The following is a 229970-nucleotide window of genomic DNA, read 5'->3' as shown; positions in this document are numbered from 1 at the left end:
CCGATGCGCTCCCAGTCGTACTCCGGGGTGGAGAGCCGCACCTGCGGGCCCTTCAGGGTCCAGGGGTTCGCCATCTCGGAGAGGAAGATGCCGGTGTTGTTGTCCATGCCGGGCTCGTGCTGCGCCCAGGCGAGGTAGCGGGAGCCCCGGTGGGTGAAGGTGGTGGCGTCCAGGGAGAAGGTCTCCCAGGCCGTCTTGACCTGGCCCTTCTCCACCCAGGTGCCCTTGAAGGGGTTGGGGTGGGCGTTCTCCAGCACCCAGATGCGGATGGCCCAGACGTCCTCGGCGGGCGCGGAGGCGAAGTAGATGTACCACTTGCCGCCGATGCGGTGCAGTTCGGGCGCCCAGATGTGTGCGCCCATGGGACCCGTGGCGTGGGCGCGCCAGATGACGGACTCGTCCGCTGTGCCCAGGCCGTTCAGGGTGCGGGAGCGGCGCAGGATGATGCGGTCGTACTCGGGGGCGGTGGCGGTGAAGTAGTAGAAGCCGTCCCTGTGCCGGTGGATGTGCGGATCGGCCCGGTTGCGGACGAGCGGGTTCTCGAAGGGGGCCGGCTTCGGGCGCCTCACCGGCGCGGCCGCCTGGGCCACACCGGGGACGGCGGGCACGGCGGCCAGGGCACCGGCGGCTGCGGCGCCCTTCAGCAGAAGTCTGCGGCTGGGGGGTTCGGGCAGAGCGTGGTCGCGGTCGCGGCTCATGCGGGGGCTGCCTCTCACTGGCGTTGCCTGATATTTCGAACACCATCTGTCATTACGAACGCCGAAAAGGTAAGGGTGTGCCACGGGGAGGTCAACGGGTCTGACGGGACGAAGGCCGGGTGACTCGCCGACTTTCTGTTATCGGGCGCTCTCCCCGACGTCTCCGATCACGTGCGCAGCCTCACCACCCACACCACAGCAGCGGCCGTCGGCGTCCTCGCGGCGGTCGCGTCCCTCCTGACCGCTCCCCCGGCCGCGGCCGCCGGTCCCCGGGACGTCACGGCCGCCGTGCTCGACGGGCGGGACGTGACGCTCGCCGGGGACACGGCCGTCACCGTGCCGCCCGGGACGACGACGTACGACGGCGTGTTCCGGGGTGAGGGGACGCTGACGGTGCGCGGGAGCGGGACGCTGGTCCTCACCAGGGACAGTGACTTCACGCTGCCCCGGTCCCGGCAGCGGCAGACGGTGCGGACGCTCGGCGGGAACCACCCGTATGTGACCGTGGCCCGCCCCGACCCGCCCGCGATCACCGTGGAGCGCGGGGCGACCCTCCAGTACGGCGACGGGGGCACGACCGGGCTCATCGGCCACTTCCCGTACGGCACACCGGCGTTCCGGCTCAACCAGGACAACATCCGGGTCGACGGCACCCTGCGGCTCGCCCTGAAGAGCGCCTACAACCTGGGCACCATCAGCGGCTCAGGGCTGATCAGCCAGCCGCGCTTCCTCTGGGGCACCTGGGACCTGTCGGGGGCCCACTCCTTCTCCGGGGTGATCGACAACGGCACGCAGGCGAACGCCGGCCGACCGGAGTACGCGACCTCGCTGCCGCGCGTGCGCAAGATCCTCAACCAGGGCACCTGGACGGTCGACACCCCGCTGGGGCAGACCGTCACCATGGGCATGGACTTCTACCAGCGCGAGTACGGCAGCGACATCAATGTCCAGTCGCGGCCGGGCGGCAAGGTCGTCCTGGCCGGGCAGTACAGCTGGTCGGACCAGGGCGGCGACACCGGCCCCTCGCTCAGCGACCCCGCCCTCAACTGGACGCCCGCCCACAAGAACGTCAACAAGCGCGGCACCAACATCAAGGGCGCGAACGTCCGGTGGGGCGACGGCACCACGAACAGGATCTTCATGCCGGGCACCGCGGAGACCGTGTACATCAACCTCCTCGCGGCCCGGGAGCGTTCGAAGCTCACCTTCGACTACAACGGCCCCGTGACGCTGGGCGCCCCCATCGGTGGCGGCCGGTTCCACGACACGCTCTCCGCCCCCGGCGCCGGCGACGTCGTCATCGCCGGAACCCCCGGCAACGACGTCACCTTCGCGGCCGTCCAGTACTACGACGGCTCCACGACGGTCGAGAAGGGCGCGGTGCTGCGCCTGGGCAGCGGCAAACGGGGCGGCGACGGCGGCCTGTACACGCGAGGCGCCCTCTCCGAGGTCGTCGACAACGGGTCCCTCGTCCTGCGCAACACGGACAAGCCCCTCGCTCTGTCCCGCGTCAGCGGCAGCGGCTCGCTCACGCAGTCGGGCGCGGCCACGACGACGCTCACAGGCGCCGCGGTGACGTACACCGGGACGACCACGGTGTCCAGGGGCACACTGGCCCTGCGCCGAGGCGCCACACTCGCTCGGAGCAGGGCGATCCGGCTCACCTCGGCCGGAGCCCGGCTGGACGCCGGCGCGGCGGGCCTGCACGTCTCGACCACCCTCACCGGCAAGGGCACGGTCGAAGGCTCGGTCACCAACGAAGGCACCGTCACGACCGGCCTGACTGTCAACGGCCCCTACACGCAGGGCGCGAAAGGCTCCCTGCTCCTGCGGGGCGAGCCACTGAAGGTGACGGGCGCGGTACGGCTGTCCGGAGACCTCGACATCCCGGCGGCCGGGAAGCGGCCCGCTCGTGTGATCCCCGTGCTCGACAACAAGGGCCGCTCCAAGCCTTCGGGAACCTTCACCGGCCTGAAGGAAGGCGCCCGCCTCAATCTGGCCGGCACCGCCTACCGCATCAGCTACCGCGCCGGCGACGGCAACGACATCGCCCTGACAGCGGCCACGGCCGCCCCGGGCCCGTCCCCCACCGCGGCCGGCTCCCCCGCTTCCGACCCGGTGACGCCCCGCAGCGCCGGCGCGTCGGAGAACATCGGCTTCGGCTGGTGGCCCTACGCACTCGGGCTGGCCCTCGCCGTCAGCCTCGCCGTGCCGATGGCGACGCGGCGGGGGCGGGGCCGGCGGGGCGGGGGGCGTCACGCGGGCCGCGCGCGGCAGTGGGGCTCAGGAGCTCACACCTCGGACTCGCCCCACGACGTGACGGCCGCTTCGTCGCCGACCGACACCTTGCCGGGCCGGAGTACCGCGTACTTCGTACCGAAGGCGATGCCGCCCTGGGACGCGCGCCGGTAGGCGGCGAGGGTGCGCAGGGGTTCCGGGCCCGCCCTGGTTCCCGAGTGCTGGTCGACCAGGGTGACCGCGCAGCGGATGGCGAGTTTCGCGTAGCCCAGTTCGGTGTCGGCGATGCGGATGTGGTGGGCACGGTCCTCGGTGTGGGGGTCGTCCCAGCCGTCGATGACGAGGTTGGGGCGGAAGCGGTCCATGGGCAGTGGGCGGGTACCGCGCTCGGTCAGTTTCCGGTTGAGCAGGTCGAGGGTGGAGCGGGAGATGACGTGCAGGGCGCAGCTGTCGGCATAGCCTGAGGTGCCCGGTGTCATGCCGTCGGTCACCCGGTCGTGCTCCGGCGGAACGCGCACGAGCCGGCTCCGGACGCCGAGCACGTCCGAGAGCCAGGCGGCAGCCGCGTCGCCCTGGTCGATGCCCTGGTAGGGGGCGCCGAACAGGTCGACCTCCTGCCGGGTGCCGGAGGTGTCCACGCTCATCTGCAGGGCCTCCCGTCCTGGTGCCCTGAGCGTGAGGTGCCCGCCGTCGGCGGTGACGGCGGGCCGGATGAGGGCAAGCCTGGGGTCCCGGCGCTGCGTTCGGTACACGCCCTCCTCGCTGACGACCATGAAGCTGCGGTCGTGCGCCAGTCCTGCGGGGGTCAGCAGCGCCTCCTGGACCGATGTCCCGGCGCACCCCTTGAGGGGGTAGTACGTCAACTCGGCCACGCGGGCCATGGTTCTCCCATCTGTCTGCCGTCAGCGTCCGCTGGGCGCCTCGGGAAAGCCGAGTCGTGGAGCCAGAAGCCGTGCCTCGGCCGCCCAGTCGGCGAGGAAGGCGAGGGTCAGGCCGCGTTCGCGGTAGCGGAGTGCGGCGGGGACGGTGCCCGCGCCGCCGTAGCCGAGCTGCTCGTCGTCCGCCCGGGCCAGCATCAGCGCGGTGAGCCAGTCGTACTTCACCGCGGAGGCGCACACACCGAGCCGTACGAGTCGTTCGTCGCCGTGCCAGCCGCTCTCGCGCAGGCCGTGCACAAAGGCGTCGTAGGCCGCCTTGGCCAGGCCGGGGAGGTCGGCGGCGGGGACGAACAGGTCGAAGACGGAGTCGGGGAGGTAGTTGCCGAGGTCCTCGCCGAGCGCGCCGTCTCCGGCGAACGCCCAGTCGAACAGGACGCTGTCGCGGCCGTCGGAGCGGGCGTTGGCGGGCCACTGGTCGAGGTGGGAGAAGGTGCGGGGCAGGGACTCCATGACCGTGAGGAACCACTCGCGGTCGTGGTGGAGGCGGACCATGTCGGTGCGCAGGCCCGCCGGAAAGTGCTCCCGGACCAGGGGGTGCCGCCAGGCCTCGGCGTCGTCGAGGAGGTCCTGGCCCGTCGTCTTTCCGGTGATGTAGTCGCGCAGGAAATGCCGGGACAGCCACGGCTGGTCCTCCCCCGCTGCCGCCGCCCCCTGCGCGGCGCCGAGCCGGTGGGCGTGCTCGATGTGCCGGGCGAGCGGCCAGGTCGTCGCGGGTGCGCCGGGTACGTCCTCCAGCCACAGCGCCACATCACCGTCGGGGCGTTCGACCGAGGCCAGCAGCCGGGGCGCGCGGATGCCGTGCCGCTGCCAGACCTGGGCAAGCCCGGAGCGGTAGACGTAGGCCTCGCGGCGCCAGAAGTTCCAGTGGCGCGGGTCGTTGGAGGCGGACCACGCGACGCTGGTCTCCTTCGTCCGCGTCAGCAGCTTCAGAACGGCAGAGCGGCCGCCGTGGGTGACCCTCCACACTCCGGCCGTGACGCCGTTGTGCGGGTTGTGCGTGAGCGGTTCGAACACCGCCTTCTCCGCCGGGACTCCCAGGACCTCACGTACTTCGGCATCGGCGACTGCGACCTCGGGCATCCCCCGATGCTATGCCGAGGCCTGTGCCGTGTCCTTGCGTCCGCGCAGCCACACGTACACCGGGATCCCGGCGAACAGGAACAGCACGCCCTGGTAGACGGCGGCGTAGCCGGCGCCCGCGATCAGCCAGAAGGAGAAGCCGAAGGAGAGGGCCGCGACGATCAGGTCGCGGGTGAGGCCCGCGGGGCGGACCCGGTCGCGGGAGCCGCGGGCCAGCCAGTAGAGCTGGGCCGCCGCCGACAGCAGATACGGCACGCAGCCGGTGAACGTGGTGATCAGGACGAGGACGCGGAAGGTGGTGTCCGGGCCTGCCGTGTAGTTGAGGCCGATGAGGAGCGTGCCGAGGACCGCGCAGGCCCACACGCCGAAGCCGGGGACGCCGCCCTTGCCGAGCTTGGCGAACGGGGCGGGGAAGAGGCCGTCGCGGGCGGCGGCGTACGGCATCTGCGCGGCCATGAGGATCCAGCCGTTGAGACAGCCGGTGATCGAGGCGACGGCGACCAGGGCGATGGCGGTGCCGCCCCAGGAGCTGCCGGTGACGGCGTTGACGGCGTCGGCGAACGGGGCGCCGGAGTCGACGAGCCGGTCGTGCGGGACCAGTCCGAAGACGGCGACCGTGCCGAGGATGTAGACCAGGGCCGAGGCCAGGGTGCCGAGGACGCTCGCCCGGCCGACCGTGCGCTCCGGGTCGCGGACCTCGCCCGCGCTGACGGCGGCCGACTCGACCCCCAGGAAGCTGTACAGCAGCAACGCGGCGGAGGCGGCCAGCGCCCCCGAGACGCTCTGACCGGAGGCGTTGAACGGGCCGAAGTTGTCCGTGTCGATGAAGAACAGGCCGATCGTGGCGAGCAGCAGCAGCGGTACGAACTTCAGGATCGTCGAGACGACCTGCACCGTGCCGACCCACCGGGTGCCCGCGAAGTTCGCGGCGGCGGGCAGCCAGAGGGCGGCCAGGGCGACGACGGCCTGGAGGCCGTGGTTGCCGTGCAGGGGTATCAGGACGTCGACGTAGCCGACGACCGCGACGGCCAGGGCGGCGATGCTGACCCAGCACATCGTCCAGTACGACCAGGCCGACAGGAACCCGGCGAAGTCGCCGAACGCGTCGCGCGGGTAGACGTACAGACCGCCGGTGACCGGGCTGCGCCGGGCCAGCTTGCCGAAGAGCAGCGCGAGTGCCACGGCTCCCACCGAGAGCACGACGAACGCGAGCAGGCTGATCGTGCCGTAGGGGGCGACGGTGGCGGGCAGGGCGAAGATGCCGCCGCCGATGATGTTGCCCATGACGAGGGCCGTGGCGGCGGCGAGGCCGAAGGTGCGGCGGGGAGCGGGTGCGGCCGCGGTGGCCGGTTCGGCCGACTCGGAGGGTTCGGCGGCCTCGGTGGGGCTGGGGACGGTCATGAGCGATCCTGTACAAGCCGGAGGGGGAGGGTCCTGATCGTAACCGCCATCCCACATGGTGGTCGACCTGTTCATGCACTGGACACAATCGGCTGGGGTCCGCCGCCGGATCTCGATTACCGTCGTGCCTATGACGAGCACCATCACCCTCGCCGAAGCCCTCGCCGCCGGGACCGTCGTCCTCGACGGCGGCATGTCCAACCAGCTCGAATCGGCCGGGCACGACCTGAGCGACGAGCTGTGGTCTGCGCGACTGCTCGCCGAGCAGCCGGACGCGATCACCGAGGCGCATCTGGCCTACTTCCTGGCGGGCGCGGACGTGGCGATCACCTCCAGCTACCAGGCCACGTTCGAGGGCTTCGCGCACCGCGGGATCGGCCACGACCGGGCGGCCGAACTCATGACGCTCAGCGTGGAGCTGGCGCGGGAGGCGGCCCGCCGGGCGCGCGTCTCCCGGCCCCTGTGGGTGGCGGCCTCGGCGGGGCCCTACGGTGCGATGCTCGCGGACGGCTCGGAGTACCGGGGCCGCTACGGGCTCACGGTCGACGAACTGGAGCGTTTCCACCGCCCGCGCCTCGAGGTGCTGGCGACGGCCCGCCCCGACGTCCTCGCCCTGGAGACGGTCCCCGACGCCGACGAGGCCACCGCGCTGCTGCGGGCGGTGCGCGGGCTCGGGGTGCCGGCCTGGCTGACGTACTCCGTCGCCGGCGGCCACACCCGTGCCGGGCAGCCCCTGGAGGAGGCCTTCGCGGCGGCGGCCGACGTGGACGAGGTCATCGCGGTCGGGGTGAACTGCTGCGCGCCCGAGGACGTGGACGCCGCCGCCTCGACCGCGGCGCGGGTCACCGGCAAGCCGGTCGTCGTCTATCCCAACAGCGGCGAGACCTGGGACGCCGAGGCCCGCGCCTGGACCGGCCGCTCCCGCTTCACCGCCGGCCAGGTGACGGGCTGGCAGCAGGCGGGGGCCCGGCTGATCGGCGGCTGCTGCCGGGTCGGGCCTGAGGCGATCTCGGGGATCGCGGGGACGCTGGGCGCGGCGTAGGCGGGAGCCCGGCACCAGTCCGCGCACCCCCCTCCTCCCCACCCCTGGCCACTGCTAGCCTCCGTCCAGGGAACCGGTTGCCATGGCGTTGCCGCAGCTCCCGAGGGGGCGGGTGCGGACCGGTACCCGGGAGAGACGAGGCAGGCATGACGAGGAAGAGCGGGGACGCGAGCCGCAGCACCATCCGGGACGTGGCGCTGCGCGCGGGCGTCTCGGCGTCGACGGTGTCCCGGGTGCTCGGCGGGGTGTACCCGGTGAGCGCGGCGACACGCGGAAGCGTGCTGCGGGCGGTCCGTGACCTGGACTATGTGGCCGACGCGAGGGCGAAGGCGATCGCGGGTGCCGGCACGCCCACCCTCGCCTTCGTGCTGGAGGACATCACCGGTCCGTCGTTCGCGCACATGGCCCACGGCGTCGAGCGCGAGGCGACCCGTCTCGGCCATCTCTGCCTGGTGTGCAGCACGGAGGGCGATGTCCGCCACGAGCTGGAGTTCGTCGAGATGATGCGCGCCCAGCGGGCCGCCGCGGTGATCCTGGTCGGCGGCAGCGCCGACACCCCCGAGTACCGCGAACGCACCCATCGCATGGCGGACTCCCTCGCCTCGGCCGGTTCCCGCCTGGTCCTGTGCGGCCGGCCTCCGCTGGACCCCGGCGCCCCGGTGACGGTCATCGAGTACGACAACGAGGGCGGTGCCTACACCCTGGTCGCCCATGTGCTCGCCCAAGGGCACCGCCGGGTGCTGTTCCTCGGCGGCCGGGCGGACCACACCACGGCCCTGGGCCGCGAACGCGGCTACCTCGCCGCCCACCGGGCCCGCGGCCTCACCCCCGACGAGTCCCTCGTCCTGCACGGCGACTTCACGCGCGACGCGGGCCACCGACTCATGCGGCAGGCGCTCGACGGCGACCTCGGTTTCACGGCCGTCGTGGCCGCCACCGACATGGTCGCGGCGGGCGCCCTCACCGCCCTGCACGAGGCCGGCCTGTCCGTACCGGGCGATGTCTCCCTCGCCGGCTACGACGACATTCCCTTCGCCCGCGATCTGCACCCCGCCCTGACGACGGTCCACGTCCCCTACGAGGAACTGGGCCGTCTCGCCGTCCGCACGGCCCTCGAACACACCCCGGGCGCCGCGGACGAGCACCTGTTGCTGGGGACGCACGTGGTGGTGCGGGACTCGGTGGGGCCGCCGTCTCCTTCCCGGTAACTCCCCGGGACATACCCTCTGCTGCCGGGGCTCGGCAACAATCTCCCTACCGTTCTGGGCAGGGGGAGGGAGCACCGGACGACGGACTCGGCGGACAACGCAGGGCCAACCGCATGTGCTGGGCCTGCTGTTCGCCGGGGACGGGATCCGGCCGAGCTGAGGTGTGGTGGCGCCGCGCCGACGAACTCGGCGACGTCCGTGCCGCGTTCTGCCCCGGCACCCTCCTCGAGGAGCGGGGCCAGAGAGCCGAGGCCCGCCCCCTGGCTGCGCCGGGCGGCCGAGGGTGGCGATCCCCAAGGCGCGGGGTCTACGGCGTCCTGCTCCGGGACCGGGGGGAACTCGCCGAGGCCGAGACGCGGTTCCGGCGCGCGGCCGACGCCGGAAGCGCCCACGGCGCGGTACTGCTCGGCGTCCTCGTCCGCGACGGGGGCCTCGCCGAGGCCGGGCGGCTGTTCCGCGGGACCGCCGAGGCCGGGGACGCGGACGCGGCCGGGAATCTCGGGCGGCTCCTCGCCGAGCGCTGCGATCTCGACGAGGCGGAGAGCTGGTTCCGGCACTCGGCGGAGTCGGGCGACCCGGTGGGCGCGGAGAACCCCGAGACCCTCCGGGCCGACTGGACGCCGCTGGTGGCGCGGCCGCTGAGCGGCTGGCGGGCGGGGCCGTCGGGCGCGGGTGGGGTCAGCCGTGCACGTCGCTGCAGCGGATGTCGTAGGAGCCGGGTGGGCAGAAGGTGCCCACCACCGAGTCCGCGATGGTGAGGCTGACCACGCCGTAGGGCACGCGGGCGACGGTGACCGCATCGCCCGGGGTGTGGCCTCGCTCGTGTGTGTTCGAGGTGAGCACCTTGCCGCGCAGGGCGCCGCGGGGTCCCTCCGTCAGGGTGCCGGTGACGACCCCGCCCCAGGTGGAGGTGGCCTGGTCGTCGCAGGGCGGGGCCTCGGTGGCGCAGTCGCGCAGGAGGCGGTAGCGGTAGGTGAACTCGCCCTGTGCGGTGATCTTCAGCGAGCCCTGGGCCCAGGTCCAGGTGCCGGTGACGGCCTGGAGTCCCTCGCCCTTCGTGGGGATCGGCTCAGGGGTCCGGCCCTCCGGGGTGCCGATCCATACTCGGGTGCGGGCAGGCGGGTGGCCGTCCGGTTCCGGGTCGGTGCCGAAGGCGAGAAGGGTGCCGTCGTACTCGGCGGCGGCGTCGACGCGGACCGACCGCCGGAAGCCGTCCTTGCCGCCCGTCGACCTGGTCCAGCTCCGGCCGTCCGCCGAGGACCACAGGGCGCCGGTACTGCTGGTGGAGGTCTCGGCCGACCCCATCGCCAGGAATCCGCCGCGCACCGCGACGACGTGGCCGACCGTGCGGCCCTCGCCCCGGGCCCCGCCCGACGGCCCGGCCGTGCCCGCGCGCAGGGAAAGGGAGCGGGGCGGGTCCGACTCTCTGCGCCAGCTCGCGCCGTCGGAGCTGTGCAGGGTGAAGGAGGCCGAAGTGCCCCAGGGGTCCGTGCACTTCGCCCACACCGTGAATCCGTCCTCGTCGGCGAGCGCGGCGACCTCGGGTGCCTGGTCGGGCCACTGGGGGCAGCCCACGTCGTGCGGAGCGGCGAAGGAGCCGGTGTCCGTGGCGCTCCAGACGCGCAGGCTGCGGCCCCGCTTCTGGTCGGTGTTCGGCTCGAACGGCCCGCCGTCGTGTCCGACCACGACGGTGCCGTGCGGCCCCCGGGCGGCTGCCAGCACGACGTCGGAGGAATCCGCCTTGGGCAGTTGCTCTGCCTTTTCCCACCGGCCTTTTCCGCGGTAGCGCATGACCGCGGGGGAAGTCTCCCCGTCCCGAAAGAGGGAACCGGCGGCGATGACCTCGCCCTTGTGCTCGGCCAGGACGGTCGCCGACATCTGCTGGTCCGAGGGCCGGGAGCGGCCCCATGCGATTCCGTCGGTGGAGCGGTATATCTGCGCGTTGCCGCCCTGGGGGCGGGCCGCGAGAAGGAATCCGTCCTTCGCCCCCACGAGTGCGGGGTCCGAGATTCCGAAGAAGGCGGGCGGCAGGTCGACTAGGGGAATCTGGCTCCATCGCGCGCCGGCCATGTCGGGGCCGGGCCCTTCGTCGTCGCGTCCGCCTTGACAGGACGAGAGCAGGAGCACGGCGCCGAGCAGGCACAGAAGCCGCCGGGGGCGCCGGATCGGGGGCGTGATGGCCACTGCTCTCCTTCGGTCGGGGTGCCGTGCCGGGAAAAGGAAGGATGACAGAGCTGCGGAGTTCTTGCGGCATCTCCGCATACACGACAGGGAGTTCGATTTACCTCGCACATGGTGGCGAGTCAACTCGCCCATGAAACTCCTGTTTCTTGTGCTTCCGATGATGCGTTTGTGGTCTCGCTCGTGTGTCCTGGAATCCAACTCCTCTGCGAATTCGGCATTTCTGGCTGCTTTCCGCCCTTGTTTGCTGCCAAGATGACCTCCCACAAATCGTGCAGTCATGAAAGGCAGTCGTGGCCGAAGACCCCATGCTCCCCTCCGCGGTCCGCGCACTGCTGCACCGCCTGCCGCCCGGGACCGAGACCTGGGATCTCATCGACCCCCTCACAGGCAAAGGCCAGCCGCTGTGGGGCTTCCTCACCGACTGTGTCGCGAGGGACGACGAGGCGACACTGCGTCAGGTCCTGGCCGGCCAGACGCCGTTGCACGCCGTTCTCGACGAGGCCCACTCCTACACCCGAATAGAAGGACCCGCGGACTCTCCCCTCGTCGCGGGCGAACCGGCCGCCGCGCGCGCGTTACGCGCCTGTGCCGCTCTCGGGCTCGCCCTCGTCGGGGAAGCCGACGCCGCCGGGCAGCATCTGCGCACCGGGACGTCCTGGCTGGAGCGGAGCGCCGCCGCCGCGCGGGGGAACGGCCCGGAGGCGGCGGAGTGGACCGCGCCGGACGGCTCGCGGCACGGCGAGCGACTGGCCTCGTTGTTCGCCTCCCACAGCGTGGACGACTCGGTCCGGACGCATCTCGCCCTCGTGCTGCTCGCTCTCGACGGGGCGCTGCCCAAGCCGCTGCGCGGGCCTGGCCTGACGGTGCTCGCCGAACGGGGCGATGTCGGCGCGCGCTTCTCCCTCCGGCTGGACCTGGTCCGCGGGCTGCCCTCCGGGCTTCTGCCGGATCCACGCGTCATGTCGGGCTTCCTCGGCGACGAGGGATTCCGCAGTGCGCTGGACGATGCCTGGCGGATCGCGCGCCCCGCGAGACCGAAGGGCGCCGTGCTCTGGTCGCTGCGGAACGGGGACGGCCCCGTGGACCACGTCGGCGACTCCTCCTTCGGCGCGGCCTTCGCCGTCCTGCTGTCGGAACTCGGCAGGACCCGGGGCACCCCGCTCGGGCCGCTGCGGCTGAGCAGGGTCAACCCCCGTACGTCGGTCGTCGGCGCGATGTCCGCCGAGAACACCCGTGTCATCCAGTCCGTGACCGGATACCGGGCCAAGCTCAGCGTGGTGGAGGACGGCGAACGCGTCGTCGTACCGGAACGGGACGTGCGCCAGGCCCGTGACTTCGGCGGCGGCGCGAGTATCGTCGGCGTGGCCACCGTCGAGGAGGCCGCCAAGGCGGCCCGGCGGCTCGACGTGCGCGCGGCCTCGCGGCTGGTGGCCGGTGTGCTGGCGACCGGTCTCGTCGCCTCCCTCGTGGCGTGGGGCTTCGCCAGCGGCGAGAGCGAGCGGAACAACCGCCGGGCGGTGGCGGCCGGACTCGCCGCGCAGGCAGTCCGTATGCGGAGCAGCGAACCGCGCACGGCCGGTCTGCTGGCGCTCGCGGGGTACCGGATCGACCCCGGGAACAAGGACGCCGAGAACGCGATCCAGGAGGTCCTGGAGACCAACCGCAACACCGTGCGCAGCTGGAAGGCCGACCGGACCGTCAACGTCCTCGCCGTCGACGACGCCGGGCAGCGGGCCTACACCTCGGGCATCGCCGACGCGATCCAGGTGTGGGACATCGGGTCGGGGCGGAAGCTGGCCGAGGTGAAGGGGCGGGCGGCCGGTCTCGTCCGGGGTGTGGAATCAGGCATCCTCGCGGCCCATGACGGCAGGGACCTGCGGCTGTTCGACGCCTCCGGCGACAAGCCCGAGGAACTGGGGACGGTGAAGGCGCCGTCCTGTACCGGGCCGTACAGCGAGATCGTGGGGATGGGCTTCACCGACAACGGGTCCGGGCTCACCACCGTCTGGGACGACGGCGCCGTCACCGAGATCGAACCGGCAAGCCGCACGGTGACCGGCTGTACGCGGCTCAGGGACGTCGCGGGAAAGAAGCTGCTCGGACGGCTGCCGTCGTCGAACCGGCTGGCGATGAGCGCGGACGTGGTGCCCGCCTATGCCGGCCCCGGGGGCGGCGCGGACCAGGCGGTCCTGCTGCTCACCTCGAACGAGGTGGTGTCGGTGAACCTCCGTACGAAGAAGGTGGCCTCCCTCCTCCCCGCCGAGGACGTCCCCGGCGGCGCCTCACTGGTCCAGGCGTCGCAGGACGTGGTGACGGTGGCCACCAGCGGCGGGGTCCTGGCCTGGGACCGCGCCCGCAAGCGCAGCACTTATCCGCTGGGCGGGCTGTCCACCCGGCCCACGGCGATGGAGCAGGACGGCAACGACGTCGTGATCGCCGGGCCGGGCGGCACGGCCGTGATTCCCGTGCAGTCCTCCCCCGACGGCGCCTCCGCGCCACTGTCCGTGCCGAGCGGCGGGCGGGCCGTCGCCGCCGTACGGGCCGGTGACGGAACGGTCGTGACGGCGGGAGAGGGCCGCGTCACCGTGCTCGGCAACACCCCGGTGCACCGGGCCCTGCCCCCGGCGCAGCCGTCCACCGGCTCCGCCTTCGGCCCCGGGAACACCCTGCTGCTCACCGACTTCATGACCAACACGTCCTACGGCGCCTACACCATCGACCTCGACTCCGTACCCGAGACGATCAGCGCCGCGGGAGCCTCCTACGAACACGTGACCGAGTACCCCGCCTCGTCCTCGTACATCAACGCCCTCGCGCTGTCGGACAAGTTCGTGGCCGCCGTCGGCCAGAGCCGGGGCATCGGGACGGTGACGGTGTGGAAGCGGGACGGCACCTATCTCCAGCAACTCGACATGTCCCCCGAGGAGGACCGCAAGCGCACGGAACTTCCCGAACGCATCGTCTCCCAGGTCGACTTCGTGCCGAAACACCGCCTGCTGGTGGCGCGGCACGTCAGCGGAGACGTGGGGATCTGGCAGACCGGGACCTGGCGGCGCCTGGGCACGATCGACCTGGCGGCCGGGACCTCGGACATGGCGATCCACGGCAGCACCGGTGTCTTCACCGAGGGCGAGGGCGACAGGACCCGGCTCGTCATGGTGGACCTGGTCACCCGCCGCAAGCTGCGCTCGGCCGCGGCTCCCGGCGTCACACGGGTGTCGTACTCGCGGGACGGCAAGCGGCTCGTCACCCTCGACATGACCGGCGGCACCGTGCGGATGCTGGACGGCAGGAAACTGACCGCGCTGGGCGACCCCCTTCGCATGCCCGAGGGTGAACTCGCCGTCGACAGCGCGATCTCGCCGGACGGCCGGCTGGTGGCGACGGCGATGGGAGACCACGTCCTCGTCCACAACCTCGACTCCGGGCAGCAGTCGATGCCGCCGCTGCGTGACGTCAACGGCACCGACGTGGTGCAGGTGAAGTGGTCACCGGACGGTACGTATCTCGCCGGGGCCTCCCTGCCTCAGCAACGCGAGCACACGCAGCCGGGCGCGGTCAACATCTGGAAGATGACCGAGGGTTCCCTCGAGAAGCGCATGTGCGACTGGACCGACGGCGGTCTGTCGAGTGACGAGTGGGAGAAGCACGTGGACGGGTCCGTGTCGTACATCGAGCTGTGCGAGGACGTGAAGGAGTGAAGCGGCTCGGCGCGGGGGTGAGACGGGTGGCGGCCCTGGTGGTGGCGGCGGCGCTGCTGGGCGCGGGCTGTGACGTACCGGGCGGCGGGGACGACGCGTCGGACGACGGGAACAGGCCGAACGCCGCGCACGGTGCGCCGGTGCTCGCCTTCGTCCGGCCGGTGGCCCGGGAGATCGTCCTGGCGGACGCGGCCGGCCGGACCTGGCGCGGCGCGAAACTGAGCGCCCGGGCGGACGATGTCCGTTGGTCCCCCGACGGGTCGGCCCTGGCGTGGATCGACGACGAGAACGACAGCCCCGACGGGCGGCGTCTGCACCGCCTCGACATCGCCTCGGGGCGCGAGCGGACAACGCCCTGTGCCTGCCGGGGAGTCGGCTTTCTCGGTGACGCCGCGGCCACGGTGACCACCAGCGGCGACGCGCTGCTGCTGTACACCGCCGACGGGCGGGTCCGGCGCGCACAGCTCAGCACCCCGGTGTCGCCCTACGCGCGGGTCGCCGCCGGCGGCCGGGACGCCGTGACGGTCGCCGACCTGCTGCCCGAGGAGAAGGCGGGCCGCGGCCAGTTCCAGATGCTGGCGGTCGACCGGTCCGGAACGGTCCGCCCGTTCCGGCCGGCCGGCGCGCCCACGGCGTTCAGCGAGGGCGTGCAGTCCCCCGACGGGCGGCGCATCGGCTGGTCCTCGCACGACTCCGGAGGGGCCTGCTGGAACGTGGGGAACGTGCGGGTCGCGACGTACGGGGAGGAGGGCCGCGAGGCACCGGAGCGTCCCGCGGACGCCGCGATGGCCCGCGCCCTGCTGGAGGACCGGCTGCACGTGACCGGCCTCGCCTGGGCGGGCGAGGGCCTCACCGCGACGTTCGGGCCGATGGCGGGATGCCAGGCCGTGCCGCCCGAGCGCTTCGTGTCGTACTACCTGCGCGACGGCGCGTGGCGCTACATCGGCTCGGGCATGCTGGCGGTCGGCTACGGCGCGAAGGGCCGTGCCGCGCGGCTGCTGGCGTCCGAGCGGCCCCGGGCCGAGAAGCCCGAGGACGCCACATTTCCGCTCCTCGGCGACCTCGAGTTCACCGACCGGGACGGGGAGCGCCGGGTCATCGGCACCCGGGTGTCGTCGTTCGTCTTCACCCCGGCGGAGAGCGCCCGGGCAGCCGCACCCACGGCGGCGCCCCCGCCCGCCGGGACCGGTGTGGCGAGGACGACCGACCGCGGGGAGCGGATCCCGGCCCATCTGCGGGCGCTCGCTCAGCGCATCAGGGACGCGGCCGAGGAAAACGACGTGGCGGCGCTGCGGGCGCTGTGCGACCCCTGCGACGACGAGACCCGGGCGGCCCTGCGGACCGCCGAGGGCCGTCGCGACCTGGTGCGGCTGCTGAGCAGCCACCCGGGCCTGGAGGAGCACGGCATCGTGTTCCCGGGGCTCGCGGCCCATCGCTGCGTCGACCACCCCGCGCAGGACATCACCTGCACCGCCGCGCAGATCCAGGACATCGCGCTGCTGGACATTCCCGAGGCGGACCAGGACGACTACGAGGGCACCGTGTACGAGCCGGAGTTCGAGCAGCGGCTGCGACTGCGGACGGGTTCGGGCGGCAAGGCGCTGTGGGTGGGGAGGTGGGCGCCGTGACGTGCGCCGACGAGATCGAGGGCCCGGAGCCGGAAGACGCGGACTGCCTCTGCGGCCGCGGCTGCCCGCCGTACGCACCGGGCCCCGAGGCAGTGGAGTCACGCGCCTCGAACGGGCCGGTGATGGCGGGGGACGTGCTGCGCGGGGAACGCGTCGTCGGGTTCGCCTACACCCAGCCGCCCGACGGCCGTCCGCCCGCTGCGCGGGACGACCGGCTCCTGACCGAGGCCGATCACCAGCCGGATGTGCCTCCGCAGCGGCCCGTGCCCACGGTCAGACCCGCGGGGCCGGCCGACGAACGGCTCCCTCATGACCGGCTGCCGGCGCGGGCCGTGGTGCCCGCAGCCCGGCGGTCCCGGTGTCTGCCGGCGGCGGTGGACGACCTGCTGGCCGACGGGTCCGCTCCCTGGGCGCGGGTCCTCGACCCCATCGCCCGGACGGTACGGGAGGCCGGGCACGAACTCTGGCTGAGCGGCGGGGCGCCCCGGGAACTGCTGGCGGGCAACGGCCGTGAGGCGGTCCGGGATCTGGACCTGACGGGCACCGCACCGGCGGGCCGCTTCGCGGAGCTGGCACGCCGGACCCTGGAGGAGGACGGCGAGACGTACGAGCTGAAGGCCAAGGTGAGCCCCGACACGCTCGTCTGCACCGTCCACCGCGACGAGAGGCCCACCCCGCTCATCGAGTACCGGGGCCTGGGGCTCGGCGGCTTCCGCTTCCCGGCCACCGGCACCGACCTCGTCGCCGACAGCCTGCAACGGGACTTCACGGTCAACAGCATCCTCTACGACTTCGAGCGTCACCTCGTCCTCGACCCGAGCGAGCGCGGCCTGCCGCATCTGCCGCTACCGGGGCCCCAGCCGTCGGCACCGAAGCGCGCCCTCGCCCCCGTCAACCCCTCCGGTGACCCGCTGGTGCGGGCCGCTCTCGCGCTGCGGGCGGTGAAGTTCCTCGTGCGCTGGCAGGCGGACGGGCCGGTGGACACGAGCGAACTGCGCGCGTGGACCGACGAGTTCCCCGAGGACTTGGCCGACCATGTCCGGGAGCGAGGAGACCAGGCATGGGACCAGCTGCTGGCCCTGCACCACGAATGCCTGGGCGGCGTCCCCGCGCAGCGGCAGACGGCGGTGGCGAGCACGCTGGGAGCAGGCGTGGAGCGGCTGCTGCGGACGCTGCTGGGGAGCTCCGAATGAACGGCCCCACGATGAACGCTCCCTCGACGGGCGACACCGCTCCCCTCCCCCACCGGCCCCTCTCCGCCTGGGTCGCACGCCTCGATTCCCGCGGCTCCGAGGAGGGGGCGCACCGCATCACCGGACCGGTGAACGACGGAGCCGAACGGACCGACGCGCGCACGCTCCCCCTGTTCCAGGACCCGGCGTGGCGCAGAACGGGTCTGGTGGCGCGGCGGGACGGCGGCCCGGACGTGCGCGCCCTGGCGCTCAGCCACCCCGGACGCGGCATCTCCTACGTGGAGCTGGACGACCTCGGCCGGCCCCTGCCCGCGAGCGCGGAGGGCACGGAACTGGTCGCCCGTATCGAGGAACGCTGGGAGGCCCCGCCCTCGGAGCCGGACGTCCTGCGGGTCCTCGCCGGGGAGAGTCTCGACCTCAGACATGCCCTGCTGTACCGGCTCGCCTCCGAGACCGCCCCGCCCCCGGTGCTCTTCCACGCGCTGCCCTGGAGCGACCTGGACACCGTCACGGGCAATGTGCTGGCCGTGCTCGACGGGGCCACGTCCGTCGAGCCGCCCGGGCTCGAACTCCGCCACTGGTTCACGCCCGCGGCGACCCGGCTGGCGGGGCCCCTGGCCGTCCTGGAACGCGGTATGCGGGAGGGGCGGGAGCCGGCCGCCCTGCGGCATGAGGCCGTCTCCCTGCTGACGGGACTGCTGTCCGCCCCCGCCGAGAGGATCCCCGGCCACACCGCCCAGCGGCTCGCCCTGCTGGCCGACCGGCTCGGCAGACAGGACCCACTGCTGCGGCACACGGCCCGGGTGGTCGCCTCCCGCCTGCGCCCGGGGCCTCGGTCCGGGCGGCCCCCGTCCTTGTCCCTCCGTCTGGAGTCCGTGCTGCCCGCGGCGGCCAGACGGACCGAGCGTTCCTACGGGACGACCGCCGAGGACGGGCTGTTCGAGGCCTCCGCGGCGCACACCCCCGGGGGCCGGGTCCGCGTGACGCTGATGCTGCCGAAACCCCTCCGCACGGCCGAGGAGAGCTGGATCGACGCCTCGGACGGCATCGTGGCGCCGTTCGTGCTCCGCCCGGCCGACGCCGCACCCCTGCGGTACTGGGTCGCCCTGCGCAGCCAGGAGAGCGTCCTGCGGGGTGTCATCGAGCTGTTCGCCCCGCAGGCCCGGTTCGAACTGGTCGCGGACGAGCCCCCCGTGCCGTTCGCCGCGCTGCGCACCGTGCCCGCGATCGAGCTGGTGCCCTCGCTGCACGCGTCCTCGAACGCCACCCTGCGCCTGTGGGAGACGGCGGCGAGCACCCTGCCGCCCGGCCACCCCGTACCCGTGGCCCTCCGGCTCCGCCAGGAGGACATCGCCCGCCGGTGACCGACGACGAGGAGGCACACAGTGGCAGAGATCCCCGGGCCGGACGCGCAGGCCCGGCGGGCCGCGATCGCGGACGAGCTGCGCAGGCTCGAGGAGAGCGCGATGTACAGCGCCCAGACGCAGTTCGAGACGGCGAAGCACTGGCGGGGCCTGCACCTGATGATGGGCATCCCCACCAGTCTGCTGGCCGCGGTGGCCGGCACGACCGCGCTGGTGGAGTCGACGGGGCGGATCGCCGCCGGCATTCTCGCGCTGGTGTCGGCCGGGATCAGCGCCGTCATGACCACGGTGAACGCGCCGCAGCGCATGTCCCACGCCACGGGCTGCGCCAACGCCTATCTGGAGGTGCAGACAGCCGCCCGGCAGGCCCGGACCGTGGATCTGCCCGTGCTGCCGGTCGACGAAGCCCGGCTCGTACTGGCGGAGTTGACGGCCCGCCGGGACGAACAGAACCGGGCCGCCGATCCCCCGGGCCGACGCGCCTACCGGCGCGCCCAGGTCAATATCGGGCGCGGTGGCCAGACGTACGCGGTGGACGCCGACCGTCCGGTGGCGGGACGGTCAGTGCCTGCGGAGCGCCCCGGAGCGGCGGAGTCGTCGTACGGCTGAGCGCAGTTCCGTACCGCGGCTGTGCGGACCGTCGGCGGGGAGCGACGCGAGCGGGGGTTCCTGGGGTGTGACGGCGTCGCTCGCCCAGAGGGCGAGTTCACGGTCCCGGGGGCCGTACGCCGTATAGGCCACGCCGTTCTCGGCGTCCGGTGCGCGGTCTCCGAAGACGCGTACCGGATGGGCCTCGTCCCAGCGCTCCCAGCCCGGGTCTCCGTCCGTGGCGAAGCGCACCCACGCGGTGTGCATCGCGTCGGCCAGGTCCTGCGGGGCGCCCTCACCGGCCAGTTTCCGGGACTCGGGGACCTCCCCGGTGTCGAAGACGAAGCCGAGCTCCAGCGCGTGGCAGGCGCCGAGGTCGGGGAGGTTCGAGGGCCAGGCGAACTCGTAGACGTACGAGGGTTCGGTCCGGGCGTCGGCCAGGTGGTGCAGGGGGATGCGGAGGAGGTGGTCGGTGACCAGTTGGCCGACGATGTCCGCCGTGCTCGCCTCGGGGTGCAGGGCGCGGTAGCCGCGCGGGACCTCGCTGCCGCAGTGGCAGCGGGCCATGGCACCGGCCAGGGCGACGGCTCCGAGGCGGTCGACGCGCTCCAGGAGGCCGCCCGGGACCAGCCACAGCCGGTACTCGTCCCGGGTCCAGCCGGTCAGCAGCTCGACGCCGGGGGCCGCGCCGCCCTCGGTGAGGGCCTCCAGGGGGTCGCGCGGGACGGTGTCGCCGTCGATGACGATGCCGAAGGCGGGGCCGCCGACGACCGGGCTGCTCAGCTTGCCCACCTGGGCCTGGGTGCTCAGCAGCAGGTCCCGGTCGACGGCGGCGAAGGCCTCGGCGGTGGCGGGGATCTTCAGCCGGGTGGCCATCCGGCGCACCATCCGCCGTACCTTGGCCCGCTCGGACGCCTCGGGCGGCCCGCTCTGCAGCACCGCCCGCCGGACCAGCCCCTGTGTCTGCGGGGCGGCGACGAGTGCTCCGATGCTGATCGCCCCGGCGGACTGGCCGGCGAGGGTGATGCGGCCGGGGTCGCCGCCGAAGGCCTCGATGGCCTCGTACACCCAGGTCAGGGCGGCTATCTGGTCGCGCAGGCCGGGGTTCGGGGGCGTCTCCGGGAACAGTCCGTAGCCCTCGACGCCCAGCCGGTAGTTGACCGAGACACAGACGACGCCGTCACGGGCGAAGGCATGGCAGTCGTAGACGGGCACGGCGGAGGAACCCCTGGTCAGGGCGCCGCCGTGCAGCCAGAGGAGGACCGGGAGGCGGGCTCCGGGGGCCGGGTCAGGGGTCCAGACGTTGAGGTTGAGGCAGTCGTCGCCGGGGACGACCGGATCGGACAGATAGTGGGCGAAGGCGCCGGAGTACGGGGGCTTCGGCGGGGTGGGCCCGAAGGCGCCGGCGTCCAGGACGCCGTCCCAGGGTGGGAGGGGGACGGGCGGGCGGAAGCGGCGGGGGCCGAAGGGGGGCGCCGCGTACGGGATGCCGCGGAAGACCGCCACTCCCCGCTCGTACCTGCCGCGTACGGCCCCGTACGGGCTTGTGACCACGGGATCCGTCCGGCCTGCCGTCATGCGCCCACCAGCCCTTCGCCGCACTCGTGCACCGGTATGACCAGAGCACCACATCGCTCACCGGTATTCCGGTGCACGAGCAGGTTTGACGGCTATTTGGCGTACATCAGGGTGCCGAACCCGAGCTGGTCGTAGCCGCCGCTGTCGGTGCCGTAGTCACCCCCTCCGCCTTCGGGGGCGACGGAGAAGCACATCTGGGAGATGTACTTGTCGTCGAGGAGCAGGCGCCGGCCGTAGTGGTAGTGGAGCATCGCCCACACGGGGCGGACCTGGCCGCGCGACCCGGCGCCGGGCACGGTCTGCGACTGCGGGGAGCAGTTCTGGCCGCTGCCCCAGTTGTAGGTGGTGAAGGGCACGTCCATGTTGAGGTTGTACTTGGCGACGTACTGGGCGGCCTTCACGAAGCGGCGGCCGTCGTACGAGTAGAGGTCCTCTCCCTGGTTCCAGGCCATTTCGCAGATGGCGCCCATCTGGCCCATGCCCATCATGGTGTGGCCCTGGTCCCGGCCGGACTCCTGCCACTGGCCGAGGTCGTAGCCCTCGACGTTGCTGTAGAGGAACGGCACGGCGTTCTTGATGGAGCCGTTCCCGGCGCCGTTCTTGAAATAGTTGACGGCCTGGTCGTACTTGGCGCCGTCGTTGTTGAGGATGCCGATGGCCAGTACGGAGGCCATGTTGCACAGGTCCCAGTTGGCCCAGTAGTTGGTGATGCAGGCGTCGTTGTGGCCGGTCAGGAACTGGTTGTTGAGCGGGTAGAAGACCTTGACCATCATCTCCTGGAAGGCGCCGAGGTCGAAGGCGCTGTAGTCCCGCATGAGTTCGGCCGCGTTGGCGAACTGCCAGCCGTAGAGGCCGGCGGCGAGGAACCGGTCGGCGTTCCCGGTGACCGTCGTCAGGGTCGTCGCCCAGGCGTTGAGGATCCGCGCGGCGCACTGGGCGTTGGCCTCGGTGCCGCCCACCCTCCAGCGCAGCGCGTTCTGGTAGGCGGCGGCGATGTCGTTGTAGAGGAGTCCGTAGTTCTGTCCGGTGCCGCCGCGGATGATCGTGGCAGTGGCACGGTTGGTCCAGGTGGACTGGGAGTGGGAGTTGGCGGTCAGTCTGTTCCAGCCGGACAGCCAGGGGTCGGTGCCCGCTGCGACCCTGACCTTGGCACGGTTGATGTCGCCTGCGTTGTGCAGCATGCCGGGGTGGGTGAAGGTGCCGGGGGCGGCGTCCGCGGTGGTGGCTCCGGCGCCGAGGGCGAGGGCCGCGGTGAGGCCGCCGGCGGTCTTGAGCAGACCGCGGCGGCTCACCTGGCCGCCCTCGTGGTGCGGGTGGGGGGAAGTGCGGCTCATGTGGGGGCTTCTCCGATCGGTGGAGGGCTACACGGTGGTGATGCTCACCTCGTCGAACTCGGTGGTGCTGCGGGCCAGGGGGTCGCGGGAGCAGACCACGAGGCCCACGTAGTAGGGGGCGTCACCGAAGCCGGGGAGGTCTCCCTCGGCGAGGGGGGTGAAGGTGGCGCCGTCGTCGGTCGAGGCGGATGCGGTGAAGTGCGTCCCGGTGCGCCTCAGCCGCAGCAGGCAGGGGGCGGTGACCGCCGCGTTGCCCGTGAAGGTTGATTTTCCGGCGACGGTCGGGCGCAGCATCAGCTGGGCGCTGGTGCCGCCGGTGACGATCGCCCCGGCCGCCTGGTCGAACGGCGACAGGGACTTGGCCATCAGCAGGCCGACCCGGTCGCCGCCGGCTCCGGCGCGGGAGACCAGGCGAACGGTGACCTCGCAGTCACCGCTGACGGACCGTCGTACGAACTGGCCCGTCATGCCCTGGTTGTTGACGGTGAGGTCGGTCCCGGCGCCCCGCACCACGAAGGTCCCGTCCTTGTGGGCGGTGGAACCGGGGGTCTGGACGGCGACCACACCCAGGGTGCCGTAGGCGCGGTCGTCGAGGACGACATCGCCCAGGTCGCCGTAGGTCCAGGGCGCGGGCGGCGGGGTGCCGACCGTCAGAGTGAGGGTGCCGGTGGCGGCTCCGGTGGCGTTGCCCGCGGTGGTGGTGACCGTGAACTCGCCGGCCCGGGTGGGGGTTCCGGAGATCAGGCCGGTGTGCCTGTCCAGGTGGAGGCCGTCGGGGAGTCCCTTCGCGGTGAACCGGATCGGTTCGTGCGAGGCGCGCAGGAGGTGCTGGAAGGGAACGCCCTTGTTCGCGAACGCCGCCGTGGGTGAGGCGAGTCGGGGGACGGACGGCGTCGGCATCACGGCCTTCGACGAGTCCGACAGGGGGCCGCGCCCAGAGCTGTTCGTCTTCGCGACGGCGTAGTGGTACGTCGTGCCGGGCTTGCCCGTGGCGTCGGCGTACCGGACGCGGGTGCCGAAGCCGACGGGGCCGATGGCGGTCGCGATCGTCTCGAACGGGCCCTTGGCGGAGGTGGAGCGCAGCACTTTGTAGCGGGCCGCGAGGTCCGGGTCGGTCCAGGCCAGCTCGACCGCGTCGGCGCCCGCGACGGCCCGCAGGTCACCGGCGGCACGCGCCGGGCGCGGCACGGACCAGACGTCACCGCCGGCGCGGGAGGTGACGCTGACGTTGTCGAAGGCGCCGGTCCCGGTGTCGGCGTAGTCGGCGTCGACACCGAGGCAGGAGGTGAGGGTCAGACCGACCTGGACCGTCTTGCCCAACTGGACTTCGCTGGAGCCGACTTCGGTCCAGTGGACGCCGTCCGGGGAGATGGCGCCGGTGCAGCGGTCGCCCCGGCGGGTCACGCGGACCCAGTACGGCATGCGCAGCCGGTAGCCGTCGCCCGCGCCCTCGACATACGGGGCCTGGAGCGGGGTCGCCGACTCGGGCAGCTCGCCGAGGGAGGAGATCGGGAAGGCGGCGCCGGTCGTGATCGTCTGCTGCTGGGACGGCGGCACGGGCGTACTGCCGATGCCCTTGACCCCGGCTCCCGCCTTCGGCCGTACGGTCCACACACCGCTCCACGTGTGCAGCGGCAGGCCCTGGATCAGCATGGCGGCATGGGCCGCGTCCGCGTCCAGGCCGGCCCGTACGGTGACGCCGATCCTGGAGTACTGGGAGCTGAGCGGCCACACGATCCGCGCGGTGATCGTGCCGTCGCCGCGCAGCGGCAGATGGGCCAGGCGGTGAGTGTCTGCGGTGCCGGAGGCCTCCAGCACGAACCGCTCACCGTCGAAGACCGCCGAGCCGGGGATCCTGACGTCGCCGATGTCACGGGTGGACCAGGGGGTGGGCAGTCCTGGCACCGCGGAGGCCGGGGCGGAACTGTCGCTCCGGCCCTGGGGGTTGACGGCGACCACCGTGTAGTACGAGGTGCGCTCCGGGCGGGGGCGGCGGTCGGTGTACGTCGGCTTGTCGACCCCGGTGGCGATCTTCTCGTACGGTCCCTCGGCGCTGCTCGCCCGCAGGACGGTGTACGACTCGGCCCACGCCGAGGGCAGCCAGGCCACGGTGACGGACCGGTCACCGCCGATCGCCGCGACACCGGCCGGGGCGGTGGGCACGGACGGGGCCGGGGCCTTCGTACCGGCGAAGGTGAGGGTGCCCCAGCTGGGCAGGTCGTCGTTGCTGCCCTCGACGACGCGGGCGCCGCCCGTGCCGCGGAAGACGGCCGCCTTGGTGTACGGGGTGTCGAGGCCGCGGACACCGGCGTAGTGCGCGTACGCCATCTCGTAGAGGGGAGGCATGGTGCCGCGTCCGGCGGCGGAAACGGACGTCTTGATGTACTTTCCGGTGCGGTCCAGGTCGGGGACGAACGGGACGTCACCGCCGAGGTTGTAGCGAGCGGCGTACTCGACGTTCTTCAGCAGCCGGTTGTCGTCGAAGGCGTACAGGTCGACGCCCTGGTTCCAGGCGACCTGCGCGGCGTCGGCGAGCAGGCCGACGGCGAGTTGCTCGTGGCCCTGGTCGCGGCCGGACTCCTGGCCCTGCCCCGCGTCGGTGACGATGCGGTGCGGGACGCTGCCGTTGCCCGCGCCGGCTGCGGCGAAGCGCAGGGCGTCCTCGAAGAGGGTGGGCTCCTCGCAGAACACGCCGATGGCCAGGATCGACTGGACGGAGGTGAGGTCCCAGTTGCCGTTGGCGTAGAGCATGTAGCCGGAGATCGCCGGATACCAGACGCGCAGGAAGGATTCCTCGCAGCGGGCGATGTCCTCCTTGACCCAACCGTCGTAGCCGCTGTGCCGCAGCAGTTCGGCGGCGTTGACGAACTTGAAGGCCTGGAGGCCCGCGCCCAGCGGCCCGTCCGCTCCGGTGACGGCGGTGAGGGACGCCGACCAGGCGTTGAGGATGTCGCGGGACTTGTCGGCGTAGGCGCGCTCGCCCGTGAGGCACCACATCAGCGCGGTCTGGTAGGCGGCGGCCGAGTCGGCGACGGCCTGGTTCTGGAAGTTGGTGGGGCCCCGGCCCCAGGAGGTGATCTGGCCGGTGTTCTGGACGGTGTAGGTCGACTTGGAGCGCGCATGGGCGGAAAAAGTGAGGTAACCGTCGTAGACCGGCGTTTCCCTCGCGGCGACCGCCGTCTTCATCCGGGCCAGGTCGTCGGCGCTGTGCAGCAGCCCGGGGTGGGCGAACGCACGGGGGCCGGCCGTGGCGGCCCGGGCGGTGCCGGGGGCGAGCAGTCCGCTCGCGCCCGACACCAGCAGCAGGGCGGCGGCACCGCCGAGGAAGCCTCGGCGGCTCGGTGCGGCGGTTCTCAGGGGGCTGGTGCTCATGATGCGGCGGCCGCCTCGGCGGTGGTGAGGAACTTCAGGTTCAGCACGTGCTCGTTGGCGTGCATCGGGATGGTGTCGGTGGTGAGGTACCAGGTCGGCTTCTTCATCGAGTCGGCGATGACCGTGCCGTTGACGACGAGGTTCTCGAACGTGACGTCCTTGATGGCGTGCTTGGCGTCGTAGCCGAGCAGCAGGCAGGTGGCGAGCGGCTTGCCCGTGTAGGAGAGGTCCTTGACGTACACGTTCTGGATGCCGCGGCCGACCGAGGTGTTGTACTTCGTGTTGTACATGATCCGCATGTGGATGAGCTGGCCCCAGCGGAAGTCCTCGACGCGGACGTTGTCGACCTTCACGTTCTTGATCAGGTTGCTGTCGCCGGGGTTGAGGGCGATGCAGCCCTGGTAGCCCATCTGGGGCTCGCGGTGGTCGCAGATGTCGAGGTTCTTGAAGGTGAGGTTCCTCAGCACCTCGGGGTTGTCGGTGTTGCCGTGCGTACCGACGTTGATGGGGTGCGCGACGTCCGCCCACAGGGTGGAGTTGCGGACGGTGATGTCGCTCGTGTCGCCGTAGTACTCCCAGCGGTGGGTGTAGATGGCGATGCAGTCGTCGGAGTTGCGCATGAAGACGCCGTCGATGACGACGTTGCTGCTGCAGAAGACGTCGATGCCGTCGCCCCAGCCCTTGGAGCTGAAGGAGCCGAGGCCCTTGATGGTGACGCCGGTGGCCTCGCCGAGCTGGACGGCGTAGCCGTTCGGGTTGAGCACGGTGACGGCGCCGATGGAGATGTTCCGCGAGTTCTCCACGAGGGCACCGCCGCCGGCCGTTCCGGCGAGCACGCCCCGGCCGGTGATCCCGGCGTGCTCCACGTTCCGGAAGATCACGGTCGCCTTGAGGACGGCGCCGCCGTCGAGGTACACGGTCTTGCCGGAGGGAACGAGCAGGGTGCCGTCGGCGGTGGTGTGGACGCCGGGGCCGTAGTACAGGACGTTCGGGTCGTCCGGCTTGGGGATCTTCTTCTCGATCGCGCGGGCGAACAGGTGGAGGACGTCGAAGATGTCGTCGTTGATCTGGACGACGACGTTGCGCGGCTTGTCGAGCGTGAAGCGCAGGGTGTCGCCGCCCACTTCGGGCTTGATGCCGTAGGAGTCCGGTCTGACCCGGACCTTGCTGGTGCCGCCCTTGAGGTAGGTGACCTCGACCTCGACGGAGCCCTGGAAGTCGAAGTACGCCAGCGACGAGTTGTAGATCTTGCTGGACCCCGTGGTCGGGTTGATCTCCCCCAGCTGGGGCCGCCAGATGTCCAGCGTCTGCCACTCGCCGTCGGGAGCGGTACGGACCCGCACCTTGAAGCTGGTGTTGGCCGGCATCGCGGACGGGCGGGGATAGGTCACCAGCTTCGGGGCGACGGCGGTGTCGTCGGCCCGGGCGGCCGTGGCCGTGAGGTCGGTGAGCCCTGCGGCGAGGACGGTGGCGCCGGCCGCCTGGAGGGCGCCTCGGCGGGACAGGGACGGGGACATGGTGGGCTCCTTGCGGATACGAAGACGAGAGACGGCCGGGGTCACTTCAGGCCGGTGGTGGACATGCCGGCGACGAAACCGCGCTGGGCGATCAGGAAGATCAGCAGGATCGGCACGACGTACATCACGGAGGCCGCTGCCTGGAGATTGGCGACGGGCGTTCCGGCCGAGGTGACGTAGGTGGACATCACGGCGACGGCCAGCGTGGACTTGTCGGTGGAGAGCAGCAGCTGTGGGGCGATGTAGTCGCCCCAGGACCAGGTGAAGGCGATCACGAAGCTCGCGGACAGCACCGGCCAGGACTGCGGCAGGAAGATCCGCCAGAAGATGGTGCCGTAGCCGCAGCCGTCGACGATCGCGGCCTCCTCCAGCTCGCGGGGCAGGCCGGCGAAGAACTGACGGAAGAGGAAGACCAGGTAGGGGGCGGCGGCCAGTCCCCAGAACACCCACGGCCAGTACGTGTCGACCATGCCGAGCTTCGCGAAGATGAGGTAGGTCGGCAGCAGGGTGATCATCTGGGGCAGCATCATCGAGCCGATGAGGATGCCGAACAGCGTCTTCTTGCCGGGGGCGTCCAGGCGGGCGAAGCCGAAGCCGACCCAGGCGGAGCTGAGCGTGACGAGCGTGGCGTAGATCAGGGCGATGACCAGGGAGTTGCGGGCGTAGCCGAGGAAGTCGATCAGGTTGAAGGCGTCCGCGAAGTTGTGCCACTGGAACTGGGCGGGCAGCCAGTGCACGGGCGAGGCGGCCAGCTCCGCCGGGGTCTTCAGACCGGACAGGATCAGCCAGCCGAAGGGGCCGACGAACAGTCCGGTGAGGGCGACGAGGACCGTGTAGAGGACGAGCCGGTTGACGCGCACCCGCACCCGGGGCGCGGAGGTCGGGGGCAGGCTGGTGGCGGTCACTTCTTCGCCTCCGGGTCGACGTTGTAGAACACGACTCCGGACGTGAACTTGAAGATGAGTCCGGTCACGATGAGGATCAGGACGAAGAGCACCCACAGCAGTGCGGAGGCGTAGCCGTAGCGGCCGAGCGCGAAGTACTGCGAGAACACGTGCATCATGTAGAGGTAGTTGGACTGCGGCAGCGCGGTGACGCCGGCGGTCGTGCCGTCCGGTGTCAGCAGCAGCGGCATGATGGTCTGCACCGAGGCGATCACTCCGGTCACCGTCTGGAAGAGCAGCACCGGAGACAGCAGCGGCACGGTGATGCTGCGGAAGGTCCGCCAGGCGCTCGCCCCGTCGATGCGGGCGGCCTCGTGCAGTTCGCGGGGCACGTCCTGGAGCCCGGCCAGCGAGATGATCATGACGTTTCCGGCGGCCCACAGCACGCTCATCAGCAGCACGTAGCGGGCGTAGGGGTCGGCGAGCCAGCCGAGCGCGTCGAAGCCGAAGAGGGTGATGACGCCGTTGGCGGCACCGGAGTTCTGGTCGAAGAGCGCCTTGAAGGTGAGGCCCACGCCGACCGGGGGCACCACGGCCGGCAGATAGAGCAGGGTGCGGAACAGTCCGCGCGCCTTGATCGGCCGGTTGACCAGGACCGCGAGACCGAGCCCGGCGATGATCGACAGCGGCACCGAGGTGAGGGCGAACAGGCCCGTGCGGCCCAGGGAGTTCCAGGTCTGCGGGTCGGAGAACAGCTCGGTGTAGTTGCCGAGGCCGACATAGCGCCAGTGCGGCGAGATGCCGTCGTAGGTGGTGAAGCTCAGCCACAGCGCGTACGCCATCGGCACGATCGTCAGCAGCAGGAAACCGATGATCCAGGGCGAGGTGAACAGGTAGAAGGCGCGCTGCCTGCGCGCTGTCATGGAGAGCCGGGGCCGCTGGGCCGGTGCCGTGCGGTCGGCGCGCGCGGCCGGGCCGGTGCTCCCCGTGACGGGTATCTGGTCGACCGTCATCCCACCTGCTCCTTACCGCGCTTCAACTGCTCGTTCATGACCGAGTTCAGACGGCCTGCCAGGGCGTCGACGGACATGTGGCCGTTCATCGCGGCCGGGGCCTCCTGGTTGAACAGGGCGTAGAGGGAGTCCGCCGTGGCGTAGGGGGTGTAGGCGATCACCGAGAAGTGCTTCAGCTCGGCTTTCTGCACCTTGAGCACCCGCTTCTGGTAGTCCTCCTGGGCAGGCATCAGCGGGCGCAGGGACTTCAGGGTGGGGATGCCCCAGCCGCCGGCGGCGCGGGCCTTGGCCGGTCCCTCGCCGAAGAACCACTCGAAGACCCGCCAGGCGGCGTCCTTGTTCTTCGCCTTCTTCGGCATCCACAGGCCGGTGCCCGCCTGGCAGGGGCTGATCCGCCGGCCGCCCTCGAACACCGGGGCCGGAGCGAGGCGGGCGTGCGGTGCGAGCTTCTTGTCGGAGTTGATCAGGCCGCCGAGCCAGTAGCCGGAGTTCGACATGGCCATGCGGTTCGCCTGGAAGGTGGGCCCGTCCCAGGTGTTGGGGTCGGGCTGGACGATGCTGGGGCCGACCCTGGCCCTGCCGTACTCGATGTACCAGTTCAGCGCCTTGCGGGCCTCGGGGGTGGTGAAGTCGATGCGGGCGAAGTCGTCGGTGAAGAGACTCCCTCCGGCGGCCACCGCGAGACTCGCCAGCAGGTTGGGCGTGGACACGCCGTTGTAGCTGCCGCCGAAGACGGTCGTCTGCCCGCTCTTGCGCCGCGTGAGACGCTCGGCGTTCTCCAGCCACTCCTCGAAGGTGACCGGCTCGGTCTCCGGCGGGTAGTCGACGCCCGCCTGGTCGTAGAGCGCGGTGTTGTACCAGAACATGGAGTCCTGGGAGAAGTCCTTCGCCATGCCGTAGCGGGGGCCCTTGCCCTGGGTGCGGCCGTCGAAGCGCCACAGGTCGTTGACCGGGTCCAGGTCGTCGAGCTTGAGGACGCTGCTCCTGGTGAAGTAGGGATCCAGGTCCTCCATGACGTCCCGCGCCGCGAAGTAGGGCGCGTCCGTGGCGCCGACACCGCGCACCAGATCGGGCGGGGCCCCGTTGGTCATCATCCCGATGAGCTTGGTGATGTCGTACCGCACCGTGACGATCTTGACGCCGATGTCCTTCTGGGCCTGTCTGACCAGCTCCGGGGAGAGGTCGTCGGGCTTGGCCATCACCGTGACGGTCTCGCCGCCGCCGCTGACGCCGCTGGAGACCTGCATCGCGCAGCCGCTCAGCGTCGCCGCGCCGGTCGCGGCGCCCGCTGCCGAGAGGGCGAGGAATCGGCGGCGGCTCAGGGAAGCACCAGCACGTGGGTGCATGAACGCACACCTCCTTGCGTTTCCGGCGTGCTTAGCAACCGGTTGTTGTGCGTGGGGCAGAGCTTCTTCCGGTCAGCAGAGCACGTCAAGGGCCTTGACGAATTTTCGAAAGGACTGTGTAACCTCGGCGTCATCAGCTTCAGTGCGGGTCATACCTGTTTTCGGTCGGCATGATCAGGCCATCGAAGGGCGCCCCGACCGCCGTGACCAGGGACGTCTGCGCGCACACGTCGACAACAACTGGGGAACCGGTTGTCGAACAGGTTGTCCGGGCATCGAGACATCGACAGCGGGCCACAGAGACTCCGCCCTCCCCCACCGAAACCCTAGTAATCGATTTCTACCGCACGGGTCTCGTGGCGTGGTACGGAGGGATCGCCACCTGGGCCCGATCCACCAGACCGCACCCACCGCACTCCCCCACTCCCACCGACCTCGCCCTCACCTGTCGCGCCACGAACTGCGCTCATCACAGGCGTTGTACCGAACCGGCACCTTCCATCGCCGTCCCGGCCCTGCCGATTGACCGCCGCTTCCTGGCGGATCTACGGTAGAAGGCGCTTTCTGAAACAGTTTCCGTCCTCCGTCCTCTGCTCCAGGAGAGTCATGCCCAGCCCTCAGCTGCCGCGGACCGTGTTCGCGATGGACCCGGTGCACCTTCCGCTGCTCTTCCCTCCGCCGCTGATGGAGCGACTGAGGCGCACGGCCGACATCGACCCCGGGTTGGTGGTGCGGGACTTCGCCGATCCGGCCGCTGCCGGTGCCCTGGCATCCGCCGAGGTGCTGATCACCGGCTGGGGCTGCCCGCACCTGGACGCCGGTGTCCTCGCGGCCGTCCCGAAGCTGGACGCCGTGCTGCACGCGGCCGGCTCCGTCCGCTCCCTGGTCGGCGACGCCCTGTGGGAACGCGGGGTCACCGTCTCCAGCGCGGTGACGGGCAACGCCCTGCCCGTCGCGGAGTACACGCTCGCGATGATCCTGCTGGTGGGCAAGGACGCCTTCGACCACCGGGAGCACTTCCGCCGTACCCATGCTTATCCGGGCCCCGCCGAGACGGCCGCGACCGGCAACCTCGGCCGGAGCGTAGGGGTCATCGGGGCGTCCCGCGTGGGTCGCCGGCTGCTGGAGCTGCTGCGGCCGTTCGACCTCACCGTCTTGCTGCACGACCCGTATGTGAGCCCGGCCGAGGCGGCCGCGCTCGGTGCCGAGTCGCTGTCCCTGGAGGACCTGCTCAGACGCAGCGACATCGTGAGCCTGCACGCCCCCGACATCCCCGAGACCCACCACATGCTCGACCGTGAGCGGCTCGCCCTGGTGCGGGACGGGGGCGTGCTCATCAACACCGCCCGCGGGGCACTGGTCGACCACGAGGCACTCACCGGTGAGCTGCTCTCGGGCCGGCTCAGCGCGGTCCTCGACGTCACCGACCCCGAGCCGCTGCCCGCCGGCTCGCCGCTGTACCAACTGCCCAACGTGTTCCTCACCCCGCACATCGCGGGCTCCCTCGGCAACGAACTGGAACGGCTCGGCCGCATCGTCGTGGAGGAACTGGAGCGCCTGGTGGCAGGGGTGCCGCCGGTGCACGAGGTGCGGCATGCGGATCTGGCGCGGGTGGCGTGACGCCGTGGCGGGCGGGCCGTCCGGGCTCACGGCAGGCCCGGGCCCGCTGCTCGTGGCGTACGCCGTCGACCTGCCGTGCCGGCGTGGCGAGACCGGCCCTGCTCCCGGCGGACCCGCCATGACAGGCGCGCCCTTCGGTGACACGGCAGGGATCCGGCGTGCGGTCCGGCCGGGCGTCGACGGGCGGGCGACCGGGCGACGGGGAAAGATCTCGAGGCCGGCCGGCGAAGCAGCCTCAGTCCGCGGACGGCCTCGTCACTCCCAGGTCCTCACGCATCGCGGTGCGCAGCCCGGAGAGGTCCTGCCAGCCCTTCCTGATCGCGTCCCGCACGCCCTCGATGTCGTCGCCTTCGCGTGTGGTGCCCCGGGTCAGACGAGCCAGGACGCCATAGACGGAATTCAGGTCGCTGTCCACCCGCTTCACCTCCGTCAGCACGACGTCCGGCACGATCATCTGGGCCTCGGCGTGCCGGCGACGGTAGTCGACTCGGGCCGCCTCGACCGCGGCCAGCGACTCCTGCGGGTCGTACCCGATGCGCAGCACGTGGGAATGGTCGTTGAGGGTCGCCAGATAGTGGCGGGCAGCGGCGTTGAACTCCGTGTACGCCGCCGTGCGGGCCCCCCGGCCCGACTCCGCCAGCTGGGCGGCGATCTCGGCACGGCGCGTCCCTTCGAGCCGTTCCCACTCCTCGCGGCGGGACACGTCCCCACGGCGCTGGGTCAGCCACGCCGACCCCAGCGTGCCGCCCACGCCCACAACTGCCGCCAGCAGACCCGCCGCAGCCGAGTCCATCGCGCCTCCCCCGTGCCACCAGCGCTTCCGTACCGCCACTCAGTGTGCCTGCCGGAGAGGCACCGCCACAGACCGCGTCACGCCTCGGTGACCGGCGGCACGCGCACGCGAAGCGGCTCGTCACCGCACGACGGGCGATTCCGGCGCGTGTCATACCGGGCAGCCGCGTCCCACCGCTGTCCACAGGCTCTCCGGCCCTGCAGTAACGATGGGATACGGTTTCCGCACCGCGCGGGCACGACCGCCGCGGTCGGCGCGGCAGGGCCCGCCACCGGCCGGACGGCGACAGGCCGGGCCACTACCGTGAAGGAGCCGCAAGGGTGAGTCAGCGCAAGGCGACGAGTGACGCCGGCCGGGCGACCATCCGCGACGTCGCGGAACGCGCGGGCGTCTCCGTGGCCAGCGTCTCGCGGGTGCTGTCCGGCAACTACCCGGTGTCGGAGGAGCTGCGCCGCCGGGTGATGAAGGTGGTCCGGGACCTGGACTACGTCACCAACGCCCACGCCCGCTCCCTCGCCGGCGGGGGCACACCGACGGTGGCGATCCTCATCAACAACATCACCGGCGCCGCGTTCGCGCACGTCGCGAAGGGCGTCGAGGGTGCCGCCACACTGCGCGGCTGGCTCTCCCTGGTCGGCACGACCGGCGACGACCCGGAGCGCGAGCTGGCCCTGGTGAACATGATGCGGCAGCAGGGCGTGGCGGCCGTGATCCTGCTCGGCGGCGCGTACGACTACGACGAGTACCAGCTGCGCATGGCCCGCTTCGCCCGTTCCCTGGACGCGGCCGGCTCGCACCTGGTCCTCGTGGGCAGGCCCCCGCTTGAGGGCGACGTCCCGGCGACGACCGTCGACTACGACAACGAGGGCGGCGCCTACGCGATGGCCAGCCACCTGCTCTCGGCCGGTCACCGACGCGTCCTCGTCCTGCCGGGTCATGCGGAACTGACCACCGCCCAGGGCAGGTTGAAGGGAGCCCAGCGGGCCTTCGAGGCGTACGGCGTGCCCTTCGACCCGGGCATGGTCCGGCACGGCCCGTACGACTACGAGCACGGCTACGAGGCGGTCGAGGCGGCCCTGCGCGACACACCGGACTTCACCGCCGTGCTCGCCGGCACGGACGTGGTCGCCGCGGGCGCCGCGCAGGCCCTGCGCGCGGCGGGCCTGCGGGTGCCCGAGGACGTGTCGATCGTCGGCTACGACGACATCCCGCTCGCCTCCCAGCTCACGCCGCAACTGACCACTGTGCACGTGCCGTACGAGGAGATGGGCCGGGTCGCGCTGCGCGCGGTGGCCGACCGGCGCGAGGGTGGCGCGGGCCGCCGCAAGAGCGCCGACGGCGACCATCTGGTGCTGGGCACGCATGTCGTGGTCCGCAACTCGGTGCGGCCGCCGGCTACGCGCACCTGAGACAGATGACGCGGGGTCACGTGGCGCGGAGCGTTACGTAACCGTTTTCCGGAGACTTTACGGCCTCTCGCCAACGCCGTCCGCGCGCCCGCCGTGCCGGGGCCAGCAGACTCTGACAGCACCTTGACCTGCACGTATACCCATCAGTAGGCGGAGCACGTCGCACACCCGGTGATAACCCACCGGGCGAATCGCCGTAACAAATTGACGCGCACCTCTTGCTCTGAGCGGATCCGTCCGCCTACCGTCCCAGCAACCGCTTACTACAGCTTCTGCTTGGCCGACCCCCGCAACCGCGAGCCGACGGTTTTCCGGCCGCCGTTCCCGGCCTGCACCACCGAGCCGCCGCCGTCCTCTCGTTCTGAGAACGTCCTATTCCGAAGGATCACGGTCAGATGAACTTCACCAGCCCCCGGAGAAGGTTCGCCTCCGCCGCTGTCGCGGGCATCGCGCTGACAGGTCTGCTCTCCGCCTGCGGCGGCTCGGGCGACGACGCCGCGTCGAAGTCCGGTCCGGTCACCCTTCCCTTCTGGGGCTGGGCCAACGGCCAGGAGGCGGTCGTCAAGGCGTTCAACGCCTCGCACAAGGACATCCGGCTGAAGTACACGAAGGTCACCGACCAGCTGACCATGCAGAAGCAGCTGACCAACGCGGTGAAGGCCGGCAACGCCCCCTGCCTGGTGCAGAACACCGCCGAGTACGTGACCAGCTGGGTGTCGCAGGACGCGCTCGCCGACATCACGCGGTACGTCGAGGGCGAGAAGGACGAGTTCAACACCGGCGCCTGGGCGAGCGCGCAGGTGCAGGGCAAGCTCTACGGCGTTCCCACCAGCTCGGCACCGCAGTTCACGATCTACCGCACCGACCTCTTCGAGAAGTACGGCCTGAAGCCCCCGGCCACCTGGGACGACTTCATCGCCGCGGGCAAGGTGCTGAAGAAGCACAACATCAAGATCACCAATTACGCCGGTGAGGACCCGAGCACCCTGGAGGTGCTCGCGATGCAGGCCGGGGCGCACTGGTACGCCATCGACGGCAACGCCTGGAAGGTGGACTTCCAGGACGAGGGCACCCTCAAGGCCGCCAAGGTGATCCAGGAGATCATCGACAACGACCTCAACGCCAAACTGTCCTTCGCCGACTACGCCGCCGTGCAGCGCAGTTACGACACCGGTGCCACCGCGACCCGGCAGATCTCCACCTGGCAGATGGCCGGCATGGTGCAGAACTTCACCAAGTCCTTCGGCGACTGGGCTCTGGCGCCCTGGCCGACGTACCAGGGCGAGGCGGCCAAGACGCCGGCCGGTACGAATCTGACCGGCAGCGTGACCCTGGTGACCAAGCAGTGCGAGAACCAGGAGCAGGCGGCGAAGGCGGCGCTGTGGATGTCGACGAACCAGGACGCGGTCAAGACGATGGCGAGCCCGGAGACCGGAAACGGCGTGATGCCGGCGCTGAAGGACAGCGGCTCCTACGTCGGTGAGTCGATCTCGCGGAAGCTGCTCGGCGAGAACTACGAGCCGGCGCAGAAGGTCGTGACGGACAGCCTGGGCACCGTCACCACCGACTGGACCTACGGGCCCAACTGGACCGCGATGTTCACGGAGCTGCAGGCGGGCTGGGCCAAGGTCGTCAACAAGCAGGAGAAGGTCACCGACCTGCTCGCGCACATGCAGGAGTGGACGGTCAAGGACCTGAAGTCCCGCGGCATCAGCGTCAAGGGCTGAGGCGTTCGATGATTCGCTCCCTGCGCTGGAAGGGTGCCGCGTTCACGGTGCCCTTCCTGCTCGGCTTCGTCTTCCTGTATCTGCTCCCCATCGGCTACGCCGGCTACGAGTCGCTGTTCACCGAGAAGCAGTCCGGGCTCGGCCTCGGCGGCGCGACGACGGAGTTCGTCGGGCTCGGCAACTACACGCAGGGCCTGACCGACTCGGCGTTCATGAACTCCATCCTGCGGGTGGTGCTCTTCGCCTGTGTCCAGATCCCGTTCATGCTGCTGGTCAGCCTGCTGCTGGCACTGTTCCTGGACGCGCTCACCTCCCGGGCGGCGAGCCGGTTCCGGATCCTGCTGCTGGTGCCGTACATGATCCCCGGCGTGGTCGCGGCGATCGTGTGGGTCAACCTCTACAGCCCGGACGTCGGCCCGCTCACTCCGATCGGCAAGGCTCTCGGCCTCGACTGGAACTTCTTCGCGCCGTCGATGGTGTGGCCGTCCATCGGCAACCTGCTGACCTGGCACGGCATCGGCTACAACATGGTGATCATCTACTCCGCGCTGCAGGGCGTGCCGCGCGAGCTGTTCGAGGCGGCCCGGCTCGACGGCGCCTCCGAGCTGCGGATCGCGCGCAGCATCAAGATCCCGTTCGTGCGCGGGGCGCTGGTCCTCACGGGACTGCTGTCGATCATCCAGATGCTGCAGATCTTCAATGAGCCGGCGCTGTTCCGGAACATCACCCCGCAGACGGTCAGCGACAGCTTCACCCCGATCATGATCATCTACAACCAGGCGTTCAACGCGGGCAACTACAACTACGCGGCCGCCCTGTCGGTGCTGCTCGCCCTCATCCTGGGCGTCGCCTCCTTCCTCTTCTACCGGCTCACCTCGAAGGAGGCCGACTGATGACGCTGACCGAGCGGACCGCCACCGAGCGGACCGAGGTCCGGGGCGTGCGGCGACTGTCCCGTCCGGATCCGGCCGCACGCGGGCGGGGCGGCCAGCGCTTCCTCCTCGTCGGGCTGGTCCTGGCGAGCGTCTACAGCCTGTTCCCGGTGTGGTGGCTGATCGTCGCCGCGACCAAGGACCGCACGGCGCTGTACCAGAGCAACGGCCTGTGGTTCTCCGGCTGGCACCTGTGGGACAACCTGCATCAGGTGTTCACGTACCAGGACGGCATCTTCCTGCGGTGGACGGCCAACTCGTTGCTGTACGCCGGGGCCGGCTCGCTCGGCGGCACGCTGATCGCGCTCGCGACCGGTTACGGACTGGCCCGCTTCGACTTCCCGGGCCGCAACGCGATCTTCGCGTGTGTCGTGGGCTCGTTCCTGATCCCGATCGCGCTGCTCACGCTCCCTCTCTACCTGCTGTTCTCGGCGATCGGCATGGTGGACACCCCGTGGGCGATGCTGGTCCCCTGCCTCATCAACCCGTTCAGCGTGTATCTGGCCAAGGTGTACACCGAGGCCACGATCCCCTACGAGCTGCTGGAGGCGGCCCGGATCGACGGCGCCGGCGAGTTGCGCATCTTCTTCAGCATCGTGCTGCGGATGATGACGACGGGCGGCGCGACGGTGTTCCTGCTGGCCTTCGTGAACACCTGGAACGCCTTCTTCCTCCCGCTGACCGTGCTGCGCGGCAAGGAGAACTGGACGCTCAACCTCGGTCTCTACAACTGGACCGGCACGCGGCTCGAGTCCGGCATCGACCTGACCGGTCTTGTACTGACCGGCGCGCTGCTGTCCATCGTGCCGATGGCGATCATGATGGTCGCGATGCGCCGCTACTGGCGGTCGGGTGTGACGCTCGGCGCCCTCAAGTGATCCCCCTTCGCCATATCCCCTGACTCCTGGGGGCCGCAGGTGACCCTGACTCCCTGCGGCCCCCAGGGCGACCGACGCTCCAGGAGTCCTCGCGTGACCGTCCTGCACAACCCCGTCCTCCGCGGCTTCGCGCCCGACCCCTCCCTGGTCAGGGTCGGCGACTGGTACTACGTGGCCACGAGTTCCTTCGAGTGGTTCCCGACCATCCCCGTCCACCGCTCCCGCGACCTGGCCCACTGGGAGTTCGCGGGGCATGTCGAGGGGGCGGTGCCCGGGGGTTCGCTGGCGGGGTGCCCGACTCGGGCGGCGTCTGGGCTCCGTCGCTGAGCTGGGACGGGGAGCGGTTCTGGGTGACGTACACCGTCGTACGGTCGGTCGGCACGCCGTACTTCGATCTCGACACGTACGTCTCGACGGCCACCGAGGTGGGCGGCGAGTGGAGCGCTCCGCGCCGGGTCGCGAGCCATGGCTTCGATCCGGCGCTGTTCCACGAGGACGGCCGGCTGTGGCTGCTGAACCTGCAGAACGACCACCGGCCGGGAGGGCGGCGGTTCGCCGGGATCGTCGTCACGGAGCTGGACCGGGACACGCTGACACCCGTCGGGGAGACGCGTCTGCTGCTCCAGCACGACCGGCTGATCGAGGGCCGAAGCTGCTGCGGCACGACGGCTGGTACCACCTGGTGCTCGCCGAGGGCGGCACGGGCTGGGAACACGGGGTGCGGGTGGCCCGCAGCCGGGAGCTGACCGGGCCGTACGCACTCGACGACCGGCCGCTGCTGACCACGCGGGACGACGAGAGCGTGCCGTTGCAGAAGGCCGGGCACGGCGAGCTGGTCGAGACGCCGGACGGGCAGTGGCTGCTCGGCCATCTGACGGCCCGTCCGCTTCACACGCCGAAGGGCCGCCGCTGCACGCTCGGCAGGGAGACCGCGATCCAGGCGGTGACCTGGGACGCGGAGGGCTGGCCCCGGCTGCGCCAGGGTGGTTGGCACCCCGCGGTGGACGTCGACGTGCCGACCGGGCCGTACCCGCTGCCGCCCACCGCCCCGCCCGAGGGTCTGTCCTGGCCGTGGAGCACGCTGCGCGAGGCGCCGGACCCGTCCTGGGCCGACACGACGGCCCGCCCGGGCTGGATCCGGCTGCGCGGCCGGCACGGGCCGGAGTCCCGCTGGGCGACCAGTCTGCTGGCCCAGCGCGTCACCGAGCACCGCGCGGAAGCCGAGGTAACCCTCGACGCACGGCCGGTGACCTTCACCCAGGCCGCGGGGCTGGTGCTCCGGTACGACGCGGAGGCGTATCTCAGCCTGGACCTGACCTGGGCGGAGCCGGAGGGCGAGCCGCAGCGCGGGCAGCAGTGGAGCGGGGGTGGGCGCACGGTCCTCAGCCTTGTGGAGCGGGATGAGGACGGTGCGCGACAGGTCGCGGTGGTGGACGTACCGGTGGAGGCACCGGTGACGCTGGGCGTGACGGTCGAGGGTGCCGACGCCCGCTTCTGGTACGTACGGGACGGGGTGCGTACGGAGGTCGGACCGGCACTGGACTTCAGCCGGCTGTCCGACGACCACGGCTCCCGGCTGCGCTTCACCGGGGCGATGGCGGGCATCCACGCCCGCGACCTCGTCGACGCGGCGTTCACGGCGGACTTCACGGGGTTCCGGCTGACCTGCACACCCGGCTGAGGGCGTGGGCGCGTTCGGGGTTTCGAAAGGCGATGCTCGATCCTGCTCGGAACTGCTTTCCATCGAGCACGTATTGACATGCAACTGTCGAAGCCCCCAGAGTCATGCCCCGAAAGTCCCGACAGTGCCACGACAGTGATGCGAGCCACCCCACCGAGGAGTGTTGCCGTCATGTCCGAAACACCCGCTGTCTCACGCCGACTGCTCCTGGGCGGAGCCGTCGCCACCGGTGCGCTCGCGGCCGGCATGACCGCCGCGCCCCCGGCCGCGGCAGCCACGACCGGGCAGGCGCCCCGCCGCCGCCCCGGGCAGAAGTCGATGATCGGTGTGCCGTTCGAGGCCCACAGAACCGTCCGCGTCGGAGTCATCGGCCTGGGCAACCGTGGCGGTGGCATGGTCGAGGGCTGGGCGGCCGTGCCCGGCTGCACCGTGACCGCCGTCTGCGACATCCGCTCCGACCGCGCGCGCCGCGCCGCCGACCGGCTGGCGGGCAAGGGCGAGCCCCGCCCCGCCGAGTACGGCGGATCGGCCGGCTCCTACGCCCGGATGCTGCGGCGCGACGACATCGACCTCGTGTATGTCGCCACGCCCTGGGAGTTCCACTACGAACACGGCAGAGCCGCGCTGCTGAGCGGCAGACACGCCGTGGTGGAACTCCCCGTCGCGACGGAACTGCGCCAGCTGTGGGACCTGGTCGACACCTCCGAGCGCACGCGCGGGCATCTGCTTCTCGCCGAGAACTGCAGCTACGGCCGCAACGAACTGGCCATGCTGAGGATGGCGCACGCCGGCGTGTTCGGCGACATCACCGACGGCCATGGCGGCTACCTCCACGACCTGCGTGAACTCCTCTTCTCCGACACGTACTACACCGACTCCTGGCGACGGCTGTGGCACACCCGCAGCACCGCGTCCCTCTACCCCATGCACGGCCTGGCGCCGATCGCGGCGGCCATGGACGTCAACCGCGGCGACCGGATGGCCACCCTCGCCGCCACCGCGACCGCGCCGAGGGGACTGGCCGACTACCGCGAGCGCTTCGTCCCCCGGGACCACCCGTCCTGGAAGGAGACCTACATCAACGGCGACCTGGTCACCTGCCTCATCGAGACGGAACGGGGCAGGGTCATCCGGGCGGAGCACGACGTGAGTTCACCCCGGCCGTACAGCAGGATCAACACCCTCGCCGGCAGCCGCGGGATCGTCGAGGACTACACCGGGCCCGCCCCGACCGGCGCGCGCGTCTACCTGGAACCGGACCACGGCGGCCACACCTGGCGCGACTTCGCCGACTACCGCAAGGAGTACGACCACTGGCTGTGGCGCAAGGTCGGTGACGACGCCGCGAACAACGGCGGTCACGGCGGCATGGACTACGTCCTGCAGTGGCGGACCGTCCAGCTGATGCGCGCCGGGCTGGTGCCCGACATCGACGTGTACGACTCGGCCGCCTGGTGCGCGGCGGTCCCGCTGAGCGCCGCGTCCCTGGCGAGGCAGGGCCGTCCGGTCGAGATCCCGGACTTCACCCGTGGCGCCTGGGCCGGCAAGCGGCCCGGACTCGACTCCAGCCCCACGGACATGCCGCCCGTCGGCTGACCCGGACGGTCGCTCAGCCCACCCCGCCGTCGAGCAGCCAGTGGTAGCGCAGCCGCAACGCCCGCTCGGTGCTGGCCGCCGCGGTGACGAGACCGACCACGGCGTTCGCCCATGCCGGCAGATCGACGGGCGAGATGAAGGTCCCGACGTACCGGGCGACGCCCTCCGGGTCCCGGGTTACCTGCTCGGCGAGCTGAAGGATCAGGAGAACCAGGCCGATGACGAGCACGGTCGCCGAGAGGAATCCCATGCAGCGGCTCAGCGCGGGGTGCGACCGGTCGAGGCGTGCGCGGCGCCCCTCGGCGGAGGCGGGATCGGGAACGAGCGGGAACTCGGTCCCCTCGGCGGTGACGTAGTGGCAGCGCTTGAGCCCGAAGCCGCTCGCGTTCACCTCGACGGTGCCGCCCCGGACGGGGAAGACGGCGGGGACTCTGGACTCGGCGTGATGCCTGCCGTCGAGGTACAGGTGGGCCTTGACGTGGCCGTCCGACGCGTTCTGGTGCCTGACGTCGACGGCGTAGACCGTCTGCCGGCCGTCCTCGTTCGTCAGCCGGAGACGGAACAGTGCGCGGGTGAGCATCTGCCACCAGCGAAAGCGCCTCAGCGCTCGCCCGTCCCCGGGCTCGACCCGCCGCACGGCCCGACGATGCCGCCACTCCTTGAACATGCTTCCGCTCCCGTCAGCTGCTCGGCTCCGCCGCGCAGGCCAGGTCCCGCGCCGGGCGCTGCCCGGTGGTCAGGAACGCCGTCACCGCGTCGTTCGCGCAGGTGTTGGGGCCGAACGGATAGACACCGTGCCCGCCCTGGTCGGCCGTCACCATCGTGGCCCGCTTCCCGAACGCCTCCCGCAGCTTCCGGGCGCCGGCCAGCGGTGTCGCCGGGTCGCGCTCGTTCTGCACCATGAGCACGTTCGACGGCCCCCGGTCACCGATGCGCACCGGCGGCTCGACCCGCTCGTCCGGCCAGAACGCGCACGGTCCGATGCCGGCCGTGATCCCGCCCAGCATCGGGTAGGTCAGCCGGTCGGCCGCGACGTTCAGCTGATACTCCCGGACCGTCTCCGGCCAGCGCGTATCGCCGCATATCACATAGAAACGCGCGGACATGAGGTTCTCGAGGTTCGGCCAGGCCGGCCCGGGCGGCACAGGCTGGTCCGTGTCGAGTGCCTGCCAGAACTCGGCCAGCCGGGGCATGAGCGCATCGGCGTAGAGACGCTCGAACGTGAACCCGCGGAACGCGGTGCCGTCGATGCCCTGGACCGGCTTCGAGTCCAACCGCTCCGCGAGATCGAAGAACTTGGCGGTCACCTGCTCCGGTGTGGTGCCCAGGCCGTACTCGGGGTGCGCGGCCGCGAACTTCGCGAAGTCCGGGAACCGGTCCTCCAGTCCACGGGCGAACGACCGCATGGCCGTGACGTCGTAACCGCCGGGGCCCAGATTGCTGTCGAGCACGACCCGGTCGCCGCGCTCGGGGAACATCGTCGCGTACACCGCGCCCAGGGAGGTGCCGTAGGAGGCGCCGAGGTACGAGAGCTTCGGCTCGCCCAGCGCGGCCCGGATCCGGTCCATGTCGCGCGCGGTGTTCGCGGTGGTGGTGTGGGGCAGCATCCACGCCGTCCGTGAGGTGGCGCACTGCCTGGCTGTGGCCCGCGCGTTCGGCGCCTCCCGCACGACGTCGGCCGCGGTGTGCGCGTACGGCGGGAAGTTGCCGCGTGCCTGCTGTTCCGGCGTCAGATCGCAGGTCACCGGCGTGCTGCGGCCGACGCCGCGCGGGTCGAAGCCGATCACGTCGTAGGAGTCCAGCACCTTCCGCGGCAGCCCTGAGGCGGCGAGAAGGGCCGGGTAGTCGAGCCCCGCGCCGCCGGGACCGCCGGGATTGGTCAGCAACACACCACGGCGCTGCGACGGTTTCTCGGTCGCCAGCCTCGAGATCGCGATCTCTATCCGCCGGCCGTCCGGATCCCGGTAGTCCAGGGGGACTTCGAGCGTCGAGCACTGGAGACGGGGCGCGGCGACGTCCTTTGGGCAGGGGCCCCACCGCACCGTGTCCGGCGTCGCCGCCACAGACACCCCCGGAAAGGCGGTCGCTGTCACCGCGGCGGCGGCGAGGGCGAGGGATAAGGCTCGGCGCATCTGATGTCCTCCTGCGGGGCGCACGGCGGCGCCGGAACGGGTGAGTACGGGACGCCCCCGTTCCGGGCGCCGGCCGTTCATGCGAAGTCCAGTGTTCTGCCGGCGCCGCCGCGTCGGCAGTGCGACTTGTCATCGCTGAACATGACAGACGTCATCGCCGCGGCTCGCTCTTCTTGCCTGCGACGCCCTGCCGCCGGCGCCGCGCGCCCGGGGCGTCAATGACCGGCTTTCGGTCATGTGTCTACCCGCCGTCCTGCCGCAGACCTAGAGTAGGAAGCGCTTTCTGCCCGGTGGAGAGGTGGGTTCCCGATGGTCCGTACGGCGAGTGCGAGCGTGGCGGCAGGTCCGACGCTGGCGGTCGTGGCCCGTGAGGCGGGGGTGTCGGTGCCGACCGCGTCCAAGGTGGTCAACGGCCGGGAGGACGTGGCGCCCGAGACCCGCCGCCGGGTGACGGAGGCACTCGACCGGCTCGGCTACGTGCGCAGACCCCGGTTCGACGCGGCGAAGGCGCCCCGGCTGGTCGACCTGGTCGTGCACTCGCTGGAGAGCTCCTGGTCCGGCGCGGTGCTGCACGGGGTGGAGGAGGCGGCACACGACGCGGGCCTGGAGGTCGTGGTGTCGGCGGCCCTGACCCGCTCCCGGGTCGGCCGCCCGGAGCGCGGCTGGCTGGACAAACTGGTCGCCCGGGGCTCCTCCGGGGTCCTGTTCAACCTGGCCGAGCTGAGCGACTCGCAGTACGCCTGGCTGGAACAGCACCGCATCCCGTTCGTGATGATCGACCCGGTCCAGGAGCCGCCGGAGGGCGTGGTCTCGGTGGGGGCGGCGAACTGGCAGGGCGGTCTGACGGCCACCGGGCATCTGCTGTCCCTGGGGCACGAGCGCGTCGCCGTCGTCGCCGGCGACCGGCGCACGATGTGCAGCAGCGCCCGGGTCGCCGGTTACCGCTCGGCGCTCGCGTCGGCCGGGATCCGGCACCGTGCCGAGTACGTCCGGCACGCGGGCTTCGACGAGAGCCTGGCCCACCGCCGCATGCTGGAACTGCTCGACCTGCCCGAGCCGCCGACAGCCGTCTTCGTCTGCTCGGACCGGATGGCGCTGGGGGTGTACCAGGCCCTGGCCGAGCGGGGGTTGAAGGTCCCGCACGACGTCAGTGTGGTGGGCTTCGACGACCTGCCCGAGGCCCGCTGGGCCTCCCCGGCACTGACCACGGTCCGCCAGCCGCTGTCGGAGATGGCCGCGACGGCCCTGCGCGCGCTGCTGCGCATGATGGACGGGCACCGCCCGGAGAGCACGCGGACGGAGTTGTCGACACGGTTGGTGGAACGGGCCAGCACTGCGGCGCCGGGGGCGTAGGGCGTTCGTCACGCGCGCGCGCCGGCATCCGCTGACGGTGCTCGGCCGGTCTTCTGACGGTCGCTCGGCCGGTCTGCTCACACCCCCTACGCGCGCCGCGCGCCCGTCGCCACGGGGAACTGGTCCGGACGGGCGGGCGTCGAACGATGCGGTGGGGAGGGGCCGTTGCCCGGGGGCGGGGTGGCGGCGGGCAGTGGGGGGACGACCATGACACGCTGGCAGCCGCTTCCGGACGCACTGCCGAGGGAGGCACGGCATCTGGTCGAGCAACTGCGGTCCCTGAAGGACCGCACGGGTCTGAGCCTGGCCGAGCTGGCGCGGCGGACGGCGTACAGCAAGTCGTCGTGGCAGCGGTATCTCAGCGGGGCCAAGCAGCCGCCGAGGGGAGCGGTGCAGGCGCTGTGCCGGGTGGCCGGGGCGGACCAGGCGCGGCTGCTGGCGGTGTGGGAGCTGGCCGACGCGACGTGGCCGCGCGGTGCGACGGGGCAGGCGGTGGACGTCGCGGCGCCGCCGCCCGGTGCCGAGTACCGGCGGTGGCGGGCGGCGGCGCTGGTCTCCTTCGTGGTCATCGTCGTGCTGGTGACGGGGCTGCTGTGGGCGCTCCCGACGTGGAGCGGGTGACCCCGGATTCACCCGCTCGTCGGGGCACTCAGCCGACCGTGCGGTAGTGCGCGTTCTTCCATGGCCCGACGTTCTTGAGCTTCACCTGGTACTTGCCGCCCACACGCTTGAAGTTGACGTTCCGCGCGTCGCCCTTGTACTGGACGATGTTGCCCGGCAGGCTCTGCAGCCGGGTCTGGGCGAAGTCCCAGCTCTCGCTGACGACGGTGCCGTCCGTCTCGGGGAGGTTGTGCCGGCTCTGCCACCACTGCGTGGCCGACTCGGTCTCCGGTCCGAACGAGCCGTCGATCTGGCTCTTCTTGAAGGGCCGCCACTCGCCCTCGTCGTCCTCCCACAGGGCGCCGTCCGCCCACAGCACCGTCTCCCACAGGGCGATGGCGTTGCCCCTCGCGTAGGCCTCGACGCCGAGGTTCTCCTCGTCCTCCCAGTCGTTGGTGACGGCGCCGCCGCCGTCGATGCCGAAGTAGGGAGCGGCGTTCGCGGCCGGTGCCAGGGCGATGCCGGTGGCCCCGCCCCCCAGCAACACGGCCGTCACCATCGCCATGGCCCGAATGCGCATGCTCATGCGGTGTTCCTTTCCGAACCGCCGTCCCCCGCGGGTCACCCCTGGGGCGGCTCGTCTCGTTTGGCACCGCACAGCCTCACGTCCGGCCCCTGGACCGGGCGAGCCTTCCCGGCGTCCACGGACCGCCCAGGGACGGCTCACGCGCCGGGCAGCGGTGTCCCGGCGGAGCGTGGGACGTGCGGGACCGTCTTGGGCCGGGCTGGGCCGGAAGGCGGCTCCCTGGCATCCGCGCCGGTTCCCAACAACAGCGTTCGTTGGATCGCCCGGCCTCGTGCGCCCTCCTCGCGGCCGGGACAATGCGTACATGGATGATGACTGGCAGCAACAGATCGACGCTCTCCAGGAGGAGTTGGTCCGCCGCGACGACCCCGGCGCCTGGGTACAGGAGGCCGACGCGATGGACGCCTCGCGGCGCTATCCCGCTCTGTCGCTGCGCGGGCCGGTCTTCGGGGTCGCCGCGCAGGATCCCGCCGCGGGACCGCGGTGGCGGCTGCTGAAGCCGGTGACGGACGGCATGCCGCAGATGGCCCGGGACGGGCTGCACTCGCACCTGTGGTTCATGGCCAAGGACGACACCGACGACCCGGCCGTCCGGCGCGAACTGCTGGCCGCCGTCGCGGTTCTGGAGCGCGAGCCGGTGAACGAGGTGGAGGCGTGCGGGGTGCGCTACCGGGTCGTACGCGGCGACGAGTTCGCGCGCTGCGGCGACGACGGTCTCGAGCCGCCACGCCCCACCGACCTGGAGCCGGCGCGGCGGTCGTGGGACAAGCGGGCGAAGGACACCGCGTCCCCGGACGTCGGTTTCGTCCTCGACCCGGTCCGGCCGGACGGCCTGGCGGCGGGCGCGCTGCGGCTGGGGCTGAGCGACTTCGCGTACACGGGCGCCCGCTTCCCCTACGACGTCCGTGCGGACTCCGAGCGTGCGGTGACCACTCACCCCGAGCCCGTGCTGCTGCCCACCGGATTCGGCGTGGTCGAGCGCGACCGCCACGGCTGGCAGCCCTGCGGCACGCTCATGGCCACGCCCCACGACGCCCGGCGCCTGCTCTACAACGGCATGTCCGAGATCTGGGCCTTGCTCTACCGGTACGACGAGGCCAAGAAGGCGAAGTACGCGCGCGCCGCCGAGGAGTACAAGGCACTCGACCGCGCCGACGAGTTCCGCTTCGACGACCGCCTCTTCCGGATCTGCCGCGTCGAACGCTTCCTGCGCATGGGCCCCGACGGGCCGGAAGTCCCGCGTCCGTCGGACATCGACGAGTACGGCCCCATGAAGATGCACCCGACGATGGACGAGGACGGCACCATCCACTACGAGTCGGAGACGGCGGACTAGGGAGGGCTAGGACCGTTCCATCAGCCGCTTGAGGGCGGTGAGGTCGGCGGAGACCGCCTCGCCGTCGCGGCGGAACTCCTCGTCGCTCGTCCCGGGCCGCCGGCGCAGGGTGAACACCACCTCGCAGCCGTCGCCGTCGGCGATCACCCGCATCGGATTGTGCACGGTCTGCCCCGAGGGCAGGGTGACGTCGTGGTCGAGCACGCCGAACTCGTTCCTGGGCGTGAACACGACCACGATCCGCCCCATGGGCGACTCCCCCACCCACTGACCGTCCACCTGCTCGATGGAGCGGGCCAGCCCGGGAGCCCAGCCGGGGACGTCGACCGGGTCGGCGACATAGTCGTAGACCTCGCGGGCGGGGCGGTCGATCGGGATGCCGAGGTGCCTGGATCGCTGTGTCGTGGTCGTCATGGCGGCGACGTTACGGGGGCGGCCGGGAGATGGTCTTGAACGGATCGGACACCGGTACGGAGTGCGGTCAGGGGACCCGGTGTCCGTTTCCTTCAAGACCGGCCGCCCCGGGCCTGCCTACGGTGGGTCCATGACCCCACGATTCGATGCCATCGGCCTGGTCGTCTCCGACATGGCCGCGTCCGTCGCCTTCTACCGCCGGCTCGGGTTCGCCTTCCCGGACGGCGCCGAGGACCAGCCGCACGCCGAGGCGGAACTGCCCGGCGGGCTCCGGCTGATGTTCGACACCGAGGAGACGGTCCGCTCCTTCCTCCCCGAGTGGGAGCCGCCCGCCGGCGGAGGCCGGGCCTCGCTGGCCCTGCGGTGCGACGGGCCGGCGGACGTGGACGCGGTGTACGAGGAGCTGGTGGGCTCCGGGTACCACGGCGAGCTCAAGCCCTGGGACGCCTTCTGGGGGCAGCGGTACGCCGTCGTGCTCGACCCGGACGGCAACGGCGTGGACCTGTTCGCCCCGCTAGCCCCGGCCGGCGAGTAGCTCGCCCAGCGGCAGGCCCGCCAACTCCCTGACGTCGCGGGCCAGATGCGCCTGGTCGGCGTACCCGGCCCGGACGGCCGTGTCCGCGAAGGGCACACCGCCCCGGGCCAGTGCCAGGGCGCGGCGCAGCCGCAGGATACGGGCCAGGGTCTTGGGGCCGTATCCGAACGCGGCGAGTGAACGGCGGTGCAACTGGCGTGCGCCGAGGCCGAGTTCGTCGGCGGTCGCGGCGACCGGGCGGCCCGTGTCGAGGGCCGTGACGACCTGCCGCAGCACCGGGTCCGGGAGTTCGGCACCGGCCGCCTGCCGCAACGCCACCTCCTCCAGGCCGCTCGCCGGGTCGGGGGCCGCGTTCACACGGTCGGCCAGGCGGCGTACCTCCGAGGCCGGCCACAGATCCGCCAGCTCGACGCGGCGGTCACGCAGCTCGTGCGCCGGTACGCCGAGGAGCGCCGGAGCCGTGCCCGGGTAGAAACGGATCCCGGCCCAGGCACCGGGTCCGTCGCCCGGGAGATACGCGTGAGTGTCGGGTCCGGCGACCAGCAGCCGCCCTTCGTGCCACAGCAGGTCCATGCAGCCGTCGGGCAGCACCCGCCCCACCCCGCCCCGGTCCGGGGTGTTGGTCCACACGACCGCTCCCGCCAGCCGCGACGCCCACTCCACGTACACAGGTGCCAGGCTACGCCGTCCCTGCCCGCTCAGGCCGCCCGCGCCCGGTATTCCACCGGGCTCACCCCGTACACCCGCTTGAACGCCGTCGACAGGGCGAAGTCGCTGCCGTAGCCGACGCGGCGGGCCACCGCGTCGAGCGCGTCGCCGGAGTCGCGCAGCCGGTCGACGGCGAGGGCGAGCCGCCGGCCGGTGAGGTATGACATCGGGGGCTCGCCCACCAGGCCGGTCAAGCGGCGGGCGAGCGCGGCGCGGGACACTCCCGCCTTGGCGGCGAGGGAGGAGACGGTCCACGGGTGGGCCGGATCGTCCTGCGGCAGGCGCAGGACGCCGCCGACGACGGAGTCGGCGAGGGCCCGGTACCAGGCGGGGGCCTCCGCCTCCGGGCGGGCGAACCAGGCCCGCAGCGCGGCGATGACCAGCAGATCGAGCAGCCGGCCCAGGACGACCTCCTGGCCCGGCTCGTCCCGGACGATCTCCTCGGCGACGTACGGCGTGAGCGGGCAGGCCCACACGTCGGACGGGAGGGCGAGCAGGGGCGGCAGGGCGTCCAGCAGCCGTCCGCCGACCTCGCCCTTCACCGGGTACGTGCCGATCAGCATCACGGTGGCCCCGTCGAGCCGGTCGCCCCAGGTGCGGACGCCCAGGTCCATGGAGCCGTTGAGGGGCCGTCCGTCGGGGTGGCGGCACTCCTGGTCCGGCAGGATCAGCGCCTGCGGGGCCGTACCGGTGCCGTCCGCGCAGGTGTACGGGTCCGGGCCGCGCGCGATGGCGAGGTCCCCGGCCCGCAGCAGGACTCGCTCGCCCCGGTCGGGCACCACCCAGGCCTCACCGCGCGCGACGAGCATGACGGTGAGCGGGGCCCGGTCCTCCCCCCGGACCGCCCACGGCGGGTCGAAACACGCCCTGATCATGAACGCGCCCCGCGCGCGGGGGCCGTCCAGTAGCCCTGCGACTGCGTCCATGGGGCCGGGTCAGACGCGGGCGTACGGGAGGCCGCGGCCATGACCGGCGTCTTCGGCCCCCTCCTCGACGGCCGCAACGCGCACCTCGACGACGGTGTACGGGAGGTCCTGGGCCGCGCACCACGCGCCTTCACCGACTTCGTCCTGGAGGCGGCGGCCGGAACCTGGAAGGCCTGAGACCGGCGTCCGTCAGTGCTCTGCGGGCGGCCGCCCCTCCCCGTTGTTCTCCGGGCCCTTGGGCTGGGCGCCCTTCACATGCGTGCTCTTCACATGCGTGCTCTTCACATGCGTGCGCAGGCGTGCCGAGACGTCCTCCGGGGGCAGGAAGCGGGACCAGCGTTCCGGGAACTCGGAGGGCATGTCGGGGTCGGCCTCCCCCTGGGCGGCGGCGCGGGCCACGTACTCGGCGACCTGCGCCTGGCGCAGCCGCTCGTTGGCCTCGCGGGCCGCGGCCGTGGCGGCGGCCGGCCAGACCCGGTCGATGGCGGCGTTGACCGCGGCCCCGACCAGCACGGCGAACGCGGACACACCGATCCACAGCAGCACGGCGACGGGCGCGGCCAGAGAACCGTAGATCGTGGGGCCCTCGACCGTGCTGGTCAGGTAGATCCGCAGCAGGAAGCTGCCGAGCACCCACATGCCGAGGGCGACGAGCGCGCCGGGCACGTCCTCGATCCACGGGGAGCGGACGGGGACGGACACGTGGTACAGGGTCGTGAGGAAGGCGATCGACAGCAGTATCACCACGGGCCAGTACAGGACCTGCACGACCGTCGTCGACCACGGCACGATCCGCACCACCGCGTCCGGCCCGGCCACCATCAGGGGCAGCGCGACGGAACCGATCAGCAGGGCCACGATGAACAGCGCGAAGGCCAGCAGGCGGGTCTTGACGATGCCCCGGACGCCGTCCAGGCCGTACATGACGGTGATGGTGTCGATGAAGACGTTCACAGCACGGGAGCCGGACCACAGGGCGAACAGGAAGCCGATGGAGATGACGTCGGGCCGGCCGCCCTTCATCACGTCGTGCAGGATCGGGTCCGCGATCTCGTGGACGCCCCGGTCGGACAGCACCGTGCGCGAGGCCTCCAGGATGTTGGCCTGGAGGCTCTCGATGGTGTCGGCTCCGGTCCAGGCGTCGACGTAGCCGAGCAGTCCGATCATGCTGAGCAGCAGCGGCGGCACCGACAGCAGCGTGAAGAACGCGGCCTCGGCGGCCAGGCCCAGGATCCGGTACTCGACGCAGGAGTTGACGGTGTCCTTGAGCAGCAGCCAGGCGGTCCTGCGCTTGGATACGTTGCGGTAGAGGGCCCGCGCCCGGTGGAGGCGTCCGGAGGGTGTGTCGGGGGTTTCACTTCCTGGCTGCACCCCCTAACGGTATCCGTCGCGCCCGAGCTCACTCACCCGGTAGGTTCGCACCATGGCTGGCAGCACGCACTCCGTGAGCAACCAGGTCCCGCCGCTGGTCGGGTACGACGTCTTCACGGCCGACCGGGCCCTCACGGCCGCGGTCGAACGGCATCTGGATCCGGATCTGCTCGACGAGGTACTCGCCGAGCTGTCGGCGCTCGGACGGGCCTCCGGCTCGGCCCAGGTGCAGGAGTGGGGGACGCACGCCAACGAGAATCCGCCGCGGCTGCGCACGCACGACCGGTACGGCGAGCGGATCGACGAGGTCGAGTTCCATCCGTCCTGGCACCGGCTGCTCGGCAAGGGCGTCTCGGCCGGTCTGACGGCGGCCTGGGGGCGGCCGGGCGGGCATGTCCGGCGGGCCGCCGCCTTCCTCGTGTGGACGCAGGTCGAGGCCGGCAACGGCTGCCCGCTGTCGATGACGCACGCGGCGGTGCCCGCCCTGCGCACGGACCCGGAGCTGGCCGCCGAGTGGGAGCCGCGGCTGACGTCCATGGTCTACGACCGTGAGCTGCGACCCGCCCGTCTGAAGGCCGGCGCGCTGTTCGGGATGGGCATGACGGAGAAGCAGGGCGGCAGCGACGTCCGGGCGAACACGACGTCCGCGCGTCCGCTCGCCGAGGACGGGACTTACGAACTGACCGGGCACAAGTGGTTCTGCTCGGCGCCGATGTCCGACGGCTTCCTGGTGCTGGCCCAGGCTCCGGACGGGCTGACCTGCTTCCTGGTGCCGCGGGTGCTGGAGGACGGGACGCGCAACGTGTTCCTCATCCAGCGGCTGAAGGACAAGCTCGGCAACCGGTCGAACGCCTCTGCGGAGGTCGAGTTCGACGGCACCTGGGCCCGCCGGGTCGGCGAGGAGGGGCGCGGGGTGCGCACCATCATCGAGATGGTGGCGGCGACCCGGCTCGACTGTGTGCTGGGCTCGGCGGGGCTGATGCGGCAGGCCGTGGCGCAGGCCGTGCACCACTGCACGTACCGGGAGGCGTTCGGCGGGAAGCTCGTCGACAAGCCGCTGATGCGCAACGTCCTCGCCGATCTCGCCCTGGAGTCGGAGGCGGCGACGACCCTCGCGCTGCGCCTCGCGGCCGCCTACGACGACGGCGGCGAGCAGGAGCGGGCGCTGCTGCGGATCGCGGTGCCGGCCGCCAAGTACTGGGTGACCAAGCGGTGCCCGCCGGTGGCGGTGGAGGCGGCGGAGTGCCTGGGCGGCAACGGCTACGTCGAGGAGTCCGGAATGCCGCGGCTGGTGCGGGAGTCGCCGCTCAACTCGGTCTGGGAGGGCGCGGGCAATGTCCAGGCCCTCGATGTGCTGCGGGCGTTGCAGCGGGAGCCGGGCGCGCTGGACGCGTATCTGCGGGAGGTCGGCAAGGCGCGCGGCGCCGATCACCGTCTCGACGGGGCCATCAAGAACCTGCTGACCGAACTGGCCGATCTGGAGGGCGTGGAGGGGCGGGCGCGACGGCTGGCGGAGCGGCTCGCGCTGGTGCTCCAGGGGTCGCTGCTCGTCCGGTTCGCGCCGCCGCAGGTGGCCGACGCGTTTTGCGCCGCCCGGCTGGGCGGGGACGGGGGCGCGGCCTTCGGCACACTGCCGCACACGCTGGATCTGGCGGCGGTGGTGGAGCGGGCGCGTCCGGTGTCCTGACCGCTGTTCTGACCTGGTGTTCTGATCTGCTCGCGCGGGAGCGGGGGTGGTGCTGCGCCGACACGGCACCACCCCCGCCGCACTGGCCCGTTCGAGCCATCGAACGCCGCTCGGGACGGCGCTGCTCAATTTTCGGCCACGGCCGGGCCGTCCACCAGGGTTGCGAGGGGTTGCAACTTGATGCCGGCTGCGTGCGGACTGTGCGCGCCCGTCAGGGGCAGACGGCACTATGAGACGGACAGTCAGAAATTGGCTCCGGGGGGACACGCCGATGGACGTCACGCAGCTCGCCGCCGTGAACGCCACGCGGGCGGCCCGGTTACTCGACGAGGTCCGTGCCGCCCGGCTCTCCGGGCAGCCCGTCCCCGTGGCACCGCGGCCGGTGATCGAGCAGTCCTGGGATCGGATGCTGCGCGGCGGCGTCGACCCGGACCACGACTTCCGGGCGGGGCTGCTGCCCCTCGAGGAGGTGCGGCGGCGGCGCGAGACCTCGCCGCTGCGCCATGTGCTGCCGGTGCTGCGGGAGGGACTGCTGGCGGTCGCCGACATCGCCCACCACATCATGGTGGTCGCCGACGAGGACGGCCGGGTGCTGTGGCGCGAGGGCAGCGCCCCGGTGCTGCGCAAGGCCGACGGGCTCGGGTTCGAACTCGGCGCGGACTGGCGCGAGGACGTCGTAGGAACGAACGGTCTGGGCACCCCGGCGGTGGTGCGCCGGCCCGTCCAGGTCTTCGCCTCCGAGCACTTCGTGCGCTCCCAGGCCGGCTGGACCTGTGCCGGCGCTCCCCTGACGGATCCGCGAGACGGCCGGCTGCTGGGCGTGGTGGATGTGAGCGGGCCGCTGGAGACGATGCATCCGGCCACGCTCGCCTGGGTCGACTCGGTGGCCAAGCTCGCCGAGGCCCGGCTGCGGGAGATGCACGGGGAGTCGCTGGAGCGGCTGCGGGCGGTGGCGGCGCCGGTACTGGCCCGGCTCGGCGGGCGTGCCCTGGTGGTCGACGCGGACGGCTGGACCGTCGCGGTGACGGGGATGCCGTACACGCGGCGGGTGGCCCTGCCGAAGTCTCTGTCGGCGGGCCCGCGATGGCTGCCGGTGCTCGGGCCGTGCTCCGTCGAGCCGCTGGCCGGGGGCTGGCTGGTGCGTGCGGCCGCCGACGAACCGGTGCCGCGCGGGACGACCAGGATCGTGCTGGACCTCAGACGGGCGCGCAGCTGGTCGGTGGAGGTCTCCGGGGGTGCCGGGTCCTGGGCCCGCGAACTGAGTCCCCGGCATGCCGAGTTGCTGTACCTCCTCGCCGTCCACCGCACCGGCCGCAGCGCCTCGGACCTGGCCGGGGACCTTTTCGGCGACCCGGCCCGCACGGTGACGGTGCGCGCCGAGATGTCGCGGGTACGGCGGTATCTCGGGGCGTTGCTGGAGCACCGGCCGTACCGGTTCGCCGAGGACGCCGAGGTCGGGATGCTGCTCCCGGACGACCCGCGCGATCTGCTGCCGTACGCGACGGCACCGGCGGTGCGCAGGCTCCGGACGTCCCCACCGGCCCCCTGAGGTTCACCGGACGTACCGTCCGGGACACGCACGCCCCTCCCCCAGAGGTACATCTTTCGCATATTTGCGAAGTCTTCGTCCGCCACCCCGCTCACCTGCCGTAGCATCCCTCTACGGGCCACCCCACCTGCTCCTCCGTCAACGTACGGATCATCAGGCGCAGTTGGTCCGCCCTCGGGAGGACGTTATGAAGCATCGCGGCAGACACCGGCGGCGCAGGCGGGGCAGGGCGGTACGGGCGACGCTGGCCGGGACGGCTCTCGCGCTCACCGCCGCCGCCACCCTGATCAGCGCTTCGCAGGCCGAGGTCACCGATGCCCCGGGGACGCTGAAGCCGCTCAGTGCGTCGGCCGAGGCCGGGCGGCTGCCGCTGGCCGAGCACCGGGTGCCGGAGCAGTGGCTCGACCGGCTCTCCTCCGAGATGGGCCGCCCCGTCGGCGTCGGCGCGGTACTGGAGAGCGCCGACCGCCCGCTGCGGGACGCGGCCGGCTGTTCGACCGGCGAGAAGCACGCCCTGCCCATAGAACCGGCGGCCACCCGCGCGTACTGCTTCGGCGGCGCCGACACCCGGGGCTGGCGGCCGGGCGCGGTCACCACCTCGGGGGACGCGGACGACGACGGCCGCTGGGGCGAGAACCGTGTGATCCTCTCCGGCTGGACCAGCGCCGCCGAGGGCGGCTCCATGGACGGCCCGGCACCCGAGCAGGGCCTGGCCAAGGTCGCCTTCGTCGACGCGAACGACCCGGACCGGCTCCGCTACACCTGGGCCCTGCTGGCCGTCCCGGTCGACGGCGGGCACGACTACCGGGGACTGGTCTCGCCGCTGTCCGGCATGGTCTGGTACCAGGACAAGCTGCTGGTGACGACCCGCGAGGGCGACCGGGACGCGCTGTACGTGTACGACATGGACCGCATCCAGCGCGCCACCGTCGAGTCCGACGCGGTCGGCCGGGTGCGCGGCGGCTGGGCGGCGCACGGCTACCGCTACGTGCTGCCCGCCGTGGGTTCGTACACCCTGTCCCGCGGTGACGACGACACACGCCCGGCCACCGTCTCCCTGGACCGCAGCACCTCTCCCGACAGTCTGGTCGCGAGCGAATGGGTGCCGGCGGACGGCGACCGGCGCACCCGGCTGTGGCGCTACGCGCTGAGCCGGGACCCCGCCCGGCCCGGTCTGCTCAGCACCGACTCCTCCGGGCACGCGGACCCGGTCAAGGCGTACGAGACGAAGACGACCGATGTGCGGGGCGTGCTGGCGTACCGCTCGGGCTGGTACCTCGACCGTGCGGCGGGCTCACCGGGCGGGCACGGGACGCTGTGGCGCCAGGACACCGACAGCGCCCGGGCGACGGAGTGCGGGACGGACGAGACCCGCCACTGCTGGAGCGGCCGCTCGGGCTCCCTGTCCTACTGGGAGGAGACCGGTGAGGTCTGGTCCCAGTCCGGCCGCATGCTGTTCGCACTGCCCCTGTCCTCGGTCGACCGGGCCCTCGACTAGGGCGCGTCCGGCGGGGTGCCGCCCCTGGCCACGGCACCCGGCGTTCGACAGGCCATCACACCTGATGGTTTCCTGACCCTCATGCCGACCATCGCCGTGACCACCTGGTCCCTGGAGCAGACCGCCCCGACCGACCTGCTGCCGGCCGTCATGCCGGAGGGGGACGTCCGGGTCGTGCGCTCCGAGGTGCCCTCGCCCGAGTTCAGCCGGTTCCTGTACGCGTCGGTGGGCGGCGACATCCGCTGGGCCGACCGGCTGAGCTGGTCGTACGCCCGCTGGCAGGAGCACCTGGAGCGGCCCGGCGTGGAGACCTGGGTGGCCTACGACCGGGGCACGCCCGCCGGGTACGTGGAGCTGGAGGCGCAGGACGACGCGGTCGTGGAGATCGTCTACTTCGGACTGCTGCCGGGCTTCCGGGGCCGGCGCATCGGCGGGCACCTGCTGTCGTACGGCACGGCCCGGGCCTGGGACCTCGCGGACCGCTGGGCGGGACTGACGCCGACGAAGCGGGTCTGGCTGCACACGTGCAGCAAGGACGGCGAGCACGCGATGGACAACTACCGGCGCCGCGGGTTCCAGCTGTTCGACACCAAGGTCGAGGAGGAAGCGGACGTTGCCGCTCCGGGTCCGTGGCCTGGGGCGTTCCCTGTCTGACCTGGTCGGACACCTCGGGGCGACCCGATGTGACCAAGGACACGCATGTCTTGGATTTCGAGACACGAGTGTCCGAATCTTGGACGAAGCTGGACTGTGTCCAGATCGCCGTGACACGCTTCCGTCATGTCTGGAACTGGAATTGCCTTGGTGAGTCGGCGGCACGTCGACCTCGGCCGCATGTCCAGCGCCATCTGTCCGGCGCGCTGAGAGCACCTGAGAGCACTCACGCAGCGCCCGACATCCCCTTCTTGTCTCCTTTCCTGCGCAATGACGCGCCCTATGCCCATGCGCCCGCGCGCGCAGGTCAGAGCCGCTTTCCCGCCTGTCCCGAAGGACGTATCAACCATGGCCGCCACCCCGCAGAAGCCTGCCGCCGCGACTCCCCGCCGCAAGGTGAGCCGTCACCGCGGTGAGGGTCAGTGGGCCGTGGGACACCACACCCCGCTCAACGGCAACGAGCAGTTCAAGAAGGACGACGACGGTCTCAATGTGCGGACACGCATTGAGACGATCTACTCCAAGCGGGGCTTCGACTCGATCGACCCGAACGACCTGCGCGGCCGGATGCGCTGGTGGGGCCTGTACACCCAGCGCCGTCCCGGGATCGACGGCGGCAAGACCGCGATCCTGGAGCCGGAGGAGCTGGACGACGAGTACTTCATGCTGCGTGTCCGCATCGACGGCGGGGCGCTGACCACGCGGCAGCTGCGGGTCATCGGTGAGATCTCGCAGGAGTTCGCGCGCGGCACCGCCGACATCACCGACCGGCAGAACGTCCAGTACCACTGGATCCGGATCGAGGACGTGCCCGAGATCTGGAACCGGCTGGAGGGCGTAGGCCTGTCCACGGTCACCGCCTGTGGCGACACTCCGCGTGTGATGATCGGCTCGCCGGTGGCGGGCATCGCCGAGGACGAGATCATCGACGCCACTCCCGCGCTGGAGGAGATGAAGCGCCGCGTCCTGAACAACCCGGCGTACTCGAACCTCCCCCGCAAGTTCAAGACCGCGATCTCGGGTTCGCCGGTGCTGGACGTGGTGCACGAGATCAACGACGTCGCGTTCGTCGGCGTCCAGCACCCCGAGCACGGCCCGGGCTTCGACGTGTGGGTCGGCGGCGGCCTGTCCACCAACCCCAAGCTGGGCGTGCGGCTGGGCACCTGGGTGTCGATCGACGAGGTCCCGGACGTCTACGAGGGCGTCATCTCGATCTTCCGTGACTACGGCTACCGCCGGCTGCGCACCCGCGCCCGGCTGAAGTTCCTCGTCGCCGACTGGGGCCCCGAGAAGTTCCGGCAGGTGCTGGAGGACGAGTACCTGGAGCGCAAGCTGACCGACGGCCCGGCCCCCGAGCAGCCGTCCCAGCTGTGGCGCGACCACATCGGCGTGCACCGGCAGAACGACGGCCGGTTCTACGTCGGCTTCGCGCCGCGCGTGGGACGCGTCGACGGCGCGACCATCACGAAGATCGCCGACCTCGCCGAGGCCCACGGCTCGGGCCGGGTGCGCACCACCGTCGAGCAGAAGATGATCGTCCTCGATGTCGAGGAGGACAAGGTCGAGTCGCTGGTCGAGGGCCTGGAGGCGCTCGACCTGACCGCCAGGCCCTCCACGTTCCGGCGCGGCACCATGGCCTGCACCGGCATCGAGTTCTGCAAGCTCGCCATCGTCGAGACCAAGCAGCGCGGCTCGCAGCTGATCGACGAGCTGGAGCGCCGGCTGCCGGACTTCGACGAGCCGCTCACCATCAACCTCAACGGCTGCCCGAACGCCTGCGCCCGTATCCAGGTCGCGGACATCGGTCTCAAGGGCCAGCTCATGCTCAACGACCAGGGCGAGCAGGTCGAGGGCTACCAGGTGCACCTCGGCGGCGCGCTGGGCCTCGAGGCGGGCTTCGGCCGCAAGGTGCGCGGCTTGAAGGTCACGTCCGACGAGCTGCCCGACTACATCGAGCGTGTCCTGAAGCGGTTCGAGGCAGAGCGCGCGGACGGCGAGCGGTTCGCCGCCTGGGCCGCCCGGGCCGACGAGGGGGCCCTGTCGTGAGCGAGCGCGCCGCCCCCTTCTACTGCCCGTACTGCGGTGACGAGGACCTGCGTCCCAGCGAAGAGGGGCACGGGGCGTGGGAATGCGCGGCGTGCAGCCGGGCCTTTCAGCTGAAGTTCCTCGGGCTGCTCGCCCAGGGACTGAAGCGATCCGACTCCGGAGGGGCAGAGATATGACGACCACTCAGGAAGAGCGCAGCACCGAGGAACTGAAGGCTCTCGCCGAGCGGGCGGGCCGCGATCTGGAGGACGCCTCCGCGCTGGAGATCCTCCAGTGGGCGGCCGAGACGTTCGGCAAGCGCTTCTGCGTGACCTCCTCCATGGAGGACGCGGTGGTCGCCCACCTCGCCTCCCGTGCGATGCCCGGCGTGGACGTGGTCTTCCTCGACACCGGCTACCACTTCGAGGAGACCATCGGTACCCGTGACGCGGTCGACGCCGTGATGGACGTCAACGTCATCACGCTCACACCGCGCCTGACGGTAGCCGAGCAGGACGCCGAGTACGGCCCGAAGCTGCACGACCGCAACCCCGACCTGTGCTGCGCGATGCGCAAGGTGCAGCCGCTGGAGGAGGGCCTGAAGGACTACCGGGCCTGGGCGACCGGGCTGCGCCGCGACGAGTCCCCGACCCGGGCGAACACCCCGGTGGTCGGCTGGGACGAGAAGCGGCAGAAGGTCAAGATCTCCCCGATCGCCCGCTGGACCCAGGACGACGTGGACGCCTACGTCACCGAGCACGGTGTCCTGACGAACCCGCTGCTGATGGACGGCTACCCCTCCGTCGGCTGCGCCCCCTGCACCCGCCGGGTGCTGGAGGGCGAGGACGCACGCGCCGGCCGCTGGGCGGGCCGCAACAAGACCGAGTGCGGGCTGCACGGATGACGACAACGATTCAGGAGAGCGACGTGACGACCGGAGCCACCGTCTGGCTCACGGGTCTGCCGAGTGCCGGCAAGACCACCATCGCCCACGAGCTGGCCGGCCGGCTGCGCGCCGAGGGCCGACGCGTCGAGGTGCTCGACGGCGACGAGATCCGCGAGTTCCTCTCGGCGGGCCTCGGCTTCAGCCGCGAGGACCGGCACACCAACGTGCAGCGGATCGGCTTCGTCGCCGAACTGCTCGCCCGTAACGGCGTGCTCGCCCTCGTCCCGGTCATCGCTCCCTACCAGGACAGCCGCGAGGCGGTGCGCAAGCGGCACCAGGCGAACGGCACCGCGTACGCGGAGATCCACGTGGCAACACCGGTCGAGGTCTGCAGCGAGCGCGATGTGAAGGGCCTGTACGCCAAGCAGGCGGCGGGCGAGCTCACGGGACTCACCGGGGTCGACGACCCCTACGAGGCGCCCGAGTCGCCCGATCTGCGCATCGAGTCGCAGAACCAGACCGTGCAGGAGTCCGCGGCGTCCGTGCACGCCCTGCTCAGCGAAAGGGGACTGGCATGACGTCCGCCGCCACCGTTTCCGAGGAGACCGACAGCCCCTACGCGCTGTCCCACCTCGACGCCCTCGAGTCCGAGGCGGTGCACATCTTCCGCGAGGTGGCGGGCGAGTTCGAGCGGCCGGTGATCCTCTTCTCCGGCGGCAAGGACTCCATCGTCATGCTGCACCTGGCGCTGAAGGCCTTCCGGCCGGCGTCGGTGCCCTTCTCGCTGCTGCACGTCGACACCGGGCACAACTTCCCCGAGGTCCTCGAGTACCGGGACCGCACGGTCGAGCAGCACGGGCTGCGGCTGCACGTCGCCTCCGTGCAGGACTACATCGACCGGGGTGTGCTCAAGGAGCGCCCGGACGGCACCCGCAACCCGCTGCAGACGCTGCCGCTGACCGAGAAGATCCAGGCGGAGAAGTTCGACGCCGTCTTCGGCGGTGGACGCCGTGACGAGGAGAAGGCCCGGGCCAAGGAGCGGGTGTTCTCCCTGCGGGACGAGTTCTCCCAGTGGGACCCGCGCCGGCAGCGCCCGGAGTTGTGGAACCTGTACAACGGCCGGCACGCCCCCGGTGAGCACGTGCGCGTGTTCCCGCTGTCCAACTGGACCGAGCTGGACGTGTGGCAGTACATCGCCCGCGAGGGCATCGAGCTGCCGCAGATCTACTACGCGCACGAGCGCGAGGTGTTCTCCCGCAGCGGCATGTGGCTGACCGCCGGCGAGTGGGGCGGCCCGAAGGACGACGAGTCCGTGGAGAAGCGCCTGGTGCGCTACCGCACGGTCGGTGACATGTCCTGCACCGGAGCCGTCGACTCCGAGGCCGACACCATCGAGAAGGTGATCGTCGAGATCGCCGCCTCCCGGCTCACCGAGCGCGGCGCCACCCGCGCCGACGACAAGATGTCCGAAGCCGCGATGGAAGACCGCAAGCGCGAGGGGTACTTCTAAAGATGAGCACCATCACGACCGAGGAACTCGCGGAGACCACCCTGCTGCGGTTCGCCACCGCGGGTTCCGTCGACGACGGCAAGTCCACCCTGGTGGGGCGGCTGCTGCACGACTCCAAGTCGGTCCTCACCGACCAGCTGGAGGCCGTGGAGCGCGCTTCGGCGAGCCGGGGCCAGGAGGCGCCGGACCTCGCGCTGCTGACGGACGGCCTGCGGGCCGAGCGGGAGCAGGGCATCACCATCGACGTGGCCTACCGCTACTTCGCCACTCCGCTGCGGCGGTTCATCCTCGCCGACACCCCCGGCCATGTGCAGTACACGCGGAACATGGTCACCGGCGCCTCCACCGCCGAGCTGACGGTCATCCTGGTCGACGCGCGCAACGGCGTCGTCGAGCAGACCCGCCGGCACGCCGCCCTCGCCGCACTGCTGCGCGTCCCGCACGTGGTCCTCGCGGTCAACAAGATGGACCTCGTCGCGTACGAGGAGAAGGTGTTCGCCGCCATCGCCGAGGAGTTCACGGCGTACGCGACCGAGCTGGGCGTCCCCGAGGTCACCGCGATCCCGATCTCGGCGCTCGTCGGGGACAACGTGGTGGAGCCCTCCGCGAACATGGACTGGTACGGCGGCCCGACGGTGCTGGAGCACCTGGAGACGGTGCCGGTCAGCCATGACCTGAGCCACTGCCACGCCCGGCTGCCCGTGCAGTACGTGATCCGGCCGCAGAACTCCGACCACCCGGACTACCGGGGGTACGCGGGCCAGATCGCGGCCGGTTCCTTCCACGTCGGCGAGCAGGTCACGGTACTGCCCTCGGGCCGCACCTCGAAGGTCGCCGGCATCGACCTGCTGGGCGAGCCGGTCGACGTCGCGTGGACCACGCAGTCGGTGACCCTCCTGCTGGAGGACGACATCGACATCTCGCGCGGCGACCTGATCGTGCCCACCAAGGACGCGCCCGCGACCACGCAGGACATCGAGGCGACCGTCTGCCATGTCGCGGACGCCGCTCTGACCGTCGGCCACCGGGTGCTGCTCAAGCACGGCACCCGCACGGTCAAGGCGATCGTCAAGGACATCCCGTCCCGTCTCACGCTCGACGACCTGTCCCTGCACCCGCACCCGGGACAGCTCGTCGCCAACGACATCGGCCGGGTGAAGATCCGTACGGCCGAGCCGCTGCCGGTCGACTCCTACTCGGACTCGCGCCGCACCGGCTCGTTCATCCTGATCGACCCGAACGACGGCCAGACCCTCACCGCGGGCATGGTCGGCGAGTCCTTCGCCGCACCCGAGCCGGTGAAGGACGAGGCCGAGGACGACGGGTGGGACTTCTGACATGAACTCCCCCGACTTCTTCTCCATGTTCGCGAAGGAGGGCGGCCGCGTCGGCAGCGGTGCTCTCGGCAGCGGGCAGGGCGGGGTCGCGCGATGTGTGTGCTGACGTACGCGCACTGCCCGCGCGCCCTCACCCCCCACCGCCGTAGACGAAAACCTGCCGACCTCCCGGCCACGACCTGAGAGACCGTGACCGCCGGGCCTCCGAGAGGAACACCTCCCGTGCCTGCATCATCCGCTCTGCGCCGATCCTTCGCGGTGATAGCCGCGCTCCCCCTGCTGACCCTGGCCGCCTGCGGCTACGGCTCCCAGGCCAAGGACGACGGGAGCGTCAAGGTCGCCGCCGGGGCGAAGAAGATCGACGGTCTCGACAGCGTCAAGATCGGCTACTTCGGCAACCTGACCCACGGAACCGCGCTGGTCGGCATGCAGAAGGGCTTCTTCCAGAAGGCCCTCGGTGCCACCAAGGCCGACCCCGCGATCTTCAACGCCGGTCCGTCCGAGATCGAGGCACTGAACTCGGAGTCCATCGACATCGGCTGGATCGGCCCCTCCCCGGCGATCAACGGCTACACCAAGGCCGCCGGCAAGAACCTGCGGATCATCGGCGGTTCGGCATCGGGCGGCGTGAAGCTGGTCGTCAACCCGGACAAGATCAAGTCGCTGAAGGACGTCAAGGGCAAGCGGATCGCGACCCCGCAGCTCGGCAACACACAGGACGTGGCGTTCCTCAACTGGGCCGCCGAGCAGGGCTGGAAGGTCGACCCGCAGAGCGGCAAGGGTGACGTCACCGTCGTCCGCAGCGACAACAAGGTCACCCCGGACGCCTACAAGTCCGGGTCCGTCGACGGCGCCTGGGTGCCGGAGCCGACCGCGTCGAAGCTGGTCGCCGAGGGCGGCAAGGTCCTGCTCGACGAGTCGTCGCTGTGGCCGGACAAGAAATTCGTGATCACGAACATCATCGTGCGGCAGGACTTCCTCAAGAAGCATCCGAAGGTCGTCGAGGCCGTCCTGAAGGGCTCGGTCGACACCAACAAGTGGATCAACGCCAACCCGGACGCGGCGAAGGCGGCGGCGAACAAGCAGCTGGAGACCGACTCCGGCAAGGCACTGCCCGCCGATGTGCTGGACCCGGCGTGGAAGTCCATCCAGTTCACCGACGACCCGCTGGCCTCCACCCTCAGCACCGAGGCCGAGCACGCCGTGAAGGCGGGGCTGCTGCAGAAGCCGGACCTGAACGGCATCTACGACCTCGCGCCGCTGAACAAGGTCCTCAAGGCCGAGGGCGAGCCCACGATCGACGACGCCGGTCTCGGCGCCAAGTAGCCCGCATCCCGAATGAGTTCCCAGGAGGTGACGACCATGGCCACCACCCTCGCCAAGGCCGCCGACGGCACCGAGGCGGTCACGCACGCCGCCCGGATCGAACACGTCTCCAAGTCGTTCGCGGGCCCCGCCGGGCAGCAGCTCGTCCTGGACGACATCACCCTCGATGTCGCGCCCGGCGAGTTCGTCACCCTCCTGGGGGCCTCGGGCTGCGGCAAGTCCACGCTGCTCAACCTGGTGGCGGGCCTCGACCGGCCCAGCGCCGGCGAGATCACCACGGACGGCCGCCCGGCGCTGATGTTCCAGGAGCACGCGCTGTTCCCGTGGCTGACCGCGGGCAAGAACATCGAACTCGCCCTGAAGCTACGGGGCATCGCGAAGGCCGAGCGCCGCGAGCGGGCCGAGGAGCTGCTCGAACTCGTCCGGCTGAAGGGCGCGTACGGCAAGCGGGTGCACGAGCTGTCGGGCGGTATGCGCCAGCGGGTCGCGCTGGCGCGCGCGCTCGCCCAGGAGAGCAAGCTGCTGCTCATGGACGAGCCGTTCGCGGCGCTGGACGCCATCACGCGGGACGTGCTGCACGACGAGCTGACCCGCATCTGGCGCGAGACGCAGCTGTCCGTCCTGTTCGTCACGCACAACGTGCGCGAGGCGGTCCGGCTCGCCGAGCGCGTGGTGCTGCTGTCCTCCCGTCCGGGCAAGATCGCCCGCGAGTGGACGGTGGACATCCCGCACCCGCGCCGCATCGAGGACACCCAGGTGGCGGAGCTGTCCGTCGAGATCACCGAAGAACTGCGTGGGGAGATCCGCCGTCATGGCCAGCACTGATTCGACGACCGTCGCCAAGGACGGCAGCGATCTCGAGGGCCTAGAGGCGGGCCTCGACGCGCTGGAGTCGAGGCAGACGCACCGTACGCCGTTCCGGCAGACCTTCGTCCAGAAGATCCTGCCGCCCGTCATCGCCGTCGCGCTGGTGCTGGCGGTCTGGCAGGCCCTCGTCTCGTTCAAGGTCGTCACCGATCCGACCAAGCTGCCCGCGCCGTCCGCCGTGTGGGACGTCGTGCACACGGCGTGGCTCCAGGGCGAGCTGCTCGGCTACATCTGGACCAGCGTCTCGCGCGGTCTGCTGGGCTTCTGCTTCGCCCTGCTGATCGGCACGCCGCTGGGCCTGCTGGTGGCCCGGGTGAAGTTCGTCCGCGCCGCCCTCGGCCCGATCCTGTCCGGCCTGCAGTCCCTGCCGTCCGTCGCCTGGGTTCCGCCGGCGGTGATCTGGCTGGGCCTGAACAACTCGATGATGTACGCGGTGATCCTGCTCGGCGCGGTCCCCTCGATCGCCAACGGCCTCGTCTCGGGCGTCGACCAGGTGCCGCCGCTGTTCCTGCGCGCGGGCCGCACGCTCGGCGCCACGGGCCTGAAGGGCACCTGGCACATCGTCCTGCCGGCCGCACTGCCCGGCTATGTGGCCGGTCTGAAGCAGGGCTGGGCGTTCTCCTGGCGCTCCCTGATGGCCGCGGAGATCATCGCGTCCTTCCCCGACCTCGGCGTCGGTCTGGGCCAGTTGCTGGAGAACGGCCGCAACGCCAGCGACATGGCCATGGTGTTCGAGGCCATCCTGCTCATCCTGATCGTCGGTATCGCCATCGACCTGCTCATCTTCAGCCCGCTGGAGCGGTGGGTGCTGCGCCAGCGCGGCCTGCTGGTGAAGAGCTGACGTCCCATGAATCACAAGCCTGTTCTCCTCGTCATCGCACACGGCAGCCGCGACCCGCGGCACGCCGCGACCGTGCACGCCCTGGTACGCCGGGTACGCGTCCTGCGTCCCGACGTACGCGTGGAGACAGGCTTCCTGGACTTCAACGTGCCCTCGGTGCGGGGGGTGCTGGAGTCCCTGGCGGTCCAGGGCGTCCGTGACGTCGTGGCTCTCCCCCTCCTCCTGACCCGGGCGTTCCACGCGAAGGCGGACATCCCGGCGATTCTTGCGGACGCTCCGCCGCAGCTCCGTATCCACCAGGCGGAGGTTCTGGGCCCGTCCCCGCTGCTGCTGGCAGCCCTGGAACGGCGCCTGTACGAGGCGGGCCTCACCCCCGCCGACAAGTCCTCGACCGGGGTCGTGCTGGCCTCGGCGGGGTCCACCGACCCGGAGGCGATCGCAGTGATCGCAGAAATCGCGCGGGAGTGGCGGCACACCGGCTGGTGCGCCGTGCGGCCTGCGTTCGCCTCCGCTGGTTCTCCCGCGGGGTTCCCCTCCACCGAGGACGCGGTCCGCGAACTCCGTGCCCTGGGCTGCTCCCGGGTGGCTGTCGCCCCCTACGTCCTCGCCCCCGGCCGCCTCCCGGACCGCATCGCCCGGGGCGCGGCGGAGGCGGACGTCCTGGCCGATGTGCTGGGACCGGCGCTGGAGGTGGCGCGGGTGGTGCTGGAGCGGTACGAGGCGGCTCGGGCGCCGATGCTGACCGCCGTGAGCGCCTGACGGGGTTAAGCCGTCACCGGTGTGGTGGCAGCAGGGTGCCCAGCGGCCCCAGGTCCAGGTTGAGGTCCTCCGGAGTGAGGTCGTAGCGCGCGCAGAGTTCTCGCATGCGGTCGTCGAGGAGCATCAGGGTCAGGCCGACGCGTTCCTCCTGTTCCTCCGTGAGGTCCCCGATGTCGACGCGGTGCAGGGCCTGGCGTTCCATGAGCTGGCGGAGGAGTTCGACGACCGTCAGGACGAGTTTGACCAGGTCGCGTTCGACCGCGTCGGGGTCGGCGGTCAGACGGCGGGTGGCCGGGGTCATGGTGCCTCGCTGATCTGGGAGAGTGCCGACGCGGCCACGGGGGCGATGACCGCCCGCAGGTCGATGCGGACCAGGTCGACGTCCGCGATGGACAGGACGAGGTCGCCGGTGACGACGACACCGCCCTGCAGGAGCCGGTCGAGGAGGTCGATGAGGGCGACGGGGCGTTCGGCGTAGGGGGCGACGGTCACGCGGCGGACTCCGACTGCGGCTCCGGCTGGAGGGCGAAGGAGTAGGGCGCCCAGGGGCCGGTCACCTCCACGCGGAGTCCGGGGACGCCGTCGGCGGCCGCGAGTATGCCGGTGCGGAAGGCGTCGACGCGGTCGGCGCGGACGAGGTAGGCGTCGTTGCCGACGTTGGTGCCCGGGCCGGAGCCCGCGAGGCTGCCGCGTTGCGGGCTGTGTGTTACGCGGTCCACGGCGAGGGCGCGGGCCGTCTCGGTGAGGTGTGCGGCGGCCTGGGCGACCGTGCGCCAGGCCTCCTCGTTGCGGCGTTGTCTGCGGCGGCGGATCGACAGATAGGCGCGGCCGGCTCCGAGGCCGGTGGGCTGTTCCCGCGCGGCGTCGGTGTCCGCCTCGGGCGGGATGATGTCAGGCGTGGCGTAGAGCTTGACGCCGAGTTCCACATGGCCGGTGAGGCGCTCCAGCAGGGACAGGAAGTAGTCGCGGCGGGTGTCGAGGGCCTGCCGGGCGCTGTCCTCGTCGTGGTAGACGGTGGCCAGGCGCAGGGGCAGTACGGCGGCGCCGCAGCCGACCAGTGCGGCCACCACGGCGTGGTGGGAGCGGACCGTGGACTCCAGCCAGTCCAGGTCGTCGAGGTGGGCCGCCAGGGGTGCCTCGGCGTAGTCGGCGGCCGGGACGTGTCCGACGGCGAAGGCGAGCCGGTGCGTGCCGGCCGCCGGGGCGACCAGGTGGACCGGTTCTCCGGCGACCCCGCGCAGATGCGTCACCGCGGCGGTGGCCTCGGGGGTGGGGCGCAGGACGGCGTACGTGTACACGAGGTTCGGGTCGGTCATGGCTCCGGGCTCCTCTCGGCCGCTTTGAGTGCGGCGATCTCGGCACGCAGTCGTTCGTTCTCGTCGGCGAGGGACCGCTCGGGGCGGGCGGCCCGGGAGGAGAGGGAGGGGTCGTGTTCCCACCAGTCGATGCCCATCTCCTTGGCCTTGTCGACTGAGGCGACGAGCAGGCGCAGCTTGATGGTGAGCAGTTCGATGTCGAGCAGGTTGATCCGGATGTCGCCGGCGATGACCACGCCCTTGTCGAGGACCCGTTCGAGGATGTCGGCGAGGTTGGCGGTCTGGGCGCCGGGCGCCTGGCCGTAGGGGGAGGGAAAGCGGGGCGGTCCGGTGAGTCCGCCTGCTGCCGGGTGGCTCATGGTCGGGGGCCTTGTCTTCGGGCGTTGATCTCGTCGAGCCGGTCGAGCAGTTCGTCCTCGCGGCGGTCGTACTCGGCCTCGTCGATCCGTCCCTCCAGCAGGGCGCGTTCCAGGTCGACGAGGGCCTGTCGGACGGGCGCGGGATCGTAGTACTGCGCCTCGGCGGCGGCCTGGAGCTGCTCGGCGGCCCAGAGGGTGGTGCGCAGGGGCGCGAGCGGGAGGGTGAGGATGCCGGTGAGCAGGCCCATGGTCAGGCGGCGAAACTGTAGGGGGGCAGCGGGCCGCGCAACCGGAAGTCGTAGGCGTCGCCGTAGTCGTGGGCCAGTCCCTGGCCGGCCGCGGTGAACTCGTCGGCGCGGGCGCGTTCGACGAGGAAGGACACGTTGAGGAAGTCGTCCTTGGACGGGTCGGCCACGACGCTGGCCCGGGCGAGCCCGGACAGTCGCCCGACGATCTCTTCGGCCTGCCGCCGCTGCCGGGCCTCGACCTGCCGGGCCACGAGTTCGCCGAGGGCGAGGCGGTCCTCGTAGGCGCCGCTGCCCTCGCGGGTGTGCCGGTTGAGCCGGCGGGCCTCCTCGGACTCGTCGAGCACCTCGCGCAGCAGGTCGTCCTGGTCCCGGGCGGCCTTGAGGTTGAACTCGGCGGTGCCGTCCAGTTCGCCGAGCCTTCGGGCGTACTCCTCGCCCTTGTGCTCCAGGGCGGTCTTGACGGCGGTGTCGTCGGGGGCGAGCAGGCCGAACCGCATGGGGAGGACCGACCCGTCGACCATCAGGCGTTCCTGGAGTTCCTGGTGGGCGGCGAGGTCACGGCGTTTGGGGCGCAGGTCCGGTGGCGCGGCGCTGACCACGGCGGCGAGCGGGCCGTGGACGAGCACCCGCGGGGACTCCTCGGTCCCGCCGACGGTACGCAGGCCGTCGAGCCGCAGGGGGTGCTCGGAGCGGGTGACGGCGTAGACGTAGACGCCGCTCACCGCTCCTCCTCGCGGTCCTTGTCGTCGCGGTCGAAGATGTCCCCGATCGCGTCGATGGCCCCGCCGATCGCGCCGCCGGCCTTGCCCCGGGCGCCGCTCTCGACGAGGTTGCCGACGATGTCGGTGAGCTTGTCCGGCGCCTTGCGGCCGGCCTCCAGGTCGAGGCGGTTGCAGGCCTCGGCGAAGCGGAGGTAGGTGTCGACGCTGGCGATGACGATCCGAATGTCGATCTTCAGGATCTCGATGCCGACCAGTGAGACCCGGACGAACACGTCGATGACGAGCCCGCGGTCCAGGATCAGTTCGAGGATGTCGAAGAGTCCGGCGGAACCCGAACCGCTGGAAGTGGCGGCGGGTTGCATCCCGCCGGACTGCGTCATGACGGTCACGTGGGCGATTCCTCTCGCGAGAGTCCGTTCTCGTGCCGCCCGTAGGTACGGGGGTGGTGGCGGGGATGTTCACCTGTTTCTTGCGTGGATGCCCCAGCGTTCACGCCGGGGAGGAATTCGCATCCGGTTGTTGCGACGCGGAGCATCGCCGTGTCCCGTTCGGAGTCGCGGAGCGCCCGGAGCGCTGTCCGATGTTTTTATGGCGATACGAACGCGTGTGCCCGTTGTCGCTGGTCGGGGTGGTGGTTGCGCGATCGGGGTACGTACGTGCGGTGGTCGTACCTATGCTCCCTTGGAGGGGTTCGGGATGCCAGGTCGTCCGGGCCGGGTGACCGTGGGGGGCGAGGTGGCGCACGTGGGGGTGGCTGTGGTGGCGGGGCATGCCCGCTATACCTACCGGTTGCGTGTGTCGTCCGCCGCCCGTGCGGCCCTGGTGGCGGAGTGGGGTCGGTGCCGGTGGGTGTGGAACGAGTGTGTCGCCAAGTCCAGGGCCGTGTTTCTGCACAACAAGGCGAGTGGGAAGAAGCAGACGTGCGGCCCGGCGCAGCTCGACAGGATGCTGACCGCGGCCCGGAAGGCGATTCCGTGGCTGGGTGAAGGTTCGTCGGTTGTCCAGCAGCAGGTCATCCGCGACTTCGGCCGCTCCCGCGCCAAGGCGCACAAGGACATCACAGAGCGCCTGCCCCTGGCGTGCCGGGCCGGGATGCCCACGCACAAGAAGAAGCGTGAGGCACTGCCGACCCTGAACTACACGCGGCGCGGGTTCCGACTGAAGGACGGTCGGCTACACCTAGCGGGCGGAATCGTCGTGAGGGTGGTGTGGTCGCGGGAGCTGCCGGCTGAGCCGTCCTCGGTGCGCGTGTACCAGGACAGCCTCGGACACTGGTACGGCTCCTTCGTCGTCCCCGCCGAGGTACAACCGCTGCCTCCGACCGGCCGTGTCCTCGGTATCGACTGGGGTGTGAAGCAGACCGCGACCACCACCTCCGACGCGCACGACCTGCCCCACGCCGCGCACGGCAGGAAGGCTCAGCAGAAGCTGACCGGGTACGACCGGATGATGGCCCGCCGCAAGCCCAAGAAAGGGCAGCCGGCGTCGAGGGGCTACCGCGAGGCGAAGAAGCTGCGGGCGAAGGCGTACAAGAAAGTCGCCAGGCAGCGTGCGGACACCGGCCGCAAGTGGGCCAAGAAGGTGGTCCGCGACCACGACGCCGTCGCTGTCGAGGACTTCCGACCGAAGTTCCTCGCCAAATCCACCATGGCCCGCAAGGCCGCGGACGCCGCCATCGGCGCCACCAAGGCCGCTCTGCTCGAGATGGGCCGCAAACACGGGCGGGACATCCGCCTGATCCACCCCGCGCACACCACGATGGACTGCGCGCAGTGCATGACGAGAGCCAAGCACGCACTGCCGCTGGGTGAGCGCACCTACACCTGCACCACATGCGGGACCGAGTCCCCACGGGACAAGAACTCCGCACGCGTGATGCTCCACCGGGCTGGTCTCAACCCGGCTGGTGCCGAGGGCGCAAGACCTCCTGGAGCGCAGCTCCAGGAGGCAGCCTGAGCCAGAAATCCCCTCCCTTCGCGGAGGGGAGGATTCAAGTGAACACCAAAAGACTTGCGCGACGAGGGGGAGTCGACAGGACCCGGGTTGGTTCTAGCGCCCACGGTCGAGCTGGCCTCGGGCGTAGCGGCGCACCCGCTCGTAGCCGAGGAGGTGGCCCTGCGGGTCGAGGGTGACCCGGTAGGTCGCCATGATGGTCATGGTGTCGGGGACCCGCTCCAGCTCCACGACCTCCACGTCCGCCGTCCAGCCGTCGGGCGTCGGCCGGAGGGCGGAGACGGAGTCGGGGGTCGTGCCGAGCAGTTCGGCGAGCTGGGCCGCCGCGCCGCGCATGGCCTGGACGGCCGTCGTACGACCGGATGGAGTCGTCGGGTGATCGGTGCTCGTCATGGCCCTACCGTGCCAAGCCCCCGGGCCGCGTGGGGGCGATTCGGCCAAACGTCCGAGGCGGCCGCCAGGTCACGCTGCCCGTCAGCTGAACGGAGTCGCCTGGTGGAAGTAGAGCAGCCACCCGGCCTCCGTCCGCCGCCACAGCGAGCTGCGGTGCGCGTGTCTGCCGTCGCACTCGGTGTCGAAGGTGAGATGGACGAGGTCGGGGGCCAGCTGTACGCCGCGCATCCGGCTGGTGACGACCGGCGGGGAACCGAGGTCGGTGTTCTCAGCCAGGGAGGCGATGACGGCGGCCCGGTCCCAGTGCCGCCCGGAGGCGCCGAACTCGTGGAAGTCGGGGTGCAGCAGCGCCCCGGCCAGTTCGGGTGAGCGGCGGACTTCCGGGGTGAGCAGGGCCAGCTCGCCCTCGATGGCGGCCCGGACGTCCGGGGTGTGTTCAGGCATCGGTCATCTCCACCAGCTTGACGACGGTGTTCCAGTTGCGGCTCGTGGCGATCACGCCCTTGTTGATGCGGGGCCTCGAGAGGTGTTCGGCCAGCTTGGATCGGCCGAGGCCGTTCGGGGCGTACAGGTACAGGGCGCGGTCGCCGAGGCGGAATTCCTCGGGGAGGTAGGCGGGCTGGTCGATCTCCGCGAAGCGGTCGGGGGCCACGGGCGCGGAGAAGTAGGTGACGTGGAGCTGCTTGGCCTCCAGCTCGGCGGCCGGGAAGGGGCACGCGTCGGCGATCGCCTTGAGATAGGCGTGGTCGCGCACGATCACGTCGACGCCGAAGCCGAAGTGCCGCTCGATGGCCTGCGCGATCCCGGCCGCCAGCGACCGCTCGTCGCCGTGACCGGAGGTGAACACCGCCTGGCCGCTCTGCAGATACGTGCGCACGCCCTCATGGCCGAGGTTCTCCAGGAGTGTGCGCAGGTCCGCCATCGGGACCTTCCTGCTGCCGCCCACGTTGATTCCGCGCAGCAGTGCCGCGTACGTCGTCGTCATCCGCACACAATAGGACGGCCGTCGTGCCCCGTGGGGGCGGGCACGAGGGCCGTCGGCGGGCGGCTGCCCGGCCCCGTAAATTACTCATCGGTCACCGCGGGGCACAACCATCTGCTCAGGATCCACACAGTGTGTGTAAGGGGCCACGGTCCCTCGCGGTCATCCCCAGTGGGGAGAAGGCCAGGTCCATGGGGATGAGTTCCGGCCGCGCCACTTCACCGGGCAGCACGAGGTGATGGTTTTATCCGGCCCATACCTTCGAAACGAAAGGGGGCGGCAGGGGGCCGCCACCGCTGCACGAGGGGGCGAGCCCGTCATGGGGAACGGAGATACACGGGTGCGGGGCCTGGCCGCCCGGGCCGGCGGCTGGAGCGCCCGGCACCGATGGGCCGCCGTCGGCATCTGGGTGCTGTTCGTCTTCCTGGCGATGGGGCTCGGTTCGGCGGCGGGCCGGGTCGACGTCAAGGACAGCGACCAGCTGAAGGGGGAGACGCACACCGCCGCGCGGATCATCGAGGACGCCGGGATCGACGAGCCGGCCGGTGAGAGCGTCCTGATCCAGGCCAGGGGTGGTGGTCTCAAGGCCACGGACGCCGGGTTCAGGAGCGCCGTGACCGACGTGGTCGAGGCCGTCGAGGGGACCGGCGAGGTCACCGACGTGACCTCGCCGTACGACACGAAGACGATCTCGAAGGACGGGCGCAGCGCGCTCGTGCAGTTCGACATGCGCGGCGCGGCGGACACCGCCGGCGAGCGGGTCGAGCCGGTGCTGAAGGCCGTCGAGGGCGTCCAGAAGGACCACGCGTCGCTGCGGATCGAGGAGATCGGCGGCGCCAGCATGATGAAGACGTTCGACGACGCGTTCGGGGACGACTTCAAGAAGGCCGAGTACTCCGCGGTACCGGTGGCCCTCGGCATTCTGCTGATCGCCTTCGGCGCATTGGTGGCGGCGCTGCTGCCGGTGGCGCTGGCGGTCACCGCGATCATGGCGACGATGGGGCTGATGGGCCTCGTCAGCCACCTCCAGCCGATGAGCGACACCGCCAACTCCGTGATGCTGCTGGTCGGCATGGCGGTCGGCGTCGACTACTGCCTGTTCTATCTGCGCCGGGAGCGCGAGGAGCGCGAGGCCGGCCATGACGCGCGGACCGCTCTCCGGATCGCCGCCGCGACCAGTGGCCGCGCGATCGTCGTCTCCGGTGTCACGGTCTGCGTGGCCATGGCGGGCATGCTGTTCACCGGGCTCGCCGAGTTCGAGGCGATGGGTCTGGCCTCGCTGATGGTGGTGGCCGTGGCCATGGTGGGGTCCGTGACGGTGCTGCCCGCGCTGCTGTCGCTGCTGGGCGAGCGGGTGGAGAAGGGCCGCATTCCGTTCCTGCGCCGGCGCGAGCGGGGCGGCAGCCAGGACAGCCGGTTCTGGACGGCCGTGCTGCGGCGCGTCCTCGCCCGGCCCGTGATCGCCGCGGCGGTGGCGGCCGGTGCGCTGCTGGCCATCACGGCTCCCGCGCTCGGCATGAAGACACAGCAGTTCACGCTGGACCAGGAGTTCGGCGACTCGCTGCCGATCGTGCAGACGTACAACCGGCTCAACGAGGCCTTCCCGGGCGGCTCGGAGCCGGCCGAGGTGGTCGTCAAGGCCGACGACATCAACGCGCCTGAGGTGAAGTCCGCGCTCGCCGACTTCCGCGACCGGGCGATCAGTTCGGGCGCCTCGCGCGGCCCGGTGGAGATCAAGCCGCACGACGCGCAGGACGTCGCGTTCGTCTACGTCCCGCTGGTCGGCGGCTCCGACCAGGACAAGGCGGGCGAGAGCCTGGACAAGCTGCGTGACGAGGTGCGCCCGGCCACGCTCGGCAGGGTCGACGGCGTCGAGGCGCCGATCACCGGGCAGATCGCGGGGTCGAAGGACTTCAACGACCAGCTGGCCGGAGCCGTCGTCCCGGTCTTCGCGTTCGTCGTGGTCTTCGCCTTCGCGCTGATGCTGCTGTCGTTCCGCTCGCTGACGATCGCACTCACGTCGATCGTGCTGAACCTGCTGTCGGTGGGCGCGGCCTACGGCATCCTCGTCGGGGTCTTCCAGCACGGCTGGGGCGCGTCCCTCGTGGGCGCGGAGGGCGTCGGCGCGATCATCACCTGGCTGCCGCTGTTCCTGTTCGTGATCCTGTTCGGCCTGTCGATGGACTACCACGTGTTCGTGGTCTCCCGGATACGGGAGGCACGGCTGCGGGGTCTGGCGACGAAGGACGCGATCCGGCACGGCGTGGTCACCACGGCCGGGGTCGTCACCAGTGCCGCGGTCATCATGGTCGCCGTGTTCGCGATCTTCGGGACGCTGTCCATGCAGTCCATGAAGCAGATGGGCGTCGGGCTCGCGGCGGCGGTGCTCATCGACGCGACGATCATCCGGGGTGTGCTGCTGCCGGCGGTGATGGCGCTGCTCGGGGAGCGCAACTGGTATCTGCCGAAGTGGCTGCACCGGCTGCCGGACCTCACGCACGACGAGGCGCCGCGGGCGGTCGTCCCCGGACCGGCGGCGCGGGACGACGAGGGCGAGCCCCTCAAGGTCTGATCCCCGCCGCTGTTCGAGAGGGGCTGTTGCCGGAGGGCCTGTCGGTTGCCGATGCGACCGACAGGCCCTCTCAGTTCGTGAGTCGGCGCACGTGCAGCACGCTCTCGTCGCAGCGCACGATCTCCAGCTCCCGGTCCGGGCGGGCGCCGTCGAAGGTGAGCGCTATATGACGGTCCGCCACGAGCCGCCAGCGGCCGGGCACGGCGCCGGGAGCGTCACCGCGTCCCAGCGGGTGGTCGACGAAGGCGCCTTCGGGTGCGAACTCCATGCCGCGGCGCCCGCGCGCCGGCGGGAAGGGGTAGTCGTCGGGCCGGTACACCCGTACGTCCTCGTGGTCCTCCTCGCAGGAATGGATCCAGGAACGGAACAGGTCCGACGAGGGCTCTCGCATGACCCGGCCACCTCACTCGCCCAAAGCTGTAAACATTGCCGGTTTTATACCCAAGTGACTAGGATTGTCATTGTATGGGTTCGGAGGGAACGGGCAACCGGCCGCTCCGCCCGGCGTCGCCCGTCCCTCGCGGCGCGTGTCAGACGCGCACCTCCGCAGCCGCGTGCGCGGCAACACCTTCAGCTCACCCGAGGGGCAGTCATGTCCGATGCCCAGTCCTATCTCCGCGTCACCTCCGCCGACTACAGCCACTGGTGCGGCGCCATGGAGGTACACCGCAGACTCCTCGATCTGAACCCGGAGTACGCCGAGAACCGGTCCCTGATCGAGAACACCGCGTTCACCTACGAGCAGATGGAGCAGAGCTCATCCCGGCAGAGCCTCGTCGACATCCCCGTCGTCGTGCACGTCGTCCACAGCACCCCCGAGCAGAACGTGAGCGACGCCCAGATCCAGAGTCAGATCGAGGTGCTCAACCAGGACTTCCGGGCGGGCAATCCGGACGTCAACAAGGTTCCGGAGGCCTGGAAGGACCTCGTTGCCGATGTGCGACTGCAGTTCCACCTCGCCCGGACCGATCCACTGGGCCGTCCCACCGACGGCATCACACGGACCCGGTCCTCGACTCCGGACTGGGGCACGGACGACCTGGTCAAGTTCAGCCTGAGCGGGGGCCGGGACGCCTGGCCCGCGGACATCTACCTGAATCTCTGGGTCAGCCCGCTGCGCCGCGGGCTGCTGGGCTACGCCCAGTTCCCGGGCGGCGCCGCCTCCACGGACGGGGTGGTCGTCACCACCTCCGCCTTCGGGACCACCGGCACCGCCAAGGCGCCGTTCGACGGCGGCCGCACGGCCGTGCACGAGATCGGGCACTGGCTGAACCTGCGGCACATCTGGGGCGACGACGACGAGGGGTGCAGCGGCGGCGACTTCGTGTCGGACACCCCCAACCAGGCGGGGCCGAACCTCGGTTCGCCCGACTTCCCCCATGTGACGTGCGGCAACGGGCCGGACGGCGACATGTTCATGAACTACATGGACTACACCGACGACGCCGCGATGTTCATGTTCACCGAGGGACAGGCGGCGCGCATGGACGCCACGCTCGACCAGGCCCGCCAGACCCTCACCCGCCAGGCCGTCGCGGTGTGACGGCCCGGCGCGCGAGGAGCACACCCGGCTAGCCCTGCCGAGCGCGCAGTTCGGCCTCGATGAGGTCGGCCGCGCGGTGCGTGCCGCCCTCCTCGGCCATCTCGCCCTGGATCTCCTTCAGCCGACGGGCGACCTCCGGGTCGCCCACGAGGGCGAGGGCCAACTCGCGCAGGACCTCGCCGGTCGCCTCCTCCGTGGGGAGGTGCCGGGCGACACCGCGGTCCTGGAGGACCTCCGCGTTGCCGAACTGGTCCGCTGCCTGCGGTACGGCGATCATCGGCGTGGCGGTGGCCAGGCCCTCCTGGCTGCCGCCGGCGCCGGCGTGCGTCACGAACAGGTCGGCCTGTTTCAGGATCGACAGCTGCGGCACCCAGGAGCGCACCTCGACGTTCGCGGGGACGTCCCCGAGGTCGGCCGGGTCGACGTGCTTGCCGATCGACAGCACCAGATGCCAGCCGGGCAGGTCGCCGAACGCCTTGACGCACTCCCGGTAGAAGCCGGGCTGCTTGGTGAAGGCGGACCCGAGGGAGACGAGCGCGACCTTCTCGGCGTCGGCCGGCCGCTGCCAGTCGCCCTCGGCGGTGCGCGGCCCCTGGCAGGCTCCGACGAAGGAGTACACGCTCTGGTCGACACGGTCCGCGTTCCACTGGAACGCCCTGGGGATCAGGACCAGCGAGCGGTCGGGGCGGCCTCCGAACCGGTCGGGGTCCAGCGCGATCCCGTTCTCCTCCAGCCAGGCCTGGAACCGGGCGTAGTAGGCGCGGCCGCGCTCGGTCTTCTTCGGCTCCTCCCACATGGGCTCGGCGACCTCCTTCTCGTACCCCTCCCAGGCGACCATCGTCGGCGACATGGAGATCGCGGGGACGCCCCAGCGGTGGGCGAGGACGCGACCCGGGTAGGAGGCGATGTCGTGCAGCACGAGGTCCGGCTCGTCGCCCTCGTAGGCCTCGATCAGCTGCGGGAGGGCCTGGATCGCGTCGTCGAGGAACGGCTCCACGTTGTCCAGCAGCGTGCTCCCCCACGCCTCGGGGTCGTCGTCGGGCGAGGGCAGCGTGGAGTTCCAGGGCTTGACCTCGGCACCGGTGGCCGCGATCTTCTCCGCGAAGACCGGCGGGATCGCGTAGGTCACCCGGTGGCCGCGCGCCACGAGCTCGCGGATCACCTCGAGGCTCGGGTTCACGTGGCCATGGGCGGCGATGGAGAACATGGCGATGTGCGCGCGACTGGTCATGGACCGACCCTAAGCGAGACGATACGTCTCGTGCAACCTCTTCAGGTGGCCGCTGTCGATCACGTGGTGGGGCAGCGCGTCGCCGTGCCCTCGACACGGCGGCCGTCCCGGCCCGCGACCGTGACCGTCACCGGGTCGCCCCCGGGGTTCGAGAACCGCGCGGCGGCGCCGGCGGTGCAGATCAGCTGGGGCAGCGCGAGATCGGGCAGTTCACCGGTTGAGGGCAGGGACAGTTCGATGGACACGCGATCGCCCCGTGTGGTGACCTTCGCGAAGTCCGTGGCCCCGGCCGCCCGCGGGACCTCCGTGGCCGGTGCCCGCGACGCCTCCGTGGCCGGAGGCCGCTCAGGCCCGGCCGGGACGGCCGTCGGCAGGCCGGTCCCGCTCAGCGGCAGCGACGACGTCAGCCCGAAGGCCTGTTCCTCCGCCGTGGGCCCTCGCAGCAGCACCTCCACGGCCGAGGCGGCGCCGATCGGGGCGACGACCCTGCGGGGGACGGGCGAGAGCCTGCCGTCCGCCACGAAGTAGACCCGTAGCGTCGGCACGACCCCACCGGCGGGACCGCCCGCCTCCACCACACCGGTGGCCGGGATGCCGCAGGAGGTGAGCCCGCACAGCACCGCCACGACCAGCAGCGCGGCTCGGCGCCGGGCCGCCGTCACAGGTGCTCCCCGTGGGCCGATTCGTCTCGCCGCAGCGGGAGTTCGACGGTGAACACCGCCCCGCCCTCCGGACGGTTGCCCGCCCGGACGCTGCCGCCGTGCACCCGGACGTTCTCCGCGGTGATGGCAAGACCCAGACCGCTGCCCTCGGTCCGGGTACGGGCGGTGTCCGACTTGTAGAAGCGCTCGAAGACGTGCGGAAGGACGTCCTCGGGGATGCCGGGGCCGCTGTCCAGCACCTCGATGACCGCCGACCGCTCACCGTCCGCGCGCAGGCGCAGACGGACCGGCCGGGCGCCGTGCCGGAGCGCGTTGCCGACCAGGTTCGCCACCACGACGTCCAGTCGGCGCGGGTCGACCCGGCCGCGTACGGCGTCCGGCGGTGGCAGGTCGGCGTCCACCAGTTCCGCCCAGGCACGGCCGGCGAGGGTGCGGCGCAGCGACTCGGCGAGGTCGATCTCGTCGAGGTGCGGCACCGCGGCGCCCGCGTCGAACCGGGAGATCTCCATCAGGTCGTCCACGAGACGGGCCAGTTTCACGGTCTCCTCGCTGATCAGCCGGACCGCGGTGGCGGTGTCCGGGTCGAGACGGGCGGCGTCCTCGTCGAGGACGTCGGTGACCGCCGCCATGGCGGCCAGCGGGGTGCGCAGTTCGTGCGAGACGTCCGCGGCGAACCGGCGGGCCCGGGCCTCCATGCCGCGCAGCTCGGCCACCGACTCCTCCAGGGCCGCGGCGGTCTCGTTGAACGTGTGGGACAGATCGGCGAGTTCGTCGGAGCCGTTGACCGCGAGCCGGGTGTCCAGCCGCCCTTCGGCGATGCTGCGGGTGGCGTGCCGCAGTGCGCGCACCGGCCGCAGCACCCCGCGCGCGGCGAGCAGCGCGAGCAGCACGGCGACGCCCAGCGCGGGCACGGTGGCCCGTTCCACGGCGGTGACCAGGGCGTCCACGTACCGCTGTTCGGTGGCCTGCGGCACCGTGAGGAAGACCTGGATCCCCGAGGCGATGCCGCGGTTCCCGTCACCGGCGAAGGTGACCGACATACCGACGACGAGTGAGGTGTGGTCGCCGGTGTTCACCCGCTGGAAGACGGTGGCCGGGCTGGAGTCCACGGCCTCGCGCAGATCCGGCGTCAGCTCTTCGAAAGGGTCGCCGGGGCGGGACGTGGCGCTCAGATCCTCGTAGCCGACCAGTACCCGCCAGCTTCCGGAGGGCTCGGCGCGGGCCACATCAGCGGCGAAGCGCCGCAGTTCGGCCTCGGCCGGGGGGAAGGAGAGCTGCGGGGCGAGCCGGTCGACCTGGGTGCGCAGCAGCTTGATCACGGTGTCCTGGCTCTGCTGGAGCACACCTGTGCGCGCCTCCCGGAAGCTCAGGGTGCCGGTGGTCGCCGCGGTGAGCGCGGCGACGAGCGCGAACGCCACCACCAGGCGCGTGCGCAGCCCGCGCAGACGTGGGAACAGTCCGCGCAGACGGGGGGCCAGGGCGTTCCTCGCGGAGAGGTGCCTCACGGGGACACGAACCGGTAGCCGAAGCCGCGCACCGTCTGGATGTAGCGCGGCTCCCGCGAGGGCTCGCCCATCTTGGACCGCAGCCGTCTGACGCAGGCGTCCACCAGGCGCGCGTCGCCGTGGTAGCTGTGTTCCCAGACCGCTTCCAGGAGTTGCTGCCGGCTGAACACCTGGCCGGGTGCGGCGGACAGCGTCAGCAGCAGCCGCAGTTCGGACGGGGCGAGCGGGACCGGCGCGCCCTGACAGGTGACGGCGTGCCCGGCGCGGTCGATGGCCAGCTCGCCGTAGGTGTCGATCTTCGGTATGCCACCGTCGGCCGCCGCCACGGCCGTCGCCCGGCGCAGGACGGCCCGGATGCGCGCCTCGAGGACCCGGGCCCGCACGGGCTTGACGACGTAGTCGTCCGCTCCGGCCTCCAGCCCTACGACGATGTCCACGTCGTCCCCGCGCGCGGTCGCCATGAGGATCGGCAGCGTCTGGTCCAGGGCACGCATCGCGCGGCACACATCCAGGCCGGGCATACCGGGCAGCATCAGGTCGAGCACCACGACGTCAGGCCGGAAGGACCGCAGCCGCTCCAGCCCCTCCTCCCCCGTCTCGGCGGCGGCGACGTCGTGCCCCTGGCGGCGCAGGGCGAGGGCTACTCCTTCACGGACGGCGCGGTCGTCTTCGATCAGCAGAACTCGTGGCATGGGCTCAGTATCCGCAGGCCCGCGCACGGACGGGCTCCTGTTACCGGATGATCACACAGGCCTCTCGGCATATCTTCGTAATCTTTCCGTTATCATTCGCGCCATGTTCGATCACATGACCCTCGCAATCTGAACGACCATGACCGTGCACTCCACACCTCCGTCCCGCAGGGGCCGTGGCCCTGCGCACTCCGCAAGCCACCGCGGCCGGAAGGGTCCGCTGTTAGCGGGCCTGTCCGCGCTGGCGCTGCTCGGAGTGGCCGGACTCGCCGCGGTGGAATGGACGTCGGCGAAGCGCGGAGGTACGGCGGCCGGCTCCGGCCCGGCGACCGAGCCTGGCTCCCCGTCCACCACCGCCCCGGCCAGGCCCCTCCCCCCGTCGGACCCGTCCTCCCCTGCCGCCTCGCCCTCCCCCTCCCTGTCTCCCTCTCCCTCCGCACGGCCGGAGATCCCCGCCACCGGCCCCGGCACCTTCACGGTCGCCCCCGGCTCAGGCCCCAAGGTGGGGCGGAGCACGGCCCTGCGCTACCGGGTCGATGTCGAGGACGGCATCGACCTGTCCGCCCCGGACGTCGCCGAGCAGGTGGAGAACGTCCTGGCCGACCGGCGCGGCTGGACGGCGGACGGCCGCTCCGCGTTCCGGCGGGTGTCGAGCGGGCCCACCGACTTCGTCGTGAAGGTCGCCACCGCCGGGACCGTGGACAAGATCTGCGGACAGTACGGCCTGGACACCGGCGGCGAGGTCAACTGCAACGTCGCCAAGAACGTCATGGTCAACCTCAAGCGCTGGCTCCTGGCAACTCCCGTCTACGCCAAGGACGTCAAGGCCTACCGGGCCCTCATCATCAACCACGAGGTCGGCCACTTCCTCGGCCACGGCCACGTCGGCTGCCCCGGCCCCGGCAAGCCGGCCCCCACGATGATGCAGCAGATCAAGGGCATGAGCGGCTGCGCGCCCAATGTCTGGCCCTACGACGAGCAGGGCCGGTACCTCACGGGACCCGCCGTGCCTTGAACGGAGCCGGACCGGCGACGCCGTCAGCGCTGATAGCGCGCCAGCACCAGGTTGCCGTCCTTCTCCAGCCGTTCGCGCAGTGCGCCGAGTCCGATGGCTCCGCTGTAGTACTCCTGCAGCGCCGGGGTCGCCACCTTGTCCTTCCACTCGGGGTAGCCCCGCACCGTCTGCGCCGGTGCCGGGCGCAGCTGCCCGGCGAGGGCGGTGCCGGTGGCCCAGCCGTGCTCGGACGTGCGCAGGGCCGGATCGCTCAGGGCCCGGGTGCCGGTGGGCAGCATCCAGTCGCCGAGGGCGAGGCGGACCATGTTCGGCGGTCTGAGGAGGAAGTCGATGAAGGCGGCGGCCTCCTTCTTGTACGGGCAGTCCTCGGCGACGGAGAGGGTCTGCGGGCTGACGCCCTGGGTGAGCCCTCCGGCACCGGCCGGGGCGGGCAGCACCTGCCATTCGAAGCCCTTCGGCGCCTGCTGCACGATCTGCTGACGGTAGGAGAAGCCGAGCGGGACCATCGCGTATCTGCCGCCGAAGAAGCCGGGCAGCGTGTCGGAACCGCCGCTGCCCAGGGTCGTGGGCGAGGCGCTGCGGTCGGTGTCGACCTGCTCGTGGATGGTGCGTGGCACCACCTGGTCGGCCGCCTGGAACCGGACCGTCACCTTGCCGTCCGCCCCGCGGTGGAAGAGCCGTCCGCCGGCTGAGAGGGAGAGGTTGAGCGTGGCGGAGACGGGCTCCTTCAGCGGCCAGGCGATGCCGTACTTCCCCCGGCCGCTGAGGCGTTCGGTGATCCGGCGGAACTCGGCCCAGCTCCAGGGCTTTTCGGGGGTCGGGATCCGCACCCCGGACTGCCGGAGCCACTTCGCGTTGGCGATCAGTACCCGTGGTTCCTGGAGGAACGGCACGCCGTAGATGCCGTCCCCGAAGGTGGTCGTCTCCCAGCTGCGCCGCGGGATGTCCGACTTCAGCCGCGCGGGCAGCAGGCCGGTGAGATCCGCGAGGTAGCCGCCGTAGGCGAAGTCCGCCAGGTCGTCGGAGGCATCGTGGATGATGTCGGGCGCCTCGCCGCCCTCGAAGGCGGTGAGGAGCTGGTCGTGGACGCTGTCCCAGGAGCCCTGGACGTACTCGACCCGGACGTCCGGGTGGGTGGCGTTCCACTCCTTCACCAGGGCCTTGTTGGCCTCGACTGACTCCTCCTGCCAGGCCAGGGACTGGAAGCGCAGGGTGATCCGGCCGTCGTCGCGGGTGCCGCCGGAGGAGCAGCCGGCGAGGAGCAGCAGCAGGGCCAGGACCAGGGCCGGCAGACGGGCGCGCATCAGCTCTTCACCGCCCCGGTGAGCATGCCGCCCGTGATCCGCCGCTGGATGAGGGCGAAGACGACCAGCGAGGGCAGCGTCGCGAGGAACGCGGCGGCCGCGAGCGGGCCGAGGTCGGCTACGCCCTCGGCTCCGATGAAGTGGGTGAGCACCACCGGCAGGGTCTGCTTCTCCGGAGTCTTGAGCAGCACCAGCGCGAAGAAGAACTCGTTCCACGCGGTGATGAACGCGAACAGGCCCGTCGCCACGATGCCCGGCGCGAGCAATGGCGCCGTCACCGACACCAGTGTCCGCACCCGCCCGGCCCCGTCGACCGCGGCGGCCTCCTCCAACTCGGGTGGCACCGCCCGCACATACCCGGCGAGCATCCACAGCGCGAAGGGCAGCGCCCACACCACGTACACCAGCACGAGACCCGGCACGGAGTTGATCATTCGCAGGTTCTTCAGCACGAGGAACAGCGGGATGATCAGCAACACGAACGGGAACGCCTGGCTGACCACCACCCAGCCCGTCACCGCCTTCGCCAGTCGGGTGCGCCGCCGGGCGACGACGTAGGCCATCGGCGTCGCGATCAGCACGGCGATGACCGCCGCCGCCAGCGCGGCGACAAGGGAGTTGAGGGCGGCGTGCAGCAGTGGCTGTTCGTCGAAGGCCTGCCGGAAGTTGTCGAGGGTGGGGTTCTTCGGGATCCACGTCGGATGCAGACTGCCCAGCTCGCGCGGCGGCTTGAACGCCGTGGAGAGCAGCCAGAGGAACGGGAAGGCGAGGAAGACCAGGTACGCGAGCAGCGCGGTGTACTGGCCGGCCCGGGCCGGCGCGGAGGTCCTCACGTGTCGTCACCTCCCCTGAGGCGGCCTACGAGGAACATGGCCAGGGCGATCGAGATCACGGCCACCATCACGCAGCCCATCGCCGCCGCGTAGCCGAACTGCCCGTAGCGGAAGGCCTCCTCGTAGGCGAAGAGCATGGGCAGCCGGGTCCGGCCGCCTGGGCCGCCGTTGCTGAGCACATAGACCAGGGCGAAGGAGTTGAAGTTCCAGATCAGATTGAGCGCCGTGATGGCGAGGGCGATGGGTCTGAGGGCGGGCCAGGTGACCGTGCGGAAGCGGCGCCAGGCACCGGCCCCGTCGACCGCCGCCGCCTCGTGCAGTTCGCGCGGGGTGTTCTGCAGCCCGGCGAGCAGCGCCACCGTCGTCTGCGGCATGCCCGCCCAGACGCCGACGAGGATCACGGCGGGCAGCGCGGTCGCCAGCCCGCTGAGCCAGTCGCGGCCGCCGCCCAGGCCGATGTCGCGCAGGGTCTCGTTGAGGATGCCCGCGTCCGGGTTGTAGACGAGCCGCCACATGATGCCGACGACGACCTCGGGCATGGCCCACGGGATGATCGCCAGGGCGCGGGCCAGCCAGCGCAGCCGCAGGTCCTGGTTGAGCAGCAGGGCGAGGCCCAGCGCGAGCAGGAACTGCGGCACGGTCACGCCGACCGCCCACAGCAGCCCGATCCGGAACGACTCCCAGAACAGCGTGTCGTGCAGGAGGTCCCGGAAGTTGAGGGCGCCGATCCACTGCGTGGGCTCGGTGCGGCCCGACTGGGCGTCGGTGAAGGCCAGCAGGATCCCGTACAGCAGCGGGCCGACGCTGAGGACGAGGATGGGGATCAGTGCGGGCAGCACCAGGAACCAGGCGCCGTGGTCCACGGCCCGGCGCGGCCGGGCCCGGCCCGGTGCCGGATCGGCCGGTCTCCGCACCTCGGTCACCGACGTCACGGCATCAGCCCCTTCGCACCACTCGGACGGGCCACGTCATGGTCGTGAAGGCGGCCTGCCCCGTCAAGGCACCGCGCACACGGTCCCACCTGTGCGAATGGGAGACTGACGGGCGGATGGCCGGAACCCGACGGTGACGCACAAGGACCTGGACCACGGAGGCGGACGATGGACGAGGCACGGGCGCGGGACGTACTGGCCGCGGCTGGCGTGCCGGGCGGCGCGGCGCGCGAGGCGCGGCTGCTGGCACTGGGCGAGAACGCGGTGTTCGCCGCCCGTGACCTGGTCGTCAAGGTCGGCCGTGACGCCGAACTCCTCGACCGGGCGCGCCGCGAACTGGACATCGCGGTATGGCTCGCGGAGGCGGGCGTGCCCGCGGTGCGGGCGGCCGAGCCGAAGGCGCTGCTCGTCGAGGGGCACCCGGTGACGGTGTGGCACCGGCTGCCCGATGCCGTACGGCCCGCCGAGCCGCGGGATCTGGCCGAACTGCTGCGGGTCGTGCACGCCACGCCTCTTCCTCCCTTCGAACTGCCGGCCCGCGATCTGCTGGGCGGCGTGGAACGCTGGCTGCGGCTCGCGGGCGACGCGATCGACCCCGCGGACGCGGGGTATCTGCGCGAGCGGCGCGATGGCTTCGCCGCACAGGCCGCCGCGCTGACGCCGCGGCTGCCGCCCGGGCCGATCCACGGCGACGCGCTGCCCCGCAATGTGCATGTCGGCCCGGACGGGCCGGTCCTGGTCGACCTGGAGACGGTCTCCGCCGACCTGCGCGAGCACGATCTGGTGGTGATGGCGCTGTCCCATGACCGGTATGGCCTCGCGGACGAGGCGTACCAGTCCTTCACCGGGACGTACGGGTGGGATGTCCGGGAGTGGGACGGGTGCTCGGTGCTGCGCGGCGCCCGGGAGACGGCCAGTTGTGCGTGGGTGGCCCAGCACGCACCGAGCAATCCGAAGGCGCTGGCCGAGTTCGAGCGGCGGGTGGCGTCGCTGCGGGAGGGCGACGAGACGGTGCGGTGGTATCCGTTCTGACGGCCTGGGGGCCCGCTCAGACCCGCTCGTCCGCCAACTCCCGCAACGGCCACGCCCCGTCCACCACGGCGGTCGTGTCGCCCTTGCCGCGCAGGAAACTCTGGAAGTCCGCCGCCCACTGCGCGTACCACTCGATCTGGCGGTGGTGCAGGTCCGCGGGTCCCAGGCTCGCGATCTTGGGGTGGCGGTCGGCTATCGCACCGGCCAGCCGGGCCGCCGCCAGGGCGTCGGCCGTGGCGTCGTGGGCGGAGTCGAGGACCACGCCGTACTCCGAGCAGACCGCTTGGAGGTTGCGTTTCCCGCGGCGGTAGCGGTCGACCCAGCGGTCGATGGTGTACGGGTCGATGACCGGGGCGGGGTCCACGCCGCCCAAGCGGTCGCGCAGGGACGGCAGTCCGTACCGCCGCAACTCGGCGGAGAGCAGGGTCAGGTCGAAGGCCGCGTTGTAGGCGACGATGGGCACGCCCGACTTCCAGTAGGAGGTGAGGACGCCGGCGAGGGCGTCCGCCACCTGGTCGGCCGGTCTGCCCTCCGCCGCCGCGCGTTCATTGCTGATGCCGTGCACCGCCACCGCTCCCTCGGGGATCGGCACCCCCGGGTCGGCCAGCCACTCCCGGCGCCCCAGCGGCTCCCCGCCCCTGACCTCGATCACGGCCCCCGTGACGATGCGCGCCTCGCGCGGATCGGTGCCCGTCGTCTCCAGGTCGAAGCCGATCAGCAGCTCCCGGTGCCAGCCCATGGGCGGTCCCCCTTCTTGTGGTGCGTCCCCCGGTGGTGTCCCCCAGTGGTCTCCACCTTCGCACGCACCACTGACAATCCGAGGAGCGCCTTCCGCTTACGCCCGGCGGCGGCCGGGTGAACCGGCACAACCGCCGCACAGCGGGACACCGTTCACGACACCGGCCGCGAATCCGCCCACATCACCTCGAACTCCTCGCGGTAGGTGGGAAAGAGGCCGCTTTCGTCGATCTCGCCCGGCTTGACCACCTTGCTGCCGTTGCGCAGCACGAACACCGGCGCCTCCATGCCGCGTGTCCGGCGCAGATAGTTCTGCACGACCGCGATGCCGTCCGCCCCGTCGCCGTCGACCAGATATGCCGTGAAGCGTGGCGTCTCGTCGAAGACCTGGATCTCGAAGGCACCCGGGTCGCGCAGCCGGGCGCGCACCCGGCGCATGTGCAGGATGTTCATCTCGACGGCCCGGCTGAGCTCGCCGCGCTTGATGCCCAGTTCGCGCTCGCGCCGCTTGACCGCGCTGGAGGCCGGATTGAGGAACAGCAGCCGCACCCGGCAGCCCGACTCGGCCAGCCGCACCAGCCGGCGGCCGGAGAAGTTCTGCACGAGCAGGTTGAGGCCTATGCCGATGGCGTCGAGGCGGCGGGCGCCGCCGAAGATGTCCTCAGCGGGGAACTGGCGCATCAGCCGCACCCGGTCCGGGTGGACGGCGACCACGTCGGCGTACCGGTCGCCGACCAGGTCCTCGACGGCGTCGACGGGCAGCCTGCGTGCCGACGGCACGTCACCGTCCGCGCCGAGTATCTCCAGGAGCCGGGCCGAGGCGCGCTCGGCCTGGTTCAGGACGGCCTCGGACAGGGCCCGGTTGCGGGAGACGACGTTCCGGGTGACCTCCAGCTCGTCCAGGGCGAGCTCGACGTCCCGGCGGTCGTCGAAGTAGGGCTCGAAGCAGGGCCAGTGCTGCACCATCAGCTCGCGCAGCTGCGGCAGGGTGAGGAAGGAGAGGACGTTGTCGTCGGCCGGGTCGAGGAGATAGCCCTTGCGGCGGCTGACCTCGCGTACGGCGACGGCGCGCTGCACCCACTCCTGCCCGGCGGGTCCGGCGGCGGCCACCACCCAGTCGTCGCCGTGGACGGGTTCGTAGATGGGCCGCAGCACGGCGGCGACGACCGCGCGCAGCCGCTGCTCGACGAGGTTCAGCCAGATGTAGGCGCGGCCGGCCCGCTGGGCGCGGGTGCGTACCTCGCGCCAGGCGTCGGTGTCCCAGTCCAGTTCCGGACCGATCGAGCCCGTCGCGTCCATCGGCCGCGCCAGTGACACAGCACCGGTCGGGACGTCTGTGGAGTTCCCCTCGTGACCCTCGTCACCAGGGGGCAGCTCCAGCCCTCCCGAGCCCACCCACGCACCGCCTTCCGCTCCCCCGAGCCTCCCGAGGGGCCTGGCCCCACCCAACGATCAAGGAAGGGTACTCCGGGAGCGGCCGGCGGTGCAGCCGGATGGGCAGGGTCATTCTCAACTGCGCGGCTGCCAGTGCCCGTTCTGCCAGCCGAGCTCGGCCGGAGTGAGCGGATTCATGGCCGTGACGTCGCGCGGGGCGATGGAGAATCCCTGCCAGTGGACGGGCATGGGCTGCTGGTCCTCGTCCCGGGCTATGTGGTGGAAGCCGATGTTCGTCCAGACCACCGGGTGCTTGAGGGCCTGGCCGTTCACCCACTTGTCGACGGAGTCGCCCGCCCCGGCTCCGCAGTCGCCGGGGTTGTGGCTGGCGAACAGCTCGCACTTGTTGTACTCGGTGAAGTACACGTCGTGCTTGGTGTAGCCGCGGCCCGGGTACTTGGTCGTCGGGCCGGGGACGATCTCGTAGGAGCGGGCGTGCCCGTCCTTGTTCTTGCCGGCCGCGCTGACGACGCGCCACCAGCGGTAGTTCTTGCTGTCCCCGGCGAGTTCCTTGGTGACCTCGGTGCGGGTCGTCCTGGTGCTCGGGGCGCGCTGGCCCGTGGCCGGGGCGGTGACGGTCGAGTCGTACTGCTCGATCTTGTTGGCGGTGGAGCCGTCGAGGGCGAAGTCGAGCCGCCAGAAGGCGTTGTGGCTGTGGCTGGTGGCCTTGGCGGCGCTCGCGCCCTTGCCGATCGGCCAGCCGCGGCCGTCCCCGGCGTCGTAGTCGTCCCACGACAGGCTGCCGGTGGCGCCGACGTTCATGGTGATCGTGCCGTCGTCCTGGAAGCGCCACTCTGTCATGTACTCGTACCAGCCGACCTGGTTCACGGTGTAGACGAGCAGGTCCTTGCCCTGGGCCTGGTAGACCTTGTCCGCGGTGTCGCCCTGCATGCGGTAGGCGTGGCCGCGGGAGCGGGTGGTGGTGCACAGGCCCTTGACGTTCGGGTCCTCGTTCCAGGAGTCCGGCACCTTGATCGTCTTGATGGTGCCGCCGGGGCACTCGCCGGGCGCCAGGTTCATCAGGCCCTGGGCGAAGTCGAACCCGGTCAGGTCGTCGTACTCGACGTTCCCGTCGTCGTACGGGACGTGGATCTGGCCGAGCCTGGCGCTGTTGAGGACCTTGACCGGCTTGGATTCGCCCTTGGGCTGGTACGAGATGTTCTCCAGGACGAGGCCGGCCTTGCCGTCGTAGCGCCAGCACATCCGCCAGGTCGTGCCGGTGGAGAGCTTCTGCTCGATGCGGTGGGCGGCGCCGCAGTAGGGCGCCGCCGGCGCCGCGGGGGCGGCCTTCGGCTGGGCGGTGGCGGGTCCGGCACCGGCCGTGACGCCGGCGGCGAGCGTGGCCACGGTCAGGCCCGCGGCCGCCAGGGTGCGGACCTTGCTGTGTCTGTTCACGCGCATGACGAGATGACTCCCTGACAGTGAGAGGAGGAGCGAGAAGAGCGGGTCAGCGGTCGAGCCGGGCGGCCTTGCGGGCGCTCAGGTCGATGACGATCGACCTGGCGTCGACCCACGGACCGTTCTTGATCTTCGGGAACAGCCGGACGCAGCGGTGCTCTCCGCACTGGTCGAGCGCGGCGGGCTGGGCGTCCGGAGCGGCCCGGTAGACGGCGCCGCTGAGCTGCAGCTGGTCCGGGGAGGTGAGCTCCTTGCCGGTGGCGTCCCGGTAGTCGGCCTTCAGGCCCGCGCCCAGCGGGCCGGCGATCAGCAGCCTGGCCGCCTCGGCCTTCTCGTCTCCGCTCAGGGGCGGCTGGACGCCGTGCTGCGTGCCGGTCCGCACCACCTTGCCGGTGGACAGGTCGACGGTCCTGGTGACGAGGGCGTCGTCCCGGTAGTCGTAGAACGTCACGTCGGCGCGCCGCGGCGCGTCCGGGTCGCCGACCTCGTCGGCCTCGGGCTCGGCGAGGTCGACGCCGAGACGCTGCGGGCCGCGCTCCCCGTCGACGCTTTCGCTGCTCTGGAGCAGCTGCCGGTTCAGGGCGATCTTCGCGACCCGCTCCGTCTCGTCGTCGGTCAGCGGGTCGCGGCCCGTGCCCTTCTCCCCTTCGGCGGGCACCTCCTCCACCACCCCGGGCACCACGGCCCGGTCCGCTCCGGCCTCCCGCTGTGCCGACTGCCCCGCCTGCCCCGCCCTGGTTCCCGTGTCGTCCGCCCCTGCTGTGCCCGGCAGCGTGATCCCCACCATCACGGCGGTCCCGGTCACGGCGACGGCCGTACCGGCCACCAGCTTGCCCAAGTGACGGTGCACTGTCTTGCGCACATCATCCCCTTACTCCCCCATCAGCCCCGGGAGTACATTCTTGCCCCATTGGTTTGGCATAGCGCGTATGCACTGGTCTCCCGGTAAGAGGGACATAAGTCATAGGAGGTTCCCTCACTTTCGGGGAGACTCGGGGTCAAGGCGTCCCCACCGGCGCCGCACACCTGAAAGAGTCGTGTCCATGCAGGTCTGGCCTGGAGAGGCGTATCCACTCGGTGCCACGTACGACGGCGCCGGCACCAACTTCGCGGTCTTCTCGGAGGCCGCGGACCGAGTAGAGCTGTGTCTGCTGCACGACGACGGCTCGGAGACGGCGATCGAGCTCCGGGAGAGCGACGCCTTCGTACGGCACGCGTACGTGCCAGGCATCATGCCGGGGCAGCGGTACGGGTTCCGGGTGCACGGCCCGTACGCGCCGGAGCACGGGCTGCGCTGCAACTCGTCGAAGCTGCTGCTCGACCCGTACGCACGTGCGATCAGCGGTTCGATCGGCTGGGGCGAGGAGGTGTACGGCTATCACTTCGACGAGCCCGACCGGCGCAACGACCTGGACTCGGCGCCGCACACGATGACGTCGGTCGTGGTCAACCCGTACTTCGACTGGGGCGACGACCGGCTCCCGCGCACCGAGTACCACCACACGGTGATCTACGAGGCCCATGTCAAGGGCCTCACCATGCGACACCCGGGGCTGCCGGAGGAGCTGCGCGGCACCTACGCGGCCCTCGCCCACCCGGCGGTCATCGAGCACCTCACCGAGCTCGGGGTCACCGCCCTGGAGCTGATGCCCGTACACCAGTTCGTGAACGATCACCGCCTGGTCGACATGGGCCTGAACAACTACTGGGGCTACAACACGATCGGCTTCTTCGCCCCGCACAACGCCTACGCGTCCTGGGGCGACCGGGGCCAGCAGGTCCTGGAGTTCAAGTCGGCGGTGAAGGCGCTGCACGAGGCCGGGATCGAGGTGATCCTCGACGTGGTCTACAACCACACCGCCGAGGGCAACCACCTGGGCCCGACGCTGTCCTTCAAAGGCCTGGACAACGCGCGCTACTACCGGCTCACCGACGACCCCCGCTACTACATGGACACGACAGGGACAGGGAACTCCCTGCTCATGCGTTCCCCGCACGTGCTCCAGCTGATCATGGACTCGCTGCGGTACTGGGTCACGGAGATGCATGTCGACGGGTTCCGCTTCGATCTCGCCGCGACGCTGGCCCGGCAGTTCCACGAGGTGGACCGGCTGTCGTCGTTCTTCGACCTGGTGCAGCAGGACCCGGTGGTCTCGCAGGTGAAGCTGATCGCCGAGCCGTGGGACGTGGGCGAGGGCGGCTACCAGGTGGGGAACTTCCCGCCGCTGTGGACCGAGTGGAACGGCAAGTACCGGGACACCGTGCGCGACCTGTGGCGGGGCGAGCAGCGCACCCTCGCGGAGTTCGCCTCACGGCTGACCGGCTCGTCCGACCTGTACCAGGACGACGGGCGCCGCCCCCTGGCCTCCATCAACTTCGTGACCTGCCACGACGGCTTCACGATGCACGACCTGGTGGCCTACAACGACAAGCACAACCACGCCAACGGCGAGGACAACCGGGACGGCGAGAGCCACAACCGGTCCTGGAACTGCGGGGCCGAGGGCGAGACGGACGATCCGGACGTGCGGCGGCTGCGGGCCCGGCAGATGCGGAACTTCATCGCGACGCTGATGCTGTCCCAGGGCGTGCCCATGATCAGCCACGGCGACGAGTTCGCCCGCACCCAGCGCGGCAACAACAACGCGTACTGCCAGGACAACGAGCTGGCCTGGGTCGAGTGGCCGGAGGGCGACGAGGAGGAAGGGGGACTCAAGCGGGAGCTGCTGGCCTTCACGCGCGCGATGGTGTGGCTGCGCCGGGACCACCCGGTCCTCCGCAGGCGCCGCTTCTTCCACGGCCGGCCGGTGGAGGGCACGCACGACGACCTGTCCGACATCGCCTGGTTCACTCCGGAGGGCCGGGAGATGACCCAGCGGGACTGGGACTCGGCGCGGGCGTCGGCTCTGACCGTGTTCCTCAACGGCAACGCGATCTCGGAGCCGGGCGCACGCGGGGAGCGCATCTCCGACGACTCGTTCCTGCTGATGTTCAACGCCTCGCCGAAGGCGCTGGAGTTCGTGGTGCCGGTCGATCACGGGCGGCAGTGGCAGGTGGTGATCGACACGGCCCGCGCCGACGGGGTGGCGCCGGACAGCGGCGACAAGGTGCAGGCCGGAGACCGGCTGACCCTGACGGACCGGAGCCTCACGGTGCTCCAGCGGCCCGTGTAGCCGCCCCCGCGGCCCCGCGTCGCAACGCCGCCGCGTCGTCCGGAATGCGCCACTCGTCCGGGCGACGCGCGGCGCACCTGGCGCGGGCGATGACACGAACGGCGGCGGGGCGGGTACGTACGGGTCATGACACCTGAGCGACCTGACCCGGTGGTGCCCACGGCCACGTACCGGCTGCAGCTGCAGCCCGACTTCCCCTTCGGGGCCGCGGCGGCCGTGGTGCCGTACCTGGCCTCGCTCGGCGTCTCGCATCTGCACCTGTCCCCCGTCCTGGAGGCCGTGCCGGGCTCGACGCACGGCTATGACGTCGTCGACCACGCGCGCGTGCGTGAGGAGCTGGGCGGCGAGGAGGGGCTGCGGGCGCTGGCCCGCACGGCGCGTGAGCACGGGCTCGGCCTGGTGGTGGACATCGTCCCGAACCACATGGCCATGGCCCCGCGCCACAACCGCGCCCTGTGGGAGGTGCTGCGCGAGGGCCCCAAGTCGCCGTACGCGCGCTGGTTCGACGTCGACTGGGAGACGCAGGACGGCCAGGTGCTGCTGCCGGTGCTCGGCGGGCCGCTGGGCGAGGTGCTCGGGGAGTTGCGCGTCGACGGTGACGTCCTGCGCTACTACGACCACGTGTTCCCGCTGCGCGAGGGCACCGGGGACCTGCCACTGCCACATCTGCTGGACGCGCAGTGGTACCGCCCGGTGTGGTGGCGGCTGGCCCGGACCGAGCTCAACTACCGGCGGTTCTTCAGCATCTCGGAGCTGATCGGAGTGCGGGTGGAGGACCCCGAGGTGTTCGAGGCCACCCACGGCAAGATCCTCGAGCTGCTCCACGAGGGCGTGATCGACGGGCTGCGCGTCGACCATCCCGACGGGCTCGCCGACCCCGACGGCTACCTCGGGCGGCTGCACGAGGCGACGGGGGGCCGCTGGACGGTCGTGGAGAAGATCCTGGCCGACGGCGAGCGGCTGCCGGCCTCCTGGCCCGTCGCGGGGACCACCGGCTACGACGCCCTGCGGCACGTGGACGGGCTCTTCACGGACCCGGCCGGGTTCGGGGACCTCCTCGGGCAGTACCGGCGGTTCGCGGCCCCGCAGACGGACCGGGGCGGGCAGTGGGAGGCGACGGTGCGGCGGGCGGCGTACAAGGTCCTCACGCACGAGCTGGCGACGGAGATGGACCGGCTGACCCGGGTGGCGGCCCGGCTGTGCGCGACCTCGCCAGAGCCGGCCCTGCGCGACCGCGCGCCCTGGGCGCTGCGCACCGCGCTGCAGGAACTGCTGGTCCGTCTGGAGGTCTACCGGCCCTACGAGTCGGCCGACGCCGCGTCCGTGGTCACCGAGGAGGCCGCGGCCGAGGCCCGGCAGGCCTTCGCCGTGCCCGAGGAGGCCGGTGCGGTGGACGTCGTACGGGACCTGGTGCTGGGGCGGTACGGCGACGGGCCCGCGCAGGTGGAGTTCCGGACCCGGTTCGCGCAGACCTCGTCGGCGCTGCGGGCGAAGTCCGTGGAGGACACGGCGTTCTACCGGTACGTGCCGTTGCTGTCGGCGACCGAGGTGGGTGGCAATCCGGGCGCTCCCGCGCTGTCGCCGGAGGAGTTCCACGCGTACTGCGCGCGCGTGCAGCGCGACTGGCCGGTGAGCGGGACGGTCGCCTCGACCCATGACACCAAGCGCAGCGGCGACGTCCGGGCGGCGCTGAACGTGCTCACCGAGTGCCCGGACCGCTGGGCGGACGTCCTCGCCGAGGTGACCCGCACCGGCGAGGGCGTGCCGGACGCGCAACTGGCGTGGGCGGCCTGGCAGACGGTGTTCGGACTGGGCCCGGAGCCGGGGTCACCGGAGCGGGTGCAGGGGGCGTTGCTGAAGCATGTCCGCGAGGCGGGCCTGTACACGAGTTGGACCGAGCAGGAGCCGCCGTACGAGGAGGCGGTGGCGCGCTTCGTGGCGGCCGGGCCGTGCGGGGCACCGGCCGAGCGGATGGCGGCATTCCGGGAGGCCCTGGAGCCGCACGTCCGGGCGAACGTGCTGGGCGCGGCCCTGGTCCAGCTGACGATGCCGGGCGTTCCGGACGTCTACCAGGGCACGGAGGCCGAGTACCGGGCGCTGGTCGACCCCGACAACCGGCGGGCGGTGGGCTTCCCGCCCGAGGAGACGGGCGGGACGTCCCGGGAGAAGTCCGCGGTGACGCGGGCGGCGCTGGGGCTGCGGGGGCGGCGTTCGGACGCCTTCGGCGACACGGCGACGTACATGCCGCTCCAGGCTGAGGGCACCGCGGCGGCGCACTGTGCGGCGTTCGTGCGCTCGGGCGAGGTGCTCACGGCCGTGACGCGGCTGTCGCTGCGGCTTGCCGAGGCGGGCGGCTGGCGGGACACCGGGCTGCCACTGCCGCCGGGGCGCTGGGCGGATGTGCTGGAGCCGGGGCGGGAGTTCACGGGGCACGCACGCGTGGAGGAGCTCTTCGCGGGGCTGCCGGTGGCCTTGCTGGAGCGGGTGGGCGATTGAGACCGGACGAATCGCGGCCGGGGCACGACAAGGGGGCGCGCCGGGCACGGCAAGCCGGTGTGCACCAGCGCGGTACCCATGCGTGGCCGCGTACGGCAAGCGGGGGCGCCGGACGGGAAGCTCTTCGCAGGGCTGCCGGTGACCTTGCTGGAGCGGGTAGGCGATTGAGACCGGACGAATCGCGGCCGGGGCACGACAAGGGGGCGCGCCGGGCACGGCAAGCCCGTGTGCACGCAGCGCGGTACCCATGCGTGGCCGCGTACGGCAAGCGGGGGCGCCGGACGGGAAGCTCTTCGCAGGGCTGCCGGTGACCTTGCTGGAGCGGGTAGGCCGTTGAGGCCGGGCGGATCGCGGCCGAGCGCGGCGGCGCGGTACACACGCGTGGCCGGACACTGGGGCGACGCCGGACGCGCGCTGATCGCGCGGCGGCGCACGCGCGTGCCTGAGTAGCGGAGTACGCGGACGGTGCAGCTCGTGTCTGCCCGCGCATGCCCCGCCCCCAGCGCCCTGCTCAGGCGATCACGGGACTGGCCTCGGGGCAGTCCTCGTACGCTCGCAGCGGTGCGGCGGGAGCCACGCGCGGGTGGGGCCATGCCGAGCGCAGCAGGTCGATGAAGGCCGCTGCCGCGCCGGTCGGTGGTACGCGGGAGAACACCGTCAGCGTGCGCTTCCACGGCGGTTCGTGGGCCAGGACTGCGCAGTCCTCACCGACCGCGTCGCGTACGAGGTGGGAGGGCACGGCGCAGACACCGACCCCGGCGGCGGCCATCCGTACCGCCGTGGAGCTGTGCTCGGTGAACACGGCGGTGCGCGGGGTGAACCCGGCCCGGCCGCAGGCCCAGTCGAGGAAACGCTCGCCCTGGACGACGGGTTCCATGGCGCAGCGCACCCAGGGCCGGTCGGCGAGTTCGGGCAGCGTCACCGTCGTCCGGCCGGCGAAGCGGTCGTCGAAGGGCACGACCAGGACGATGTCCTCCTCGCCGACCGCCACGACGGTGCCGGGCCAGTCGGCGGGTGCCGGCCCGACGGCGAGGTCGGCCGTGCCCCGCTCGACCTGTTCCTCCAGAGCCTCGGAGGAGGCGTACTCGTGCAGGTGCAGCAGCACGCGCGGGTGGGTGGCCCGCCAGCGGGCGAAGACGTCCGGGAGGACGCCGACCGCGACGGAGTGGACGGCGGCGATGTGCAGTTCGCCGCCCTCGGCGCCGGCGGCGGCGCGGGCCGCGCGGCGGGCCTGGGCGGCGCTGCGCACGGCGAGCTCGGCGTGCGGCAGGAAGGCCCGCCCCATCGGCGTCAGGCGGGCGCCGCGCGGCAGGCGCTCCAGGAGCGCGCCGCCGACCGAGTGTTCCAGGGCCTTGATCTGGTGGGAGAGCGCGGGCTGCGACACGTGCAGCAGCTCGGCCGCGCGGGTGAAGGACGCCTCTTCGACGACGGTCAGGAAGTACTCCATCTGCCGCAGGCTCAAGACCCCTCCCATAAACGCCCTGCATCGGTTCCACAAGAACATTGCCTTGGACGCATGGCAAGGGGCGGGCGGAGGCTGAGGACATGAACTCATCGGACGTCAGCTCATCGGATGTCATCGTCATCGGCGGCGGCACCGGCGGTTACAGCACCGCCCTGCGTGCCGCCGCTCTCGGTCTCGACGTCGTGCTCGTCGAGCGGGACAAGGTCGGCGGGACGTGTCTGCACCGCGGCTGCGTCCCGAGCAAGGCGATGCTGCACGCGGCCGAACTCGTCGACGGTATCGCCGAGGCACGCGAGCGCTGGGGGTGAAGGCGACCCTGGACGCCGTCGACTGGCCGGCGCTGGTGGCCACGCGCGACGACATCGTGGCCCGCAACCACCGGGGCGTGGAAGCCCATCTCGCGCATGCGGGCGTACGGGTGGTGAGGGGCAGCGCCCGGCTGACGGGGCCGCGTTCCGTGCGAGTGGAAGGCGCTGCCGCCGGACAGGGCGCGCAGGACTTGGCCGCCCGCCGCGGCATCGTGCTCGCGACCGGCTCACGCCCGCGCGCGCTCCCAGGGCTCGAGCCGGACGGCCGGCGCGTGGTGACCAGCGACGACGCCCTCTTCGCGCCCGGGCTCCCGGCGTCCGTGCTGGTGCTCGGGGGCGGCGCGATCGGCGTGGAGTACGCCTCGTTCCACCGTTCCCTGGGCGCGGAGGTCACCCTGGTCGAGGCCGCCGGCCGGATCGTCCCGCTGGAGGACGCCGACGTCAGCCGTCATCTGACCCGCGGTCTGAAGAAGCGCGGCATCGACGTCCGGGCCGGCGCCCGGCTCCTGGACGCCGAGGTCCTCGACGACGGCGTACGCGCACGCGTGCGCACCGCCCGGGGCGAGACCGTGACGGTCGAGGCGGAGCGGCTGCTGGTCGCGGTCGGGCGGGTTCCGGTCACCGACGGCCTGGACGTGGCCGCAGCGGGCCTCACCCCGGACGAGCGGGGCTTCGTCGTGCCGGCCGACTGGGACCGGCTGGAGACGGCCGTGCCCGGCGTCCACGTCGTGGGCGACCTGCTGCCGCCGCCGTCGCCCGGGCTGGCCCACGCGTCCTTCACGGAAGGGTTGCTGGTGGCCGAGACGCTGGCCGGTGTGCCGTCCCCTCCCGTGGACTACGCGGCCGTGCCCCGGGTCACGTACTCGTCGCCGCAGACCGCGGCCGTGGGACTGAGCGAGGCCGAGGCACACGCGCGTGGACACGACGTGGTGGCGAACAGCATGCCGCTGACCGCCGTCGCGAAGGGCATGGTGCACGGGCAGGGCGGCATCGTGAAAGTCGTCACCGAGGCGGGCGGCGGGCGCGTGCTGGGCGTGCACCTGGTGGGACCGCACGTGTCGGAAATGATCGCCGAGAGCCAGCTGATCGTGGGCTGGGAGGCCGAACCGTCCGACGTGGCCCGGCACCTCCACCCGCACCCCAGCCTGTCGGAGGCCGTCGGCGAGGTGTTCCTGACCCTGGCCGGACGCGGGCTCCACCAGCAATGACACCGCGCCGGTGACGCCACGCCCTCAGCAAGGGCCACACACCGTTCACGGCGCCCGCCGCACACCCGCCGTCCGTGCTTCCGGGCGCCCCCTGGAGGCTCCCCGGCCGTGCTCTTGACACCGCACCATGGCCGTGGGGTACTGCGATGGCGAACTCGGGCGGATGTGACGGGGGTGAGTGTCCTGCCGGAGCTGCGCTACCCGACGGTGACCGAACTGGTCTCTGCTGCCCGGGCGTTGACCGCTCACCGCCCCGGAGCGTGCACCCTGCGGCAGGTGGGTGCCTCGCGGGCCGGCAGACCTCTGCACCTGCTGTCCGTGGGCCGCGCCCGCCGAGCCGTACTGGTGGTCGCCGGCGCCCACGCCAACGAGCCGACCGGCTCCTGCACCCTGCTCGCGCTCGCCCGGCGGGTGCTGGCAGAGCGGGAGTTGCGGGACGGCATGTCCTGGCACTTCCTGCTGTGCGCGGACCCCGACGGGGCGAGCCTGCATGTGACGCCGGCGCCGCGCAGCCTGTTCGACTACCACCTCGGCTTCTTCCGTCCCGCGGGTCCGGAACAGCCGGAGTGGGCGCCGTCCGTGCTGCCGCCCGACCGGCTGCCGCCCGAGACCAGGGCCCTGACCGGCGTCATCGACGAGCTGCGGCCCTACCTCCAGGTGACCCTGCACGGCACGGATCTGGGCGGCAGCTGGGTGCAGCTGACGAAGGACGTGCCCGGACTGGCCGAGCCGTTCGCCAAGTCCGCGGCGGAGCTGCACATCCCGGTGGAGACCGGCGCCTCGGACGCCGCGGGCTGGCCCGCCTCCGGACCGGGGGTGCACGTGATGCCCGCGCCGGGGATCGGCCCGGCGTACCCGAGCCTGCCGGACGACGCACGGCACAGCACCTGGTTCCACGCCCATCGGTACGGCGGTCTGACCGCGGTGGTGGAGGTGCCGATGTGGGCGAGCGACCTGGTGGACGACCCGGCTCCGCATCCGGCTCCGGCGGCGGCGATCGGCCGGCTGGCACGCCGGCTGCAGCGCGACGCGCTGGAGGTGACGCGCGTGCTCGACGGCGCGCTGCCCCGGCTGGCGGACCTGGACGGGCCGTTGCTGCGGGCCGCCAGGTGGGGACTCGAGCTGGTGCCGGGGCTGGCCTCGGACCTGGTCCAGACCCCGCCCGCCGACCGCACCATGGCGTACGTCGGAAGCGTGGACGCTTTCGTGCGGCGGGTGCCCCTGCGGGCGGCGGCCATGCTGCTGCGGGTGCTGCGCGGGACCGACGACGGGGCGGCCAACCAGCTCGAGGAGCTCGTGGCGACCTGGAGCGACGCTTTCGCGGAACGTTTCCGTGCCCGCTGGGTGCCTTTGGAGCACCAGGTCGAGCACCAGTCCCGCACGGTGGTCGCGGCGGCGCTGCACGCGCGCGAGGGGGCGTCGTAGGCCCCTGCGGGCTTCAGTCGTGCTGCACCGGCACGGCCGCACCGGCCTCCCGCTCCGGCTCACCCGAGCCCGAACCCGGGCACGCGCGTGTGTGCCGCCCTGCCAGTTCGACGACCGAGACCACCAGGCGTGCCTGGTACTCCGCCTGACGTGCCACCGGGATCCAGCGCGCCCCACGGCCGTCGCGGTAGTCGGCGCACCACTCGTCGATCAGCCGGTCCAGCTCCGGCAGGGCCCCGGCCGGGTCGCGGCCCGCCGCCCGCACGAGCTGGTGCAGCAGCCCGGCGGTGCGCAGCACCAGCCGCCGCCCGGAGATGCGCAGGGCGGCCAGGTGGGCGGTGGTCAGGGGCGGGAGGGGGTGGGCCGCGCCACCGCCGGTCTCGGGGTCCCAGGCGTCGGCGAGGCCGGGGCAGACCAGGAGATAGTCGTCGACCGGGGCGAGCAGGCGCTCCGCGCCGGGCACGGCGGCGAGGTGCGGGCGGATCCGGGCCAGCAGGTGCCGCAGGAGCCCCGTGTCGTGGCGCAGGGCGCGGCTGACGGACCGAAGCACCGCGTCCCCGTCGGCGGGCGGGGAGCCGTCGGACACGGCTGTCACACCCCACATGGGCGCCTCGACGATCGCGGTGACGGTGCCGTGCCGCTGCGGGTGGAACCACGTCGACTCGACGGCCGCCTCCGTGATGGCCGCGGCCAGGCCGGCCCGGCGGGGCGGCGGGATCCGGTAGACGGCGGGTCCGAGGCCGGGCCAGTACAGGGCGTCGTACGCGCCGAGTTCGCGGGGGATGCCGAGCCGGGCGGCGATGTGTGCGAGGCGCGGGGCGAGGCCGGGCAGGTCGCGGGTCAGCTCGACGAAGCCGCCGCCGATGTCCACGCCGTGCAGGGAGCACTGGAGGAAGGGACGCAGCTCGTCCTGGACGTCGAGCAGGGCCCGGGTCTCGGGCAGGGCGGCGCCCGCCGCGCCGTCGGGCAGCCATTCGGGCTGTTCGAGGAAGCCGGGCCGGAAGAAGTTCCGGAAGTACCGGCCGAGGGTGTACGGGCCGGTGAGCCAGCCCTCGTTGCGGCGCAGCCCGTCCGGGTCGAGGCAGAGCAGCAGGTTCCAGGTGGCGTCGGCCCCCTCGGTGAGCCGCGCGTCGGCCAGGGCGCGCTCGGCCAGGCGCAGCACGGTGGCACCGCCCACGGGTTCGTTGGCGTGCGGGCCGGCGACGACGAGGGCCTGGCGGCTGCCGTGGCCGACGGAGAGCAGCCACAGGGGGGTGCCCGCCCGGGACGTGCCGACCCGGCGCAGGCGGGCGTCACGGGGGTGGCGGGCGACGAGGGCGGCGGCCCGTGCGCCCAGTTCGTCGACGGTCGGGTAGCGCGGGAGGGGCGGCAGGGCACACCTCCCCCATGCGGTGCCGTCGGTTCACCAGGTGTAGCTGGCGTACGCACAGTGAGTCACGACTTCAGGGGTACGTCAACACCATGGACGGCAACGGGATTTGAGCCACCCCTGGCAGACCGACGGCCGACAACTCCCAGGCCGGCGCCGGGGCGTGCCTCGGTTTCAGGTCAGCCGGACGCCGGCCGGACTCCGGTCAGCCGGAACGTCATCTGCCCGAAGCCGACCTGGTCGCCCTCGCGGACGAGGGCCGCGCCGACGACCCGCCGGCCGTTCACGGTCGTGCCGTTGGTGGAGCCGAGGTCGCGCAGGACCCACATGCCGCCCTGGTGGCGGAGTTCGGCGTGCACACGGGAGACGGTCTCGTGGTTGAGGCGCAGCCCGCTGGCGGGGTCGCGGCCTATACGCAGCGGATGGCCGTGCGCCGGGTGGGGCAGCAGCAGTTTGGGCAGCCGCTCGGCCTGCCAGGCCCGGCGCAGCCGCACGGTGAACCCGGAGACCGCCTCGACGGTGCCGAACACCATCCGGGACAACCGGCTCTCCGTGGGCAGGTCGGCGGTGAGCACGGCGAGCTCGTCCGGGCGGCGGGCGGCCAGCGCCAGCTCCATGCGGCGGACGAACGTGTCGTGGGACAGGCGGCCCATGGCGACGCCGTCACGGAGCACCTTCAGCGCCCTGTCGCGCTCCACGTCGGAGAGCCGCGCGGGGTACGTGTTGAACTCGAAGGACGACGTCACGCTGGTGATTGTCGGGCAGCGCGGCCGGGCTGTCCAGAAAACGGGAAAACGGCCGCCACGCGCGCGTACCCGGCGACACCGGCCGCAAAAGGGAGGATGCGCCAGCGGATTGATCTCTTTTGACGCACCATGGACGGGCTACATCACGGTGAGCAGACGAAGGGGAACCGTCCGTGCAGTTCGAGGTGTGGGCACCACAGGCCGGCCGGGTGACGCTCCGGTGCGACGACGTCACGAGCTCGTTGGAGCGCGATCCGGAACGGCCGGGGTGGTGGCGGGGCGAGGCCGAGGCGCGCGACGGGTCCCGGTACGGCTTCGCGCTGGACGACGGGCCCGTGCTGCCCGATCCGCGCTCGCGGCGGCAGCCGGACGGCCCGGACGGGCTGAGCGCGGTCGTGGACCACGAGCGGTACGCGTGGCGCGCGCGGTGGCCGGGGCGGCCGCTGCCCGGCGCGGTGCTGTACGAGCTGCACGTGGGGACGTACACGCGCGAGGGCACCCTGGACGCCGCGGCCGGCCGGCTCGGCCATCTCGCCGAACTGGGCGTCACACATGTGCAGCTGATGCCGCTGTGCCCCTTCCCGGGCACGCACGGCTGGGGGTACGAGGGCGTGTCGCTGTGGGCGGTGCACGAGCCGTACGGCGGGCCCGAGGCGCTGAAACGCTTCGTCGACCGGGCCCATGAACTCGGCCTGGGCGTGGTCCTCGACGTGGTGCACAACCACTTCGGTCCGTCCGGCAACTACCTGCCCGTCTTCGGGCCGTACCTCACGGACACGCATCACACGCCGTGGGGCGCCGCGGTGAATCTGGACGCGCCCGGCTCGGACGAGGTGCGCGCGTTCCTCGTCGGCAGCGCGCTGGCGTGGCTGCGCGACTACCGGATCGACGGGCTGCGCCTGGACGCGGTGCACGCTCTGGTGGACACCCGCGCGCGGCACTTCCTGGAGGAACTGTCGTCGGCCGTCGACGCTTTGGCCGCCGAGGTGGACCGGCCGCTGTTCCTGGTCGCCGAGTCGGATCTGAACGACCCGCGGCTCATCACGTCCCGCGCCGCGGGCGGCCTAGGGCTGCACGCGCAGTGGAACGACGACTTCCACCACGCCCTGCACACCACGCTGACCGGCGAGTCGCAGGGCTACTACGCCGACTTCGCGCGCGCCGGGCTCGGCGGGCTCGCCAAGACCCTCAGCGGCGGCTGGTTCCACGACGGGACGTACTCGAGCTTCCGCGAGCGGCACCACGGGCGCCCGCTGGACCGCACGCGCGTGGCCGGGCACCGGCTCCTCGGCTACAGCCAGACCCACGACCAGGTGGGCAACCGCGCCCAAGGGGACCGGCTTTCGGCCCTGCTCTCCCCCGGGCTGCTGGCCTGTGCGGCGACGCTGACGCTGACGGCGCCGTTCACGCCGATGCTCTTCATGGGCGAGGAGTGGGCGGCCGGCACGCCCTGGCAGTTCTTCACCGACCACACCGACCCGGAGCTCGCGGACGCCGTACGGCGGGGCAGGCGGCGGGAGTTCGCGGCGCACGGCTGGAAGGAGGAGGACGTGCCCGACCCGCAGGACCCGGCGACCCGGGACCGCTCCTGCCTCGACTGGTCGGAACCGGAACGCGAGCCCCACGCGCGCGTGCTGGCGTGGTACCGGCGGCTCCTCGCCCTGCGCCACGAGCAGCCCGATCTGACCGACCCCGACCTCGCCGACACCAAGGTGGCCTGCGACGAGCAGCGCCGCTGGATCGCCTTCCGGCGCGGGGACGTCCTGGTGGCGGTGAACCTGGCGCCGGAACCGGCGGCGCTGTCGCTCGGCGTGCCGCACGCGCGTGTGCTGGCCGCGTGGGAGCCGGTCGAGACGCCCGACGCCGACGGGGTGGTGCGGCTGCCCGGGGAGTCGGGCGTGGTGCTGTTGCAGGGGTGACGCATCCGCCACGGCGCCCGGCTACAGGGCGTCGTCGTCCGTCTCGCGCAGGTCCGTCACGCGTTCCAGCAGGATCGGCTCCCAGGCGTGGCGCAGTCGCGTCCGCGACACGGCGAGCCGGCCCGCGTCGCCGCCCTTGAGGGCCTCGGCGAGGTGGACGACGGTGTCGCAGCGGGCGAGCCACAGGCCACGCAGACAGGGCCGGGCACCGTAGCCGGCGAGGGTGGCGGCGCGTACGGCGGCGGGTGAGCCGACGGCGAGCGCGAGGCCCGCGATGTCCTCGGCCGGGTCGCCGACGACCGCGCCGGCCCAGCCGAGGACTCCGCGCACCCGGCCGTCGGCGCTGACCACGAGGTGGCCGCCGGTGAGGGCGTGGTGGGTGAGGACCGCCGAGCCGGGCTGGGCGGCGAGCTGGGCCGCGGCGGCCTGCGTGAGCTGGTGCAGTCGTACAGAGTCGAACTCGTCGGCGTCGGCGCGGTGTTCGGCGGCGCGTACGGCGGCCCGGCGCAGCGCCTCCAGGGAGCGTGGCGCGGCGCGCGGCACACCGAGGGTCTCGGCCTGCCGGACCGGCACCTCGCGCAGCCCGGTGAGCAGCGCCGCGAGGTCGGCCTCGCCGACGGCGGACACGTCGTGCTCCTGCCCCGAGCCGCCCGGCACCTTCGTGTCCAGCGTGTAGGTCAGCCCGGCCGCCCACTCGCCGTGCGCCACGCTGGCCGGCACCGCCACCGGGATGTGCGGGCGGACGAGATCGCGCAGGCGCAGTTCGCGGCGCTGGCGCACGGTGGCCTCGCGGTCGGGGGCGAGTCGCAGCACATGGCGGGTGCCGACCCACCAGGTGGCGGGTTCCGCGCCCTGGGTGGCGGGCCGGACGTCGGGGCCGGTGCCTTCCTTGCCCCGCTTGGTCTCCTTGCCGTCCTTGAGGAGGGACAGGACCAGCTTGCGGACGGTGTCCGCGGTGGGTGTCGGTGCCTGGGTCATGGTCGCGCCGTTGCCGTTCGGGAGGCGTGGTGGGGACATGGTGGCGTCACTCCACTATGACCAGCTCGCGGGAGGTGGTGTTCAGGCGCCGCCCGCCGTCCTCGGTGACGGTCACGATGTCCTCGATGCGCACACCGAACCGGCCCGGCAGATAGATGCCGGGTTCGACGGAGAAGCACATGCCGGGCACGAGGGGCCGTTCCTCGCCCTCGATCATGTACGGCGGTTCGTGGGTGGTGACGCCGATGCCGTGTCCGGTGCGGTGGATGAAGTACTCGCCGTAGCCCGCGTCGGCGATGACAGCGCGGGCGGCCCGGTCGACGTCCTGACAGGCGGCGCCCGGTCGTACGGCGCGGAAGCCGGCCTCCTGGGCCGCGCGCACGATGTCGTGCACCCGGCGTTCCTCGTCGGTGGGTTCGCCGACATGGACGGTGCGGGAGGTGTCGGAGCCGTAGCCGTCCCGCAGGCCGCCGAAGTCGAGGACGATCATGTCGCCGCGTTCGATGACGCGGTCTCCCGCCTCGTGGTGCGGATCGGCGCCGTTCGGGCCGGAGGCGACGATGGTGAAGTCGACCTGTTCGTGTCCGTGCCGGCGCAGGTACCGGTCGAGGTCCGCGGCCACCTCGGATTCCCGGCGGCCGGCGAACGGAACGTTCCGGATCTCCTCGAACGTCGCGTCGGCGGCGGCTCCCGCTGCCGCCATGAGCTCCAGTTCGGCCGCGTCCTTGACGGCGCGCAGCATCGGCAGGGCCTCGGTGAGCGAGGCGTAGGAGCTGGCGGGCATGACCTGCCGCAGCGCCAGCAGGTGCAGGGCCCAGGCGTTGTCACTGATGCCGAACCGGCCCGAGGCGTCGAGCAGTGCGGCGGTGGCGGCGTAGGGGTCCTTGCCGTCGGTCCAGTCGCGCAGGGTCAGGGTGGGCGCGCCGGCCGCCTTGTGCGCGTCCGGGGCCTCCAGGGCGGGGACGACGAGGACGGGGTCCTGTCCGGTGGCGAGGACCAGCAGGGTGAGCCGTTCGGTCACCGCCGGGGGCGTGTATCCGGTGAGCCAGACCAGGTCCGGTCCGGGGGCCACCAGCAGGCCCGCGAGACCGGCCGCGGCGGCATCGCGTGCGGCGCGCTCCATGCGGGCCCTGTAGTCGTCGGCGGTGAAGGACGCGGCCGTGCTTCCGGTCATCCGGGCCTCCCAGGACGGTCGAAGGGGCTACGGGCAGACATCCTGCCCGGCCGGAGGGGGCGGCGCGAGCCGTCTGCGGACTTCACCTGAGCATCTCCTCTAACGGCAGATGATTGCCCGAGCGTTAGCACTAATGCTTATATTCACTGCATCCATTAGCCGCTCGAACGAGGGGACGTACGACCGTGCTCGTACTCGCACACATCAGCGATCTGCATCTGGACGGGAGCGCGCGGGCGACGGAGCGCGCCGAGCGCGTCCGCGACCGGGTGTGGGAACTGCCGGGTCAGGTCGACGCGCTGCTGGTGACGGGGGACATCGCGGACCACGGCACGGAGCCCGAGTACGAGGAGGCGGCCCGTCTGCTGGGGCTGCGCGGCGGCGACGCCCCGTTCCCCGTGCTGACCTGCCCGGGCAACCACGACAGCCGCGCGCCCTATCGCAAGGCACTCCTGGGCCTGCCCGGGGCCGAGGGGCCGGTCAACAGCGTGCAGGTCTTCGACGACGGCGCCGTGCTGATGTGCGACTCCAGCGTCCCGGGGAGCGACGACGGGGAGCTGGACGAGGAGACGTACGACTGGATCGAGGAGACCCTCGACGAACTCGACGGTGGCCTTCCGGCCCTGCTCGCCTTCCACCACCCGCCGGTGACGCTGCACCACCCCCTGCCCGACTCCTGCCGGCTGCGTCACGCCGAGCGGCTGGCCGGCCTGCTGGCACGCCGGCCCGAGATCGCCGGCCTGATCACCGGCCACGCCCACACCCCCGCCGCCACCTCGTTCGCGGGGCGGCCGGTGATCGCCGGCCCCGGTGTGACATGGACGCTGCGGCTGCCCTGGGAGGGCGATCAGGTCGCGGACCGTCACGCGCCGCCCGGACTCGCCTTCCACGTCCTGGACGGCACGGGGCGGCTCACCAGCCACTTCCGGGTGGTCACGTGACGACGGCCGGTACGACCGTCAGCTGCTCGTAGCCACCGCTGCGGTGCCGCACCGTCAGCCTGACCTCGAAGCCGGGCCGGGCGCGGGCGACAGCCCGGGCCAGGTCGGCGGCGGTGTCGACGCGGGTCGCCCCGAAGACGAGGAGCAGGTCGCCGCGCTCCAGACCCGCCGCGTGCCCCGGGCCGGGAACATGGATCCCGACGACCAGGGCTCCCGGCTTCCCGGCGTCCATGACCTGCACACCGAGGGTCACGTCGGCGGGCACGGACACGGCGGCGGACGGCGAGGGGCCGGAGTTCGACGCCTTGCGCCACCCTCGCGGGTCGAGGACTCCGCCCGTGCCCGCCACCGTGGCACCCACGGCCCCGAGGCCGATCCCGGAGAGAACGAGGAGCGCGCCCAGGAAAGCGGCGAACAGCACCTTGACGAGCCGCCGGCCGCACCGCCGGGCGGCGCGCGGGCGCGGCCGGGCCGGACCGGCCTCGGTGGCCGGCCCCGTCGCGCCGGGTTCCTGACCGGGCATCGGCTTGGGTCGCAGCGCGGTCTGTTCCATGGCTCGCCTCCGGATGGTGCCGATCGCCTCCGGCGGACGCGGGACGATCACGGCTGGTGCTCTACCCGGCACCCCGGCACGCGACGAGCCACGAACGAGTGAGACTGACCGGCGCCGATGAGGGCCATACGCCCCGTCGAGGAGGCCGGAATCAAGGCACGGCTCGCACCGCACCCGACGTGCCGGGCGCGGTGCGAGCCGGGATCCGTCAGCCCGTGTAGCCCTCCCCGTGGCCGCCGTGGGACGGGCCGTGGTCGAACTTCAGCACCGGAGCGGGCATCACGACGAAGGGCCGCATCATGCACATGTCCTCGTGCTCCAGCAGAGGGCAGTGGTACATGAACCGGCCGTGCGCGCCGTCGAACTTCCCCATGACGCGCAGCAGCTGGTTGCCGGGCACCCGGAAGACGTCCTTCCAGCCGCGCTCGTTGGGCGCGAGCGGGATGCGTGTGCCCGCGTCGTACCGGATGGGCGTCCGCGTGCCGCCCACCTCCGGGTCGAAGCCCGAGACGTCGTAGGCATCGCGGCCGAGGAGCTGGAAGTCGGCCAGGTGGATGTGCATGGGGTGCACGATGGGCGCGAGGTTGAGGAAGCTCCACTGCTCGTGGCTGCCCTCGGCGATGGTGTAGCCGAGGGCGTCGTCGAACGTCCGTGCCGTGCGCCGGTAGGTCCTGGTCCCGCCGTCCGGGCCGGTGACAGAAACCCCCGTGTGGTGCGTTGTCTGTTCACCTCACACAGGAAGACCCCCGGCACGCCGCCGGGGGTTCCGTGATGCCCCGTTCCGAATCGATCCGGCCTGAAAACGCCGGCTCAGCCGAGAGCGTGCACGGGCACGGCGGGGGCCCGGTCCGGGAGGAAGCCGTGGGCGCGCCGGGCCAGCCAGGGGGCCTTGTAGCGGTCCACCTCGCGGTGCCAGTGCAAGATGCCCGCCAGCCAGTTCCGCAGATCCGTCACGTACTGCCCCATGACGGCCCGCGCCTCGTCCGAGAGCTGGAAGTCGTCGTACAGGACGGGCAGTTCGTGCTCGACCACGTGCTCGAACTGCCGCATGCGCTGGCTCATCAGGTCGTGCACGATGCCGAGCGCGGCCGGGTAGTCGCAGCCGAAGAAGGACTGCACGACGAGGATCGCGTTGTGGATCTCGCCCTCGTACTCGATCTCTTTCTGGTACGAGAACACGTCGTTGATCAGGCACGCGAAGTCGATCGCGGCGTTCTCCAGGGAGCGGACCGGCCCGCTGCGGTAGACCTCGGGCGGGACGGCCGGGCCGTGCCCCATCCGGCACATGCTGAGGGTGAGGTCGGAGCCGAAGGTCGCGCGGCGCATCTCCAGATAGTCGACCGGGTCGGGGACTCGGTTCTGCAGCTGGTTGGACAGCTCCCACACCCAGCTCTCGGTCATGACGTTCACCGCGTCCTTCAGGGTGCGCCGCGCCTCGGGCGTCATGTCCGCGGTGGTGCGCAGCCACAGGTCGACCAAGCCGCGCTCCATGGCGTTGACCGGGACCGGCGGCGTCTCGCCGCCGACCGGCATGCAGTCGGACAGGCGGGCCGTGGTCAGCCGGGCGGCGGCCAGGTCACGCCGGTGGCCGTAGACCAGGGGGTAGTAGTCGTCGCCGTAGGTGCCCCAGGCGAGCCACTGCGCGCTGAGGTCGAGGGCCTCGGGTGTGGCGTCGGGGTCGAGGCCCGCCGAACAGAGCGCGAGGTCGTAGGCCCTGAGTTTGTCCTCGTCCCAGACGCCCTCGGCGAGGATGCCCATGCGGTCCACCCAGTGGCGCAGGTTCCCTCGGGCGTCGTCGAGGTGCGGGCTGAGTTCCAGCGGGAACGGCATACGGATGTCGGGGATCCGGGACGGCCCGACCTTCTGGTACGGCACGTGCGTGTAGGAGCGCAGCCGCTCGACGCCGGCCGAGGCGAGCAGGGTCCGGACGTCTGCGGCGGAGGTGCCGATGCCGGAGCATCCCGGCCACGGGCTGCCGCCGCGCACCGCGTTCTCGTTCATGTAGCGGCTGGAGCGCAGATGCCACTCATGGCCGCCGGACTGCCAGTCCTGCAGCCCCTTCGTGTACGCCGCGACGGCCGCCACGTCGTTGGGGGTGAGGCCCTTGTCCAGGGCCACGGCGGGCACTTCGGTGAACGCCGTGTGCTCGAACTGGTGGAGGCGGGAGGTGAGGACGTCGTTGACGGTGTCGGCGGCCTCCTGGGTGGTGCAGCCGAAGAAGGTCTCCAGGACGAGCACGCCGTTGCTGAGCTCGCCCTCGTCCTCGACCTCCCGCTGGTACGAGAACAGGTCGTTGCGCAGGTGCACGGCGTCGGAGAACGTCTCCATCAGCACCCGCAGCGGCCTCGACCCGGCGACGGCGGCGGGCACTTCAGCGGTCGCGTACTCCACGAGCCCAGCCGACCAGGGAGCGCCGCCCACCTTGCGGCGCATCTCGATGTACTCGACGGGGTTGGAGATCCGCCCCTCGTTGATGTTGGACAGCTCCCACATGGACTCGTTCAGCAGGTGCTCGGTGGCCACGGCGAAGCGGCGGCGCCAGTCCTGCGACATCTTCGGCACGGTGCGCGCCCACAGGTCGGCGAGGCCCGCCTCGACGGGATTCTCCGGTTCCGGTACGGGAGTCGAGAGGTCCAGCGGCATGAACAGCGGCAGCCGGTCCAGATGGGCCTTGCCGGCGAGGCGGTCCTGGCTGCGCTTGTACATCTCGAGGAAGTGGTCGTCGAAGAAGAAGACCCACACGTACCAGTCGGTGATGAGGGAGAGGGCCGGGCCGTCGCAGTCGGGGTGGGTGTAGGCGCAGAGCAGGCCGTAGTCGTGCGCGTCGAGGTCGGTCTGCTCCCAGACGCCGGATCCCTCCAGCATGCCCATCTCGCGCGCCCACTCCGTCGAGTGGGCGCGGGCCTCTTCGAGGTGAGGGTTCAGCCGCGCGGGGTGCGGCATGTAGAAGTGCGGGAGTTCGAACGGCTGCGTCATGGCCGGGCCCTACCCGGCGCCCCGCAGCGGCATCCGCGGGGCGGGACATGATCACACCATCGCGTGAATCGAATGTGAACCCAGGCGGTTCGAAGACCTCTTGATCTATTTTGAGGCGTCCTGACCTAGGGCCTCCCTCACCTGGATCAGCGCGTGTGTGCCGCCGGTGCGCCAGCGCTGTTCCTCCGCCGCGACCAGTTCGGCCTCCGTACGGCTGTCGAGGCCGGTGATCACGTCGGACTTCAGGGTGCGCAGGGCGGCGACCGGGCCGGGGAAGTACGCCGTGACGTCCGTGAAGGGAGTCGTCGGGGACCAGAGCCGGTCGCCCACCAGACGGCGGTAGTTGAGGTCGCCCTTGACGATGGTGAGGGTGGCCGAGGCGAATTCGGCGCGCAGGTCGGCGGGCATCTCCGCGTACGGCAGCGGGGCGCTGGAGAAGGGATGGGCGCGCAGGACGAGGCGGCCGTCGGCCAGGGCCGACCACAGGTGCCGTCCGTAATCGGCGGCAGCTCCCCCGGCACCGGTCAGACGGCGCAGCGCGTCGACGACGTCGGCGGTGGTGGCGTCGGAGACGTAGTAGGGGTACGGCTTGACGTGCAGGACGGCCCGTCCGATGCGACCGTGGGCCAAGAGGTGGGCGATGAGCAGCAGGTCGGGCACGAGTTCGCGGCCCGCGTTGTCGGCGACCAGGCACAGGGTGCCGGTGCCGGTGCCGGTGCCGCCGAGCAGGGACCAGAGCCTGTCGCTGTCGTCGGCCACCAGACCGGGGGCGGCGTCGGCGTCCCGTGCGCCCTCGGCGGAGAGGCGGAAGCCGAGGTCGGCCCGGTTGCCCCACAGGGAGCCGTGCAGCAGGGCCTGTGCCTGTTCGGCGGCGGGCCGGTTCGCGAGGTCGTCGAGGGCGGCCAGTTCCTCGTCGGTCTCGGCGGAGTCGAGTTCGGCCAGTTTGAAGGGGCGGAAGGGGTCGATGCCCTGCCAGGGTCCCGGGCCGAACCAGCCGACGGCCTGGAGCAGCCGGCGGTAGAACCAGCTCTCGGACCACAGCCACGGCACGTCGAACCAGGAGCGGCCGGTGTACTCGCCGAGTCCCCAGGCCTCCCAGAGGTCCCGGTCGTGCGCGTCGGCGGGGAGCGGTTCGATCTCGCCCTTGGTGCAGTTGGCCAGCAGCTCGTCGAGCGCGCGGTGCTGCCCCGGTTCGTAGGGGAAGGCCTCGCGGACCTGCCGGATGATCGCGGGGTGCCGCTCGGCCAGCACGCTGTGGGGGAACGAGCCCGGCTGGTTGCCGAGGAGCACGGGCGGGGTGGGGGTGTCGGGCATGCGGCTCACCGTAGCGCGCGGGTCTCTCGTACCGGCCGGCCCCCGTCGCAGCCGAGCCCACCCGGTCAGACCGGGGCTATCTCCCGCTCCAGGCGGGCCGCCAGACTCAGATAGCGGGCGCGGCGAGTCACCGGGACCAGGCCGCGGATGAGTATGTTCCACATCTCGGCCGTCCTGCGGGGCTGGCGCGCGACGGGCTCGCGGGAGCGGCCCACGACCCGGGTGCCGACGAAGAAACAGACCAGGGAGTGGGCCACGACATCGACATCGACGTCCGGGTGGACGTCGGAGTCCTTGACCGCGCCGACGAGCCGGTTGGTGACGATGTCCAGCCATTCCGTGAAGGGGTGGCTCAGCGGCGGCCGCGGTTCGATGCCGCCGGTGGCGAGCCGCAGGCCGGCCCGCAGGACCGGGTCCTCGACGGACATGCGGGTGATGCCGAACGTGAGGCGCATCAGCGCCTCCAGTGAGGTGTGGCCGCGGTTGTCGGTCTCCGTCGCCAGCCTGCGGGCGGTGTGCGACTGGAGTTCGAGGATCGCGTGGGCGAGATCCTCCTTCGCCGCGAAGTGGAAGTACAGGGCACCCTTGGTGACCTGAGCGTGCTCCACGATGTCGCTGAGACTGGTCGATTCGTAGCCGCGACGGTCGAACAGGTCAGCGGCGGCCGTGATGATCGTCGAGCGGGTCTGCTCGGCTCGCAACTGCCTCGCCATCGGCTGGACTCTCCCGGGACAGAAATGTACGGGTCATGCCGTTTGTTTTTACCCGCCGTACACGATAACTCACCCTCAGAGGACGCTCATCACACCAGTGTGCCGGAGTGCGGGTGCACATCCGGCAAAACAATCGCACCTGGTGAAAGAAAACAGCGCGTTCGGTATCTGACTGTGGGGGTTGTGCGGGCAGACGTAAAGGCGGGCCGGCCGGTGCCCCATCCGCACCGGCCGGCCCGCCCACTGGTGAGCGCGAATCAGAAGGTCAGCTTCCAGCTGTTGAGCGTGCCCGTGTCCTGCGCCGAGGTGTCCTGGACGCGCAGCTTCCAGGTGCCGTTGGCGGTCTCGCTCGACGCGTTCACCGTGTAGGTGGTGTTCACGTTGTCGGCGGAGTCCGACGCGGCGGACTTCAGACGGTACGTCGAACCGTCCGGCGCGACGAGGTCGATGACGAGGTCGCCGCGGTAGGTGTGGGTGATGTCGACGCCGACCTGGAGGGCCGAGGGAGCGTTGCCGCTGCGGCCGGTGACGCTGATCGGCGACTCGATCGCCGCGCCGTTGTCCGGGACGGCGACCGCGGTGGCGCTGGAGAAGGTCGTGCCGGTGGGCGTACCGCCCTTGACGGCCTGGACCGTCTTGGCGGCGTCCGCGAGGCCGGCGCCGCAGCCGCCCGAGCAGGTGCCGGGCAGGGCGCGGGCGTTGGCCTTGATGGCCGACTCGATCTGGGCCGGGGTGAGGGCGGAGTTCGCCGACTTCAGCAGCGCGGCGAGGCCCGCGACGTGCGGGGTGGCCATGCTGGTGCCCTGGTAGTAGGCGTAGTTCTCGCTCGACGGCGCCTTGGTGCCGGAGTTCAGCGTGGACAGGATGCCGTTGGCGGAGGAGGTGCGGGTCTCGCCGCCGGGGGCGGAGATGTCCACGAGAGAGCCGAAGTTGGAGTACGAGGCACGGCTGCCCGCGCGGTTGGTCGCGGCGACGGAGATGACGTTGTTGCAGTTCGCCGGAGAGGAGTTGGAGACGTTCTGGTTCTCGTTGCCGGCCGCGACGACGACCGAGGTGCCGCGGTTCACGGCGCCGGTGATGGCGCTCTGGGTGGCGGTGGAGCAGGCGCCGCCCCGCCGAGGCTCATGTTGATGACCTTGGCGACGTTGGTGTTGGCGGGGACGCCGGAGACCGTACCGCCGGAGGCCCAGGTGATGGCGTCGATGATGTCGGAGTCGTAGCCTCCGCACTTGCCGAGGACGCGGACCGGGGAGATCTTCGCGCCGTGGGCGATGCCGGCGATGCCCTTGCCGTTGTTGGTCGCGGCGGCGATGGTGCCGGCCACGTGGGTGCCGTGCCAGGAGGAGCTGGAGGCCGGGATGCCCTGGCCGCACTCGTTGGCGTTGTACCAGTCGCCCGGGTCGGCCGGGTTGCTGTCACGGCCGTTGCCGTCGACGGAGACCGCGGTGTCGGAGATGAAGTCGTAGCCGCCGACGATGTTCGCGGCCAGGTCGGAGTGGGCGACGTAGCCGGTGTCGATGACGGCGACGGTGACGCCGCTGCCGGTGGTGGTGTCCCAGGCGGCCGGGACGTTCATGCCGGCGGCGGACTCGAACAGGTCCCACTGCTTGCTGTAGTCGCTGTCGTTCGGGGTGACGGCCGTGGGCTTGTTCAGACGGTCCGGAACGACATAGGCGACCTGCGGGTCGGCCTCGTACTGGGCGACGACGTCGGCGACGGACGTCCGGGTGGTGTCGGTGCCCAGCTCGACGAGGGCCGCACCGGTGCCGAGGCGGCGCTGGAAGTCGACGTCCTCGCCCGTCTTCTCGGCCTTGGTCTCGGCGTCGGCGGCGGCGGCCTTGTTCGACTTGGCCTCGGCGGCGCCCGACTTGTAGCCGACGATGAGGCGCTCGGCCGGGGCGCCGGGGGCGGCCTCGGTCTGAGCGGTGGGGACGGCGGCGGGGCGCGGGGCGGACTCCTCGGCGACGGCGACCGAGGCCGGGGCGGCGGTCAGCAGGGCGGCGGAGACGACGGCGACGGATATCAGCTTCCGTCTGAGCTCTGGGGAGGTACGCACGGTCGTTGCCTTTCGTGGCCTGACTCCGGGCTGGGCGGAGCGGCGGTGGAGTCGCTTCGTCGTCGAAGCGGAGGGGGGTGGTTCGAAAAGCGACGCGATGGCCGGCCAGGCGCGAGAAGACGAGCGGACCCGTTCGGGGTTACCTGTAGGTCAGCTGTGCTCGGTGTGGTCGAACGATAGGCAAAGGGAAGGTCATCGGGATACAGGGGAAACCCTCGATCCGGCCGGGAACCCACCCTCTATGGCAGGCAGTTGGGCGCTAATGACCCCTTTTCGAACGCACCGTGCGCGGTGAACGCGCCGGGGCGGTTTCCCGTACTGCACTACCGACGCTGCCGCCCCGGCCGAGGAGACGCAGAGGGATGCCTCGTACGACCACACACCGCACCGCGCTCGCGGCCGTCCTCGTGACCCCGCTGCTGTTTCCGCTGTGGGCCGCCGGTCCGGCGGGGGCGCACGGCGCGCCGACGGATCCGGTGAGCCGGGTGGTGGCCTGCTCCCCCGAGGGCGGCGAGCGCGCCGGCTCGGCGGCGTGCCGCGCGGCCGTCGCGGCGAACGGTGCGCCCTTCACGGCGTGGGACAACCTGCGGCTCGCCAACGTGAACGGCCGTGACCGGCAGGTGGTCCCCGACGGGAAGCTGTGCAGCGGGGGGCTGCCCGCCTACCGGGGCCTGGACCTCGCCCGCGCCGACTGGCCGTCGACCCGGGTGACTCCCGGAGCGACCCTGACCATGCGGTACGTCTCGACGATCCCGCACACCGGCACGTTCCGGATGTACCTGACGGAGCCCGGATATGACCCGGCCGGGCCGCTGTCCTGGTCCGACCTGCCCGAGAAACCGTTCGCGGAGGTGGCGGACCCGGCCCTGACGGACGGCGCCTACCGCTTGGAGGCGACCCTGCCGTCGGACCGGACCGGGCGGCACGTGCTGTACACGGTGTGGCAGAACAGCAGCACGCCGGACACCTATTACTCGTGCTCGGACGTGGTGTTCCCGGAGAAGGAGGCGGCGGCTCCACAGAAGGAGTCAGCGTCTCCGGAGGAGAAGGAGCAGCAGGAGCAGCAGGAGGAACAGAAGGAGAGCGGGAAGGCGGAGGAGGAGAAGGAGCAGGAGCCGGGAGGGAACCCCGCCGCCCCGCAGCCGCAGCAGCAGGGCGAACACACGCCGGTCGCCGCCACCTCCGGCCCCGGCTCGGGCCCCTCCACGCCCATGCTGGCGGGCGGCGCCGCGGCGGTGCTGTTGCTCACCGGCGGCGCCGCCCTGGTGGTACGACTACGGCGACGCTGAACCAACCGTGCTGGAAGCTCAGTTGACGTTGATCGCCACGCCGCCCTTCGTCACCGGGGCGTACTTGGCGGTGAAGAAGGCGTTGCTGAAGCAGAGCGACGAACCGGAAACCTTCGTGAACTGCTGGTTGGTGAAGGAGATGCTGTGGTCGGTGTTGCTCGCCGTGCCGGTCAGGCTCGGTGCCTGGTAGACGCAGGTGATGCTGCCCAGCAGGGTGCGCAGCTTGACCGTGGACTGGATGGCGGAGCTCGCGCCCGGGGTCACGGAGACGGTGCCGTCGGAGGACACGCTGGCGGTGTAGGGCAGGTTGTCGACGGTGATGCCGCTGACGCCGAGCGAACCGACGACGTTGGTGGTACAGCCACTGGTGTCGAAGGTGTGCGAGGCCAGGGACTCGGTGGCGGTGCCCGGGGCGGCCGGATTGGCGGTGACCTTGGCGGAGAACGCCGACGAGGTGCACGAGATGCCGCTGGTGCCGGTCGCGCTGGAGTAGAAGGTGGCGGCGGTGCCGCTCGCCAGGGAGGCGTCGAGGACGTCGCCGACCGCGACGGCCGCGCCGTCGGTCGTGGTCAGGACCGGGGTGTCGGCCGCGGAGGCGGGGGCGGCGAGGCCGAGGGCGGCGACTGCGGCGGTGAGGGTGAGCAGGGTGCGCGTACGCATGCGGGTGTACCTCTTTCAGAAGCGGGGGTGAGGGGGGACGCACGTCGGGCGTCCGCCGTCGCCGGCCCGTCACGCCTTCTCCGTACGTGACGGACCGGCAACGGCAGTCCGGTCACCGGCCGGAGGCACGCACGGGGACGCGGCTCCTGCCGGACCGGGCGGGGGGTGGCTGGTGGCGCGGCTCCAGGGAAAGCGGCCGTGCCGTGGAGGGGTGGACTCGGGCGATGGAAAGCCCGTGCGAACGCACCGGGCGGCAGGATGCCCGTCCGGGACGCCCGTTCTGGAGGGGCGGTCCGGGGCGCGCGGACGGTGCCGCGCGGCGGATCCGGCGCCACGGATCCGATGAGACGAGGAGAGTTGTAGACCTACCGGTCAGTCAACGTCAAGGCTTCGCAGGCCAGTTGTGCGCCGGCTGAGAGTTTCCGAACGCGGTTGACTCACATGCGGCGCACATTCAACACTCTTTGTTCACACTTCCCTTGACCCTTCATGTAACCCCCGGTAACTTCCGAGTCGGCTACTGCGTCGTAACGAGAAAGCCTCTGCAGCCGACGGGAGTTGCGAGGAGACGTACGTACGCGGTCGGTGTCCGCGCCAGGGCAACGTGCCACCGAAGTCCGATCCGCACCGACACGCACCTGGAGCAGACATGACCTCCTCCGCCGAGCACACTCCCGAAAGACCGGACGGCCCCGCAGCCGCGGACGCCGCCGGCGCCCCCGCGCGCCCCGGGCGGGTCCGGGCACGCCGGGCCGCGGTGATGGCGGTGCCGGCCACCCTGGTCGCCGCGAGCCTCGCGGTCCTCACCGCCGAGGGGGCGCTGGGCGTGCAGTTCGCCATCTCCGGCATGCCCTTCACGGTCACCGCCACCGAGCTGAAGGGCAACGGCTTCGCCCAGTTCGGCGGTCTGGACGAGATGGCCGAGGGCAGCCCCAACGCGGGTGAGACCGGCGGCCAGGTCCTGGTCGTCACCTCCGTGATCAAGGACGCGACGCTCACCAAGCTGTGCCAGAGCGTGGACCTGGGCGGCACGAACCTGATCATCAAGGCGGGTGAAGGTGCGAAGAAGGTCCGGGCCACCGACCTGACCACCGACTCCACCCAGCTCTCGGGCGACGCCTCCTTCAAGAACATCGAGATCGGCAACGACGCCAGCAAGCTCAACAAGGCCGGGAAACTGGGCCGCGGGCCGATCGGCGTGTTCAGTCAGCAGTCCGACACCGTACGCATCAAGAACCTGCGGCAGACCAACTACGCCACGACGGCCGGTGTGTTCAAGCTGCCCGGGCTGAAGCTGGGCTTCGGCGAGTCGGGCTGCTGATGTCCGGCGGCTCACGAGGGAACGTCCGGTCCGCCTTCCGCCGGTGGCGGGCGGGCCGTCCCTTCTGGGGCGGGCTGCTGCTCACCCTGGGCGGGGCGGAGGTCCTGCTCACCCTGAAGGCGTCGCTGGACGTCGTCCTGCACGTCGGCATGCAGGGTCTGGCCGGCTATCTGCTTCCGGCCGTGATGCTGCTGTGCGGTGTGCTGATCCTCTTCAACCCCTCCCAGCGCCTGTTCTACTCGGTCATCGGGGTACTGGTCTCCCTGGGGGCCTGGATGACCTCGAACCTGGGCGGCTTCTTCGTGGGCATGCTCCTGGGCATCGTCGGCAGCTGCCTCACCTTCGGCTGGCTTCCGGACCAGGAGCCGCGCGTCAGCCGGCGGCAGCGCAGGAAGGCCGCCAAGGCCGCGCGGACGGAGGCGCCGCCCCTGGAGCGGGAGGCCGGACAGACCGTCTGAATCAGGCCCCGTGACTCTCTTCAGGCCAGTGATCCCGCACCCCCTGGCATCGCCCGGCCGCGGCCACTTGGCTGGACAGGCCACGCACCCGCCCACCAGGCGGTGCGCGGCCTACGAACAGCCGTCAGCCCAGGGAGAGTCCGATGGATCAGTCCCACCCGATTGTGATCGACCCGTCCGGCCGCGACATCCACGGCGAGGCGACCCGGATCCGCGAGCTCGGACCCGTCACCCCCGTCGAGCTCCCCCACGGTGTCCCGGCCTGGGCGGTCAGCAGCACCCCGCTGCTGAAGCGGCTGCTCACCGACCCGCGGGTGTCCAAGGACCCACGCCGGCACTGGCAGCGCTGGGCCGACGGCCAGGTCTCACCGGACTGGCCGCTGTACACCTGGGTCGCGGTACAGAACATGTTCACCGCCTACGGCACCGAGCACAAACGGCTGCGCACCCTTGTCTCCAAGGCGTTCACCGGCCGCCGCACCAACGCGCTGCGGCCGCGGATCGAGGAGATCACCGCGGCGCTGCTCGACCGGGTCGCCAAGGCCGGGACCGGCGGCGGCGCGGACGGCCACGCGGTCGATCTGCGGGAGGAGTTCTGCTACCCGCTGCCCATCCAGGTCATCGGCGAACTGCTCGGCCTGCCCGAGGAGCTGGGGGACGAACTGCGGGTCGTGGTGGACGGCGTCTTCCACACCTCGGCCGACGCGGCCGAGGTCGCCGACATCTACGCCCGGTTCTACGCCGTCCTCGGTGAACTCGTCGCCGTGAAACGCGCGGCGCCCGGCGACGACCTCACCTCCGCGCTGATCGCGGCCCACGAGGAGGAGAGCGGCACCCGGCTCAGCGAGCAGGAACTGCTCGACACACTGATGCTGATGATCAGCGCCGGTCACGAGACGACGGTCAACCTGCTCGACAACGCCGTCCACGCGCTGCTCACCCACCCCGACCAGCTCGCGCACGTCCGCGACGGGCGCGCCTCCTGGGACGATGTGATCGAGGAGACCCTGCGGGCCGAGGCACCGGTGGCCAGCCTCCCGCTGCGGTACGCCGTCGAGGATCTGCCGCTCGGTGAACTGGGCGGCCCCGACGGCGCGGTGATCCGCAAGGGCGAGGCGATCCTCGCCGCGTACGCCGCCGCGGGACGCGACCCGGAGCACCACGGCGCGGACGCCGCCGTCTTCGACGTCACCCGCGCCGCGAAGGACCATCTGGCCTTCGGGTACGGCGTCCACCACTGCCTGGGCGCCCCGCTCGGCCGGCTGGAGGCGCGCGTGGCCCTGCCTGCCCTGTTCGAGCGGTTCCCCGGCCTCACCCTCGCCGTACCGGCCGAGGAGCTGCGGCCGGTGGACTCGTTCATCTCGCACGGCCATCGGACGCTGCCGGTCCTGACGGGCTGACGGGTCCCGCGGAGGGCGCCGGATCATCCGGCTCTCCGGCGGCCGGTCCTCCGGCGCCCTCCTCCTTCAGTGCCTTCGCCTCGCTCTTGAGGATCCGCATCGAGCGGCCGAGTGAACGCGCCGTGTCCGGCAGTTTCTTCGAGCCGAACAGGACGATCACGACGATCGCCACGATCAGCAGATGCCAGGGCTCCAGTCCGTTGCGCAGCACGTCATGCCCTCCCTCTCTTCAACAGTTGCTACATTGCGCAACTGTACAACCCCCGGACGAGAGGCAAGCGGACGCCGATGACGGTCAGCAGCATGCGCAGGACAGAGCCACCACGGCACCGGGTCGCGCCCCGGGACCAGAGGCGGCGGCGGGGTCGCCGCCGGGGCCCACGCGTCGCCCTCCTGGTCTGCCTGGCCCTGCTGGTGCTCGCCGCGGGCGGTGCCGGCTGGCTGTATCTGAAGCTGGACGGCAGCATCAGCACCTTCGATTCCGGCGGCCTGTCCGACAACCGCCCCTCGGCCGGCTCGTCGAAGGGCGAGAACATCCTGGTCATCGGCTCCGACACCCGCACCGGCGGCAACAGCGTGCTGGGCGGCGGCGAGAAGGACGACGTGGGCCGCTCCGACACCGCGTTCCTGCTGCATGTCTACGCCGACCACCGGCACGCCCTCGCCGTCTCCATACCGCGCGACACCCTGGTCACCGTCCCGTCCTGCGAACTGCCCGACGGCAACTGGACCAAGGCGCGACCGGACACGATGTTCAACGCCGCGTACTCGGTCGGCCAGACCGCCAAGGGCAACCCCGCCTGCACCCAGAACACGGTCGAACAGCTCACCGGGCTGCGCGTCGACCACACGGTCGTCGTCGACTTCAAGGGCTTCGCACGGCTGACGGAGGTGGTGGGCGGCGTACGGGTGTGCCTGCCGAAGGACGTGTACGAGAACGACCTGAACCCGCACCTCACCGCACCCGGCAAGCTGCTGTTCCACAAGGGCGAGCAGCGCGTATCGGGGCAGCGGGCGCTGGACTACGTGCGGATCCGGCACGGAATAGGCGACGGCAGCGACATCGGCCGGATCAAGCGGCAGCAGGCGTTCGTGGCCAGTCTGCTGAAGGAGGTGAAGAGCAAGGGCCTCACCCCGACGCGGCTGTTGCCGCTGGCCGACGCCGCCACCGAGTCGCTGACCGTCGACCCCGGCCTCGGCTCCGCCGACAAGCTGATCTCCTTCGCCATGTCCCTGAAGGACATCGACCTGCACAACACGAAGTTCGTCACCCTGCCCTGGCGCTATGAGGGTTCCCGGGTGGCGATCGTGCAGCCGGACGCCGAGGCCCTGTGGGCCGCGCTCAAGGCCGACCGCACGATCGACGGCCAGGACGCCGGCCGAAAGCAGACCGGACCGTCTGGTTCCGCCGACCTGGCGGCGCCCCCCTCCGCCTCCTCGACCCCCGGGCCGGTCTCCGGTGACGGCATCGAGGTCGCCCTCTACAACGGCACCGCCGTGCCCGGCCTGGCCGCCCGCGCCGCCGAGGCCCTCACCGCGGACGGCTTCAGCGTCACGGGTACGGCGACGGCGTCCGCCCAGGACCACACGACCACACTGGTCGAGTACGGCCCCGGCCTCGAGGACCGGGCCCGGACCGTCGCGGCTGCCTTCCCCGGCGCCGGGCTGCGGTCGGTGACCGGCAGCGGGATCAGCGTCGTACTGGGGCAGTCCTACGCCGACAGCCCGTCAGCGACCGCGTCCGCCTCACCGGCTCCGGCCTCCGTGCCGTCCGAGGTCGCCGACGGGGCCCGTTCGGCGGACGACAACCCCTGCTCGGACCTCACCTACGGCTGACGCCGCCGGTGCCCGGCCCTGGCCGCCGTCAGGGCCAGGGCGTACAGGCCGAGCACCACGGCGGGCAGCAGGTAGTACGCGGCGGGCAGGGCCGTCATGCCGAGGGCGCCGCCGAGGGGGCTCGGCGGCAGCAGCAGGCCGACGGCGGCGAGACCGGCCGCCGCCAGGCCGACCGGGCCCGGCACCCTGCTCCCCCCGACGCGCCGGCCGGTGCGCAGGAGCAGCATCACCAGGGCCTGTGTGAGCAGGTTCTCGGTGAACCAGGCGGAGTGGAACACGGCCTCGTCGTCCACCGTGTCGGGGCCGTCGAGGGCGAGGGCGAGGACGGCGAAGGTGGCGAGGTCGGCGAGCGCGTTGAGCAGTCCGAAGCCCGTGACGAACCGGAGGAAGGAGCGCGGCCGCAGCACGGCCGGGCCGCGCAACGCGGCCGCACCGGGACGGTCGTGGGCGAAGGCGAGCTGGGCCGCGTCGAAGCACAGGTTCTGCGCGAGCACCTGAGCCGGCAGCATCGGCAAGAAGGGCAGGAGGAGTCCCGCGGCGAGCATGGCGACGACGTTGCCCAGGTTGGAGGAGAGCGTGACGCGCAGGTAGGAGGCGATGTTGCCGCTCGCGTGCCGGCCGGCCGTGATCGCGTGGCCGATCGCCGTGAGGTCCTTCTCGGCGAGGACGACATCGGCGCTCTCCCGGGCCACGCCGACGGCGGAGCGGGGCGCGATACCGACGTCGGCGGCCCGCAGCGCGGCCACGTCGTTCACACCGTCGCCGAGGAAGCCGACGGTGTGCCCGGCGGCGCGCAGGGCGGCGACGAGGCGGGCCTTGTCCTCAGGGGTGCAGCGGGCGACCACGGTCGCCGCGTCCGCGTCCCCGGCGTGTTCCAGCTGTGCGGCGGTCCGTACCCGCCCCGGATCCAGGCCCAGTTCCCGGCAGGCCCGGGCCGCCGTGGCCGGGTGGTCGCCGGTGAGGACCTTGACGGTGACGCCGCGGTCGGCCAGGCCGCGCAGTGCCTCGGCGGCGGTCGGGGTGAGGGCGTCCCGGAAGGTCACCAGGCCCCGGAAGGCCAGGCCCCGGGGGTCGGCCGGGGAGCCCGCCCCGGCAGGCCGGTCGGCGGTGGCGAGCGCCAGCACCCGAAGCCCGGTGTCCGCCTCCAGGGCGGCGAGGGCGAGCAGCCGGTCGCGCTCGCCGGGCTCGGTCGCGCAGCGCTCCAGCACGGCCTCGACGGCACCGGTGACGACGACCGTGTGCCGTCCGAGGGAACCTCGTACCACCGCCGTCGCGATCCGCCGTGCCGGGTCGAACGGCACGGCGTCCACCCCGTCGTACTCCTCGCCCACCGGCCCGGCCGCCTCCAGCAGGGCCTCGTCGAGGGCGTCGGGGGCGGGCAGTTCGGCGAGCTGGAGGGTCCACCAGGCGCCGACGCCGGCCCAGTGCAGCACCTCCGGGTCGTCGCGGCCGGCCGGGTCGAGGGACCGCTGGACCACCGGCCGGTCCTGGGTGAGCGTGCCGGTCTTGTCGACGCACAGCACGTCGACGGCGCCCAGGTCGTGCAGCGCCGGCAGCCGTTTCACGATGACGCCGTGTGTGCGGGCCAGGAGGGCGGCGCCCCGGGCCAGACAGGTGGTGACGATCACCGGCAGCATCTCGGGCGTCAGACCGACGGCGACCGCGACGGCGAAGGGCAGGGTCTCCAGGCCGCGTCCGCGCAACGCCGCGTTGGCCATCAGGACCAGAGGCGGGGTCAGCAGCATGAACCGGATCAGCACCCAGGAGATCCCGTGCACGGACCGGTCGAAGGCCCCGCCCTGCCGGTGCGCGGCGGGCTGCCGGTGAGCGGCGGCGAACCGGGTCCCGGTGCCGGTGGCGACCACGACGGCGGTGGCGGTGCCCGAGGCGACGGTGCTGCCCTGGAAACACAGGAGGGACTCGCCCGCCCCGTCCACGGCACTCTTGCCCACCGGCGCCGACTCCCCGGTGAGGGCCGCCTCGTGCACCGTGAGCCCCCGCGCCCGCAGCAGACGTACGTCCGCCGGGACCAGGTCCCCCGGGCCGAGGCGGATCACATCGCCGGGGACCAGTTCGGCGACCGGGACCTCCCGGGACTCCGGCGGCTCCCCGCCGTCGGCGCGGCGGAGCACCGCGGCCGTGCCTGCGACCAGCTCGCGCAGGGCGGACATGGCCCGGTCGGCCCGGTGCTCCCCGGTCGCGCGCAGCACGCAGCTCACCGCGACCAGGGCGAGGATGACCACCCCGGTGCCCCAGGAGGCGACCGCGACGGACACCAGGCCGAGGCAGAGCAGGACGGCGGTGAAGGGGTCGCGCAGGGCACGCACGGTCCTCAGGGGCCAGGAGGGTATGCGCACGTCCGGCAGCGTGTTCTCGCCGGAGGTGATCAGCCTCGCCGCAGCCTCGGCCTCGGTCAGCCCCCGGGGCCCCGACTCGAGCCGCCTCAGCACCTCAAGGGTGGTGCCCTCGGCGACCTCAGAGGCCATGGAGCCGGCGGCGCGCCGGTGCGGCGCGGTCGGTGAGCCGGCCCACCAGGAGCCGTACGACGTCGACGATGTCGGGGTCGTCGACGTAATACACCTGCCGGCGGCCCTCGCGGCGGGATCGGACGAGGCCGGCCAGCTTCAGCTTGGTGAGGTGCTGGCTGACCGCGGGCAGCGCGCCGCCGACCCGCTCCGCGAGCCCGGTCACGTCGCTCTCGCCCTGGGCCAGCGCCCAGACGATGTGCAGTCGCGCGGGCGAGGCCAGCAGCCCGAACGCCGCGGCCGCCTGGGCGAGCACGTCGGCGGACGGGTCCTCGAAGCCACTGCCGGCTGCCGCCACCGTCATCGCCCTTCTGTCGTGTCCGTCGCGTCGTGTCCGTCTCGTCGTCGCGTCCCGTCGCCCCGCGAGCCGCACCAGTTTAGGCGGCCTGCGGCACCCTCCCCGGAAAGCTGTTTCTTCCCTCGCGGGGCCAGGAGTGATGGAATCGCGCGCAGCGGTCCAACTGTGGCCGATGGCAGGCGAGTTGCGTACAGGGAGACCCGGATGCCGGAGCACCGCATCGACACCGAGAGCGCGCACTCCGCGCGCATCTACGACTACATCCTCGGCGGGGACGACAACTACCCCGCCGACCGGGAGGCGGGCGACGCCATGTGCCGCGAGTGGCCCGCCCTGCCGGTCCACATGCGGGCCAACCGCGACTTCATGCACCGCGCCGTGCGGTATCTCGCCGCCGAGGCGGGGATACGCCAGTTCCTCGACATCGGTACCGGCATCCCGACCTCGCCCAACCTGCACGAGATCGCCCAGGCCGAGGCCCCGGACGCGCGGGTCGTCTACGTCGACAACGACCCGCTCGTCCTCTCCCTCTCCCAGGGACTGCTGTCCGGCACACCCGAGGGCGGGACGGCGTACGTCGAGGCGGACATGCGCGACCCGGCGGCCGTCCTCGGCGCCTCTGGCTTCCGGGAGACCCTCGACCTGTCGCAGCCGGTCGCGCTGACCGTCATCGCGATCGTGCACTTCATGCTGGACGAGCATGACGCCGTCGGCATCGTCCGCAGGCTCCTCGACCCGCTGCCGCCCGGCAGCTGCCTGGCGATGTCCGTCGGCACCGCCGACTTCGCGCCCGACGAGGTCGGCCGGGTGGCCCGGGAGTACGCCGCGCGCGGCATGCCGATGCGGCTGCGGACCCTGCCCGAGGCGGCGGAGTTCTTCGAGGGTCTCGACCTGGTGGAGCCCGGCATCACGCAGGTCCACAAGTGGCGCCCTAACCGCACGGACGGTACGGAAAGCGGCGGTGCCGGGAACAGTGTCACGATCCGGGACGAGGACATCGCGATGTACGGGGCGGTTGCGCGCAAGCCGTAGCCGGGGAAAGGGTCCCTGGCCTGGCCGTTCGGCCCGTCGGACGGATCATCACGATGCGGCAGCGGCAACTCACGGCTTGTGGCCGCTCACTTGACGACCAGTGGTCACACACGGTTGGCTCCGAGCCAGAGAGAGTCATCGGGTCGTGCACGTTCACGGCCCCGCTGTGCTCTCACCCTGCTCTTGCTCGGCCGCACAGCGAGGTCCACCCCCATGAACGCTCCTCCCCCGCAGCCCACCTCCGTGAGACTCTCCCGATCCGTGGCCCTGGCCTTGGCCGCGTGGCTGCTGGTGTCCGGTTGCTCCGTCCTCGGCGCGGCCGAAGACGGGGCGGATTCGGCAACCACGTCCGGCGGCGGGATGAAGGTCGCCCTGGTGACGCACGGCGGCAAGGGCGACGCCTTCTGGGACCTGGTGCGGTCAGGCGCGGAGGCGGCGGCCGCCAAGGACGGCATCGACCTGACGTACGCCGGCGACTCCGACCCGGCCGCGCAGGCCGCGCTGGTGAAGGACGCGGTCCGCGACAAGGTCGACGGCATCGCCGTGACGCTGGCGAAGCCGGCGGCGATGCGCGGCCCGGTCGCCCAGGCCAAGGCGGCCGGCATCCCCGTCGTCGGGCTCAACTCCGGTATCGACGCCTGGCGCCCCGCGGGACTCCTGGAGTATTTCGGCCAGGACGAGTTCGTCGCAGGCCGGGCCGTCGGCGACAAGCTGGACGAGGTCAAGGCCAAGCACGCCCTGTGCGTGGTGCACGAGCGGGGCAACGTGGCGCTGGAGGCCCGCTGCGCCGGCGTGCGGAAGACGTTCCGCGGCGACACCGACAACCTGTACGTGGACGGCGCCGACATGAACGCGGTGACCGACACGATCGCGTCCCGGCTGCGCCAGGACACGAGCATCGACAAGGTCGTCACCCTGGGCGCCCAGTACGGGCTCAGCGCCGTCAAAGCCGTCAGGCAGGCCGGCAGCAGGGCCGAGGTGGCCACCTTCGACCTCAACAAGGACCTGGTCAAGGCGGTCCAGCGCGGCGATGTGCAGTTCGCCGTGGACCAGCAGCCGTATCTGCAGGGCTACCTCGCGGTGGACGCCCTGTGGCTGTACCGCGTCAACGGCAACGTCAGCGGCGGCGGGACGACTCCGGTGCTCACCGGTCCCGCGTTCGTGACCAGGTCGAACGTGTCCGCTGTGGCACGGTTCGCCGCCGCCGGAACCCGGTGACCGGACACTTTCTGTGACGGTGTCGCCAAAGATTCGGTCAGGCCCGGTTCGCACGCCCACTTGTACGGATAACATCCTGCGCATCCCATGTGCCGCGCCCGGCACGCTCCCCCTCCCGCGCCCGTCCCCCGCCCTCCCCGACCGTTCCGCTTCCCCGTTCCTCGCTCCCCGCTGATCGCCCTAGGACGACGATGTCTCGACGGACAGGTGCCCGGCGCCGTCTCGGTTCCATACGCCTCTCCCTGTGGCTGCTGGCCCTGGTGCCCAGCGTCACCCTCGCCGCCATGTGGGGTGTGACGACGATCCAGATGTTCTCGGAGGGCCTGCGGCTGCGGGACCAGACGGAGCTGAGCCGGTCGACCGGCGCCATGGGCACCGACGCGACGCTCGCGCTGCAGCGGGAGCGCAGCCTGTCGGCCGCCTGGCTGGCCTCCCCGCAGGGCTCCCGCACCGCCCTCGACGCGCAGCGCGAGGAGACCGACAAGGCCGTCGCGAAGCTGGTCGGGCAGGCGGACGCGATCGAGAAGGCGCCCTCCCGCATCTCCGACCGGCTGTACTCGGTACTGGGCTCGGTGGGGAGCCTCGAGTACTACCGGGACCAGGTGGACGACCCCACCGACATCACCCCCCAGCAGGCGCTGGACCAGTACTCCTCGATCATCGACGACCAGATCCACGCCTTCCAGGAGCTCTCCCAGGTCGACGACGGCGACCTCACCTCGCAGGCCGGTCCGCTGGTCGCGCTGGAGCACGCGGCGGAGCTGGTCTCCAGGGAGGACGCGCAGCTGACCCTGGCCTGGCCGTCGGGGCATCTGGACGACAAGGCGTGGGTGCAGTACGCGGAACTCGTGAACACCCGGCGCTGGCTGGTCCAGGACCAGGTCGTGCCCCAGCTGACCGGCGAGGCCAAGGCACGGACCGAGCGGATCCTGGCGAGCCCTGAGTGGCGGACGCTGGAGTCGATCGAGGACCAGGTGCTGGCGGCCCGGAACTCCAGCGCCGACGCGGACCGCATCGCCCTGCCGGACGCGCGGCAGCGGTGGAACTCCGCCATGGACAAGCTGTCGGCGCACTACGCGAGTCTCATCGAGCAGCAGACGACGGGGCTGCTGGAACGCAGCGCCGAAAAGGCGGACGGGACGCTGATCAAGGCGGCGTCCCTGAGCGCCGGCGGGCTGCTCGCGCTGCTGTTGTGCGTCGGCATGTCCTGGCGGATCACCCGCTCGCTGTCGCGGCGGCTGCGCGGTCTGCGCCTGGCCACCCTGAGCCTCGCGAAGGAGCGGCTGCCGGACGTGGTGGCGCGGCTGGAGCGGGGCGAGACGGTCGACCCGGAGTCGGCGACGACCCCGCTGGACTACGGGCACGACGAACTCGGCCAGGTGGCCCAGGCGTTCAACACCGCCCAGCGCACGGCCGTGCACACCGCGGTCGAACTCGCCGACACCCGGCGCGGTTTCCAGAAGGTCATCCTGGGCATCGCCCGGCAGAGCCAGAACCTGGTCAACCTCCAGCTGAGCAAGCTCGACGCGCTGGAGCGCGAGCACAGCGACCCCGACATCCTCAAGGGCCTGTACGAACTGGACTCCACGGCCAGCCAGTTGCGCCGCTACGAGGAGAACCTCGTCATCGTCAGCGGCGAACGGCCGGGCCGCAGCTGGGCCGAGCCGGTCGCGCTGATGGACATCCTGCGCAGCGCGGTCGGCGAGGTCGCCGAGTACCAGCGGGTGGAGGTGCACACCGAGGAGGAGGTGTACGTCGCCCCGCCCGCGGTCGCCGACGTCATCCATCTGCTGGCCGAGCTCATCGACAACGCGACCGCGTACTCCCCCGCCCCGAGCCCCGTGACGGTACGGGCCCAGATGGTGGCCAAGGGGCTCGCCGTCGAGGTCGAGGACCGCGGCCTCGGCATGTCGGAGGAGGACTACGCGTCGTTTAACGAACAGCTCGCGGTGCCACCGCAGTTCGACGTGGTCGCCCTCGCCGACGACCTGCGCCTCGGCATGTTCGTGATAGCCCAGCTGGCCCACCGGCACGGCATCGCCGCCACCCTGCGCTCGTCGCCGTACGGCGGGACCACGGCGATCGTGCTGATACCGCACGACATCGTGGTCCGGGAAGTCCCGCCGTCGTCCAACGGCGCCCCCGGCGCCCGGAACGCGAAGTCCCTGAACGGCACGCACACCCTGACGGCCCTCGGCGGCCCCAGGGGCACGGGCGGCGGCGGGGGCCCGGAGGGCGGGCGAGGCTCGGGCGGCGAACACGGCTCGGACGACGGGCAGGACTCGGGAGACGGCCGAAGCTCGGTGGACGCGCAACGCTCGGGCGACGACGGGCAGAACTCGGCGGGTGCAGAGGGCGCCACCGGTACCGGCGGCAGCACCGGCACCGCCGGTTCCGGTCGTGAGCCGCGGCCCCTCGTCGCCGCCCGGACCGCATCCGCCGCTCGCACCCCCCGCGGGGGCGGTCTCGCCCCGCTGCCCCGTCGTGTGCCGCAGACCAGCCTGGTCGAGGAACTGCGTGAGGAGTCCGCGCCCTCGGGCGACGACGGCTCCCTCGACGACTTCACCGCGGAAGCCGCCGCCTCCTCCCTGGCCGGTTTCCAGCGCGGCACGCTCCGGGCCCGTGACGAGGACCCGGCCGCATCACCCCGGCAGGCCGCCGCCGATTCCGTCCCCTCGACTCCGCCCGCCGACCGCTGACGAAGGACTCCGTAATGACACGCCCCATCCCCGCCACGCACACTCAGCTCGACCAGCTGCTGACCGGACTCGTGGAGCGGGTCGCCGATGTGAACCAGGCCGTGGTGCTCTCCGAGGACGGCCTGGTGGTCAGCAGGTCCACCGGGTTCCTGCGCGACGACGCCGAGCGGCTCGCGGCGACCGCGTCCGGTCTGATGAGCCTGAGCAAGGGCGTCAGCATGGACTTCCGGGGCGGTCCGGTGCGCCAGGCGCTCATCGAGATGGCCAACAGTTATCTGATCCTGACCTCCGCCGGCCCCGGCGCCCACCTGGTCGTGCTGACCGGCCCGGGCGCGGACGTCGGTGTGGTGGCGTACCAGATGAACATGCTGGTGAAGAAGATCGGCGAGCACCTCAGCGCGGCACCGCGGGGCATGGCCGGACCCGTCGTCGACCCAGGCGTGTGAGGTGGGCGAAGGCGACTCGGCGGGCCGGCTCGTACGACCGTTCGCGCTGACCGGTGGCCGGACCCGGCCCAGCCGGGCCGACTTCACGCTCATCGCGACGGTGACCGCGGTCGATCCGCCACCGGCCACCGCGGCCCGGTGCCAGCCCGAGCACACCCGGATCCTCCGGCTCTGTGCCGAGCCGGTCGCCGTGGCGGAGCTGGCCGCCCGGCTGGACCTGCCGGTGAGCGTGGTCGTCATCCTGCTCTGCGACCTGCTGGAGGCGGGCCGGATCACTGTCCGCCCGCCGCGCCTCGTCTCCCGTACGACTCCGGACCTGGACCTGCTGCAGAAAGTGAGGGACGGCCTTGGCCGGCTCTGACCCCGTCACTGACGCGTCCTCGGCACCCGACACGGTCAAGATCCTCATCGCCGGGGGCTTCGGCGTGGGCAAGACCACCATGGTCGGGTCGGTCAGCGAGATCGCCCCGCTGCGTACCGAGGAGCCCCTGACCATCGCCGGTCTGGGCATCGACGACCTCGACGGCATCGAGGAGAAGCGGGCCACCACCGTGGCCCTGGACTTCGGCAGAATCACCATCAGCCGGGAGCTGGTGCTGTACCTGTTCGGTACGCCGGGGCAGCAGCGGTTCTGGTTCATGTGGAACGACCTGGCGCTCGGCGCGCTCGGCGCCGTGGTCCTGGTCGACGTCCGCAGACCCGAGTCCAGCTTCGCCGCGATCGACTTCTTCGAACGCCGGAAGATCCCGTTCGTCGTCGGGGTCAACGGCTTCCACGGCAAGCACCCGTATCCGCCCGAGGACATCCGGGACGCGCTCGCGGTGCCGGAGCATGTGAAGGTGCTGCTGTGCGACGCGCGGGACCGGGAGTCGTGCCGGGACGTGCTGATCGCCCTGATCGACCAGCTGATCGCGTCGGCCGTACAGGCCTAGGGAGACATCGCGCGGCCCGGGCGGTGCGCACCGCCCGGGCCGCGCGAGCGGAGCGTCAGGCCAGGTCCTGCGACTTCAGCCAGGCCTTGGCGACGTCCAGCGGGTCCTTCTTCTCGAGCTGGACCTGCGCGTCCAGTTCGAGCAGCGCCTTCGTGTCGAGCTTGGCCGAGACCGCGTCGAGTGCCGCGGCGCCCTCCTTGGACAGCTCGCCCTTGCGGACCAGCGGCTGCACGTTCTGGAAGCCGAAGAGGTTCTCCGGGTCCTTCAGGACGACGAACTTGTCCCGGGCGATGGTCGGGTCGGTGGTGAAGAGGTCCGCGGCCTGCACGGTGTTCTTCTTCAGCGCCGTCTGGGTCAGCGGACCGCCCGCGTCGAGGGACTTGAAGGACTTGAACTCAAGGCCGTACACCGACTTCAGGCCCACCAGGCCCTGGTGGCGGGTCTGGAACTCCGGCGAGCCGCCGAAGTCCAGGTCCTTCGCGACGTCCTTGAGGTCCGCGATGGACGAGTCCGCGGTCAGCTTGTACTTCTTCGCGGTCTGGGCGTTGAGCGTCACGGAGTCCTTGTTCTGCGCGGCCGACGGCTTCAGCAGCTCCAGCTTGGAGTCGAGCTTGCCGTCGATGGCGGTCGTGGTCTCCTCGACCGTCTTCGGCTTGGCCTTGGCGTCGAGGTAGGCCAGCAGGGAGCCGTTGTACTCCGGCAGCACGGTGACGCTGCCGTTCTTCATCAGGCCGTAGGTGGTCTCCCGGCTGCCGATGTTGGGCTTGTAGGTGACCTTGATGCCCTTGGCCTTGAGGGCCTCGCCGTAGATGTCGGCGAGCAGGATGGACTCGGCGAAGTTGTTGGAGCCGACGACGACGGCGCCGCCCTCCGCCCCGCCGCCCTTGAGCGGGTCGTCGGAGGTGCCGCCGGAGGAACAGCCCCCGAGAAGAGCTGCCGCCGCGGCCAGCGCGACCGCTGCCGCGCCGGGGTGCCTCGTTATGGACCGGGTGCTGCTCTTCCGTGTAGTAATCACCCACTGATCCAAGCCAGCGGATATTCGGTCAGTCAAGAGCAGCTTGGTCACCAATTGGCGTCATCTCCTGCGCACACCCGGGGATACCGCGACCCGGGCCGCCGCCCAGAACAGCGCGAGCGTGACCAGCGCGAGGACGGCCACCAGCGTCGCGCCGCCCACCACCTTCTCGTAGTCGCGCTGGTAAAGGCCGTCGACGATGTACCGGCCGAGGCCGCCGAGGCTGACGTACGCGGCGATGGTGGCCGTCGACACGATCTGGATGGCCGCCGAGCGCAAGCCGCTGAGGATCAGCGGCAGGGCGACCGGCAGTTCCACCTGGAAGAGGATCCGGGACTCGTGCATGCCCATGCCGCGGGCTGCGTCCACCGGCGAGGGGTCGACGGAGCGCATCGCCTCGTAGGTGGTGACCAGGATCGGCGGGACGGCGAGGATGACCAGCGGGATCATCACGGGCAGCATCCCGAACCCGAGCAGGGTGGTCATCAGCACCAGCAGACCGAAGCTGGGCAGGGCCCGCCCGGCGGTGGCGACCAGGGACAGGGCGTTGCCGCCGCGCCCGTAGTGACCGGTGACCAGGCCGATCGGCAGTCCGATCGCGGCGGCGAGGAGCAGCGCCTCCAGGGTGTACTGGACATGTTCCCCGAGCCGGGCCGGGATGCCGTCGTACCCCTGCCAGTGGGCACTCTCGCTGAAGAACGAGTTGACGAAGTTCAGTACGTTCACCGGGCGGCGTCCTTAAGTGCGGGCGCCGGCTTGCGGCGGGCCGTCCCGCTCGGCATCCAGGGCGTCAGCAGCACGCGGACGAGGACCAGCAGGGCGTCGACGAGGATCGCCAGGAGCGCCGTGGTGATCACGGAGTTCCAGGTGAGCTCGGGCCGGTTGTAGATCTGCGCGTCGTGGAGCAGGTTGCCGAGCGCGCCCTGGTTGCCGATGAGCATGCCGACACTGACCAGGGAGATGCTCGACACGGTCGCCACCCGCAGGCCCGCGATGATCGCCGGTACCGCGATCGGCAACTGCACCTGGAAGTACCGCCGTACCGGACCGAAGCCCATGGCGGTGGCGGCGGCCAGGGTCTCCGGAGGCACCGAGCGCACCCCGTCGACGATCGCCGGGACGAGCACCACCAGGCTGTACACGGCCAGCGGGATCATCACGGTGAGCTCGGTCTGCCCGGTGTAGTCGATGAGGACCACGAAGAACGCCAGGGACGGGATGGCGTACAGCACCGTCGTCAGGCCGAGGACGGGCGGATACAGCCAGCGGAAGCGCACGCACAGCTGGGCGATCGGCAGCGCGAGGAGCAGTCCGGCCACGACCGGCAGCAGGGCCTCCCTCAGGTGCAGCCCGATCAGCCCGAACCAGCTGTGCTGGAGGTCGCTCGGGATGTCGAAGAAGTCGTGGAGGTAGCCGCTCATCCGGCGACCTTCTCGTCGTCGCGCTCGTCGTCGCGCCGTGCCGCGTGGGCGCTGCGGATCGCCTCGCCGATGGTGTGCTGCTCGACCACTCCGGTCACCCGTCCGCCGTCGTCCACGGCGACGGCCCAGCCGGTCGGGGAGAGCACGGCGCAGTCGAGGGCGGCCCGCAGTGAGTCGGTGCCGGGCACGAACGGCCGCCCGTGGGACAGGAGCCGGTCCGGCTGGATGTCCCCGGCCGTCAGGTCGTCCGGCGCGCTCCAGCCGAGCGGCCTGCCGTCCGCGTCCGTCACCAGCAGCCAGGGGGCGTCGGGGGCGGCGATCTGCTCGGCGGTGGCGTCGGCCCGGATCACCGGGTCGCTCGTCAGCGTGAGGCCCGCGGACGGGAAGAACGACAGGCCCCGGATGCCGCGGTCGGCGCCGAGGAAGTCCTCGACGAAGGCGTCGGCGGGGTTGGAGAGCAGCTCGGCGGGCGGCGCGTACTGGGCGAGGTGACCGCCTTCACGCAGCACGGCGACCATGGTGCCCAGCTTGATCGCCTCGTCGATGTCATGGGTGACGAAGACGATGGTCTTGCCCAACTCCTCCTGGATGCGCAGCAGTTCGTCCTGGAGGACCTTGCGCACCACGGGGTCGACCGCCGAGAACGGCTCGTCCATGAGCAGTACCGGCGGGTCGGCGGCGAGCGCCCGGGCCACGCCGACGCGCTGCTGCTGGCCGCCGGACAGCTGGTAGGGGTACCGCTTGGCGAGCGCGGCGTCGAGGCCCACGCGCTCCATCAGTTCGGCCGCCCGGGCCCGGGCCTTCTGCTTGCCCCAGCCGAGCATGCGCGGCACGGTCGCGATGTTGTCGACGATCGTGCGGTGCTGGAAGAGGCCGGCGTTCTGGATGACGTAGCCCATGGACCGGCGCAGGGTGGTGACGGGCTGCCGCTGGATGTCCTCGCCGTCGAGGAGGATCGTTCCCTCGCTCGGTTCCACCATCCTGTTGATCATCCGCAGGGTGGTCGTCTTGCCGCAGCCCGACGGTCCGACGAGGACGGTGATCGAGCGGTCGGGTATCTCCATGGAGAGCCGGTCGACCGCCACCGTGCCGTCCGGGTACCGCTTGGTGACTGATTCGATCCGTATCAAGGCGCCGGGGCCCTTCGGGTTGGCGGAGACTTTTGGCCATGGTCGTACGCGCTGTCGCCGGACGAGTCTAGACCGCGGTCGTTTCCGGACCCCGGGCGGCCGGGAGCCCCTCCCCCCTCCAGCGGCAGGCGGACGGTGAACACCGTCGCGCCCGGCTCGCTGTCCAGCTCGATGCGGCCGCTGTGGGCCCGGACCAGCGACTGGGCGACCGCGAGGCCGAGGCCGCTGCCGCCGCGGTCGCGGGTGCGGGCCTTGTCGACGCGGTAGAAGCGGTCGAAGACCCGGGCCCGGTCGTCGGGCGGGATGCCCGGACCGGTGTCGGTGACCCGCACCTCGGCCGAGCCGGGCGCGACGCACACCTCCACGGACACCTTCGTCCCGGCGGGGGTGTGCACGGCGGCGTTGGTGAGGAGGTTGTCGACGACCTGCCGGATGCGCAGCGGGTCCATCCGCAGCCGCATCGGCCGCGGACCCGCGAGCACGGTCAGCTCATGGTCGGGGCGGCCCGCGCGGAAGGCGTCCGCGGCCTGGCACACCAACTCGACCAGGTCGGCGTCCTGGAGCCGCAACGGCTCCTCCACCTCCGCCGCGTCCAGCCGGGCGAGCAGCAGCAGGTCGTCCAGCAGGACACCCATCCGGGCGGCCTCGGCGCGCAGCCGGGCCAGGTGCCGGTCGCGTTCCTCGGGGGCGTTGGCGGCGGCGTACTGGAAGAGGTCGGCGTAGCCGCGCACCGACATCAACGGGGTGCGCAGCTCGTGCGAGGCGTCCGCGACGAACCGGCGCAGCCGCTGCTCGGCCTCCGCGCGCACGGCGAGGGAGTCGTCGATGTGCTCCAGCATGGTGTTGAAGGCGGTGCGCAGCTCGTCCACCTCGGGACCGCCGTCCCGGCCGTCGGCGCGCAGCGGCAGCCGGGCCGCCGACTCGGTCAGGTCGTGCGAGGCGATGCCGTGCGCGGTGGACGCCATGTCGCTGAGCGGTTTCAGTCCGCGGCGCAGCGTCCGGCGGCCGAAGACGACCAGCGCGAGCAGCGCGAGGGCGAAGGTGACGACCTGGATGGTGATCAGCTGCCCGACCGTGTCCTCGATGTCCTCCAAGGGCGCGGCGCTGACCAGGACGACCCCGGGCTCGACCTGGCAGGCACGCAGCCGGTAGGAGCCCGCTCCCTTGAGGTGCTCGGTGCGCAGGAGTTCCGTGTGCGCGGTGGTCTGCGCCCGCGCCAGGGAGGTGAAGTCGTCGACGTCCTTCGGCAGGTCGGCAGGGTCCTCGGGCCTGCGGAGCTCGGGCGGGCCGTCCGAGACGTCGTACACGGCGTAGAACCAGCTGTAGTACTTCTTGCCCGAGAGCGTGCCGTAGTCCGCGATGCTCTTGGACTGGGCGATCTGGGCCTGCGCCAGCTGGGTGTCGAGCTGGGCCGAGAGGTAGTCCCGCATGTACGTGGTCAGGGCCGTGCCCACGACGGCGAACACGACCAGCGCCAGGGCGCCGAGGCCCAGGGCCAGCCGGGTGCCCAGGCGCATCCTGCGGTAGGTCCGCCGCACCCTGGCGATCACTCGGAGGCCTGCCGCAGCACGTACCCGAAGCCCCGCACGGTGTGGATCAGGGGGCGCCGCCGTCGTCCGTCTCGTCGAGCTTGCGGCGCAGCCGGCTGACGACCAGCTCGACGACGTTGGAACGGCCGCCGAAGCCGTACTCCCACACGTGGTCGAGGATCTGCGCCTTGGTGAGCACGGTGGGCGACTTGCGCATGAGGTAACGCAGCACCTCGTACTCGGTCGGGGTCAGCGACAGCAGCCGCTCACCGCGCCGCACCTCGCGGGTGTCCTCGTCCATCGTCAGATCGCCGACCTGGAGCACGGACCGCTGGAAGGCGGGCCCCGCGCTGCGCCGCAGCACGGTCCGCAGCCGGGCCATCAGCTCCTCCACGGCGAACGGCTTGACCAGGTAGTCGTCCCCGCCCCGCGTCAGGCCCGCGACCCGGTCGGCGACGCCGTCGCGCGCGGTGAGGAACACCACCGGCACCATCGTCCCGGAGGCACGCAGCCGGTCCAGGACACCGAAGCCGTCCACCCCGGGCAGCATCAGGTCGAGCACCACGATGTCCGGGTGGAACTCGGCGGCCCGCTTCAGCGCGTCCTCGCCGGTGTACGCCGTGACCGCGTCCCAGCCCTCGTAACGGGCGACGGTCGCGACGAGATCGGCGATGGGCGGGTCGTCGTCGACGACGAGGAGGCGTACTTTTTCCACCCGCTCATAGTGCTTCACCTGTCCCGCGCCTCCATAGCCGTCCGCCCCTTCGCGGCCCGATCGATAAACACTTGAAAGTTGAGCGACAGTATTTCGACAGCTCCTTGGCGACAAGCTCGGTGTCCCAGGATCCGATCAAGGAGCTGCCGACCGTGACGACCCTCCAAGAACCTCCCGCGGCGACCCGCGCGGGCGTGCGCCCCAGAGTGGTGGGGCGCACCGGCCTGTACGCGGTGCTGCTCGCCAACGCGGTCGTGGTGGCCGTCTTCTTCGCCCAGGCCGGCTTCGCCTCGAACACGCTCATCGTGCTGGGCCGGCTGACCGGGCTGTACGGTTCGCTGCTCATGGCGTTCCAGCTGCTGCTGGTGGCCCGGCTGCCCTGGTTCGACCGGCGGATCGGCATGGACCGGCTGACGTCCTGGCACCGCTGGACGGGCTTCTCGGTGCTGTGGCTGCTGCTCGCGCACGCGGTGTTCATCGTCTTCGGCTACGCGCAGTCCTCGTCCCTGGACCCCGTGAACCAGCTCGTGGATCTCGCCGAGACCGTCGAGGGCGTGCTGCGCGCGATCACCGCCCTGGCGATCATCATCGTGGTCGGCGTGGTCTCGGCCCGCTCCGCCCGGCGCCGGCTGGCCTATGAGACCTGGCACTTCATCCACCTGTACACCTATGTCGCGGTGGTGCTGGCGTTCACGCACCAGGTCGCGGCGGGCACGACGTTCGCCTCGTCGTCCGCGGCGCAGACGTACTGGTACGCCGTGTGGGGCGTGGCCCTCGCCGCGGTGTTCACGGGCCGGCTGGTGCTGCCGCTGTGGCGCAACCTCCGCCACCAGCTCCGGGTGACGGCCGTCGTCCCCGAGAACGACCATGTCGTCTCGGTCTACATCACGGGCCGCGACCTCGACCGGCTGCCCGCCCGGGCGGGCCAGTTCTTCCTGTGGCGGTTCCTGACGAAGGACCGCTGGTGGCAGGCCAACCCGTTCTCGCTGTCCGCCGCCCCCGACGGCCGTACGCTCCGGCTGACCGCCAAGCGCGCGGGCGACGGCAGCGCGGCCCTGCGGCACCTGAAGGTGGGCACGCGCGTCTTCGCCGAGGGTCCCTACGGCGCCTTCACCACCCTGCACCGCACCCGCCCGGACGCCCTGCTCATCGCCGGCGGCGTCGGTGTCACGCCGATCCGGGCCCTGCTGGAGGAGCTGCACGGCCACGCGGTCGTGATCTACCGGGTCGCCACGGACCAGGACGCCGTCCTCTACGACGAACTGCGCGACCTCGCCCTCACCAAGGGCGCCGAACTGCACCTGGTCACAGGCCCGCCCGTGCCCGACCGGCTGGCGCCGCGGGAGCTGGCACGCCTGGTGCCGGACATCGCCGGCCGGGACGTCTACCTGTGCGGCCCGCCGCCGATGATGAACGCCGTGCTCGGCAGCCTGCGCGAACTCGACGTGCCCAAGGCGCAGATCCACTTCGAACGCTTCAGCCTGGCCGGATGACAAGGAGATTGTCGTGAAGCGAGCCATACCCGTCCTCGTCCTGAGCATCGCGGGCCTGATCCCGGTCTGGCGCTACGCGCCCTCGCAGGACACCGGGGCGTCGTCGACCGTCACGGAGGCCGCCGCTCCGGCCGCCACACCCTCGGCCTCCTCGTCGGGTGGCTCCACGACCACGGTCGTGAAGGGCTCGGCCATCGACACCGAGAAGGGTCCGGTGCGGGTCGAGGTCACCTTCGACGGCGACAAGATCGCCTCGGTGCGGATGCTGCAGCAGCCGAACCATCCGCAGACCACGGCCGCCGTGCCCAAGCTGATCGAGGAGACGCTCCAGGCGCAGAGCGCTGACATCGACACGGTGTCCGGCGCCACGATCACCAGCGACGGCTACAAGGAGTCGCTCCAGGCCGCCATCGACGCGAAGGGCTGACGGCATGCGGCGCGTCGAGCACGTGATGGGGTTCCCGGTGTCGGTCCGGATCGACGACAAGGGCTTCCCCGAGGCGGCGGTGGACGGCCTCTTCGCCTGGCTGCACGAGGTCGACGCGCGGTTCAGCCCGTTCCGGCCGGACAGCGAGGTGTCGCGGCTGGACCGCGGGGAGGTGTCCGAGCCGAGCCCGGCGCTCCGGGAGGTCCTGGACCTGTGCGAGGAGTACCGGGTCGCGACCGGGGGCGCGTTCGACGTGCGTCTGCCGGGACGCGGCCTCGACCCCTGCGCCGTGGTGAAGGGCTGGTCGGTGCAGAAGGGTGCGGAGCTGCTGGCGGCGGCCGGGGCGCGGCGCTTCTGCCTCAACGCGGGCGGTGACGTGGTCGCCGTCGGCGGCCCCTGGCGCGTGGGCGTACGGCATCCCGAGCACGCCGACCAGCTCTGCACGGTCCTGGACCTCACGGACCGGGCCGTCGCGACATCCGCCCGCTACGAGCGAGGCGACCACATCATCGACGGGCGTACCGGACGACCGGCGACCGGGCTGCTCAGCCTCACGGTCGTGGCCCCCACCCTCACCGAGGCCGACACCGTCGCGACGGCGGCCTTCGCGCTGGGCGCCGAGGGCGTCGAGTGGGCGGCGGCCCGGGAGAACTGCGAGGTGTTCGCGGTGGACGCCGGGCACCGGGTCCTGCGGTCGGCGGAGTTCCCCGGGCAACGGTCGGCTCCGGAGCCGGCCGGTTAGGCTCCTGAAGGATCACTGCCGAACGGAAGGGGGCCGAAGGCATGAGCGCGACGGTGACGGCGGTCAGCAGAAACGGCGAGTACACGTTCACCAAGCCGAACCGGGACAGCATCACCCTGCTCGCGGGGCTGGGGGTGGAGGGCGACATCCACGCTGGGATGACGGTCAAGCACCGTTCGCGGATCCTCCAGGACCCCACGCGGCCGAACCTGCGCCAGGTGCACCTCATCCACGAGGAGCTCTTCGCCGAGGTCGCGGACGCGGGGTTCGAGGTGGCACCCGGCGCACTCGGGGAGAACATCACCACACGCGGCATCGACCTGCTCGGCCTGCCGGCCGGCACCCTGCTGCACATCGGCGGGGCCGCGGTGGTGGAGGTGACGGGCCTGCGCAACCGTTCCTAGGAACTGAGCGGGAGTGAGTCCTGTTGCCAGGACTGCTGCTCAGTCGCGTGCCCCGAACGGTGTTGGGCATGCTGGTCGCCCGCTTTCGCGCCGCTGCCGGGCGGCACGCATCTGGTGCGTGGTCCGGGAATGCGGGGGCGGGGTCCCTCACGCCCTGGGGTGTCCGGTCGGGCCTGGACGGTCCGATGCCCGTAACGATCGCTCTGGTCGTTACGGGGCGGTGCCGTCCGTCGCCTGATCGGATGCCCGAGGGCGCGTCGCCCGATCGCGATGCTGGCCGCATCGTGCCGGGACACTTGGCGGGTGGGGGTGGTCAGTGGCTGCTGCCAGTGCTGGGCACCCCACCGGGAGGTATAGGCCGGATCCACCGCGACGATCGCGATGTTCTGCTCGGCGGCCATGGACACCAGCCGCGCTTTCAGTTTCGCGGTGGGGAAGCGGGAGATCAGACGGCGGAATCGCTTGTTGCGGCCGTGCTTCTCCCGGCTGGTGTTGTCGGTGAAGTCGAGGTCCTCGATCGCGATCGCCGCGACTCTGCAACGCCGGGCGTGGTGCAGCAGGCGGGTCAGTGCGTGCCGGATCTGCGCGTCCCGATGCTGTGTGGTCGTGGTGCCGGACAGGTCGTAGAAGAAGCGTCGTGGTGCGCCGACCGGGTTGCCGTGCACATCCAACTGCCAGGCGGCGAGGTGGTCGTCGTTCATGTCGACGGCGACCACGCCCCGGGCCAGGGCCGCCTCCAGGGGCAGATGGGGACGGGGGCGCGTTGCCAGGACGCGGTCACGTACCAGCGGTCGCGGGCGGGGTCGTGGTGGATGCGGTAGGCCACCGCCCGATGGCTGGTGATCCGGTCCAGCCACTCCTGCCCTCGGTTCTGGAACGCCACGCGCGCGTCCAGGACGTACCGGCCGTGCGAGGCGTTCGCCAAATGCGCCAGCGCAGCCGGGAGCTTGACCGAGAGCTGACCGGTGTCGGTGATACGGATGGTTTCGTTGCCGAAGCGTCTGCCTGACTCTCCGTCGGCGGACAGGAACATCCGCGCCGCCCGCCACCTCCGGCGCCACTCGTTCTCGTCCAGGCCGGCCTCGTCCAGGTGGTGGCGCAGATGCGCGAGGCGTTTGCCGCCCCGCACCACATGCACCCGGCCCTCCGCCCAGTCCGCCTCCACGGAAACCAGCCGGACCTTCAGCGCGTGCAGGCGGCGGGACTTGGCATGCCACTCGGCGCGCGACGCATACCCACGCACCAGGCCCTCACGCTTGCTCGCCTTGGCACCCAGCGGACGGGCCAACCGCGCCTCGACCGATGCGATCTGCCCGCGCAGCCACCCCATCTCCGCCAGCTGACCACGCCGCGCCAGCGCCCACTGATCATGCGTGGCCCTGGTGATACTCCCCGCCCACCGCGCCGACGAACACCCCGTCAACTCCCGCTTCCGCTGTGCCCACGACCCGCCGTCATGAGCCAGGCACTGCCGGGACCGGACGGCGAGATCCCCTGCGGCCAGCGAACCGAGGAAAAGCCCCACCTCACACAGCACCGCCACGTCCTGCTGCGACACCCTCAGCCGGTCCCGGATCGCCACCCCCGCAGGGCCGGGCACCACGAACGACGTCGCCACCTCACGCAGCCCACCCACCCCGCCACACCGCCGGAAACCCGATCACCGCACTCAACGAGCCACACCCTCATGAGGTCACGCATTCGACACACGAACCTCCATTCCCCAGCCGATGACGACCCCCAGCAGGCCACAAACACTCACACACGCTCACTCACACACGCTCCTGCTCAGCCCAGCGGCAGCAGTTCGCAACCCCCTGCGTCCAGATCGACGCCTTCCAGGACGGGCTGCTGAAGCAGGTCGTCGGCCGTGACGAGGCCGGCCGGATCGTGCGCAAGGCGGGCATCATGAGCGTGGTGCGCGAGGGCGGCGTGGTGCGTCCCGGCGACTCCATCGAGGTGCGGCTCCCCGCGGAACCGCACCGGCCGCTGGAACGCGTCTGAACGAGCCCTGGTGACGGGCCTGTCAGCCCTCGGGCAAGGCCTCCAGGAAGTCCGCCGGCGGCACGAAGAACAAGCCGCCGGTGACGGCCCGTGAGTAGTCCAGCAGCGGGTCGGGCCCCGAGCCCGGCTCGCCGAGGAACATCTTGCGCAGCATCGTCTCGGGTGTCCCGGGCGTGCGCGCGTAGGCCACGAAGTACGTGCCGAACTCCCCGTGCCCCGGCCTGCCGAACGGCATCGCGGAGCGCAGTATCCTCTGCTCCGAGCCGTCCGGGCCGAGGACGGTGTTGACGTCCTTGTGGGAGCCGGGCGCGTCGAGTTCGAGGTTGGTGAGCTTGGTGCGTCCGATCACCTTCTCCTGCGCCTCCACGGCGAGGGCCTCCCAGGCGTCCACGTCGTGCAGGTACTTCTGCACCATCGCGTAGCTGCCGCCGCGGAAGCCGGGATCCTCCTCGCCGACCAGCGCCGCGTCGGCCGCGGTCTGGCCGACGGGGTTCTCGGTGCCGTCGACGAAGCCGAGGAGGTTGCGCGAGTCGAAGTAGGCGAAGGCCTGCGTCTCGTCCCGCACGGTGACAGCGCCGCGCAGCCGCCGCACCAGCTCGGCGGCGAGGGCGAAGCACAGATCGGTACGGGCGGCCCTGATGTGGAGGAACAGGTCGCCCGGGGTGGCCGGGGCGTGGTGCCGGGGCCCGGCCAGTTCGCGGAACGTGTGCAGTTCGGCGGGCCTGGGGCCGCCGAACAGCCGTCCCCAGGCCCGGGATCCGACCCCGGCGACGGAGCCGAGACCGCCGTCGGGGCTGGGGAAGCCGACGGAGCGCACCAGGCCCGCGAGGGAGCCCAGCGCCTCCCGTACGGCGGCCTCCCCGCCGGGTTCGATCGTGGCGACCAGGAACACCGCGACCGACGCCGGCGGGTTCAGCAACGGCTGCGACAGCGTCTCTCCCGGGGGCAGCGGTGACGTCATGGCTTCCCATCCCTTCGCCGGCAGGCACGGCCCGCCCGCTCCCCCTCCGGGACGGCGCGGCCCACGCCCCTCACACGATGCCCAGCGAACAGGCGGCCGCAACTCCCCGGCCGGAAAGGACGGTTGCTACGGCGTCTCGTCCTGAAGCACCTTCACGTCCCACGGCCCGAGCGGCACCGCGTCGGCGTACACGGTCTCGGACAGCACGTCCCGCACGGCCGCGGGCACCGGCACGGACACCTCCTCCCACGACCAGTTGTGCAGGAAGCGCACCCGGCGGCCGTCCCGGGCGGTCGCCGAGGTGGCCGTGACGCTCGGGTGGGCGGGGCGCCAGGCGCCGTCCGGGGCGTACCCGTCGAACAGGGCCCGGGCGAAGACCGGGTCGGGCACGGTTCCGACGTAGGTGATGCGGCCAGTGCCGTGGCGGTGGGTGGTGACGGCGGGCCAGCGCCCGAAGTGGGGATGGACGTACGCGGCGAGCGTCTCGGCCCCTGCGGCCGCAGTCCGTCCGCCCAGTGCAGGGCGTGCGCGTCGGCCGGGAGGGGGAGGGAGTCCGTTCCGGTGACGGGCAAGGGGTCGCGCAGGTTGCTGAACTCGTCGTACGTCACCCCGGCCGCCTCGGCCAGTCGGCCCGGCTGGAGGTCGGTGCGGGCCCTGGCCTCGGTGTCGCCGTAGCCGGTGCGGGGGCCGAGGACGAGGTGCCCCCCGGCCTCGGCGTAGGCGCGGAGCCGGTCGAGGACGGTGTCGTCGGCGGCGTAATAGCCGGGGACGACCAGGAGGGGCGGCAGATCCGCGTCGGAGAGCTGCCCGGGGTGCAGGACGCGGGCCTGGAGTCCCGCGTCGAAGGCGCCGCGGTAGAAGGCGTCGAAGACGGTCTCGTACGACCGTCCGTCCGGGTTCCCGTCGGCGTCGGCGAGCGGCGGCTGGCCCTTGAGCGCCCACTTGCTGGGCCCGTCGTACAGGAAGGCGACGTCGGCGTCCGGGGTGAGGGACGCGACGAGGTCACCGGCCTTCTCCAACTCCGCGCCCAAGGCGGCCAGTTCGCGATAGACACGGCCGGGCCTGCCGTTGTGCGGGAGGATGCCGCCCCAGTAGGTCTCGGTGCCGAAGTGCAGGGTGTGCCAGTGCCAGTACTCGATCATCGAGGCGCCCCGGGAGATCAGCGCCCAGGCGGCCTGGCGCCACTGGCCGTCGTAGGCGGGCCGGTTGTCCCACGGCCCGCTGATGGCCTGCGCGTTGGTCTCGGTGACCAGGTAGGGCTCCTGGCGGGAGGAGTACATGCGGTCGGCGCTGCGGTAGAGGGCCCAGGTGCCGTTGGTCGTCCAGTGCTGCCCGTCGCCGTTCACGTCGGGCAGGGCGAGGGCGTCCTGCATCGTGTAGTACGGGTTGCCCGCGGTGACGTCGAGGCTCTCGGTGAGGCGGTCGTCCTCGACGCCCTGGCGGTCGTAGGAGATGCAGGTCGTGACGAACTGGCCGGGGCGGGCGTACTCGCGCACGATCTCGGCCTGCCAGGCGATGAACTCGGTGGTGAGCCGGGCCTGGAAGCGCCGCCAGGCCAGGTCGTACTGCGGCTGGGCGTTGCCGTCCGGGGTCCACAGGTCGGCCCAGGTGGACAGCCGGTGCGACCAGTAGACCAGGCCCCATTCGCGGTTGAGGGTCTCCACGTCGCCGTACCGCTCGCGCAGTTCGTCGGTGAAGCGCTGGAAGACGCCGTGGTTGTGGAAGAGGTGCAGGCCCGGTTCGTTGTCGACCTGGAAGCCGATGACCGCCGGGTGGTCGGCGTACCGGCCGACGACCTTGCGGATGACGCGCTCGGCGTGGAAGCGGAACGCGGGGTGGGTGAAGTCGGCCTCCTGCCGGGCGCCCCAGCCCATGCGCTCGCCCGTACGGGACTCCCCCGCGATCTCCGGGTACTGCCGGGCCAGCCACGGCGGCACCGCGTACGTCGGCGTCCCGAGGATGACCGAGATGCCCCGCTCGTGCGCGCCGTCCAGGACCGGCTGGAGCCAGTCGAGGTCGAAGCGGCCGTTCTCGGGCTCCCAGGTGGACCACACCGACTCGCCGACGCGGATCACCGTGAAGCGGGCCTCGGCCATCAGGTCGAGGTCGTCCTTGAGGCGCTCGTACGGCTGGTACTCGTGGTAGTAGGCGGCACCGAACAGGACGCGCCGGGGCAGCTCGAACATGCTTCTCCTTCAAATGAGTCGGGGGGCGGTCAGCCTTTTACGGCGCCCGTGGACAGGCCTTCGAGGAGCTGTTTGCGCAGCAGCACGAAGAGGGCGACGGCGGGCAGGACGGCGAGGACGGCTCCGGCGAGCACGAGGTCGTACTGCCGTTGCTCCGACACGAACAGGGTCTGCAGGCCCAGCGGCAAGGTGTACTGGGAGCTGTCGGAGACCAGCACCAGCGGCCACAGGAAGCTGTTGTAGCTCTGCAGGAACTGCCAGACACCCAGGGCGCCCAGCGAGGGCCGCAGCAGCGGCAGCACGATGGTCCGGAAGATGCCGAACTCGCTCGCCCCGTCGATCCGGGCGGCCTCCAGCACCGAGTCCGGGACGGACTGCACGATGTACTGCTGCATCATGAAGATCCCGAACGCGGGCGCCACCCACGGCACGATCAGCGCGAACCACGGACTGCCGAGCCCGGTCTTCACCAGGATCACGAACAGCGGCACCAGGACCACCGCGAACGGGATCGACAGCGAGCTGAACATGACGTTGAACAGCAGCCGCTTCCCGGCGAAGCGGAACTTGGCGAAGCCGTAGCCGGCGAGCGCGCAGACGAAGACGGACACGGTGGTGGCGACGACGGCGACCACCGTGCTCATCAGGAACCAGCGGCCGAAGGGCTGCTCCGTGAGCAGGGTGCGGTAGTTGTCCAGGGTGAACGGGTCGGGGACGAGTTCCGGCGGGTAGTCGAAGATCTCGCCGCGCGGCTTGAACGAGCCGCTCAGCGCCCACAGCAGCGGGGCGAGGAAGCCCAGGAACAGCAGGACGAGGACGCCGTAGAGGGGCAGTCGGGCGCGTGTCATGAGGTGGCCCTCCCGATGCCGAGGAGACGGTTGACGAGGCGGCTGAGGCCGAAGACGAGGACGAAGAGGACGACGGCGGCGGCCGCCGCGTAGCCGAACTGCTGGCGCTGGAAGGCGGCCCGGTAGATGAACATGGTCACCGAGAGGGTGGACTCGGCCGGCCCGCCGCCGGTGAGCAGATACGGCTCCTCGAAGATCTGGGCCGCGCCGATGAAGGACGTGACGACGACGAACGCCGTCACCGGCTTCAGCGCCGGCAGGGTGACGGTGGTGAAGGTGCGCAGCCGCCCGGCCCCGTCGATCGCGGCGGCCTCGTACAGCTCCCGGGGCACGTTCTGCAGCCCGGCGAGGAAGAAGACGGTGAGGTAGCCGGTCCAGCGCCACAGCATGACCAGGGCGATGCTGACCTTGGCCATGGTCGGGTCGCCGAGCCAGTCGACACCGCCGGTGCCGAACAGGGCCCGCAGCACCGCGTTCGCCAGCCCGAACTGCCGGTCGAAGATCAGGCCGAAGACCAGGGCGACGAGGATCGGCGAGACGACGACCGGCACGAAGTAGGCGGTCCGCCACAGGTCACGGGCCCTGAGGCCCTTGGCGTTGAGCGCCTGGGCGATCAGCAGCGCGAGCGGCACGACGGCACAGACCGCGACGAGCACGAAGACGGCCGTGTTCCCGAGGGCCCGGTGAAAGCTGATGTCGGTGGCGAGCAGCCGGTAGTTGCGCAGTCCTACCCAGTGCGGGGTGCCGAGTCCCACCCACTCGGTGAGACTCAGCCACACCGACACGCCGACCGGGACGAGCATGAACAGGACGTAGAGGAGATAGAAGGGCGAGATGAAGAGGTAGGGAGCCCAGGACCTCTTCGGCCGGCGCCGCGTGTCCGTCTCACCGACGCGCTCGCCGGTGGATCGACTCGGCCCGGCTACAGCGGTGGTCATGACGAGGGACCTCCTGAACAGCGCCCCGAAAGGGGCGCGGGGAACTGCGCGGCCGGCCACGACGCGGCCGCGGACGAACGACGGCTCATCACGGCAGCCCTTACCTCCCCGCCTGGTCACGAAAGTCCGCCGCGGTCTGCTTCAGGGCCTGCCGTGGGGTCAGGCTGCCGCGATAGGCGCGCAGGAGATTGCCCGCGAGGACGTCGTAGAGGATGGACTGGTCCGGACTCTGGTGGAACGCCGGCACGTCCGGCAGCAACGAGCGGTAGAGCCCGAACAGCCGCTGCCCACCGCAGAACTCGTCCTCGTACGCACCCAGACGCGGATCCTCGTACACGGACCGCCGCGTCGGCAGATAGCCGGTCTCCAGGAAACGGCGGACCTGCCCGTCATGGGTGAGCCACGTCCGGAAGAGGAACTCCGTCGCCGCCCGGGTATTGGCCTTGTCCTTGACGACGCCGAAGCCGGTGCCGCCGAGCGCGGCGGTCACCCCACCCCCGGCCGCGAACCGCGGAAGCGCCCGCACCCGCCATTTGCCCTTCTGCTCGGGCACGTTGGGCAGCAGGCCGTAGTTCTTGTACCAGATGGCCATGGGCAGGCCGATGACCCGGCCCTGTTTCAGCGCGGTCTGCATGGCGGCCCCGTAGTAGTCGGAGATGTCGACGACGAAGCCGCTGCGCAGCCCCTCGCAGAGGAAGCGCAGCACCTCCTCGGCCTCCGGCGAGTCCAGCCGCAGGTTCCCGTCGGCGTCGAAGAACGCACCGCCGCGCTGGTAGAGCAGCATCTGGAAGGACTGCACGACCTGGCCCGGGTCGCTGCCCACCGTGGAGACGACGCACATCGAGGCCTTGTGATCCCGGTACACCCGGGCGCCGGCCTCGGCGAACTCCTCCCAGGTCTGGTCGCCTTGCAGCAGCCCGTGCTCGTCGAAGAGGTCCTCGCGGTAGAAGTAGACGACCATCGGGGTGTCCGAGTCGAAGGCGTAGACATGGCCATCTCTGCTGAAGGGGGCGGTACGGGCGGGCAGCAGGTCGTCCTTGAGGCCGGGCACGGCCTCGATGTCGGGCGTGAAGTCGTGCAGCAGCCGCTCGGCGATGTCGCCGCGCAGCATGCGCGGGAAGCTGCCGATCTCGAAGCCGACCAGGTCGGGTGTGCCGCGTCCGGCGACGGCCTGGGCGAGCAGTTTGGTGACGATGTCCGGGGGCCTGAGCGGGTGACCTTCAGGTGGTAGCGGAAGTCGGTGGCGCGGTCGGCCTCCGGGACGCCCTTCACGAAGAAGGCCTCGTAGCCCGGGTCGTGGGTCCACAGGGAGAGGGTGACGTCGCCGGAGGTGCGGGGCGTCGTATCGCCCTGTCCGCAAGCGGAGAGTGCGGCGGCCGTACCGAGGCCGAGGGCTCCGCGCAGCAGGGCGCGGCGGGTCGGAGGGGCAGGGAACGGTGGGGTGTACACACGTGACTCCTCACGTGGTGCGGCTACGGGCGGGGGTACGCGGAGCCCGGGTCCCGTACCGGGCTGCCGGTGGAGGCCCGTACGGTCAACTCGACCGCCTGGTCGGCGGGTTCGGCCGGTGCCGGGCGGCCCTCGATCAGGGCGATCAGTACGTCGACGGCGCGGTCGGCGACGGCGGCGAAGTTCTGCCGGACGGTGGTCAGCGGCGGGGAGAGATAGGCGGCGGCGGGTATGTCGTCGTAGCCGACGACGCTCACGTCACCGGGGACGGCGCGGCCCGCGTCGGCGAACGCGCGCAGGGCGCCGATGGCCATGTCGTCGTTGGCGGCGAACACGGCCGTGACATCGGAGAGCCGGGCGAGCTGCTGTCCGGCGGCGTACCCGGAGGCCGGGCTCCAGTCGCCGGGTGACGGCAGGGGCGGTTCGGGCACGCCGGCGGCTGCGAGGGCCTCGCGCCAGCCGCGCAGACGGTCTCGGGCGGCCCACCAGTCCTGGGGGCCGGGCAGGTGCCAGACGGTGCGGTGGCCCAGGGACAGCAGGTGCTCGGTGGCGATCCGGGCGGCCTCGATGCCGTCGCCGCCGACCACGGCACAGGTGCCCCGGGCGAGTTCCACGCCCTCCCCGACGCTGACCACGGGCACATCGGCGCTGAGCCTGAGCGGCGTGCCGTCGTCGATGGGCTCGGACAGCACGATCCCGTCCACGCCCTGCTCCAGCAGCGCGTCCACGGCGACCGAGACCTTCTGCCCCTGCAGGGTGCTGGCCAGGGCGACGGAGTACCCGGCGCGCTGCATCGCCCGCTCCAGGGCGATGAGCAGGGTCGAGGGGCCGTAGAGCGAACTGCCCAGCGAGACCACGCCGATCCGCCGGTAGCGGCCGAGGAGCAGGGCCCGGGCCGCGGTGTTGGGACGGTAGTCCAGTTCGCGGATGACCCTCAGGACGCGGTCGCGTACCTCCGGGCTGACGTGCGGCTCGCCGTTGACGACCCGGGAGACGGTCTTCTGCGACACTCCGGCGGCCCGCGCGACCTCGGTCATGCCGGGACCACGACGGCGACGGCCGCCTTCTGCTCCGGTCGTCGTCATGAGGGCTCCCAGGAGGTGGCACGGGCATGGACTACGTAGTCAGTCCGCAGCTCTCTGATGGGAGGAGCTCGTTTGACTACGTAGTCACGCCAGTGTGGGAGTCCGGGCGGGCGGCGTCAATGCTCCGGACAGAGCCGATCTCCGACTCCCCATTGATTGCTTGATTCAGCATCTCTAGCATCACTCGGTGGCTCCATTCACCTCTCCCTTTCATCCCTCCCGGGAAGGAGATTCCGTGTTCCCAGCCACTCGTCTCAGACTGCCCGGCGCCGCGCTGCTGCTGGCTCTGGGCCTCACACTCACGCAGGTTCCGGCTTCGGCCGCCGCACCGGACGAATCCCCGAAGGCCGCCGCCCTGCCCCAGGTGTGGCCGCGGCCGCAGAGCATGCACGCGGGGCCCGGCCGGCTCGCGGTCCCCGAGCGGGTCGTGGCGGTCGTCGGCCGCGGGACCGATCCGTCGGCCCGGCGGGTCATCGAGACCGTCCTGCGCGACGCCGGAGCCAAACGGATCGTGACGGCCGGCAAGCCGCCCGCGAAGTCCGGGTTCACCGTCTTCATCGGCGGTCCGAAGGAGAACACCGCGACGGCCTCGGCCCTGAAGCTCCTCAAGGCACCCTCCCCCGCCGGACTGCCCTCCGGCGGCTACGTCCTCGCCTCCGGCCGCAAGGACGGCCGTACGCTCCTCGCCCTGTCCGGCACCGACCGCACCGGCACCTTCTACGCGGCCCAGACCCTGCGCCAACTGGTCACGCGGACCGTGCCGGTGGTGACCGTCCGGGACTGGCCCACGGCCGCGCTGCGCGGAGTGATCGAGGGCTTCTACGGCACCCCCTGGTCGCACACCGAGCGGCTGGACCAGCTCGACTTCTACGGCCGCACCAAGCAGAACGTCTACGTCTACTCCCCCAAGGACGACCCCTACCTGCGCGCCCAGTGGCGCGACGAGTACCCGCCCGCCGAACTGCGGCAGTTGAAGGAACTCGTCGACCGGGCCGACGCCAACCACGTCCGCTTCACCTACGCCCTCTCCCCGGGGCTGTCCGTCTGCTACTCCTCGGAAGCCGACATCAACGCGCTCACCCGCAAATTCGACTCGCTGTACGCCATCGGCGTGCGGTCCTTCGCGATCCCGCTGGACGACATCAGCTACACGAAGTGGAACTGCGCCGCCGACGAGAAGGAGTTCGGCACGGGCGGCGGCGCGGCGGGGGCGGCGCAGGCGCATCTGCTCAACGAGGTCTGGAAGGACTTCTCGGCCGGCCACCCCGGCCTGCATCCCTTGGAGATGGTCCCCACCGAGTACTCCGACCTCGCCGACTCCCCCTACAAGAAGGCCTTGCGGGAGAAGCTGGACCCGTCGGTGGTCGTGGAATGGACCGGCGTCGGAGTGATCGCCCCGGCCATCACCGCCGAGCAGGTCGCGAAGGCCCGTGAGGTGTACGGCCATCCGATCCTGGTCTGGGACAACTACCCCGTGAACGACTACGTCACGAGCCGGCTGCTGCTCGGCCCCTACACCGGCCGCGAGCCCGGCGTGGCGAAGGCGGCGACCGGGGTGACCGCCAACCCGATGGTCCAGGGCGAAGCGAGCCGGCTCGCCCTGTTCACCTCCGCGGCCTATCTGTGGAACCCGGACTCCTACGACCCGCGGGCCGCGTTCCTCGCCTCCGTCCGCGACCTCGCCGGGCCGGATGCCGCCAAGTGGCTGCGGATCTTCGCCGAGAACAACTACTCGTCCCAGCTCGACCCGACCGAGTCCCCGACGCTGAGCACCCTGATCGCCAAGTTCCGCAAGGCGTACGAGGAGGACTCCGGCCTCGACCGGGCCGCCGCGGCACTCCGGTCGTACTTCGCCGACATGGCCGCCACGCCCCGTGAGCTCCGGTCCCGTCTCGACAATCCCGGGTTCCTCCAGGAGACCTCGGCCTGGCTGGACAAGCTCGGCCGCTACGGCAGCGCGGGGCGCACGGCCGTGGATCTGCTGCTGGCCGGCAAGCGCGGTGACTCCGACGCGGTCGCCACGTACTGGAACCGGCTGAGGTCCCAGCGCAAGGAGCTGGACGCGATACCCCAGCAGGTCTCGCCGGGCGTGATGGACCAGTTCCTCTACACGGCGATGATCGAGAACGCGCCCGACCCGGGTGTGGACGCGGCGTTCGCGCCCGGTTCCGTCAGCCTGAAGCCGGGCGGTTCCGCGAAGATCACACTCTCCTTCTCCGACACGGCCGCCACCGCCGCCCGGACGGTGACATGGAAGCTGGCCGCCCCCGACGGCGTCACCGTCTCGCCCGCCGAGGGCACCGCGACCGTCCCGGCCGGGGGCAGCGCGTCCGCGACGGTCACCGTCACAGCCGGGGAGAACGCGAGTGCCGGGGTGCGGTCCGTCGGGGTGGCGGGCGACGGCGTCCTCGACCGAGCGCTCCCGGTCCAGGTCACCGACGGCACCGGCTCGTCGAGGGCGCTGACGGCGAACTTCAGCGGCGCATCGGTCAGTTCCGTCGATCTGTCCTCGAGGAAGACCACGAACATCGCCGTGGGCGCCAACCCCGGCGAGGTGGTGACGAGCGCGGACGGACGCACCGCCTACGCGGCCAACCAGGGCGCGAACACGGTCAGCGTGATCGACGTGGCGCGGGGCGAGGTCACCGCCACGGTCCCCGTCGGCAAGGTCCCCGCCGGGCTCGCGCTCACCCCGGACGGCCGCACCCTCTGGGTCGCCAACTACTCGGACGGCACGGTCCAGCCCGTCGACACGGCCTCCCTCACCCCGGGAGCGCCCGTCCAGGTCGGCAACGGGCCCGAGAACATGGCGATCACACCCGACGGCCGGACGCTGTACGTGCCCAACATCAAGGACAACACGGTCACCCCGGTCGACCTGAGCACCCGGAAGGCCGCTGCCGCCGTCCCCGTCGGTCCGAGCCCCTTCAACATCGTGGCCGCCCCGGACGGGAAGACGGTGTACGTGTCCAACTCCGGTGGCTCGACGGTCACTCCGATCGACACGGCCACGAACGACACCGAGCCGACCCTCCTGGTCTCCGGCCAGGCCTACGGTCTCGCCCTGTCCCCCGACGGCCGGACCCTGTGGGTCAGCCCCAGCACCGGCGACACCGTCACGCCCGTCGACACGGTCACCGGCGCCCCCGGCAGGACGGTGACGGTCGGCAGGTCCGCCTTCGACGTCGCCCTGGACTGGAACGGCGGAACGGCGTACGTCACCACCGCCGACGCGGGCGCCCTGGTGCCCGTCGACACGGCGTCCGGTGCCGTCGGGGCGCCGCTGAAGACCGGCGCGTATCCGCTGGCCGTCGCGCTGACGCCGGTACCCGTGAAGTGAGATGCGGACGGCCGGGGCCCCGATGAGGGACCCCGGCCGTCTCGTACCGTGCGGTTCAGCTCGCGGTGCGGCGGATCCGGCCCGCGTACTTCTTCTCCAGCTCCAGGTTGCCCTCGAAGCCGCCGGGCACGTTGGCCGAGACATAGACCGGGGGGCGTTCGCCGGCCGCGAGGAGACGGCCGGCGGCCTCGGCGACGGTCATCTGGACCAGCATCACACCGGTGAGCGTGGACAGGGCGCAGACCGCGCCGCCGCCGGGCAGTTCGAGCAGGGAGTCGCCGCGCGGGGCCGCGTTGTCGAGGACGACGTCGGCGATGTCGGCCAGCTTCCGCCCGCTGGGGTGGGCGGCGGGGACGGCCCGGGTGTGGGTGAGGGAGGTGAGGGCCAGGACGCGGTGGCCGTGCTCCTTGGCGTGCAGGGCCATCTCCACGATGACGTTGTTGACGCCGGAGTTGGAGATGACGACGAACAGGTCCTGGGGGTTGGGGGCGGCGAGGTCGTAGATCCGCCGCGCCACCCCGGCCTGCCGTTCGAGGAGCGGGTCGTCGAGGACGGCCGGGTCCTCGCCGCCGTAGAGGACGAGGTCGGCGATGCTCAGCCGGTTGGTGGGGACCAGCCCGCCTGCGCGGCCGGCGAGTTCGAGGACGAGGGCCTGCGAGTGGCCCGTGCCGAAGGCGTGGACGACCCCGTCCGCGCGCACGCACTCGGCGACCAGGTCGGCGGCGGCGGCCACGTCGTCGCGGGCGGACTCGATGACCTTCTGGAGGACGGTGAGGCTCTCCCGCGCGAACCCCTGGGCGCTCACAGACTCGTCGGACACGCGACCACTCTCCCACTGATGGATTGAACCACCCTATGTTTCTCTATCGATGAATCCATACACCATATCGGGTCCTGGTATTCAAGTCATGCCGTGAAGGGTGGCTGGTACCTTCTCCCCATGCCTCCCACGGACGTCACCACACTGATCCGGACCGAGCTGCCCCGGCTGGCGGGCTCCCTGCGGAAGGTCGGCGAGCTGATCCTGGAGGATCCGGCCGCCGTCACTCACTGCTCGGCCGCCGAGCTGGGCCGCCGCACCGGCACCTCGCAGGCGACGGTGACCCGCTTCTGCCGGGCCATCGGGCTGGACTCCTACCAGCACCTGCTGATCGAACTGGCCCAGGAGCGCGGCCGGGGCGAGGTCTCCGACTGGGGGACCGCCGAGATCGGCCCGGACATCTCGCCGGACGACAGCCTGGAGCGGGTCGTGCAGGTCGTCGGCAGCGCGGATCTGCGGGCGGTGCAGCAGACCATCGACCGGCTCGACCTCGACGCCGTCGAGCGCGCGGCGCAGGCCACCGCCCGGGCCCGCCGGATCGACGTCTACGGCGTCGGCGGCAGCGGGGCCGTGGCGCAGGAGACCGAGACCCGGCTGTTCCGGATCGGCTGCGCGGTGCGCGGCTGGACCGAGGTGCACGCCGCGACGACTTCCGCCGCCCTGCTCACGCCCGCCGACGTGGCGATCGGCATCTCCCACTCCGGGGTGACGCGCGAGACCATCGAGCCGTTCGAACTGGCCAAGGAGCGCGGGGCCACCACCATCGCCGTCACGGCCGACACCCGCTCGCCGCTGGCCCGGGCCGCCGATGTCCGGCTGGTCTCCTCGTCCTCGGAGACCAGCTTCCGCACCGGCAGCATCGGGGCCAGGCACAGCGTGCTGGTGCTCATCGACTGCCTGTACGTACGGGTCGCCCAGCTCTCCTACCAGCGCGCGAGCGCCTCGCTGGCGCTGACCGACCACATCGCCGGGCAGCACGCGGTGAAGTCCCGGCGGGCCAGGTGAGCATGGCCGGGGGACGCGCGAGACGCGGGCCACCGTGGCCGAGGGTGCATGGATGAACCACCAAGTTGACGTGAAGATGGTTGTTTGAATCATTCCAGCCGTGCAGGATGGGGCTCCCCCAGAGCACTCGTAGGAGCCCCATGCGCGTCACCTCTGTCGAGTCGACCGAGCTCTTCACCGGGACCACCGAACAGCCGCGCCAAGTGGTGGCCGTCGAGCTGAGCCACGCCCCAGGCCGGACCGTCCGGCTCACCGTCGAGGGCCCGGGCCTCACCGGCAGCGCGGAGGCCACCGTCGGCGAGGACGGCACCGTACGCGTCGAGATACCCGTGACCGGCGAGGACCTGGTCCCGGGCGACCGTCGCGAGATCACCGTCACCGCCAGGGACGGGGCCGAAGTCACCACCCGCGACGGCGAGTTCACGGCGGCGGAAGCGGGCTGGACCATGTTCATGGTCAGCCACTTCCACTACGACCCCGTCTGGTGGAACACCCAGGGCGCCTACACCGAGACCTGGGACGTCGCCGACGACCCGGCCACGAGCGGACTGCCCGCCCGTACCTTCGACTCGCGCGGCCAGTCCGGCATGAGCCTGGTGAGGGCCCACTGCGACCTGGCCCGTCGCGATCCGGCCTACACCTTCGTGCTCGCCGAGGTCGACTACCTCAAGCCCTACTGGGACTCCTTCCCGGAGGAGCGCGCCTTCCTGCGGCAGCTGATCCGCACCGGCCGCGTCGAGATCATGGGCGGCACCTACAACGAGCCCAACACCAACCTCACCGGCGCCGAGGCGACCGTGCGCAACGCTCTGTACGGCGACGGTTTCCAGCGCGGGATCATCGGGGCCTCGCCCGAGACGGCCTGGCAACTGGACGCCTTCGGGCACGACCCGCAGTTCCCGGGGCTGATGGCGGACGCGGGAGTCACCTCCAGTTCGTGGGCGCGCGGGCCGTTCCACCAGTGGGGGCCGACGCTGTCGGTGTTCGGCGAGGAGCCGAGGGACCCGGGCCGGATGCAGTTCCCGGCCGAGTTCGACTGGATCGCCCCGTCGGGTCGGGGCCTGCTGACCGCGTACATGGTCAACCACTACGGCGCAGGCTGGGCGATCGACAACGCGCCCACGCTGCCGGAGGCGAACGCCGCCGCGTACAAGCTGTTCCAGCGGCTCAAGCAGGTCGCGCTCACCCGCAACGTGCTGCTGCCGGTCGGCGGGGACTACGCGCCGCCGTGCCGCTGGGTCATGGACATCCACCGTGACTGGAACGCCCGGTACGTGTGGCCGCGCTTCATCAGCGCGATCCCCCGGGACTTCTTCGCCGCCGTCCGCGCCGAGCTGGAGGCCAAGGGCCGCAAGGCATCGCCGCAGACCCGGGACATGAACCCGGTCTACACGGGCAAGGACGTCTCCTACATCGACACCAAGCAGGCCCAGCGCCACGGCGAGTCGCTGCTCGCCGACGCCGAGGCCTGGGCGACGCTCGCCTCGCTCGTCACCGGGCACCCCTATCCGGACGCTGCCCTGGACAAGGCCTGGCGGCAGCTCGTCTACGGCGCCCACCACGACGCCATCACCGGCTCGGAGTCGGACCAGGTGTACATCGACCTGATGACCGGCTGGCGGGAACTGCACGATCTGGCCGGGAGCGTGCACGCCGACGCGACCCAGGCCCTGGCCGACCAGGTGGCCCCCGGCGACGGCCCCGACCTGGTCGTCTTCAACTCCGCGACCTGGGCACGGCGGGACGTACTGACGGTCGACGACCCCGGGCTCGTCCCGCGGGGGCTCCCGGCGGTCCGGGAGGACGGCCGCCTCCATGTCGTCGTCCCGGAGGTGCCCGGCATGGGCCTCAAGGCCCTCCCCCTCGACGAGGGGTCGGTCCCGGGATGGACGCCCGCCGAAGGTGTCGTCACCATCCGCAACGAGTTCTACGAGGTGACGGTGGACCCGGCACGCGGCGGTGGCGTCAGCAGTCTGCGTGCCCTGGCCGAGGACGGCCGGGAGCTGCTGCGGCCCGGGGACATCGGCAACGAGATCGTCGTCCAGGAGGAGTACCCGAGGCACCCGCGTTTCGGTGAGGGCCCCTGGCACCTCACCCCGACGGGCACGACCGCCGCCCGCGGCCGGGATGTGACCGCCGAGGTACGCGCCGAGCACTCCGCCGCCGGTTCCCGTATCACCGTCACCGCCGACCTCGGCCTCTTCCGCTGCACTCAGCGCCTGACGCTGTGGCAGGGCGTCGACCGGCTCGACCTCACCACGACCGTCGACGGGTACGACGGCGCCGACCGGCTGATCCGCGTGCGCTGGCCGTCGGACGTGCGGGGCGGGCTGCCGGTCCACGAGGTGGCGGACGCGGTGATCGGGCGCGGGTTCGGGTTCGTGGAAGTGGACAGCGAGCGGTTCCCGTGGACACTGGACAACCCGGCGAACACCTGGTTCGGTCTCGGCTCCACCGCCCGCGTCGCGGTGCTCGACGACTCCGGCACGCTCCTCGGCCACCGCTCGATCGGCGTCGCCGAACTCGTCTACGCCGACTGGGACGTGGCGGGCGACCTCGGGGCCCCGCTCGCGGCGGCCCTGGTCCGGGCCGGTGTCACGGCGACCTCGACCGTCGCGGGCGGGCCCCGCTACGGCGACCTGGAGGTCGACTCCAACCTCCCCGACATCCGGATCGCCGTCGGCGGCCCCGACCGCAACGCCGTGGTCGCCGAAGCACTCGGCTGGGACCCGGCGGCCGGGCGGGAACTCGGGCGTCAGCTCGCCGAGCGGGGCGTGGCCGCCGTCTGGGTCGCGCCGCGCGCCAGTCTGCGCGAGGAGTGGATCCCCGGGGCGGACCTGCGCGACCTGGAGCGCCTGCCGCTGCTCGTGGTGGCGGGCGCCCGCCCGGAGGACGACGCCAAGGCGGTCGACGCGATCGTCGCCGACCTGGACGACTTCACGGTGACGGCGACGGCAGCGGGCGGCGGCGAGGCCCTCCCGCCCGGTGACGCCTGGGACGGGCGCGGATTCGCCGTCCTCAACCGTGGCACGCCCGGCTGTGTGGTCACCTCCTCCGGCGACCTCTACATGTCCCTGATGCGCTCCTGCACCGGCTGGCCGTCCGGCATCTGGATCGACCCGCCTCGCCGGACCGCCCCCGACGGTTCGGGGTTCCAGCTCCAGCGCTGGTCGCACACCTTCGAGTACGCCGTCGTCGCGGGCCCGGGAGACTGGCGCGAACTGCGCCTGCCCCAGGCCGGGCACGCGTACAACCGCCCCCTGACGGCACGGCTGGGCCGCTCCTCGGGCGCCCTCCCGAGGGAAGTCGCTCTGCTGGGCCTGGAGTCCGACGGCGAGGTACTGCTCGACGCGCTCAAGCCGGCCGGCTCCCCGCTGGCCCGGGGCGGCGCGGCGCCCGTGGATCCGGGGCAGGGCGTCGTCGTCCGCGTGCACGAGGCGGACGGACGCCCGGCGCGGGCCCGGCTGTCCGGCCCGGTGCCCTGGTCGGCGGGCGCCCGCGCCGATGTCCTGGAGACGCCCGGGAAGCCACTCGCCCCGGACGGGGACGGCGCCTTGGGGATCGAGCTGTCCGGCTTCGAGGTCGCCACGGTCCTGGCCACCCCGGCCCACGCGCCGGACCTCGCGGCCGGGCCGGGCATCGACGCCCACGAGCCCGCCCAGCCGATCGCCACCCGCTACTGGCTCCACAACTCCGGCCCCGCCCCACGCGGCAACATGCCCGTCGCGGTCTACCTCTCCCCGGCCACCCTCACCGCCGACGGCCCGGTCACAGCGACCGTCCGGGTCTCCTCGGAACTCACCGACACGGCCGTATCGGGCACGGTGACCCTCGAGCCCCCACCCGGCTGGACCACCGCCCCCTCCCAGCTCCCGTACTCCCTCGCCCCCGGCGGCTTCACCCTCACGGACATCACGGTGGCACCGCCCCCAGAGGCCGCTCCCGGCCGCCACTGGCTGGCCGCCCGGCTGTCGTACGGCGGCCAGACCTACGAGGACGTTCTGGCCCTGGACGTGCCGGACGGGCACACCGGCCCGACTCTGGTGACGGATCTGGAGGTCGAGCGGGTGACCGTCCGCCGGGGAGAACGGGCCCGCGTCCCCGTGACGCTACGGAACCCCACACAAGGCCCCGCCAACGGCACGATCTGGGCCGTCTCCTCCTGGGGCACGTGGCCGGGGGTCACCCCGGGCTGCCAGGGCTTCACGGTGCCGGGCGGGGAGCGCGTCGGGGCTGTGATCGAGGTGGACGGCACGGCGATCCCACCGGGTTCGTACTGGCTGCTGGCGAAGGTGGCCTGGCACGGCTGCGTGGCGTACACGAGGGCAGTGGAGCTGGTGGTGACGCCGTGAGGGAGGACTACGCGGCGACCGTCCACGACGTATCGGTCCCGAAGCAGCACGTGCACACGTTCCTGAGCACCGGTATCCCCAGGGGCGCGGGGCTGTTTCACATTGCGGCTCCGCCGCGGGGCGCGACAAGCCACGACGGCGCCGCACCCGCACGACGACACCGCCAACAACGGCGCTGGGCAACCCAGGTGATCGTCACCGACGAACTCGCCCGCCGCGCCTGCGCGGAACGAGGCCTCCCCCCGCCCCCCGACGTCCTCCCCATACACGGGCTCACCATCCCCGAACCCGACGTCGCCAACCTCGGCAGCATCATCGCGGCAGCCCTCACCCACTCCCCCGCCGCCCGAGCCCTGCTCACCGACCTGGAACACGAGCAGGACATCCCCGAGGCGGCCGTACGGGACTACTACGACCGCAACCGGGACCGCTTCCTCACCCCCGAGGCCCTGCGACGCGGCGTCGACCCCTACGACGAGCCGGCTCCCACGGACATCCATCCGTACAGGCACGTACGCCACGGCATCGAACGCGAACTACGCCGAGCCGCAGCCCACCGTGCCTTCTTCAACTGGCTCGACGTCGCCCGGGCGGACGTCGAGTACGCCGAGGGTTACGAGCACCCCGGCGATCCCACACACCAGGATCACGAACACCACCACTGAGCAAACCATTGACCTCCGATGAATTCTGGTCCACATTTTCATCAATCGAAGTCCAAGTTGGTGATTTGATCCAGCGGCGACTGGTCCCAGGAGGGCAGCAATGCGCGCAAGAAGACTCACCGGATCCCTGACCTGTCTGGTCGTCCTGACCCTCACGGCGGCCGGCTGCGGCCTGTCCGGCGGTGGTTCCGACGGCGGTGACGCCACGGCCGGCGGCTGCAAGGTCGACAAGGGCAACGTCGGTTCCGGGAAGCTCTCCGGCGAGGTCAAGGGAAAGATCACGTTCCAGACGACCAACCTGAAGAAGGACTTCGGGAAGTACTTCAACGGCGTCATCGACGCCTTCGAGCAGGCCCACCCCGGGACCAAGGTGAACTGGATCGACGACCCGGGCGACGCCACCTTCACCCAGCGCCTGGTCGCCGACGCACAGGGCTGCACACTGCCCGACGTCGTGAACATCAACGTCAACACGGCGGTGGCGCTGACGAAGAACGGCTATCTGCTGAACCTGGACGACAAGGCGCCGGACGCGGGCAAGCCGTTCGCCCCCGCGCTGTGGAAGTCCAGCATGTACGCCGACGCGGACGGCAAGAAGGTGCACAGCGTGCTGCCCTGGTACTCCGGCGGCATCGTGCAGACCTTCAACACCGACCTGATGAAGAAGGCGGGCCTGGACCCGGCCAAACCTCCGACGACCGTGCTGGGCCTGTTCGACGACGCGGAGAAGGTCGCCAAGGCCTCCGGCGGCAGGTACTACGCGTTCCTCGCCAACCCGCAGCTGCGCATCCCGGCCGACTGGCAGCAGATGGGCATCAAGATCCTCTCGGCCGACGGCAAGAAGTTCACCTTCGCCGACGACCCGAAGACGGCCCAGTGGGTCGAGGCGATGACGAAGCTCTACAAGGCCGGCGGCATGCCCAGGGACTCCCTGTCCTCCACGCAGGACCCGGCCAACGTCTACGGCCAGGGCAAGCTCGTCTACGGCCCCACCAACCCCAACTTCCTGCGGTTCATCCAGCAGAACAACCCGAGCGTCTACAAGAAGACCGGCGTCGCCCCCTTCATGCTCGACGCCCTCGGCCACACCGTCGGAGCCCCGCAGTACGTGGGCACCGCGTCCACCAGCAAGAACGCCTCCACGGCGCTGGCCTTCGCGCGGTTCCTGACGAACGGCGAGAACCAGCTCGGCTGGGCCAAGGACCCGAAGGTCGTCATCTTCCCCTCCACCACGGCCTCCCTGAACGACCCGTTCTTCCAGTCGGTCAAGGGCGACGACCCCTTCGCCGAGGCCCGCAAGATCGTCGCCAGCGACCGCAAGACCGCCACAGCCGACGAGATCGCCCTGACGCCCGGTGAGCTGAACGCCATCACGGCCCAGATCCAGCTGGCCATGCAGGGCAAGAAGAGCGCAGAGGACGCTCTGAAGGAGGCGCAGTCCAAGGCCGACCAGCTGATCGAGCAGGGCAGTTGAGGATGACCCAGCCGACCGTCCACCAGGCGCCCGTCCCCGCTCCCCCGGGTGCGGGCGCCCGACGCCCCGGCGGCGCCTCCCCCTCCCGGCCGCCGGGGCCCCTGCGCCGCGCCCTCCGCTTCGTGACGCCCGGCCCCAGCGCCGACGCGGGGGCGCGGCGCTGCACCGCCGCTGGTGGCTGCCCTGGCTGTGGATGACCCCGGCGATCATCGGCGCGACCGTGTTCGGGGTCTTCCCGTTCCTCAACACGGTCCTGGTTTCCTTCACGGACGCCAAGCCGCTCGGCGGGGCGTACAACCTCGTCGGGCTGGACAACTACCGCCGGATGCTGGGAGATCCGGACTTCTGGCTGGCCACCCGCAACAGCCTGCTGTACGCGCTGTTCGTCGTCCCGCTGATGGTGCTGCTGCCGCTGCTGCTCGCGATCCTCGTGGAGAAGAACCTGCCGGGCATCGGCTTCTTCCGCTCCGCCTTCTACACGCCGGTGCTCGCCTCCAGCGTGGTCGTGGGCCTGAGCTGGCAGTGGCTGCTGAGCGACCAGGGGCTGGTCAACACCTGGCTGCAGAAGGCCCACCTCATCCGGGAGGCCATCCCGTTCCTGTCGGACTCGTGGCTGATCCTGCTGTCGGCGATGGGCCTGACGCTGTGGAAGGGCCTCGGCTGGTACATGATCTTCTACCTGGCCGCCCTCGGGAACGTCCCCAAGGAACTGCACGAGGCGGCGGCCGTGGACGGCGCGGGCGTCGTGCGCCGCTTCTGGCACGTCACCGTGCCCGGCGTACGCCAGTCGATGATGCTGGTCGGCACCCTGACCGGCATCGGCTCCCTGCGGGTCTTCACAGAGATCTACATGCTGGGCGGCGCCACCGGCGGCCCCGGCGGCGCCGACCGCACGCTGCCCTTCTACATCCGCGACGTCGGCCTCGACCCGCTCACCGGCAACGCCGGCTACGGCGCCGCCGTCAGCGTCGCCCTGTTCGCCCTGACCCTGGGCCTCACGCTGCTCGCCCAGCGCCTGACGAAGGAGGACGAGGCATGACTACCGCCGTCGACAAGCGCCGACGTCTGATGCCCCGCTGGCGGGACTACGGCCGGCCGCGCGAACTGGTCGTCCGCTACCTGCTGCTGGTGTTCGTCCTCTTCATCACCGTCGGCCCGCTGCTGTGGCAGCTGCTGTCGTCCCTCAAGGGCGCGGGCGAGGACGTCTTCGGGGCCGGTGCCTCGCTGATCCCCCACCACCCGACCCTGCGGGCCTACCGCGCGATCTTCGACCAGGTCCCGGTGTGGACGTACATCGGGAACAGCCTGGTGATCGTCGCGCTGTCCGTCACGAGTCAGCTCGTCTTCTCCACCCTGGCCGGCTACATGCTCTCCAAGCCGGGCTGGAAGGGCCGCAAGCTGGTGTGGGTGGTGCTGATGGCATCCATGATGTTCCCCTTCGAGTCGATCATGGTGTCGCTGTTCCTCAGCATCCGGGACATGGGCCTGGTCGACCATCTGGCCGGTGTCTGGCTGCCCGGCTTCGTCGCCGCGATCAACGTGCTCATCATGCGGGCCGCTTTCCTCGCCGTACCGCGTGAGATAGAGGACGCGGCGATGCTGGACGGTGCGGGCGAGTGGAAACGCTTCCGGTACCTGTATCTGCCCTCCGCCTACGGCGCGATCCTCGTCGTCACCATCAACACCTTCATCAGCGCCTGGGACGACTTCCTGTGGCCGCTGATCGTGTTGCGCTCGGAGGAGCACTTCACCCTGACGCTCGGCCTGGCCCGGCTGCAGAGCTCGTCGTTCGGCTACGACCAGCGCATGGTGATGGCGGGTTCCGTCATCTCCGTGATCCCGGTGCTGGTGCTGTTCGTCATCACCCAACGGTGGTTCTACAGGGGCGTCTCGTCCGGTGCCGTGAAGCTCTGATCGACCCGGAGCCCGACCGGTACGGCGGTCAGGGCCCGGCGCGCCGACTCCGCGACGCGGAACTCGACCGTGCCGGGCAGGACCGCTGTCTCCAGGTCGGCGCCCACCTGGGCGAGTTGGTCCGGGCCGAGTCCGAACGCGACCGTACGGCACTCCCCGGGCTCCAGATCGACGGCCCGGAACCCGCGGAGTTCCAGCGAGCGCGGCCAGACCGGCGTGACGAGGCGGCGCAGGTAGAGCTGTGCGACGGTACGCCCCCGCCGTTCCCCGATGTTGGTGACGTCGACCTCGACGGTCCGCCCCACCAGCCGTGGCGGCCCATAGGCGAAGCTCGTGTACGACAGCCCGTGCCCGAAGCCGTGGAGCGGCTCGGCGCTGTCGTCGGCGTAGCCGCCGTACTCGATGTCCTTGTGGTTGTAGTGGACGGGCAGTTGGCCTGCCGAGCGCGGCACGGAGACGGGCAGCCGGCCCACGGGCTCGGCCCGTCCGAGCAGGACGTCCGCGATCGCCTCGCCGCCCCAGGGGCCCGGGTACCAGGCGGTGAGCAGCGCGGCGGCCCGCTCGGCGGCCTCGGGACTGCGTGCGGGCGGCCCTGGATCAGGACGACGACGGTGGGTGTGCCGGTCGCCGTGACGGCGTCGAGCAGGGCGTGCTGGGCCGCGCCGAGCCGGAGCCCGGCCAGGTCGACGCCTTCTCCGCAGGTCATCTCGGACACGACGGTGCGCGCGGCGCCGTTGGCGTCGAACTCGGTGCCGGGCGTACGGGCGCTGCTGCCGCCCAGCACGAGCACGGCCAGGTCGGACGCGGCGGCCTCGGCGATCGCCTCGGGGATGCCGGAGAGGTCCTCACCGGTGAGGGCGCAGCCCGTGACGTGGCGTACGTCGACGCCGGTGCGCCGAAGTGCGTCGAGGACGCTGGTGCCGGTGCCGGGGCGTTGTGGAGCGGTGTAGTCGCCCAGTTGGTGGGCGACGGTGTCGGAGTGCGGCCCCAGGAGGGCGATCCGAGAGCCGGTCGACACGGGCAGCACGCCGTGGTCGTTGTGGAGGAGCGTGACGGCGGCCCGGGCGAGGGCGGTGCTCAGCTCGCGTCCGGCGGCGGGGTCCGGGAAAGGGCCCCCGCTGCAGGGCTGTTCGAACAGTCCCAGGCGGAACTTGAGCCGTAGCACCCGGGCGACCGCCTGGTCCAGGGCCTCCTCACTCACCAGTCCCCGCTCGACCGCCTCCTCCAGATGAGTGAAGCCCTCGTCCCACAGGCTCAGGTCGACCCCGGCGTCGAGGGCGAGGGCACCGGCGGAGACCTTGTCGCCGGTGATACGGGCCAGCCGGTCGACGGCCAGTCCGTCCGCCATGACGAGTCCGTCGAAGCCCCAGCGGTGCCGCAGCAGTCCGGTGAGCAGGGCGCGGTTGCCACAGCAGGGCATCCCGTCGACCTCGTTGTACGCGGCCATGACGGCGGCGGCTCCGGCCCGGACACCGGCGTGGGCGGCGGGGAGGTGGATCTCGTGCAGCTCCCGGAGACCGAGTTCGGACTCGGCGGAGTTGCGGCCTCCGACGGTGGCGCCCTGCCCGGCGAAGTGCTTGAGGACGACGGGCGCCTTGTCCGGGGCGAAGAACCCGCCCGGCTCACGGAGGGGCTCCCCCTGCATACCGCGGACGAGCGCCTCGGTGAGCCGGGCGGCCAGGTACGGGTCCTCGCCGAAGCACTCCTCGGTCCGGCCCCAGCGCGGGTCCCGGGCGATGTCCAGGGCCGAGACCAGGGCGACATGGCCGCCCCGGGCGCGCAGTTCGGCGGCGGCGTGGGCGGCGGCCCGTTCGTACAGCCCGGGGTCCCAGCCGGCGCCGACGGCCAGGTTGACGGGCAGGACCGTGCCGTCGAGGGCCATGTGGCCGTGCGGCACCTCCTCGACGAACAGGGCCGGGATGCCGAGCCTGCTGTGCTCGAGGACATGCCGCTGGACGAGGTGGGCCAGTTCGGCACCGTCCGCGGCGCCGGACCCGGTGGTGTGGTCGACGCCCGACCAGGCGTCGGCGCGCAGCAGCCCGTACAGGGCTCCGAGTCCGGCGAAGCGCTCGGTCTCGGCGTGGAGGGCGCCGGTGAGTTCGAAGCCGCCGTCGGGGGTGCGGCGGTAGGCGTCCCAGCCGTACATCCGCTGGTTGAGCTGTCCGGCCTTCTCGCGCGGGGTCATACGCGAGAGCAGGTCATGGACGCGGTCGTCGACCGGAGCGTTGGGGTCGCGGTACAGGGGCGTGCCCTGCCGGGTGACGGTCATGTACGGCCCTGGTGGGCGAGCCGGGCCAGGGCCACGGCGCCCCGGCGGCCGTCGGGGACCCAGTCGAGGGCCAGGCCGAGGGTCCGGAGGCGGGCTTCCAGGCGCGAGGTGAGCGGCCCGCCGGGGCCGAGCAGGCCTCCGGTGGCCACGACCCGCTCCCCTGGGTGCGGATCCAACGCCCTTATGGCGTCGGCGAGTTGGTCGGCTGCCTCGTCCAGGATGGCCAGGGCGACGGTATCCTCGGCCGCCTCGACGACCAGCGGCGCGAGTCGCGCGAGGCGGATGGGGGGCTCGGCCATGACCGCGGGGAGCACGTGTCTGCGGTAGGCCTCGCGGTGGGGGCGGGACCAGGAGGTGCCGTCGGAGGGCGGGAGGGGGCGCCGGCCGGCCGGGGAACCGGCCCCGGCCACTCCGGGGGGCGGCCCGCTCGCGGCCGGCGGCACCGCCTCGTGCCGCGCGTCACCCGACGCCCCCTCCACGACGCCTTGGACCACGTCGGGGGAGAGTCTCCGCACCACGCCGCCGGCGACACCCCCGGCCGCTCCGCCGGGCAGCACGGCGCCCGGCACCCCGAGTTCTCGCCCCACCGTCTCCGCCAGCACGGTCGGCGCGCCCCTCCCGTCGGCCATCCGCAGTGCGGCCCGGACCGCCGCGCGGCCGATCCAGAAGCCGCTGCCGTCGTCGCCGAGGAGCCAGCCGTCGCCGTCCACGGTGGCGGTGCCGCGGCGGTCGGTGATGCGCATGGCGACCGCGCCCGTGCCGGCCACCAGGGCGAGGCCGTCGGCGGGGGCGCCCGGGGCGGAGGCGAAGGCCGCCTCGATGTCGCTGCCGATGACGGGCGGGCCGGCGTCGATACCCAGTCGGCGCAAGGCGGCCGTGAGTGCGGCCAGGGCGTTGCGCCGCCCCGGTTCGTCGGCGGCGGCGTCCGTCGCGCCCGCGAAACCGCCGGCGACGGCCACGACCCGGGCACGGTCGGGCTCGGGCACGGCCTGTCCGACGGCCTCGGCGAGATGCTCGGTGAGCTGCGGCACCGGGACGGTCAGGGCGTTGCCGGGCCCGGCGGTGCCCTCGCCCAGCGGACGTCCGTCAGCCGCGGTCGCCAGGACCGCCCGGGTCCGCGTACCGCCCGCGTCGAGGCCGACCACCAAGGCCGGGCCGCCTTGACACTCCTGGTTCAATTCATTACCCATCGCCGACTATGGTGATTGATGCATTCACCCAGAGCAAGGGATCTGGGTGCTCGACCCGAGGAGGATCCCATTCCCCCGCTCCGCTTCGGCGTCAACTACACGCCCCGCCGCGGCTGGTTCCACGCCTGGCACGACTTCGACCCGGCGCACGCCCGCGAGGACCTGGACCAGATCGCCGCGCTCGGCCTCGACCACGTCCGGGTCTTCCACCTGTGGCCGCTCCTCCAGCCCAACCGCACGCTCATCCGCCCCGCGGCCGTGGACCAGCTCGCGCAGCTGGTCGACCTGGCCGCCGAGGCCGGTCTCGACGTCCTCGTGGACGGCGTGCAGGGCCATCTGTCCAGCTTCGACTTCTATCCGGAGTGGACGCGAAGCTGGCACCACCGCAACGTCTTCACCGACCCGGAGGCCGTCGCCGCCCAGGCCGAGCTGATGCGCACCCTCGGCCGCGCCCTGACCGGCCGCCCCAACCTCATCGGCCTCCAGCTCGGCAACGAGCTCAACAACCTGGTCGAGCACAACCCGGTGACCCCGGACGAGGTGGACCACTACCTCGACACCCTGCTGTCCGCCACCCGTGAGCACCTGCCCCCGGGCCGGCTGGCGACCCACTCCGCCTACGACGCGGCCTGGTACGGCGACGACCACCCCTTCACCCCTCAGGCCTCGGCCCGCAAGGGTGATGTCACCACCGTCCACCCCTGGGTGTTCTCCGGCGACTGCGCCCGCCGCTACGGCCCCCGCTCCCCTCAGGTGCTGCATCTCGCCGAGTACGGCACGGAACTCGCCAAGGCCTACGCCGAGGACCCGGCCCGCCCGGTCTGGGTCCAGGAGACGGGCGCCCCGGAACCCCACATCCCGGCGGCCGACGCCCCGGACTTCGCACGGGCGACCGTGCGGAACGCGGCCGGGTGCGAGGGGCTGTGGGGCGTGACCTGGTGGTGCTCCCACGACGTGGACCGCTCCCTGGCCGACTACCCGGAACTGGAGTACACCCTGGGCCTGTTCGACGCGCGGGGCGAAGCCAAGCCGATCGCCACGGCGCTGGCCGGGATCGTCGCCGAGGTGCGCGCGGGGCACCATCCCGCCCGGCCCCGCGACACGGCCCTGGTCCTGGACTGCACGCCGTCCACCCGCTCCGTCTCCGGCCCGGGAGGCGCGTACTTCGACGCCTGGATGGCCCTGCGCACCGAGGGCGTCCACCCGGCGGTGGTCCTGGCGGCGCGGGCGGACGACGCCGCGTACCTCGCGGCGCGCGGCATCAAGGAGGTCGCACGGGTGCCGTGAGCGCTCAGGCGCCGACCAGCGCCTCGGCGACGGCCCGCAGATTCACCCGGCCTCGCCCGTAGGAGCAGAGCGCGCCGCCCTCCGGCAGCCCGGTGTCGATCCGCACGGCGCCGGGCCGCTGGGAGAGCAGGGCGGCGCGCAGCCGTTCCTGCCAGGGGTGGAGCCCGGCGTCACAGGTGGCGATGACCAGCGGTGTTTCAGCGGAGGCGCGCAGGATCTCCTCCAGGAAGGGCGCCGGATCCGTCGGCTCGCCGCTGACCGCGGTCCCCGTGGCCGTGGGGTCGACGGCCCGCACCTCCGTCAGCAGGTCCTCGCCGCCCCAGTTGAGCGCGGGATGCGGCGGCGGGAACAGGTCGACGACATGGGCGCCCCGCACGCCCGACGGCACCGGCCGGCCGCGGACGGCCCGGCGGGCGGCCTCGAGACCGGCCCCCGCGTCCCAGCCGTCGACGGCCCCGGCGTCCGGGGCGGCGTACCGCACGGCGAGGCGCCGCACCCGCCCGGCGGCCTCCCGCACCCGCTCCTCGGGCAGCACGCCGGAGCGCAGCGCGTCGAGCACCGCGTCCCGGCAGGCCAGGGTGACCTCCAGGTCCGGCACGGCCACGATGACCTGGTCGGCACCGGCCGCGAGGGCGATCCGCGCCCCGGCTGCCTCGCCATAGCGATCGGCGATGGCCTTCATCTCCAGGGCGTCGCTGACCAGGACACCGTCGAAGTCCAGCTCGTGGCGGAGCAGATCACCCAGGATGCGGCGGCTCAGGGTGGCGGGCCGCTCGGGGTCCAGCGCCGGGTAGACGACATGGGCGCTCATGATCATCGGCACGCCCGCGTCGACGGCGGCGCGGAACGGCTCGAAGTCGGCCCGCAGTTCGTCGTACGACCGCGGATCGACGGCCATCCCGAGATGACTGTCGGTCTCGGTGCCGCCGTGCCCGGGGAAGTGCTTGGCGCAGGAGGCGACGCCCCGCCGCTCGGTGGCGGTGATCCAGGCTCGCAGATGCCGGGCGGCCAGGGCGGGTTCGGCGCCGAAGGATCGGGTGCGCACGATGGGGTTGCGCGGCCGGTGCTGGAGGTCGGCGACCGGGGCGTAGGAGACCGTGATGCCGAGCGAGGCCAGATGCCCGGCCAGGGCGTCGGCGCAGCGGCCGGTCAGCCCGGGGTCGTCGGCCACTCCGAGCGCGTACGACCCGGGCACCTCGGGAGCGCCCGCGTCCACCAGGTGCCCGATTCCGCCGCCCTCGTTGTCGATCCCCACGAGCAGGTCCGGCCGCAGGGCGCGCAGCTCCGCGGTGAGCCGCCGCACCTGCTCCGCGTCCCGCACGTTGCGGGTGAAGAGGATGACCCCGCCGAGGCCGCGGTCGACGAGCCGCTTGAGAGTGTCGGGCACGGTCGTGGTGCCGGCGAAGCCGGCGACGAGGCAGCGGTGGGCGGCCTCGTCGAGGCCGGGGGGCAGGTGCGCGGAGTGGGTCACCCCGGGAATCCTCTGGCTCGTTCAACCAAATGTCAACAGCGTGATGGATCGCCCATTCAGCGAGTCGAAAGGTACCCGCCGAAACGTTCCTGAAGTTCTTCCGTCACCCACTCGCACCCCACCCACACCGGCTAGCCTCGTAAGTCACCGAAGGCGAACGGGGGATTGCCCATGGTGAACGCTGATCGCACGCCGCCGGACTGTCCTGGGGGGCATGACGGCATGCCGGAGCGTGGCGCCGGGCTCCACCTCCAGGATCAGCTCGAAATCCTCATCCAGGACTTCCGCACGAGCGCCGAGCCGCCGATGCCGGTGTTCGTCGTGCACGCCCAGGAAGGTGCGGACGACGACGCGGTGACCGGGCTGGTCCGGCAGCTCCACGCGGGCCAGGAGGCGCACGGCACGCGCTGCGCGGTGGCGCAGGACGCCTACGAGGGCGCCACGGAGGTGCGCCGGGCCGCGGCCATGGTGCGGGCACTGAGCGACCCGAAGAAGTGGGGCGGCCCGAAGGCGGTCTACCGGCGCTACGCGTTCCCGCGGCTGCGGCTGGTGCATGCCATCGACGACGCGGTCGCGGCCCTCGGCGACACCTGGCCGGCGCCCGAGCCGGGCAGCCCCGAGGCCGGTCAGGACCAGCGGCAACGGCTGCTGAACCAGCTGGCCCAGCAGCGCTGGCGGCCGAAGAACTCCTCGCGCTGGCGCTCAGGACTGCCGCTGTTCGACATGGCGCACATCCTCCCGGCGAGCCTCGTGACCGTGCTCGCCGCGCTCATGGCCCGCAGCGAGTGGTACGTCGCGGTGGGCGCCGGTCTGGTCTTCCTGCTGCTGCTGACCGTCCTCAACTACGTGCTGCCGGGGCGCGCGCCGATCTTCCTGTGGCTGCGCCGGGAGAGCCGCTGGTTCATGACGACGACCTTCCTCAGGGCGGCGGACCACGAGGATCCCACCGAGGTCTCGCTGCTGCGGCCGGTGCGGTCCTGGAAGGCGATCGCGGCCCGGGCGTACGACGTGGCGGAGGCGCTGACGGCGGGCGGCGACTTCCACCTCCAGCTGTGCGTGCTCGCGCTGCGGGAGGACCTGCGGGACAACCACCGCCGCTGGAGCTGGGACCTGCGCGGCTTCAAACGGCCGCGCCCGCCGATGCTGTTCCTGCCGCACACGGACGCCCGCAACGGCGGCATCGAACTGATCCGGGCCATCAGCGACGTCCGCAGCCGGCGCAGCGAGCTCGACCCGCTGGTGGTGGTCGCCGCGGTGCACACGCAGGACGTTCCGCGCCTGGAGCGCGGCGTGGTTCCGGCGACGCCCGACCCGTCCGGCGTACCGCCCCGGTTCGGCGAGCGGCTGCGCGCCTGGCACCGGCAGTGGGCGCACAATCTGCGCGCCGAACAGTCGCCCAGCCGTGAGCGGTCCGTTCTGCCCTGGGTGATGAAGATCCCGCTGCCGCATGACCAGCTCGGCCCCGTCGAGGAACGCACCCGGCATCTGCGGGCCTCCACCCGGCCCACGCCCGCCCGGCTGGTGTGGGCCCTGCACACCCTGGTCCTGCTGATCGCCCTGCTGACCGCCGGGACCGTCATGCGGGCCGACGCCCTGCACGACCGGTACTGCTCGGCGTCCGTGCTGACCGCCAACCGGGACACCCGTCGCGAGTCGGCACCCGGCGGTGGCACGGAATGCATCGGCATAGCGACGGACGGCGTCCGCTTCGCCGACTGGCTGCCCGCGCCCGGCCCCGGCGACGAGCCCAAGGCCCTGACGGCCGGTGACGCGACGCCCTGGACCGTGGACGAACTGGAGGACCGCATCGCCGGGCAGAACGCGAATGTCCTCGCCAACCACTCCGGCAAGTACGTCACCGTCGTCTACGCCGGGCCGCTGAGCGCCGATCCCTCGGACGGCTCCTCGCTCGTGAAGGGCGCCGAGGAACTGGCGGGCGTGTACCTGGCACAGGCCGTCATCAACAAGAACTCCAGTGTGAAACTGCGGGTCCTGCTCGCCAACGGCGGCGTCGACCTGGGCCACCAGGAGGAGATGGCCGAGGAGATAGCCGCGTACGCCGCCCAGGACCCGACCGTGGTGGGGGTCGTGGGCACCGGCCGCGACCTGAAGTCGAGCAGGGCGACGACCCGCACGCTGATGGAGGCCGGCCTGCCGATCGTCTCCGGCACGAACTCCGCGACCTATCTGCCCCGCGAGTTCGCCAACTGGTTCAGCCTGGCCGCCACGGACCGGTGGCAGACCGAGCAACTCGGCCTGATCGCAGCCCAGTTGCGCACACCGGACCGTCGGCAGTACGCCCTCGTCCTCGCCCGCGACACGGCGAAGACCGACGACCTCTACACCGACGAACAGGCACGCTACGGCCAGGACATGCTGCGCCGGCAGGGCTTCACCCCGCTCGACCAGCGCCGCTACACCCTCAGCGGCGGCAAGCCGGAACTCCGCTCGCACGCCCAGGAGATCTGCCGGGGCGGCCGGGTCCCGTCGGTGATCTACTTCGCCGGCCGGGTGGAGGACATCGACCCCCTGATGACCCAGCTGGGCACCGAGCCGGGCTGCGCCGGAACGCCCCTGGCCATCCTCACCGGCGACGACCTGTCCAAGGCCGACTTCGCCTCCGGCGGGCAGTCCGTCGCGCCGAAGGTCACGCTGTACCACGCGGCCCTGGCCGAACTGCGGACGGCCGCCACCGGGACCACCTTCTACCTGGACGCGGCAGCACACCTGCCGGGACTGCAGGGCGGGAACCTGCGCTACGACAGCCCCGCCCTGGCCAGCGGCCAGACCGCCCTGGCACACGACGCGACCCGCGCCCTGTACTGGGCGGCCACCCGCGACGACCGGCCCCAGAGCCGCGCCTCGACCTGGGTGAACCTGCGCAACGTCAAGATCGACGGCATGGCCACCGGCACCATCGACTTCACCCGTGCCCCGCTGTACGGCGACCGCACCGGTCACAGCATCGTCCTCAAGGAGGTCCGCCGCGCGGAGGACGGCACCTCCGAGACCCGGGTGGTGTGCGGCCGCACCGCGGGGAAGACGAAGCGGCTCACACAGAAGGAATGCCGGATCCGCTGAGGGCTGTCTCAGTCCTCAGCGGCGGTCAGGCGCAGCGCGATGCTGTTGATGCAGTACCGCTGGTCGGTGGGCGTCGGATACCCCTCGCCCGCGAACACGTGCCCGAGGTGCGAGCCGCAGCGCGCACAGCGCACCTCGGTGCGCACCATGCCGTGGGTCCGGTCCTCGATCAGTTCCACCGCGTCGGTGTCCCTGGGGTCGAAGAAGGACGGCCAGCCGCAGTGGGACTCGAACTTCGTGTCCGACGTGAACAGCTCCGCACCGCAGGCGCGGCAGGAGTAGACGCCCTGGGTCTTGGTGTCGGTGTACTCACCGGTGAAGGCGGGCTCCGTGGCGGCCTGGCGCAACACCGCGTACTCGCCAGGGCTCAGCTCCGCGCGCCACTGCTCGTCCGGCTTCTCGATGTCGTACGGCATGAGCTTCCAGCCCCTCAGTTCGACAGACGGTCCAGGATGCGCGGGCCGAGGTCGGTGACGTCGCCCGCTCCCATGGTGAGAACGAGATCGCCGGGCTTCGCCATTCCCGCGACGACCGAGGGGACGTCCGCCTTCTCGTGCACCGGCGTCACGTCCGCGCCCGCCGCCCGGGCCGCCTCGATGATCAGCTCGCTGGTCACACCGGGGATCGGGTCCTCGCGGGCCGGGTAGATGTCCAGCACGACCGAGGCGTCCGCGAGGCCCAGGGACTGGCCCATCTCCTTGCCCAGCTCCTGCGTCCTCGAGAAGAGGTGCGGCTGGAAGACGACCAGGATCCGGGAGTCGCCCGCCGCCGCGCGCATGGCCTCCAGATCGGCGGTCATCTCGGTGGGGTGGTGCGCGTAGGAGTCGATGACCTGGACGCCGGCGGCCTCGCCCTTCAGCTGGAGCCGCCGCTTCACACCGGTGTACGCGGCGATCGCCGGGGCCAGCTCGGCCGCCGGGATCCCGAGGGCGACGCCCGCCGCCAGCGCGGCCACGGCGTTGTGCGCGTAGTGCCGGCCGGGGACGGAGACCGTGAAGGTCAGCGTCTCGCCGTCCAGCACCACGGTGACCTCGCTCTTCAGGCCCTGCGGCACGACCGACAGGACGCGCACGCCGGCGTCCTCGGACTCGCCGTACGTCACCACCCGCACGCCGCGTCCCGTGACCCGACGCGTCAGCTCCCGGGCGCCCTCTTGGTCGGCGGCGATCACCAGCGTGCCGCCCTCGGTGATCCGGTCCACGAACGTCTCGAACGACGCGTAGATCTCGTCCATCGACGCGTAGTTGGCGTGGTGGTCGAGCTCGACGTTGAGGACGATCGCGACCTCGGGCGCGTACTTGTGGAAGCTGCGGTCCGACTCGTCCGCCTCGGCGACGAAGATCTCGCCGTCGCCGTGCAGCGCGTTGGAGCCCGGCGCGTCCAGGTCCCCGCCGATCGCGTACGACGGCGTCAGGCCCAGCTCGCTCAGCGACACCGCGAGCATCGAGGTCGTGGTCGTCTTGCCGTGCGTACCGGCGACCGCGATCGGCCGCAGGCCCTGCATCAGGGCGGCGAGCGCGTCGGAGCGGTGCACGACGGGGATGCCGAGTGCGGCCGCGCGGGCCAGCTCGGGGTTGTCCTGCCGGATCGCCGACGACACGACCACACAGCTGGCGTCGTCGGCCAGGTGCTCCACGGCGTGCCCGATGTGCACCGTCACACCCAGCGCCCGCAGCGCCTCGGCCGTGGCCGACTCCTTCGCGTCACTGCCCGCCACGACGGCCCCGCGCTGGGCGAGGATCTTCGCGATACCCGACATCCCGGCCCCACCGATCCCGATGAAGTGCGGTCGGTCCATGGCGGTGGGAAGGCCGGGTGCCATGCGTATCTCCAAGGGCGTTCTGGGACGGTGAGCGCCCACAGCCTATTTCAGAAGCGCCATCGCATCCGCCCCCGGCACTACGCCTTGCTGTGGGAGAACAGCTTCAGCACCGGCACCCCCACCTTGTGCCGGGCCCGCGACGCCCAGTCCCGGTGGAAGAACTCCTCCACGTAGTGGGGGTCGGTCAGCACGATGACCTCGTCCGCGCCGACCTCCTCCACCAGGGACTTGAGCGCGTCCAGCGGGTGATCCTCGATCAAGCGTCCTTCCGCCCCGCTCCCGGACGTCCGCAGCGCCGCGAGGGACACCTCCAGCGCCCGCTGCCCGACGCTCAGCGCCTCCTCGCCCTCCGGCGTCTCCCCCTCGCGCACGGCGTCGTCGAGTTCGCCGAGCGCGACGTCGTCGATGGCCCGAAGCAGACGGTCCGCCTGCTCGCCGCGCGGCTGGAGCAGCACCTGGAAGGAGACCTGCTCCTCCCCGTGCAAGGTGGTGACGAACTCCACGTCGGCGGAGGTCAGGGCCTTCTCGATCATCAATACGCTTGTGAACACCAGGCGCCCCTTCTCATCCTTGCGGAAACCATCCTGCCCCGTGTTCGCACGGGATCTGCCGGATCCAGTGTGCCCTTAGGAATCCAAACAGAACGGCATATTCCGAACGTACTGACCGTCCGGCTCCTGAGCGCCTCTACCCCGTGCCGCGCGGTTCAGTACGTCAGGACCGCCCGTACCTCGTGAACAGGAAGCCGTCCTCCTCCAGCATCGACAGCAGGGAGAAGCGCCGCGGGACCGTGATGGCGGGCCCTCCGGCGATGCGCTGGGCGTCGCCGGCCGTGAGCATCGGGGAGACGGTCAGACAGAGCTCGTCGAGCACGCCGGCCGCCACCAGCTGCCCGAGCAGCCGCGGGCCGCCCTCGGTCAGCAGCCGGGTGTGGCCCAGTTCGGCGAGGGCCTGGACGGCACGGGCGGGGTCCACGCCGATGCCGTCCCCGGCGGTCACCACGCGCGCGCCCGCCTTCTCGGCGGCGGCGACGCGGTCCGGGGCGGCCGCGGCTCCCGTGAGGACCAGGGTGGGCGCCAGGGGCGAGGTGAACAGCGGGAGCGAGAAGTCCAGGTCGAGGCTGGCGGTGACGACCGCGATCGCGGGGGCGGGGGCCTGCCCGGCCGCCTCCCGCATCGCCGCGAACTCGGCACGCGCGCGTGCCGGCCGGTACCCCTCCTGGCGGACCGTTTCCGCGCCCACGACGACCACGTCCGCCAGCGCCCGCAACGTGCCGAAGATCCGCATGTCGGTCGCGCTGGAGATGGGCTGCGAACGGCCGTCGTGCTGGGCGGCCCCGTCCAGGGTGGACACCATGTTGGCGCGCAGCCACGGCAGCGGGCCTCCGGCCCCCGGCTCGGGATAGGCGTACGCGGCCGCCAGCTCGGCCAGGGACCACTCCCGCCCGGCACCCTCCTCGCCGGACGCCCCACCCGGGGCCGGAGCTGCTGTTTCATCGGTCACAGGGAACAGACGTCGCATGCCGTGCAGTGTTCCACGCCCCGTAGCATGGTGAACCGTGTCCAATTCCCCCGCCCCCTCCGGTACCGGCCCCATAGCCGACTCGGCCCCGCTGTCCCTGTGCGCCCGTGAGCCGCACGTCCCCGCGGATCGGCTGGTCGCCGAGATGGTGCCGCCGCCGCGGTTCGACTCGGTGCGCTTCAGCACGTACATCCCGGACCCGAACCAGCCCAGCCAGACCGAGGCGGTCCAGGTCCTGGAGAGCTTCGCGGCAGGCCTCGGCCAGGGACCGGGCGGTTCCGGCAAGCGGCGGCTGTTCGGTTTCGGCAAGGCGCCGAAGAAGGCCCCGGCCGGCCCGCGCGGCGTCTACCTCGACGGTGGCTACGGCGTCGGCAAGACCCACCTGCTGGCCTCCCTGTGGCACGCCACCCCGGCCGAGCCCGAGCTCAAGGCGTTCGGCACCTTCGTGGAGCTGACCAACCTGGTCGGCGCCCTCGGGTTCCAGAAGACCGTCCAGACCCTGTCCGGCCACCGTCTGCTGTGCATCGACGAGTTCGAGCTCGACGACCCGGGCGACACCGTCCTGGTCTCCACCCTCCTGGGCAAGCTCGTCGACGCGGGCGTGGCGCTCGCCGCCACCTCCAACACGCTGCCCGGCAAGCTCGGTGAGGGCCGGTTCGCCTCGGCCGACTTCCTGCGGGAGATCCAGGGCCTGTCGGCCCGCTTCCGCGCCCTGCGCATCGACGGCGAGGACTACCGCCACCGCGGCCTGCCCGAGGCGCCGCCGCCGTACTCCGACGCAGAGGTGACCGAGACGGCGCACGCCACCGAGGGCGCCTCCCTCGACGCGTTCTCGCCCCTCCTGGAGCACCTCGCCCGGGTCCACCCCAGCCGGTACGGCGCCCTGACCGACGAAATCGGGGCCGTGTGCCTCACCGGTGTGCGGCCGGTTCCCGACCAGTCGACGGCCCTCAGGCTGGTCGTCCTGGCGGACCGGCTCTACGACCGCGAGGTGCCCGTGATGGCCTCGGGTCTGCCCTTCGACCAGCTCTTCAGCGAGGAGATGCTGAACGGCGGCTACCGCAAGAAGTACTTCCGGGCCATCTCCCGGCTCACCGCCCTGGCCCGCGACGCGGGCAAGCTGGCGAACTCCCGGTAACCACGAGCCCAATACCGCACCGACAGCCGTGAGGCCAAGGGGTAGTTCAAGCCAACCCACCCACGGTTTTCAGGCTCTCTTCAGCTTGAAACGTTAAGTTAACCCTGCAAATGACTTTGCAGGGTTAACGTGTTTCTTGACCAGCCATTGACCAAGTGTTGGTCAGCGCTAGACGTGTGAATCACCTGAAGGGGGGGCGCATGTACCGAGGTACGACGGCACGGACCGTGGTGTCGGCACTCGCCGCCATCCTGCTCGCCCTTCAGTTCTTCGCACCGACGGCGTCCTTCGCATCCGCGCACACACCCCGTAAAGCAGAGGCCAAGGCTCAGCCCGGAACCGAACCGTCCGGCCTGTCCACGCGCCCTGGAATCAAGTGCTCCGGGAAAGCGCTGCGCGACGAGATCGCCACCTGCCGCGCCGGACACCACGGGGACCCGACCGGTCCCCTGCGGACCCGCGACCGGTTCCACCACGCCGATTCCGCGCCCAGCGCGCCGGAGCGGCCCCTGCTGCGGCACATCCCGCCGACAGCACCGGACCAGGTCAGAGCCGGCGCCGCGCACCATCGCGCGTCGAGATCCTCGACGTCGCACACACCGGCAGCGCTTCAGGTCTTCCGCTGCTGAGGAACAGAGTCGTTCCTTCCCCCACCTCTGTCATGCCCGTCCGACGCGCCCCCACTGCGCGCCAGGAGGAGTCACCACACTCATGCAACCCCTCATCGACAACGCCCGCACGCACGGACAGCGCCCTGAGGAGTTCGCCCGCCTCGCCGAGGGCCAGTCCCCCGACGTCCTGTTCATCACCTGCTCCGACTCCAGGGTCGTACCGGCCCTGATCACGGGCGCCCGGCCCGGCGAGCTCTTCGAGCTGCGCACCGCGGGCAACGTCGTTCCCCCCTACACCCTCGGACACCCCACCTCCGAGGCGGCCACCATCGAATACGCCGTGGAAGTCCTCGGCGTCAAGGAGATCGTGGTCTGCGGCCACTCGCACTGCGGCGCCGTCGGCGCGGTGGTGCGGGGCGACGACCTCACCGGCGTACCCGCCGTGCGTGACTGGCTCGCGCACGCCTGCGACGAGCCCAAGTGCGCGGACCCGACCGACAAGACGGTCACCGAAGCCGTGCAGAACCACGTTCTGACCCAGGTGGAGCGGCTGCGCTCGTACCCGAGCGTGGAGAGCCGTCTGACGGACGGCCGGCTCCGGCTGCACGCCTGGTTCTACGAAGTGCACACCGGAACCGTGCGGGACCACCGCGCGGACACCGACTCCTTCGAGAAGCTGTGAGGGGCGCCATGACCAAGTTCCCTTACCTGAGGCAGGACTTCACCGCCTCGCTCGTCGTGTTCCTGGTCGCGCTCCCGCTGTGCGTGGGCGTGGCCGTCGCCTCCGGTGTCCCGGCCGAACTCGGCCTGATCACCGGCATCGTGGGCGGCCTCCTCACCGGATTCCTGCCGGGCAGCAGCCTGCAGGTGTCCGGTCCTGCCGCCGGTCTGACCGTGCTGGTCTTCGAAGCCGTCGACACCTACGGGCTGCCCGCGCTCGGCGTGATCGTGCTGGCCGCCGGTCTGCTGCAGCTCATCATGGGCGCGCTGAAGCTCGGCCGCTGGTTCCGCGCGATATCCGTCTCGGTCGTCGAGGGCATGCTGGCCGGAATCGGTCTGGTGCTCATCGCCGGTCAGCTGTACGCGACGGCCGGGCTGAAGGCGCCCGCCTCCGGCATGGACAAGATCCTTGGCCTGCCCGGGGCCGCTGTCGACGCGCTCGGCAGCACCAAGGCGCTCACCTCCCTCGCGCTCGGCGCGGCCACCATCGCGGTGATGGTGCTGTGGAAGAAGCTGCCGAAGCAGGCACAGGCCGTCCCCGGCGCGCTCGCCGCGGTGATCCTTGCGATCGCGGCCACCGCCGTGTTCAACCTGCCGGTCGACACCGTCCAGGTGCAGGGTCTGCTGGACTCCATCCAGCCGCCCGGCCTCGACGCCTTCGGCAGCGTGGGTGTCGGCATCATCGGCACGATCATCGCCTTCACTCTGATCGCCTCCGCCGAGAGCCTCTTCAGCGCCGCCGCGGTGGACCGGCTGCACGACGGACCACGCACCCAGTACGACAAGGAGCTCATGGCGCAGGGCGCGGGCAACACGCTCTGCGGTGTGCTCGGCGCGCTGCCGATGACCGCGGTCATCGTCCGCAGTTCGGCCAACGTCAGCGCGGGAGCCAAGACCAAGGCGTCCCGGGTGCTGCACGGCGTGTGGCTGCTCCTCTTCGCGGCGCTCCTGCCGGCCACGCTGGCCCTGATCCCGTTGCCCGCGCTCGCCGGCATCCTGGTCCACGCGGGCTTCAAGCTCATCCCGTTCCGCAAGATCGTGCCGCTGTGGCGCGAGCACCGGGGTGAGGCGGTCATCCTGGCCGTCACCGCCGTGTCGATCGTCGCGGTGAACATGTTCGAGGGTGTCCTGATCGGTCTGGCCCTGTCGGTCGTCAAGACCGCCTGGGAGGCCTCGCACATCAAGCTCGAGGTCATCGACAAGGGCGCCGGCCCCATCCAGGCGTACCTCTCGGGCAACGCGACGTTCCTGCGACTGCCGAAGATCCTGGACAACCTGGAGAGCCTGCCGCAGGACCGCCCGGTCGAGCTGGACCTCTCGGGTCTGCACCACCTCGACCACGCCTGCCGCACGGCCCTGGAGAACTGGGCCGAGCGCCACAGCGCGACGGGCACGGAGCCGGTGAAGGTCACGGAGCCCGAGCTGGAGTCCGAGCAGCCGAAAGAGGGAGAGAAGGTGACGGTGGCCTAGCGGTCCGCCGGAACGCCGACGCTCCTGGCCCGGGACGCGCCCCCAAGCGCGCCCCGGGCCTTTCGCGTGTCCGTCTCCGACCGGTCGGGGCTTGTCACGCTGTTCCTCGCCCCCTGGGGCATGGCCTCGGACCCCAATCCCGGCATATCGTTGCAGAAGTAGACGAAATCGGACCTCTGGACGAGGAGGTCGGGATGGTCCAAGAGCTGATCGGGGTGGTGGCGGCGGTCGGCGCCGGCGGTCTGGTGTATCTGGCCGCGGCGGCGCGGGTCGTCAAGCAGTACGAGCGCGGGCTCGTCTTCCGGCTCGGGCGCGTGCACGGGGACGTGCGGCGGCCGGGGTTCAACATGATCGTTCCCGCGGTGGACCGGATGCGCAAAGTCAATCTGCAGATCGTGACGATGCCGATCCCGGCCCAGGAGGGCATCACCCGCGACAACGTGACCGTGCGGGTCGACGCGGTGGTGTACTTCAAGGTCGTGGACCCGGCGGCCGCGATCGTCAACGTCGAGGACTACCGCTTCGCCGTCTCCCAGATGGCGCAGACCTCCCTGCGCTCGATCATCGGCAAGAGCGAGCTGGACGATCTGCTGTCCAACCGGGAGAAGCTCAACCAGGGCCTGGAGCTGATGATCGACAGCCCGGCCGTGGAGTGGGGCGTGACCATCGACCGGGTGGAGATCAAGGACGTGTCCCTGCCGGACACGATGAAGCGCTCCATGGCCCGCCAGGCCGAGGCCGACCGCGAGCGCAGGGCCCGGCTGATCAACGCGGACGCCGAGTACCAGGCATCGAAGAAGCTGGCCCAGGCCGCGCACCAGATGGCCGACACTCCGTCCGCGCTCCAGCTCCGGCTGCTCCAGACCGTGATGGCCGTGGCGGCGGAGAAGAACTCCACGCTGGTGCTGCCCATTCCGGTGGAGCTGCTGCGGTTCCTGGAACGAGGCCGGGATGAGGGCCGGCAGCCCCAGACGCAGGAACAGGCACCCGAACAGGAAAACGAACGAACGCCCGAACAGACACAGGCGCCTGCGGAGCATTCCCTCGACGAGGCGGAGCACCCCTTCGGCAGGACGGAACAGGCCATGGAAGAGCTGCGACGGGCGGTGGAGCAGTGACCCGCGCTACGCGCGTGGTTCACGGGGCCCGCACCAGGTGATAGACACAGCGGGATCACAGTTCCTGTCCGCCAGCAGGAAGGTTCCCCCATGACCGAAACCGGTCGTTTCACCACCACGCGTCGTCAGGTGCTCGCCGGAACGGGCGCCCTGGGCATCGGGATCGGATTCTCCGGTGCCCTGTCCGAACTCTTCACCGGCACCGCCGCCGCACAGGGTCTCGGTCACCACGGCTACGGCCCGCTCGTCCCCGACCCGAAGGGTCTGCTCGACCTCCCGAGGGGCTTCCGTTACCGGGTTCTCTCCCGCGAGGGGGACCAGCTCCGGTCGGGTGAGGGCAAGGTCCCCTCCAACCACGACGGCATGTCGGCCTTCGCGGGCAAGGGCGGCCGGGTCCATCTGGTCCGCAACCACGAGAACCGCGTCACCGGCAAGGTCCCGGTCCCCACCGTCGAGGGCCTCACGTACGACCCGGCGGGCAAGGGCGGCTGTACGGCCCTGACGCTGGACTCCCGCAACCACGTCCTGTCGGAACGCGTCGCGATCGCCGGCACCGCCGTGAACTGCGCGGGCGGCCCCACCCCTTGGGGCACCTGGCTGACCTGCGAGGAGACCGAGGACAAGGCCGGCACCAACGGCTACACCAAGGACCACGGCTTCATCTTCGAGGTCGACCCGGTCGACCCGCACCGCACCGGAGCCGTACCGCTGACCGCGATGGGCCGCTTCCAGCACGAGGCGATCGCCGTCGACCCCCGGCGGGGCGTGGTGTACGAGACGGAGGACGCCTTCGACAAGCCCTTCGGCCTCTTCTACCGCTTCCTGCCGAAGAAGCCGCTGGGCGGCCGGGGTTCGCTGCGCGCGGGCGGCCGGCTCCAGGCCATGCGGGTGCCCGGCGTACCCGATCTGTCCACGATCCAGGACATCGGCGCCGAGTTCGACGGCATCGAGTGGGTGGACGTACCGGATCCGCTGGCCGCGCGGACGCCGATCCGTTTCCAGGACTTCGGCAGCGGGGGCATCACGCACGCGCAGAAGCTGGAGGGCTGTTACTGGGGCGGCCGTTCGGTGTACTTCGTGTCGTCCTTCGCCGACCGCTCGGACGGTTCGACGGCCGACCACTTCGGGCAGATCTGGCGCTACGACCCCGAGCGCCGCCGGCTGACCCTGGTGATCGTCTTCGGCCCGGACACCGACATCCAGCTGCCGGGAGAGTCACCCGACAACATCTGCCTGGCGCCCAGCGGCGGCCTCATGGTCTGCGAGGACGGCAACGGCGCCCAGCACGTCTACGGCGTGACCCGGCGCGGCGAGGTGTACGCGATGGCCCGCGGCCGGCAGAACATCGGGACCCCCGAGAAGCCCGAGTGGGGTGAGTTCGCCGGAGTGACCTTCTCCCCCGACGGCGACACGATGTACCTCAACTGCTACACACCCGGCACCACGTTCGCGGTGACGGGCCCCTGGCGCCGGTAGCCGGGACCGCGCTCCCGACCGGGGCGCCGGGTGCGGAACCCGGCGCCCCGGCGGATGACCGAGGCTCCAGGCCGAAAGGGGGCCCGGTGGGTCACAGACCCCGGGCCTCGTAGCGTGAGCGGCTGCGCGTCCCGGCCGGTGAGCCGCTCGAGCTGTCCCGTCACGAGGCCGCCGCGACACCCGGCGGACCAGCGCCGCCGGGCTGCTCAAACGGCTCGACGAGCCGGAGAAGCGCTGGAAGTTCGCCGCTTCCGGCATCGACGACCGTGCCCTGTGCGTCTGGAGGAGCTGGATCCGCGGTATCCGGAGGCGTGCTTCGACGTGGCGGAGATCCGGGAGCGGCTGCTGCGGCAGTCCTGATCCGGCCGGTCAGGCGGCGAGCAGGGCGTCGATCTGGCCGACGGCCTCCTTCAGGCCCTCCTCCATGCCCATGGTGACCAGCTGCTCCATCTGATGACGGGAGTCGAAGAGGGAGCGCATCTCCATCCGGGTGCCGCCGCCGTGCTCGGCGAGGGTCACCCGCACGGAGATGGTCGGCATGTCGTCCTTGGGCTTTCCGTCGTCGTCGGCGAAGCCGTCCGTGAACTCCAGGGCCGTCGGCGCGGTGACCGAGGTGATCCGCCACCAGCCGCGGTGGCGGTCGCCCTCCGGGCCGGTCATGAAGTACGTGACCTCCCCGCCAGGGGTCAGATCGTGCTGTTCGACGGTTGCCGGGTAGGTCGGCGGTCCCCACCAGCGCTCCAGCTGCCGGGGGTCGGCCCACAGCCGCCACACCCGCTCGACGGGGGCGGTGAAGTCGGCGATCAGGGTGAGGGTGAGGTGGTCGAGGTCCTTGTCGACACTGGTGACACTCATCTCCGGGGTCCTTTCGTGGCGTCGTTCTCGTCGTTCTCGTCGTTCTCTTTTGTTCCGGGGTCCTCGGCGAGCAGCCGGGCCATCCGGTCCACGCGCCCGCGCCATGCCGACTCGAGTTCGTCGAGGGCCTGGCGTGCGCGGCCCACCGCTTCGGGGTCCGTGCACACGAGCTGCTCCCGTCCGCTGCGCTGCTTGGTGACGAGACCGGCCCGCTCCAGCACGGCCACGTGCTTCTGCACCGCCGCGAAGCTCATCGGGTAGGACTCGGCCAGCCGCGACACCGACAGCTCCCCGCGCACGCAGCGGCGCAGTATGTCCCGGCGCGTGGTGTCGGCCAGGGCGTGGAACAGCCGGTCCACCGTCTCGTCGCCCAACTCATCTACAACCATTTGGTTGTACGTTAGCTCCGCCGGCCCCTTCTGTAAAGCGACACGCCCGCACACTGAAGCGGCCCGGCAGGGGTACTCGGTGGCCCATGAGCGAGAAGCAGCAGGTCAGCAGCTCCTACTGGCTTCAGACGACCCCGGACGGTCGCCATCCGGCCCTGGCCGACGAGCTGGACGTCGACGTGGCGGTGATCGGCGCCGGGATCGCCGGACTGTGCACGGCGTGGGAGCTGACGCGGGCCGGGCGGAGCGTGGCGGTACTGGAGGCCGGGCGGGTCGCGGCCGGGGTCACCGGGCACACCACCGCCAAGGTCACGGCCCTGCACACGCTCGTCTACGACAAGCTGCGGCGCACCCGCGGCCCCGAGGGCGCGCGGCTGTACGCCCGCTCCCAGTCCGAGGCGATCGAGCGCGCGGCCGGGATCGTCGCGGAGTTGGGCATCGACTGCGACTGGGAGACCCGGAGCGCCTACACGTACGCGCGCGACGCGGGCCGGGTGGACGAGCTGCGCGCCGAGGCCCGAGCGGCCGCCGAGGCCGGGCTGGACGCCGCGTTCGTGACGGAGACCGGGCTGCCCTTCCCGGTGGCGGGCGCGGTCCGGGTCACCGGGCAGGCCCAGTTCCATCCGCGCAAGTACCTGCTGGCCCTCGCCGCCGACCTGGTCGAACGCGGCGGGCAGATCTACGAGGACACCGCCGTCCTCGGCCTGGACGAGGGCGAGCCGTGCCGGCTGTCGACCACGACCGGGGCGACGGTCAAGGCCCGGGACGTCGTCGTCGCGACGCACTACCCGATCTTCGACCGGGCCCTGCTGTTCGCCCGGCTGTCGCCGCGCCGCGAGCTGGTTGTCGCCGGGACGATCCCCGCGGACCGGGACCCGGACGGCATGTTCATCACGCCCGACGAGGGCATCCGCTCCGTCCGCACCGCACCCCACGAGGGCGACCGGCGTCTGCTCATCGTCACCGGCGAGCACTTCACGCCCGGCACCGGCGACCCGCGGGCCCGTTTCGAGCACCTCATCGCCTGGGCCACCGGCAACTTCCCGGACCTGGACGTCACCCACCGCTGGGCCACGCAGGACACCGACCCCACCGACACCGTGCCGATGGTCGGTCCGCTGCACCCGGGGGCGCGGCACGCGTACGTGGCCACCGGCTTCGGCGGCTGGGGCATGAGCGGCGGCATGATGGCGGGCCGTCTGCTCACCGCGCAGATCACGGGCGAGGAGTGCGAGTGGAGCGAGCTGTACGACCCGCGCCGGCTGAAGCCCGCCGTGCGTGAGGCGCCGTCGTTCCTCAAGACCCAGGCCAAGGTCGCCGGGCACTTCGTGGGCGACCGGCTGCGGCCCGCACCGCCGGTGGAGGCCCTGCCGCCCGGCGAGGGGGCCGTGGTCCGCGCCGGCGGCCATCGCCTCGCGGTCTACCGTGACGACGACGGCGCCCTGCACGCCGTCTCCGCCCGCTGCACCCACCTCGGCTGCCTGGTCGCCTTCAACGGCGCCGAGCGCGCCTGGGAGTGCCCCTGCCACGGCTCCCGCTTCGACACGGACGGAAAGGTGATCCAGGGCCCGGCGACCAAGCCGCTGGAGCGGCGGGACATCTGACGCCCGGGTGACACCGACAGCCGCGACGCATAAGGGCACGACTCCGCTCACATCTTCATACGGTGATCCCCCTTCTCCGCCGAGCCACCGCCGTATGCGCCCTGGGCACGGCCCTCACCGCCTGCGGTTCCACCCACCCCCCGCACTCCGCGCCCGCCCCGCCGCCGGGGCCCCCGACCCTGGCCCCCGGCCCGGCCGGCCTCACCCCCGTCTTCGAGCACGGCCCCCGCACCCGCGGCAGGACCGTCGCGCTCACCTTCGACGCCGACATGACCGCCGGTCAGGGGGCCCGGGCGGCGGCGGGCGAGCGATTCGACCATCCACGGCTGATCTCGACGCTGCGGGCGCTGAAGGTGCGGGCCACCGTGTTCATGACCGGCCGCTGGGCCGAGGAGTACCCCGGCCAGGCCCGCTCCATCGGCCGGGACCCGCTCTTCGAGGTCGCCAACCACTCCTACAGCCACTACGCCTACACACCGGACTGCTACGGCCTGCCGACCGTGCCCGAGGAGCGGAAGCGGTCGGACGTGGAGCGGGCCTACGCCGCGTTCCGGAAGGCCGGCGTACGGGATCCGATGCCGTACTTCCGCTTCCCCGGCGGCTGTTACGACCGTCGGGCCCTGAAGGCCCTGGCCCCGACCGGGGTGACCGCCGTGCAGTGGGACGTGGTCGGCGGTGACGCCTTCGAAACGGACCCGGACGTGGTCGCCCGGCAGGTGCTGGACGAGGTGCGGCCCGGCTCGGTGGTCGTCCTGCACTGCACCCGCAGCGCCGCCCCGGCGACCGAACGAGCGGTACGGACGATCGTGCCGGAGCTGCGCCGCAGGGGCTTCCGGTTCGTGAAGGTGTCCGAGCTGATCGGGGCCGTGGGCGGGCGGCCCTGACCGGCCTACGCTGGAGGTATGAGCGAGGACGACTACTGTCTGATCGACTCGGCCAGGCCGCCCCTCGCGGAGGGCCCGCCGTACGCCGAGTGCGTGCTGTGCCGCGAACCCACGGAGTATCCGGAGTCGTACAAGGGCATCACCCTCTGCCCGGTCTGCGAGTGGCAGGAGGCACAGCGCACGACGTGCTCAGGGTGATCGGCGAGAGGCGAGCGCACCGGCCAGGGCCAGCGACGCGGCCGTGACCAGGGCTGCCGCGGCCAGGGGCAGCAGCGGGAGCGGGACGGTGCCCGACCGGGAGCCGGTCACCAGGCCCTGCACCGCCGCCTGCGCCGGGGAGCCGGTGGCCACCAGGGACAGCAGTGCCGCGAGCAGCAGGGCCAGGACGGCACGGCCCCGTGACCGCAGCAGCGGCCGGCTGGTGAGCGCGCCGACGGCTGTGCCGAGCAGGGCGCAGGCCAGGGCGGCGAGCAGCCCGGCCCCGCAGGCGGGGGCGAGCGGCACCCGGGTGCGGTGGTCCGAGGCGACCGGGTCGCTGAGCACAGTCACGAGAAGGGTCGTGACCGAGCCGAGCGCCGCCGCGCCGGCCAGCGCCACCAGCAGGCAGGCCACATGGGCCCGGGCCGGCCCGACGGCCGCCGCCACACAGCCGCGCGCGGCCTCCGGCTCGCCTGTCACGCAGATCCGCGCCAGCCAGGCCGCGACGGGCAGCAGCGCGGCGGCGGAGTAGCCCAGCGAGTCGAGCACCGGCTGGCCGGCCTGGACGCTGATGGCGAGGCAGGCGGCGTACAGCAGGAACGGCGGCAGCCAGCGCTGCGAGCGCAGCAGCAGGGCGGCGTGGTAGCGCAGGAGGGCGGTCATCGGCTGCTCCCGGCATCCGGCTGCGGAACCACGCGCACCACGTGCCAGGGAGGCCGGGCGATGAGCAGGGCGCGGAGCAGGATGTCGGAGTGCGGGGCGGGAACGGTCAGGCGGTAGTGGCCCGGCCCGGTCTCCTCTGCGGAGGCGGCGGTCCGCCGCACGTCGTCGGGAAGCCGGCCGTCCGGCGGGCCCTGCGCCTCGACCGTGACGTGCGGTCCGGACGGCCGCGGTCCTGGCACCTCGCACGGAACGAGGCTCCCGTCGCGCACGGCGTACGTCGCGTCGGGCAGACCCGCGAGGCGGCGCGGGTCGTGGTCGACGAACACCACGGATCCGCCGGCCGCCGTGCGCGCGGCGACCGCCCGTTCCAACTCGGCGCGGGCATCGGTGTCCAGACCGGTCCACGCCTCGTCCAGCACCAGCAGCTCCGGCTCCGCCAGCAGGGCCTGGGCGACGGCGACCTTCTGGCTGCTGCCTTTGGACAGCCGGGCCATCGGCGTGTCGGCATGGGCGGCGGCCCCGAGGCGCTCCAGCCACTCACCGGCGGCCCGGGCGGCCGTCGTGCGGGACAGGCCGTGCACGGTGCCCAGGTGGGTGAGGTAGCCGGCGGCGGTGAAGGGCAGGGCCGGCGGGAACCGCTCGGGGACGTAGGCCGTGCGTGGCCGGCCGGTGATCCGGCCTTCGCTGGGAGCGTCGATACCGGCGAGCAGGCGCAGGAGGGTGGACTTACCCGTGCCGTTGGCGCCTTCGACGCGGACGAGCCGGCCCGGGGCCACCGTCAGGTCGACGCCACGCAGCACCCAGGGGCCGCGCAGGCCGTAGCGGCGGCCCGCGTTCTCGAGGGACAGGTCGGGTCGCATGGGGCCCATCCTGCACGATCTTGCGGCTGGCAGACTGGGCTTCGTGAGCGAACACCCGACGCCCGTGAGCGACAGTCCCTTCCGGTCCGAGCCCTCGGAGCTCGACACGGCACCGCAGTTCGTGCTGCCGCTGGTCGTGCGGATCGAGCGGGCGGACCCGCCGGCGCGTACGGACGCGCTCGAGACGGCCGCGCTGGCCGTGCTGACGATCCTGGGCGACGAGCGCTCGGTCGGCGACGGCGAGTGGGCGCGGGCCATGCGGGACTGGCAGGACGCCCGGATCCGCAAGGTGGTGCGGCGGGCGCGCGGGGCCGAGTGGCGGCGGGCCGAGGCACTGCCCGGCATCACCGTCAGCGGCGAGTCGGCCCAGGTGCGGGTCTTCCCGCCGGTCCCGCTGGACGGCTGGCCCAAGGACCTGGCCCGGCTCCAGGTCTCCGGCACCGACCTGGACGACCCGGAACCGCCGGCGGACGCCGACCCGGCCGCCCCCGTGCTGTGGGTGAACCCGAACCTCGGTATGACGGCCGGCAAGGCGATGGCCCAGGCGGGCCACGCCGCCCAGCTGGCCTGGTGGGAACTGGCCGACGAGCAGCGGGCCGCCTGGCGGGACGCGGGCTTCCCGCTCGCCGTACGGACGGCCACCCCGGCCCGCTGGCCGGAACTGACGGACAGCGGGCTGCCGGTGGTCCGGGACGCGGGGTTCACGGAGATCGCCCCCGGCGCCACGTTCGCGGTGGAGGGGGTCGACCGTATCCGTGCCCTCGCGCGCGAGGGACGGCCGTAGGGCGGCGCGTCGGGTCGTGATGGTGGTCACCGCGTCGACGCCGTAGGTGCGCGCGTAGTGCGCGCGTAGCCGTTCTCGTGCCGAAGAGGAGGTCGACGACCTCGAAGCAGCGGTCCCAGAAGGGCGTCTCCCGCAGGGCGCCGACGAGGAACTGGTAGCCAACGTCCCTGACGGAGCCGCGGGGCGTCCACCCGTTCGGCGCAGCCGCGGACGCGCCGGTCGCGGGCGGGTGCTCCAGTGGGGTTACCAGTCGACCCGACCCAGGAGGCAGCCATGACCAGCGCAGCGCACCCTCCCCCCACTCCGCCCGCCCCCGACCGGACGCCCGGCGGCAGCGCCGATTCCTGGGCGGCCGGGGGGCTCACCCTCGGCGGCACCCTGATGGTCGTCTACGGCCTCTTCGCGGTGTTCCAGGGCATCGCGGCGATCGCGAACGACGAGGTGTACACGAGCTTCGGCGAGTACGTCTTCGCGTTCGACCTGACCGCGTGGGGCTGGATCCACCTGGTCGTCGGGGTGCTCGTGGTGCTGGCCGGGTTCGGCCTGTTCACCGGGGCCACCTGGGCGCGGGTCGCCGGCGCGGGCGTGGTCGGGCTGGCGCTGATCGCGAACTTCATCTGGCTGCCGTACCAGCCGTTCTGGTCGATCATCATGATCGTGACCGGGCTGTTCGTCCTGTGGTCGGTGTTCAACTACCGCTCCTCCAGCACGGCGTAGGCGCCGGCCGGGTCAGTTCGGCGGCGGGCGCCGGTCCCGGTCGGCGACCACCGTGTGCAGCCGACGGGTCAGCGCGGTGGCCGCCGCGGTGAGGAAGACGAACGTGTACAGGATCTGCACGACGGTCACCATGCGGGCCTCCTGTCCGCTCGGCGTGATGTCGCCGTAGCCGACGGTCGCGAGCGTGACGACGGTGAAGTACAGCGCGTCGACCCGGGTACGCAGACCGACGAACTGGCCCGGCTGCTGGGCGAGGGCGTAGTAGCCGGACGAGAAGACCAGCACGGCCAGGCACATGAGCAGCGAGATCATGAGGCCCGACCGGGCCTGCGGCTTCTCCAGCACCACGTCGCGCACGTGGCGCAGCAGCAGCGCGGCGACGAGCGTCAGGCACATCACGAACAGCGGCCAGCCCAGCCAGGGCCGGTCGGCGCCGAGCCCTTCGAGCGGCAACAGGAAATAGGCCGTGCCGGCCGCCATGAGCAGGGCTCCGGCCCCGATCCGCAGCCAGCGGACGCCGGCCCCGGACTCCGGCTCCCGCTCACGCGCGGGGCGCTGCGGCTGCTCGCTGCCTTCGGGCACAGTTCCGGTCTACGACGTATCAGGGGGCGGCGCGAGCCCGGTGCCTCCGTCAGTGAACCTCAAATGTTCCTCTGAAGGCGTCCGTGGCAGGGTTCGGGGCCGGGCGGCTGGGCCATACCCCCCTCACGTTCGAGGATCGGGCCGTGCGGAGGAGGGGGACGAATGGAGCGACTGGGGACGGGCATCGGGTGGCGACCGGAGATCGCGGACGCCGTGGAGCGCATGCCGGGGATCGACTGGGTCGAGGCCGTGGCCGAGAACGTCTGCCCCGGGCATCTGCCCGAGTCGCTGGAGCGGCTGCGCGCACGCGGCGTCACCGTGGTGCCGCACGGCGTCTCGCTGGGCCTCGGGGGCGCGGACCGGCCCGACGAGGACCGGCTGACCGCGCTGGCCGAGCGGGTGGAGGCGCTCGGCTCGCCGCTGGTCACCGAGCACATCGCGTTCGTACGGGCGGGTGGTGCGCTGACGGCGTCCCCTCGCCTGGAGGCGGGCCATCTGCTGCCCGTTCCCCGGACCCGGGACGCCCTCGACGTCCTCTGCGAGAACGTCCGCATCGCGCAGGAGTCACTGCCGGTGCCGCTGGCCGTCGAGAACATCGCCGCGCTGATCTCCTGGCCGGGCGAGGAGATGACGGAGGGCCAGTTCCTGTACGAGCTGGCCGACCGTACGGGGGTCCGTCTCCTCATCGACGTGGCCAACCTGCACACCAACCACGTCAACCGCGGCGAGGACCCGGGCAAGGCCCTCGCCGAGCTGCCCCTCGAGGCCATCGCCTACGTCCATGTCGCGGGCGGCTTCGAACGCGACGGCGTCTGGCACGACAGCCACGCCCACCCCGTCCCCCGGCCGGTCCTCGACATCCTGACCGACCTCGCCTCCCGCGTCTCCCCACCGGGCGTCCTCCTGGAACGCGACGAGAACTTCCCGGAACCGGCGGAGCTGGAGCGGGAGCTGGGCGCGATCCGGCGGGCGTTGGAGACGGGAGCGGTCGAACGGGTGAAGACCCAGCTCCTGGAGGCGGGCAGCGCGGCCACGCGGCGTGCGGAGGCGGGCCCTGACGGTGAGCCGCCCGCCGGTGCCGGGCCGCGGGACACAGAGACCGGGGCGGTCGGGGCGACACGGGGCGCCTTCGACCTGCCCCACCCCGGTGCCCGGGAGCGGGTGGGGCTCGCGCAGGCCGCGTTGTTGTCCGCGCTGGTCGCCGGGACGCCCGTGCCCGAGGGGTTCGACCGGGTACGGGTCGGCGTGCAGGCGCGTGCGCTCGCCGCGAAGCGGGCGGATGTCGTGGGGAAGGTCGCGCCCGAGCTGCCGGTGATCCTCGCAGAGGACTACCGCACCGCCTTCCTCGGGTACGCCCAGACCCACCCGATGACCGGCGGCTACCGGTACGACGCCCTCGCCTTCGCCGAGCACCTGCTGTCCGCCGGGCGGCCCGGGGACGCGCAGGCACGGCGGGAGCTACGGGAGTGGTGGCTTGAGCGGTCGGGGCCCTCGCCTCGCTCCCGGCGCCCGGCCCACCGACTCGCTCGCGCCACACGCAGGGTTCTGCTGCGGCGTTGAGGGGAGCCCCGAAACCTCTCGTCGAGGGGAGCCTCGAAACCTCTACAGCTGCTTCTCCGGTACCGCATCGCCCGCCGGGGCCTCGCCCCGGCCGTAGTGGTGCGTCGTGAACATGTAGAGCAGGCCCGTCCCCAGCACCACACCGCCGCACAGCAGGACGATCCAGTTCTCCCACCAGGACTTCTCCGGGGTGCGGGCCCAGCAGATGTTGATGATGGCGAGGATGCCGTAGGCCAGCGCGGCGATGTTCACCGTGAGGCCCCAGCGGCCCAGGGTGAACTCCCCCGCCGGTCTCCAGCCCTTGAGCCGGGCGCGCAGTGCGGCCAGGACCACCATCTGGAACGAGCCGTAGATGCCGAGGATCGCGAACGAGACGATGTTGGTGAGGGCGTCTTCGGAGAGCAGTGACGCGAAGGCGATGATCAGCGGCACCGCCGCGGACACGAACAGCGCCCAGCTCGGCACCGCACGGGCGTGCACGAACCGCCGCAGCAGCCGGTGTCCGACGATCATCTCGTCCCGGGCGTAGGAGTAGATGAGCCGCCCGGCCGCGGCCTGGAGGCTGATCGTGCAGGACAGGAAGGAGATCAGCACCACGGCCATCACCATCCGCGCCCCGGTCTCGCCCATGGCGTCGAACAGCACGTCGACCACCGGGTCGGCCTGCTCGCCCGAGATGATCGCGTTGAAGTCCGTGACCGACAGCAGCAGCGACATACAGGTGAACGTGGCCGCCGCGCCGCCGATGTAGATGGTGCGGCGCATCGCGCGGGGGATGACCCGGCCCGGGTGGGCGACCTCCTCGGCGGTGTCGCCGCACGCCTCGAAGCCGTAGTACTGGTAGAGGCCGATGATGCCGGCTGCCAGGAACGCCGGCAGGTAGGAGCCGTCTCCCTCGACTCCGTAGGTGTCGAAGATGACGCCGAGTCCGTGGTGCCGGTGGGTGGCCAGCAGGTAGATCCCGACGACGAGGGCGCCGATGAGCTCGCCGGCGAAACCGATGAGCGCCGCCGTCGACAGTGCCTTGGTGCCCATGTAGTTGATGAGGATGGCGACGACGATGAGCACGGCGGTGCACAGCACGGTGGTGTGCACGGTGGCTCTGAAGCCGAAGAGGATGGCGATGTAGGGGCCGGCGCCGTAGGCGACGGAGGTGATGGTCACCAGCAGCGCCCACATGTACACCCAGCCGGTCATCCACGCCCAGCGCTTGCCCCACAGCCGCCGGGCCCAAGGGTAGACGCCGCCCGCGATCGGGTACTGGGCGACGACCTCGCCGAAGATCAGCGCGACGAGGAACTGGCCGCAGCCGGCGACCAGGAACGCCCAGACCATCGGCGGTCCGCCGTCGGCGATCGCGATGCCGAAGAGGGTGTAGGTGCCCACCACCGGGGAGAGGTAGGTGAAGCCGAGGGCGAAGTTGGCCCAGGGGCTCATGTCCTTGCGGAACTCCGAGCCGGGCTCGCCTCCCGGGGTGCCGGCGGCCGGTGCGGGAGGCTGTGCGGCGGTCACTGTCCGGCCCTCCGTTCCGCGGCCGGGGTGCGGCCGCCGATCAGGTCTGCGGCGCGTTCGGCGGTGAGCAGGACGGTCACCATGGGGTTGATCGTGGGCATGGTCGGGAAGATCGACGCGTCGACGATCCGTACTCCCTCGAAGCCGCGCAGTCTCAACTCCGGGTCGCAGACGGCCAGCGGATCGTCCGGGGCGCCCATGCGGCAGGTGCCCGCGGGGTGGTAGACGGTGTGCGCCACGCGGCGGCCGTACTCCGACAGGTCGGCGTCGGAGACGACGTCCGGGCCGGGTGCGACCTCGCGGACGAGCCAGTCGCTCAGCGGGGCGGTGGCGGCGACCTCACGGGCGATCTTCAGACCGTCCACGATGGTGCGCTCGTCGTGCCCCTCCGGGTCGGTGAAGTACCGGAAGTCCAGGGCGGGATGCTCGCCGGGGTCGGCGCTGCGCAGCCACATGCGGCCGGTGGACCGGGCACGCGGCACGTTCGGCGTCATGCAGACCCCGTGCTTCGGCACGGGGTAGCCCAGGCGTTCGGTGTTGACGGTGAACGGCACCTGGTAGAAGTGGAACATCAGGTCGGGGCGCGGCCCGCTCTTGTCGCGGCGCAGGAACAGTCCGGCGTCGGAGTCCATCGCGGAGTTGGGCGGCAGCGGGCCGTCGGTCTCCCAGACGATCACGGACTCGGGGTGGTCCAGCAGGTTCTCGCCGACGCCGGGCAGGTCGGCCCGTACGTCGATGCCCAGCTTGCGCAGGTCGTCGGCCGGGCCGATGCCGGAGAGCATCAGCAGGCGCGGGGTGTCGACGGCTCCGGCGCACAGCAGGAGTTCGCGTTCGGCGCGCACGGTGGCGGGCTGTCCGTCGGCGCCGCGGACGGCGACCCGGGTCAGCCGTCCCGACTCGTCGGTGAGCAACTGGTACGCCCAGGTCTCCAGGAGGAGCGTGAGGTTGGGCCGGTCCATGTTGGGGTGGAGGTAGGCGACGGAGGCGGAGGAGCGCAGATTGCCCTCCGGCTCGTAGGCCAGCGAGAAGAAGCCGGTGCCGTGGGCGAAGGGTTCGGCGTTGAAGTCGTCGACGACGGGGACGCCGAGGGCGCGGGTGGCCGCGGTGACGAAGTCCTTGGCGATGGGATTGCGGTCGGCCTCGGCCACCGGGACGATCTGTGTGCGCAGCCGGTCCCGGTAGGGGAGGATCGTCGCCGGGTCCCAGCCGGGGCAGCCCCTGGCCACCCAGTCGTCGAGGTCCTGGGGCAGAGGCAGGAAGCTGATCAGCGTGTTGTGGGAGGAGCAGCCGCCGAGCACGCGTGCCCGTGAGTGCAGGATGTGGGAGTTGCCGCGCGGTTGTTCGACGGTGGTGTAGCCGTAGTCGTACTCCGAGTCGAGCAGGTTGATCCAGTTGCGCAGGCGCAGGATGCGCTCGTCGCCGACATCGCTGGGGCCGCCCTCGATGACGCAGACGCGGCAGTCTGGGTCCTCGCTCAGCCTGGCGGCGAGCACGCAGCCGGCGGTGCCGCCGCCGACGATGACGTAGTCGTAGGCGGACTCGGCGCCGTGCGCGGTGGTGGGGGCCATGCGGTGCCTTTCTTCGGTGGTCGTCGCGCCACGGGCGGGCGTACGGCCGGTCTTCGGTGGTCGTCGCGCCACGGGCGGGCGCCGTGCTGCCGGAGGGTCAGCCCTTGAACCAGCCGGAGGGGGCGGGGGCGAGGTTCTGGTAGATGTGCTTGGCCTCCTGGTACTCACGCAGCCCGGTGGGGCCCAGCTCGCGCCCGACGCCCGAGCGGCCGAAGCCGCCCCACTCGGCCTGCGGCACATAGGGGTGGAAGTCGTTGATCCACACGGTGCCGTGCCGCAGCCGCTGCGCGACGCGCTGGGCGCGGCTCGCGTCGGAGGTCCACACCCCGCCGGCCAGGCCGTAGCGGGTGTCGTTGGCGAGTTCCACCGCCTCGTCCTCGGTGCGGAAGCGCTCGACGGTGACGACCGGGCCGAAGACCTCCTCCTGGACGATGCGCATGGACCGGTCGCAGTCGGCGAAGATCGTCGGCAGCAGGAAGAAGCCACGGCTCAGGGCGGGGTCGTCGGGGCGGGTGCCGCCGGCGACGAGCCGGGCGCCCTCCTCCTTGCCGATGGCGATGTAGCCCTCGACCTTCTCGCGGTGCTCGGCGGAGCTGAGGGGGCCGCTCTCGGTGCCCTCCTCCAGGCCGTTGCCGAGCCGGATCGCCCGGGCGCGGTCGGCGTAGGCCTCGACGAATCTGTCGTGCAGGGAGTCCTGGACGAGCAGGCGCGAACCGGCGGAGCAGACCTGCCCGGAATGCAGGAACGCGGCGTCCAGCGCATAGTCCACGGCGGCGTCGAAGTCGGCGTCCGCGAAGACGATGTTGGGGTTCTTGCCGCCCAGTTCCAGGGCGATGTTCCGCGGCCCCTCGGCGGCGCTGGCCATGATGGACCGTCCGGTGTTGAGGCCGCCGGTGAAGGAGACCAGGTCCACGTCGGGGTGGCTGGTCAGAGCGGCGCCGACGGTCGTCCCGGAGCCCAGCACCAGGTTGGCGACGCCGGGCGGGGCGCCGGCCTCCTCGATGAGCCGGATCATGGCAATCGTGGTGAGCGGTGTGATCTCGCTGGGCTTGAGGACGAAGGTGTTGCCCGCGGCCAGCGCCGGGGCCACCTTCCAGGAGGCCTGGAGCAGCGGGTAGTTCCAGGGTGCGATGAGCGCGCACACGCCGATCGGCTGGTAGACGACGCGGCTGAGGACGTCCGGGCCGACGTCCACGACCCGGCCGCCGTCCTTGCCCGCGAGTTCGGCGAAGTAGCGGAAGGCGTTGGCCACGTCCTCCACGTCGATACGGGCCTCGGCGAGCGTCTTGCCGGTGTCGAGGGTCTCGGTGCGGGCGATCTCCTCCCGGTCGCGCAGCAGCAGGTCGTGGACGCGCAGCAGCAAGTCGGCGCGGCGGCGGGAGGGGGCGTACGCCCAGTCCTCCTCGGCGAAGGCACGCCGGGCGGCGCGTACGGCGCGGTCCACGTCGGCGGCGTCGGCCTCGTCGACGGTGGTGACGACCGAGGCGTCATAGGGGTTGACCACCTCCCGCCGTCCACCGGCCGTGGCCTGTGTCCACTCGCCGTCGATGTACAGCTCACCCACCGCGGGGCCTCCTTCGCATCCGGCCGGTGCCGATCGGCTCGACGGTCAGCAACATGGCCTATCGGGAGGTCGGCGGCCACGGGGCACACCGCCGCGACGGCGTCCGGGCGGCCCAGAGGACCCGGGTGGGCTAGTCGCCCGGCCCGGCGCGTGCGCGCCCAAGTGTGCCGGGGCTGACACCGGGGTCGTGTCCGCCAGAACCCACGGGAACACATGGACCCATTTGCGCGGATAGACCCCCAGCGGGGCTCATCCAATCGCCCCGCCTTGCCCCCGATACAACGATTCGCCCGTGTACGGCAGTTGACGTAGACCCCGCCGTATCATGGCGATTCCGCACCCGAAGCGCACTAGCGTGCGGTGCCGTACCAGGAGGCACCACCATGCAACCCCGACCCCCCGTCAAGGGCCGAGGCATCGTCAGCGGCACAGGGCTCATCATCATGTGCCTCGCGGCGACGCTCGCCGCGCTGATCTTCTCTCTCTGGCCGTACGACGACCGGCCGGAGGCGGCGCCGGACGTGCTGAGCGCGCAGACGCTGCGGACGAGCTACGGCCCACTGTCCGCCCTCGACCAGGAGTTCCTCGCCAAGGTCCACCTGGCCGGGCTGTGGGAGCCGTCCGCGGGGCGGCAGGCGCGGACGAAGGGCACCACCCCGGCCGTGCGGGCGGCCGGCCGGCATCTCGTCGAGGGGCACCGGTTCCTGGACGAGCGGGTCCGGGGCGCCGCGGCCCAGCTGAACGTCACCCTGCCGGACACGCCCGGCGACCAGCGGAAGCAGTGGCTGGCCACCCTGGACGAGGCGCGGGGTGCGGAGTACGACCGGCAGTTCGCCACCGTCCTGCGGCTGGCCCAGGGCCAGCTGTTCCCGGTCGTCGCCCAGGTCCGTGCGAGCACCCGCAACTCCCTGGTGCGTGACCTCGCCGACGACGCCATCACGACCGTCCTCGGCCACATCAAGGCCCTGGAGGCGACGGGCGACGTCGACTACGACGCCGTGGCCCGCGACATGACCACCGGCAGCACTCCCCCGGCCTCCGCCCCGACCTCGACCCCGTCCCGGACGCTCCCGCCGCCCGCCTTCCGCCCACCGCCGGGGCAGTGAAACGGAACGTCACATACCGACAACACTCCGTTCGAATTGTGTATGAGGCATGGTGTTCTCGGGACCGTGTCACATACAAACAACATATGCTCTGGGTTCTTTTCCTGTTGGCGGCCTGGGCCGTGGCGGGCACGGCGTGCACACGGCTGTGCCTGGCCGCCGTGCGCGCCGCGGCCGGCGGCACGGACACCGGCCAGGTCCATGAACTCACCCTGTACGAGGCCGCGTTCCTCTCCGGAGGGCCCCGGCGGGTCGCCGACGTCACCCTCGTCGCCATGGCGCGTCAGCGGCGCCTGCTGCTGGCCCACACCGGCTGGGCGACCGTCGTCGATCCGCGCGGGCGGGACGCGATGGAGCGGTCGGTGATAGGGGCCATCGGCCCCGAGGGGCAGTCCCGGATCGCCCCGGTGCGGGCCACCGCCGCGACGGCGGACGCGGTGCGAGGGATCGCCGACGGGCTGGTGCGCGCCGGCCTGGCGGTACCCGACAGCGCCCGGACGACGGTCGCGGCGGGGGTCCGGCAGGTGCGCGCATCGGCGGTCGCCGTGCTCGGTCTCGGCGTCGCCGCGCTGCTGGCGCCCGCCCCGCCGGACATGCCGCGCCACCTGATCGCCCTGTGGTTCGCGCTGCCGCTCACCCTGACCCTGAGCTGCCTCGCCGTCGCGCGCGTGGAGATCCACCCGTACTCGCGCTGGGCCTCCCCGGCGGGCCAGCGGCTGCTCGGCGCACTGGCCCGGAACGTGGACGGCACCGCCGACGACCGTACGTACCTCACCTCCGTGGCCGTACGCGGAGTCAGTGCGATCGGCGAGCCGGATCTGCGCGCCGCCTTCGCGCACCGCGAGGCACACGACTGACGGGCCGGGGGCGCACAGAAGTATTGGGGCCGACACCGGCGGACGGTGCTTGCCTTCCTCAATCGCCGCACCAAACATCCCTTTTGTCGCCACCGTGCACCGAAGGGATACCCGATGAGAGCCGCCCTCCTCTACTCGGCAGCGGGGTCCTTGCTGTTGAGTGCCCTGACCGCGACTCCGGACATCGAGGGCCGGTCCGCCGCGCCCGAAACGCACGGCACCGCGGTGGCCGCCGCGCGCGCGAAGGCGGCCGGTGTCCGGTTCGGCCCGTGCGCCGACGCGCAGGACCTGCCGGGCGGCATGCGGTGCGGCACGGTGACCGTCCCGCTGGACTACGCCCGGCCGGACGGCAAGCAGATCCGACTCGCCGTCAGCCGGGCCCGGGCCACGCAGAAGGACCCGAACAACAGCAAGCGCAAGGTCCGCCGGCAGGGTGCCCTGGTCTACAACCCCGGCGGGCCCGGGGCCACCGGCCTGTACTTCCCGGTCGTCGGGCTGCTCCCCGAGTGGAAGCGGATCGCGGCCGCCTACGACCTCGTCGGCTACGCCCCGCGCGGCGTCGGCCGTTCCGCGCCGCTGTCCTGCCAGGACCCCGAGCGGTTCTTCATGGCGCCCACCCAGGCGCAGACGTACCCCTCGCCGGCGTTCAAGAGGGAACGCGTCGCGCAGGCGAAGGCGTACGCGCGCGGCTGCGCCGAGCGGGCCGGCAGCGCACTGCGGCACTACCACTCGCTGAACAACGCCCGCGACCTGGACGTGCTGCGCGCCGCGCTCGGCGAGACGCGGCTGACGTTCCTGGGCTCGTCGTACGGCACCTACTTCGGGGCCGTGTACGCGACGCTGTTCCCCGCGCATGTACGGCGAATGGTGTTCGACTCGGTGGTCGATCCGGACCCGGCGGAGATCTGGTACCGCAACAACCTCGCCCAGTCGGCGGCGTTCGAGCGCCGCTGGCGGGACTTCCGGAGGTGGACCGCCCGGCACGACGGCGTGTACGGGCTGGGCGGGACCGCGCGGGAGGTACAGCGCCGCTACGCGCGGGCGAGCGCACGGCTGGCCGCCGAGCCGGCGGGCGGGAAGGTGGGGCCGGGGCAGTTGCAGGAGGCGTTCCTGCAGGCCGGGTACTACGACGACCAGTGGCCGCTCCTCGCGCACGCGCTGTCGGCGTACCTCAAGGGCGATCCCAAGCCGCTGGTCGAGCAGGCGAGCCGGTACCCGGAGGCGGCCGCCGAGGCGGAGAACACCCACGCGGTGTACCTGGCCGTCGAGTGCAACGACGCCCCGTGGCCGACGGACTGGCGGGTGTGGGACCGGGACAACACGCGGCTCGCGCGGGTGGCGCCGTTCGAGACCTGGGACAACGTGTGGACGAACCTGCCGTGCGCCTACTGGCGGGGGCCGCGGCAGCGGCCGCTCGACGTCGGCACCGCGCCGGGCGAGCTGCCGCCGACGCTGATCCTGGCCGCCGAGCGGGACGCCGCCACGCCGTACGACGGGGCCCTGGAACTCCGCCGCCGTCTCGCGGGCTCGGTCCTGGTGACGGAGCGGGACGCGGGCGCGCACGGCCTGGCGGGCGGTCCGAACGCCTGCGTCAACGGCTACCTGGAGGCGTATCTGCTGGAGGGCCGGCTGCCGGGGCGGCGCGCGGAATGCGCACCGCACGCCGAGCCCGAGCCGCGGTCGACGGCCCCGGAGAAGCCCGGGGCCGAGCGACGGCTGCGCTGATCAGGCCAGACCGGCGACCAGTTCGGCGACGTCCTTGCGGCGGCCCGTGAAGAACGGGACCTCCTCGCGGACGTGCATACGGGCCTCGGAGGCGCGCAGGTGACGCATGAGGTCGACGATGCGGTACAGCTCGTCGGCCTCGAAGGCGAGGAGCCACTCGTAGTCGCCGAGGGAGAAGGAGGCGACGGTGTTGGCGCGCACGTCCGGGTAGCCGCGGGCCATCTTGCCGTGGTCGGCGAGCATGCGGCGGCGGTCCTCGTCGGGCAGCAGGTACCAGTCGTAGGAGCGCACGAAGGGGTAGACGCTCACATAGTCGCGGGGCGTCTCGTCGGCGAGGAACGCCGGGATGTGCGCGCGGTTGAACTCGGCGGGGCGGTGCAGCGCCATGTTCGACCACACCGGTGTGAGCGCCCGGCCCAGCTTCGTGCGGCGGAAGAGGTTGTACGCCTCCTGCAGCGCGTCGCTGGTCTCCGCGTGCCACCAGATCATGAGGTCGGCGTCGGCGCGCAGGCCCGAGACGTCGTAGGTGCCGCGGATCGTCACGTCCTTCGCGGCGAGCTGGTCGAACAGCTCCTGGACCTCGTCGGCGTACCCGGCGCGGTCCTCGGGGAGCACGTCCTTCAGCTGGAAGACGGACCAGAGCGTGTAGCGGATGACCTCGTTGAGGTCCTTGGCCAGCTTGCCCTTGTTCGGGATCCTGCCGGTCTCGGGGGTGGAGGCGTTGTTGCTCATGCCCTCATTCTCCTGCTCCGCCGTGCAGGCTCTGCACCGGGTGGGCGGTGAGCTCCTCCACACCCCGCAGGTCACCCTGGATCTGATCGACGGCGGCATACGCGCTCGCGATGCAGGCCGGGATGCCGACGCCGTCGTACGGGGCGCCGCAGACGGCGAGCCCGGGCAGTCGGGCGATGTGCTCACGGACGCGGGCCACGCGCGCGTGGTGTCCGACGGGGTACTGGGGCAGGCCGTCGTCCCAGCGGGTGACACGGGTGGCGACGGGGGTGGCGTCCAGGCCTGTCGCCGCCTTCAGGTCGTGCCGGGAGACCTCCACGAGCCCGGTGTCGTCGCGCTGAAGGATCTCCGTCTCGCCGTACCGCCCGACGGAGGTGCGCAGGACGAGCAGGTCGGGGTTCTCGTCGGCGATCCAGCCCCACTTCCGCGAGGCGAAGGTGGAGGCCTTGATGGTGCGTCCGTCGACCGGCGGCACCAGGAAGCCGCTGCCGTCGGGCAGGTCCGCCTCGGCGCGGCGGTAGGCGAGGGTGACCAGGGCCATGGAGGCGTACTCGACGCCGCCGAGCTCGGCGGCGGCCCCGGGGCTGTCGGTGCGTACGAGGGCGGCGGCGGCCGGAGCGGGGACGGCGACGACCACCGCGTCCGCGTGCCACACCCGCACACCGGAGACGACCCGCCACCCGCCGTCCACCGGGGTGCGGCGCAGCTCCGTCACCGGCGTCCCCGTCAGGATCTCGCCCCCGCGGGCCCGGACCGACTCCGCCACCGCGAGGGGCAGGGTGCCCACACCGCCCTGGAGGCCCATGAACACCGGGCCGGTCTGCTGGGCGGCGGCCGCCTTCGCCTGGATCTCGCGGACCCCCTCCGTGAGCGAGGTGTGGCTCCGGGCGGCCTGGAAGAGCTGGGGGACGGCCGAGCGCATCGAGATGCGGTAGGCGTCGCCCGCGTAGACGCCGCCCAGCAGGGGTTCCACCAGGCGGTCGACGACCTCGCGTCCCAGGCGCTCCGCCACGTACTCCCCGACCGCCACGTCGTCCCCGACCTCGGTGCGGGGCAGCTCGGCGTCGAGCTCGATGCGGGCGAGACCCTCGTCGGACAGCAGGCCGGACAGGGCGGCGGCGGTGCCGGGGACGCCCATCACATGCCCCTTGGGCATCGGGCGCAGTGCGCCCCGGCTCCAGATAGAGGCCGTGGCCGTGGCCGGGGGCCGGAGGCGGTCGGTGAGGCCCACCTCGCGCGCGAGGGCCACCGCCTCGGGGCGGCGGGCCAGCATCGACTCGGCGCCGAGGTCCACGCGCGCGCCCGCGATCTCGCCGGGCAGCAGCTTGCCGCCGACCCGGTCGGAGGCCTCCAGCACCGTCACCCGCGCCCCGCGCTCCAGCAGCCGGTGCGCGGCGGCCAGGCCCGCGATGCCCGCCCCGATGACGATGACCTGTCCCGTGCCCGCACGGGCTTGAACTTCGCGCATGCCTCCAGCCTCTCAGACCCCGCTGACAGTGCCGCCGTGCCCCGGTCTCCCGCACGAGTCCCGCACGAGTCCCGACCGTGACCGCATCGGAACCGTCCAGGACCAAACGTCCGGCGCCGCCCGGGCGTCGAAGAAGCGTCAGCGGAATCGAATCCCGGGGGAAGCCCACATGCGCACACGACGACCCGCACGCCAACCCGCCCCGACTCTGGCCGCTCTCCTGCTGGCCGCGGCCCTCGCCCTCACCGGATGCAGCGGCGCGGGCGACGACTCCGGCGGGAGCACCGCCGCCGACCACGGGGCGGCCGGCTCCAAGGCGGACGACAGGGCCGCCGTGCAGGAGGCCGCCCCCGGCGGCGCCGGAAGCGGAGCCCGGGCGACCGCGCCGCCGAAGCCCACCGCGAGCCACATCATCCGCACCGCCTCGCTGACCGTGCGGGTCAAGGACGTCCCGAAGGCCTTGGAGGAGGCCCGCACCAACGCCGAGAACGCGGGCGGCTACGTCGGCAACGAGACCACCACCCGGGACGGGGACGGCCACGAGCGGACCCGGGTCGTGCTGCGCGTGCCCGTCGAGAAGTACGACGAGGTCCTCGCCGAGCTGGAGGGCGCCGGAAGGCTCCTCGACCGCAGTGCCAAGGCCGAGGACGTCACCGACCAGGTGGTGGATGTGGAGAGCCGGATCAAGTCGCAGCGCGCGAGCGTGGCACGGATCCGCGAGCTGATGGACCAGGCCACCAAGCTCAGTGACGTGGTGACCCTGGAGGGCGAGCTGAGCACACGCCAGGCCGACCTGGAGGCGCTGCTCGCCCGCCAGTCGTCCCTGAAGGACCGCACGAGCCTGGCCACCATCACCCTCTCGCTGTCCGAGACCCCGGTGAAGAAGAAGGAGGCGAAGGACGAGGACCCGGGCTTCGTGGACGCGCTCGCGGGCGGCTGGAACGCGTTCGTGACGATGCTGCGCTGGCTCGCGGTGGCCCTCGGCGCGGTCCTGCCGTTCGCGGCGGTCGCGGCCCTGATCACGCTGCTGTGGCTGCGTGTCGTCCGCCCCCGCCTCCCGCGCCGCCCGCGGCCCGCGCCCGCCACGACCGCGCTGGGCCCGCTGCCGACGGCCCGCCCGGCCCCGGAGTCCGCACAGCCGCGCACGCCCGGCGGACAGGACCGGCAGGACTGAAATCCCCTGCTCCCGTAGCGTGTTCGCATGAGCATGAACCGTACGCGGGGCACCCGGGAGCGACTGGTCGTGATCGGCGGTGACGCCGCGGGGATGTCCGCGGCGTCACAGGCACGCCGTCTGAACAAACCCGACGAGCTGGAGATCGTGGCGTTCGAGCGCGGCAACTTCACGTCGTACTCGGCGTGCGGCATCCCCTACTGGGTGGGCGGCGACGTCCCGGACCGGGACCGGCTCATCGCCCGCACCGCCGAGGAGCACCGCGCGCGGGACATCGATCTGCGGCTGCGCACCGAGGTCACCGAGATCGACGCCGACGGGCAGCGGGTACGCGCGCGTGACGCCGGCTCCGGTGCCGAGTCCTGGACGGCGTACGACAAGCTCGTGATCGCGACCGGCGCCCGGCCGATCCGGCCCGGCCTGCCCGGGGTCGACGCGCCCGGGGTGCACGGGGTGCAGACGCTGGACGACGGCCAGGCGCTGCTCGACACGCTGGCACGCACGCGTGGCCGTCGCGCGGTGGTCGTGGGGGCCGGCTACATCGGTGTGGAGATGGCCGAGGCGCTCATCAACCGCGGCTACGAGGTGACGGTCGTCAACCGCGGCAGCGAGCCCATGTCGACCCTCGACCCCGACATGGGCCGCCTGGTGCACGAGGCCATGGAGGGCCTGGGCATCACGATGGTGAACGACACCGAGGTCACCGAGGTCCTGACGGGTGACGACGGCCGGGTACGCGCGGTGGCCACGAAGGACCGCGAGTTCCCGGCGGACGTCGTCGTGCTCGGCATCGGCGTACGCCCCGAGACGACCCTCGCCCGGGCGGCCGGCCTCCCGCTCGGCACGCACCACGGTCTTCTCACCGACCGCTCGATGCGGGTGCGCGGATACGAGAACATCTGGGCCGGCGGCGACTGCGTCGAGGTCCTCGACCTGGTCTCCGGTCAGCAACGGCACATCCCGCTCGGCACCCACGCCAACAAGCACGGCCAGGTCATCGGCACCAACGCCGGCGGCGGCTACGCCACCTTCCCCGGTGTGGTCGGCACGGCCGTCAGCAAGGTCTGCGACCTGGAGATCGCGCGCACGGGACTGCGTGAGAAGGACGCCCACCGCGTGGGCCTGCGCTTCGAGGCGGTCACCATCGAGTCGACGAGCCGCGCCGGCTACTACCCGAACTCCTCCCCCATGACGGTCAAGATGCTCGCCGAACACCGCACGGGCCGCCTCCTCGGCGTCCAGATCGTGGGCAGGGAAGGCGCGGGCAAACGCGTCGACGTCGCGGCGGTCGCCCTCACCGCGGGCATGACGGCAGAGCAGATGACGACCCTGGACCTCGGCTACGCCCCGCCCTTCTCCCCGTCTGGGACCCGGTACTGGTAGCGGCCCGCAAGGCGGCGGCGAAGACACGCGGTTCCTTGTAAGGGGCCTTTCAGGGGCGCGGGTCAGGGGCGCGGGGAACTGCGCGAACGGCCACGACGGGCCCGCACCCGGCAGCGAACCCGCCCCCCTACGGCGAGACCCTAAGCAGTCCCGGCAGTCCCGTTGATCCGATCGATCGCCTGCCGCGCCTGCTCCGCCGGCGGCCGCGACGGCAACGAGGACACCGACGCCGAAGCAGCCGTCACCGCCGGCGGCTGCTCCCCCGCCGGCTTGGCGTGCGATGCCACGCGGGTCGACCGCAACCGATGGCTCACCGCCTCCTCCAGCGTCACGGGCCGCCGCATCTGGGACGCCAGCCGCCCGGCCTCCTGTCCGAGGCGGGCCACGTCCTCCCAGGGCAGCCGCACCACCAGCGTGAGCTCCGCCTCGCCGTCGGGCAGTGCGTGCATCGCGGGAGTCACTCGGTCGTTCATCGCCTGTTCCTCACGTCGGCCCCGCGACCCGCCTTCCCCGCGCCGCGGGCGGTTGCCGACACATACGCACGTCCCGACGGCAGCGTTCACCGGGCTCACGGAATATCGAGCTCACCGATTCACGGGCAGCAGCAGGACATAGCGAAGCTCCTGCCGGTACGCCGGAAGCAGCACCTGCGAGGTGACGGTGAGGGTCTCCGGACAGACGTGGGGCAGGCGCAGTTCGTAACGGTGGCCGTGCCGGTAGGCGAGAACCTTGGGACTTCGGTGACACATCCGGAGTCCGTGGGGCACGACGCGGCGACCGCGGCCACGGCGACCTCCGCCTTCTGGCTGATGGTGACCGTGGGGCGGCTGCTGGTCGCACCTCTGACGCTGCGCTGGCCGGTTCAGACGATCATGGTGGTCAGTTCCGTCGGCATGGTGGTCTGCCTCCTGCTGGCCCTGATCCCGGCGGCGGCCCCGTACGCATACGCCGGTGTCGGCCTGTTCCACGCGCCGATCTTCCCCACGGGCCTGCCGTGGCTGTCCCGGGCGGTGCCGCGGGCGCGGCGGGCGGGGGCCTATGTGATCGCGGCCTCGATGATCGGCGGGGTCGCGGCCGGGCCGGTGCTGGGCAAGGGCATCGAACTGGCCGGTGTCGACGCCGTGCCGGTGCTGCTGGCCCTGCCGGCGGCCGGCTGCCTGGCGGCCACCTGGTGGCTGATCTGGGCGACCCGGCAGGGCCCGTCGTCCTGAAGAAGACCCGTCAGCGGGCGCTGTGCGTGTGCACGTACTCCACGAGCCGCGTCAGCGCGTCCGGGTCGGTGGACGGCATGACGCCGTGGCCCAGGTTGAAGATGTGGCCCTCCAGGTCCGACGCGCTCTCCAGGACCTCCCGGGTTTTCGCCTCGACGGCCTCCGTCGGGGCGAACAGCACGGTCGGGTCGAGGTTGCCCTGGAGCGCCTTGCCGGGGCCGACGCGGCGGACGGCCTCGTCCAGCGGGACGCGCCAGTCGACGCCGACGACGTCCGCGCCGGCCTCGCCCATGAGGCTCAGCAGCTCGCCCGTGCCGACACCGAAGTGGATGCGCGGGACGCCGTAGCCGGCCACGGCGTCGAAGACCTTCGCCGAGGCGGGCAGCACCGAACGCCGGTAGTCGACGGGGGCCAGGGCACCGGCCCAGGAGTCGAAGAGCTGGACGGCGGAGGCGCCCGCCTCGATCTGCACCTTCAGGAAGGCGGTCGTGATGTCCGCGAGGCGGTCGAGGAGGTCGGCCCAGAGCTCGGGGTCGCCGTACATCATCGCCTTGGCGTTCTCGTACGTGCGGGACGGGCCGCCCTCGACGAGGTAGCTGGCGAGGGTGAACGGGGCGCCGGCGAAGCCGATGAGGGGAGTGGCACCGAGCTCGCGTGTCAGCAGGCCGATGGCCTCGGTGACATAGGAGACGTCCTCGGGGGTCAGGTCGCGGAGCTGCGCGAGATCGGCGCGGGTGCGGATCGGGCGCTCGACGACCGGGCCGACGCCGGGCTTGATGTCGAGGTCGACGCCGATGGCCTTGAGGGGGACGACGATGTCGCTGAAGTAGATCGCCGCGTCCACGTCGTGCCGGCGGACCGGCTGGAGCGTGATCTCGGTGACCAGTTCCGGCCGCATGCAGGACTCGAGCATCGGGATGCCCTCGCGGACCTTGCGGTACTCCGGCAGTGAGCGCCCGGCCTGCCGCATGAACCACACCGGCGTGTGCGGCACGGGCTCGCGCCGGCAGGCCTTGAGGAAGGCTGAGTCGTACGTGGCGGACGGCTGCTGGGCCCGGGGGGCGTCGTTGGCACTCACGGGCCAAGTTTCGCACGCCGTCAAGGAGCGCGATTCAGCCCCTGGAGCGGCGCGGGGTGTCTAGCCCGGCACCCGGGGCCCGGTCCCCGTAACCTTCCCGCATGGCTGCGGCTCAGGGACGACTGTCGGACGGCGCTGGCGGAATGGACGAAGCAAAGGACACGGAGAACGACCGGAGGGAGGCGGACACCACCCCGCTGCCCTTCCGGTCCGCTGTCGACGCGCTCAGGACGGCGCGGCTGCGGCCCCAGATCGAGATCGAGCCGACGCGCCCGCCGCAGCGGCTCGCCCCCTACACCTACGCGCTGGAGGCGGCGGTCGTCGACGGCGACCAGGACCTGGCCGACGGACGGCTGGTGCTGCTGCACGACCCGGCGGGACACGAGGCCTGGCAGGGCACGTTCCGGCTGGTGACGCTGGTGCGCGCGGAGCTGGAGCCGGAGATGGCGGCGGACCCGCTGCTGCCGGAGGTGTGCTGGTCCTGGCTGACCGGCGCGCTCCAGGCGCGCGGGCTGGCGTGCGGGGAGCCGAGCGGCACCGTCACGCGCGCGAGTTCGCACTACTTCGGTGGTCTGTCCGCGCGTCCGGCCGCCTCCCAGATCGAGATCCGCGCGTCGTGGACGCCGCGCGAGGGCCTGGGAGGGGTTCCGGACACGGCCGCGCACCTTTCGGCCTGGTGCGATCTGCTCGCCCAGGTCGCGGGACTGCCGCCGGCCGGCCCGGGCGACGCGTCGGTGGTGACCCTGCCGCAGCGGCGGGGACCGCAGTCCCGCTGACCACAGGCCCGCTGCCCCACCCCTGACCGCCCCGCACTGATCGACCTTGTGCGGGGCGGTCAACCATGTCCGGTCGACGATCACACTCGCATCCCTCTCTTGGCCGAATCACTTTGTCGATACGGCCACTTTCGACCGCGTACCGACGCAGAGTGAAACCGTTCGACCTTCGAATGATCGACCGCGTGTCCGAATTGCACGGATTGTTATCACCGAATCGTGATCATTCTCTAAAGGCGGACGGGTTCGGTGCCGAAGACGACTGTGACCTTGAAAGCACGGTTCGTCCCGGCTTCATCCCCACGAGCCGGCCCCGTCCCGCACCCCAGGAGGCCTGGTGTCCGTTCTCCTCGAGCAGCCCGCAAGCCTGGTCGCCTACCGCCCGAACAAGCCGACCGCCATGGTGGTCGTGGCCGACCCGCGCGTCCGCTCCACCGTCACCCGCCACCTGTGGGCGCTCGGTGTGCGCGATGTCATCGAGGCCTCGTCCATCGCGGAGGCTCGTCCCCGCATCGGCAACCCCCGCGACATCTGCGTCGCCGACGTCCACCTGCCGGACGGCTCCGGCCTCACCCTGCTGTCGGAGACCCGCGCCGCGGGCTGGCCCAACGGCCTCGCCCTCTCCGCCGCCGACGACATCGCCGCCGTGCGCAACGCGCTCGCCGGCGGGGTGAAGGGTTACGTCGTCACCGGCACCCGTACCAACGTCGGGCTCCCCACCCGGCCGGGCGCCGCCCCCATCGGCGCCGCCGCCGCGCGTCTGCACCGCCGCCCCCCGGGTACCCCGAGCCACCCGGGCGGCTACCGCGAACTGTCCGGCCGCGAGGTCGAGGTGCTGCGACTGGTCGCGGAGGGCCAGTCGAACAAGGCGATCGGCGTCTCGATGGGCCTGTCCGCACTGACCGTCAAGAGCCACCTCGCCCGCATCGCCCGCAAGCTCGGCACGGGCGACCGCGCCGGCATGGTGGCGGTGGCACTGCGGACCGGGATCATCCACTGATCCCCTCCGTCATGACCCTTGGTGATCATTCACTCACCTGAACGGGATCGGCCGCCGGTTCCCTTTCACCCCACACGCGGCTCGCGAACCCCGTACTTCCCCGACGTGACTGGTTTGCGACCCTCGAGCGCCCGCCGACGGAACGTTCCGTCGGCGGGCGCTGTCCATACATGGATACCCTTGACATGTGACCGACGCCCACGACACCGCAGCAGACAGCTCACTGCGAACCACCGGAGGCGCCCCTCCGGACGACGGCGGATCTTCTGCTACGGAGGCGCCGACCCCCTTGCTGGAGCCACGCGAGGGCATTCCGCCCGTGATCGCGGACGAGACCGCCCTGGCCCGGATGATCGCCGCCTTCGAGGCGGGCACCGGCCCCGTCGCCGTCGACGCCGAGCGGGCGTCCGGCTACCGCTACGGCCAGCGCGCCTACCTGGTGCAGCTGCGCCGCGAGGGCGCCGGCTCGGCTCTGATCGACCCCGTGGCCTGCCCCGACCTGTCCGCGCTGGGCGAGGCCCTCTCCGGCGTCGAGTGGGTGCTGCACGCCGCCACCCAGGACCTGCCCTGTCTGCGCGAGATAGGCATGGTGCCGACGCGGCTCTTCGACACCGAGCTGGCCGGGCGGCTCGCCGGGTTCCCCCGGGTCGGCCTCGGCGCGATGGTCGAGGGCGTGCTCGGTTTCGTCCTGGAGAAGGGACACTCCGCCGTCGACTGGTCCACCCGGCCACTGCCCGAGCCCTGGCTGCGGTACGCGGCGCTGGACGTCGAGCTGCTCGTCGACCTGCGCGACGCGCTGGAGAAGGAGCTGGACCGGCAGGGCAAGCTGGAGTGGGCCCGCCAGGAGTTCGACGCGATCGCCTCGGCCCCGCCGCCGGAGCCGCGCAAGGACCCGTGGCGTCGTACGTCCGGCATGCACAAGGTGCGCCGGCGGCGGCAGCTGGCCGTCGTACGGGAGCTGTGGCAGACCCGGGACCGGATCGCGCAGCGGCGGGACGTCTCGCCCGGCAAGGTGCTCGGGGACGCGGCCATCGTGGAGGCCGCGCTGGCCCTTCCGGCCGACGTGCAGGCGCTCGCCGCGCTGAACGGTTTCGGACACCGCACGGGCAAGCGGCAGCTGGAGCAGTGGCAGGCGGCCGTGGACCGGGCGAAGGCGCTGACCGAGGCGCAGTTGCCGCAGCCGGGGCAGCCGGTCACGGGGCCGCCGCCACCGCGGGCCTGGGCCGACAAGGACCCCGTCGCCGCGGCGCGGCTGTCCGCGGCCCGGGCGGGTGTTTCGGCGCTGGCCGAGCAGATCAATATGCCGCAGGAGAATCTGATCACGCCGGATACAGTGCGGCGGGTCTGCTGGGAGCCGCCGGGCGTGGTGGACGCGGAGTCTGTGAGCGCCGCCCTTGAGGGGTACGGGGCTCGGGCCTGGCAGGTGGAGTTGGTGACTCCGGTGCTGGTGGAGGCGCTGTCCGTGAGGGAGGCCTAGCCGCCGTAGGGCTTCGCGTCGTACGGCGGCTGCGGGCCTGTTGTGGTTGTTCGCGCAGTTCCCCGCGCCCCTAAGGGATCCGGGCGGCTACTTCGTGGCGCCTCGCGTGAAGCCGTTGTAAATGAACCTCTGAAGCGACAGGAAGACGATCAGCGTCGGCGCGATGACCAGGATCGCGCCTGCCGAGATGGTCTCCCAGTGGGCGCCGAAGGGGCCCTTGAAGCGGAACAGGGACGTCGAGATCACGCCAAGATCTTCGGAGGGCATGTAGAGGAAGGGGATGTAGAAGTCGTTGTAGACGTTGATCCCCTTCACGATCACGACCGTCGCGATCGCCGGTTTCAGGAGCGGGAAGATGATCTTCCGGTAGACCGTGAAGGCGTTGGCGCCGTCCAGCCGGGCCGACTCGTCGAGCGAGACCGGGATCGATCGCACGAACTGCAGGAAGATGTAGATCGAGACGATGTCCGTGCCCATGTAGAGCGCGATCGGCGCCCAGAGACTGTCGAACATGCCGACGCTGTTGACGATCTGGAAGGTGGCCACCTGGGTGGTCACCCCCGGGACCAGCGCGGCGACCAGGAACAGGGCCAGGACCAGCTTCCGGAAGCGGAACCGGAAGCGGTCGATGGCGTAGGCCGTCATCGAGCCGATCAGGACCGTGCCCCGATGGCGACCACCAGGATGACCGCCGTGTTGGCGAACGCCGAGAGCATCCTGCCGTCCTGGAACGCCGTCACGTAGTTGGAGAAGTTGAGCGGGTCGTCGGGCAGCGTGAGGGCGCCACTGTCGTCCGCCATCTCCCCTGAGGTCTTCAGCGAGGTCAGGAAGACCACCGCCAGCGGCAGCAACACGATCAGTGTCGCGAGGACCAGGGACAGATACACGAGGGCCCGGGCCACCCTACGGCGCGTCATACGAGGTCCACCTTGTCGTCCGGGACGAGGCGCCGCTGCACCCAGGTCACCGCCAGGATGATCAGCAGCAGCACGACGGCCGCCGCCGAGGCGAGGCCCGTCTTGTTGAACTGGAAGGCCAGCTTCACGGTCTGGATCACGAAGGTCTCGGTGCCGGTCGCGCCGCCGGTCATGATGTACGGGATCTCGAAGACGGACAGCGACCCGGAGACGGACAGGATCACCGAGAGGCTCAGCACGGGCCGGATGCCGGGCGCGATGATGTGGCGGAACTGCTGCCAGCGGTTCGCCCCGTCGATCTCGGCCGCCTCGTACAGCTCCCCCGGGATGGACTGGATCGCCCCGAGGAAGAGCACGAAGTTCAGGCCCAGGTAGCGCCAGACGGAGACTCCGGCGAGGGAGACGTTCGCGGAGGCCGGATCGCCGAGCCAGGCGCGGTCGCCGGAGTAGCCGAAGAGGCTCAGGATCGAGTCGAGCGTGCCGCCGTCCTGGAAGAAGTACAGGAAGACGAAGCCGATGGCGACGCCGTTGATCAGGTACGGGAAGAAGAGCACGCCCTTGAAGAAGTTCCGGAAACGGACGTTGAAGCTCAGCACGGTGGCGAAGTAGAGCGCGGCGGCGATCTGCACCACGGACGCGGCGAGGTAGTACCCGCTGACGAAGAACACCTCGAACAGCTCGGAGCGGGTGAAGAGTTCGGCGTAGTTCTCGGCGCCCGTGTAGCGCAGCTCGGGGCTGACGCCGTCCCAGTCGGTGAAGCTGTACGCGACCATGTTGACGATCGGCGCGTAGGTGAACGTGATCAGCAGGACGAGCGGGGCGAGGAGGAACAGCCAGGGCGTCACCCCCCGCCACCGCCGGGTGGGCCGGGCCATCAGGACCCCAGGTTCCGCTGGGCCTCGGTCCACTTGTCGCCGAGTCCGGCCAGGAAGTCGTCCAGGCCGCCCTTGCGCGCACCGCGGGCGAGATCGACGAGGTCCTGGCGGTAGTCGGGCTTGTAGATGCCGACCTCGGACTGGTTGTCGATGGACTTGACCTCGGCGCCCTTGGTGTCGTCGAGGTCGAGGAGCTTCACGCCCGCCTCCTCGTACGGCTTCAGGACGTCGGGCAGCGGGGCGTCCTTGAGGGGTGAGAGGGCGAGGTTGGCGCCCGCGTAGCCGGACTTGTCGGTGAACCAGTCGATCCAGGCGCGGGCGGCGGCCTTGTGGTCGGAGTTGACGTTGACGGCCTGCTGGTAGTCGGGGGACGTCACCGCGCAGAAGGTGCCGTCCTTCTGGGCGGGGAAGGGCATGAAGCCGATGTCGGCCGGGTCGGTGCCCGCCTGCTTCGCCGCGTCCCGCATCTGCACGACCGCCCAGGAGCCGAGCCACATCGTGGCGATCTCCCCCTTGGCCAGCCTGGGCTTGGACGCCTCCCAGTTGGTGGTCGTCGGGTCCTTCTCGATCAGATCCGACTTCACGATGTCGTGGAGCAGCGTGTCACCGACCCGCAGATCGGCGCCGTCGGCCCACGGGTCGCCCTCGGCGAGACGCGTGGTGGCCCCGGCGTCGCAGCCGACCGAGCCGTTGACGTTCGTCCACTGGGTCAGCGGCCACATGTCCTTGAAGTTGGTGTAGTACGGGACCGCCTCGGACTCGGCCTTGATCGCCTTGAGGTCGTCGAGGAACTCGGCCGGGGTCGTGGGCCAGTCGGTGATGCCGGCCGCGCTCCACACCTTCTTGTTGTAGACGAAGCCGGGGACCACGCCGATCGGGCTCTGCCCGTAGACCTTGCCCTTGACCGTGGAGTAGTCGGTGAAGCGGTACTTCTTGCTCCGCTCGGACCGGGTGCCCAGCGAGGCGAAGAACTTCGGGTAGTCCTTCTTCTCGATCACGGCCGGGATCATCAGGACGTCGCCGTAGTTCTCCGTGTTCATCCGGATCTTGACCTCGCCCTCGTAGTCGGTGAGGCCCTCGAACTCGACCTTCACCTTGGGATGGGTCTTGTTGAACTCGGCGGCGTACTTCTTCATCGTCCCGTCCTGCACGAGGTCGGTCCGGTGGGTGAGGACGGTGATGGTCCCGGTCACCTTGGCGGGATCGTCGGGCGCCTCGGCATCGGCGCCCTTGGACGTGCCTCCGGGACCGGTGCAGCCCGAGGCGAGCAGGGCCGCTCCCACGGCGAGGGCGAGGACGGTACGGCGGTTCATGTGCATCAGCTCCGTTCGCTGAGAGGAACTCGGGACGGAAGAGCACGTGCGGTATGGCTGGTTCGGCACTCTGACAGCGCTTTCCTCAACCGGTAAAGTCCCATTCCCGCCAACGATGCGAAATCTGAACCTGAGGCTTCACTGAACCGGTTAAGGGAGTGCGCATGCTGGAGGCCACACCGCTCGGCGACGGATGGATCCTGCGGCACGAGTCGGAGACACTGCCGGCCTCCGTGCCGGGCTGTGTGCACACCGACCTGATGGCGGCCGGGGCGATTCCGGACCCGTTCCTGGGCCGGGGCGAGTCCGAGGTCACGTGGGTGGGGCGCCGGGACTGGACGTACGAGCGGGAGCTCACGGGCCCGTCCGCCTCGTCCGCGCAGGAGCAGACCGACCTGGTCTTCGACGGGCTCGACACCGTCGCCGAGATCTCCCTGGACGGGCGGCCGCTGGGCACGGTGCGGAACATGCACCGCTCGTACCGCTTCGATGTGACGGGGCTGTCCGGGCTGCTGTCCGTGCGGTTCGTCTCCGCCTACGCCGAGGCCGAGGCGGTGCGGGGACGCCTGGGCGAACGGCCCGCCGCCTACGCCGAGCCCTACCAGTACGTCCGCAAGATGGCCTGCTCCTTCGGCTGGGACTGGGGGCCGACCCTGGTGACGGCCGGGATCTGGCGGCCGGTGCGCCTGGAGCACTGGTCGACGGCCCGGATCGCCCGGGTGCGTCCGCTGGTCACCGTCGAGGAGGGCGTGGGGGTCGTCGAACTGGCCGTGGACGTCGAGCGGACCCGGGTGGAGGTGCCGCTGGCCATGGAGGCGACGGTGGGCGGGGTCCGGGCCCGCGCCGAGCTGGACGGGGCGCACGGGGTGATACGGCTGCGGGTGCCGGACGCGGAGCTGTGGTGGCCGCGCGGATATGGCGAACAGCCCTTGTATAAAGTCGAGTTGCGGCTTCTGGGCGACGGCGCTCCGTTGGACCTGTGGCGGCGGCGGATCGGCTTCCGGACCGTGGAGCTCGACCGGCGGCCCGATGCGCACGGCACCGGGTTCACGCTCGTCGTCAACGGCGAGCGGCTCTTCGCGCGGGGCGTCAACTGGATCCCCGACGACGTCTTCCCGTCCCGCATCACCCGCGAGCGCTACCGGGAACGGCTGGAGCAGGCCGCCGGGGCGGGCGTGGACCTCGTACGGATCTGGGGCGGCGGGATCTACGAGAGCGAGGACTTCTACGACGCCTGCGACGAACTCGGGCTGCTGGTCTGGCAGGACTTCCCGTTCGCGTGCGCGGCCTACCCGGAGGAGCAGCCGCTGCGCGGCGAGGTGGAGGCCGAGGCGCGGGAGAACGTCGTACGGCTGATGCCGCATCCGTCGCTGGTGCTGTGGAACGGCAACAACGAGAACCTGTGGGGCTTCCGGGACTGGGAGTGGGAGCCGAGGCTGGCCGGGGACTCCTGGGGCGAGGGCTACTACCTGGGCGTGCTGCCGCGTGTGGTGGCCGAGTTGGATCCGACCCGGCCGTACACGGCGGGCAGCCCCTGGTCAGGGTCGTGGGACCACCACCCGAACGATCCGGCGCACGGCACCCACCACTCGTGGGAGGTGTGGAACCGGGAGGACTACGCCGACTACCGGCTGAGCGTGCCGCGGTTCGTCGCCGAGTTCGGCTGGCAGGCGCCGCCCGCGTACGCCACCCTGCGCCGGGCACTGCCGGGGGAGGAACTCGCGCCGGACTCCCCCGGCATGCTGCAGCACCAGAAGGCCGACGACGGCAACGGCAAACTGGAGCGCGGGCTGGCCCGGCATTTCGCCGTGCCGGACGGGGATTTCGACCGCTGGCACTACCTGACGCAGGTCAACCAGGCGCGTGCGGTCGCCGCCGGGATCGAGCACTGGCGGTCGCACTGGCCGGTATGCGCGGGCACGGTGGTCTGGCAGCTCAACGACTGCTGGCCGGTGACGTCGTGGGCCGCGGTCGACGGGGACGGGCGCGAGAAACCGCTGTACCACGAGCTGAAGCGGCTGTACGCGGACCGGTTGCTGACGCTCCGGGAGGAGGACGGCCGGCTGGTGCTGGCCGCCGTGAACCAGGGCGCGAAGGACTGGACCGGGTCCCTGACCCTGCGCCGGATGTCCGTCGAGGGCGAGGTGCTGGGGCAGGCGGATGTGGAACTGGCGGCCGGGAGGCGGGCCGTGGCCCGGGTCGGTGTCCCGCCCGAGCTGACGCCCGCCGGGCCCGAGGAGTTCCTGGTCGCGGACACGTACCTCGACGCGGCGGAGACGGACCTCGACGCGGGCGGACTGCGGGCGCTGCACTTCCCGGTGCCGGACCGCGAAGTCCTCTACCCCGCACCGCGGTTCGATGTCGCGCTCGCGTCCGGCGGCATCACCGTGACCGCCCGCACCCTGGTCCGGGACCTGCTGCTCCAGGCCGACCGGCTGGATCCGGAGGCCCGGGCCGACCGGGGCTGGTCACGCTGCTGCCGGGCGAAGAGGTGACCATCGGGGTGCGCGGCTGGAAGACTCCGGACGTTCAGAGTGTTCGTTCGGCCCTGTACTGCGTGGAGCCCACCCGATGACGGCAACCCCTGCCCCCCGCGTCACCATCAAGGACGTCGCCGCGCGTGCCGGTGTGTCCAAGGGTGCCGTGTCGCTCGCCTTCAACCACAAGCCGGGCCTGTCGGAGGCGACCCGGGACCGGATCTTCCGGGCGGCCGGGGAGCTGGGCTGGGCACCGAACCTCACGGCGCGGACACTGGCCGGTTCGCGCGTGGACGTGGTGGGTCTCGCGGTCTGCAGGCCGGCGCGGATGCTGGGCCTGGAGCCCTGGTACATGGATTTCGTCTCGGGTGTCGAGAGCGTGCTGGCCGAGCACTCCTGCTCCCTGCTGCTGAGGCTCGTACGGAATCTGGACGAGGAGACCGGGGTCCAGGAGGCGTGGTGGCGGGGGCGGCAGATCGGCGGTTCGATCCTCGTCGACTTCCGCGCCGACGATCCCCGGGTGGGACTGGTGGAGCGGCTCGGGCTGCCGGTGGTCGCGGTCGGCCATCCCTCGCTGACCGGGGGACTCACCTCGGTGTGGACGGACGACGCCACGGCCGTGACGGAGGCGGTGCGGTATCTGGCCGCGCTCGGGCACCGGCGGATCGCCCGGGTCGGCGGGGCGGCGGCCCTCGGGCACACGGCCATCCGGACGGCGGCGTTCGACGAGGCGGCGGGGGCGCTGGCCGGGGCGTGGCAGGTCGCGACGGACTTCTCCGGGGAAGCGGGGGCCCGTGCGACGCGGTCCCTGCTGACGGCCGCGCGCCCGGACCGGCCGACGGCGATCGTGTACGACAACGACATCATGGCGGTGGCGGGGTTGTCGGTCGCGGCGGAGATGGGGCTGCGGGTGCCGGACGATGTGTCGCTGCTGGCGTGGGACGACTCGCAGCTGTGCCGGCTGACGCATCCGACGCTGTCCGCGATGAGTCATGACGTGCACGGGTTCGGGGCGGAGGTGGCCCGGACGCTGTTCGGGGTGATCACCGGGGAGGGGACGCCCGGGTCGCATCCCGTACCCACGCCCGTACTGACCCCCCGCGGATCCACGGCACCCCCGAAGGTGTGACCTTCACCGCTCCGCCTGTCAGGACTGTGCAGCTACGTTACCCATAAGTAGCATGGGCCTGAGCGCGCGCTCAGCGCACCTCGCAGCAGCAATGCAGTTCCGGACCCTGGAGGAGAGCCATCGTGCCTCGTACCGTCAGGGACGTCGTCTTCGTCGACGGCGTCCGCACCCCGTTCGGCAAGGCGGGACCGAAGGGCATCTACCACGAGACCCGTGCCGACGACCTCGTCGTGAAGGCGATCCGGGAGCTGCTGCGCCGCAACCCCGGTCTCGACCCGAAGAAGATCGACGAGGTCGCCATCGCCGCGACCACGCAGATCGGCGACCAGGGCCTGACCATCGGCCGCACCGCCGGGATCCTGGCCGGTCTGCCGCAGTCCGTCCCGGGCTACTCCATCGACCGCATGTGCGCCGGCGCCCTGACGGCCGTGACCGCGGTCGCCGGTTCCGTCGCCTTCGGTGCCTATGACGTCGCCATCGCGGGCGGTGTCGAGCACATGGGCCGTCACCCCATGGGCGAGGGCGTCGACCCGAACCCGCGGTTCGTGAGCGAGAAGCTGGTCGACGAGTCGGCCCTGTTCATGGGCATGACCGCGGAGAACCTGCACGACAGGTACCCGCAGATCACCAAGCAGCGCGCCGACGAGTACGCCGTGCGCTCCCAGGAGAAGGCCGCCAAGGCGTACGCCGACGGCAAGATCCAGGCCGACCTGGTGCCGGTCTCGGTGCGCCGCACCTCCCCCGAGGCCGGCGAGACGGGCTGGGGCCTGGTCACCGCCGACGAGCCGATGCGCCCGGGCACGACCCTGGAGAACCTCTCCGGCCTCAAGACCCCGTTCCGTGTGCACGGCCGGGTCACCGCCGGTAACGCGGCCGGTCTGAACGACGGCGCCACCGCCTCGGTCATCGCCTCCGAGGAGTTCGCGCGGGAGAACGACCTCCCCGTGAAGATGCGCCTGGTCTCCTACTCCTTCGTGGGTGTCGAGCCGGAGGTCATGGGCTACGGCCCGATCCCGGCCACGGAGAAGGCGCTGGCCCAGGCCGGTCTGTCGATCTCCGACATCGGCCTGTTCGAGATCAACGAGGCCTTCGCCGTCCAGGTCCTGGCCTTCCTGGACCACTACGGCATCGCCGACGACGACGCGCGCGTCAACCAGTACGGCGGCGCCATCGCCTTCGGCCACCCGCTCGCCTCCTCCGGCGTCCGTCTGATGACGCAGCTGGCCCGCCAGTTCGAGGAGCAGCCGCACGTCCGCTACGGCCTGACCACCATGTGTGTCGGCTTCGGTATGGGCGCGACGGTCATCTGGGAGAACCCGCACTTCGAGGGGGACAAGTGAGCACCACCGCCGAGCTTCTCAAGCAGGCTTCCGAGCTGTTCCCGGACGAGGTCGTCACGAGTGCGCACGTACGCCACTTCGACCTCCCCCTGGGTGCCGGGCGTTTCGCCCTGATCACCCTGGACAACGGCCACGACCACACCAAGCCGACCACCTTCGGCCCGGCCTCGCTGGCGAACCTGAACACCGCCATCGACCAGGTCGAGAAGGAGGCGGCGGACGGCGAGATCATCGGCGTCGGCATCACCGGCAAGCCGTTCATCTTCGCGGTCGGCGCCGACCTCAAGGGCGTGGAGATCCTCAAGGAGTACGAGCACGCGCTCGCCATCGGCAAGGGCGGCCACGAGGTCTTCAAGCGGCTGTCCAAGCTGGCCGTGCCGACCTTCGCCTACTACAACGGCGCCGCGATGGGCGGCGGTGTCGAGGTCGGTCTGCACTGCACCTACCGCACCGTCTCCGCGGCTCTTCCGGCGTTCTCGCTGCCCGAGGTCTTCCTCGGTCTGGTCCCGGGCTGGGGCGGCTGCGCCCTGCTGCCGAACCTGATCGGCCCGGAGAAGGCCGTCTCGGTGATCATCGAGAACAGCCTCAACCAGAACAAGCAGCTCAAGGGCAAGCAGGTCTACGAGCTCGGGATCGCCGACGCGATCTTCGAGGGCGCGGACTTCCTGGAGCAGTCGCTGATCTGGACCGCCGCCGTCCTCAAGGGCGAGCTGGAGATCGAGCGCCCGGTGATCGACCGCGGTGAGGCCTGGGACCAGGCCGTCGCCAAGGGCCGCTTCATCGCGGACTCCAAGGTGCACGGCGCCGCCCCGGCCGCCTACCGTGCCCTGGACATCATCGCCGCCGCCAAGAACGGCGACCTGCAGCAGGGCTACGACGCCGAGGACAAGGCCCTCGCCGACCTCATCATGGGCGGCGAACTGCGCTCCGGCATCTACGCCTTCAACCTGGTGCAGAAGCGCGGCAAGCGCCCGGCCGGCGCCCCGGACAAGAACCTGGCCCGCCCGGTCACCAAGGTCGGTGTCGTCGGCGCCGGCCTGATGGCCAGCCAGCTCGCGCTGCTGTTCCTGCGCCGCCTGGAGGTGCCGGTCGTGCTGACCGACATCGACCAGGAGCGCGTCGACAAGGGTGTGGGCTACGTCCACGCCGAGATCGACAAGCTGCTCGGCAAGGGCCGTGTCAACCAGGACAAGGCCAACCGCCTCAAGGCGCTGGTGTCCGGTGTGCTGGACAAGGCCGAGGGCTTCGCGGACGCCGACTTCATCATCGAGGCGGTCTTCGAGGAGATCGGCGTCAAGCAGCAGGTGTTCGCGGAGGTCGAGGCGGTCGCCCCGGCGCACGCCATCTTCGCGACGAACACCTCCTCCCTCTCCGTCTCGGAGATGGCGTCGAAGCTGAAGAACCCCGAGCGGGTCGTGGGCTTCCACTTCTTCAACCCGGTCGCGGTGCTCCCGCTGCTGGAGATCGTGCGCGGCGAGAAGACCGACGACGCCTCCCTGGCCACGGCGTTCGCCGTCGCCAAGAAGCTGAAGAAGACCGCGGTCCTCACCAAGGACGCCCCGGCGTTCGTCGTGAACCGCATCCTGACGCGCTTCATGGGCGAGATCCAGAACATCATCGACGAGGGCACCCCCGTCGAGGTCGCCGAGAAGGGCGTCGAGCCGCTCGGCCTGCCGATGTCGCCGCTGGTCCTGCTGGAGCTGGTCGGCCCGGCGATCGGTCTGCACGTCTCCGAGACCCTCAACCGGGCGTTCCCGGACCGCTTCACGGTCTCCCCGAACCTCGCGGCCGTCGTCAAGGCGGGCAAGCGCGGCTTCTACGTCTACGACTCCGGCAAGCCGGAGCTGGACCCCGAGGTCGCCGCGCTCCTCAAGCAGGGCGACAGCGTCCTGACGGAGGAGCAGGTCCGCGACCGCGTCCTGGACGCGGTGGCGCAGGAGATCGGGATCATGCTCGACGAGGGCGTCGTCGCCGAGGCGCAGGACATCGACCTGTGCCTCATCACGGGCGCCGGCTGGCCGTTCCACCTGGGCGGCATCACGCCGTACCTGGACCGCGAGGGTGTCTCCGAGCGCGTGAACGGCAAGAGGTTCCTGGCGCAGGGCGTGGCGAGCGTCCCGGCGTGACTCCCCCCGTGGGGTGAGTGAGGAGGGCCTCCGCGGTGCGCGGAGGCCCTCCTCTCATGTGCCGCGCTGTTCGGCGGCTTCGAGCCGTGTCCTCAGCGCGGCGTTCTCCGCCTCCAGGACGGCGATGCGCTTACGGGCGAAGTACAGCTCCATCACGGCGTCCTGGAACTCCGCTACGAGCTGCTCGGGTGTCAGTTCCATCGCGATCCCCCTAGGCCTGGGCCAGGAGGGTGACCTTGCCGTTGCCGCCCTTCCAGTACAGGGCACCGCCACGTGCGAAGAGGGAGCCGCCGCCCTGCTCCTTGGCCGGCTCGGCGGCGACGTCGTCGAGCCGCGCCGAGCCGTCGAGCCGCGTGGTGCCCTCGACGAGCAGGGCGGGCGCCTCGGACCGCTGGACCACATGGAGCTGGCCGCCGGGAGTGGCTCCGATGCCGATGCCCATGCCGGTGCGTCCGCTGCCCTTGACGACGAAGTCCTCCAGGCCGGGGTTGTTGCGCAGCACGATCAGCGCGCCCTTGGTCGGGGCGTCGGTCGCGGTGACGAAGATGCCCTGGGCGGCCGTCCCCTCCGTCCTGAGGTTGATGGAGATACCCGAGGCGCCGTGGTCCGAGCCGTCGGCATACCCGTTGTGGGTGATCTTCAGTGTGCCGCGCTGGGCACGCTCGGCACCACTGAGGTACATCGCGGACGACTCCGGGTTGACCGACGTCACGTTCAACGCCGCCTTGTCGCCTGACGTGGCCGCGTAGTTGATCTTCACGGCGTACTCGGTCGGCGACGCACCGTAGAACGCGGCGGGGGCGGCGTACTGGGTGTACCCGTCGTCGGCCGCCGCCTCCGATCCGGTGGCGACGGTCACGGCGCCCGCGGTGAAGGCGCCGAGGAACAGTCTTCGCCCCACTGCCATCTGAACTCCCTTTGTCTGCGACCTGCGAAGTCGATCGGCTGGTGGAGCTCCGAGAGGTCTCAGAACTCCTGCCACGCGGTGAGCGCCAGCCCCGGTTCGTCCTTGCGGCGGGCGAGCAGGAGCGTCCCGGTGAGCGGGGACACACTCGCGGCAACGACCTGGTCGTGCTCGTCGAGCGCCAGCGACACCGTGGCCTCGACAGGCAGTTGGGGGCCCGACTCGGTCCACCAGGCGCCGGCCGACTCCTGCTCCGTCGGATAGGCGGCGAAGGCGACCCGGCCGCTCGCCGAGCGCTGCGCGAGGACGACGCAGTCGTGCCCCCCGATGTCACAGCGCACGGCGGACACCGGCCCGGGACCGGCGGACGCGATGAGCGTCACCGGCTTCTCGCCCGGCCGCCAGGCACACAGGTCGCCCGAGGTGTCCGAGAAGAAGAGGGTGGTGTGCTCGGCGGAGGTGGCGAGCGCTGCCAGGGTCCCCGGACGGACGGCCACGTCCACCCCCTCGGCCCGCACCGGCGTCTTCCCGTCCGCCTCCTGCCGCCAGTGCAGGATCCCGCCGGCACCGGAGGCGTACACCTCGACCAGCCCCGACTCCCCCGTCACCGCGGCCAACTCCCCCTCGACACCACTGCCTTCGAGATTCTGCCACGCCCCCCAGCCGCCCTTCACCTTCTGGTTCCGCAGGCTCACCCCACCACTCTGGTTCCGGACGAAGACGTAACCCCGCCCCGCGGCGTCGACGGCGACGGCGGGCGGGCCCGTCCGGTCGCCCTTCTTGTCCGGGTGCCCGATCGAGACCCAGTCCAGGGGCGCGAGCCGGGGCCGGAAGTGCGTCGAGTGCACGAGCCCGGACTCGCCGGGCACGGTGGGCCGCCAGGCGGCCAGATGGGCGTAGCCGTCGGTGCCCTGGCCGATCGCCGGGCCCGGGTGCAGCTTCTGGCCGCCGCCGACCGTGCGGGCGGCGTCCCAGGGGCCCGCGTGGCCGCGCTCCGCACGGCACAGGACGGCGTCGCCGGAGGGGAGATAGACGGTGAGGCGGCCGTCGCGGCCGCGGATGAGCCAGTCGCCGTTCACCAGTTCACTTTATGCGGGCCGGACGGCTCCGTGCGCGGCCCGCCCCCTGCCTGGCCGACAACCGCCGTGCGACCCTGGCCGCATGAACGACAACGCGCCTGTCCTCGTCGTCGTCGACGCCGCGAACGTCGTCGGATCGGTACCGGACGGCTGGTGGCGGGACCGACGGGGTGCCGCGGAGCGGCTGCGGGACCGGTTGGCGTCGGACGGGGTGCCGGGGGTTGCCGGGCCGGTGGAGATCCTGCTCGTGGTGGAGGGGGCTGCTCGGGGGGTGGAGTCGGTGCCGGGGGTGCGGGTGGAGTCGGCGTCGGGCAGCGGTGACGATCACATCGTGGAGGTGGTCGCGGCGGCGGCTGAGCGATCCGTGCTGGTCGTCACGGCGGACCGGGAGCTGCGGCGGCGGGTCGGGGAACTGGGGGCGGAGGTGGCGGGACCACGGACGGTGCGGCCGTAGACGCGCGGCGCCGATGCCGGTGCCGGGTGGGTCCGCAGCCCGGCGTAGCGGGGTGCCCCCCACCACCCACCCGTGCCGCCCTGGGGGCACCTCCCAGGCCCTTGAGGCACTGGGGGCGCCCCACAGCCCGCCGCAGGCACCCGGCGACACCCACGGCCCCGACCACGACGACTACGGCGTGTTCTCGGTCTTGGCTTCCTCTCCCGTCGCGAGGCGGCTGTGCGTACGGCCGTAGAGGAAGTACACGAGGAACCCGGCGGCCATCCAGATACCGAACCGCACCCACGTCTCGGCGGGCAGGTTGATCATCAGCCACAGCGAGGCGCACACCGACAGGATCGGGATGACCGGCACCCACGGGGTCCGGAAGGCCCGGGGCAGGTCGGGACGCGACTTGCGGAGGATGATCACGCCGATGGCGACGACCACGAAGGCGAACAGCGTGCCGATGTTCACCAGCGCGGCGAGTTCGGTGAGCGGCGTGAAGCCCGCCAGCACCGCGATGATCACGCCGAGCAGGATCGTCGGCCGGTGCGGGGTCTTGAACCGCGGGTGGACGTGCGAGAAGAACCGCGGCAGCAGCCCGTCGCGGCTCATCGCGAAGAACACCCGGGTCTGGCCGAGGAGCAGGATCATGCACACCGTCGTCAGGCCGACCGCGGCCCCGAAGCTGATGAAGCCCGCGAACCACGGATGCCCGGTCGCCTTGAACGCGTCGGCGAGCGGCGCGTCGACCGACAGCTGGCTGTAGTGCTGCATGCCGGTGACGACGATCGACACGAGGACGTACAGCGTCGTGCAGATCACCAGGGAGCCGAGGATGCCGCGCGGCATGTCGCGCTGTGGGTTCTTGGTCTCCTCCGCGGCCGTGGCCACGACGTCGAAGCCGATGAAGGCGAAGAACACGACCGAGGCGGCGGTGAAGATGCCCATCACGCCGAAGTTGGAGGGCGCCCAGCCGAACATGAGCTGAATCAGGGGCGAATCCAGACTGGAACCGGCCTCGACCGGCTTCTCCTTCGGAATGAACGGGTCGTAGTTCTTGCCCTCGATGAGGAACGCACCCGCGATGATCACGACGAGGACGACCGTCACCTTGATGGCGACGACGACCGACGTGATCCGCGCGGACAGCTTCATGCCGACGACGAGGATGCCGGTGAGGACGAGGACGAGCGCGGCGGCGAGGATGTCGAAGCCGAAGGCGTCGGCGCCCTCCCGGCTGCCCAGGACCGCGGGCATCGTCCAGCCCGCGTTCTCCAACAGCGACTGGATGTAGCCCGACCAGCCGACGGCCACCACCGCCGTCCCGAGCGCGAACTCCAGAACCAGGTCCCAGCCGATGATCCAGGCGGGCAGTTCACCGAGGGACGCGTACGAGAACGTGTAGGCGGACCCGGCGACCGGGACCGTGGACGCGAACTCGGCGTAGCAGAGTGCGGCCAGGGCGCAGGCGACGCCGGCCGCGACGAACGCCAGAGCCGTCGCGGGCCCTGCGTTGTCCTTGGCGACAGTGCCGGTGAGTACGAAGATGCCGGTGCCGATGATCACGCCGACGCCGAAGACGGTCAGATCCAGCGCGGACAAGGACTTCTTGAGCGCGTGTTCTGGCTCCTCGGTGTCGAGGATGGACTGCTCGACCTTCTTCGTCCGGAAGAGGGTGCTGCTCACGGGGTACCTCCCACGCTTGTCGTCCTCGACATGATCGAGAGGTGGCACCATCCGTATGCCCCGGCACGGACGCATTCACGCCAATGGGCCGGTTACACCACCCTCATGGTGGGGAAACCGGCCCATCCGAACCCGTTCGGCCGGGTCAGTCGCGCACGGATTCCACGGACTCCACGGCACCACCCTCGTACCGCCCGTCCAGCTTGGCGACCAGCCCGGTCACCTGCCGGGCGATGTCCGGCGCGGTGAGGCCGATCTCGGCGAGGATCTCGGCACGCGTGGCGTGGTCGAGGAAGCGCGGCGGGATGCCGAAGTCACGCAGCGGCACATCCACGCCCGCGTCACGCAGGGCCTGTGCGATCGCCGACCCCACGCCCCCGACCCGGCTGTTGTCCTCGACGGTGACGACCACGCGGTGCCGCTCGGCGAGCGGGGCCATGGCCTCGTCGACGGGCTTGACCCAGCGCGGGTCGACGACGGTGGCGGAGATGCCCTGCTTGTCGAGGAGCGCGGCGATCTCCAGGCACATCGGGGCGAGGGCGCCGACGGAGACCAGCAGGACGTCCGGCCGGTCGGTGCCGGGCTCGCGCAGCACGTCCATACCGCCGACGCGGCCGACGGCGGGTACGGCGGGGCCGACGGCGCCCTTGGAGAAGCGGACCACGGTCGGCGCGTCATCGACCGCGACGGCCTCGCGCAACTGCGCGCGGACCTGGTCGGCGTCACGCGGCGCCGCGAGCCGCAGCCCGGGCACGACCTGGAGGATCGACATGTCCCACATGCCGTTGTGGGAGGCCCCGTCGGTGCCGGTGACACCGGCCCGGTCCAGGACGAAGGTGACACCGCACTTGTGCAGGGCCACGTCCATCAGCACCTGGTCGAAGGCGCGGTTGAGGAAGGTGGCGTACACCGCGAACACCGGGTGCACTCCGCCCGTCGCCAGGCCGGCCGCCGAGACGGCGCCGTGCTGCTCGGCGATGCCGACGTCGTAGACCCGGTCGGGGAAGCGCTTGGCGAACTTCTCCAGGCCCACCGGCTGGAGCATCGCGGCCGTGATGGCGACGATGTCCTCGCGCTCCTTGCCGAGTTCGACCATCTCGTCACCGAAGACGGAGGTCCAGTCGGCGCCGGAGCTCTTGATCGGCAGGCCGGTGTCGGGGTGGATCTTGCCGACGGCGTGGAAGCGGTCGGCCTCGTCCTGGAGGGCGGGCTGGTAGCCGCGGCCCTTCTCGGTGAGGCAGTGCACGATGACCGGTCCGCCGAACCGCTTGGCCTTGGCGAGCGCGGACTCCAGTGCCTCGAGGTCGTGCCCGTCGATCGGGCCGACGTATTTCAGGCCGAGGTCCTCGAACATGCCTTGCGGGGCGATGAAGTCCTTCAGGCCCTTCTTGGCGCCGTGCAGGGTGTCGTAGAGCGCCTGGCCGACGACGGGGGTGCGCTCCAGCACCTCCTTGGTGCGGGCGAGGAACCGCTCGTAGCCGTCCGTCGTGCGCAGCGTCGCGAGATGGTTGGCGAGGCCGCCGATGGTCGGCGCGTAGGACCGCTCGTTGTCGTTGACGACGATGACGAGCGGGCGGTCCTTGGCGTCGGCGATGTTGTTCAGCGCCTCCCAGGCCATGCCGCCGGTCAGCGCGCCGTCACCGATCACGGCGACCACGTGGTCGTCGCGGTCCATGATCTGGTTGGCCTTGGCGATGCCGTCGGCCCAGCCGAGGACGGTCGAGGCGTGCGAGTTCTCGATGACGTCGTGCTCGGACTCTCCTTGCGAGGGGTAGCCGGACAGGCCGCCCTTCATCTTGAGCTTGGAGAAGTCCTGACGGCCGGTGAGCAGCTTGTGGACGTAGGACTGGTGGCCGGTGTCCCAGAGCACCTTGTCCCTGGGCGAGTCGAAGACCCGGTGCAGGGCGATGGTGAGCTCCACCACGCCGAGATTGGGGCCGAGGTGACCACCGGTCTTGGAGACCGCTTCGACGAGGAAGCTCCGGATCTCCTCCGACAGCTGGTTCAGCTCCTCCAGGCTGAGCCGGTCCAGATCGCGCGGTCCCCTGATACGGGTCAGCAGCGGCACCCGTGCCTCCTTGCAGTAGAGCTGATCAGTTGCCGGGCGTGTCGAGTCTAGTGTTCCGCTCCAGAGGACTGCGCCGAGGCCGTGGGGGATACATCACGCATTCGGCTGTACCCAAGTTGTGCCACACCTACTACGCGACTGTGCCCGGCATCGAGAGATGCCGGGCACAGGGGGCCGGTCGGCGCTACGCGCGGCCCGCGGTCTTCTGCGTCTTGCGCGTCACCGCGTCGATCACGACCGTGGCCAACAGCACACCACCCGTGATCATGTACTGCACCGGAGAGGCGATGCCCTCCAGGGCGAGCCCGTACTGGATCGACACGATCACCAGCACGCCGAGCAGCGCGTTCCACGTCCGGCCGCGACCGCCGAACAGCGACGTACCGCCGATCACGGCGGCGGCGATCGCGTTCATCAGCAGGTCACCGCCGCCCGCGCCCTGGTTCGCCGCGGCGATCTTCGACGCGATGAACAGACCGCCCACCGCGGCGAACGTCCCGGAGATCGCGAACACCGAGATCCGGACCAGCTCCACGTTGATTCCGGCCCGTCGCGACGCCTCGACGCTGCCGCCGAGCGCGAACACCTTGCGCCCGTACGCCGTACGGCGCAGCACGAAGTCGGTGACCAGGAGCACCACGATGAAGATCACCACGGCCAGGGGCAGGCCCTTGTACTGGTTGAAGACGATCGCGACGGCGAAGGCCAGGACCGCGAGCAGTACCGTCCGCACCACCGTCTCGCTCAGCGGCTGCGACGGCACGCCCGCGGCCTCGCGCCGCCGGTTGCCGAGGAAAGAGCTGAGGAAGTACCCGGCGGTCACCACCGCGGCCAGACCGTAGGCCGCGGCCACGTCGGAGAAGTAGTAGCTGGTCAGCTGGGCCACGACCCCGTCCGGGTCGAGGTTGATCGTGCCGTTGTCGCCCAGGATCTGGAGCATGAAGCCGTTCCAGAACAGCAGACCGGCCAGCGTGACGGCGAAGGCGGGGACGCCGATCTTCGCGAAGAAGAAGCCGTGCAGTGCGCCGGCGACCGTGCCGGTGACGATGGACAGCGCGAAGGCCAGCCACTCGTTCATGCCGTTGCTGACGTTGAGCACGGCGAAGCTCGCGCCCGCGACACCGCTGACCGAGCCGACCGACAGGTCGATCTCGCCGAGCAGCAGCACGAACACGATGCCCACGGCGATCATGCCGGTGCCGACCATGGCGACGGACATGTCGGACAGGTTGCCCGCTGTGAGGAAGTTGGAGTTCAGGCTCTGGAAGATGATCCAGATGATGGCCAGGCCGACGACCACCGGGATGGAGCCCAGGTCACCGGACTTCATCTTCCGCTTGAACTCGGTGACGTAGCCCGCGAAGCCCTGCTCGCGCACCAGGAGCCGGGGGTCGACGACCGTGACGGCGGCCTTGGCCGCCTCGGGGTTCGCCACGACGTGGTCCTCGGGGGCTCCCGCGGCCGCGGAGGTCTTGTCGATGCTCACTTGGAAGCCTCCCCGTTCGTGCGCGCCGCACGGCGGGTCACGGCGTTGTCGGTGGCGCCGGTGATGGCGGAGATGATCTCTTCCTGCGAGGTCGACTTGACCTCGAAGATGCCGTTGTTGCGCCCGAGGCGCAGCACGGCGACCTTGTCCGCGACGGCCTTGACGTCGGCCATGTTGTGGCTGATGAGGATGACGGCGTGGCCGCGCTCGCGCAGCCGCTCGACGAGGTCGAGGACCTGGGCGGTCTGCTCGACGCCGAGGGCGGCGGTGGGCTCGTCGAGGATGACCAGCTTCGGCTCGCCGAGCATGGAACGCGCGATGGCCACGGTCTGGCGCTGACCGCCCGAGAGCGAGGCGATCGGGATGCGCACACTGGGGATGCGGATCGACAGCGTGTGCAGGAGCTCGCGGGAGCGGCGCTCCATCTCCACCTCGTCCAGGACGCCGCGCTTGCGGATCTCCCGGCCCAGGTAGAGGTTGCCGACGACGTCGATGTTGTCGCACAGCGCGAGGTCCTGGTAGACCGTCGCGATGCCCAGGTTCTGGGCGTCGTGCGGTTTGTTGATCTGGACGGACCTGCCGTCCCATTCGATGACGCCCTCATCGATGGGGTGCACGCCGGCGATCGTCTTGACCAGCGTGGACTTTCCGGCGCCGTTGTCGCCGACCAGGGCGACCACCTCACCGGCATGGACCTCAAGCTCTACGTCGGTGAGCGCCTGAACGGCACCGAACCGCTTGGAGACCCCGCGCAACGCCAGCACGGGCGTAGCGGACACGTGAACCATCTCCTTCGCCGCCTGACCAGCGGAAGGTTGTGCAGAAAGTAAGGGAGGAGCGATCACTCCGGCGCCCCGCGTAGCTTTGCGGGGCTGGTGTGCGGGGCGCCGGAGGAACTCGGGGTGGCTACTTGAGACCGATCTTGTCGCACGCGGCCTTGTACTTGGCGGTGCAGATCTCGCTCACGGTGTAGATGCCGTCCTTGATGACGGTGTCCTTGATGTTGTCCTTCGTCAGCGAGACGACCGGGACGAGGACGGAGGGGACGGCCTTGGTGGTCGGGCTGTCGACCTTGTCCTTGGCGATGGAGTCGAGCGACTTGCCCTGGGCGAGCGCGACGGCCATCTCCGCGGCGACGTCGGCCTCCTGCGGGTAGGGCTTGTAGACGCTCATGTACTGCTCACCGGTCACGATGCGCTGCACGCCGGCGAGTTCGGCGTCCTGGCCGGTGACCGGGACGTCGGCGATGCCGGCGGCCTTCAGGGCCGTGATGATGCCGCCCGCCATGCCGTCGTTGGCGGAGTAGACGCCGACGATCTTGTCCTTGCCGAGGGCGGAGATGGCGCCCTCCATGTTGGCGTTGGCGTTCTCCGGCTTCCACTCCTTGGTGTCGTACTCGCGGCCGACCTTCACCTTGCCGTCGAGGACGGAGTGCGCGCCCTTCTTGAACAGGGCGGCGTTCGGGTCGGTGGAGGACCCGTTCATCATGACGATCTGGCCGTCCTTGGCCTTGTCGCCCAGGGCCTTCAGCAGGGCCTCGCCCTGGGTCTTGCCGACGGTGACGTTGTCGAACGAGGTGTAGGCGTCGATCGGGCCCTCGGCCAGGCGGTCGTAGGCGACGACGGGGATGTTCGCGTCCTTGGCCTTCTTCACCGAACCGGCGATGGCCTTGGAGTCCACCGCGTCCACGATCAGCACGTCGACCTTGTTGGACACCATGGTGTCGACCTGCTGGTTCTGCTTGGCCGCGTCCTGGTTGGCGTTGGCGTAGACGACCTCGCCCTTGTTGCCCGTGAGTTCCTTGACCTTCTTCTCGATGAGAACCCGGTCGAACTTCTCGTAGCGGGCGGTCGCGTTCTCCGGAAGGAGCAGACCGACCTTGATGTCGTCGCCCTTCTTGGCGGACCCGCTGGAATCGGCGTTGTCGCCGGACTCCTTGGCGCTGCCACAGGCAGCAAGCGAAACGGCCATCGCACCGGCGGCAATCGCAACAGCGGCGCGACGCATACGCGTGTTCACTTCAGAAACCTCCCTGACGAGGCCGCGACATTGCGGCCGAGGTGGCTGGAAGTCAACTCGGCCACACGTGCGACGTCAAGAAGTAAATCCTTAACGAGATGGCAACGGTGCCATCCGTTCTCTAAGTGAAGGCAGGCGCCGCAGCCTGCAGCACACCAGGGGAAGTTCCGTCCAAAAGCGTCGAATCGCCCATCTCGCTGAGGGCGAGAGCAAGCGCTCCGAGGACCTCCGCACGGCCTCCGAGGGCCCCCGGGAGCACGGACAGCTGCCGGGCGGCGCTGGGGATCGCGTAGCGCCCCACGGACTCCCGGATCGGCCCGAGCACCAGCTCACCGGCCTCGGCGAGATCACCGCCGAGGACCACGCGGCTCGGGTTCAGCAGATTGCAGAGATTGGCCACCCCGCTGCCGATGTGGCGGCCGACGTCGGCGACCACCCGACGGCATCCCGGGTCCCCGTCCCGCGCGAGGCGCACGACGCCTTCCATGGTCAAGTCGGTGCCGTGGCTGGACTGCAGGAGCGGCAGCACATAGCGCGCGGCCGCGAAGGTCTCCAGGCAGCCGCGGTTTCCGCAGCGGCAGACGGGGCCGGACTCGTCGAGAGTGATATGCCCGATTTCCCCGGCGGTGCCTCCGGGACCCCGGTAGATCTTGCCGTTGATCACCAGACCGGCGCCGACACCGCTGGCGACCTTGATGTACGCCAGGTCGCGCACCCCGCGACCGCTGCCCCAGACCATCTCGCCGAGGGCGCCGAGGTTGGCGTCGTTGTCCACGTGCACCGGCACGCCGAGCCGCCCCCGCAGCTCCTCGGCCGGCTTGGTGCCGGTCCAGCCGGGCAGGATGGCGGTCGAGCCGAGGGTCCCCGACTCGACGTCGATGGGGCCCGGCACGCCGAGACCCACTCCGGCGATCTTGGACCGGTCGACCCCGGTGGCCTCGATCAGCCGGCTGACCAGTTGTTCCGCCCGGTCGAAGCCCTGCGTCGAGGAGGCGTCCACGTCCAGCGGCTCGGACTCCTCGGCGAGGACCTGGTGGGCGAGGTTCCCGATCGCGACACGCAGGTGGGTGTGCCCGAAGTCGACCCCTATGACGATCCCGGCGTCCCCGCTGAGCGACACGCTGCGGGCCCGGCGCCCGCCCGCGGAGGTGGGCGTGACCTCGACGGTGCCGCCGTCCTTCAACTCCCGGACGATGTTGGAGACCGTCGCCGCGGACAGGCCTGTCGTCCGCGCGATCTCGGCCTGGGTGAGGGAGCCCGCCAGACGCACGGCTCGTACGACCCGCTCCAGGTTGGCTCGGTGCAGCGACGACTGCGACCCCGGAGTCTCCACGACGACCTCCTGCGCGCGGGGTCGCTTCGACGAGACCCCGTCCATGTCCAACTAGTGAACTCTAAGCTGAGCTGTTCGGGTCGCCTCCCGTCAAGAGGTTGAACCGTTTCCGGGTCCATGGACACGCGTCCGCACGCCGCCCCCGAGACCGGGAGCGGCGTGTACGCGAGCGAACGCGCAGGGTTATTTGAGGGCGCCGGCCGTCAGCCCCTGCACCACCTGCCGCTGGAAGACGATGTACGCGGCCAGCACCGGCAGCATCGCCATCACCAGGCCCGCGAAGAGACCCGACCAGTCGCCCTTGTAGCCCTGGCTGACCGCGAGCT

At 71.6% G+C, this 229970-nt stretch carries 185 protein-coding genes and 18 pseudogenes (2 of these 203 cut by a window edge); 97 read left to right on the top strand and 106 right to left on the bottom strand.

Annotation, left to right across the window (positions count from 1 at the left end):
• Positions 1-698, bottom strand: the 5' portion of a protein-coding gene (locus ACQEV8_RS34910) for a glycoside hydrolase family 43 protein (protein ID WP_432968446.1). Its footprint begins 400 nt before the window's first position; only the first 698 of its 1098 coding nucleotides appear in the window; it begins with the start codon at positions 696-698; its stop codon lies beyond the left edge, outside the window.
• A 171-nt stretch (positions 699-869) separates the two neighbouring features.
• Here ACQEV8_RS34910 and ACQEV8_RS34905 point away from each other — a divergent pair, with 171 nt between their 5' ends.
• A complete protein-coding gene (locus ACQEV8_RS34905; RefSeq protein WP_432968443.1) occupies positions 870-3110 on the top strand; it encodes an autotransporter-associated beta strand repeat-containing protein in 2241 nt (746 codons plus the stop codon).
• Here the strand turns inward: ACQEV8_RS34905 and ACQEV8_RS34900 are convergent.
• From ACQEV8_RS34900 to ACQEV8_RS34890, 3 genes and pseudogenes are all read right to left on the bottom strand, one after another.
• A pseudogene (locus ACQEV8_RS34900) lies at positions 3086-3817 on the bottom strand (MOSC domain-containing protein); the annotation flags it as partial. The gene ACQEV8_RS34905 and the pseudogene ACQEV8_RS34900 sit on opposite strands and share 25 nt — an antisense overlap.
• A gap of 21 nt (positions 3818-3838) precedes the next feature.
• Positions 3839-4954, bottom strand: coding sequence for an aminoglycoside phosphotransferase (locus ACQEV8_RS34895; RefSeq protein WP_432968440.1), 1116 nt, complete (start codon positions 4952-4954; stop codon positions 3839-3841).
• Positions 4955-4963: 9 nt separating this feature from the next.
• Positions 4964-6355 carry an amino acid permease gene (locus tag ACQEV8_RS34890; RefSeq protein ID WP_432968437.1) on the bottom strand — a complete coding sequence of 464 codons (1392 nt, stop codon included), beginning with the start codon at positions 6353-6355 and terminating at the stop codon, positions 4964-4966.
• A gap of 130 nt (positions 6356-6485) precedes the next feature.
• Here ACQEV8_RS34890 and mmuM point away from each other — a divergent pair, with 130 nt between their 5' ends.
• Together mmuM and ACQEV8_RS34880 are read left to right on the top strand one after the other, a co-directional pair.
• Positions 6486-7397, top strand: a complete 912-nt coding sequence (gene mmuM / locus ACQEV8_RS34885) for a homocysteine S-methyltransferase (protein ID WP_432968434.1) — start codon at positions 6486-6488, stop codon at positions 7395-7397.
• A 146-nt stretch (positions 7398-7543) separates the two neighbouring features.
• Positions 7544-8605, top strand: coding sequence for a LacI family DNA-binding transcriptional regulator (locus ACQEV8_RS34880; RefSeq protein WP_432968431.1), 1062 nt, complete (start codon positions 7544-7546; stop codon positions 8603-8605).
• A 678-nt stretch (positions 8606-9283) separates the two neighbouring features.
• Here ACQEV8_RS34880 and ACQEV8_RS34875 read toward each other — a convergent pair.
• Complete coding sequence (locus ACQEV8_RS34875) at positions 9284-10789, bottom strand: hypothetical protein (RefSeq protein WP_432968428.1); 1506 nt, start codon at positions 10787-10789, stop codon at positions 9284-9286.
• A 290-nt stretch (positions 10790-11079) separates the two neighbouring features.
• On the opposite strand from ACQEV8_RS34875, the gene ACQEV8_RS34870 reads away from it, so the two are divergent.
• From ACQEV8_RS34870 to ACQEV8_RS34850, 5 genes are read left to right on the top strand one after another with little or no spacing between them, the layout of a single operon-like run.
• A complete protein-coding gene (locus tag ACQEV8_RS34870) occupies positions 11080-14490 on the top strand; it encodes a hypothetical protein (protein ID WP_432968425.1) in 3411 nt (1136 codons plus the stop codon).
• Positions 14487-16118: a hypothetical protein gene (locus tag ACQEV8_RS34865; RefSeq protein WP_432968422.1), complete on the top strand. Its 1632-nt coding sequence runs from the start codon at positions 14487-14489 to the stop codon at positions 16116-16118. The genes ACQEV8_RS34870 and ACQEV8_RS34865 overlap by 4 nt, the downstream gene beginning before the upstream one ends.
• Positions 16115-17311, top strand: a complete 1197-nt coding sequence (locus tag ACQEV8_RS34860; protein WP_432968419.1) for a hypothetical protein — start codon at positions 16115-16117, stop codon at positions 17309-17311. The genes ACQEV8_RS34865 and ACQEV8_RS34860 overlap by 4 nt, the downstream gene beginning before the upstream one ends.
• Positions 17308-18675 (top strand): hypothetical protein, encoded by a 1368-nt coding sequence (locus tag ACQEV8_RS34855; RefSeq protein ID WP_432968416.1) that lies wholly within the window; start codon positions 17308-17310, stop codon positions 18673-18675. Before ACQEV8_RS34860 ends, ACQEV8_RS34855 begins: the two co-directional genes overlap by 4 nt.
• Positions 18676-18696: 21 nt before the next feature.
• The gene (locus tag ACQEV8_RS34850) at positions 18697-19284 is read left to right on the top strand and encodes an SLATT domain-containing protein (protein ID WP_432968412.1); all 588 of its coding nucleotides are present in this window, start codon (positions 18697-18699) and stop codon (positions 19282-19284) included.
• On the opposite strand, the gene ACQEV8_RS34845 is transcribed toward ACQEV8_RS34850, so the two are convergent.
• The 7 genes from ACQEV8_RS34845 to ACQEV8_RS34815 form a co-directional block, all read right to left on the bottom strand.
• Positions 19237-20841 (bottom strand): carboxylesterase/lipase family protein, encoded by a 1605-nt coding sequence (locus ACQEV8_RS34845; RefSeq protein WP_432968409.1) that lies wholly within the window; start codon positions 20839-20841, stop codon positions 19237-19239. The genes ACQEV8_RS34850 and ACQEV8_RS34845 overlap by 48 nt on opposite strands.
• A gap of 92 nt (positions 20842-20933) precedes the next feature.
• Complete coding sequence (locus ACQEV8_RS34840; RefSeq protein WP_432968405.1) at positions 20934-22175, bottom strand: alginate lyase family protein; 1242 nt, start codon at positions 22173-22175, stop codon at positions 20934-20936.
• A gap of 27 nt (positions 22176-22202) precedes the next feature.
• Positions 22203-25547 carry an alginate lyase family protein gene (locus tag ACQEV8_RS34835; protein WP_432968402.1) on the bottom strand — a complete coding sequence of 1115 codons (3345 nt, stop codon included), beginning with the start codon at positions 25545-25547 and terminating at the stop codon, positions 22203-22205.
• Positions 25544-27064: a glycosyl hydrolase family 28 protein gene (locus tag ACQEV8_RS34830; protein ID WP_432968399.1), complete on the bottom strand. Its 1521-nt coding sequence runs from the start codon at positions 27062-27064 to the stop codon at positions 25544-25546. Before ACQEV8_RS34830 ends, ACQEV8_RS34835 begins: the two co-directional genes overlap by 4 nt.
• A gap of 41 nt (positions 27065-27105) precedes the next feature.
• A complete protein-coding gene (locus ACQEV8_RS34825; RefSeq protein ID WP_432968396.1) occupies positions 27106-27969 on the bottom strand; it encodes a carbohydrate ABC transporter permease in 864 nt (287 codons plus the stop codon).
• Entirely contained in the window at positions 27966-28961 is a 996-nt protein-coding gene (locus ACQEV8_RS34820) for a carbohydrate ABC transporter permease (protein ID WP_432968393.1), read from the bottom strand. Before ACQEV8_RS34820 ends, ACQEV8_RS34825 begins: the two co-directional genes overlap by 4 nt.
• Positions 28958-30307, bottom strand: coding sequence for an extracellular solute-binding protein (locus ACQEV8_RS34815; protein WP_432968390.1), 1350 nt, complete (start codon positions 30305-30307; stop codon positions 28958-28960). The genes ACQEV8_RS34820 and ACQEV8_RS34815 overlap by 4 nt, the downstream gene beginning before the upstream one ends.
• A gap of 606 nt (positions 30308-30913) precedes the next feature.
• Between ACQEV8_RS34815 and ACQEV8_RS34810 the strand changes: the two genes are divergently transcribed.
• Entirely contained in the window at positions 30914-31927 is a 1014-nt protein-coding gene (locus ACQEV8_RS34810; protein ID WP_432968387.1) for a hydroxyacid dehydrogenase, read from the top strand.
• Positions 31928-32162: 235 nt separating this feature from the next.
• Here ACQEV8_RS34810 and ACQEV8_RS34805 read toward each other — a convergent pair whose 3' ends face one another.
• Complete coding sequence (locus ACQEV8_RS34805; protein WP_432968384.1) at positions 32163-32720, bottom strand: hypothetical protein; 558 nt, start codon at positions 32718-32720, stop codon at positions 32163-32165.
• A gap of 320 nt (positions 32721-33040) precedes the next feature.
• Here ACQEV8_RS34805 and ACQEV8_RS34800 point away from each other — a divergent pair, with 320 nt between their 5' ends.
• The 6 genes and pseudogenes from ACQEV8_RS34800 (at position 33041) to ACQEV8_RS34775 (ending at position 40943) form a co-directional block, all read left to right on the top strand.
• Positions 33041-34129 carry a LacI family DNA-binding transcriptional regulator gene (locus tag ACQEV8_RS34800; protein ID WP_432968381.1) on the top strand — a complete coding sequence of 363 codons (1089 nt, stop codon included), beginning with the start codon at positions 33041-33043 and terminating at the stop codon, positions 34127-34129.
• Positions 34130-34524: 395 nt separating this feature from the next.
• Positions 34525-35856, top strand: coding sequence for an ABC transporter substrate-binding protein (locus ACQEV8_RS34795; RefSeq protein ID WP_432968378.1), 1332 nt, complete (start codon positions 34525-34527; stop codon positions 35854-35856).
• Between the two features lie 8 nt (positions 35857-35864).
• Positions 35865-36749, top strand: coding sequence for a carbohydrate ABC transporter permease (locus ACQEV8_RS34790; protein WP_432968375.1), 885 nt, complete (start codon positions 35865-35867; stop codon positions 36747-36749).
• On the top strand, positions 36749-37666 hold the full coding sequence (locus ACQEV8_RS34785) for a carbohydrate ABC transporter permease (protein ID WP_432968372.1): 918 nt from the start codon (positions 36749-36751) through the stop codon (positions 37664-37666). Before ACQEV8_RS34790 ends, ACQEV8_RS34785 begins: the two co-directional genes overlap by 1 nt.
• Positions 37667-37759: 93 nt before the next feature.
• A pseudogene (locus tag ACQEV8_RS34780) lies at positions 37760-39347 on the top strand (family 43 glycosylhydrolase).
• Between the two features lie 171 nt (positions 39348-39518).
• Positions 39519-40943 (top strand): Gfo/Idh/MocA family protein, encoded by a 1425-nt coding sequence (locus tag ACQEV8_RS34775; RefSeq protein WP_432968369.1) that lies wholly within the window; start codon positions 39519-39521, stop codon positions 40941-40943.
• Positions 40944-40956: 13 nt separating this feature from the next.
• On the opposite strand, the gene ACQEV8_RS34770 is transcribed toward ACQEV8_RS34775, so the two are convergent.
• Both ACQEV8_RS34770 and ACQEV8_RS34765 read right to left on the bottom strand, forming a co-directional pair.
• Positions 40957-41610 carry a hypothetical protein gene (locus ACQEV8_RS34770; protein WP_432968366.1) on the bottom strand — a complete coding sequence of 218 codons (654 nt, stop codon included), beginning with the start codon at positions 41608-41610 and terminating at the stop codon, positions 40957-40959.
• A 13-nt stretch (positions 41611-41623) separates the two neighbouring features.
• Positions 41624-43075 carry an alpha/beta hydrolase gene (locus tag ACQEV8_RS34765; RefSeq protein WP_432968363.1) on the bottom strand — a complete coding sequence of 484 codons (1452 nt, stop codon included), beginning with the start codon at positions 43073-43075 and terminating at the stop codon, positions 41624-41626.
• Between the two features lie 309 nt (positions 43076-43384).
• On the opposite strand from ACQEV8_RS34765, the gene ACQEV8_RS34760 reads away from it, so the two are divergent.
• Together ACQEV8_RS34760 and ACQEV8_RS34755 are read left to right on the top strand one after the other, a co-directional pair.
• On the top strand, positions 43385-44428 hold the full coding sequence (locus ACQEV8_RS34760; RefSeq protein ID WP_432968360.1) for a LacI family DNA-binding transcriptional regulator: 1044 nt from the start codon (positions 43385-43387) through the stop codon (positions 44426-44428).
• A 207-nt stretch (positions 44429-44635) separates the two neighbouring features.
• Positions 44636-45049 (top strand): helix-turn-helix domain-containing protein, encoded by a 414-nt coding sequence (locus ACQEV8_RS34755; RefSeq protein ID WP_432968356.1) that lies wholly within the window; start codon positions 44636-44638, stop codon positions 45047-45049.
• Between the two features lie 28 nt (positions 45050-45077).
• Here ACQEV8_RS34755 and ACQEV8_RS34750 read toward each other — a convergent pair whose 3' ends face one another.
• Entirely contained in the window at positions 45078-45614 is a 537-nt protein-coding gene (locus ACQEV8_RS34750) for a peptidoglycan-binding domain-containing protein (protein WP_432968353.1), read from the bottom strand.
• Positions 45615-45918: 304 nt separating this feature from the next.
• Between ACQEV8_RS34750 and ACQEV8_RS34745 the strand changes: the two genes are divergently transcribed.
• Positions 45919-46950 (top strand): DUF5954 family protein, encoded by a 1032-nt coding sequence (locus ACQEV8_RS34745; protein WP_432968350.1) that lies wholly within the window; start codon positions 45919-45921, stop codon positions 46948-46950.
• A 6-nt stretch (positions 46951-46956) separates the two neighbouring features.
• On the opposite strand, the gene ACQEV8_RS34740 is transcribed toward ACQEV8_RS34745, so the two are convergent.
• Positions 46957-47364, bottom strand: coding sequence for an SRPBCC family protein (locus tag ACQEV8_RS34740; protein ID WP_432968347.1), 408 nt, complete (start codon positions 47362-47364; stop codon positions 46957-46959).
• 130 nt (positions 47365-47494) lie between these two features.
• Between ACQEV8_RS34740 and ACQEV8_RS34735 the strand changes: the two genes are divergently transcribed.
• A complete protein-coding gene (locus ACQEV8_RS34735) occupies positions 47495-47899 on the top strand; it encodes a VOC family protein (RefSeq protein WP_432968344.1) in 405 nt (134 codons plus the stop codon).
• On the opposite strand, the gene ACQEV8_RS34730 is transcribed toward ACQEV8_RS34735, so the two are convergent.
• Positions 47879-48568: a helix-turn-helix domain-containing protein gene (locus ACQEV8_RS34730; RefSeq protein ID WP_432968341.1), complete on the bottom strand. Its 690-nt coding sequence runs from the start codon at positions 48566-48568 to the stop codon at positions 47879-47881. The genes ACQEV8_RS34735 and ACQEV8_RS34730 overlap by 21 nt on opposite strands.
• 29 nt (positions 48569-48597) lie before the next feature.
• Positions 48598-49533, bottom strand: a complete 936-nt coding sequence (locus ACQEV8_RS34725) for an AraC family transcriptional regulator (protein WP_432968338.1) — start codon at positions 49531-49533, stop codon at positions 48598-48600.
• A 51-nt stretch (positions 49534-49584) separates the two neighbouring features.
• On the opposite strand from ACQEV8_RS34725, the pseudogene ACQEV8_RS34720 reads away from it, so the two are divergent.
• Positions 49585-49710: pseudogene (locus tag ACQEV8_RS34720) on the top strand (NmrA family transcriptional regulator); the annotation flags it as partial.
• Between the two features lie 12 nt (positions 49711-49722).
• Here the strand turns inward: ACQEV8_RS34720 and ACQEV8_RS34715 are convergent.
• Complete coding sequence (locus ACQEV8_RS34715) at positions 49723-50904, bottom strand: YihY/virulence factor BrkB family protein (protein WP_432968335.1); 1182 nt, start codon at positions 50902-50904, stop codon at positions 49723-49725.
• Between the two features lie 52 nt (positions 50905-50956).
• Between ACQEV8_RS34715 and ACQEV8_RS34710 the strand changes: the two genes are divergently transcribed.
• The 15 genes from ACQEV8_RS34710 (at position 50957) to ACQEV8_RS34640 (ending at position 65843) form a co-directional block, all read left to right on the top strand.
• The gene (locus ACQEV8_RS34710; protein WP_432968332.1) at positions 50957-52591 is read left to right on the top strand and encodes an acyl-CoA dehydrogenase family protein; all 1635 of its coding nucleotides are present in this window, start codon (positions 50957-50959) and stop codon (positions 52589-52591) included.
• 271 nt (positions 52592-52862) lie between these two features.
• The gene (locus ACQEV8_RS34705) at positions 52863-54140 is read left to right on the top strand and encodes a GAF domain-containing protein (protein ID WP_432968329.1); all 1278 of its coding nucleotides are present in this window, start codon (positions 52863-52865) and stop codon (positions 54138-54140) included.
• 187 nt (positions 54141-54327) lie between these two features.
• Entirely contained in the window at positions 54328-55638 is a 1311-nt protein-coding gene (locus ACQEV8_RS34700; RefSeq protein WP_432968326.1) for a hypothetical protein, read from the top strand.
• A gap of 81 nt (positions 55639-55719) precedes the next feature.
• Positions 55720-56292: a GNAT family N-acetyltransferase gene (locus tag ACQEV8_RS34695; protein WP_432968323.1), complete on the top strand. Its 573-nt coding sequence runs from the start codon at positions 55720-55722 to the stop codon at positions 56290-56292.
• Between the two features lie 126 nt (positions 56293-56418).
• The gene (locus ACQEV8_RS34690; RefSeq protein ID WP_310591794.1) at positions 56419-56502 is read left to right on the top strand and encodes a putative leader peptide; all 84 of its coding nucleotides are present in this window, start codon (positions 56419-56421) and stop codon (positions 56500-56502) included.
• A gap of 138 nt (positions 56503-56640) precedes the next feature.
• Positions 56641-58338: a nitrite/sulfite reductase gene (locus tag ACQEV8_RS34685; RefSeq protein WP_432968319.1), complete on the top strand. Its 1698-nt coding sequence runs from the start codon at positions 56641-56643 to the stop codon at positions 58336-58338.
• Positions 58335-58514 (top strand): hypothetical protein, encoded by a 180-nt coding sequence (locus ACQEV8_RS34680; RefSeq protein ID WP_399021571.1) that lies wholly within the window; start codon positions 58335-58337, stop codon positions 58512-58514. The genes ACQEV8_RS34685 and ACQEV8_RS34680 overlap by 4 nt, the downstream gene beginning before the upstream one ends.
• Positions 58511-59221 carry a phosphoadenylyl-sulfate reductase gene (locus ACQEV8_RS34675; RefSeq protein WP_432968315.1) on the top strand — a complete coding sequence of 237 codons (711 nt, stop codon included), beginning with the start codon at positions 58511-58513 and terminating at the stop codon, positions 59219-59221. Before ACQEV8_RS34680 ends, ACQEV8_RS34675 begins: the two co-directional genes overlap by 4 nt.
• 23 nt (positions 59222-59244) lie before the next feature.
• Positions 59245-59781 (top strand): adenylyl-sulfate kinase, encoded by a 537-nt coding sequence (gene cysC / locus ACQEV8_RS34670; protein ID WP_432968312.1) that lies wholly within the window; start codon positions 59245-59247, stop codon positions 59779-59781.
• A complete protein-coding gene (gene cysD / locus ACQEV8_RS34665; RefSeq protein ID WP_432968309.1) occupies positions 59778-60713 on the top strand; it encodes a sulfate adenylyltransferase subunit CysD in 936 nt (311 codons plus the stop codon). The genes cysC and cysD overlap by 4 nt, the downstream gene beginning before the upstream one ends.
• 2 nt (positions 60714-60715) lie before the next feature.
• Positions 60716-62050: a sulfate adenylyltransferase subunit 1 gene (locus tag ACQEV8_RS34660; RefSeq protein WP_432968306.1), complete on the top strand. Its 1335-nt coding sequence runs from the start codon at positions 60716-60718 to the stop codon at positions 62048-62050.
• A gap of 222 nt (positions 62051-62272) precedes the next feature.
• A complete protein-coding gene (locus tag ACQEV8_RS34655) occupies positions 62273-63376 on the top strand; it encodes an ABC transporter substrate-binding protein (RefSeq protein WP_432968303.1) in 1104 nt (367 codons plus the stop codon).
• Between the two features lie 36 nt (positions 63377-63412).
• Positions 63413-64201 carry an ABC transporter ATP-binding protein gene (locus ACQEV8_RS34650; RefSeq protein WP_432968300.1) on the top strand — a complete coding sequence of 263 codons (789 nt, stop codon included), beginning with the start codon at positions 63413-63415 and terminating at the stop codon, positions 64199-64201.
• Positions 64188-65084 carry an ABC transporter permease gene (locus ACQEV8_RS34645; protein ID WP_432968297.1) on the top strand — a complete coding sequence of 299 codons (897 nt, stop codon included), beginning with the start codon at positions 64188-64190 and terminating at the stop codon, positions 65082-65084. The genes ACQEV8_RS34650 and ACQEV8_RS34645 overlap by 14 nt, the downstream gene beginning before the upstream one ends.
• A 6-nt stretch (positions 65085-65090) precedes the next feature.
• Positions 65091-65843 (top strand): sirohydrochlorin chelatase, encoded by a 753-nt coding sequence (locus ACQEV8_RS34640; protein WP_432968294.1) that lies wholly within the window; start codon positions 65091-65093, stop codon positions 65841-65843.
• 13 nt (positions 65844-65856) lie between these two features.
• Here ACQEV8_RS34640 and ACQEV8_RS34635 read toward each other — a convergent pair.
• The 7 genes and pseudogenes from ACQEV8_RS34635 to gvpJ form a co-directional block, all read right to left on the bottom strand.
• A pseudogene (locus ACQEV8_RS34635) lies at positions 65857-66129 on the bottom strand (gas vesicle protein K); the annotation flags it as partial.
• A gap of 11 nt (positions 66130-66140) precedes the next feature.
• The gene (locus tag ACQEV8_RS34630; protein WP_432968291.1) at positions 66141-66335 is read right to left on the bottom strand and encodes a gas vesicle protein; all 195 of its coding nucleotides are present in this window, start codon (positions 66333-66335) and stop codon (positions 66141-66143) included.
• The gene (locus ACQEV8_RS34625) at positions 66332-67159 is read right to left on the bottom strand and encodes a GvpL/GvpF family gas vesicle protein (protein WP_432968288.1); all 828 of its coding nucleotides are present in this window, start codon (positions 67157-67159) and stop codon (positions 66332-66334) included. The genes ACQEV8_RS34630 and ACQEV8_RS34625 overlap by 4 nt, the downstream gene beginning before the upstream one ends.
• Positions 67156-67518 carry a gas vesicle protein gene (locus ACQEV8_RS34620; RefSeq protein ID WP_432968285.1) on the bottom strand — a complete coding sequence of 121 codons (363 nt, stop codon included), beginning with the start codon at positions 67516-67518 and terminating at the stop codon, positions 67156-67158. The genes ACQEV8_RS34625 and ACQEV8_RS34620 overlap by 4 nt, the downstream gene beginning before the upstream one ends.
• Positions 67515-67766: a gas vesicle protein GvpG gene (locus tag ACQEV8_RS34615; RefSeq protein ID WP_432968282.1), complete on the bottom strand. Its 252-nt coding sequence runs from the start codon at positions 67764-67766 to the stop codon at positions 67515-67517. The genes ACQEV8_RS34620 and ACQEV8_RS34615 overlap by 4 nt, the downstream gene beginning before the upstream one ends.
• Positions 67767-67768: 2 nt before the next feature.
• Complete coding sequence (locus ACQEV8_RS34610) at positions 67769-68488, bottom strand: GvpL/GvpF family gas vesicle protein (RefSeq protein ID WP_432968279.1); 720 nt, start codon at positions 68486-68488, stop codon at positions 67769-67771.
• Positions 68485-68868, bottom strand: coding sequence for a gas vesicle protein GvpJ (gvpJ, locus tag ACQEV8_RS34605; protein ID WP_432973211.1), 384 nt, complete (start codon positions 68866-68868; stop codon positions 68485-68487). Before gvpJ ends, ACQEV8_RS34610 begins: the two co-directional genes overlap by 4 nt.
• Before the next feature lie 316 nt (positions 68869-69184).
• Between gvpJ and ACQEV8_RS34600 the strand changes: the two genes are divergently transcribed.
• The gene (locus ACQEV8_RS34600; RefSeq protein WP_432968276.1) at positions 69185-70444 is read left to right on the top strand and encodes an RNA-guided endonuclease InsQ/TnpB family protein; all 1260 of its coding nucleotides are present in this window, start codon (positions 69185-69187) and stop codon (positions 70442-70444) included.
• Between the two features lie 93 nt (positions 70445-70537).
• Here the strand turns inward: ACQEV8_RS34600 and ACQEV8_RS34595 are convergent, their stop codons facing one another.
• The 3 genes from ACQEV8_RS34595 to ACQEV8_RS34585 form a co-directional block, all read right to left on the bottom strand.
• A complete protein-coding gene (locus ACQEV8_RS34595; RefSeq protein ID WP_432968273.1) occupies positions 70538-70834 on the bottom strand; it encodes a gas vesicle protein in 297 nt (98 codons plus the stop codon).
• Positions 70835-70915: 81 nt separating this feature from the next.
• Positions 70916-71278 carry a DUF4440 domain-containing protein gene (locus tag ACQEV8_RS34590; RefSeq protein WP_432968270.1) on the bottom strand — a complete coding sequence of 121 codons (363 nt, stop codon included), beginning with the start codon at positions 71276-71278 and terminating at the stop codon, positions 70916-70918.
• A complete protein-coding gene (locus ACQEV8_RS34585; protein ID WP_432968267.1) occupies positions 71271-71819 on the bottom strand; it encodes a DUF1697 domain-containing protein in 549 nt (182 codons plus the stop codon). Before ACQEV8_RS34585 ends, ACQEV8_RS34590 begins: the two co-directional genes overlap by 8 nt.
• Before the next feature lie 316 nt (positions 71820-72135).
• Between ACQEV8_RS34585 and ACQEV8_RS34580 the strand changes: the two genes are divergently transcribed.
• On the top strand, positions 72136-74388 hold the full coding sequence (locus ACQEV8_RS34580; protein WP_432968264.1) for an MMPL family transporter: 2253 nt from the start codon (positions 72136-72138) through the stop codon (positions 74386-74388).
• A 70-nt stretch (positions 74389-74458) separates the two neighbouring features.
• On the opposite strand, the gene ACQEV8_RS34575 is transcribed toward ACQEV8_RS34580, so the two are convergent.
• Positions 74459-74779, bottom strand: coding sequence for a hypothetical protein (locus tag ACQEV8_RS34575; protein ID WP_432968261.1), 321 nt, complete (start codon positions 74777-74779; stop codon positions 74459-74461).
• A gap of 201 nt (positions 74780-74980) precedes the next feature.
• Between ACQEV8_RS34575 and ACQEV8_RS34570 the strand changes: the two genes are divergently transcribed.
• Entirely contained in the window at positions 74981-75931 is a 951-nt protein-coding gene (locus tag ACQEV8_RS34570; protein ID WP_432968258.1) for a zinc metalloprotease, read from the top strand.
• Between the two features lie 28 nt (positions 75932-75959).
• On the opposite strand, the gene ACQEV8_RS34565 is transcribed toward ACQEV8_RS34570, so the two are convergent.
• The 4 genes from ACQEV8_RS34565 to ACQEV8_RS34550 form a co-directional block, all read right to left on the bottom strand.
• Positions 75960-77162 carry a glycosyltransferase gene (locus ACQEV8_RS34565; protein WP_432968255.1) on the bottom strand — a complete coding sequence of 401 codons (1203 nt, stop codon included), beginning with the start codon at positions 77160-77162 and terminating at the stop codon, positions 75960-75962.
• 59 nt (positions 77163-77221) lie between these two features.
• Entirely contained in the window at positions 77222-77824 is a 603-nt protein-coding gene (locus ACQEV8_RS34560; protein ID WP_432968252.1) for a hypothetical protein, read from the bottom strand.
• Positions 77821-79245, bottom strand: coding sequence for a sensor histidine kinase (locus ACQEV8_RS34555; RefSeq protein ID WP_432973208.1), 1425 nt, complete (start codon positions 79243-79245; stop codon positions 77821-77823). The genes ACQEV8_RS34560 and ACQEV8_RS34555 overlap by 4 nt, the downstream gene beginning before the upstream one ends.
• Positions 79246-79325: 80 nt before the next feature.
• Entirely contained in the window at positions 79326-80021 is a 696-nt protein-coding gene (locus ACQEV8_RS34550; RefSeq protein ID WP_432968249.1) for a response regulator, read from the bottom strand.
• Positions 80022-80262: 241 nt separating this feature from the next.
• On the opposite strand from ACQEV8_RS34550, the gene ACQEV8_RS34545 reads away from it, so the two are divergent.
• Positions 80263-81036: a DUF3152 domain-containing protein gene (locus ACQEV8_RS34545; protein ID WP_432973205.1), complete on the top strand. Its 774-nt coding sequence runs from the start codon at positions 80263-80265 to the stop codon at positions 81034-81036.
• A gap of 23 nt (positions 81037-81059) precedes the next feature.
• On the opposite strand, the gene ACQEV8_RS34540 is transcribed toward ACQEV8_RS34545, so the two are convergent.
• The 3 genes from ACQEV8_RS34540 to ACQEV8_RS34530 are packed head-to-tail and all read right to left on the bottom strand — an operon-like array spanning position 81060 to position 84105.
• The gene (locus ACQEV8_RS34540; RefSeq protein WP_432968246.1) at positions 81060-82340 is read right to left on the bottom strand and encodes an ABC transporter substrate-binding protein; all 1281 of its coding nucleotides are present in this window, start codon (positions 82338-82340) and stop codon (positions 81060-81062) included.
• Positions 82340-83173, bottom strand: a complete 834-nt coding sequence (locus tag ACQEV8_RS34535) for a carbohydrate ABC transporter permease (RefSeq protein ID WP_432968243.1) — start codon at positions 83171-83173, stop codon at positions 82340-82342. Before ACQEV8_RS34535 ends, ACQEV8_RS34540 begins: the two co-directional genes overlap by 1 nt.
• The gene (locus tag ACQEV8_RS34530) at positions 83170-84105 is read right to left on the bottom strand and encodes a carbohydrate ABC transporter permease (RefSeq protein ID WP_432968240.1); all 936 of its coding nucleotides are present in this window, start codon (positions 84103-84105) and stop codon (positions 83170-83172) included. The genes ACQEV8_RS34535 and ACQEV8_RS34530 overlap by 4 nt, the downstream gene beginning before the upstream one ends.
• A 168-nt stretch (positions 84106-84273) precedes the next feature.
• Here ACQEV8_RS34530 and ACQEV8_RS34525 point away from each other — a divergent pair, with 168 nt between their 5' ends.
• Positions 84274-85137: a phosphotransferase enzyme family protein gene (locus ACQEV8_RS34525; protein WP_432968237.1), complete on the top strand. Its 864-nt coding sequence runs from the start codon at positions 84274-84276 to the stop codon at positions 85135-85137.
• Positions 85138-85153: 16 nt separating this feature from the next.
• Here the strand turns inward: ACQEV8_RS34525 and ACQEV8_RS34520 are convergent, their stop codons facing one another.
• The 4 genes from ACQEV8_RS34520 to ACQEV8_RS34505 all read right to left on the bottom strand — a co-directional run bounded on the left by ACQEV8_RS34520 (position 85154) and on the right by ACQEV8_RS34505 (position 89569).
• Positions 85154-85876, bottom strand: a complete 723-nt coding sequence (locus tag ACQEV8_RS34520) for a 3'-5' exonuclease (protein WP_432968234.1) — start codon at positions 85874-85876, stop codon at positions 85154-85156.
• A gap of 152 nt (positions 85877-86028) precedes the next feature.
• Positions 86029-87270 (bottom strand): SAV2148 family HEPN domain-containing protein, encoded by a 1242-nt coding sequence (locus tag ACQEV8_RS34515; protein ID WP_432968231.1) that lies wholly within the window; start codon positions 87268-87270, stop codon positions 86029-86031.
• Between the two features lie 114 nt (positions 87271-87384).
• Positions 87385-88710: a copper amine oxidase gene (locus tag ACQEV8_RS34510; RefSeq protein WP_432968228.1), complete on the bottom strand. Its 1326-nt coding sequence runs from the start codon at positions 88708-88710 to the stop codon at positions 87385-87387.
• 46 nt (positions 88711-88756) lie between these two features.
• Complete coding sequence (locus ACQEV8_RS34505; protein ID WP_432968225.1) at positions 88757-89569, bottom strand: Tat pathway signal sequence domain protein; 813 nt, start codon at positions 89567-89569, stop codon at positions 88757-88759.
• Between the two features lie 181 nt (positions 89570-89750).
• Between ACQEV8_RS34505 and glgX the strand changes: the two genes are divergently transcribed.
• Together glgX and treY are read left to right on the top strand one after the other, a co-directional pair.
• On the top strand, positions 89751-91880 hold the full coding sequence (gene glgX / locus ACQEV8_RS34500; protein WP_432968222.1) for a glycogen debranching protein GlgX: 2130 nt from the start codon (positions 89751-89753) through the stop codon (positions 91878-91880).
• 126 nt (positions 91881-92006) lie between these two features.
• Entirely contained in the window at positions 92007-94376 is a 2370-nt protein-coding gene (gene treY, locus ACQEV8_RS34495) for a malto-oligosyltrehalose synthase (RefSeq protein WP_432968219.1), read from the top strand.
• Between the two features lie 511 nt (positions 94377-94887).
• On the opposite strand, the gene ACQEV8_RS34490 is transcribed toward treY, so the two are convergent.
• Positions 94888-95838 (bottom strand): LysR family transcriptional regulator, encoded by a 951-nt coding sequence (locus ACQEV8_RS34490; protein ID WP_432968216.1) that lies wholly within the window; start codon positions 95836-95838, stop codon positions 94888-94890.
• A gap of 83 nt (positions 95839-95921) precedes the next feature.
• Between ACQEV8_RS34490 and lpdA the strand changes: the two are divergent.
• Together lpdA and ACQEV8_RS34480 are read left to right on the top strand one after the other, a co-directional pair.
• Positions 95922-97357: pseudogene (gene lpdA, locus ACQEV8_RS34485) on the top strand (dihydrolipoyl dehydrogenase).
• A 174-nt stretch (positions 97358-97531) separates the two neighbouring features.
• On the top strand, positions 97532-98782 hold the full coding sequence (locus ACQEV8_RS34480; protein WP_432968213.1) for a M14 family zinc carboxypeptidase: 1251 nt from the start codon (positions 97532-97534) through the stop codon (positions 98780-98782).
• Positions 98783-98795: 13 nt separating this feature from the next.
• Here the strand turns inward: ACQEV8_RS34480 and ACQEV8_RS34475 are convergent, their stop codons facing one another.
• Both ACQEV8_RS34475 and ACQEV8_RS34470 read right to left on the bottom strand, forming a co-directional pair.
• Positions 98796-100154 (bottom strand): M14 family zinc carboxypeptidase, encoded by a 1359-nt coding sequence (locus ACQEV8_RS34475; protein ID WP_432973202.1) that lies wholly within the window; start codon positions 100152-100154, stop codon positions 98796-98798.
• Between the two features lie 176 nt (positions 100155-100330).
• Positions 100331-100897: an FHA domain-containing protein gene (locus tag ACQEV8_RS34470; protein WP_432968210.1), complete on the bottom strand. Its 567-nt coding sequence runs from the start codon at positions 100895-100897 to the stop codon at positions 100331-100333.
• Positions 100898-101070: 173 nt separating this feature from the next.
• On the opposite strand from ACQEV8_RS34470, the gene treZ reads away from it, so the two are divergent.
• Entirely contained in the window at positions 101071-102816 is a 1746-nt protein-coding gene (treZ, locus tag ACQEV8_RS34465) for a malto-oligosyltrehalose trehalohydrolase (RefSeq protein ID WP_432968207.1), read from the top strand.
• A 21-nt stretch (positions 102817-102837) separates the two neighbouring features.
• On the opposite strand, the gene ACQEV8_RS34460 is transcribed toward treZ, so the two are convergent.
• Together ACQEV8_RS34460 and ACQEV8_RS34455 are read right to left on the bottom strand one after the other, a co-directional pair.
• Positions 102838-103794, bottom strand: coding sequence for an aminoglycoside phosphotransferase family protein (locus ACQEV8_RS34460; protein ID WP_432973199.1), 957 nt, complete (start codon positions 103792-103794; stop codon positions 102838-102840).
• Positions 103795-103840: 46 nt separating this feature from the next.
• Positions 103841-104968 (bottom strand): aminopeptidase P family protein, encoded by a 1128-nt coding sequence (locus ACQEV8_RS34455; RefSeq protein ID WP_432968204.1) that lies wholly within the window; start codon positions 104966-104968, stop codon positions 103841-103843.
• A gap of 185 nt (positions 104969-105153) precedes the next feature.
• On the opposite strand from ACQEV8_RS34455, the gene ACQEV8_RS34450 reads away from it, so the two are divergent.
• Positions 105154-105909, top strand: coding sequence for a phosphodiesterase (locus ACQEV8_RS34450; RefSeq protein ID WP_432968201.1), 756 nt, complete (start codon positions 105154-105156; stop codon positions 105907-105909).
• On the opposite strand, the gene ACQEV8_RS34445 is transcribed toward ACQEV8_RS34450, so the two are convergent.
• The 6 genes and pseudogenes from ACQEV8_RS34445 to ACQEV8_RS34420 form a co-directional block, all read right to left on the bottom strand.
• The gene (locus ACQEV8_RS34445) at positions 105902-106462 is read right to left on the bottom strand and encodes a PDZ domain-containing protein (RefSeq protein WP_432968198.1); all 561 of its coding nucleotides are present in this window, start codon (positions 106460-106462) and stop codon (positions 105902-105904) included. The genes ACQEV8_RS34450 and ACQEV8_RS34445 overlap by 8 nt on opposite strands.
• A 208-nt stretch (positions 106463-106670) precedes the next feature.
• Positions 106671-107165 (bottom strand): annotated as a pseudogene (locus tag ACQEV8_RS34440) (multicopper oxidase domain-containing protein); the annotation flags it as partial.
• A gap of 107 nt (positions 107166-107272) precedes the next feature.
• Positions 107273-109438 (bottom strand): germacradienol/geosmin synthase Cyc2, encoded by a 2166-nt coding sequence (gene cyc2, locus ACQEV8_RS34435; protein WP_432968195.1) that lies wholly within the window; start codon positions 109436-109438, stop codon positions 107273-107275.
• A gap of 105 nt (positions 109439-109543) precedes the next feature.
• Complete coding sequence (locus tag ACQEV8_RS34430) at positions 109544-110752, bottom strand: damage-control phosphatase ARMT1 family protein (RefSeq protein WP_432968192.1); 1209 nt, start codon at positions 110750-110752, stop codon at positions 109544-109546.
• 65 nt (positions 110753-110817) lie between these two features.
• Positions 110818-111465: a ScbR family autoregulator-binding transcription factor gene (locus ACQEV8_RS34425; protein WP_391105708.1), complete on the bottom strand. Its 648-nt coding sequence runs from the start codon at positions 111463-111465 to the stop codon at positions 110818-110820.
• 257 nt (positions 111466-111722) lie between these two features.
• Positions 111723-113521 (bottom strand): annotated as a pseudogene (locus tag ACQEV8_RS34420) (S8 family peptidase).
• A 362-nt stretch (positions 113522-113883) separates the two neighbouring features.
• On the opposite strand from ACQEV8_RS34420, the gene ACQEV8_RS34415 reads away from it, so the two are divergent.
• Positions 113884-114810: a lytic polysaccharide monooxygenase gene (locus ACQEV8_RS34415; protein ID WP_432968187.1), complete on the top strand. Its 927-nt coding sequence runs from the start codon at positions 113884-113886 to the stop codon at positions 114808-114810.
• Positions 114811-114828: 18 nt separating this feature from the next.
• On the opposite strand, the gene ACQEV8_RS34410 is transcribed toward ACQEV8_RS34415, so the two are convergent.
• Positions 114829-115470, bottom strand: a complete 642-nt coding sequence (locus ACQEV8_RS34410; RefSeq protein ID WP_432968184.1) for a Tat pathway signal sequence domain protein — start codon at positions 115468-115470, stop codon at positions 114829-114831.
• A gap of 649 nt (positions 115471-116119) precedes the next feature.
• Between ACQEV8_RS34410 and ACQEV8_RS34405 the strand changes: the two genes are divergently transcribed.
• The 3 genes from ACQEV8_RS34405 to ACQEV8_RS34395 all read left to right on the top strand — a co-directional run bounded on the left by ACQEV8_RS34405 (position 116120) and on the right by ACQEV8_RS34395 (position 118649).
• Positions 116120-116791 carry a DUF6230 family protein gene (locus ACQEV8_RS34405; protein ID WP_432968181.1) on the top strand — a complete coding sequence of 224 codons (672 nt, stop codon included), beginning with the start codon at positions 116120-116122 and terminating at the stop codon, positions 116789-116791.
• Positions 116791-117249: a DUF6114 domain-containing protein gene (locus ACQEV8_RS34400; RefSeq protein ID WP_432968178.1), complete on the top strand. Its 459-nt coding sequence runs from the start codon at positions 116791-116793 to the stop codon at positions 117247-117249. Before ACQEV8_RS34405 ends, ACQEV8_RS34400 begins: the two co-directional genes overlap by 1 nt.
• Before the next feature lie 143 nt (positions 117250-117392).
• Positions 117393-118649: a cytochrome P450 family protein gene (locus tag ACQEV8_RS34395; RefSeq protein WP_432968175.1), complete on the top strand. Its 1257-nt coding sequence runs from the start codon at positions 117393-117395 to the stop codon at positions 118647-118649.
• Here ACQEV8_RS34395 and tatA read toward each other — a convergent pair.
• The gene (gene tatA / locus ACQEV8_RS34390; protein ID WP_432968172.1) at positions 118606-118860 is read right to left on the bottom strand and encodes a Sec-independent protein translocase subunit TatA; all 255 of its coding nucleotides are present in this window, start codon (positions 118858-118860) and stop codon (positions 118606-118608) included. The genes ACQEV8_RS34395 and tatA overlap by 44 nt on opposite strands.
• 92 nt (positions 118861-118952) lie before the next feature.
• Here tatA and ACQEV8_RS34385 point away from each other — a divergent pair, with 92 nt between their 5' ends.
• Positions 118953-120485: an LCP family protein gene (locus tag ACQEV8_RS34385; RefSeq protein ID WP_432968169.1), complete on the top strand. Its 1533-nt coding sequence runs from the start codon at positions 118953-118955 to the stop codon at positions 120483-120485.
• Here the strand turns inward: ACQEV8_RS34385 and mgtA are convergent.
• On the bottom strand, positions 120476-122971 hold the full coding sequence (gene mgtA / locus ACQEV8_RS34380; RefSeq protein WP_432968166.1) for a magnesium-translocating P-type ATPase: 2496 nt from the start codon (positions 122969-122971) through the stop codon (positions 120476-120478). The genes ACQEV8_RS34385 and mgtA overlap by 10 nt on opposite strands.
• Positions 122961-123314: an ArsR/SmtB family transcription factor gene (locus ACQEV8_RS34375; RefSeq protein ID WP_432968163.1), complete on the bottom strand. Its 354-nt coding sequence runs from the start codon at positions 123312-123314 to the stop codon at positions 122961-122963. Before ACQEV8_RS34375 ends, mgtA begins: the two co-directional genes overlap by 11 nt.
• Positions 123315-123512: 198 nt before the next feature.
• Between ACQEV8_RS34375 and ACQEV8_RS34370 the strand changes: the two genes are divergently transcribed.
• The 6 genes from ACQEV8_RS34370 (at position 123513) to ACQEV8_RS34345 (ending at position 129635) form a co-directional block, all read left to right on the top strand.
• Positions 123513-124340, top strand: a complete 828-nt coding sequence (locus tag ACQEV8_RS34370; protein WP_432968160.1) for an SAM-dependent methyltransferase — start codon at positions 123513-123515, stop codon at positions 124338-124340.
• A 213-nt stretch (positions 124341-124553) separates the two neighbouring features.
• Positions 124554-125558, top strand: a complete 1005-nt coding sequence (locus ACQEV8_RS34365; protein ID WP_432968157.1) for a substrate-binding domain-containing protein — start codon at positions 124554-124556, stop codon at positions 125556-125558.
• Positions 125559-125749: 191 nt separating this feature from the next.
• Positions 125750-128257: a sensor histidine kinase gene (locus tag ACQEV8_RS34360; RefSeq protein WP_432968154.1), complete on the top strand. Its 2508-nt coding sequence runs from the start codon at positions 125750-125752 to the stop codon at positions 128255-128257.
• Between the two features lie 14 nt (positions 128258-128271).
• Positions 128272-128703, top strand: a complete 432-nt coding sequence (locus ACQEV8_RS34355) for a roadblock/LC7 domain-containing protein (RefSeq protein ID WP_382581951.1) — start codon at positions 128272-128274, stop codon at positions 128701-128703.
• A gap of 1 nt (position 128704) precedes the next feature.
• A complete protein-coding gene (locus tag ACQEV8_RS34350; RefSeq protein ID WP_189721572.1) occupies positions 128705-129064 on the top strand; it encodes a DUF742 domain-containing protein in 360 nt (119 codons plus the stop codon).
• The gene (locus ACQEV8_RS34345) at positions 129051-129635 is read left to right on the top strand and encodes a GTP-binding protein (protein ID WP_432968149.1); all 585 of its coding nucleotides are present in this window, start codon (positions 129051-129053) and stop codon (positions 129633-129635) included. Before ACQEV8_RS34350 ends, ACQEV8_RS34345 begins: the two co-directional genes overlap by 14 nt.
• Before the next feature lie 55 nt (positions 129636-129690).
• Here ACQEV8_RS34345 and ACQEV8_RS34340 read toward each other — a convergent pair whose 3' ends face one another.
• From ACQEV8_RS34340 to ACQEV8_RS34315, 6 genes and pseudogenes are all read right to left on the bottom strand, one after another.
• The gene (locus ACQEV8_RS34340) at positions 129691-130650 is read right to left on the bottom strand and encodes an ABC transporter substrate-binding protein (protein ID WP_432968146.1); all 960 of its coding nucleotides are present in this window, start codon (positions 130648-130650) and stop codon (positions 129691-129693) included.
• Positions 130651-130710: 60 nt separating this feature from the next.
• Complete coding sequence (locus ACQEV8_RS34335) at positions 130711-131376, bottom strand: ABC transporter permease (protein ID WP_432968143.1); 666 nt, start codon at positions 131374-131376, stop codon at positions 130711-130713.
• Positions 131373-132071 (bottom strand): ABC transporter permease, encoded by a 699-nt coding sequence (locus ACQEV8_RS34330; protein WP_432968139.1) that lies wholly within the window; start codon positions 132069-132071, stop codon positions 131373-131375. The genes ACQEV8_RS34335 and ACQEV8_RS34330 overlap by 4 nt, the downstream gene beginning before the upstream one ends.
• The gene (locus tag ACQEV8_RS34325; RefSeq protein WP_432968136.1) at positions 132068-133201 is read right to left on the bottom strand and encodes an ABC transporter ATP-binding protein; all 1134 of its coding nucleotides are present in this window, start codon (positions 133199-133201) and stop codon (positions 132068-132070) included. The genes ACQEV8_RS34330 and ACQEV8_RS34325 overlap by 4 nt, the downstream gene beginning before the upstream one ends.
• On the bottom strand, positions 133198-134751 hold the full coding sequence (locus ACQEV8_RS34320) for a sensor histidine kinase (RefSeq protein WP_432968133.1): 1554 nt from the start codon (positions 134749-134751) through the stop codon (positions 133198-133200). Before ACQEV8_RS34320 ends, ACQEV8_RS34325 begins: the two co-directional genes overlap by 4 nt.
• A pseudogene (locus tag ACQEV8_RS34315) lies at positions 134748-135445 on the bottom strand (response regulator transcription factor). Before ACQEV8_RS34315 ends, ACQEV8_RS34320 begins: the two are co-directional and overlap by 4 nt.
• A gap of 152 nt (positions 135446-135597) precedes the next feature.
• Here ACQEV8_RS34315 and ACQEV8_RS34310 point away from each other — a divergent pair.
• The 4 genes and pseudogenes from ACQEV8_RS34310 to ACQEV8_RS34295 form a co-directional block, all read left to right on the top strand.
• A complete protein-coding gene (locus ACQEV8_RS34310; RefSeq protein ID WP_432968130.1) occupies positions 135598-136938 on the top strand; it encodes a ferredoxin reductase family protein in 1341 nt (446 codons plus the stop codon).
• 13 nt (positions 136939-136951) lie between these two features.
• Entirely contained in the window at positions 136952-137365 is a 414-nt protein-coding gene (locus tag ACQEV8_RS34305; RefSeq protein ID WP_432968127.1) for an FMN-binding protein, read from the top strand.
• A gap of 4 nt (positions 137366-137369) precedes the next feature.
• Positions 137370-138107, top strand: coding sequence for an FAD:protein FMN transferase (locus tag ACQEV8_RS34300; RefSeq protein WP_432968124.1), 738 nt, complete (start codon positions 137370-137372; stop codon positions 138105-138107).
• 41 nt (positions 138108-138148) lie between these two features.
• Positions 138149-138502, top strand: a pseudogene (locus ACQEV8_RS34295) (MOSC domain-containing protein); the annotation flags it as partial.
• 5 nt (positions 138503-138507) lie between these two features.
• On the opposite strand, the gene ACQEV8_RS34290 reads toward ACQEV8_RS34295, so the two are convergent.
• Together ACQEV8_RS34290 and ACQEV8_RS34285 are read right to left on the bottom strand one after the other, a co-directional pair.
• The gene (locus ACQEV8_RS34290; RefSeq protein ID WP_432968121.1) at positions 138508-139212 is read right to left on the bottom strand and encodes a hypothetical protein; all 705 of its coding nucleotides are present in this window, start codon (positions 139210-139212) and stop codon (positions 138508-138510) included.
• Positions 139209-140147, bottom strand: coding sequence for a hypothetical protein (locus ACQEV8_RS34285; RefSeq protein WP_432968118.1), 939 nt, complete (start codon positions 140145-140147; stop codon positions 139209-139211). The genes ACQEV8_RS34290 and ACQEV8_RS34285 overlap by 4 nt, the downstream gene beginning before the upstream one ends.
• Positions 140148-140326: 179 nt before the next feature.
• Here ACQEV8_RS34285 and ACQEV8_RS34280 point away from each other — a divergent pair.
• Positions 140327-140515, top strand: a pseudogene (locus tag ACQEV8_RS34280) (MOSC domain-containing protein); the annotation flags it as partial.
• Positions 140516-140537: 22 nt separating this feature from the next.
• Here the strand turns inward: ACQEV8_RS34280 and ACQEV8_RS34275 are convergent.
• The 6 genes and pseudogenes from ACQEV8_RS34275 to ACQEV8_RS34250 all read right to left on the bottom strand — a co-directional run bounded on the left by ACQEV8_RS34275 (position 140538) and on the right by ACQEV8_RS34250 (position 147982).
• Positions 140538-141476: a Dyp-type peroxidase gene (locus ACQEV8_RS34275; protein ID WP_432968115.1), complete on the bottom strand. Its 939-nt coding sequence runs from the start codon at positions 141474-141476 to the stop codon at positions 140538-140540.
• A 126-nt stretch (positions 141477-141602) separates the two neighbouring features.
• Positions 141603-143662 (bottom strand): annotated as a pseudogene (locus ACQEV8_RS34270) (beta-galactosidase).
• A gap of 29 nt (positions 143663-143691) precedes the next feature.
• On the bottom strand, positions 143692-144510 hold the full coding sequence (locus tag ACQEV8_RS34265) for a carbohydrate ABC transporter permease (RefSeq protein ID WP_432968112.1): 819 nt from the start codon (positions 144508-144510) through the stop codon (positions 143692-143694).
• On the bottom strand, positions 144507-145448 hold the full coding sequence (locus tag ACQEV8_RS34260) for a carbohydrate ABC transporter permease (RefSeq protein ID WP_432968109.1): 942 nt from the start codon (positions 145446-145448) through the stop codon (positions 144507-144509). Before ACQEV8_RS34260 ends, ACQEV8_RS34265 begins: the two co-directional genes overlap by 4 nt.
• 100 nt (positions 145449-145548) lie before the next feature.
• Entirely contained in the window at positions 145549-146754 is a 1206-nt protein-coding gene (locus ACQEV8_RS34255) for an extracellular solute-binding protein (protein WP_432968106.1), read from the bottom strand.
• A 166-nt stretch (positions 146755-146920) separates the two neighbouring features.
• Positions 146921-147982, bottom strand: coding sequence for a LacI family DNA-binding transcriptional regulator (locus ACQEV8_RS34250; protein WP_432968103.1), 1062 nt, complete (start codon positions 147980-147982; stop codon positions 146921-146923).
• A 235-nt stretch (positions 147983-148217) separates the two neighbouring features.
• On the opposite strand from ACQEV8_RS34250, the gene ACQEV8_RS34245 reads away from it, so the two are divergent.
• Positions 148218-151322, top strand: coding sequence for a beta-N-acetylglucosaminidase domain-containing protein (locus tag ACQEV8_RS34245; protein WP_432968100.1), 3105 nt, complete (start codon positions 148218-148220; stop codon positions 151320-151322).
• A gap of 55 nt (positions 151323-151377) precedes the next feature.
• On the opposite strand, the gene ACQEV8_RS34240 is transcribed toward ACQEV8_RS34245, so the two are convergent.
• Complete coding sequence (locus ACQEV8_RS34240) at positions 151378-152142, bottom strand: sugar isomerase domain-containing protein (protein ID WP_432968097.1); 765 nt, start codon at positions 152140-152142, stop codon at positions 151378-151380.
• Between the two features lie 120 nt (positions 152143-152262).
• Between ACQEV8_RS34240 and ACQEV8_RS34235 the strand changes: the two genes are divergently transcribed.
• The 6 genes and pseudogenes from ACQEV8_RS34235 to ACQEV8_RS34210 all read left to right on the top strand — a co-directional run bounded on the left by ACQEV8_RS34235 (position 152263) and on the right by ACQEV8_RS34210 (position 161552).
• Entirely contained in the window at positions 152263-153147 is an 885-nt protein-coding gene (locus ACQEV8_RS34235; protein WP_432968094.1) for a MurR/RpiR family transcriptional regulator, read from the top strand.
• Positions 153148-153287: 140 nt separating this feature from the next.
• Positions 153288-157499, top strand: coding sequence for an NEW3 domain-containing protein (locus ACQEV8_RS34230; protein ID WP_432968091.1), 4212 nt, complete (start codon positions 153288-153290; stop codon positions 157497-157499).
• Positions 157500-157687: 188 nt separating this feature from the next.
• Entirely contained in the window at positions 157688-158164 is a 477-nt protein-coding gene (locus ACQEV8_RS34225; protein ID WP_432968088.1) for a peptidyl-prolyl cis-trans isomerase, read from the top strand.
• 100 nt (positions 158165-158264) lie between these two features.
• Positions 158265-159638 carry an extracellular solute-binding protein gene (locus ACQEV8_RS34220; RefSeq protein WP_432968085.1) on the top strand — a complete coding sequence of 458 codons (1374 nt, stop codon included), beginning with the start codon at positions 158265-158267 and terminating at the stop codon, positions 159636-159638.
• A 2-nt stretch (positions 159639-159640) separates the two neighbouring features.
• Positions 159641-160677, top strand: a pseudogene (locus ACQEV8_RS34215) (carbohydrate ABC transporter permease).
• Complete coding sequence (locus ACQEV8_RS34210; protein ID WP_432968082.1) at positions 160674-161552, top strand: carbohydrate ABC transporter permease; 879 nt, start codon at positions 160674-160676, stop codon at positions 161550-161552. The pseudogene ACQEV8_RS34215 and the gene ACQEV8_RS34210 overlap by 4 nt, the downstream one beginning before the upstream one ends.
• On the opposite strand, the pseudogene ACQEV8_RS34205 reads toward ACQEV8_RS34210, so the two are convergent.
• Positions 161516-163821: pseudogene (locus ACQEV8_RS34205) on the bottom strand (glycoside hydrolase family 3 N-terminal domain-containing protein). The gene ACQEV8_RS34210 and the pseudogene ACQEV8_RS34205 overlap by 37 nt on opposite strands.
• Positions 163818-165011, bottom strand: coding sequence for an N-acetylglucosamine kinase (locus tag ACQEV8_RS34200; protein WP_432968079.1), 1194 nt, complete (start codon positions 165009-165011; stop codon positions 163818-163820). The pseudogene ACQEV8_RS34205 and the gene ACQEV8_RS34200 overlap by 4 nt, the downstream one beginning before the upstream one ends.
• An 18-nt stretch (positions 165012-165029) precedes the next feature.
• Here ACQEV8_RS34200 and ACQEV8_RS34195 point away from each other — a divergent pair, with 18 nt between their 5' ends.
• Positions 165030-166298, top strand: a complete 1269-nt coding sequence (locus ACQEV8_RS34195) for a glycoside hydrolase 5 family protein (protein ID WP_432968076.1) — start codon at positions 165030-165032, stop codon at positions 166296-166298.
• 4 nt (positions 166299-166302) lie between these two features.
• On the opposite strand, the gene ACQEV8_RS34190 is transcribed toward ACQEV8_RS34195, so the two are convergent.
• Positions 166303-167769, bottom strand: a complete 1467-nt coding sequence (locus ACQEV8_RS34190; RefSeq protein WP_432968073.1) for a glycoside hydrolase family 3 N-terminal domain-containing protein — start codon at positions 167767-167769, stop codon at positions 166303-166305.
• A gap of 222 nt (positions 167770-167991) precedes the next feature.
• On the opposite strand from ACQEV8_RS34190, the gene ACQEV8_RS34185 reads away from it, so the two are divergent.
• Positions 167992-170850 carry an ABC transporter substrate-binding protein gene (locus tag ACQEV8_RS34185; RefSeq protein ID WP_432968070.1) on the top strand — a complete coding sequence of 953 codons (2859 nt, stop codon included), beginning with the start codon at positions 167992-167994 and terminating at the stop codon, positions 170848-170850.
• An 8-nt stretch (positions 170851-170858) separates the two neighbouring features.
• On the opposite strand, the gene msrB is transcribed toward ACQEV8_RS34185, so the two are convergent.
• The 4 genes from msrB to ACQEV8_RS34165 form a co-directional block, all read right to left on the bottom strand.
• Positions 170859-171266, bottom strand: a complete 408-nt coding sequence (gene msrB, locus ACQEV8_RS34180; RefSeq protein ID WP_432968067.1) for a peptide-methionine (R)-S-oxide reductase MsrB — start codon at positions 171264-171266, stop codon at positions 170859-170861.
• 14 nt (positions 171267-171280) lie between these two features.
• The gene (gene murC, locus ACQEV8_RS34175) at positions 171281-172672 is read right to left on the bottom strand and encodes a UDP-N-acetylmuramate--L-alanine ligase (RefSeq protein ID WP_432968064.1); all 1392 of its coding nucleotides are present in this window, start codon (positions 172670-172672) and stop codon (positions 171281-171283) included.
• Positions 172673-172749: 77 nt separating this feature from the next.
• Positions 172750-173223 (bottom strand): indole-3-glycerol phosphate synthase, encoded by a 474-nt coding sequence (locus ACQEV8_RS34170; RefSeq protein ID WP_432968061.1) that lies wholly within the window; start codon positions 173221-173223, stop codon positions 172750-172752.
• Positions 173224-173386: 163 nt separating this feature from the next.
• Positions 173387-174193 (bottom strand): pyrimidine reductase family protein, encoded by an 807-nt coding sequence (locus ACQEV8_RS34165; protein ID WP_432968058.1) that lies wholly within the window; start codon positions 174191-174193, stop codon positions 173387-173389.
• A gap of 37 nt (positions 174194-174230) precedes the next feature.
• Here ACQEV8_RS34165 and zapE point away from each other — a divergent pair, with 37 nt between their 5' ends.
• The 6 genes from zapE (at position 174231) to ACQEV8_RS34135 (ending at position 180726) form a co-directional block, all read left to right on the top strand.
• The gene (gene zapE, locus ACQEV8_RS34160; protein WP_432968055.1) at positions 174231-175331 is read left to right on the top strand and encodes a cell division protein ZapE; all 1101 of its coding nucleotides are present in this window, start codon (positions 174231-174233) and stop codon (positions 175329-175331) included.
• A gap of 200 nt (positions 175332-175531) precedes the next feature.
• Positions 175532-175960: a hypothetical protein gene (locus tag ACQEV8_RS34155; RefSeq protein ID WP_432968052.1), complete on the top strand. Its 429-nt coding sequence runs from the start codon at positions 175532-175534 to the stop codon at positions 175958-175960.
• A gap of 82 nt (positions 175961-176042) precedes the next feature.
• Positions 176043-176624 (top strand): carbonic anhydrase, encoded by a 582-nt coding sequence (locus tag ACQEV8_RS34150; RefSeq protein WP_432968049.1) that lies wholly within the window; start codon positions 176043-176045, stop codon positions 176622-176624.
• A gap of 8 nt (positions 176625-176632) precedes the next feature.
• Positions 176633-178132 carry a SulP family inorganic anion transporter gene (locus tag ACQEV8_RS34145; RefSeq protein WP_432968046.1) on the top strand — a complete coding sequence of 500 codons (1500 nt, stop codon included), beginning with the start codon at positions 176633-176635 and terminating at the stop codon, positions 178130-178132.
• A gap of 194 nt (positions 178133-178326) precedes the next feature.
• Positions 178327-179250 carry a slipin family protein gene (locus ACQEV8_RS34140; RefSeq protein WP_432968043.1) on the top strand — a complete coding sequence of 308 codons (924 nt, stop codon included), beginning with the start codon at positions 178327-178329 and terminating at the stop codon, positions 179248-179250.
• A gap of 90 nt (positions 179251-179340) precedes the next feature.
• Positions 179341-180726, top strand: coding sequence for a PhoX family protein (locus ACQEV8_RS34135; RefSeq protein WP_432968040.1), 1386 nt, complete (start codon positions 179341-179343; stop codon positions 180724-180726).
• Positions 180727-181095: 369 nt separating this feature from the next.
• Here ACQEV8_RS34135 and ACQEV8_RS34130 read toward each other — a convergent pair whose 3' ends face one another.
• On the bottom strand, positions 181096-181581 hold the full coding sequence (locus ACQEV8_RS34130; RefSeq protein ID WP_432968037.1) for an SRPBCC family protein: 486 nt from the start codon (positions 181579-181581) through the stop codon (positions 181096-181098).
• On the bottom strand, positions 181578-181970 hold the full coding sequence (locus ACQEV8_RS34125; protein WP_432968034.1) for an ArsR/SmtB family transcription factor: 393 nt from the start codon (positions 181968-181970) through the stop codon (positions 181578-181580). Before ACQEV8_RS34125 ends, ACQEV8_RS34130 begins: the two co-directional genes overlap by 4 nt.
• Before the next feature lie 86 nt (positions 181971-182056).
• Here ACQEV8_RS34125 and ACQEV8_RS34120 point away from each other — a divergent pair, with 86 nt between their 5' ends.
• From ACQEV8_RS34120 to ACQEV8_RS34110, 3 genes are all read left to right on the top strand, one after another.
• Positions 182057-183574 carry an FAD-dependent oxidoreductase gene (locus ACQEV8_RS34120; protein ID WP_432968031.1) on the top strand — a complete coding sequence of 506 codons (1518 nt, stop codon included), beginning with the start codon at positions 182057-182059 and terminating at the stop codon, positions 183572-183574.
• A gap of 62 nt (positions 183575-183636) precedes the next feature.
• Positions 183637-184458 (top strand): polysaccharide deacetylase family protein, encoded by an 822-nt coding sequence (locus tag ACQEV8_RS34115; protein ID WP_432968028.1) that lies wholly within the window; start codon positions 183637-183639, stop codon positions 184456-184458.
• A gap of 18 nt (positions 184459-184476) precedes the next feature.
• The gene (locus tag ACQEV8_RS34110) at positions 184477-184656 is read left to right on the top strand and encodes a hypothetical protein (protein WP_432968025.1); all 180 of its coding nucleotides are present in this window, start codon (positions 184477-184479) and stop codon (positions 184654-184656) included.
• Here ACQEV8_RS34110 and ACQEV8_RS34105 read toward each other — a convergent pair.
• Together ACQEV8_RS34105 and ACQEV8_RS34100 are read right to left on the bottom strand one after the other, a co-directional pair.
• Complete coding sequence (locus ACQEV8_RS34105) at positions 184648-185319, bottom strand: ABC transporter (RefSeq protein ID WP_432968022.1); 672 nt, start codon at positions 185317-185319, stop codon at positions 184648-184650. The genes ACQEV8_RS34110 and ACQEV8_RS34105 overlap by 9 nt on opposite strands.
• Positions 185316-186179, bottom strand: a complete 864-nt coding sequence (locus ACQEV8_RS34100; protein WP_432968019.1) for an ABC transporter ATP-binding protein — start codon at positions 186177-186179, stop codon at positions 185316-185318. Before ACQEV8_RS34100 ends, ACQEV8_RS34105 begins: the two co-directional genes overlap by 4 nt.
• Between ACQEV8_RS34100 and ACQEV8_RS34095 the strand changes: the two genes are divergently transcribed.
• Positions 186178-186963: a peptidyl-tRNA hydrolase gene (locus ACQEV8_RS34095; RefSeq protein WP_432968016.1), complete on the top strand. Its 786-nt coding sequence runs from the start codon at positions 186178-186180 to the stop codon at positions 186961-186963. The two genes, ACQEV8_RS34100 and ACQEV8_RS34095, sit on opposite strands and share 2 nt — an antisense overlap.
• A 12-nt stretch (positions 186964-186975) precedes the next feature.
• Here ACQEV8_RS34095 and ACQEV8_RS34090 read toward each other — a convergent pair.
• Positions 186976-187120: pseudogene (locus tag ACQEV8_RS34090) on the bottom strand (darcynin family protein); the annotation flags it as partial.
• Between the two features lie 116 nt (positions 187121-187236).
• Here ACQEV8_RS34090 and ACQEV8_RS34085 point away from each other — a divergent pair.
• Positions 187237-187680 (top strand): DUF7144 family membrane protein, encoded by a 444-nt coding sequence (locus tag ACQEV8_RS34085; RefSeq protein ID WP_432968013.1) that lies wholly within the window; start codon positions 187237-187239, stop codon positions 187678-187680.
• 12 nt (positions 187681-187692) lie between these two features.
• On the opposite strand, the gene ACQEV8_RS34080 is transcribed toward ACQEV8_RS34085, so the two are convergent.
• Positions 187693-188262, bottom strand: coding sequence for a potassium channel family protein (locus ACQEV8_RS34080; protein WP_432968010.1), 570 nt, complete (start codon positions 188260-188262; stop codon positions 187693-187695).
• A 162-nt stretch (positions 188263-188424) separates the two neighbouring features.
• Here ACQEV8_RS34080 and ACQEV8_RS34075 point away from each other — a divergent pair, with 162 nt between their 5' ends.
• Positions 188425-189822 (top strand): multinuclear nonheme iron-dependent oxidase, encoded by a 1398-nt coding sequence (locus ACQEV8_RS34075; RefSeq protein ID WP_432968007.1) that lies wholly within the window; start codon positions 188425-188427, stop codon positions 189820-189822.
• 42 nt (positions 189823-189864) lie between these two features.
• On the opposite strand, the gene ACQEV8_RS34070 is transcribed toward ACQEV8_RS34075, so the two are convergent.
• The 3 genes from ACQEV8_RS34070 to ACQEV8_RS34060 form a co-directional block, all read right to left on the bottom strand.
• Positions 189865-191334 carry an APC family permease gene (locus tag ACQEV8_RS34070; protein WP_432968004.1) on the bottom strand — a complete coding sequence of 490 codons (1470 nt, stop codon included), beginning with the start codon at positions 191332-191334 and terminating at the stop codon, positions 189865-189867.
• Positions 191331-192902: a GMC family oxidoreductase gene (locus tag ACQEV8_RS34065; protein WP_432968001.1), complete on the bottom strand. Its 1572-nt coding sequence runs from the start codon at positions 192900-192902 to the stop codon at positions 191331-191333. Before ACQEV8_RS34065 ends, ACQEV8_RS34070 begins: the two co-directional genes overlap by 4 nt.
• A 97-nt stretch (positions 192903-192999) precedes the next feature.
• The gene (locus tag ACQEV8_RS34060; RefSeq protein WP_432967998.1) at positions 193000-194466 is read right to left on the bottom strand and encodes an aldehyde dehydrogenase family protein; all 1467 of its coding nucleotides are present in this window, start codon (positions 194464-194466) and stop codon (positions 193000-193002) included.
• Between the two features lie 383 nt (positions 194467-194849).
• Here ACQEV8_RS34060 and ACQEV8_RS34055 point away from each other — a divergent pair, with 383 nt between their 5' ends.
• From ACQEV8_RS34055 to ACQEV8_RS34045, 3 genes are all read left to right on the top strand, one after another.
• Positions 194850-195572 carry a DUF4142 domain-containing protein gene (locus ACQEV8_RS34055; RefSeq protein ID WP_432967995.1) on the top strand — a complete coding sequence of 241 codons (723 nt, stop codon included), beginning with the start codon at positions 194850-194852 and terminating at the stop codon, positions 195570-195572.
• 86 nt (positions 195573-195658) lie between these two features.
• Positions 195659-196429 carry a TIGR04222 domain-containing membrane protein gene (locus ACQEV8_RS34050; RefSeq protein WP_432967992.1) on the top strand — a complete coding sequence of 257 codons (771 nt, stop codon included), beginning with the start codon at positions 195659-195661 and terminating at the stop codon, positions 196427-196429.
• Between the two features lie 114 nt (positions 196430-196543).
• Positions 196544-198154, top strand: a complete 1611-nt coding sequence (locus tag ACQEV8_RS34045) for an alpha/beta hydrolase (protein ID WP_432967989.1) — start codon at positions 196544-196546, stop codon at positions 198152-198154.
• Here the strand turns inward: ACQEV8_RS34045 and hemQ are convergent, their stop codons facing one another.
• On the bottom strand, positions 198155-198886 hold the full coding sequence (hemQ, locus tag ACQEV8_RS34040) for a hydrogen peroxide-dependent heme synthase (RefSeq protein WP_432967986.1): 732 nt from the start codon (positions 198884-198886) through the stop codon (positions 198155-198157). It abuts the gene before it with no gap.
• A 4-nt stretch (positions 198887-198890) separates the two neighbouring features.
• The gene (hemG, locus tag ACQEV8_RS34035; RefSeq protein WP_432967983.1) at positions 198891-200354 is read right to left on the bottom strand and encodes a protoporphyrinogen oxidase; all 1464 of its coding nucleotides are present in this window, start codon (positions 200352-200354) and stop codon (positions 198891-198893) included.
• 169 nt (positions 200355-200523) lie between these two features.
• On the opposite strand from hemG, the gene ACQEV8_RS34030 reads away from it, so the two are divergent.
• Together ACQEV8_RS34030 and ACQEV8_RS34025 are read left to right on the top strand one after the other, a co-directional pair.
• Complete coding sequence (locus tag ACQEV8_RS34030; protein ID WP_432967980.1) at positions 200524-201528, top strand: DUF4349 domain-containing protein; 1005 nt, start codon at positions 200524-200526, stop codon at positions 201526-201528.
• A gap of 27 nt (positions 201529-201555) precedes the next feature.
• Positions 201556-202952, top strand: a pseudogene (locus ACQEV8_RS34025) (FAD-dependent oxidoreductase).
• Between the two features lie 99 nt (positions 202953-203051).
• On the opposite strand, the gene ACQEV8_RS34020 reads toward ACQEV8_RS34025, so the two are convergent.
• Complete coding sequence (locus ACQEV8_RS34020; protein WP_189721638.1) at positions 203052-203384, bottom strand: hypothetical protein; 333 nt, start codon at positions 203382-203384, stop codon at positions 203052-203054.
• Between the two features lie 111 nt (positions 203385-203495).
• The gene (locus tag ACQEV8_RS34015) at positions 203496-203660 is read right to left on the bottom strand and encodes a hypothetical protein (protein WP_432973451.1); all 165 of its coding nucleotides are present in this window, start codon (positions 203658-203660) and stop codon (positions 203496-203498) included.
• On the opposite strand from ACQEV8_RS34015, the pseudogene ACQEV8_RS34010 reads away from it, so the two are divergent.
• Positions 203643-204122: pseudogene (locus tag ACQEV8_RS34010) on the top strand (MFS transporter); the annotation flags it as partial. The gene ACQEV8_RS34015 and the pseudogene ACQEV8_RS34010 sit on opposite strands and share 18 nt — an antisense overlap.
• A 10-nt stretch (positions 204123-204132) precedes the next feature.
• Here ACQEV8_RS34010 and hemE read toward each other — a convergent pair.
• Positions 204133-205200, bottom strand: a complete 1068-nt coding sequence (gene hemE, locus ACQEV8_RS34005) for a uroporphyrinogen decarboxylase (RefSeq protein WP_432967977.1) — start codon at positions 205198-205200, stop codon at positions 204133-204135.
• Positions 205201-205301: 101 nt separating this feature from the next.
• Between hemE and ACQEV8_RS34000 the strand changes: the two genes are divergently transcribed.
• The 3 genes from ACQEV8_RS34000 (at position 205302) to ACQEV8_RS33990 (ending at position 208453) form a co-directional block, all read left to right on the top strand.
• Positions 205302-205976, top strand: coding sequence for a DUF3000 domain-containing protein (locus ACQEV8_RS34000; protein WP_432967974.1), 675 nt, complete (start codon positions 205302-205304; stop codon positions 205974-205976).
• 337 nt (positions 205977-206313) lie between these two features.
• Positions 206314-206976: a LuxR C-terminal-related transcriptional regulator gene (locus ACQEV8_RS33995; RefSeq protein WP_432967971.1), complete on the top strand. Its 663-nt coding sequence runs from the start codon at positions 206314-206316 to the stop codon at positions 206974-206976.
• 187 nt (positions 206977-207163) lie between these two features.
• The gene (locus ACQEV8_RS33990; RefSeq protein WP_432967968.1) at positions 207164-208453 is read left to right on the top strand and encodes a ribonuclease D; all 1290 of its coding nucleotides are present in this window, start codon (positions 207164-207166) and stop codon (positions 208451-208453) included.
• A gap of 87 nt (positions 208454-208540) precedes the next feature.
• Here the strand turns inward: ACQEV8_RS33990 and ACQEV8_RS33985 are convergent.
• The 3 genes and pseudogenes from ACQEV8_RS33985 to ACQEV8_RS33975 all read right to left on the bottom strand — a co-directional run bounded on the left by ACQEV8_RS33985 (position 208541) and on the right by ACQEV8_RS33975 (position 211558).
• A pseudogene (locus ACQEV8_RS33985) lies at positions 208541-209370 on the bottom strand (carbohydrate ABC transporter permease).
• Positions 209367-210245: a carbohydrate ABC transporter permease gene (locus ACQEV8_RS33980; RefSeq protein WP_432967965.1), complete on the bottom strand. Its 879-nt coding sequence runs from the start codon at positions 210243-210245 to the stop codon at positions 209367-209369. The pseudogene ACQEV8_RS33985 and the gene ACQEV8_RS33980 overlap by 4 nt, the downstream one beginning before the upstream one ends.
• Entirely contained in the window at positions 210245-211558 is a 1314-nt protein-coding gene (locus ACQEV8_RS33975; RefSeq protein ID WP_432967962.1) for an ABC transporter substrate-binding protein, read from the bottom strand. The genes ACQEV8_RS33980 and ACQEV8_RS33975 overlap by 1 nt, the downstream gene beginning before the upstream one ends.
• 164 nt (positions 211559-211722) lie before the next feature.
• Between ACQEV8_RS33975 and ACQEV8_RS33970 the strand changes: the two are divergent.
• The 4 genes and pseudogenes from ACQEV8_RS33970 (at position 211723) to ACQEV8_RS33955 (ending at position 218630) form a co-directional block, all read left to right on the top strand.
• A pseudogene (locus ACQEV8_RS33970) lies at positions 211723-214133 on the top strand (glycoside hydrolase family 2 protein).
• Positions 214130-215164: a LacI family DNA-binding transcriptional regulator gene (locus ACQEV8_RS33965; protein WP_432967959.1), complete on the top strand. Its 1035-nt coding sequence runs from the start codon at positions 214130-214132 to the stop codon at positions 215162-215164. The pseudogene ACQEV8_RS33970 and the gene ACQEV8_RS33965 overlap by 4 nt, the downstream one beginning before the upstream one ends.
• 122 nt (positions 215165-215286) lie before the next feature.
• A complete protein-coding gene (locus ACQEV8_RS33960; protein ID WP_432967956.1) occupies positions 215287-216504 on the top strand; it encodes a thiolase family protein in 1218 nt (405 codons plus the stop codon).
• Positions 216501-218630: a 3-hydroxyacyl-CoA dehydrogenase NAD-binding domain-containing protein gene (locus tag ACQEV8_RS33955; protein WP_432967953.1), complete on the top strand. Its 2130-nt coding sequence runs from the start codon at positions 216501-216503 to the stop codon at positions 218628-218630. The genes ACQEV8_RS33960 and ACQEV8_RS33955 overlap by 4 nt, the downstream gene beginning before the upstream one ends.
• Positions 218631-218684: 54 nt before the next feature.
• Here the strand turns inward: ACQEV8_RS33955 and ACQEV8_RS33950 are convergent, their stop codons facing one another.
• The 3 genes from ACQEV8_RS33950 to ACQEV8_RS33940 are packed head-to-tail and all read right to left on the bottom strand — an operon-like array spanning position 218685 to position 220613.
• Positions 218685-218831 (bottom strand): hypothetical protein, encoded by a 147-nt coding sequence (locus tag ACQEV8_RS33950; protein WP_311128263.1) that lies wholly within the window; start codon positions 218829-218831, stop codon positions 218685-218687.
• A 10-nt stretch (positions 218832-218841) separates the two neighbouring features.
• Complete coding sequence (locus ACQEV8_RS33945; RefSeq protein ID WP_432967950.1) at positions 218842-219537, bottom strand: hyaluronoglucosaminidase; 696 nt, start codon at positions 219535-219537, stop codon at positions 218842-218844.
• A 59-nt stretch (positions 219538-219596) separates the two neighbouring features.
• A complete protein-coding gene (locus ACQEV8_RS33940) occupies positions 219597-220613 on the bottom strand; it encodes a hypothetical protein (protein ID WP_432967947.1) in 1017 nt (338 codons plus the stop codon).
• Positions 220614-220695: 82 nt separating this feature from the next.
• Here ACQEV8_RS33940 and ACQEV8_RS33935 point away from each other — a divergent pair, with 82 nt between their 5' ends.
• The gene (locus ACQEV8_RS33935; RefSeq protein WP_432967944.1) at positions 220696-221067 is read left to right on the top strand and encodes an NTP pyrophosphohydrolase; all 372 of its coding nucleotides are present in this window, start codon (positions 220696-220698) and stop codon (positions 221065-221067) included.
• A gap of 171 nt (positions 221068-221238) precedes the next feature.
• Here ACQEV8_RS33935 and ACQEV8_RS33930 read toward each other — a convergent pair whose 3' ends face one another.
• The 7 genes from ACQEV8_RS33930 to ACQEV8_RS33900 form a co-directional block, all read right to left on the bottom strand.
• Complete coding sequence (locus ACQEV8_RS33930; RefSeq protein ID WP_432967941.1) at positions 221239-222738, bottom strand: amino acid permease; 1500 nt, start codon at positions 222736-222738, stop codon at positions 221239-221241.
• Between the two features lie 145 nt (positions 222739-222883).
• Positions 222884-224806, bottom strand: coding sequence for a 1-deoxy-D-xylulose-5-phosphate synthase (gene dxs, locus ACQEV8_RS33925; RefSeq protein WP_432967938.1), 1923 nt, complete (start codon positions 224804-224806; stop codon positions 222884-222886).
• Positions 224807-224990: 184 nt separating this feature from the next.
• Positions 224991-226292: a sugar ABC transporter permease gene (locus tag ACQEV8_RS33920; RefSeq protein WP_432967935.1), complete on the bottom strand. Its 1302-nt coding sequence runs from the start codon at positions 226290-226292 to the stop codon at positions 224991-224993.
• Positions 226289-227080 (bottom strand): ATP-binding cassette domain-containing protein, encoded by a 792-nt coding sequence (locus ACQEV8_RS33915; RefSeq protein WP_215117944.1) that lies wholly within the window; start codon positions 227078-227080, stop codon positions 226289-226291. The genes ACQEV8_RS33920 and ACQEV8_RS33915 overlap by 4 nt, the downstream gene beginning before the upstream one ends.
• 118 nt (positions 227081-227198) lie before the next feature.
• Positions 227199-228299, bottom strand: coding sequence for an ABC transporter substrate-binding protein (locus ACQEV8_RS33910; protein WP_432973196.1), 1101 nt, complete (start codon positions 228297-228299; stop codon positions 227199-227201).
• A 133-nt stretch (positions 228300-228432) separates the two neighbouring features.
• Entirely contained in the window at positions 228433-229644 is a 1212-nt protein-coding gene (locus ACQEV8_RS33905) for an ROK family transcriptional regulator (protein WP_432967930.1), read from the bottom strand.
• A gap of 183 nt (positions 229645-229827) precedes the next feature.
• Positions 229828-229970, bottom strand: the 3' portion of a protein-coding gene (locus ACQEV8_RS33900; RefSeq protein ID WP_432967927.1) for a carbohydrate ABC transporter permease. The gene runs 781 nt beyond the window's last position; the window shows 143 of its 924 coding nt (coding positions 782-924); its start codon lies beyond the right edge, outside the window — the gene reads right to left on this strand; it ends in the stop codon at positions 229828-229830.

The organism is Streptomyces sp. CA-179760, from assembly GCF_050937045.1.
GTDB lineage: Bacteria > Actinomycetota > Actinomycetes > Streptomycetales > Streptomycetaceae > Streptomyces.
This window is presented reverse-complemented; position numbering and strand designations above follow the sequence as displayed.

Coding starts and splice junctions, on each gene's coding strand:
- ACQEV8_RS34895 (WP_432968440.1), bottom strand. CDS start 4,954: ATGCCCGAGGTCGCAGTCGCCGATGCCGAAGTACGTGAGGTCCTGGGA.
- ACQEV8_RS34890 (WP_432968437.1), bottom strand. CDS start 6,355: ATGACCGTCCCCAGCCCCACCGAGGCCGCCGAACCCTCCGAGTCGGCC.
- mmuM (WP_432968434.1), top strand. CDS start 6,486: ATGACGAGCACCATCACCCTCGCCGAAGCCCTCGCCGCCGGGACCGTC.
- ACQEV8_RS34880 (WP_432968431.1), top strand. CDS start 7,544: ATGACGAGGAAGAGCGGGGACGCGAGCCGCAGCACCATCCGGGACGTG.
- ACQEV8_RS34855 (WP_432968416.1), top strand. CDS start 17,308: ATGAACGGCCCCACGATGAACGCTCCCTCGACGGGCGACACCGCTCCC.
- ACQEV8_RS34845 (WP_432968409.1), bottom strand. CDS start 20,841: ATGACGGCAGGCCGGACGGATCCCGTGGTCACAAGCCCGTACGGGGCC.
- ACQEV8_RS34840 (WP_432968405.1), bottom strand. CDS start 22,175: ATGAGCCGCACTTCCCCCCACCCGCACCACGAGGGCGGCCAGGTGAGC.
- ACQEV8_RS34835 (WP_432968402.1), bottom strand. CDS start 25,547: ATGAGCACCAGCCCCCTGAGAACCGCCGCACCGAGCCGCCGAGGCTTC.
- ACQEV8_RS34830 (WP_432968399.1), bottom strand. CDS start 27,064: ATGTCCCCGTCCCTGTCCCGCCGAGGCGCCCTCCAGGCGGCCGGCGCC.
- ACQEV8_RS34820 (WP_432968393.1), bottom strand. CDS start 28,961: ATGACGGTCGACCAGATACCCGTCACGGGGAGCACCGGCCCGGCCGCG.
- ACQEV8_RS34815 (WP_432968390.1), bottom strand. CDS start 30,307: ATGCACCCACGTGCTGGTGCTTCCCTGAGCCGCCGCCGATTCCTCGCC.
- ACQEV8_RS34810 (WP_432968387.1), top strand. CDS start 30,914: ATGCCCAGCCCTCAGCTGCCGCGGACCGTGTTCGCGATGGACCCGGTG.
- ACQEV8_RS34805 (WP_432968384.1), bottom strand. CDS start 32,720: ATGGACTCGGCTGCGGCGGGTCTGCTGGCGGCAGTTGTGGGCGTGGGC.
- ACQEV8_RS34795 (WP_432968378.1), top strand. CDS start 34,525: ATGAACTTCACCAGCCCCCGGAGAAGGTTCGCCTCCGCCGCTGTCGCG.
- ACQEV8_RS34790 (WP_432968375.1), top strand. CDS start 35,865: ATGATTCGCTCCCTGCGCTGGAAGGGTGCCGCGTTCACGGTGCCCTTC.
- ACQEV8_RS34785 (WP_432968372.1), top strand. CDS start 36,749: ATGACGCTGACCGAGCGGACCGCCACCGAGCGGACCGAGGTCCGGGGC.
- ACQEV8_RS34775 (WP_432968369.1), top strand. CDS start 39,519: ATGTCCGAAACACCCGCTGTCTCACGCCGACTGCTCCTGGGCGGAGCC.
- ACQEV8_RS34770 (WP_432968366.1), bottom strand. CDS start 41,610: ATGTTCAAGGAGTGGCGGCATCGTCGGGCCGTGCGGCGGGTCGAGCCC.
- ACQEV8_RS34765 (WP_432968363.1), bottom strand. CDS start 43,075: ATGCGCCGAGCCTTATCCCTCGCCCTCGCCGCCGCCGCGGTGACAGCG.
- ACQEV8_RS34760 (WP_432968360.1), top strand. CDS start 43,385: ATGGTCCGTACGGCGAGTGCGAGCGTGGCGGCAGGTCCGACGCTGGCG.
- ACQEV8_RS34755 (WP_432968356.1), top strand. CDS start 44,636: ATGACACGCTGGCAGCCGCTTCCGGACGCACTGCCGAGGGAGGCACGG.
- ACQEV8_RS34750 (WP_432968353.1), bottom strand. CDS start 45,614: ATGAGCATGCGCATTCGGGCCATGGCGATGGTGACGGCCGTGTTGCTG.
- ACQEV8_RS34745 (WP_432968350.1), top strand. CDS start 45,919: ATGGATGATGACTGGCAGCAACAGATCGACGCTCTCCAGGAGGAGTTG.
- ACQEV8_RS34740 (WP_432968347.1), bottom strand. CDS start 47,364: ATGACGACCACGACACAGCGATCCAGGCACCTCGGCATCCCGATCGAC.
- ACQEV8_RS34735 (WP_432968344.1), top strand. CDS start 47,495: ATGACCCCACGATTCGATGCCATCGGCCTGGTCGTCTCCGACATGGCC.
- ACQEV8_RS34725 (WP_432968338.1), bottom strand. CDS start 49,533: ATGGACGCAGTCGCAGGGCTACTGGACGGCCCCCGCGCGCGGGGCGCG.
- ACQEV8_RS34710 (WP_432968332.1), top strand. CDS start 50,957: ATGGCTGGCAGCACGCACTCCGTGAGCAACCAGGTCCCGCCGCTGGTC.
- ACQEV8_RS34705 (WP_432968329.1), top strand. CDS start 52,863: ATGGACGTCACGCAGCTCGCCGCCGTGAACGCCACGCGGGCGGCCCGG.
- ACQEV8_RS34700 (WP_432968326.1), top strand. CDS start 54,328: ATGAAGCATCGCGGCAGACACCGGCGGCGCAGGCGGGGCAGGGCGGTA.
- ACQEV8_RS34695 (WP_432968323.1), top strand. CDS start 55,720: ATGCCGACCATCGCCGTGACCACCTGGTCCCTGGAGCAGACCGCCCCG.
- ACQEV8_RS34690 (WP_310591794.1), top strand. CDS start 56,419: ATGTCTGGAACTGGAATTGCCTTGGTGAGTCGGCGGCACGTCGACCTC.
- ACQEV8_RS34685 (WP_432968319.1), top strand. CDS start 56,641: ATGGCCGCCACCCCGCAGAAGCCTGCCGCCGCGACTCCCCGCCGCAAG.
- ACQEV8_RS34675 (WP_432968315.1), top strand. CDS start 58,511: ATGACGACCACTCAGGAAGAGCGCAGCACCGAGGAACTGAAGGCTCTC.
- cysD (WP_432968309.1), top strand. CDS start 59,778: ATGACGTCCGCCGCCACCGTTTCCGAGGAGACCGACAGCCCCTACGCG.
- ACQEV8_RS34660 (WP_432968306.1), top strand. CDS start 60,716: ATGAGCACCATCACGACCGAGGAACTCGCGGAGACCACCCTGCTGCGG.
- ACQEV8_RS34650 (WP_432968300.1), top strand. CDS start 63,413: ATGGCCACCACCCTCGCCAAGGCCGCCGACGGCACCGAGGCGGTCACG.
- ACQEV8_RS34645 (WP_432968297.1), top strand. CDS start 64,188: ATGGCCAGCACTGATTCGACGACCGTCGCCAAGGACGGCAGCGATCTC.
- ACQEV8_RS34640 (WP_432968294.1), top strand. CDS start 65,091: ATGAATCACAAGCCTGTTCTCCTCGTCATCGCACACGGCAGCCGCGAC.
- ACQEV8_RS34625 (WP_432968288.1), bottom strand. CDS start 67,159: ATGACCGACCCGAACCTCGTGTACACGTACGCCGTCCTGCGCCCCACC.
- ACQEV8_RS34620 (WP_432968285.1), bottom strand. CDS start 67,518: ATGAGCCACCCGGCAGCAGGCGGACTCACCGGACCGCCCCGCTTTCCC.
- ACQEV8_RS34615 (WP_432968282.1), bottom strand. CDS start 67,766: ATGGGCCTGCTCACCGGCATCCTCACCCTCCCGCTCGCGCCCCTGCGC.
- gvpJ (WP_432973211.1), bottom strand. CDS start 68,868: ATGACGCAGTCCGGCGGGATGCAACCCGCCGCCACTTCCAGCGGTTCG.
- ACQEV8_RS34600 (WP_432968276.1), top strand. CDS start 69,185: ATGCCAGGTCGTCCGGGCCGGGTGACCGTGGGGGGCGAGGTGGCGCAC.
- ACQEV8_RS34595 (WP_432968273.1), bottom strand. CDS start 70,834: ATGACGAGCACCGATCACCCGACGACTCCATCCGGTCGTACGACGGCC.
- ACQEV8_RS34590 (WP_432968270.1), bottom strand. CDS start 71,278: ATGCCTGAACACACCCCGGACGTCCGGGCCGCCATCGAGGGCGAGCTG.
- ACQEV8_RS34585 (WP_432968267.1), bottom strand. CDS start 71,819: ATGACGACGACGTACGCGGCACTGCTGCGCGGAATCAACGTGGGCGGC.
- ACQEV8_RS34580 (WP_432968264.1), top strand. CDS start 72,136: ATGGGGAACGGAGATACACGGGTGCGGGGCCTGGCCGCCCGGGCCGGC.
- ACQEV8_RS34575 (WP_432968261.1), bottom strand. CDS start 74,779: ATGCGAGAGCCCTCGTCGGACCTGTTCCGTTCCTGGATCCATTCCTGC.
- ACQEV8_RS34570 (WP_432968258.1), top strand. CDS start 74,981: ATGTCCGATGCCCAGTCCTATCTCCGCGTCACCTCCGCCGACTACAGC.
- ACQEV8_RS34565 (WP_432968255.1), bottom strand. CDS start 77,162: ATGACCAGTCGCGCGCACATCGCCATGTTCTCCATCGCCGCCCATGGC.
- ACQEV8_RS34550 (WP_432968249.1), bottom strand. CDS start 80,021: ATGCCACGAGTTCTGCTGATCGAAGACGACCGCGCCGTCCGTGAAGGA.
- ACQEV8_RS34540 (WP_432968246.1), bottom strand. CDS start 82,340: ATGCGCGCCCGTCTGCCGGCCCTGGTCCTGGCCCTGCTGCTGCTCCTC.
- ACQEV8_RS34525 (WP_432968237.1), top strand. CDS start 84,274: ATGGACGAGGCACGGGCGCGGGACGTACTGGCCGCGGCTGGCGTGCCG.
- ACQEV8_RS34520 (WP_432968234.1), bottom strand. CDS start 85,876: ATGGGCTGGCACCGGGAGCTGCTGATCGGCTTCGACCTGGAGACGACG.
- ACQEV8_RS34510 (WP_432968228.1), bottom strand. CDS start 88,710: ATGCGCGTGAACAGACACAGCAAGGTCCGCACCCTGGCGGCCGCGGGC.
- glgX (WP_432968222.1), top strand. CDS start 89,751: ATGCAGGTCTGGCCTGGAGAGGCGTATCCACTCGGTGCCACGTACGAC.
- treY (WP_432968219.1), top strand. CDS start 92,007: ATGACACCTGAGCGACCTGACCCGGTGGTGCCCACGGCCACGTACCGG.
- ACQEV8_RS34460 (WP_432973199.1), bottom strand. CDS start 103,794: ATGACCCAGGCACCGACACCCACCGCGGACACCGTCCGCAAGCTGGTC.
- ACQEV8_RS34455 (WP_432968204.1), bottom strand. CDS start 104,968: ATGACCGGAAGCACGGCCGCGTCCTTCACCGCCGACGACTACAGGGCC.
- ACQEV8_RS34445 (WP_432968198.1), bottom strand. CDS start 106,462: ATGGAACAGACCGCGCTGCGACCCAAGCCGATGCCCGGTCAGGAACCC.
- cyc2 (WP_432968195.1), bottom strand. CDS start 109,438: ATGACGCAGCCGTTCGAACTCCCGCACTTCTACATGCCGCACCCCGCG.
- ACQEV8_RS34430 (WP_432968192.1), bottom strand. CDS start 110,752: ATGCCCGACACCCCCACCCCGCCCGTGCTCCTCGGCAACCAGCCGGGC.
- ACQEV8_RS34425 (WP_391105708.1), bottom strand. CDS start 111,465: ATGGCGAGGCAGTTGCGAGCCGAGCAGACCCGCTCGACGATCATCACG.
- ACQEV8_RS34415 (WP_432968187.1), top strand. CDS start 113,884: ATGCCTCGTACGACCACACACCGCACCGCGCTCGCGGCCGTCCTCGTG.
- ACQEV8_RS34410 (WP_432968184.1), bottom strand. CDS start 115,470: ATGCGTACGCGCACCCTGCTCACCCTCACCGCCGCAGTCGCCGCCCTC.
- ACQEV8_RS34405 (WP_432968181.1), top strand. CDS start 116,120: ATGACCTCCTCCGCCGAGCACACTCCCGAAAGACCGGACGGCCCCGCA.
- ACQEV8_RS34400 (WP_432968178.1), top strand. CDS start 116,791: ATGTCCGGCGGCTCACGAGGGAACGTCCGGTCCGCCTTCCGCCGGTGG.
- ACQEV8_RS34395 (WP_432968175.1), top strand. CDS start 117,393: ATGGATCAGTCCCACCCGATTGTGATCGACCCGTCCGGCCGCGACATC.
- ACQEV8_RS34385 (WP_432968169.1), top strand. CDS start 118,953: ATGCGCAGGACAGAGCCACCACGGCACCGGGTCGCGCCCCGGGACCAG.
- mgtA (WP_432968166.1), bottom strand. CDS start 122,971: ATGGCCTCTGAGGTCGCCGAGGGCACCACCCTTGAGGTGCTGAGGCGG.
- ACQEV8_RS34375 (WP_432968163.1), bottom strand. CDS start 123,314: ATGACGGTGGCGGCAGCCGGCAGTGGCTTCGAGGACCCGTCCGCCGAC.
- ACQEV8_RS34370 (WP_432968160.1), top strand. CDS start 123,513: ATGCCGGAGCACCGCATCGACACCGAGAGCGCGCACTCCGCGCGCATC.
- ACQEV8_RS34365 (WP_432968157.1), top strand. CDS start 124,554: ATGAACGCTCCTCCCCCGCAGCCCACCTCCGTGAGACTCTCCCGATCC.
- ACQEV8_RS34360 (WP_432968154.1), top strand. CDS start 125,750: ATGTCTCGACGGACAGGTGCCCGGCGCCGTCTCGGTTCCATACGCCTC.
- ACQEV8_RS34355 (WP_382581951.1), top strand. CDS start 128,272: ATGACACGCCCCATCCCCGCCACGCACACTCAGCTCGACCAGCTGCTG.
- ACQEV8_RS34330 (WP_432968139.1), bottom strand. CDS start 132,071: ATGAGCGGCTACCTCCACGACTTCTTCGACATCCCGAGCGACCTCCAG.
- ACQEV8_RS34300 (WP_432968124.1), top strand. CDS start 137,370: ATGCGGCGCGTCGAGCACGTGATGGGGTTCCCGGTGTCGGTCCGGATC.
- ACQEV8_RS34290 (WP_432968121.1), bottom strand. CDS start 139,212: ATGAACGACGACCACCTCGCCGCCTGGCAGTTGGATGTGCACGGCAAC.
- ACQEV8_RS34275 (WP_432968115.1), bottom strand. CDS start 141,476: ATGACGTCACCGCTGCCCCCGGGAGAGACGCTGTCGCAGCCGTTGCTG.
- ACQEV8_RS34265 (WP_432968112.1), bottom strand. CDS start 144,510: ATGACACGCGCCCGACTGCCCCTCTACGGCGTCCTCGTCCTGCTGTTC.
- ACQEV8_RS34260 (WP_432968109.1), bottom strand. CDS start 145,448: ATGACCACCGCTGTAGCCGGGCCGAGTCGATCCACCGGCGAGCGCGTC.
- ACQEV8_RS34250 (WP_432968103.1), bottom strand. CDS start 147,982: ATGACGACGACCGGAGCAGAAGGCGGCCGTCGCCGTCGTGGTCCCGGC.
- ACQEV8_RS34235 (WP_432968094.1), top strand. CDS start 152,263: ATGCCTCCCACGGACGTCACCACACTGATCCGGACCGAGCTGCCCCGG.
- ACQEV8_RS34230 (WP_432968091.1), top strand. CDS start 153,288: ATGCGCGTCACCTCTGTCGAGTCGACCGAGCTCTTCACCGGGACCACC.
- ACQEV8_RS34220 (WP_432968085.1), top strand. CDS start 158,265: ATGCGCGCAAGAAGACTCACCGGATCCCTGACCTGTCTGGTCGTCCTG.
- ACQEV8_RS34210 (WP_432968082.1), top strand. CDS start 160,674: ATGACTACCGCCGTCGACAAGCGCCGACGTCTGATGCCCCGCTGGCGG.
- ACQEV8_RS34200 (WP_432968079.1), bottom strand. CDS start 165,011: ATGGGTAATGAATTGAACCAGGAGTGTCAAGGCGGCCCGGCCTTGGTG.
- ACQEV8_RS34195 (WP_432968076.1), top strand. CDS start 165,030: ATGCATTCACCCAGAGCAAGGGATCTGGGTGCTCGACCCGAGGAGGAT.
- ACQEV8_RS34185 (WP_432968070.1), top strand. CDS start 167,992: ATGCCGGAGCGTGGCGCCGGGCTCCACCTCCAGGATCAGCTCGAAATC.
- msrB (WP_432968067.1), bottom strand. CDS start 171,266: ATGCCGTACGACATCGAGAAGCCGGACGAGCAGTGGCGCGCGGAGCTG.
- murC (WP_432968064.1), bottom strand. CDS start 172,672: ATGGCACCCGGCCTTCCCACCGCCATGGACCGACCGCACTTCATCGGG.
- ACQEV8_RS34165 (WP_432968058.1), bottom strand. CDS start 174,193: ATGCGACGTCTGTTCCCTGTGACCGATGAAACAGCAGCTCCGGCCCCG.
- ACQEV8_RS34155 (WP_432968052.1), top strand. CDS start 175,532: ATGTACCGAGGTACGACGGCACGGACCGTGGTGTCGGCACTCGCCGCC.
- ACQEV8_RS34150 (WP_432968049.1), top strand. CDS start 176,043: ATGCAACCCCTCATCGACAACGCCCGCACGCACGGACAGCGCCCTGAG.
- ACQEV8_RS34145 (WP_432968046.1), top strand. CDS start 176,633: ATGACCAAGTTCCCTTACCTGAGGCAGGACTTCACCGCCTCGCTCGTC.
- ACQEV8_RS34140 (WP_432968043.1), top strand. CDS start 178,327: ATGGTCCAAGAGCTGATCGGGGTGGTGGCGGCGGTCGGCGCCGGCGGT.
- ACQEV8_RS34135 (WP_432968040.1), top strand. CDS start 179,341: ATGACCGAAACCGGTCGTTTCACCACCACGCGTCGTCAGGTGCTCGCC.
- ACQEV8_RS34130 (WP_432968037.1), bottom strand. CDS start 181,581: ATGAGTGTCACCAGTGTCGACAAGGACCTCGACCACCTCACCCTCACC.
- ACQEV8_RS34125 (WP_432968034.1), bottom strand. CDS start 181,970: ATGGTTGTAGATGAGTTGGGCGACGAGACGGTGGACCGGCTGTTCCAC.
- ACQEV8_RS34120 (WP_432968031.1), top strand. CDS start 182,057: ATGAGCGAGAAGCAGCAGGTCAGCAGCTCCTACTGGCTTCAGACGACC.
- ACQEV8_RS34110 (WP_432968025.1), top strand. CDS start 184,477: ATGAGCGAGGACGACTACTGTCTGATCGACTCGGCCAGGCCGCCCCTC.
- ACQEV8_RS34105 (WP_432968022.1), bottom strand. CDS start 185,319: ATGACCGCCCTCCTGCGCTACCACGCCGCCCTGCTGCTGCGCTCGCAG.
- ACQEV8_RS34095 (WP_432968016.1), top strand. CDS start 186,178: ATGGGGCCCATCCTGCACGATCTTGCGGCTGGCAGACTGGGCTTCGTG.
- ACQEV8_RS34100 (WP_432968019.1), bottom strand. CDS start 186,179: ATGCGACCCGACCTGTCCCTCGAGAACGCGGGCCGCCGCTACGGCCTG.
- ACQEV8_RS34085 (WP_432968013.1), top strand. CDS start 187,237: ATGACCAGCGCAGCGCACCCTCCCCCCACTCCGCCCGCCCCCGACCGG.
- ACQEV8_RS34075 (WP_432968007.1), top strand. CDS start 188,425: ATGGAGCGACTGGGGACGGGCATCGGGTGGCGACCGGAGATCGCGGAC.
- ACQEV8_RS34065 (WP_432968001.1), bottom strand. CDS start 192,902: ATGGCCCCCACCACCGCGCACGGCGCCGAGTCCGCCTACGACTACGTC.
- ACQEV8_RS34055 (WP_432967995.1), top strand. CDS start 194,850: ATGCAACCCCGACCCCCCGTCAAGGGCCGAGGCATCGTCAGCGGCACA.
- ACQEV8_RS34050 (WP_432967992.1), top strand. CDS start 195,659: ATGCTCTGGGTTCTTTTCCTGTTGGCGGCCTGGGCCGTGGCGGGCACG.
- ACQEV8_RS34045 (WP_432967989.1), top strand. CDS start 196,544: ATGAGAGCCGCCCTCCTCTACTCGGCAGCGGGGTCCTTGCTGTTGAGT.
- hemQ (WP_432967986.1), bottom strand. CDS start 198,886: ATGAGCAACAACGCCTCCACCCCCGAGACCGGCAGGATCCCGAACAAG.
- hemG (WP_432967983.1), bottom strand. CDS start 200,354: ATGCGCGAAGTTCAAGCCCGTGCGGGCACGGGACAGGTCATCGTCATC.
- ACQEV8_RS34030 (WP_432967980.1), top strand. CDS start 200,524: ATGCGCACACGACGACCCGCACGCCAACCCGCCCCGACTCTGGCCGCT.
- ACQEV8_RS34020 (WP_189721638.1), bottom strand. CDS start 203,384: ATGAACGACCGAGTGACTCCCGCGATGCACGCACTGCCCGACGGCGAG.
- ACQEV8_RS34015 (WP_432973451.1), bottom strand. CDS start 203,660: ATGTGTCACCGAAGTCCCAAGGTTCTCGCCTACCGGCACGGCCACCGT.
- ACQEV8_RS34000 (WP_432967974.1), top strand. CDS start 205,302: ATGGCTGCGGCTCAGGGACGACTGTCGGACGGCGCTGGCGGAATGGAC.
- ACQEV8_RS33980 (WP_432967965.1), bottom strand. CDS start 210,245: ATGGCCCGGCCCACCCGGCGGTGGCGGGGGGTGACGCCCTGGCTGTTC.
- ACQEV8_RS33975 (WP_432967962.1), bottom strand. CDS start 211,558: ATGAACCGCCGTACCGTCCTCGCCCTCGCCGTGGGAGCGGCCCTGCTC.
- ACQEV8_RS33965 (WP_432967959.1), top strand. CDS start 214,130: ATGACGGCAACCCCTGCCCCCCGCGTCACCATCAAGGACGTCGCCGCG.
- ACQEV8_RS33950 (WP_311128263.1), bottom strand. CDS start 218,831: ATGGAACTGACACCCGAGCAGCTCGTAGCGGAGTTCCAGGACGCCGTG.
- ACQEV8_RS33945 (WP_432967950.1), bottom strand. CDS start 219,537: ATGGCAGTGGGGCGAAGACTGTTCCTCGGCGCCTTCACCGCGGGCGCC.
- ACQEV8_RS33935 (WP_432967944.1), top strand. CDS start 220,696: ATGAACGACAACGCGCCTGTCCTCGTCGTCGTCGACGCCGCGAACGTC.
- ACQEV8_RS33915 (WP_215117944.1), bottom strand. CDS start 227,080: ATGGTTCACGTGTCCGCTACGCCCGTGCTGGCGTTGCGCGGGGTCTCC.
- ACQEV8_RS33910 (WP_432973196.1), bottom strand. CDS start 228,299: ATGCGTCGCGCCGCTGTTGCGATTGCCGCCGGTGCGATGGCCGTTTCG.